This is a genomic window from Mycobacterium xenopi (genome assembly GCF_009936235.1).
In the GTDB taxonomy this organism is placed as follows: Bacteria; Actinomycetota; Actinomycetes; order Mycobacteriales; family Mycobacteriaceae; genus Mycobacterium; species Mycobacterium xenopi.
In genome coordinates, this window is the sequence record NZ_AP022314.1 from 2,575,020 (window position 1) to 2,805,705 (window position 230,686).

Below are 230,686 nucleotides of genomic sequence, written 5' to 3' on the forward strand. Positions count from 1 at the left end.
CGCCCGCCGTGTGGCCGGCGGCCTGGCTTCGGCGGCGTCGGTCATGGCGACGCTGTCGCGGTGCTCGCAGGTGCGCCCGTCGAAATCGCACCGACCGCGCAAGGCCTTTGGATGCGGGGCGCAAGCCTGACCATGCTGCATCAACCGACGCCGCGGACCGACCTGCGATTGTGGGCGATCGAGACCGCGTCGGTCGTCGGAGTAATCGAGGCGCGGGCGGTCATCGTTGCCGATCCATTCATGGCCGCGGCTCCACTGCTCACCGACCTCGGGATCCAGGTACTCACCGTTGACCAACTGCTCGCTGCGGACCCGATCGATCCAGTGGACACCGGCGAGGACGACGTGGCGCTGCTGCAGCTGACGTCGGGTTCCACCGGCTCGCCCAAGGCCGTCCGGATCACGCATCGCAACGTGGTGTCCAATGCCGAGGCGATGTTCGCCGGTGCCAATTATGACCTTGCCACCGACGTAATTGTGAGCTGGCTACCGCTTTTTCACGACATGGGGATGGCCGGATTTCTGGCGGTGCCAATGTATTTCGGTGCGGAGCTGGTCAAGATCACCCCGATGGATTTTCTTCGCGACACGCTGCTGTGGGCCAGGCTGATCGACAAATACAAAGGCACGATGACCGCCGCGCCGAACTTTGCTTACTCGCTGTTCGCCAAGCGGCTGCGCAAACAGGCGAAGCCGGGTGAATTCGATCTGTCGAGCCTGCGGTGGGCGTTGTCGGGCGCCGAGCAAGTCGAACCCGCCGATGTTGAAGACCTCTGCGCGGTCGGTGCTCCGTTCGGGCTGAGGCCCGAGGCCATCGTGCCCGCATACGGCATGGCGGAAACGACAGTCGCGGTGTCGTTTTCAGAATGCGGCACCGGGCTGGTCGTCGACGAGGTCGACGCCGACCTGCTCGCGGTGCTTCGCCACGCCGTTCCGGCAAAGAAAGGCAAGACCCGTCGGCTGGCCTGCCTGGGTCCTGCACTGCGGGGCATGGAGGTTCGCATCGTGGACGAGGACGCCAATGTGGTGCCCAGTCGCGGTATCGGTGTGATTCAGGTGCGTGGCGAGTCGGTGACGTCCGGCTACGTCACGGTGGGCGGGTTCATTCCGGCGCAGGATGAGCACGGCTGGTATGACACCGGCGACTTGGGTTATCTGACCGAGAACGGGCACATCGTGGTGTGCGGTCGGGTCAAGGATGTCATCATCATGGCCGGCCGCAATATCTATCCGACCGACATCGAGCGGGCGGCGGGCCGCGTTGACGGGGTTCGACCGGGCTGCGCGGCGGCGGTTCGGCTGCATGCGGGACACCGGCGGGAGAGCTTCGCGGTGGTGGTCGAGTCCAACGCCTGGGAGAACCCGACCGAGGTGCGACGGATGGAGCACGGGGTTGCCCACGAGGTGTTCGCGGAGGTCGATGTTCGACCGCGAAAGGTGGTCGTGGTGGCTCCCGGCACCATCCCCAAGACGCCATCGGGCAAACTGCGCCGCACGCATGCGCTCTCGCTGATCGCCTGACCGACGCTCGGCGTTCTACGGCGGTGGCGTCGTCCCGTTCGCCGGCGGCGGTGGAACCTGGGCCGGGGCGGCGTCTTCCGGCGCCGGGTCACGGTGGCCGTGTATGTGCTCGAGCACTCTAGTCAAGAGCGGATGGGGATTCGGGGGCGGAGGGGGTGGTTCCGGCGGCGGCGCGACCGGCGGGACGGGTTGTTGCGGTGCATCTGCCGAAGGGCTGGCCGGCGCCGGTTCGGGAAGGCTTTGCGGCTCGGCGGTGCGCGGTGCGACCGCCGGCTGCGGCGAGGGCTGTGCGACCGCCGCAGTTGGTGGTGCCTGCACGACAGGCGTCACCATCGGGGTGGGTGGTGGAGCCGGCGCTTGGGCGACATGCGGCCTGGGCGTGCTGTGGGCCACCCGGCTGACCGGTCGTGGTTTGTTGTCGGGTATCACCTGCAAACCGACTGCCAGGGACACCGATCCCACGAAGGTAAACGCACCGGCAACCAAAGCGCTCATCGCCCCGGCATACGACAGCGATCGAGAACGCGGCCGCTGGCGCGGATCGCCGGGAAGGGACGCGCTCACCTGTGCGGCGGTGAACTCGGTGCTCTGGGCCGCTGCCAGTGCAGCACCCCGCGCACGAGCCAAGTGCGCTGCATTTTGAGTGAAAACCGGTACGGGCAAAGCATTTTCGAGTTGCCACGAGATCAAGTCCAACTCGGAATCCGAACCGACGACGACTACCCCACCCGGGCGCCACCTGCTGCCATCGAACATGGCGGTGAGCCAACGAGTTAGCGCATCGCCGCCGCCTCGCAGTTGTTTGACGGCTGTGCGGCTGCTCGCGGCCGAGCCGTCGACCATCACGACCGTGGTCGAATCGCCTTCGATGACACAGACCGCGGTCTTGTCGTAGCCGATGACGGGTACCAGTCCTCGCGCCAAGGTTTCCGCAGCTTGCACCGACCTCACTGGCACGACGTTGTCGAACCCGGCGCCGGTCAACGACTCCAAGAGCAGCGCAGCCTCGGCCGTGGCATCGTCGCTCCAGCTAACGCCGATGACGTGCAGCCGCCGATCCAGTGTGGCCGCCAGTTCCTGCGCCCGAAACACCGCGGCTGACACCTGTTCTGCGGTATCGATAGCGCGCATCCCGCCGCCGGTGTGCACCGCGAAATCGTCGTGCTCAAGGATGGCGCCATCTGCGTCGCGACCGTCGACCAAGACCCACCCGACGATGGTCGGCGTCATCGACAGCCCAAGTACCGTGTCCAAGTTCGCACCTCAATCGTGCCCGGGCCTAGCCTGCCGCCGCCGCGCGCCGCGGTTCCCGGCGCAAGAAACGGTGGTTCGCGACGACCGGAACGGACCGGGACACTGTGGTCTTCGTCCGCCTACCCCGGGTGAGCCTACGCGGGCGACAACACTGTAGCGGATCGGGTGTCGGAAGCCGAGCCGCCGCGGCGCGCCTGTCGGGGTAACGGCGTTGAAAAGACCCACCATGTATTTAGAGGTGCTTTGCAGTTATCGCGTCGGCCAATATGTTGCCGATACAGAATCGAGATGTTTTCGCGTCCTGATCGACATAACGGCTACCCGCAAGGTAAGTTTTGCCGAAGGTCACGAGGGCGGACGACAAGGGGCACAGGTATGACAGGCGTGAGCGAGAAGGTGCACTGCTGGATTCGGCGGTTCATCGTCGCCGCGGTCGCGGCCGCGGTGCTGCCGGGTCTGGTTGGCCTATTCGGCGGTTCATCCCCCGCACGGGCGTTCTCCCGGCCGGGCCTGCCCGTCGAATACCTGCAGGTCCCCTCGGCCGCGATGGGGCGCAGCATCAAGGTCCAGTTCCAAAGCGGCGGACCCAACTCGCCTGCGGTGTACGCACTCGACGGCCTGCGGGCCCAGGACGACTACAACGGCTGGGACATCAACACGCCCGCGTTCGAGTGGTACTACCAGTCCGGCCTGTCGCTGGTCATGCCTGTGGGTGGTCAGTCGAGCTTCTACAGCGACTGGTACAACCCGGCCTGCGGCAAGGCCGGCTGCACGACCTACAAGTGGGAAACCTTCCTGACCAGCGAGCTGCCGGGATACCTGGCCTCCCAAAAGAGCGTCAAGCCCACCGGCAGCGCCGCGGTCGGCATCTCGATGGCAGGCTCGGCGGCCTTGATCCTTGCCGTCTACCACCCGCAACAGTTCGTCTACGCAGGCTCGCTCTCGGCGTTGATGGATCCTTCGCAGGGGATGGGGCCTTCGCTGATCAACTTGGCGATGGGCGACGCCGGCGGTTACAAGGCCGCGGACATGTGGGGCCCGAGGGAAGACCCGGCCTGGCAGCGCAACGACCCGTCACTGCACATTCCGGAACTAGTCGCCAACAACACCCGTATCTGGGTCTATTGCGGCAACGGCACCCCGTCGGAGCTGGGTGGCGCCAACCTGCCCGCCGAGTTTCTCGAGGGCTTCGTGCGCACCAGCAACCTGAAGTTCCAAGACGCCTATAACGCTGCCGGCGGCCACAACGCTGTCTTCAACTTCCCCGACAACGGCACCCACAGTTGGGAGTACTGGGGCGCGCAGCTAAACGCCATGAAGCCCGACCTGCAGCGCTCGTTGGGTGCCGGGCCAGCAGCTAGCTGACGACCTGCGGTTCGACACCGGCGTCGACGACTTGTCGGCGCGCCTGAGCGCAGTCCGCGGTGGAAGAGCCCAATTTCGTTGCCCGCCTCCCCTTCCCGTAGCCGACTGGCGCGCGCACAATCGAATTACAGCAACGGAAAGGGAGTGTGCGATGAAGGCCCATGTTGGCGACTGGTTGGTCATCAAGGGTACGACAGTTGCACAGCCAGACCAGCGCGGGTTGATCACCGAGGTGCGGTCAGCGGATGGGTCACCACCGTATGTGGTGCGGTGGCAGGGCACCAGCCAAGAGGCAACTGTCTTTCCCGGTCCGGACGCGCTCGTCCTCACCTCCGCAGAATTGGAGCACGCCGACGAGCGAGCACGGTCGCGGGCAGCAAGGTGACAAGACCCTCGTGACATGATGCCGACGCCCCGATCCGGCGGTGATCCGCCGATTCGGGGCGCAGCTCATGGGTGCGCGGCCTACCGAGCCTGCGCAAATTGGTCGCTGGTATCGGTCCAGGCCGTCATATCGGTGCGGTGATTGCTCATATTGCGGCATTGCCCGTAAAGGCGCGCAATTCCTAAGTTCGGGTAATCACTATCGCGGTAAATAATCGCCGTGACGCCGTCTTTGTAAAGGGTTTTGCCGTACACACGCTGGGTGGGTTCGAGCCCCTCTTGCCAGCCGTGCGCGGTCATGGTTGCGGCGATACCGCGAAAGTAGGTATCGGCCCGGATACCGGCGGGCACCGCAAACGTCATGTAGATCGCGCCCTGATACGGCGGGTCGTCGTGGTTCTTACAGGACATCAGGATGTAGCCGGCCAAGCCCAGTGACGTGGTGTAAGAGTTCGTTCGATCGCGTGACCCTTCGGGTGGCAGTCTAGGCGGTCAGGGCTGGGGTGGTGTTGGTTTGCTGTCCGGCGGGCTCGTCGGTGCTGGTCAGTGCTGTGCGGGCGCGGGTGAGCACGTCAAGGCCCAGGTAGCGTCGTCCTTCGATCCATTCGTCGTGTTGTTCGGCCAGCACGGCACCGACGAGGCGGATGATCGAGGCCCGGTCGGGGAAGATGCCCACGACGTCGGTCCTGCGCCTGATTTCTTTGTTGAGCCGTTCCTGGGGATTGTTGCTCCAGATTTGGCGCCAGATCTGTTTGGGAAAAGCGGTGAACGCCAACAGATCCGGGCGGGCTGCGTCGAGGTGTTCGGCCACTTTGGGGAGCTTGTCCGACAATGCGTCGAGGACTCGATCGTATTGGGCAACAACCGATTCGGCGTCGGGCTGGTCGAAGACCGAGTGCAGCAGAGTGCGCACCCACGGCCAGGAGGACTTCGGGGTGGCCGCCATCAGGTTGTTCGCGTAATGGGTGCGGCAGCGCTGCCAGGCCGCTCCGGGCAAGGTGGCCCCGATCGCGGCGACCAGGCCGGGGTGGGCGTCGCTGGTGACCAGCGCCACCCCGGACAGGCCGCGGGCCACCAGGTCGCGGAAGAACGCCAGCCAGCCTGCCCCGTCCTCGGCCGAGCTGACCTGCACACCCAGGATCTCGCGGTAGCCCTCGGCGTTGACGCCGGTGGCAATCAGGGTGTGCACGCCCACGACGCGGCCCGCCTCGCGGACTTTGAGCACCAGGGCATCAGCGGCGACGAACGTGTACGGGCCGGCGTCAAGCGGGCGGGTGCGAAACGCCTCAACCTGCTCATCGAGTTCTTTGGCCATGATCGACACCTGCGACTTGGAAAGCCTCGTCACACCCAGTGTTTCAACGAGGCGTTCCATCCGCCGGGTGGACACTCCCAGCAGATAGCAGGTGGCCACCACGCTGGTCAACGCCCGCTCGGCGCGTTTGCGTCGCTCCAATAGCCAGTCCGGGAAATAGCTGCCCTGACGCAGCTTGGGAATGGCCACATCGATGGTGCCGGCGCGGGTGTCGAAATCACGATGCCGGTAGCCGTTGCGGCTGTTGGACCGCTCATCGCTGCGCTGGCGGTAGCCGGCCCCGCAGATGGCGTCGGCTTCCGCGCCCATCAAGGCGTGGATGAACACCGACAGCAGCCCTCGCAGCAAGTCCGGGCTGGCCTCGGCGAGTTGGTCGGCCAACAGCTGCTCGGCGTCGATAAGGTGTGGTGAGGTCATCGCGTTGCTCTCCTTCGGTTGACTTTGCTGATCGTTCGAAGGATCACGCGATGACCGCCCTCTACCGCGCTACGACACGCCCACCGGCCCTACCGGCTCATACACCACGCCCCTGGACGCAACTATGTAGCCTGCGGACGGCTTCAGTAGTCGCGCGATCCCGACGATTTGTTTAGCCGGTTCGACGACTTCGGTCTTGCTCTGAGAGTCGCTGGCCGGATGGGCGGGGTGGTCGAGGTAATCCGACGGTGATGAATGAAGTCGGCCGATCGACAAGAACAATCCACCGAACACCAGTGAAATCGCGAGCGCCGCCGCAACGAGCGCGCGAGCCGCCGGTGAACGCAACCAATCAAACCGCCCGCCGTCGTCGATCGGACGGTTGATGCGTTGCATCAGGGTCATCGCAGCGATCTGGCATCCTGTCGGGGCTCACTGGCAACTAGGCTAGCCGCGTTCAGGCCGGGCCCACGCCTATGCTGGCGCCGACGGTCGTGACCGCTAGCCGCCGAGCGCGGCGATGAGCTCCTTGATCCGGGCTGCTTCCTCCTCGGTCGGAGTCTCGTCGGCCTCGAGGGCGTCGAGTAGATCGGCCCGCAGGCTGGCTCCGTTGGCGGTTTCCTGCGCGGACAGCTTGGCGCGCCGGCGCGTGACGTAAAGCTGCTGGCCCAACGTGGCGCCCGGCGCTGACGCGGCCAGTTCCATGAGATCGTCGTAGCGCGTTCGAACTCCGCTCAGCGCCACAATTACCGACGGTGTGGCCCGTTCTCGCGACGCTGCCTTGGTCAAAGCGGCCTGGAGCTTTCGCAGCCCGGAAAGGATCACCCGGGCGCGATCGGAGAATTCCGGATCGCTGGTGTCCGGCAGCGCATCGATCGCTGCGGTAAACATTTGCATCGCCGCTTCGACCAGGCTGACGATGACTGGCGCCTCACCGTCGTCCAACGCAGCATCGGCGTTGAACCGGCTAGCGGTGGTCTCGTTGGTCTGCGTGTCGATGATGATCACTCCGTTTTGATCGCGATTGAAGACGTCGAAACGCTAGCGCGTATCGAGCCGCTATACAAGGGTTGCCACGGTCTGTGAGGCCGTTGAGCCGACGCCCTCGGCAAACGTGCGCCGCATGCTTTCGCGCAGGTGGGCGGGCACTCGGCGGGGTGGCACGCCCAGCTGTGTGGGCGTGCCGGCCACGGTTGGGCCTATCGGAAAATGCGCATTAACAACATCGCTTCTTGTGCGGACGCCTTATAACGTTCAAAGTGAATATATGGCGGGACAAAAAATGATTGAGCATTGGATCCAGGGCTGTGCGCTGCAGCGGATCATGTTTCGCGACGGTCTGGTGCTCAACTTCGAGGATTACAACGAACTCGTCATCTCGGCGCCGCTGCGCCTGACACTGCCGCCACCGGCAGCACGCCCGCCGACGTCGTCACCATCGATCCGCACGACACCACGGACCAAGAGCGCCCGCTGTTCGACTTCTCGGGGGCCACCTGCACCGGCGTCGTCTGGTACGACACCGGCGACCTGCACCTGGAGTTTTCCAACGGTCACCAGATTGACGTGACTCCCGACCCGCACCGCACAGCCTGGGAGCTGTACGGCAAATTGCACGGGTACGCCGCTTGCCTGGCCGGCGGCAAAGTGCGGGTGGTGCGGCACGACCTCCCGGAAGAAAGCGGCAGCGGCTAGGGAACCCGCCGGCGTTCGCCGCACCACCGACACCGCGGCGCTTCGGGTAGCCGATTGACCGCGGTAACGTTTCGCCTGCAACCGGCGAAACGTTCGGTATGAAAATCGTGCGCAGGCCATTGGCCAAAGCCGTCGGCACCGCAGCATTTGTTGGCGCAGCAATGGCGCTATCCACCGGTATCGCAAACGCCGACACGGTTAATTGGGATGCCGTTGCGCAATGCGAGTCCGGCGGTAATTGGGCGGCTGACACCGGCAACGGTCATTACGGTGGTCTGCAGATCAGCCAGGCGACATGGGACGCCAATGGCGGGGTCGGCTCACCGGCGGACGCCAGCCGTCAGGAGCAGATCCGCGTCGCCAATCGAATCCTGGCCAGGCAAGGGGCGGGGGCGTGGCCTAAATGCGCGAACAGTAGCGGCGCATCGCCTGCCGTATGGCCGTCACCGGTGCACCAAGTGCTGGCCGCGACCACTCACGTCGTTTCAATGTTCGTGCCGCACTGGTGAATATCACCGTTTTCTGCCGCTGACCACAAGCAAACGTGCTTGGATCAGCTTATGCAAGGATCGGTGACCGTTCATATGGCAGCACCCGCGGACAAGATCTGGAACCTCATCGCCGACGTGCGCAACACGGGGCGGTTTTCACCGGAGACATTCGAGGCGGATTGGCTTGACGGCGCCACCGGGCCCGCGGTCGGGGCACGCTTCCGTGGGCACGTGCGGCGCAACGAGATCGGACCGGTCTATTGGACGACGTGCCGGGTGACCGCGTGCGAACCCGGACGCGAGTTCGGCTTCGACGTGCTTGTCGGCGATCGGCCGGTGAACCACTGGCACTACCGCTTGACGCCCAGCGATGGCGGCACCGACGTCACTGAATCATTCCGGCTCGCGTCCTCACCGCTGACCAGCCTTTACTACTGGGTGTTCGGCGGTTGGCTGCGCCAGCGCCGCAACCTCCGGGACATGACCAAAACCCTGAACCGCATCAAGGACGTCGTCGAGGCGTGAAATCAGTCTTCATTACCGGCGCCGGCAGCGGCATGGGCCGCGAAGGCGCAAAAGTCTTCCACGCCAGGGGGTGGCGGGTCGGCGCGATCGACCGTAACCCGCAGGGCCTTACCTCGCTGAGCCAGCAGCTCGGTGACGAGCGGCTCTGGACCCGCGCCGTCGACGTCACCGACAAGGCCGCTTTCGACGCCGCCGTGGCGGATTTCTGCGCAGGCAATCCCGGCGATGGCCTGGACATGATGTGGAACAACGCCGGCGTCGGTGAATCGGGCTGGTTCGAGGACGTGCCCTACGACGCCGCCATGCGTGTCGTCGAGGTGAACTTCAAGGCGGTGCTGACCGGCGCTTACGCGGCACTACCCCACCTCAAGAAATCGACTGGCAGCCTGATGTTTTCGACGTCATCGTCGTCGGCCACCTACGGCATGCCACAGCTGGCGGTTTACTCGGCCACCAAGCACGCGGTGAAGGGGCTGACCGAAGCGCTGAGCGTGGAATGGCAGCGACATGGAGTGCGGGTCGCCGACGTGCTGCCCGGTCTGATCGATACGGCGATCCTTACATCGACGCCATCTCACTCCGACGCGGGCGTGCAGGTGCGATCCGTGGAGGAGATTCGCGCCGTCGCCCCCAAGAAGGGCATGTTCCGGTTGATGCCCGCCAGCAGCGTGGCCGAGGCGGCGTGGCAGGCCTATCACCATCCGACCCGGTTGCATTGGTATGTGCCGAAAAGCATTCGGTGGATCGACCGGCTCAAAGCTGTGAGCCCCGAGTTGGTTCGGCGCCGCATCACCAAAGCATTGCCGGCCCTCATCCGCGACCGGCAGTAGGCGCGCAGCAGTCCACACGAAGGGAGGTGCCTGATGCGGTGCCGCGCCTTTGCCATGTCGGCGTTGGTCGCTCTCGCGGCTGTCTGTGGGTGCTCGCAGGCGCAGATCGTGCCCCGCAAGGCCGCCCGGGTGACAGTGGGCGGCCGCACCTACACCAGCCGCGCGCCGCGGTGCAGCCAGCTGCAGTCGTTTTGGACCATCGAGGCCGCCGGACCCCGGGGCCACGTCGAGGCGGTCGTGTTGCTGCACGGCGACCAGGTCATCCCGCAATGGGTGAAGATCTCGGGGTTCGACGGGTTCACCGGCAGCTTTTGGCGCGGCGGAGTGGGTGACGCCGTCGCCCATCTGGCTCGCAACAACCTCACGATCACCGGCAGTGCCGACGGGATCGACAGCGCCAGGCCCAACAAAGTCACCACCACCGACTTCACCGTCACGGTCGACTGCTAAACGACCACGACGGGTGCCTAACCATTAGGCTGGACCGCGCATTACCCGCAAGCGGCGAGCAACGGAGACACGGTTGAGGCAGAGGCTGCACTGGCTGGTCCTGCATGGGTTCGTGCGCGCCGTCGCGTGGCTAGGTGCGCGACGTGGCGACCCGCAGGCCCGGCTGATCGCCGACCCGGCGGTCAAGGCCGACCCGGTGCCGTTCTACGAAGAACTTCGGCCGCGTGGCCCGTTGGTGCCAGGGCGCATCGGTTACCTGACGGTGGATCACGCGGTCGCGCAAGAAGTGCTGCGCTCCGAAGACTTCCGGGTGCTCTCGCTGGGGTCGAATTTGCCGGCGCCGCTGCGCAGTCTGGAGCGCCGCTTCCGCGACGACCTGCTGCATCCGCTGCGGCCGCCGTCACTGCTGTCCGTGGAGCCGCCAGAGCACACCCGCTACCGCAAGTTGGTGTCGTCGGTTTTCACACCCAGAGCGGTCGCGGCTTTGCGGGATGCAGTCGAGCAGACAGCGGCCGCCTTGCTCGACGGCCTAGCCGACCAGCGGGGAGTTGTCGACATCGTCGACCGGTATTGCTCGCAGCTTCCGATCGCCATCATCAGCGACATCCTCGGGGTGCCCGACAGCGACCGCGGCCGCGTCCTGGCGTTTGGTGAACTCGCAGCTCCCAGCTTGGATTTCGGGTTGACATGGCCGCAATACCGGCAGGTGCAGCGCGGGATCGCCGGATTCAACCGCTGGCTGGCCGAGCATCTTCGGCAATTGCGGCGCACGCCCGGCGAGGACCTGATGAGTCAACTCATCCAAGCTGCCGAAACCGGAGACGGGGAAACACATTTGACGGAGACGGAGCTGCAGGCCATCGCGGGGTTGGTATTGGCTGCTGGTTTCGAGACGACGGTTAACTTGCTGGGCAACGGGATTCGGATGTTGCTGGATGCGCCGCACCAGCTGACCAGGTTGCGTGAGTGCCCGCAGTTGTGGCCGAACGCGGCCGAGGAGATCCTGCGCTTGGATTCGCCCGTTCAACTCACCGCGCGGGTAGCCCGCAGCGACACCGTGCTGGCAGGTACCAAGATCAGCCGCGGCGAGATGGTGGTGATCTACCTGGCCGCGGCAAATCGCGATCCCGCCGTGTTCACCGATCCGCACCGCTTCGACGTGGAACGGCCCAACGCCAACCGGCATCTGGCGTTTTCCGGGGGTCGACATTTCTGTCTCGGCGCCGCGCTGGCCCGTGCCGAGGGCGAGGTGGGGTTGCAGACGTTCTTCGACCGCTTTCCCGACGTGCGGGCTGCGGGCGCCGGAAGCCGGCGCGACACGCGGGTGCTGCGGGGCTGGTCGATGCTGCCGGTGGCGCTTGGGCCGGCCAGGTCACTGGCCGCCGCGGACTGATCAGCGCTCGGTGAGCTCCCGGGGTTCCACGACGACGTCGACCAATGCGCCGTTGCGCCACACCGTCATCTCGAAGCGGCGCTCGATGGCGTCCTCGACCATCAGCCGCTGGAGGGCGGTGGCGGTCACCACGTAGTGGCCGTCGACGCTGACCACGATGTCGCCGCGCCGCAAGCGGCGTCGGCGGCCGGGCTGCCGGGGACCACGCTGGCCAGCTGCAGGCCGTGTGTCGTTCCGAGCTTGGCCGCCACCGCCGGTGGTACCGGGATGTGTGAACCGGCGATACCCAGCCAGGCGCGGCGCACCCGGCCGGTGTGCATCAGCGCCGCGATGATCTTGTGTGTCGACTCGTTGATCGGCACGGCCAGGCCCAGGCCGACTCCGGCCACCGCGGTGCTCACCCCGACCATTCGCCCACGCCCGTCGGCGAGCACGCCGCCGCTATTGCCGGGGTTGAGCGCGGCATCGGTCTGGATCACCTCGTCGACCACGCGGCCCGCGCGGGTGGGCAGCGAGCGCCCCAGCCCGGAGACGATGCCGGCTGTCACGCTGCCCGCCAGGCCCAGCGGGTTGCCCACCGCCACCACCAGCTGTCCGACCTGGAGGTCCTCGGCGCGGCCCATGACCACCGGGGCGGGAACAGGTCCCCGCGCTTTCAGCACAGCCAAGTCGGACAGCACGTCGCGACCGGCGACATCGGCGGTCACCGTGGCACCGTCGGTGAATGTTGCCTCGGCGAAGCGGGCACTGCCCACGACATGGGCGCTGGTCAACAGGTAGCCGTCCGGGGTGATCACGCTGGCGCTTCCGCTGCCTTCACCGCGGCGTGAGCGCACCGCCAGGCTCGCGACGCTGGGCGACACGATTTGGGCGACCTTCGTGACCACCGTGGAGTAGGCGTCGAGGGCGCCGGGGTCCGGGCACTCGTCGGGCATAACCACCTCAGCATCGCAGCGGTTCGCGGTATGCCTGGATTCGCTGTGGGCATAACAGGTCACGGATCCGGTTGACAGGTATTGAGCGACCACGTTTGTATTGACGTCCGTGACCGATGACACGGCTGCCGCCCCGGTCCTGGGGCTGTGGCGGGCGCTGGCCCGCCGGGACTGGGAGAACGTCAAGACGTTTGTGTCGGCGGACTGTATCTACGTCGACATGCCCGTCGGTCCGACATTGGCGGCCCGGGGGCCCGACGACATCGTCAAGCGACTCAAGGTCGGTCTCGAGCCGCTGGCCGGATATGACAACCACGACGGTCTGCTGTTATGCAGCGGCTCGGACGTGATGTACGAACACTCGGAAACCTGGCGGTGGCCCAGCGGCGAAACCGCTGTGTTGCCGTTTGTTTCGGTACACCGCGTGGTCGACGGGAAAGTGACGCTGTGGAAGGACTACTGGGACTTCGGCGCGATCGCCAACCACGCCCCGCCGTCCTGGATGGAAGACCTGTCGAAAGCCGACACGTCGTGGGTGTTCGACGCGACCGGGTTGATCTGAAAGCCGGTTACCCTCGCGATTCGGTAGCGGCTGGAGGTCGCCGCAGCGCTAATCCACGCGGTAGATGCGCGCCGCATTGTCGCGGGCGATGAGGTCCACCACCCGGATGGCGTCGGCCTCGCTCCAGTCGCCGGCGTCGACGAACTGCTGCAGTGCTCGATGAATCCCCTTGCGCCACAACGTCGCACCCAGGAAGTGCAGCTCGGCGGGCCCGAACCCGTCCGACGAGTACACAACCCGGCTAAACGGTGCCATCTCCAGCAGCCTGGCGATGAACGCCGGAGCCCGCGCGCCCAGATAGTTGATGCTCAATCCACCGTCGACATAGACGTTGTTAAATGCCTGCGCCAAATAGCCGGCTTCGCGTTCGTAGGGATAGCAGTGCAGCAGCACGATCGGGGTATCCCCCGACTTCCGCAGAAAGTCCAGCAGATACAACGGGTTGGTCTTGTGCAAATCGCAGTCCCGGTCGCCGAATCCGACATGGAATTGCAGCGGCTTACCGAGCCGCAGAGCCTGATGCAGCCCGAAACGCAGCAGCACCCGGTCGCGTAGCCGGACCCCACCGCTGTCCCGCCACCGCTCGGCGGCCTCGGCGACGTGCGCGGCCGGTGGTTCGGTCAGATCGCCGTCGAACCCGCCGCGGTAAGCCAGAATCGATTTGGTGCCCGCCGCGGTGGCGGCTCGTCGATGCAGGATCTCCTCGAATGCCGCGGCATAATCGCCGGGTGCCTGTGCGGCCTGCTCGGCCACCTGCTCGAGGCGAACCACCTCGTGGACGCGTCCACCGCAGGCTGCAGCGAACTCGTCGACACCGGCGACACCCTCGGCGAATCCGGTGTCGACCAGCCAGTCGGTGACGTTGGCACCACGCAGAAACACGCGGGCCACCTCGGCCTCGGCGAATTCGCGGCGGCGTTCCCAATACGTGTGGGCGTCGACGTGTCGGGGCAGCCCCAGGAGTGGTGCACAGTACGCGCGCACCGCGAAACCCAGTTGAGAGTCGAACCCAGAGTATGTAATCGGTTCGGTGTTGGCCTCGTTGAGCGCGTTTTCAAAGCGCTGCCGGTCCCCGGCCGTCAACCAGCAGCCGTGGACATGCTGATCGATCAGCGGAACGTCGGCGATGTGCTGCGACAGGGCCGTAGCCGTCGGCACGCTCATACGCTCCAGGCCATGCGGAACTTCTCGGTAAGTTGTTGCGGGCCGAGGTCGCCGTAGTGCTCATACTCGAAACGGCGCACAGCCACCAGCACATCGACCGCCGGGTCGCCGAGAATGGCACGTAGCCGTTGCGAGTTGTCAAGGGCGGCAATAGCTTCAGCTTGGCTCTCGGTCAGTCGCACGATACCTGCGCGGTTGCGCTCCTGATCGGACCGTGCTGCCGGGTCCACCGTTGTTTCGGCTGGCAGCTCGGCTTGTTGCCGGATTCCCTCGAGTGCCAGCCCAAGTATCGCGGCGGTGGCGAAATACGGATTGGCCGAGGCATCAATCACCTTCACCTCGACATTGCCGCCATACGGGTTGCCCGGACCGGCAGTGACGAATCGCACCGCAGCTTCTCTGTTCTCGGTGCCCCAGCATGCGTAGGCCCCGGCCCAATTACCGGGCCGTGTCCGCAATCCCGACACGATCGAGCCGCACAGGATGCCCTGGGCCTCCGGCAATCCGCGCAGCAGCCCGGCCACTGCGCTTTCGCCGGCCGGTGTCATCCCGCGCACGCCGGCGCCTCCCGAGAACAACGGCCCCTCAGACGTGGCCAATGAAAAGTGCTGGTGCGCACCAGATCCGACACCGTCGGTGAACGCCGCCGGCGACAGGCTCACCCGCAGCCCATGGCGACGGGCAACTCGGCCGATGATGATCCGGGTCAGCACCAGCTGGTCAGCGGCGGCGACCGGGGTGTGCGGCGTCAGCGAAATCTCGAACTGGTTGGCCCCGTATTCGGGGTGTAACTGTTCGATTCCCACACCGGCCGCGGTGGCCATCGCGACGACATCGCGGACGAATGCTTCGTGCTCGAGCACGCCGGCCAGCCCGTACTGCGCCCACAGCGTGGACGGCAGCCGGCTGCCGTCGGGATTGACCAGGACGAACTCGATTTCGTGACCGACCACCGCCTTGACATCGGCCTCGGCCAGCGCGGCTTCGACCCTGCGCAGCGTTCCGCGGCTGCACGCCGGCACCGGCGTGCCGTCCTGCTCGAAAAACCCGCCGGGTGCCCAAGCCAACCCGTCGCCGATGATGCGCAACGCGGACAGATCGATGCGGATACGTTGGTCGCCGACCACGCCGATGGCGTCCGTAAACGCGATGCCGGTTTGATCGATGGCGAACACATGCCACACCGGGCTGGCACCCACGCCCGGGTCGGCGAAGGTGTTGGTCCGCCGGATCGGCACGGTCTTGGCATGCGTGAGCCCGGCGGGGTTGACTACGGTGCCGATGACGGCGTCGACGCCCTCGGCTTCGAGCTGCGCGATCGCCGCGGCGGCAAGCGGTGGCGCGGTCACGCGTGGCGGATCAGGCCCGGCTGGGCAGGGTGAGTTTGCAGCTCTGCGCGATATCCAGGGTCCGCAGCACCCGTCCCATGCCCAGCCACAGCGCACACGACAACGCCAGGTCGGCGAGCAGTTCCTCGGAGAAGTGCTCGCGGCAGCGGGCCCAGAAGTCTTCGTCGTCCCGCAGTACGGTGTGTTCGGTGGCGAATCGGTGCGCGAACTCGGCTGCCAGTCGCTCCTGCTCGGTGTAGCCCGGCCAGCTGCGCCACTGCCGGGCGTGCTGGTAGAGCTCTTCGTCGACACCGGCCGCGGGCCCGTCGGCGTCACGGGTGTTGATGCAGACCGCGCATTCGTTGTTGTGGGCGATCACGATTCGCGCAAGTTCGCGCGTGCGCAGCGGCAGCCTGCTGTGGTGGTAAACCGCGTCGCTGAATGCGGCGATCGCACCACCGAGTTGCGGGGATTTCGCGATCCAGCCGGCCAGGTCGTCGTCAGCGAATGTTCCGATTCGGCTCATGGCGAGATGGTACGCCCGGCGTCGATATTGGAAGCTTCTCGGTCGCCACACCGGCCAGTTCTCGACGGTCGTCGGGCCAAACCCGTTGTGTGACAATCCGGCGCGCGATGCGGTCGAGCGCGGCTTCGATCTGGGCTCGGTCCGGGCGCCCGTCGAAGCTCGCAGCCCGGGTGAGCTTGTCGACGATCCACTCTCGGATCAGCGTGGTGACGAACCCGACTTCCCGGGCACCCCGGGCGGTGAGCCACAAGCGGTCGATGTCGCGCCCGGCGTAGCCGGTGCGAACCAAGCGGTCGAAGACGGGTTCGAAGACCTCGTAGGGAACGCCGAGTTGGTCGCCGATGTCAGTCAACCGGGCTGTGCCGAAAACCCGCGTATGCCGGTGGATTTGCAGCAGGGCCCACAGCTCGGCGACGTCGAGCCGGCAATCGGGTCGCATGGCGATGCTGCGCAGCCGCATGCCGGGCGCACCACGGCGCAGCAGGCGCCCAATCGCCGTCTCGAGCATTTCATCCGGCGTCTGCGTAGTCGGCATGGCGAACCCATCGCCGATGTCGGCGGCGCGGTTGCCGATATCCCGCAACGGAACCTCTTTGAGAAGAAGCGCCAGGAGCAACCCGACCACCGCGACGGGCACCGCCCAGAGGAACACCTGCGTGAGCGACGCGGCGTAGGCCGCCACGATCGGGATGGCTGTGTCGCGAGGCAGACGGTGCAAAGCTTCCGGTGAACTCGCCGCGGCGGCTGGCGCGCGGCTTGCCGCCAGTGCCGGGCCGATGCGACTGTGCAGGAAGTTGGTAAACAGCGAACCGAATATCGCGGCACCGAACGAACTGCCGATCGTGCGGAAGAACGTCACCCCCGACGTGGCGACACCGAGGTCTTCAAAGCGCGACGTGTTCTGCACGATGAGGATCAGCACCTGCATGGACAGCCCGATGCCGGCCCCCAGGATGACGAGGTAAAGCGATTGCCGCCATGCCGGTGTCGACGGGCTCATGCGCGACATCATTGCGAATGCGACTGCCATTACCGCCGTGCCGGCGACCGGGAAGATCTTGTAGCGGCCCGTGCGGCCGACCAGCACACCGCTTCCCATCGAGGTGGTCAGCATGCCCGCCACCATCGGCAGTGTGCGCAGACCCGACGTGGTCGCCGAGACGCCGTCAACGAACTGCATATAGGTCGGAAGGAACGTCAACGCGCCCAACATCGCAAACCCGACCACGAACGACAGCACGCAGCACACCGTGAACACCGGACTACCGAACAGCCGGGTCGGCAAAATCGGCTCGGCCACACGGCTTTCCACCCACACGAAAACGGCAAGCGCCGATGCTGAGCTGGCGAACAACCCGATGATCGTCGCCGATCCCCACGGGTAGGTGGTGCCGCCCCAGCTCGTCGCCAACGTCAGCCCGGCAGCCCCCAACCCGACGAGGACAATCCCGGCGTAGTCGATCACCGGCCGGGCGCGGTCGGCCAGCGCCGGGATGGCCGCGGCGGCGACGAAGAACACCACCGCAGACACCGGCACGTTGACCCAGAACGCCCACCGCCAGGTCAGATGGTCGGTGAAGTAGCCGCCCAGCAGCGGGCCGATCACCGTGGTCACACCGAACACCGCGCCCAAGGCGCCCTGGTAGCGGCCGCGCTCGCGCAGCGGGATCACCTCGCCGATCAGCGCGGTCGCGGTGACGGCAAGCCCACCACCGCCGAGACCCTGCAGCGCCCGGGCGAGCACGAGCATGATCATCGACTGCGACAACCCGCACAGCACCGAGCCGGCCACGAAAAACACCACCGCCGCCTGAAACACCGCCTTGCGGCCGAAGAGGTCCCCGAGCTTGCCGACGAGCGCGGTGATAATCGTCGAGGCCAGCAGATAGCTGGTGACGACCCACGACTGATGGCCGGCACCGCCCAGGTCGGCGACGATCGTGGGCAGTGCCGTCGCAACGATGGTCTGGTCCAAAGCGGCAAGCAGCATTCCCAGTACGATGGCCAGGAAGATGAAATTGCGCCGCCGCGTGCCGATCTGCGAGCTGGCCGGGTCCTGTTCCGCCGCGACCGGCGCGGTCACGTTGTGGGCGGCCGGGCGACGCACTGGGCGGCGTACAACTGCTCGCCCAGCTTGTCCATCAGTTCCAGCTGCGTTTCCAGGTATTCGATGTGGTCTTCCTCGTCGGCCACGATTTTTTCGAAGATGTTCGCCGTGGTGGTGTCTTGCTTTTCCCGGCACAGGATGATCGCCGGTTTGAGCCGGTTGATCACGTCATATTCCAAGGCCAGGTCGCTTTCGAACTGTTCGCGCAGGGTCTGGCCGACACGCAAGGAGCCCAGGCGCTGATAGTTGGGCAAGCCGTCGAGCAGCAAGATGCGGTCGGTGACCATCTCGGCGTGGCGCATTTCGTCGAACGACTCCGCGCGGGTGCGTTCCGCCACCTTGGTGAAACCCCAGTTTTCTTGCATCTTCGAATGCAAAAAGTACTGATTGATCGCGGTGAGCTCACTGGTCAACTGCTCGTTGAGCAGGCGCAACACATCGGAATCACCTTGCATCATCGCTCCTTTGAAGGCTGTCGCATATTGGCTACGGCGCCCTCGGATGGTGCTGGGCTGTCACACCACCATGCCGTGCCGCGTTCAATCTAGTCGCGCGCGGCTGCGGGTGTGCGTCAACTCGCGGAGGAGCCCGGCGGGCGGATTCGTTGACCTGACTTAGGTTAGACTGCACTAACCCACTTAGGTTAGACTCCACTAATATGGGCATCGGCAGTCCGGCGGCGGCGCCGACACGGCAAGTGATCGGCAGCGAGGTGTGCTGATGTACGTGTGCCTGTGTGTGGGAGCGACCAGCCAGACCGTGTCCGACGCCGTAGCTCGAGGCGCATCGACGTCCAAAGAGGTGGCTGCGGCATGCGGTGCGGGCGCCGACTGCGGGCGTTGCCGCCACACCGTGCGTGCCATCATCGCCGCGGCACGACAACTCGACACCAGCGGCGCACGCTAGCAACCCCCGTTTAGGTGCCGTGCCTGCCGGTGAATCTCGCTAGCGCGTCGGCGTTGGCCTGGCCGCCCATCAGCTCGGCGAAGTGAGCGTTCTCCCGTGCGCTGGCAGCCGCGATTTCCGGGCGGATCGGCTCGACGATGGTGTGCTTGACCGCCATCAGGCTCGCGATCGGGCGGGAGGCCAGGATTTCAGCGTGTCGGCGGGCGTCGGCCAGCAGGTCCGCGGGCTCGCAGACCTTCCAGACCAGCCCCATGCGCAACGCCTCTTCGGCGTCGACCCATTCAGAGGACATCAGCAGCCAGGCGGCGTTTTGCCGGCCCACCAGTCGTGGCAGCAAATAGGACGACGCCGCTTCGGGCGCCACCCCCAGGCTGGTGAACGGGCACTTCAGTCGCGCGGTCGACGACATGAACGCCAGGTCGGCGTAGCCGAGGATCGTGGTGCCGATCCCTACCCCGACCCCGTTGACGGCGCAGATCAGCGGCTTGGGAAACGCGGTGAGCGCGTCGATGAGCCCGGTGAAGCCGTATTTGCCGGGGGTGAAATCCGGATCAGTCACCCGGGCCTGCATCTCACCGAGGTCGGTGCCGGCGCTGAAGGCCCGCCCAGCGCCGGTGAGCAGCACCACCGCGACCTCGGGATCCTCGGCCGCGGCCAACAGCGCCTCCGTGGTGGCGTCGTAGAGGGCCTCGTTGAACGCGTTGAGCGCCTCGGGCCGGTTCAGGGTGAGGGTGCGCACCCTGCTCTGGTCGTCAATATGCAGTATCACGGCCGAACTCCTTACCGGAACGGTGTTTTCAGCACGTAGCGGCTGGTGGGGACGGTGTCGATGTTCTCATTGGCACCGAAAGCCGTTGTGCTGGAAAGCATCCGGCTGAGCCGGTGCTGCAGATCGTCGTCGTCGGTGGCGCCGAAGAACGCCTTCAGGTCAGTGATCGCCTCCGCCGGGAACAACTCTTCGACGATGCCGGCGATGGCCGGCGCATCCGGGGTGAGCACGCGCACCACCCAGTTCTGGGTATAGCCGAATGTGGCCTGGGTTTCGATCGCCACCGGCGTGTGATCACGCTGCCAGCGGGCCAGCCATGTCTCTTCGTCCATGTCGGCCGGTCGGCGCAGAAGCGCCATGTTAGCTAAACCGTTTGTGCGCCTGCCGATTTCGAGAGGAGCTGGCAACGGGACCGATTCGGTGACCAAGTATGCGCCCAGTTGGTCGCACTCTGCCCGCAACAGGTTCAGCGCGGCCGACACCTGGTCCGCGTAGCACTGTTGGGTCCACATGCTGACCACGGCGGCCACCGGAGGATCGAGGGTCGTCAGCGTCATCACCGAATCACGCACCGCGCTGTCGCGAACGTTGACGGTGAGCCCGGCAACGCCGAGCCGGATGATGGCGTCGGCAACAGGACCTCGCTGGCGCGCGCACCAGTCGTCGTCGCACTCAGCCGCCCTCAGCACGGCGATCACCTTCTCCATGGCCGAAACCTACCGATCCGCCTGCTCGTCTGGCTGTTCGCGCAGCCACCTGGGCAAGATGAACACACCCTCGGCTTCGACCGTCACCCCCTCGTCGTCGGCGAGATGACCCGCCGCGAACGTCTTGGACCCCGTGACGCGGGAGGTCCACGCCTCGGCGCGCAGTCGGCCCAGTCGGGTTGCCCGCACATACCGAAGGCTGATGGTTCCGGTGAAACGGGGATTCACGCCGTCACTGGCAGCTTCCCCGAGCAGGTGGTCCAGAACCAGGGCGGCAACTCCCCCGTGGACGTGGCCCGGCGGGCCCTCGTAGGCCGCGCCCAGGTGAAAGTCACACCACACCTTGCCGGACGGGTCGCGGTTGACCAGCAGCGGCGGGGCGAGCGGATTGCAGATGCCGATGACGGCGTTGCCCCATGCCATCCGCTCGCCGCTGGCCAGGTAGCGGACACCGAACGTGCCGTCAAGTTGCTTTTCGCGCAGCCGCGCGGTCGCCGAGTCGATCTCGGCCTTGGCGGCCGCGACGGCGTCGGCGTCGGCCCGGGTCCGTACGGTGGCGTCGACCAGCTCGCGGACCGAGCGGGCCAGCGGCTCGTAGACGGCTCGTAGGCGTTCGACGTCCTCGGCGCTGATGTTCTCCCGGGTGAAGTCCAGCATGATGCAAACTAGAACACGTTCCTGCCCGGCGTCGACGGGCGGGTGCCGGCTAGCGGACCAGACGGACGTCTTGGTCGCTACTGACCAGCTCACCGATCATGGCGGCCAGCCGCCGGTAGGGCGCGTCGCGGCCGCTTGAGGACCGAAACACCAGCCCGATCCGCCGACCGGGCCGCGGTGACGCGAACTGCGCGAGGCCCAGTCGGCTGCGCGCCGCCTCGACGGGCACCGCGCTCTGCGGGATCAACGTCACGCCGAGCCCGCCCGTCACGCATTGCACTGCCGTCGCCAGCGACGCCGCCCTGGTATTAGCCACCTCGGCCCGGATGCCCGCCTTGTGGCACACGTCCAGCGCCTGATCGCGCAGGCAGTGGCCCTCGTCGAGCAACAGCAGCGGCAGGTGCGCCAGCGCCGTCGGCGGCACCCGCCGCTTGCCGGACAGCGGATGCCCCGGGGGCAGCGCGAGCACGAAGTCCTCGTCGTAGATAGGGACCGCGGTCAGGCCGCTGGTTTCCGCGGGCAATGCGATCAACGCGGCGTCCAGGGCACCCTCCCGCAGCGCCGCCAGCAGTCGCTCGGTCTGGTCCTCGACCACCCGCAACGTCAGCGCCGGCAGCCGCTCGGCGAGCCCGGCCAGCACGGTCGGCAGTACGTAGGGCGCCACCGTGGGGATCAGCCCCAGCCGCAGGCTGCCCTGTAGCGGGTCGGACGCCCCGGCCGCGGCCGCGGTGAACGCGTCGACAGCCTCGAGCACGGCCCGGGCGTGCGGCAGCAGCTGCCTGCCCTCCGGCGTCAAGAACACGCGCCGAGTCGACCGCTCGATCAACCGGACGCCAAGCCCGCTTTCCAGACCGGCCAGCGCCTGCGACAACGTCGACTGACTCACCCCGAGAGCGCTTGCGGCGCTGCCGAAATGCTGTTTCTCGGCCACCGCCGCGAACGCCCGGAGTCCAGCGAGGGTCGGCTGATAACTCTTATCGGCCATATCGATAAGTATAGTGGCATATATCACCTTTAATTCAAAGTGGAGTTACGGCAGCATGGTGGTGAGACAAAAGGTTCTGCCTGTTCGTGATCGTGATCGAAGGAGTGACATGGCCCTGTTGACCATTGGCGACCAGTTCCCCGCCTACCGGCTCACCGCGCTGATCGGTGGTGATCTGTCGAAGGTCGACGCCAAGCAGCCCGGCGACTACTTCACCACCATCTCCAGCGACGACTATCCGGGCAAGTGGCGGGTGATTTTCTTCTGGCCCAAGGACTTTACGTTCGTGTGCCCGACAGAGATCGCGACGTTCGGCAAGCTCAACGACGAGTTCGAGGATCGCGACGCGAAGGTGTTGGGAGTCTCGGTCGACAGCGAATTCGTGCACTTCCACTGGCGGGTCCAGCACGAGGACCTCAAGACGCTGCCGTTCCCGATGCTTTCCGACATCAAGCGCGAGCTGGTGACCGCCACCGGCGCGCTCAACGACGAGGGTGTCGCCGACCGGGTGACATTCATCGTCGACCCGAACAACGAAATCCAATTCGTGTCGGTGACCGCGGGTTCGGTGGGCCGCAATGTTGACGAGGTGCTGCGCGTGCTCGATGCGCTGCAGTCCGACGAGCTGTGCGCGTGCAACTGGCGCAAGGGTGACCCGACCATCGACGCCGCCGAAGAGCTCAGGAAGTCGGCATGATGAGCCGCGTTGGCGACGATGCAGAGCGAACCATGAGGAGGAGCGGCGCATGAGCATCGAGAACCTCAAGTCCGCGCTGCCCGAATACGCCAAGGACCTCAAGCTCAACCTGGGTTCGATCACCCGCACCACGGCGCTCAACGAAGAGCAGCTGTGGGGCACCCTGTTAGCCAGCGCGGCAGCGACCCGAAACACCCAGGTGCTCGCCGAGATTGGCGCAGAAGCCGCCGACTACCTGTCCGCCGAGGCTTATCAGGCGGCACTGGGCGCCGCGGCCATCATGGGTATGAACAACGTGTTCTACCGCGCCCGCGGCTTTCTGGGTGGCCAGTACGACGACCTGCGCCCCGGCCTTCGGATGAACATCATCGCCAATCCCGGTGTCGACAAAGCCAACTTCGAGCTGTGGTCGTTCGCGGTGTCGTCGATCAACGGCTGCCCGGATTGCGTCAACGCGCACGAACGCACGCTGCGCGACGCAGGTGTGGGCCGGGAGACAATCTACGAGGCGTTGAAGGTCGCCGCGATAGTCGCCGGCGTGGCGCAAGCGACCACCACCGCGCAGGCGTTGGCCGCCGCCAGCTGACAAAGTTTGACAAGGTAATCCGGTGAGCGCGCCGGTGTGGGTCGAGCATGTGATCTGGTGGCAGGTCTATCCGCTCGGCTTCGTCGGCGCCTTTCCCGCACAGCGGCCACCGGAGTCCGGCGAGCATCGCTTGCGGCGCATCGCCGCGTGGTTTGACCACGTGATCGCCTTGGGCGCATCGGGTATTGCGTTGGGGCCGATCTTCGCCTCGCGCACCCACGGCTACGACACCACCGATCACTATCGCATCGACCCTCGGCTTGGCGACGACGCTGATTTCGACCACTTGGTCGCCGAAGCGCACCGGCGCGGCCTGCGTGTGCTGCTCGACGGAGTGTTCAACCACGTCGGCGTGGACTTTGCCCGTCGTAACGAGGCGTGGTTGCGCGACTACCCCTTCGAAGGCCACGCCGACCTTATCACGCTCAACCACGACAATCCCGAGGTCGCCGACTACACCGTCGACGTCATGCGGTATTGGCTTCGGCGCGGCGCTGACGGGTGGCGCTTGGACGCGGCTTATGCTGTCCCGCAGCGATTTTGGGCTAACGTGTTACCGCGAGTGCGTGAGTCGCATCCCGGCGCGTGGTTCGTGGGTGAGCTCATTCACGGCGACTATCCCGCGGTGGTCGCAGAGGCCGCGTTCGATTCGGTCACCCAGTACGAGTTGTGGAAGGCGATCTGGAGCAGCCTCAACGACCGCAATTTCTACGAGCTGGACTGGGCGTTGCAACGGCACAACACGTTTCTCGGTAGCTTTGCGCCGCTGACGTTTGTCGGCAATCACGACGTCACCCGTATCGCCAGCCGACTCGATCATCCTGGCCATGTGGCCCTTGCCGTGGTGATCCTGATGACCGTCGGCGGGATTCCCAGCGTGTATGCCGGTGACGAGTTCGGTTATCAGGGTGTCAAGGAGCAGCGGTTCGGCGGCGACGACGCGGTGCGCCCGGAGTTCGGTCCTCCCCCGCTGCCGGTGGACGAGCGCGGGGCGCAACTGTGGACGCTGCACCAGTACCTCATCGGGCTGCGGCGACGTTACCCGTGGCTGCATGCCGCGTCGACAACGGCGCTGCGGCTCGACAACCGGCAGTACGTGTACCGGGCCTTCCGCGGCGACGAGGCGCTGATCGTGGCTCTCAACGTCGACGACGCGCCGCTGCACACGAGCGTCCCCCGAGCGCAGGTGATCGCCGGGTCGAACGCGCCGCCCAGGGAAATCGTCGACACCGTGGTGGTGGAACCGCACGGCTGGCGCATCCTGCGGCCTACCTGAGCCGCTTGAGCGTCAGCGGGTCTTCCTCGCCGCCGTAGTACTTGTCGAGCAGCGCGACGAAATCCCGGTTGTCGTCGGTAGCACGGCCGAACAGCGTCATCGACGAGCGCACCTTGAGGTCATCGGGAGAGCCGAAGATGTCGTGGATCGAGCGGCCCTGGATCGCGTTGACCAGCCGGGCACACTCGTGCAGCCGCGGCCCGAGGATGTGGTGGGCAAGGTAGGCCCGGGCCTCCTCCAGCGAGGAGATTGCATAGCGCGCGGCCATCGGGCTGCTGCCCAGCCCGGCCAGCTGCGGAAAGATGAACCAGATCCAGTGGCTGCGTTTGCGGCCGGCGCGCAGCTCCTCGACTACGGTGTGGTAGACGCCGGCCTGCGCGTCCACGAAACGCTGCAGATCGAAGGGGTCAGGTGCGGATCTCATGTCACCACGGTTGCACAGACGCCTGCCCGCAGTGCGCGACCTCGCGCCGCTAATCCGGGTCCGCGGACCTCGACTCGACCGCACTCAGCGCCGGCTCGATGCCGCACTGACTATCGACGACCTGCGACGTCTGGCTAGGCGACGCACTCCGCAAGCGGCGTTCGACTACGCCGATGGTGCCGCTGACGACGAGATCTCTTTAGATCGTGCGCGACAAGCCTTCCGTGACATCGAGTTTCATCCGGCGATCCTGCGCGACGTCAGTACCGTTCGTACCGGCTGGGACGTCCTCGGGGCGCCGGTGGCGTTGCCGTTCGCGATCGCGCCGACCGGCTTCACCCGGTTGATGCACGCCGCTGGCGAAATGGCGGGCGCCCGGGCAGCGGCCGCCGCGGGGATCCCGTTTTCGCTGTCCACGCTGGCAACCGCTTCGATCGAAGACGTGGCGACATGGATTCCGCACGGCCGCAAATGGTTTCAGCTCTACATGTGGCGAGACCGCGACCGGTCGATGGCTTTGGTGCGGAGAGCCGCCGAAGCCGGATTCGACACGCTGTTGGTCACCGTCGACGTGCCGGTCGCCGGCGCGCGGCTGCGCGATACCCGCAACGGGATGACGATCCCGCCGTCGTTGACGCTTCGCACCGTGCTCGACGCTTGCGTCCGCCCGCGCTGGTGGTTCGACCTCTTGACCACGGAGCCACTGGCATTCGCATCCCTGGACCACTGGCCGGGCACCGTCGCCGAATACCTCGACACCATGTTCGATCCCAGTGTCACATTCGACGATCTGGCGTGGGTCAAAACCCAATGGCCCGGCACCCTCGTGGTGAAGGGAATCCAGACTCTCGACGACGCCCGCGCCGTGGTGGAGATCGGCGTCGACGGTATCGTGTTGTCCAATCATGGTGGGCGCCAGCTGGATCGGGCCCCGGTGCCGTTTCATCTGCTGCCCTCGGTGGCTCGCGAGTTCGGCGGTGACACCGTGATCCTGCTGGACACCGGCATCATGTCGGGCGCCGATATCGTCGCCGCGATTGCCCTTGGCGCACGCTGCACGCTGATCGGGCGCGCCTACCTGTACGGGTTGATGGCCGGCGGCGAAGCCGGTGTGCGACGCGCGATCGAAATCCTGACGGGACAGTTGACCCGTACGATGCGGCTGCTGGGTGTCACGTGCCTGGAGGAGCTGTCACCCAAGCATGTGACCCAATTGCGCCGCCTGGTGCCGTTATCAACAGCGTGACGTCGGTGGTGGGGTAACGTCGTGGGTTGCTGACCGAGCCGTCGCCGGTGGGTGTCGCGGCACGTTTGCCGCAGCGCCCAGTGGCGAAGACGGGAGACAGCCATGAAGGGCTGCATCATCGCAGGAGCGGCTGCGCTGCTGATGGCCGCGTCACTGGTCGTCTCAGCGCCGTCGGCGCGCGCTGGCTGCCTGTACGGCGGCCCCGTTCTCGGCAAGTGCGATGGACCCGTCCAGCCTGACGGCTCCTGGCAACGTTGCGTGGTGGTCACCCGCTTGGTCCCCAGCGGTCTTAGTTCCTATCTGGTACCCGACAGGCACTGCGAATTGATGGGTCCTGACCAGCACCCTTGGGATCCTGCCTTCGCCTACCCACCGGCGCACATCGACGACTGAGCCGAACCGTTTGGGCCAGCGCGAGCACAGTCCGCCTCTACACCGGCACCCCGACGAGTTCCACCGCACTGTCGGTGGCCGCCGGCCGGATGTCGCCGGCGTCGTCCAGGCCGGCCAAATCACGCCATGCGCGGATCGCGTGACGGGTGAGCTCGACGATGCGGCTTGCCATGGCGCCGCCGGTGGCGAGCGCGTGGGCGCGCAATGCGTGAGCGGTCACCTCTTCGACAGTCACCCTGAGATGGGTGTCGACCAGCACGGTCGACTCGGATGCGGCTCGGACGGCATAGAGTCCGGCGGCGTTGAGGGTCGGGGATATCGCGCGGGCGCCGCGGTCAGCGGCCTCCCATTCGGCAAGAGCCGGCTTGTGGCCCGAAGCCGCGGCGCGGTGCAACCCGGCAATGTCGAGGATCGCTTTGACCGCAGTGATTTTCGCGAATCGAACCACACCCCACGTCGGATTGCTGAGCAGTTCTGCCAACCAGGCGTGGATCACGGTGTCGGGCACATCGGCGGTTCCCACGGTCTGCCAGGCCAATTCGAGAGCCAGCATGCTGTTCGTGGGTGACAGGTAGCCATCGGGCCCGGCCAGCAGGTCGTTACAGGCTTGAACGAGGACGGCGAGCGGTCGGGCCGAGCACGTTGGGAAGTCGGTGATCTCTGTTTCGCCGTTGACGTAGGAGATCACGTTCATCGCACAACCCTTGCCCGATCCCGGCCGATGAGATCCTTTCGCCAACCTCAACGGGTGGGTGATGCGGTCGAGGTCCATTTTGGGCAGCCCCTTTCCTGTCTAGTGCTTTAGACGGCCGAGCCGCTCATTGCGTTCACATCGGGCCGCCAATGTGTGTAACCGGTCTATATGGTTACAGCTTATGGTTACAGCTTGCGGCTCGCCGTGAAACCTGTCAAGGTGGTTACATGACGTTTGTGTTCGTCAGCGGTCGCCCTTGCCTGGACTTCGCCGGCACCCTGAAATCGCGGCACGGTCCAGCGCCTCAGGAACTGTTGTCGCGGCCTGCGCTGCTGTCAGATTGGGCACGCCAGGCGAGGTTGCTCGACACCGTGATCGAGGTCACTGACGACGATCTCGCGGCCGCGTTGGCATTGCGTGAGGCCATCTACCACACGGTTACGGCGCGGCTCGAGCGCCGCCGGCCCAAACCCGCCGACGTCGACCTGCTCAACGAGCATGCGTCCCAACGCCCGCTTACCCTGCGCTTGCAGCGAACCGGATCGGTCCGCCGCGAGGGCACCGCGCCGCAACTGCTGGCCACCCTGGCCGCGGATGTCCTCGACCTGCTCGCAGGTGCCGATATCGACAACGTCAAACGGTGCGCCCACCCGGGCTGCACTCGTCTGTACGTAGATGCGTCACGGGCCAAAACCCGGCATTGGTGCGGGATGAGCACCTGCGGTAACCGCGCGAAGGTGGAGGCTTTCCGCGCGCGTCAGCGCGCGGCGGGCCGGGCGTCGACGTGACGGTGGTTACCTGGGGCCAGGAGTCGGCTGGATCCGGTCGGCGCGGGTGTAGACGTTCATCGAGTCGCCGCGCAAAAACGCCACCAGGGTCAGCCCCGATTGGCTGGCCAGGTCGACCGCCAGCGACGAGGGCGCGGAGACAGCCGCCAGCACGGGAATACCGGCCATCACCGCCTTCTGGCACAATTCGAACGATGCGCGGCCGCTGACCAGCAGCACCGTGGCAGTCAGCGGTATGCGGTTGTGCTCCAGTGCCCAACCGATCACCTTGTCCACGGCGTTGTGCCGGCCGACGTCCTCGCGTACCGTCAGCAGCGCGCCGTCCACGGTGAACAGAGCCGCCGCATGCAGTCCGCCAGTGCTGGCGAATACCGCCTGCTCCTCGCGCAGCCGAATAGGCATGGCCGACAACGTTTCCGCCGCGATGGTCGACGGGTCATCGCCCGGACAGTAGCGGCTGGTCAGCTGGACCGCCTCCAGCGATGCCTTGCCGCACACACCGCACGAGGAGGTGGTGTAGAAGTTACGGGCATCGGGTATCGCAATGCCGGGCGAAAGCGACACGTCGAGCACGTTGTAGGTGTTGGCGCCATCCGGGCCGTTGCCACGACAATACCGCGCCCCGACCACGTCGTCACGGTGTGCGATGATCCCCTCGGTCAACAAAAAACCTTGCGCCAGTTCGATATCCGACCCCGGTGTGCGCATCGTGACGGCGATGGGGGCGCCGTTCAACCGGAGCTCCAACGGCTCCTCCACGACTAGGGTCTCAGACCGGTCCGTCGCGCCGCCGGTCCAGACATGCTGCGCGCGCCGCCGGGCCGTCACCCTGCCCATTGAGCGGGCTCCAACCGGACGACGATCGCCTTGGACACCGGCGTATTCGACTTGGCGGCAACATGGTCCAGCGCTACCAGCGAATTGGTCTCGGGATAGTACGCGGCAGCGTTGCCCACCGGTGTCGGATAACCGATCACCATGAAATCCTTCGCCCGGCGCTCCTGCACCCGACCATCAGCACCGGTGAACTCCGAAATCAGGTCGACACGGTCACCCTCGCGCAGACCGAAGGCCGCTAAGTCGGCCGGGTTGACGAATACCACCCGGCGACCACCCTTGACCCCGCGGTAGCGGTCATCCAGGCCGTAGATCGTGGTGTTGTACTGGTCGTGGCTGCGCAGCGTCTGCAGCACCAGCCGGCCGGGCGGCACCGGAACCCACTGTAGCGGGTTCACAACGAAGTTGGCTTTGCCTGTGCTGGTGGGGAATTCGCGTGCGTCGCGCGGTGGGTGCGGAAGCTGGAAACCGTCGGGCTGGCGCACTCTGGCGTTGTAGTCCTCGCAGCCGGGCACCACGTCGGCGATCGCATCGCGGATGGTGTCGTAGTCGGCGTTGAACATCTCCCACGGCACCGGGTGCTGCGGCCCGAGCAGCGTGCGCGCCAGCTGGCAGACGATGGCGACCTCGCTGCGCACTTGGTCGCTGGGCGGGTGCAGGCTGCCCCGCGACAGGTGCACCATCGACATTGAATCTTCGACGGAGACTTGCTGTTTGACCCCATTTTGGACGTCGCGGTCGGTACGGCCCAGCGACGGCAGTATCAGCGCCGTCGCGCCGTGCACGATATGGCTGCGGTTCAGCTTCGTCGAAACCTGCACGGTCAGTGAACAATTCCGCAGAGCCGACGCGGTGGCGGCGGTGTCCGGTGTGGCCAACGCGAAATTGCCGCCCATGCCCATGAACACCTTGGCCTTGCCGTCGCGCATGGCGCGGATGGCGTTGACGGTGTCCAGGCCGTGCTCACGCGGGCTGACGATCCCGAAGCGCCGGTCCAAGGCGGCCAGGAACGACTCGGGCATCTGCTCCCAGATGCCCATCGTCCGGTCGCCCTGGACGTTGGAATGTCCACGGACGGGGCACAATCCGGCACCGGGCTTGCCGATCATGCCTCGCATCAGGAGTACGTTGCTGATCTCGGCGATCGTGGGCACCGCGTGACGGTGCTGGGTGAGCCCCATCGCCCAGCACACCACCGTGCGTTGCGACGCGGCCAGCATCGCGGCGACCCTGTGCAGCTGCTGCCGGTCGACGCCGGTCGCCTCCACCACGGTGTCGAGGTCGACTGCGCGGGTGTTCGCTTCGTAGGCTTCGAAATTCGCGCAATGCGCTGCGATGAAGTCCCGGTCGACGACGGTGCCTGGCGCGTGGTCGTCGGCTTCCAGCAGCAGTCTGCCCAGACCGGCGAATAGCGCCATATCGCCGCCGAGGCGGATTTGCACGAATTCGTCGGCGATCGGGACACCGTGTCCCAGCAGCCCGTGGACCTTCTGGGGATCCTTGAACCGGATCAGGCCCGCTTCGGGCAACGGGTTGACCGCGACGATGCGGGCGCCGTTGCTCTTGGCCTTCTCCAACACCGACAGCATGCGCGGATGGTTGGTGCCGGGGTTTTGGCCGGCGATGACGATCAGGTCGGCGTTGACGACGTCTGCGACGCTTACCGAGCCCTTGCCGATCCCGATTGTTTCGCTCAACGCCGCGCCGGAGGACTCGTGGCACATGTTCGAGCAGTCCGGCAGGTTGTTGGTGCCAAAGCTGCGCGCCATCAGCTGGTAGAGGAAAGCGGCTTCGTTGCTGGTGCGTCCCGAGGTGTAGAACACAGCCTGGTTGGGGTCGTCGAGGGCGCGCAGCTCGTCGGCGATCAACTGGTAGGCCGCCGCCCAGCTGATCGGACGGTAGTGATCGTCGCCCGGGCGCAACACCATCGGATGAGTCAGCCGGCCTTGCTGCGACAGCCAGTACTCTGGCCGTGCCTCGAGGTCAGCGATCGAATGCCGAGCGAAGAACTCGGGCGTCACGACGCGCTTGGTGGCCTCTTCGGCGACGGCCTTGGCGCCGTTCTCACAGAACTCCGCGATTTTGCGGCCGCCGGGTTCTTCGGGCCAGGCGCAGCCCGGGCAGTCGAAGCCGTTGCGCTGGTTCAACCGCAGCAGTGACGCCGCGGTGCGCAGCGGGCCCATCGAGGCCAGTCCGCGCTGCATCGCCACCAGCACCGCCTTGAGGCCGGCGGCTTCGCGTTCCGGTCCTGTTGTGGCCAGCGCGTGCTCGTCGTAGCTCACGTCGATATCTGCGTGCCGACGTGCTGTCACGTGTGCCTCCTTGCTTATCCCACCAGTATGGGGAACAAACCGGCGCCGATCAGAATTGAGCGCATCAGGCTTAACTTTGGAGGTTTGATGGCTGTAGCCAAATCAGTCCCGGTTCTGTTCGTCAGCGACCCGGTCGTCTTGCCGGGAATGGTCGTGCCGATCGCGCTTGACGACACTGCGCGGGCGGCGGTCGATGCGGCCCGCGCCAGCGCGTCGGGCAAGCTGCTGATCGCGCCCCGGCTGGAGGACCGCTACCCGTCCTACGGGGTGTTGGCGTCGATTCTGCAGGTAGGACGGGTCGCCGGAGGGGGTACGGCGGCAATCGTGCGCGGCGAGCGCCGTGCGCACATCGGCGCTGGGACCACCGGAGCAGGTTCGGCGCTGTGGGTCGAGGTGCGCGAGGTTGTCGAGCCCGATCCCACCGACGAGACCCGTGAGTTGGCAGCCGAATACAAGAAACTGCTGTTGGCGATGCTGCAGCGCCGCGAGGCGTGGGAGCTGGTCGACATGGTCAACCGGCTGACCGATCCGTCGGCGCTGGCGGACATGGCCGGCTACGCGTCATATCTAGGCGGCATCCAGAAGCGGCAGCTGCTGGAGACCGAAGACGTCGCCGAGCGGCTGCGGGTGCTGATCAAGTGGACCGGCGACCACCTGGCCGAGGTCGAGGTCAACGACAAGATCGCCGAAGATGTCCGCGCCGGAATGGAAAAGCAGCAGAAGGAGTTTTTGCTGCGCCAGCAGCTGGCGGCGATCCGCAAGGAGTTGGGCGAAGAGGGCGCCGCCGGGAGTTCGGCCGACTACCGGGCCCGCGTCGAAGCCGCCGACCTTCCGGAGCAAGTGCGCGAGGCCGCACTGCGGGAGGTCGGCAAGCTGGAGCGCGCCAGCGAGCAAAGCCCGGAAGGCGGCTGGATCCGCACCTGGCTGGATACCGTGCTCGACCTGCCCTGGAACGTGCGCACCGAGGATTCGACCGACCTGAAGGCGGCACGCGAGATTCTGGACGCCGATCACCATGGCTTGGAGGACGTCAAGGACCGCATCGTCGAATACCTGGCGGTGCGGGCCCGGCGGGCCCAGCGCGGATTGCAGGTCGTCGGCGGGCGCGGCTCGGGTGCGGTGATGGTGCTGGCCGGGCCGCCCGGTGTTGGCAAGACGTCGCTGGGCGAAAGCGTCGCCCGGGCGCTGGGCCGCAAGTTCGTGCGGGTCGCCCTCGGCGGTGTGCGCGACGAGGCCGAGATCCGTGGGCACCGGCGCACGTATGTCGGCGCGCTGCCGGGCCGCATCGTGCGCGCCATCGGCGAGGCCGGGTCGATGAATCCCGTTGTGCTGCTGGACGAGATCGACAAGGTCGGCTCCGACTTCCGCGGCGACCCGGCGGCGGCGCTGCTCGAGGTGCTCGACCCCGCGCAAAACCACACGTTCCGCGATCACTACCTGGACCTGGATCTGGACCTGTCCGACGTGGTGTTCCTGGCGACCGCCAACGTCGTCGAAAACATCCCGTCGGCGCTGCTGGACCGCATGGAGCTGGTGGCCATCGACGGCTACACCGCCGACGACAAGTTGGCCATTGCCCGCGACTTCTTGTTGCCGCGGCAACGCGAGCGAGCGGGCCTGACCGCCGACGAGGTAACGGTGACCGAGGCGGCGCTGCGCAAGATCTCCGCCGACTACACCCGCGAGCCCGGTGTGCGGCAGTTCGACCGGCTGCTGGCCAAGGCACTGCGCAAGGTGACCACGCGGCTGGCCGGGGGCGCCGAGGCGCCGGTCGTCATCGACGAACCGGACCTGGTCGGGTATTTGGGCCGTCCGCGGTTCACCCCGAGTCGGCCGAGCGCACGGCTGTGCCGGGTGTGGCGACCGGCCTGGCGGTCACCGGATTAGGCGGCGACGTGCTCTACATCGAGGCCAGCGCCAACGACGGCGAACCCGGACTGCAGCTCACCGGTCAGCTCGGCGACGTGATGAAGGAGTCGGCGCAGATCGCGCTGTCCTACGTGCGCTCACACGCCGCCGAACTGGGCGTCGACCCCAGGGCGCTGGACCGGCGCATCCACGTGCACGTGCCCGCGGGCGCGGTGCCCAAGGACGGGCCGTCGGCGGGTGTGACGATGGTGACCGCGCTGGTGTCGATGGCCACCGGGCGACAGGTCCGTGCCGACGTCGGGATGACCGGCGAGGTGACGCTCAATGGCCGGGTGTTGCCGATCGGCGGCGTCAAGCAGAAGCTGCTCGCCGCCCAGCGGGCCGGGTTGTCAACGGTGTTCATCCCGGCACGTAACGAGGCGGACCTCGACGATGTCCCCGCCGAAGTGCTTGGGGCGCTGGACGTCAAGCCGATCGCCGACGTCGCCGAGGTCGTCGCGCAAGCACTGGAACCGGCGCACGCCACGGTTACAGCGGCCTGAGCTACGCTCGCCAACCATGGCGGCTTTTCCCAGGCTCAAGCGGCGAGTCGTCCGCGGTGTCCAGCGGCTCGTCGTCAACCCGGTCGGCCGGCGGCTGCCGGTGACCATGCTGGAGACAACAGGGCGCAAGTCGGGCCAGCCGCGACGCACCGCGGTCGGCGGTCGGCTGGTCGGCGACCAGTTCTGGATGGTCTCCGAACACGGCGAGCACTCCGACTACGTCCGCAATATCAAGGCCAATCCGGCGGTGCGGGTGCGCATCCATGGCCGGTGGCGCAGCGGCACCGCCCATCTGCTGCCCGACGACGACCCCGTCACGCGGCTGCGCAGCCTGCCGCGGCTCAACAGCGCTGCCGTGCGCGCGGTGGGCACCGAGCTGCTAACCATCCGGATCGACCTGGATTAGAGCGGCGATGGCCTACGACACGGAATTGGTTGAGCGCCTCCGCGAGGTGCTTGCCGGCGAACACGGTGTCGAAGAAAAGCGGATGTTCGGTGGCGTGGCGTTTCTGATTGCCGGGCGCATGACCGTCGCCGCCAGCGGTCAGGGCGGCCTGCTGGTGCGAGTGCCGCCGGAAGATACCGACAAATTGCTGGCCCGCGCGCATGTTAGCCCGATGGTGATGGGCGGCCGAGATACGCGCGGCTGGCTGCGGGTGGACGCCGACGGGGTGAAAACCAAACGCCAGTTGCAGGGTTGGGTGAGGCGCAGTGTGCAGCGGGTGCGGGCGTTACCGCCGAAGTGACCAGCGCGGTTCGTGAGCAGCTGCTGCGGGTACGCGGTGCGTTATGAACGCCGGTAAACAACTGGTGCGACGGCTGCTGAAGGTGGCCGGCACCACGTATGCCGCCGAGGCCGGGGTTCGGCTGGCCGACAAGCCGATGCCGCTGTTTCAACTGCTGGTGCTGTGCATGCTGGCCAGCAAGCCGATCGACGCGACGATCGCGATGCGCGCCGGGCGGGAGCTGTTCACGGAGGGTCTCCGCACGCCGAAAGCCGTCCTGGCGGCGGATCGGCAGACGATGATCAGCGCGTTCGGCCGCGCCCACTATGTGCGCTACGACGAAAGCTCGGCCTCCCGGCTTACCGACATCGCCGAACGAGTCCGCGACGAATATTTTGGGGATCTGCGCGAACTCGCCCGCCGCAGTGACCATGATGTGGCGGCGGCTGCCCGGCTGCTGACCAAGTTCAACGGAATCGGGCCCACCGGTGCTGACATCTTCCTGCGCGAGGTCCAAGACGTGTGGACTTGGGCTCGACCGTATTTCGACAAGCGCGCCACCGGCGGCGCCGAGAAGCTCGGATTGCCCAGCGATGCGAACAAATTGGGTTCGTTGGCGCCCCGTGAGAATGCGCGGCTGGCCGCCGCCTTGGTGCGCGTGTCGCTGGACGACGACCTGCGCCGGCAGGTAACTGGTTGACCCGACGGTGACGGTGCGGATTGGCACGTCGGGGTGGTCGTACGACCACTGGGCCGGCGTGCTCTACCCGCCGGGCCTGCCGCCGGCGCGCCGGCTTGCCCGCTACGTCGAGGTCTTCGACACCGTCGAGCTCAACGCGAGTTTCTATCGCTGGCCGAAAGATTCGACCTTCGCCAGCTGGCGTGACCACCTGCCGGACGGGTTCACGATGTCCGTCAAGGCCCATCGTGGGCTGACGCACTACCGCCGGCTGACCGCACCTGAGCCCTGGATCGAGCGGTTCGAGCGCTGCTGGCGGGCTCTCGGCGATCGGCACGGGGTCCTGCTGGTGCAACTGCATCCCGAGCAGCGCCGCGACGACGAGCGGCTGGATTCCTTCCTGGCGAAGATGCCGGCTTGGATCCGGGTTGCCGTCGAGCTGCGACACCCCTCGTGGAACGACCCCGGGGTGTACGCGTTGCTGGAAAACCGGAACGCCGCCTACGTGGTGATGAGCGGCGCCGGGTTGGCGTGCATCCCGCGGGCCACCACCGATTTGGTGTACGTCCGGATGCACGGACCCGACCCCGAATCGATGTATGCCGGCTCCTACCCGGCCAAGGAGCTGCGGCGGTGGGCGACGCTGATCGGCGATTGGGACGCCGAGGGCAAAGACGTGTGGATGTATTTCAACAACGACCCGCACGGCCACGCCGTGCGCAATGCACTGTTTCTGCGGGGACTGTTGAGCTGAGGCATACCGAGTAGGCTGTGCGTTATGGCCGAGTCGAGCACTATTGTCGTTGTCGGTGGCGGGCTTGCCGGTGCGAAAGCAGCAGAGGCATTGCGCGACAAGGGTTTCGACGGTCAGATCGTCCTGTTCGGTGAAGAACGCCATCTTCCGTACGAGCGCCCGCCGCTGTCGAAGGAGTTCCTGGCCGGCAAGAAGACGCTGAGCGACTTCACTGTGCATGATTCCGACTGGTACCGCGACCATGGCGTCGACCTGCGGCTCGGTGTGCGGGTGTCGTCGGTGGATCCGGCCCACCACACCGTCGGGCTGTCGGATGACACCACCATCGGCTACGACAAGCTGCTGCTGGCCACCGGGTCACGTTCGCGGCGCCTCCCGATACCGGGATCCGACGCTGGCGGTGTGTACTATCTGCGGACATTCGACGACGGCTCGGCCCTGGATTCTGTTCTGTCCGAGGGGACTTCGTTGGCGGTTGTTGGCGCCGGCTGGATTGGCCTGGAGGTGGCCGCCAGCGCTCGTCAGCGCGGCGTCAACGTCACCGTGGTCGAGACCGCCAAACAACCGCTGATGGCCGCGCTCGGCGAAGAAGTCGGCGAAGTATTCGCGGCGTTGCACCGCGACCACGGCGTGGATCTTCGGTTGCAGGCGCAGGTGGACGAGATTTCCACCACCGACGGTGTGGCCACCGGGCTGCTTCTGCGCGACGGGTCGACGGTCAGCGCCGACGCCGTGCTGGTGGCCGTTGGCGCGCAACCCAACGTCGAGCTGGCCGAGCAGGCCGGATTGTCGACGGGTGACGGCGGGGTGCTGGTGGACGCATCGCTGCGCACCAGTGACCCCGACATTTACGCAGTCGGCGACATCGCCGCCGCCGAGCATCCGCTGTTCGGCACCCGGATCCGCACCGAGCACTGGGCCAATGCGCTCAAACAACCAGCGGTGGCGGCGGCCGGCATGCTGGGCGAGGCGACTGAATACGCCGAGCTGCCGTACTTTTTCACCGACCAGTACGACCTGGGCATGGAGTATGTCGGCCACGCGCCCGACTATGAGCGGGTGGTTTTCCGCGGCGATGTGGCCGGCCGCGAATTTGTCGCCTTCTGGCTCGACGACAGCGGGCGGGTGCTGGCCGGGATGAACGTCAACATCTGGGATGTGCTCGACGACGTCAAGGCTCTGGTCCGGTCCCGGACCCCCGTCGAGGCGGCGAAGCTGACCGAGCCGAACGCGCCACTGGGTGACCTGGTTTGACCGCCGCTCAGCCGGATGTCGCGGGGTCTAGCGGAGTCCAGGCGTGATCGATGATCGGCGGCAGGCGGATCGCCTGTAGGCGTTCCCGCTCGGCCCGCCGGCGTTTGATCCGCAACCGAGCGTCGGCCGGCATGGTGAGCAACTCGTCGCAAGTCAGGTAGTACACGTCGTCGACCGCGTCGACGAATTCCGCCGAAACCCGCCGAGAACCGAGCTCTCGCAACACCATCCGCAATTCGTGGGTGAACCGCATGGTGGCGTCATACGCCAGCTCGCGGGAGGCGCGGGCATTGGCCGCCATCCGCTCGGATAGCGTGGCCGCCTCCGGTGACGCCGGCTCGGCGGGTTGTCGTGCCGCAGCATCGGCGGCGGCGACCAGCAGGGCAGCTGGGTCGTCGCCGAACACGCGGCTGGCCAGTTCGACCTCCCCAGGCCCCCGGTGTCCGATCCGGGCCAGAGCCTCTTCGAAAGCCCGTGCCACATAGGAGGACAGCGTGCGGATGCCGCCGAGGTCGTCGTCTGCGGCCAGGATACGCAGTCGCTCATCGCGCCGTCGCAGCAGCGACGCTAACGCGCCAATCTCGGTTGCCACTTGTTGGCTTTCCAACAGCGCGTCGACCCCGGACACCGCAATATGCGCCCGGGTGTGCTCCAGTGTCGCGGCGGTAATCCCGGCGTCGATCACCCACAACGCGATAAGCCCCCAGCCTTGCTGAATTCGGTTGCGCAGCAAGCTAGCTCGTGTCTCCAGCTCGGCGTCTGACATTGCGGCCAAACGCTCGGCATCGACGTGTTCGACAGGGGCAGCCGCGTGGTAGATGCGGGTGTCGCTTTTCAGGTGCCGCAATATGGCCACCGCACGGGCACCGACCATCGCTTTGGCGGCCGAACCCAACACCCCTCCCGCCAGCGGCGGACGTCCCAGCGGAAACAGGTTCAGCGACGAGGCATCCGCGCCCAGCGTCCGCTCGACGAGGGTGTGTTCGTCCCAACCGGGCAGCTGAGCGGCGGCCAGCACACCCACCGACACCCCGACATAGGGGCGATGCCCAAACACCGCGACGGCCCGGCTCGCCCACTCACCGTCGGCGACGCTGCCCAACATCATCACCTCGGCCATGACCCGACAGGCCGCGCGAAGCCCGGCCAGCTGGACGTCCAGGGTCATGGGTGTCAGCGGACCCGGCAGCGCCTGGCCCAGCCCGGTGGCACTAAAGACAGGGAACCGCGGATCGATCCGATCGTCGAACTCGCCCTCCAGCCCGTCGGGCGCCGCGCATTGCAATGAGGTGCCATCGGACGGCTCGAATCGCGGCACGGGCTCCAGCGGCAACGGCCGATGTCCGGGTAAGTCGACAGCGCCGGCGGGCGCCGGCTTGCGCCCGGTGAGCCCACGCGCGGTGTCGGCCACCGCCTCGGTGGCGCGCCAGCCAAACTCGAACATCCAATCCTCTTGCAGCGCAGAGATATCTAACTCTGGCGTTAACTGTGTCCAGCAGTGCCGCCGAGGAAGGCGGGCAGCCAACGGCAACAGCCGCCGGGCCGTGAGCACGTGGGTGGTGTCGAACGTTGCGAGGTCAACCGAGCCGCCGCGATTGGTAGCCGCCGCCCGGACGAGGAAGCGGATCAGGTCGTCGACATGCAACAAGCGCACCGGCTGCGACGACGGCTTGGCGCGCAGCAACGTGGCCACCGTGCGGCACACCATCCAGTCCAGCTGGCGGCCCACGGGCGGGGCGATCCGGATGATCAGGCTGGGCGTCCATGCGCTGGACACCAGCGTTTCCGCCTGACGGTACAGCTCGGGGTCGCCGCAGGCCGGGGACACGAACAACAGGCGTGCACCCGCTCGCGCGGCGGCGTCGGTAACATGCACGACGCCCTGGATGCCGGTACCGGCGGGTGCGCTGGTGTCGACCGGGGCCAGATGGACGAGCGTGTCGGCGTCGTCGGCCAGCTCCTGCAGCACGGGGTCGTCGAGCGGCGCCTGCACAAAGTCCACGGCGGGATCCAAGTAGTCGTGTGGGTATTCCGCGATGCCGCTGACGGCATTTCCCGCGGCCACCAGCTGCCGTGCCAGCAACCTGCCGATAACACCGGTGATCCCGGTGACCAGGATCCGCATGCGCGTCACCTCCCCCGGTGTCTATCTCGACAATAGGCACGCCGCTCGGCTTCGCGTGACGCTTTTGACACACACGTCAGCAAGACTGCAGTGGCCGCTACCGCAGCGCCGCGGTGCCATCGATGTGCACGGCCACCTTGGCCCCGGCGATGTCTTCCCGCACCGTCGCTTCGGCCGCCTCCGGGTCGGCGATGACGGCCAGGGTGCGTGACTCGTCCGGTGTGCGCACCGCCAGGAAGACCTTTTCGGGCTGGCCCTCGCGGTCAAACGGCGTGGTCCACGATTCGACGGTCCCCACGCCTTCCCATTCGACCACTGCCCGCCGCGTAGGTTCCTGGTCGATCACCGGTTGCACGTCTTCCCAACGGAATTCGGTATTCGGTGGGTCGGTTCCGTACACACCAAAACTATGCTTGGTTAGGTAGCCGCCGTTGGCGGTGATCAGCCCACGGCGTCCCGGGTTGGCGACCAGCAGTTCGGCCATGGTGGCGATGGAGTGGGTGACGTAGTTGCTCCACGGGCCGCCGGCGAATGTCAGCCCGCCGGTCACGGTCAACGGCCGGGCCGGGTCGTCCACCGGCAGTCCCAGTTCGGCCGCCGCGATCTGCACCGCGGACGGAAAGCAGGAATACAGATCGACATAGTCGATGTCGTCGACGCCGATGCCGGCCAGTTCGAGCGCACGCGCGCCGGCGAGTCGGATGGCCGGTGAGCGGTGCAGTTCGGCCCGCTCGGAGATCGCGTAGGTGTCGTGGGCGTCGGTGCCTGCATACGGGTAGACCCAGCGCTCGACCGGGATTTTCAGCCTGGTCGCCGCCTCGGCGGAAGCCAATACGAGGGCAGCTGACTGGTCGACCATATTGTTGGAGTTCATCAGTTTGGTGTAGGGCCAACTGATCATCCGGTTTTCCGGGCTGGAACGCCAAATATCTTCGGCAGCAATGGGTTTGCGAATCCAGGCATGTGGATTGTTCACTGCGACGGCATTGAACCGCGCCCACAGCTCACCGATGCGTCTGCGGTGGGCCGGCATCGGTTCGCCGTTGCTGATCCGCAGCGCCTGCTCGAACAGCGGATACACATACGCCGGCCGGTCCAGCTTGATGCGCTCTTCGGCCCGCCCGGCCATCGGCACATGGTCGTCAGCGCCTTGGGGAATGGGAACCGACTCGTCTTGCTGGGTCCAGACAAGTTTGCGGCCCGCGGCTTTCAGTTGTGTCCGGGTGCGCCAGGTTTCGGCGCCCGCGATGAGTACCACGTCGGCGCGGCCGTGCCGGATGTCGAGGCAGGCCTGGTTGACCAGGGACTGCGGCACGTTGCCGCCCACACCGCTGTAGCGGGTGGCGGCTTGTCGGCGCCAATACGGTGAGCGAGCAGCAGCCCGGGGTCGCGGTATCGCGCCGACAGCAGATTCACCACGCGGATGGAGTCGACGGCCTCGAGGACCCGCGGCTCGGCAGCTTCGCGCGCAGCCGCGGCCATCAAGTCGACGGGTTCGACGTCGGTGTGCTCTTCGCGGTGATTGACCTGGCCGTAGCCGACCAACACCGGTGTTCGTGGATTGACGGGCACGCGGCCAGCCTAGAGCCGATCGCAAGCGCGGCGAAGCCGGGCGCAGCGGGTCGGCGACCAACCAGCGTGCGGCATCCGCCGACTATCGGGGACAATCGGGCGGATGAGCCTCGACACCTCGACGCGGGTGGTTCTTTCCGACGACGAAGTTGCCCTGATCGACGCCTACTGGCGTGCCGCCAACTACCTGTCCGTCGGGCAGATCTACCTCCTGGACAACCCGCTGCTGGCCGAACCGCTGGCACCCGAGCACATCAAGCCCCGGCTGCTCGGACACTGGGGCACCACCCCGGGACTGAACCTGATCTATGCGCACCTGAATCGGATCATCCGCAACCGCGACGCGAATGTCATCTACGTCACCGGCCCGGGTCACGGCGGGCCCGGTCTGGTCGCCAATGCCTATTTGGAGGGCACCTACAGCGAGGTGTACACCGGCATCGAGCAGAACGCCGAAGGGCTGCGAAAGCTGTTCCGCCAGTTCTCATTTCCAGGTGGCATCCCCAGCCACGTGGCCGCGCAGACGCCTGGCTCGATTCACGAGGGCGGTGAGTTGGGTTACGCGCTGGTACACGCCTACGGCGCGGCATTCGACAACCCTGACTTGGTGGTGGCCTGCGTGGTCGGAGACGGCGAGGCCGAAACCGGGCCGCTGGCTGCCAGCTGGCATTCGAACAAGTTCCTCAACCCCGTTTGCGACGGCGCGGTGTTGCCGATTCTGCATCTCAACGGCTACAAGATCGCCAACCCGACCGTGCTGGCCCGCCTGCCGCACACTGAGCTGGAGTCGCTGCTGCGCGGCTACGGCTATCGGCCCATCACGGTCGCCGGGGACGAGCCGGCCAACGTCCACCAACAACTGGCAGCCGCGCTCGACGAGGCGTTCGACGCGATCGCGGATATCCAGCGCCGGGCACGCCGCGGTGACAGCGCCGCGAGGCCGGTGTGGCCGATGATCGTGTTACGCACCCCGAAGGGGTGGACCGGGCCCAAGTCGGTTGACGGCGAGCAGGTCGAGGGCACCTGGCGCTCGCATCAGGTTCCGCTCGCCGAGACACATGACAATCCCGCGCATCGCGCCCAGCTTGAAGAATGGCTGCGCAGCTACCGGCCGCAAGAGCTGTTCGATACCAACGGCACACTCCGTGCCGAGCTACGGGCACTGGCGCCGAACGGTAATCGGCGGATGAGCGCCAACCCGCACGCCAACGGCGGGCTGCTGTTGCGCGACCTGGACTTGCCCGACTTCCGCGACTACGCGGTGGATGTCAGCCGGCCAGCCACGCTGACCCACGAGGCCACCAAGGTGCTGGGCACGTTCCTGCGCGACGTGATCGCCCGCAACCGCGACCGGTTCCGGTTGATGGGGCCCGACGAGACGGCCTCCAACCGGTTGTCGGCCGTCTACGAGACCACCGACAAGGTGTGGCTCTCGGAGATCCTGCCCGTAGACGAACACCTCCGCGCCGACGGCCGCGTCATGGAGGTGCTGTCGGAGCATCTGTGCCAGGGTTGGTTGGAAGGCTATCTGCTGACCGGCCGGCACGGGCTGTTCAACTGCTACGAGGCGTTCGTGCACATCGTCGACTCGATGTTCAACCAGCACGCCAAGTGGCTGTCCACCAGCCGTGAGCTGCCGTGGCGGGCTCCGATCGCGTCGCTGAACTACCTTTTGACCTCCCACGTGTGGCGCCAGGACCACAACGGAGCGTCGCACCAAGACCCGGGATTCATCGACCTGGTCGCCAACAAGCGGCCCGAGGTGGTGCGGGTCTATTTGCCGCCGGACGCCAACACGCTGCTGTCGGTGGCCGACCACTGCCTGCGCAGTCGCGATTATGTCAACGTGATCGTCGCCGGCAAGCAGCCCGCGCTGGCCTATCTCGACATGGACTCCGCTATCGTGCATTGCACTCGGGGCCTTGGCATTTGGCAGTGGGCCAGCACCGCGACGGGGGAGCCGGACGTGGTGTTGGCCTGCGCCGGCGACATCCCGACGCTGGAGACCCTGGCCGCTGCCGAGATTTTGCGCCGCGAACTGCCCGAGTTGGCGGTGCGGGTGATCAACGTGGTCGACATTATGCGCCTGCAGCCCCAGCCTGAGCACCCACATGGCTTGCCGGACAAGGAATTTGACGCATTGTTCACCCGCGACAAGCCGGTCATCTTCGCCTACCACGGCTACTCGTGGCTGATCCATCGGCTCACCTATCGCCGCACCAATCACGCGCACCTGCACGTACGCGGCTACAAGGAGCGCGGCACCACCACGACACCATTCGACATGGTGATGCTCAACGACTTGGACCGCTTCCATTTGGTGATGGACGTCATCGACCGCGTCGACGGGCTGGGCACCCGCGCCGCGGTGCTGCGTCAGCGCATGGCCGACGCCCGGTTGGCTGCGCGCCGCTACACCCGCGAGCACGGCGAGGATGACCCGCAGATTGCTGGCTGGACGTGGGGGTCGGGCGAGCGTGAGTAACCTTCAACAGATGAACAGCGCTGACCATGTGGTGAGCCAACCACACCCGGTCGTGGTGCAACTCTCGACGCTGCACCGGTTTCGGGCCTACGTCGACGTCGCCGTCGTCGTGGTTGTCTTGGCCCTGACCAACCTGATCGCGCATTTCACGACAAGCTGGGCGAGTGTGGCTACCGTCCCGGCCGCGGCCGCAGGACTGGTGATCCTGTTGCGGGCCAACGGCTTGGGCTGGTCCGAGCTCGGGCTGGGCCGCGAGCACTGGAAGTCCGGGGTGGGTTATGCGCTGGCGGCGGTGAGTGTCGTGGTGTCGGTCATCGCGGCGGGTGCGTTGCTGCCGGTGACTCGGCCGATGTTTATGAACAACCACTACGCGACGATTTCCGGCGCGCTGACCGCGTCGATGATCATCATCCCGCTGCAAACCGTCATACCCGAGGAGCTGGCTTTCCGTGGTGTGCTGCAGGGTGCACTCAACCGGGCCTGGGGTTTTCGCGGTGTCGCCGTGGGGGGTTCGTTGCTGTTCGGGTTCTGGCATATTGCAACGTCGTTGGGGCTGACGCGCAGCAACGTCGGGTTCAGCCGCGTGTTCGGTGCCGGGTTTGGTGGCATGCTGGCGGGGGTGACGGTGGCGGTCGTCGCGACCGCGGCAGCGGGGTTCGTGTTCAGCTGGCTGCGTCGGCGCAGCGGCAGCTTGATCGCGCCGATCGCCCTGCACTGGTCGTGCAATGGATTGGGAGCCTTAGCCGCCGCCCTCGTCTGGCAGCTATCCACCTAAGGCGGGCCTACACCAGCAGCACTGCGGCCCCGGCGATGCGGCCGGCGCTGAGATCCGACAATGCTCGATCAGCTTGTGCTAGCGGGTATTCCGGCGTCGTCACCGCGATGTGATGCTGCCCCGCGAAATCCAGAAACGCGCGCGCGTCGGCGCGGGTATTGGAGGTGACCGAACGGATCTGGCGTTCCTGGAATAGGTGGCGCTGGTAGTTGAGTGGTGGGATATCGCTGAGGTGGATCCCGGCGATCGCCAACGTGCCACCACGATCCAGGGCCTGCAGGGCCGGCAGCACCAAATCGCCGACCGGAGCGAACAGGATGGCCGCATCCAGTGGCACTGGCGGCGGGTCGCCGGCGTCTTGCGCCGATGCGGCGCCGAGTTCCAGCGCCAGTTCCCGGGCGCGCACGCCCCGTGTCATCACATGGACTTCGGCGCCTTGTGCCAGCGCGACCTGAGCGGTGATGTGTGCGCTGCCGCCGAATCCGTAGAGCCCGAGGCGGCCACCGGACGGCAGTTCGGCGCGCAACAATGCGCGATACCCGATGATGCCTGCGCACAACAGCGGAGCAAGTTCGGTGTCGCTGTAGCCGCTGGGCAACTGATGGGCGTAAGCCGCTGGGACAGTGGCGAATTCAGCATAACCACCGTCGGCGTCCCAACCGGTGTAGCGCGACTCCGGGCACAAGTTTTCGTTGCCCCGGCGACAGTATTTGCATACCCCGCAGGTGTGACGCAGCCACGCGATGCCGACCCGATCTCCTACCGCGAACGTGTCTTTGGCGTCCGGCCCCACCTCGACAACCTCCCCCACCACCTCGTGGCCCGGCGTCACATGTTTGCGGTGCACGGGCAGATCACCCTCTGCCACGTGCAGGTCGGTGCGACACACCCCGCACGCACGCACGGCCACCAACAATTCGGCCGGCCCAGGCCGCGGCACCTCGGTGGTAACACGCTCCAGCGGGCCCGTTTCCATCGGCCCGGGTCGACGGACCCGCCACGCGCTCATCGTCGTTGTGGTCGGCCCTGATGCCATTACTCCATGATGCCGCGGCCTGTCAATTGCCCAACGGGCTGCGGCTGCAAGGTGTCTGGTACGGCTACAAAGTTCGTGTGCGTGACGTGACGAGCTTGTAGATCAACAGCAAGATGACTGCGCCTATCAGCGCCCCGAGGAACGAGTGCTTGATCGGTGGGTGGATGTCGAAGTGGTGGGGCGCGAATACCATGCTGCCCAGCGTGCCGCCGACGTAACTACCCGCGATGCCGAGTAGCGCTGTGGCGATCCAGCCCATGGGCTGCCTGCCGGGCACGATAAGCCGCGCGATGAAGCCGACGATGAGACCGAGGATGATCATCCAGATGATGTGCAGGACCACGACCCGCTCCTTCGAGTTCTGCTAGCTAAGCCCGCGCAATGCCAGTCCAGTGCAGGCACCGCCAGTCGATGTATCGCGTCAGCGTAACGACTACGGTGCCGACGTGGGCGCGGTCGGTTTAACTGCAGTCGAAATGTTAGGTGGGAATTCGCGGTCCGCTCAGGTCGAAAGCGAGGCTGCCGGGGCGGGTGCGCCGGCCGGAGTCCCCGCGGGCGCCTGATTGGGCTGCGCAGGCGCGTTGGGAGGTGGGGCCCCCGGCGCCGCTGGAGCAGCGGGTGCCGGGGCTGCCGGAGCTGGAGCAGCGGGTGCCGGGGCTGCCGGAGCCGGCGGAGGCGTCCATGGGCGAATCGACTCGGCCAGCACCTTAGCGGCGGTCTTGTCCACCGGGTTGTTCGCGGTGCCGAGCCACACCACGAACCACCGCTGATTCTGCTGGTTTTGCTGCGCCCCTTGTCGGTTGCCGGATGCGGACGGACCGACCACGCCCGTCCAGATCTGACCGTTCGGCTTGCTGGTGTCGGAGAACTTCACCTCGTAATAGGAGGCGCTGCCGGACACACCGTTGCCGCTGAGCGGGGTGCTTTCCTGGTTGATCCGGGTCCCGGGGTACGGCATGAAGAACTCCCCCATGTCCGAGCCCAGCCGGGTTGCGGCCTTAGCGTTGTCGGGTTCGGCGCTGGCGTAGAGCTTTTGATCCAGTCGGCCGAGCACGATGCGGGTGTCGTTGGCGACCGGCGGCGGCTGACCCGGCGAGGGCGGTTGGCCAGTCTCCTTGCTGAGCAGCGCCGACCCGTAGTCGAGATGGCTGGCATCCGATTCCACCCAGCCCGCGGGAATGACGTAGCTGAAGCCACCGGCGACATTGTTGACCCGGCCGGCCTCGGCTGCGTTGGGATCTGCCGCGGGCGCGGCGTTGGGATCGGTTGCCGACGGAGCTGCGGCCGGATCCGCTGGCGGGGGTGCCGGGGCGTTGGTGCTCGGCGGAGCGGGCGGTGGATCGGCGTTTGCCGTGGCCGCGGGCACCGCAACTGTGATGGCGCCGGCACCGGTCAGCGCCGCGATCGCCAGCGCCGCCGCGACGCCCCTGTGGCGTGTTTGGTTCGGATCCCCCTGCTTCATGGCGAAGAACCTACCGTGTTACAGCCGTGACGCAAGTGCGTCCTGCTGAGAAGCGTGATTTCGCGTCGCGTGGCCACAGGGCAACTCGCCGCGCCCCACCGGCGACTCAGGCCGTGGGTTGCGGTGTCGGGCGCGTCGGATAGAGGGTCACCTCCTGCGCCTTGACCGCGAACCACACCCGCTGACCCGGGGTCAGCCCCAACTCCACTGCGGCGTCGACGGTGATATCGGCCGCCAATCCCGGGGCGCCGTCAGGCTGCTCCCCGCCCCGGACCCGCAGCGAACTTCCACGCGAATCCAGTTCGGCCACAGTCACTTCCACTGCGTTGCGGGGACTGCCGTGTGGCGCTTCCCGATACACGGCCACCGCAGCAGGCGCGAACACAGCCACCGCAGCCTGCCCACAGGCGAGATCCTCAGCCGCCGTGCCCTGCCAGAGCGCACCGGATCGCGCATGCAGTGCCCCGTCGGGCCCGATCGTGCCGTTGACCAGGTTGACTCCCGCGATGCGGGCACCGAAATGGCTGCGCGGCGCGGTCAGCACGTCAGCCACCGGACCGGTCTCGGCGACCCTGCCGGACTCGAGCACGAGCACCCGGTCGGCCAGCGTGAACACGTCCAGCAGGTCGTGGGTCACCAGCACGGTGGCACGCGCGTCGCGGCTGACAACCTTGCGCAGCACCGCGCGGACCGCGCCGCCGCGCCGACGTCGAGGCCGGCGAGCGGTTCGTCGAGCAACAACGCATCCGGTTCGGCCGCCAGCGCCCGTGCGATCGCGACACGCTGCGCCTGGCCGCCGGAGAGCTGCCGCGGCCTGCGGTCAGCCAGCTCCTCGGCGTCGACTTCGCGCAGCCAACGCCGCGCCGACTCCCTGCACCGACGACGCAGGCCGCGCCATCCCCGGCGCCCACTATGGCGCAGCCCGAACGCCACGTTCGCTGCCACGCTCAGGTGCGGAAACAGCAACGGATCCTGCGGCAACAGCCCGACCCGACGATTATGTGTTGCTATGTCAATCCCGGTCGCGGTGTCGGTGAGCACGCGCTCGCCCAGCCGCACCAGCCCCTCGTCAGGCCGGACCAGTCCGGCGATGACGTGCAGCGCGGTCGACTTGCCGGCGCCGTTTGGACCCAGCACGGCCAGCACTTCGCCCGGCTCGACGGAGAACTCCACATCGAGGCCCCGGTCGGCCACCACCGCGCGCAGCCGCAAGCCGCTCATGGTGCGACGCCGGCTCCGGTCAGCCGCCGGGTGCCGATCCCCAGCACCACCAGTGCGGCCACCGCCACCAGCAGGATCGACAACGCCACCGCCGCGTTGGCGTCAGTGACTCGCTGCAGATAGATCTCCAGCGGCAGTGTCCGGGTGACCCCTTGCCGGGAACCGGCGAACGTCAACGTCGCGCCGAACTCGCCCAGCGAACGGGCGAACGCGAGGACTGCCCCGGACACCAGGCCGGGCATCAGCAGCGGCAGCGTCACCCGCCACCACACCGCGCTGGGCCGGGCCCCCAATGTCGCTGCAACGAGCTCATAGTCGCTGCCCGCGGTGCGGGCCGCACCTTCCAGCGCGATCACGAGAAACGGCAACGAGACAAAGGTTTGCGCCAGCACCACCGCGGCGGTGGTGAACGCGATGTGGATGCCGGCGGCCTCTAAGTAGCGCCCGATCAACCCGAGCCGGCCGAACGCGTACAGCAACGCGATACCACCGACCACCGGTGGCAGCACCAGCGGCAACAACACCAGGGGCCGCAACAGCCGCACCAGCGACGCCGTGCTGCGGGCCAGCACGAGGGCCATCGGCACCCCGAACAGAATGCACAGCGCGGTGCTGGCGGTAGCGGTCTTGACGCTCAACAGCAGGGCGGTCTTGGACGAAGGGCTGGTAATCAATGACCAAAAGTGTGGCCAATCCACCTTGACGGCGATCGCCACCAGCGGCGACGCCACGAACGCCATCCCCGCGCCTGCGGGCACATACACCCAGCGCGGCAGACCGGCAGCCCCGTTCAACGCCCACCGTCAGGGTTTGGCAAAGCCCGCTTGGTGCAGGGCTTTCTGACCTGTCTCACCAGTCACCGTGTCGACGAACTTCTGCGCCAGCTGCGCTTGCAGCGAACGTTGCAGCACCGCGATGGGATAGACGTTTCGCGCCGCGGCTGCTTCGGGGACGCTCACCGTTGTCACCTTCGTGCCGGCGTTGATCGCGTCGGTGAGGTAAACCAGCCCGGCGTCGGCCTGACCGCTGGTGACCTTGTTGAGGACGTCGGTGACGTTGGGTTCCTCGCTGGCCGGGTTGAGATGCACGCCGGTGGTGTTCTCGATGCGCAGGGTGGCGGCGCCGCAGGGCACCGGCTGCTGGCATACCACCACGTCGAGCCCCGGCTTGGTGAGATCGGCGAACGACTCGACCTGCTTGGGATTGCCCGGGGCGGTGACGATGACCAGTGTGTTCGAGGCGAAATTGACCGGCTTGCCGGCCAGCAGTCCGGCCGTGGCGACCTTGTCCATTTGCGCGGTGTCGGCGGAGGCGAAGACGTCGGCGCTCGCGCCCTGGGTCAACTGGGTCGCCAGTTCCGAGGAACCTGCGTAAGTGATATCGACGGTGGCTCCGGGGTTCTCTGCCTTGAACCGCGCTGCGATCGTGTCGAACGTCGGTCGCAGGGATGCGGCGGCGAACACGAGAAGCGGCTTCGCCGCCGACGGCGACGACTGTGTGGTGGGCGAAGTGGACGGTGCCGTCGAGCGGCATCCCGTCAGCCCCGCCACCAGCAGCATGGACGCCAAACCCGCCAGCACCAATTTCCGCCGCATGAGAGTGCACCCTAACGGCAGGTGCGGCAGCTCGAGGACGCGCGGGCCGGAAGCGTCTCATCCAAACAGTGCCAAATAGTTATGTAACTGGTGTTTGCGCCAGGCGAGCCGGAGTTCCACCGCTAGCTACTGTCCAGTAACATCAATTGCGTACGCCACCACTCGCTGGAAATCGCCAGGTGCTTCGGTGGTGTTCAGCGTGGAACACGAGGAGGTCATGGCAGTGGAGGTGCTGGTCACCGGCGGCGACACCGAGCTGGGACGCACGGTTGCGGGAGGCTTCCGCGACGCCGGCCACAAGGTGACGCTGGCAGGCGCACGCCGCGACGATCTCGAAGTAGCCGCCAAGGAACTCGACGCGGATGCCATCGTGTGCGACAACACCGACGCCGCGAGCCTGGCCGAGGTTCGTGGGCTCTTCCCGCATCACCTGGACACCATCGTCAACGTGCCCGCCCCGCGCTGGGATGGCGGCGACCCGCGCGCCTACTCGCTGTCCGACCTGGGCCGCGCGTGGCGTCAGGCTTTCGACGTGACCGTGCTCTCCGCGGTGCTGACCGTGCAAACCGTGGGCGATCATCTGCGCTCGGGTGGCTCGATCATCGGCGTGGTCGCGGAAAACCCGCAGCCCGGCAGCGCCGACGCGGCGGTCAAAGCCGCATTGTCCAACTGGGTCGCCGGTCAGGCGAATGTGTTCGGCACCCGCGGAATCACCGTCAACGCGGTTGCCTCCGGGCGTGGCGTGCAGCCCGGCTACGAAGGACTGACCCGCACGCCACCTCCTGTCGCGGCTGAAATCACTCGGCTGGCAGTGTTTCTCACGACGTCTGCAGCGCGCCACATCACCGGCCAGACACTGCACGTCAGCCACGGCGCCATGGCGCATTTCGACTAACAGCCCAGTATTCGCGAGGTTGGCCCGCTACGGTACTAGCGTGGCTATCCGACTGGGACTACAGATCCCCAACTTCTCCTACGGCACCGGCGTAACCGAACTGTTCCCGACTGTCGTCGCACAAGCCCAAGAAGCCGAATCAGCGGGATTCGACGCTGTCTTTGTCATGGACCACTTCTATCAGCTGCCGGTGCTGGGTTCGCCTGACCAGCCCATGCTCGAGGCCTACACGACGTTGGGCGCATTGGCGACTGCGACCAAGCGAATTCAGTTGGGGGCCTTGGTAACCGGCAACACTTACCGCAATCCGGCGCTACTCGCAAAAATCATCACCACGCTCGACGTGGTAAGCGCAGGCCGGGCGATACTGGGCATCGGTACCGGCTGGTTCGAGCTTGAACACCGCCAATTAGGTTTCGAGTTCGGCACTTTCACCGACCGGTTCAATCGGCTCGAGGAGGCGCTGCAGATCGTCGACCCGATGATCAAAGGCGAGCGGCCGACGTTTTCCGGTACGTGGTACACGGCCGAACAGGCGATAGCCGAGCCGCGCTACCGCGACCGCATCCCGATTTTGGTCGGTGGCAGCGGCGAGAAGAAGACATTCTCGATCGCCGCCCGCTACGCCGATCATCTTAACATCATCGGCGGATTCAACGAGCTGGCAGGCAAGCTCGACGCTCTGGCCAAGCGGTGTGACGAAGCCAGCCGCGACCGTTCCTCGCTGGAAACCAGCATGCTGCTGACCGTGCTAGTTGACGAGAACGCCTCACCCGACGCCGTTCCCGACCAGATGAGTCAGCGCATGGTGGCGGGCGGTCCGGCCCAGATCGCCGAGCAGGTCAAAACGAAGGCGCTTGACGCAGGACTCGACGGCGTGATCATCAACATTCCGTTCTACCGCCCGGGGGTCGTCACCGCCGTTGCCGAGGCGCCGCGGCCGCTAGTCGGTTTGTAACCGAAACGGCGCTGCGCCGCGTCATGTGGCTGATCACACAGACGTCAACGCGGCCAGCGGCCAACCGTGCCGACTACGGTGTAACTGAACCGCAGTCGCCGTCAGGAGCAACGCCAACCTATGAGTGCCCACACCGAAGCCAGTGCTGCGCCCGGTCGTCGTCACCAGGTCGTCATCATCGGATCCGGATTCGGCGGACTCAACGCGGCCAAGAAGCTCAAGAGGGCCGACGTCGACATCAAGCTGATCGCCCGCACCACCCATCACCTGTTTCAGCCGCTGCTGTATCAGGTTGCGACGGGGATCATCTCCGAAGGAGAGATCGCCCCGCCGACGCGGGTGGTGCTGCGTCGACAGCGCAACGTACAGGTGTTGCTCGGCGACGTCACCCACATCGACCTGGCGGGCAGATACGTTGTCTCCGAACTGCTGGGCCACACCTACACCACGCACTATGACAGCCTGATCGTCGCGGCGGGGGCAGGCCAGTCCTACTTCGGCAACGACCACTTCGCCGAATTCGCGCCCGGCATGAAATCCATTGACGACGCACTGGAGCTGCGCGGCCGGATCCTCAGCGCATTTGAGCAGGCCGAACGCTCCAGCGATCCGGAACGGCGAAAAAAACTGCTGACGTTTACGGTCATCGGCGCCGGGCCGACCGGTGTGGAAATGGCCGGGCAAATCGCCGAATTGGCCGAGTACACATTGAAAGGCGCCTTCCGGCACATCGACCCCACCACCGCGCGGGTGATCCTGCTCGACGCCGCTCCGGCCGTCCTGCCCCCGATGGGCGAGAAGCTGGGCAAGAAGGCGGCCGCGCGGTTGGAGAAGATGGGCGTTGAAATCCAGCTCGGCGCCATGGTCACCGATGTCGACCGCAACGGCATCACCGTCAAGGACTCCGACGGCACAATCCGTCGCATCGAATCCGCCTGCAAAGTGTGGTCGGCGGGGGTCTCGGCAAGCCCGCTGGGCCGCGATCTCGCCGAGCAGTCGGGTGTCGAACTTGATCGTTCCGGCCGGGTCAAGGTGTTGCCCGACCTGACCATCCCGGGGCACCCGAACGTGTTCGTCGTCGGCGACATGGCTGCCGTCGAGGGTGTTCCGGGCGTGGCCCAGGGCGCCATCCAGGGCGGCAAGTACGCGGCCAACACGATCAAAGCCGAACTCGCCGGGGCCGATCCGGCGGCCCGTGAGCCGTTCCAATACTTCGATAAGGGTTCGATGGCCGCTGTGGCGCGGTTTTCCGCGGTGGCGAAAATCGGTCCGCTGGAGTTCGGGGGATTCATCGCCTGGTTGATTTGGCTGGTGCTGCACCTGGCCTACCTGATCGGTTTCAAGTCGAAGCTCACCACGTTGCTGTCGTGGACGGTGACGTTCCTGAGCACCCGCCGCGGCCAGCTCACCATCACCGAGCAACAGGCATTCGCCCGCACCCGCCTCGAGCAATTGGCGGTGCTGGCAGCCGAGGCGCACCGCGGTGAGACCAGGGTGGCCAGCTAGCTGCCCGGTTCAGCGTGGAGGTTCTGCAGGCGAACCTGGCCGCGGGCAACTGGCCTCTCGTCGGCGTCGGTGATCGTGACCAGCCACAGCTGCTGAAGTCGGCCGCGGTGCACCGGAGTGGCGGTGCCGTACACGGTTCCCGCGCGGATGGCGCGCAGGAAGTCGGTGTTGTTATTGACACCCACGACCGAGCCGCCGCCGTGCGCGTTAAGCCAGGCCCATGCGGACACGCTGGCCAAGCTTTCGATCATCGAGCAGTAGACGCCGCCGTGCACGATTCCCATGGGCTGCAACAGTTTCGGCTGAATCTCCAGCTGGGCTCGCGCGCCATCGGGACTCAATTCAGTGAAAGTCAGCCCGATCTCGTTGTCGAACGGGGCAGTGAAATCCGGCGGCAGCGCCGAGTCGGGCAGCGGGTGCACGCCCTTGTGTCTACACCATGGACCCTCCGATGCCGGCGACCGGAGGCCGGTAGACGCGGGCGAGCCCCGCGCCGATAGCACGGGGCTCGCCGATCGAGTTGACCGGGGGTCACTGCAGCCCTCAGGACTCTGCCACGGTCATTTCTGTCGCTCGACCCCCTCAGCATAGGCAAGGCTGCCCTAATTTGGCAAGGCTTAACGAAGGCTGCGAGCGCCGGCGCCGAAACGAGGGGCCTCGCACCGGCAGACCGAAGTCGACCAGCGCCTCGAGCACTGCCTGACCCCGCCGCATGCCGGTGAGCTCGCAGGTGCCCGCCAGCTGCGGCACTTGTGTGGCAGCCGTGACCACCGCCGACCCGACCAGCTGCCACATTGTCGCCAGCGGGATCGCCGCCGCGCTGACCGCGTGCAGTTTGGCGAACAACGGCGCCAGGGTGCGATGGCAGCGGTGTGCTACCCATACGGCGAGCGCGGATTCGCTGGGCAGCCGCACCACCGGCTCCCGCAATTCCGTGTCGTCAGCCAGCCCGCGCAGCGTGGGGTCGACGACCGCGACCCAGTCGATCGTGCCCTCGGCGTCGACATGGACCCATAGGTTCTCCAAGCCGGGGTCCCAGGCCCGTCCTTCCAGGACCACCAGGGCCACCACTCGTCCGATCACCGTGTGGACCAGGGTGTCTGCCAGCTGCCGGGCTGCGGCACGACGGTCCATGTCGGCGGCGGCATTGTCGAACATCACCTGCAGCCGGTCGGTGGTCAGCGCGGACGCCAGCGGCCACCATCGACGCCGGCAGACGTCGGCCAGGACCGCGACGCCGTAGACCCGCGGGCACGCTGGGTACAGGCCGCGAAGCCGCCGGCTTGAGTCATGCAGTGGCAGCGGGCAGTCGATGGCCATCCCGGCGATCAGCGGATCGTCGTTTAGCACAGGCACAACCACCTCCGTCGCTATATAGGTTAGGCTAACCATACTGATGTTGCGGACGCCGGCGCTGTGACGACGATCACACCGGCCGCGGTATGGCGGCGGTGTTCGGCGCGGCCTGGTGTGTTGGGTTGGGCTGCCGCGGGCGTGTGCGCAGCGCTGCGGTTTCGGTACGACCGTCAGTAGTAAGCGGCGGTAGGCTGTTTGCAGTTGCGGAGGAGATGACGAACCATGGCCAAGCTGACGCGTCTGGGGGATCTGGAGCGTGCCGTGATGGACCACCTATGGTCTGAGCCCGAGCCCCAAACAGTCCGCCAGGTCCACGAGGCGTTGTCGGCGCATCGCGATCTGGCCTACACCACCGTGATGACGGTGTTGCAACGGTTGGCCAAGAAGAATCTGGTCTCCCAGATCCGCGACGACCGGGCGCATCGGTACGCGCCCATGCACAGCCGTGACGAGCTGGTCGCCGGGCTCATGGTCGACGCGCTGGATCAGGCGGCGGACTCGGGCAGCCGGCAGGCTGCGTTAGTGCATTTCGTGGAGCGGGTCGGCGCTGACGAAGCCGACGCGCTTCGGCGTGCGCTCGACGAATTGGAAGCCGGCCACCGCAAAACCCCACCTGCTAGCGCGGGGCCGGAGGGCTGAGGGAGACTGGCAGCGTGTCCGCGCTGGCCTTCACCATTCTCGCGGCGCTGCTGGTCGGCCCGGTACCGGCCCTGTTGGCGCGTGCCAACTGGCCGCTGCGGGCTCCGCGGGCCACGGTCGTGTTGTGGCAAGCGATCGCGCTGGCCGCGGTGCTTTCGGCGTTCAGTGCTGGTATCGCGATTGCCAGCCGACTGTTGATGCCCGGCCCTGACGGGCGGCCGACTGCCAGCGTCGTCGGCGGTATCGGGCGGCTCGGCTGGCCGTTGTGGACGCTGTACGTCGGCGTGTTCACCCTCACCGTACTGGTCGGCGCGCGACTGGCAATCGCGGTGCTGCGGGTAGCGATCGGCACCCGGCGGCGGCGTGCTCACCACCGCATGCTGGTCGACCTGCTCGGCGTCGCCGGCCACGGGGTGCCCGCCCGGGTCGGCGCGAGGGCCCGCGACCTGCGCATCCTCGGGGTGGCGCAACCGCTCGCTTACTGTCTGCCCGGTGTACGCAGCCGCGTGGTGCTCAGCGAAGGCACGCTGGCCACCCTCACCGACGCCGAGGTCGCGGCCATTCTCAGCCACGAGCGCGCACACCTGCGGGCCCGCCACGACCTGGTTCTCGAGGGATTCACCGCGGTGCACGCCGCGTTTCCCCGGCTTGTGCGCAGCGCCGGGGCACTCGATGCCGTGCAGCTGCTTGTCGAGCTGCTCGCTGACGACGCGGCGGTGCGCACCGCAGGACGCACTCCCCTGGCCCGTGCGCTGGTAGCCTGCGCGTCCGGTCAGACGCCGTCGGCGGCGCTGGCCGCCGGCGGTCCCAGCACCGTGCTGCGCGTGCGCCGGCTCTCGGGGCGGGGTAACAGTCGCGCGCTGGCCGCGGCGGTCTACGCGGCCGCGGCGGCGGTGCTGGTGGTGCCCACGGTCGCGTTGGCGATCCCGTGGCTGATCGAGCTGCAGCGGCTGTTCATCGCCTAGAGTGACGGCTTTGGAATACGCGGGGATGGCCGAATCGTGCTGTGCCACAGTGTTCGGTGAAAGGCTTGACGAAAGCCCCGAGCCTGAGAGGCGAAACAGATGAGCTCGTCGCGATCTACCGCCGCTACTGTTGGCACCGCACAGATCGGGGTCACCGGCTTGGCGGTGATGGGATCGAATGTCGCCCGCAACTTCGCGCGCCACGGCTACACGGTCGCAGTGCACAACCGGACCGTCGCCAAAACCGATGCCCTGCTCAAGGATCACGGTGCCGAGGGCAACTTCGTGCGCAGCGAAACGATCCCGGAATTCCTTGCCGCACTGGAAAAGCCGCGGCGAGTGCTGATTATGGTCAAGGCCGGTGAGCCCACCGACGCCGTGATCAATGAACTCGCCGACGCGATGGAGCCCGGCGACATCATCATCGACGGCGGCAACGCGCTCTACACCGACACCATCCGCCGCGAGAAGGCGATGGCCGAGCGCGGGCTGCACTTCGTCGGCGCCGGCATCTCCGGCGGCGAGGAAGGTGCGCTGAACGGCCCGTCGATCATGCCCGGTGGGCCGCCGGAGTCCTACAAGTCGCTGGGGCCGCTGCTTGAGGAGATCTCCGCCCATGTGGACGGGGTGCCGTGCTGCACCCACATCGGCCCCGACGGCTCAGGGCATTTCGTCAAAATGGTGCACAACGGCATCGAGTACTCCGATATGCAGCTCATCGGCGAGGCCTACCAGCTGCTGCGCGACGGGTTGGGGATGACCGCACCGCAGATCGCCGATGTCTTCAGCGAGTGGAACACCGGCGACCTCGACAGCTACCTCGTCGAGATCACCGCAGACGTGCTGCGCCAGATCGACGCCAAGACCGGCCGGCCGCTTGTCGACGTCATCGTCGACGAGGCCGAGCAGAAAGGCACCGGGCGCTGGACCGTCAAGTCGGCCCTGGACCTGGGGGTGCCGGTCACCGGCATCGCCGAAGCGGTGTTCGCCCGCGCGCTGTCGGGATCGGTGGCCCAGCGCAAGGCCACCACTGGGCTGGCGTCGGGCCGGCTCGGCGAAAAACCAAGTGATCCTGACACTTTCACCGAGAACGTCCGCCAGGCTCTCTACGCTTCCAAGATCGTCGCGTATTCGCAGGGCTTCAACCAGATCCAAGCCGGCAGCGCTGAGTACGGCTGGGACATCAATCTGGGCGACCTGGCGACCATCTGGCGCGGCGGCTGCATCATCCGGGCGAAGTTCCTCAACCGGATCAAGGAGGCCTTCGACGCCGACCCCAACTTGGCCAGCCTGCTCGTCGCGCCGTATTTCCGCAGCGCCGTCGAATCGGCGATCGACAGTTGGCGCCGTGTGGTGTCCACCGCCACCCAACTGGGTATCCCGATCCCCGGGTTCTCCTCGGCGCTGTCGTACTACGACGCGTTGCGCACCGAGCGTCTGCCGGCGGCGCTCACGCAGGCCCAGCGAGACTTCTTCGGCGCGCACACCTATGCCCGCATCGACGCCCCGGGGAAGTTCCACACGCTGTGGAGCGGTGACCGCAGCGAGGTACCCGCCTAACACCTATGGGGGACAATCGATATCGATGAGGTTCCTTGACGGGCACCGACCCGGCTACGACTTGACCTACGACGACGTCTTCATCGTGCCCAACCGCTCCGACGTGGCGTCGCGGTTCGACGTCGATCTGTCCACCTGCGACGGTTCGGGCACCACGATCCCGGTGGTGGTCGCCAACATGACCGCGGTGGCGGGCCGCCGGATGGCCGAGACGGTGGCCCGCCGCGGCGGCCTGGTCATTCTGCCGCAAGATCTTCCGATCACCGCGGTGGAGCAGACGGTGCAATTCGTCAAAAGCCGGGACCTGGTCGTCGACACCCCGGTGATGCTGGCTCCCGACGATTCGGTTTCCGATGCCACCGCGCTGATCCACAAACGCGCCCACGGCGCCGCCGTCGTGGTCTTCGAGGGCCGGCCGATCGGGTTGGTGACCGAGGCGTCGTGCGTCGGTGTGGATCGTTTCGCCCGGGTCCGTGACGTTGCCACCACCGACTTTGTCACCGCGCCGGTGGGCACCGACCCGCGCAAGGTGTTTGACCTGCTAGAGCACGCGCCAATAGACGTGGCGGTGCTGACGGCCGAGGACGGCACCTTGGCTGGGGTGCTGACCCGGACTGGGGCACTGCGAGCCGGTATCTACACGCCAGCCACCGACGCGGCCGGCCGGCTGCGCATCGGGGCGGCGATCGGCATCACCGGCGACGTGGGCGCCAAGGCCCAAGCCCTGGTTGACGCTGGCGTCGACATTCTCGTCATCGACACCGCGCACGGACATCAGGTCAAGGCGTTGGATGCCATCAAGATCGTCTCGTCGCTGGAGTTGGGGGTGCCGCTGGTGGCGGGCAATGTGGTGTCGGCTGAGGGCACTCGGGACCTGGTCAGCGCGGGCGCGGATATCGTCAAGGTCGGCGTTGGCCCCGGCGCGATGTGCACCACCCGGATGATGACCGGCGTCGGACGCCCACAGTTTTCCGCTGTCGTCGAATGTGCTTGTGAGGCAAGGAAACTCGATCGCCACGTGTGGGCCGACGGCGGGGTCCGCCACCCCCGGGATGTGGCGCTGGCGCTGGCGGCCGGTGCGTCGAACGTGATGATCGGCTCGTGGTTTGCCGGCACCTACGAATCGCCCGGCGATCTGATGCGCGACCGCGACGACCGGCCCTACAAGGAGAGCTACGGCATGGCGTCCAAGCGAGCGGTGGTGGCCCGCACCGCCGGCGAGAGCGCGTTCGACCGTGCCCGCAAAGCGTTGTTCGAGGAAGGCATTTCGACGTCGCGGATGGGGCTGGACCCCGACCGCGGCGGAGTCGAGGACCTCATCGACCACATCACGTCCGGGGTGCGCAGCACCTGCACCTATGTCGGGGCGTCGAACCTGACCGAGCTGCACGAGCGGGCGGTGATCGGGGTGCAGTCGCCGGCGGGCTTCGCCGAGGGCCACCCGTTGCCATTCGGCTGGTGAGCAGTATCGGCAGCGGTATTGGCTACCATGTGTAACTTCACACGCGCCGCATCGAGGGAAAGGGACGTCGTGCCGCAGGCACCCGTCGAGACCCCCGGCTGCCGGGCCGATCGGTCGCGCGTTGTGCGGCGGGCCCGCCGATGAACGCCGCCGTTACCCTGGTGAGCCTGCTGGCGATCGTGGCACTCACCGTCGGCACCGCAATGTTCGTGGCGGCCGAGTTCTCGCTGACCACCTTGGAGCGCAGCACGGTCGACGCCAACGCGCGCCGCGGCGCCCGGCGCGACAAGTATGTGCAGCGCGCGCACCGGACACTCGCGTTTCAACTTTCCGGCGCCCAATTGGGTATCTCGATCACCACGCTGATCACCGGCTACCTCACCGAGCCGCTGGTGGCCGAGGTGCCACATCCGGAGCTGGATGCGATCGGTATGCCGGACCGGCTCGCCGATGCCCTCACGACATTCGTTGCGCTGGCGCTCGTCACGTCGTTGTCGATGGTGGTCGGCGAGCTGGTGCCCAAATACCTGGCGATCGCGCGCCCGCTGCCCACCGCGCGCGCGGTCGCGGGACCCCAGCTGCTGTTTTCGCTGGCGTTCAAACCCGCCATCCGGATGACGAACAACACCGCGAACTGGATCCTGCGCAAACTGGGCATCGAACCGGCCCAGCGGCTGCGGTCGGCCCGCTCGCCGCGCGAATTGGTGTCGCTGGTGCGCACGTCGGCGCGCAGCGGGTCGCTGGACCCTGTCACCGCGGCGCTGGTGAGCCGCTCGCTGCAGTTCGGCACGCTGACGGCCGAAGAGCTGATGACGCCGCGGTCGAAGATCGTGGCGCTGCAGACCGACAACACCGTCGCCGACCTGGTGGCCGCCGCCACCGAGACCGGGTTCTCGCGGTTCCCGATCGTCGACGGCGACCTTGACGAGACCGTTGGCATCGTGCACGTCAAACAGGTCTTCCAGGTCGCGCCCGCGGACCGCGCGCACACCAAGCTGACCGCGGTCGCCCAGCCGGTCGCGGTGGTGCCCTCGACCCTGGACGGCGACGCGGTGATGGCCCAGATCCGGGCGAACGGCCTGCAGACCGCGCTGGTCGTCGACGAGTACGGCGGCACCGCCGGGATGGTCACCGTGGAGGATCTGATCGAGGAGATCGTCGGCGATGTGCGCGACGAGCACGACGACGCCACCCCGGATGTGGTCGCGGCGGGCAACGGGTGGCGGGTGTCGGGCCTGCTGCGCATCGACGAGGTAGCCGCGGCCACCGGTTATCGCGCACCCGAAGGCGAATACGAGACGATCGGCGGGTTAGTGCTTCAACAGCTCGGCCACATACCCGTGGCCGGTGAAACGGTCGAACTGACCGCGTTCGAACCCGACGGCCCATCGGACAACTCGGTTCGCTGGCAGGCAAAGGTGGTCCGGATGGACGGCCGCCGCATCGACCTGCTCGAGCTGACCGAACTGGGTCGTCGTAGCGATGGCCACAGCCAGCGAGGCCGCTGATGCGCGACCTAGTCGACGTGCTGCTGACCGTGCTGCTGGTCGGCGCCAACGCGTTTTTCGTCGGCGCCGAGTTCTCGCTCATCTCGGTGCGACGCGACCGGCTGGAGGCCCTCGCCGAGCAGGGCAGAGCCAGTGCGGCCACGGTGATTCGGGCCGGCGAGCGACTGCCGCTGATGTTCGCCGGAGCCCAATTCGGCATCACGGTGTCCTCGATCCTGCTGGGCCGCATCGGGGAACCCGCGGTCGCCGACCTGTTGCACACCCCATTGGCGTTGCTGCACGTATCGGGTGCGCTGCTGCACACCGTGTCGTTTGTGGTCGCACTGGCGGTTGTGGTGACGCTGCACGTGTTGCTGGGCGAGATGGTGCCCAAGAACATCGCGATCGCCGGCCCGGAGAAGGCCGCGATGTTGCTGGTTCCGCCGTATCTGGCCTACGTGCGGGCGGTGCGCCCGCTGATCGGGTTCTACAACTGGAGTGCCACCGCGATCCTGCGGCTGCTGCGTGTGCCGCCGAAAGACGAGCTCGACGTCACAGTGTCCACGGTTGAGCTCAGCGAGATGATCGCCGAATCGGTGTCGGAGGGGTTGCTGGATCGCGACGAACACACCCGGCTCACCCGGGCGCTGCAAATCCGCAACCGCGTTGTCGCCGACGTCGCCGTCCCGGTCCGTGATGTTCGCGCGGTGCGGGTGGCCCGGGCGGGCTCGGGGCCGACGGTGGGCGCGGTCGAAGAGGCGGTGGCCGACACCGGCTACTCCCGGTTCCCCGTGGTGGATCTTGGCGGCAGGTTCATCGGGTATCTGCACATCAAGGACGTGTTGTCGCTGGGCCCGCCGGAACTGCAAGACCCACAGGCGCTGATCGATCTTTCCGTGGTGCGCCCACTGCCGCAGATTCCGGCGTCACTGCCGCTGCCGGAAGCGCTGTCACGCTTGCGGCGCAGCAAAAGCCATCTGGCGCTGGCAACCTCCGACGATCGGAAAGTCGTCGCGATGGTTGCGCTGGAGGACTTGGTGGAAGACCTGGTCGGCACGGTTCGGGACGGAACGCACCGTGTCTGAGCTTGGCCAGCCCGCCACGACACTTGCCGCGAGGGAGTGGACCGCGCGGGCCGACGACTACCGCCGCCGGGTCGACGAATTCTTGGCCCCACACGACAAGCGCCGTCGCGCCGGCGAGTCGCATCCGGTGTGGGATTTTTTGTTCAGCTACTACACCCTGCGGCCCGGCCGCCTGCGGTGCTGGCATCCCGGCTTCGGCGTGGTGCTCACCGGCCAGGAGGCGCTTCGCCGCTACCGGGGCCGCTGTGGCTACACCGTGGTCGGCGACGGCGTCACCGTCAGTGACGCCTATCTGCGCAGCCGGCTCGATGTTGTGCGGTTCGTCGCCCAGCTGCTGGCTGCGACGGCACAGCGGCCAGCTCAGCTGAACTGCTTCGGGCTGCACGAATGGGCCATGGTGTATCGCAGCGCCGCTGTGCGCCACGATCGTGTGCCGCTACGGCTGTCCGGTGCGGCCATCGACACGGTCGTCGAGTCAATGCCGTTGCGCTGCACGCATTTTGACGCGTTTCGCTTCTTCACGGAGGCGGCGCGGCCCCGCAACGCGACGCAGCTCAGCCGTGTCAAGCAAACCTGGAGCGAGCAACCGGGATGCCTGCACACCGCGATGGATCTGTACAAGTGGTGCTACAAGTTGGGCCCGTTGGTCGGCTCCGAGCTGCTGTTCGACTGCCTGCACCTGGCCGCCGCCGCCCGCGAAGTCGACATGCGGGCCAGCCCGTATGATCTCAGCGGCTACGGATACCCGCCGATCGCCATCGAACACGGCGCCGGGCGCGCCGAGTATGTGCGTTGCCAGCGGGCGATCGCGCAACGCGCTGCCCCGCTGCGCGCCGCGCTGTTAGCCCATTGTGACCTGCTGCTGCGGGTCGCCAACCGCGGTAGTAGCGCTGCTTGTCGGTAGGCTGAGTTAGTTGCCAGTGAGGAGGAACTTGATGATCGAGCGCGTGCCGGTGGGAAACTTGCGAGTCGCGAAGGTGCTGTACGACTTCGTCAACACCGAGGCGCTGCCGGGCACCGACATCGATCCGGACAGTTTTTGGGCGGGCGTCGACAAGGTCGTCACCGACTTGTCCCGGCAGAACCAGGAGCTGCTCAACCGCCGCGACGAGCTGCAAGCCCAAATCGACAAGTGGCACCGGCACCGCGTCATCGAGCCCCACGACCCGGAGGCCTATCGGCAGTTCCTCACCGAAATCGGCTACCTGCTGCCCGAACCCGACGACTTCACGATCACCACCGCCAACGTCGACCCTGAAATCACCACGACGGCCGGGCCGCAGCTGGTGGTGCCCGTCACCAATGCCCGGTTCGCGCTTAATGCCGCCAACGCCCGCTGGGGCTCGCTGTACGACGCGCTTTACGGCACCGATGTCATCCCCGAAACCGACGGTGCCGAAAAAGGCCCCGGCTACAACAGAATTCGCGGCGACAAGGTGATCGCCTATGCGCGCAGGTTCCTCGACGACGCGGTGCCGCTGGGCAATGGATCCTGGTCGGAACTGACCGGCCTGGCCGTCGATGGCGGCCAGCTCGTCGCCACACTCGCCGACGGGCTGCACACCACGCTGGCCAACCCCGCCCAGTTCGCCGGCTACACCGGTGCTCCCGCGGCGCCGGATTCGGTGCTGCTGGTCAACCACGGGTTGCACATCGACATCGTGATCGACCCGGAGTCACCGGTCGGCAAAACCGACCGCGCCGGCATCAAAGACGTGATTCTGGAATCGGCGGTCACCACGATCATCGATTTCGAAGACGCGGTCGCCGCCGTCGACGCCGACGACAAAACCCGCGCCTACCGCAACTGGCTCGGCCTGAACAAAGGCGACCTGTCAGCCGAGGTCAACAAGGACGGCCGCACCTTCACCCGGGTGCTCAACCAGGACCGCCACTACACCAGCCCGGACGGCGGTGAGCTGGTGCTGCCCGGACGCGCGTTGTTGTTCGTGCGCAACGTCGGTCACCTGATGACCAACGACGCCATCGTCGACAGCGACGGCAACGCGGTGTTCGAGGGCATCCAGGACGCGCTGTTCACCGGCCTGTGCGCCATTCACGGGCTGAAGGCCTCCGACGCCAACGGGCCGCTGCTCAACAGCCGCACCGGCTCGATTTACATCGTCAAGCCGAAGATGCACGGCCCCGACGAGGTCGCGTTCACCACCGAGCTGTTCAGCCGGGTCGAAGACGTGCTCGGGCTGCCGCAGAAGACCCTCAAGGTCGGGGTCATGGACGAGGAGCGGCGCACCACCGTGAACCTCAAGGCCTGCATCAAGGCCGCCGCCGACCGGATCGTGTTCATCAACACCGGTTTCCTGGACCGCACTGGCGACGAGATCCACACCTCGATGGAGGCCGGTCCGATGGTGCGCAAAGGTGCCATGAAGACCCAGCCGTGGATCCTGGCCTACGAGGACAACAACGTCGACGTCGGCCTGGCCACCGGTTTCGCCGGCCACGCCCAGATCGGCAAGGGCATGTGGACGATGACCGAGCTGATGGCCGACATGGTCGAGCAGAAGATCGCTCAGCCCCGCGCCGGGGCCAGCACCGCATGGGTCCCCTCGCCCACCGCCGCGACCCTGCACGCGTTGCATTACCACCAGGTCGACGTGGCGGCCGTTCAAAAGGAGCTGGCCGGCCAGCGGCGGGCCACGATCGACCAGCTGCTGACCATCCCGCTGGCCAAGGAATTAGCTTGGGCGCCTGAGGAAATCCGCGAAGAGGTGGACAACAACTGCCAGTCGATTCTGGGCTACGTGGTGCGCTGGATCGACCAGGGCATCGGCTCGTCGAAGGTCCCTGACATCCACAACATCGACCTGATGGAGGACCGCGCAACCCTGCGGATCTCCAGCCAGTTACTGGCGAACTGGCTGCGCCACGGCGTGATTACCGCCGAGGATGTGCGGGCCGGACTGGAGCGCATGGCCCCGATGGTTGACCGGCAAAACGCCGGGGACCCGGCCTACCGGCCGATGGCGCCCAACTTCGACGACAGCATTGCCTTCCTGGCGGCCCAAGACCTGATTTTGTCCGGCGCCGAGCAGCCCAACGGCTACACCGAGCCGATCCTGCACCGACGCCGCCGCGAGTTCAAAGCCCGGTTCGGCGATGCCGCCGGCGGGTGATTCGGCTGCGAATGTAGTAGCTACCGATGAGTAGACTCGGCGCCGAATCGGCACCAGCGCGATGATAGGTCCACGGAGAGGGTGCAGGCACCGGCATGGGTAGGCACAGCATGCCCGAGCCCGAGGATTCCGCCGCCGAACCGTCCGACGAGTTGACGGACGACTACTTGGGCTCGGATGACGATACGGGCCGCCACCTTGTTAGTGGCCCCGATACTGCCGGCTACCCCCCGCGGCCGTCCTACGCGCGGTATGCGGGCGCCGCGCGCGACGACTACCCGGAGGATTTCGTCGACGACGCATTCGACGACGTGTCCGATGATGTGTTCGACGACGTGGTCGAGCGCGGCGAGCCCGGCGGCGCCTACCCCGGCGAACCCGACGCGGATTACCCCGATTTCTCTCGGGCCGGCCAGCCGGCGGCCGCAACACCCCCACCCACCGGCGGTGGTCACCGCAGCCAGTGGCGCGGCGGCCACCGCAGCGAGGGCGGGCGCCGTGGCGTCAGCATCGGCGTGGTCGCGGCCCTGGTGGTGGTCGTCGTCGTGGTGGCCACGGTGATCTTGTGGCGGTTTTTCGGCGATGCGTTGTCCCACCGCTCCCATACCGCTGCCACGCGCTGCATCGGTGCCAAGGAGAACGTCGCCGTCATCGCGGACGCGTCGATCGCTGACCGTGTGCAGCAGTTCGGCGACCGCTATAACGAGTCGGCCACCCCGGTCGGTGATCACTGCATGCAGGTCAGCGTCAAGCCCGCCAGCTCCGATGCCGTCGTCAACGGGTTCATCGGCAACTGGCCGGCGGAGCTCGGCGACCGGCCGGCGTTGTGGGTACCGGGCAGCTCGGTGTCGGCGGCACGGCTCGCGGCAGCGGTCGGACAGCAAACGATCAGCGATAGCCGTTCACTGGTCACGTCACCGGTGCTGATCGCGGTGCGGCCGGAATTGCAACGCGCCCTCAGCGGCCAGAGCTGGGCGTCGCTGCCGGGCCTTCAGACCAAGCCGGACGCCTTGACCGGCTTGCATTTGCCCGGGTGGGGATCGCTGCGGCTCGCGCTGCCGCTCAGCGGCAACAGCGACGCGGCGTATTTGGCGGCGGAAGCGGTGGCCGCCGCATCGGCGCCGCCCGGAGCCGCGGCCACCGCCGGAAGCGGCGCGGTACGCATGCTGGTCGACGGCCAGCCGAAGCTGGCCGACAATTCGCTGACCGAGGCCATGAACGCGCTGCTGCAGCCCGGCGATCCGGCGAGCGCGCCGGTGCATGCGGTGGTCACCACCGAACAGCAGTTGTTCCAGCGCGGCCAGTCCGGGGACGCCTCCGGCGCGTTGAGTTCGTGGCTGCCGCCGGGCCCGGCCGCGGTCGCGGACTATCCGACGGTGTTGCTCAGCGGGTCGTGGCTGTCACAGGAGCAGGTCACCGCCGCCAGCGCGTTCGCCCGATTCATGCACAAACCCGACCAACTGGCCGAGCTAGCCAAGGCCGGCTTCCGCGTACAAGGTGTGCAGCCGCCGAAAAGCGACGTCACCAGTTTCGCGCCGCTGTCGTCGACGCTGAAGGTCGGCGACGACGCGTTGCGCGCCACCCTGGCCAACACACTGACCACCCCGGCGGGTGGACCGGTCGCCACCATCATGCTCGAGCAGTCGATGACCACCGAGGAGGGCGGCAAGACGCGGTTGGCCAATGTCGTCGTGGCCCTGAACAACCGGATCCGCGCGCTGCCGCCGACCTCGGCGGTCGGGCTGTGGACGTTCGACGGCAAAGAAGGCCGGACCGAGGTCTCCACTGGGCCGCTGGACGACCCGGTCAACGGCCAGCCCCGCTCGGCGGCGCTGAGCGCCGCATTGGACAAGCAGTATTCGACGCCCGGCGGCGCGGTGTCGTTCACCACGCTGCGATTGGTTTACAACGACGCCGTGGCCAATTTCCGTGCCGGACAGACGAATTCGGTGCTGGTGATCACCGCAGGCCCGCACACCGACCAGACGCTCGACGGCCCCGGGCTGCAGGAGTTCATCCGCCGAAGCGTCGACCCGGCCAAGCCCATCGCGGTGAACATCATCGACTTCGGCACCGATCCGGACCGGCCGACCTGGGAGGCGGTCGCCCGCCTCAGTGGCGGCAGCTACCAGAACCTGCCGACCTCGGCGTCCCCTGACCTGGCCACCGCCATCACCACATTCCTAAGCTGAGCCGGTTGGCCGTTGCGCACCGACGAACTGCGCAGGGTGAGCGCCCGGGCACGCGCCAGTCCCAAACATGCTGCGGAAGCACTACTCGGCTTACGATCACATGCGGCACCGGAGGAGCACAATGGCTGTCGACTTCACCCCAGATCCGTCGCTGTACCCGTTCACGTCGCACTGGTTCGACTCGACACGGGGCCGCGTGCACTACATCGACGAGGGCCCGACTAGCGGCGATGGTGTGCCGATCGTGTTCTGCCACGGCAACCCGACCTGGAGCTTCCTGTACCGCGACATCATCGTCGCGCTGCGCGACAAGTTCCGTTGCATCGCCCCGGACTACCTGGGTTTCGGGCTCTCGGAGCGTCCATCCGGCTTCGGATACACGATCGAGGAGCATGCCGGTGTGGTGGGTGACCTGGTCGACCACCTGGGTCTCAATGGTTACCTGACCATGGGCCAGGACTGGGGTGGCCCGATCAGCCTGGCGGTCGACGTGGCCCGTGCCGACCGGGTGCGCGGCGTCATCTTGGGCAACACCTGGTTCTGGCCGGCGGATGACCTGCGGCCGAAACTATTCAGCAAAGTGATGTCCAGCGCACCCATGCAGTACGCGATTTTGCAGCGGAATTTCTTTGTCGAGCGGCTGATTCCGGCGGGAACCGGGCGACGGCTAGACCCGGCGGTGATGGCACACTACCGCGGGGTGCAGCCGAGCCGGCAGGACCGGGTGGGTGTGGCCCGGTTGCCCAAAGAAATCCTGGCCGCGCGTCCGCTCCTGGAGCGGCTCTCCAACGAGGTGCCCGCAAGGCTGGGTTCCAAACCGGCTTTGCTGGTGTGGGGGATGAAGGATCCTGCGTTTCCCCCCAGCCAATCGTTACCGCGGATGCGCGCAGCCTTCCCCGATCACGTCGTCGTCGAATTGCCCAACGCCAAGCACTTCATCCAGGAAGACGCGCCGGAACGGATCGCGGGGGCGATCCTCGATCGCTTCGGCTGACCCTGGGCGCCTACTGCGCAAATTCCTGCACCGGCGGGCACGAGCACACCAGGTTGCGGTCACCGTAGGCGCCGTCGATGCGGCGCACCGGCGGCCACACTTTGGGGCGGAACGTCTTGCCGAGAGGGTAGGCGGCCTGTTCGCGGGTGTACGGGTGAGCCCAGTCGGACACCAGCAGGCACTCGGCGGTGTGCGGGGCGCCGCGCAGTGGGTTGTCGTCAACGGGCCATTGGCCCGCGGCCACCTTGTCGATCTCGGCGCGGATCGCGATCATCGCCTCGCAGAACGCGTCGATTTCGGCCAGGGTTTCGCTTTCGGTGGGCTCAACCATCAGCGTGCCGGTGACCGGGAAGCTCATTGTTGGCGCGTGAAAACCATAGTCGGCCAAGCGCTTTGCGACATCGTCGACGGTAACGCCGGTGGACTTGGTGATCGGGCGCAGATCGAGGATGCACTCGTGGGCGACCATGCCGTTCTCGCCGGTGTAAAGCACCGGGTAGTACTCGTCGAGCCGACGGGCTATGTAGTTGGCCGACGCGATCGCGGTCAGCGTGGCCCGGCGCAGGCCGTCGGCGCCCATCATCCGGATGTAGGCCCAGGTGATCGGCAAGATCGAGGCCGACCCGTACGGCGCCGACGCTACCGGTCTCCCACCGGGCAGCTCCGGGGCATAGGGGTGCCCGGGCAGGAACGGGGCCAGATGTGAGCGGGCCACGATCGGCCCCACACCGGGTCCCCCGCCCCCGTGCGGGATGCAGAACGTCTTGTGCAGGTTCAGGTGGCTGATGTCGCCGCCGAATTTGCCGGGCCGCGCCAGTCCCACCAGTGCGTTGAGGTTGGCGCCGTCCACGTAGACCTGGCCGCCGACCTCGTGCACGGCCGCGCAGATCTCGGCGATGTCGTGCTCATACACGCCATGGGTGGACGGGTAAGTGATCATCAGCGCGGCCAGCCGCTTTGCGTGCTCGGTGACCTTGGCGCGCAGATCGTCGAGATCGACGTCGCCGTTCGCGCGGCAGGCCACGACAACCACCCGCATCCCGGCCAGCGCCGCCGACGCGGCGTTGGTGCCGTGCGCACTGGACGGGATCAGGCACACGTCGCGGTGGGGTTCGCCGCGGCTGGTGTGATAGTCGCGGATGGCCAGCAGTCCCGCGTACTCGCCTTGCGAACCCGCGTTGGGTTGCAGCGAGACCGCGTCGTAGCCGGTCATGTCGACCAGCCAGGTTTCCAGCTGATGGATTAGCTCGCGCAGCCCGGCGACATCGGCGGCGGGCGCGAAGGGATGCAGCCGTGCGAACTCCGGCCAGGTAATGGGCTCCATCTCGGCGGCGGCATTGAGTTTCATCGTGCATGAGCCCAGCGGAATCATGCTGCGGTCCAACGCCACATCGCGGTCGGCCAGCGTGCGCAGATAACGCGTCATCGACGTCTCGGTGCGGTAACTGGTGAAGGCCGGATGCGTGAGAAACTCCGACCTGCGCGTCTCGATATCGGTGAACCTCGGATCGGCCGGTGTCACCCCGAAGGCCTGCAGCACCGCGGCCACATGGGCGTCGGTGGTGGCCTCGTCGCACGACACCGAGACGTGGTCGTCGTCGAACCGCCACAGGTTGATGCCGTTGGCCTTCGCCGCGGCGATCACCTCATCGACCCGCCCGGGCACCCGCGCCAACACGGTGTCGAAGAACGTGTCGTGCACCAACGCATCACCCAGCGCGGCCGCGATCTGTTCGGCATATTGATGCACGCGGCGGGCGATCGCGGTCAACCCGTCGGCGCCGTGATAGCTGGCGTACATCGCGGCGATCACCGCCAGCAGCACCTGCGCGGTGCAAATGTTGCTGGTGGCCTTGTCGCGACGGATGTGCTGCTCGCGGGTCTGCAGCGCCAGGCGATACGCCGGCGCGCCGTCACTATCGACGGATACCCCGACCAGCCGACCTGGCAGCTGGCGAGCGTGCTTGGCGTGCACCGACAGGTAGCCTGCGTGGGGGCCGCCGAATCCCATTGGCACACCGAATCTTTGGGTGGTGCCGAAGGCGACGTCAGCGCCGAACTCCCCCGGCGGGGTGATCAGCGTCAACGCCAGCAGGTCGGCGCCGACGGCGACCAGCGCACCGCGCTCGTGTGCCTGCGCCACCAACGTGCTCCAGTCGGTGATGCGCCCGCTGGCACCCGGCAGTTGGGTGATGACGCCGAAGAACTCGCCGTCGGGCAGGCCGTCGCGCAGGTCGCTGGTGACGATCTCGATGCCCAGCGGCTGCGCGCGGGCGGCGAGGATCGCGGCAGTCTGGGTGAACAAGTCGACATCTACGGCCAGCCGGCTGGCTTTCCCGCGCGCCGCGCGATGCATCAGGGTCATCGCCTCGGCCGCGGCGGTGCCCTCGTCAAGCAGCGACGCATTTGCCACCTCGAGGCCGGTGAGATCAGCGACCATCGTCTGGAAATTCAGCAGCGCCTCCAGCCGACCCTGGCTGATCTCGGGCTGATACGGCGTGTAGGCCGTGTACCAGGCCGGGTTTTCCAGGATGTTGCGGCGCAGCACCGCCGGGGTGAACGTGTCGTAGTAGCCCTGCCCGATCATCGACACCGCGACGGTGTTGGCGGCGGCCAGTGCCCGCAGCTCGGCCAGCGCCTCGTCTTCGGTGGCCGCGGGCGGCAGCTTGTCCAGGCCGGGGGCGATGCCACCCGCGGTCGGCGGGTCGAGGATGCCGGCGGGCACCGCCTTGACGGCCAATTCGTCGAGCGAGTCGACGCCGATGACGGCGAGCATGGCCGCGATCGCGGCACCGTCCGGGCCGATGTGCCGGTCGGCGAACGATGAGAATTGGGACACGGGCGAAACTCCTGGCATCGGCAGAGGACCATGCTGGCCCTCCCCTCTGTCTTCACCCGTTCGCGGGCGCCTGAGAGATTCGGCGCGTAGCGCCTTTCCCCATCGGCGGGTGACCGGGGTCACCGCTTTCCAGAGGCATCGTGTCGTGGCGCGGTCCGGGTGCCTGAGAGGTTGACGGAGAGGTGTTGCTCCTTCGGCGTCCGTGGCTGGCGGTCACGGAACTCTCCCGCGCCGGGTCGATGCGGGGCCGATTGTACCGAGCCGCTCTACCTGATGGCGAGCGGGCGTCTGCGCAGCGTACGCCACGCGACACGCGCAACTGCAATCGCGCGCGAAACCCGTCAGCCGATCTTGCGGTCGCGGTGCTTGCGCCGCGAGGCCAGCTCGTCCTCCGGTGCGGCGATCGACTCGCCGCCGTCGGCGCGCTCGCCCGGGAAGTCGGCGATCACGCCCGTCAGCTCGCGCATGGCGCCGGACACTGCGATACCGAACACGCCCTGCCCGCCCTGCAGCAGGTCGACGACCTCCTCGGCGGAGGTGCACTCGTAGACCGTCGTGCCGTCGGAGAACAGCGTGATGTTAGCCAAATCCTGCACGCCGCGCTGGCGCAGGTGGTCGACCGCGACCCGGATGTTGTGCAGCGAGATACCGGTGTCGAGCAACCGCTTGACGATCTTTAGCACCAGGATGTCTTTGAACGAATACAGCCGCTGGCTGCCGGAGCCGGCCGCACTGCGGATCGACGGCACCACCAGCGATGTGCGTGCCCAGTAGTCCAGCTGGCGGTAGGTGATGCCGGCGATCTGGCAGGCGCTGGGGCCGCGGTAGCCGACGAGCTCGTCGGGCACCGAGTCGTCTGGGAACAGGCCGGCTTGCACCGGTTCGCTCGGGGCGGAAGCGGCGGGGTCGTCCGGCTTTGGGGCAGCGCCCTCACCCTCGGCGGACCCGGACTCAAGGTCTAGCTGATCTTGACGTGGTTGGTCGCCCACGATGCTTCCTCTCGCCGATGTCACTGACTGCCCTGCAGCCGCGCTTGGTCAGGCCCGAGTGCTTGAGAGCATACGCTTTTCGACAAGCCGTCGTGCTCCTCGTCACGATCAAGCCGCCATCAAAGTATGGCCGGGATCGGGGTTGCGTGACGCTATCCGGGGGGCGTGTCGAGGCCCAAGTCACACATGAGACGCATCCGTAACATAGCGGACGGCGCCGAACGCACCGTCCGCTATGGGGGTTCGATCGTCCGGTTCCTCCTCAGCCCGCTTCGCGGCCCGCATCGTCACCGGACTGGGTTCGATCGTCCGGTTCCTCCTCAGCCCGCTTCGCGGCCCGCATCGTCACCGGACTGGGTTCGATCGTCCGGTTCCTCCTCAGCCCGCTTCGCGGCCCGCATCGTCACCGGACTGGGTTCGATCGTCCGGTTCCTCCTCAGCCCGCTTCGCGGCCCGCATCGTCACCGGACTAGGTTCGATCGTCCGGTTCCTCCTCAGCCCGCTTCGCGGCCCGCATCGTCACCGGACTAGGTGGCTTTGAAATCGTCGGGGGACACACTGTCAAGGAATTCCTTGAACTTCTCCACTTCGTCCTCACGCACCGCGCTGGTGGGTTCCTCGTCGCTCTCGTCCGGTATCAGCAAACCCGCCTCCGCGAGCACGGCCTCCTCGACGTAAATCGGCACGCCGACCCGCAGCGCGATGGCCACCGAGTCCGATGGCCGCGCCGACACCCTGATGTTGCGGTCGAAGATCAGGTCAGCGTAGAAGGTCCCCTCCTGCAAGTCGACGATCCGCACCTCCTTGAGGGTATGGCCAAGGGCGGCAATCACATCGCGGATCAAGTCATGTGTCAGCGGACGGGGCGGCTCGACACCCTGCTGCTCCAAGGCGATGGCCGCGGCCTCCGACTGGCCGATCCAGATCGGTAGATACCGGTCACCGTTTGCTTCGCGCAGCAACAGCACCGGCTGGTTCTGCGGCTGCTCGACCCGAATGCCGACCACGCGAACTTCACCCATGTGTGTCTGCCCTCCGCACGTCGTGTCCGACTCGACCTGGCGTGGCGTGATGGGACTGCGAAACGTCAGCCCGCCGAACACCAAGCTCCCGAACGAAGTCTAATCCTCACCGGCGAAGAACGTCGCGTACGGCAGACTTGATCAGCGCGGTATGCAAGGTGATCGCCAGCGCCGCCACCTCACGCGCCAAGTCGTCGGCGCGGTCGCGGGCACCTGCCTTGCCGGCCTTGACCACTGGCCCGGCGATCTGAGCGATGAGGTCGGACTGCCGGTCAGCGGCCGAACGGAATGCCCGCAAGTGCCGCGGCTCGACGCCGTAGTCGGCCAGGGCCCGCGCGCACTGCAAAATGACGACCGCGTGCTCGTCGAAAAAACCACCCGGCCCGGTGGTGATCACTCCCGCCTTGATCAGCGCGGTCAGCAGTTCGCCGTCGACCCCTGAGCGCTCGAGCAGGTCCTCCCGGCTGAGCCGGATTTGCGTCGAGGCCACCGATGCGGTGTCGTCCGTCGCGGCGGCGCCTGCGATCGACACCAATCGCGGCCCACCGTAAGGCGATCCGGAGGGTGGCAATTCACCGTCGGGAAGGGCGTCCAGCTGCGCCTTGATCACTTTCAGGGGCAGGTAGTGATCGCGCTGCGCGGTGAGGATGAAGCGCAGCCGGGCGCAATCGTAGGCGGTGAACCGCCGATACCCTGACGCGGCGCGCTGCGGGGTGACCAACCCCTCGGCCTCCAGGAACCGAATCTTGGAGATCGTGATGTCCGGGAACTCCGGCCGCAGCAGCTCTAGCACCGCTCCGATCGACATCCCGGTCAGCGCGGGCGTGTCAGGCGCGGTCACGGGCTAGCAGCTCCCCCGTCCTGGCTGGGCTTGGGACCGGTCAAGAACACCAAGCGAAACTTCCCGATCTGGACTTCGTCGCCGTTTGCCAACACCGCCGAGTCGACTGGCTCGCGATTGACATACGTGCCGTTGAGGCTGCCGACGTCGACGACATGGAACTCGTCACCTTCCAGCCGGAATTCGGCGTGGCGGCGACTTACGGTGACGTCGTCGAGGAAGATGTCGCTGTCGGGATGCCGGCCCGCCGAGGTGGTCGGTTGGTCCAGCAGGAATCGGGATCCTGCGTTCGGACCCCGCTTGACGACCAGCAGCGCCGAGCCAGCTGGCAGCCCCTCGACCCCGGAAACCGCGGTCTCGGCGCCAGCCTCGGCGGGTGCCTCCAGTTCGTTGAGGAAGTCCGAGCGGAAGACCGATGTCGTCTCCACGGTGACTTCATCAGAGTTCTGGTCGTTTTCCTTCTCCGTCACCGGCTGCTCCTCACTGGCCGCTGTAGTGTCGTCTGACCGGCCCGCGGGTCCGGTCATCGGCCGCTTTTCCCTCGTTGTCTCGACCGTACCGCGCACCGGTGCCCAATGTGCCAACCACCGCAGGATCGCTGGACCCGATGCCCGGCTGCTGCCCTGGTACTGCACCAATCGTGCGGTCGCCCCGGTCAGCGAAGGGGACCTTAACAATCGTCATTCGGTCAGCGTCCCGCGGTAGGCATCGGCGTCGAGCAGCGCGGCGAATCCCTGTTCGAGGGTGTCGCTCCCGTCGACCTCAAGGTCGAGCAACCAACCCGCACCGTATGGGTCGGAGTTCACCAGTTGGGGGCTGGTTTCCAAATCTTTGTTGACAGCAATCACTTTCGCTGAGACCGGTGCGTACAGGTCCGACACCGACTTGGTTGATTCCACCTCGCCGAAGGATTGCCCCGCGGTTACGTCGGTGCCGACCTCGGGCAACTGCACGAACACGACGTCGCCGAGCGATGACTGCGCGAAGTCGGTAATCCCCACCCGCACGGTAGTTTCCCCGGTGCGCCGTACCCACTCATGCTCGGCGGTGTAGTGCAGATCGGGCGGGATTTCGGTCACGGTCATCCTGTTCTGGTCGGCATCACTTATTTGACTGGCTGAGCGTATTGGCGTGGTTTCGGTTGTCGCAAGGCGGTGACGTCAACGCGATCCGACTGTTGCACCGACATTCGGCCGCCCACACGCTTGACGCTGTCGACCGCGCCACCGGGGATGTTCATCGCCGCGGCCAGCGTCGGCGGATCACCAACGGCCAGAACCGAATACGGCGGAGACAGGGTTTTTCCGTCGATAGCCAGCGCGCCGGGAGCACCAAGTACCCAGGTGTCGACACCGACCCGCAGTGCCTGGTGCCCGTCGTTGATCTCGATGGCCTCGGCGCCGGCGGCGCGCAGCTCGTTGATCACATCGAGCATCGCCTCCGGCGCGACACCCGGACCCGGATCGTCGATCCTGACGCTGACGCCGGGGCCGGTGGCGCCGACGGTACCCACCAAGATCGACAGTGCCGCCAGCCTGGCCTGGGCATTGTCGATGGCAGCCTGGTTGCTGCTACCCGATGCCTGCAACGAGCTCAATGTCCGCTGCAAGTCGGCGACTTCGGTGTTCAGCGTGGCCTCACGCTGCCGCAGCGAGTCCAGCAGCACCAGCAGATCGGCGGGGCGGGCGGTTTCCAGTGAATCACCGGAGTCGTTCTGCCGAACCTGGGTAACGATCGCCACGCCCAACACGAAGCACAGCGCGATTGCCAGCGCGCCGAATACCAACTGTGAACGGCCGCGGCGGAATACGCCGCCGAGGTCGGATCGTCGCAGCCATCCGAGCTTGGGCCGTGGATAGTCCGGCGGCAGTTCGTGGCGCCCGTGCGGCGCGCCTCCCGCAGCCCGGGAGTCGTGGCGTTGCTCGCCGTTGTCGCCGCCACGTGCTGCCGGTTGATCGGTCATCGCTGTCAGGCCCCGAACAGCCGACGCCGTAAGGCGGCGGTGTTACCGAAGATCCGGATACCCAGCACCACGATGATCGCCGTCGACAACTGGGTTCCGACGCCGAGTTGGTCGCCGACGTAGACGATGAGCGCGGCAACGAGCACGTTGAACACGAACGACACCACGAAGACCTTCGGATCGAAAATCCGCTCCAAGTAGGCCCGCAACCCGCCGAACACCGCGTCGAGTGCGGCGACCACGGCGATGGGCAGGTATGGCTGGATGACCTCGGGCACGCTGGGGTGGAACACCAGGCCCAGCACAATGCCGACCACGAGTGCCGCAAGGCCGATCATGTCTGCCCGGCCGGTGCCGTCGCGGTTGTTGGTGCTAGTGTCATCACACAATTCCCGTCGATGTTCAGGGCCCAAACTGCTTGGCGAACTTAACATCCCGCACGGCACCCGCGGGCAGCGCCAGTCCGTCGCCGACGCTGACGGCCACGCCGACACCGTAAGAGACCTCCAGCAGCCGGAGCCGATGCAGACCCGGGCTGCGATCGAAGAGGTCGCGCATTGCATGCGGCGGCCCCACGGCCAGGATCGTGTACGGCTTGCTGATCGGATTATTGTCGACGAGAATCGCGCCGCCCGCCTGTCGGACGGTGACATTGGGCCCGATCCGGACACCGCCGACCGCGACGGCTTCTGCGCCGCTGGCCCACAACGAGTTGACCACCAGCTGCAGGTCGCGGTCGAGGATGATCTGCCGGCCGCCGGGCACCCGCTGCTTGGAAACGTCCGACAAATTAGGACTGACACCCGGATCTGTCACCGTCACGGTCAGACCGGGACCGATGACCGGGGTGCTGGCCGATGTCGACTCCAGCTTGTCGAGGCCACCAAGCAGCCGCTGCCCTTGCGCGTCGGCGACCAGTGCGCGCCGCTGCACGTCGTCGACTTGGGCGGCAAGCGCGTTGCGGCGCGCGGTGAGCTCACCGGTGGATGCCTCCGCTGCGCGCACACCGGCCGCCAGCACCTGCTGGGCCGCGCTGACGCCGGGGGCAACCATGCGGGCCTGAGCGACGGCGGCGGCGAACACCACTGCCACCAACAACGCCGCCGCCGCTTGCCAGACTCGCGCGAGCACGCGGGCCCGGCGGGTCGGCGGCGTGCTGGCGCGGGCGCGTTCGGCGGCCGCTGCGGCGTAGCCGGGATCGAGGTGTTCGGAGAGCAGCGCGCAGCAGCGACGGCACGGGGATGAGTTGCGGTCGCCCGGCCTCGTGAGCGCTGCGGCCCGCCTCGGGGTCGTAGCCGCCCAGCGATTGGTCACCCATCGTCTGCGCTCTCTGCCGCCGACGCCCCGACCTTGGGCATTCGGCGCATCACGAGTACAACCTGCACCACGTACAGCACGAATGCCCACAGATACACGTACAAGCCCCAGATCAAAAACGCCCAACCGCACGCCAGCAACACCCGGCTCCACAACGCATGCCACTGTCCCAGCAAGATCAGCGGAAACGCCGACATCAGCCCGAACGTCGCGGCCTTGCCGATGTAGGTCACCGGCAGTGCCGTCAGCCCGCGGCTGCGCAGCAGCGGCAGAGTCGCGGCCAGTAGCGCGTCGCGTGCCAGCAGGGTGCCGATGACCCACCACGGCACGATCCCGCGGAGCCCGAACGCGATCGGCACGGTCACCATGTAAAGCCGGTCCACCGCCGGATCAAGCAACTCCCCCAATCTGGACGCCTGATTCAGCAACCGCGCGATCTTGCCGTCGGCCCAGTCGGACCCACCACTGAAAATCAGGATCGCCGCCGCCCAACCGTCGGCGTGCGCCACCAGCAGGACGTAGAAAAACACGGGGATCAGCGCCAGGCGGAGGACGCTCAGTGCGTTAGGCACCGTCAGCACGCGGTCGCGCACGGGCCCCGGCTTCATGTGGCGTGACCTTAAGGCAAGCCGGGCTACCGGAAGACTCCGGGCAGGCTCAGCGCGGACAGCGTGTCGTCGGCCAGCGGATTGTCACGGACCATGTAAGTCCAGGTCGACGTCGGGCGGGCCAGCTTGGACAGGTCCACACCAGGCTCGTCTTCGATGGCCGGGGACGTTTCGAACGTCTGCTGGGCGGCCTCGATCGCGTCGGCGGCCAACGACGCGAACGCGTCGACCGCCATCCGGTGAAACTCGTCGAGCGGGTTCTGCCGGCCCAGCGCGCGCAGGTGGATGCTTTCCCGGATGTCGGCCAGATACGCCAGGTGGTCGGCCCAGCCGCGGTCGAGGTGATAGAGCATGATCAGCCGGCAGATCTTTTCCAGCCGGTCTTCGGAGAGCTCCTCGGCGAGCTCGGCGTAGCGCTTGGGCGCGAGGTCGGCCAGTTCCTTGCGGGCGGTGTCGGTGGCGAGCAGCGTGTTGCGACGCTCGACGATGATGGCCCGCTGCTGGGCGATCAGCTGGTTGTAGCGCCACGTGTTGGCGTGTATGTCGAGCAGCTTGCCTTCGGCGACGCGCTGGGCGTGGTCGAGCAGGCCGGCCGCCTTGGGGCTGGTGATCCGGCCGGTCTCGTCGGTGTCCATCGGGAGCTTGTGCCGCTCCAGGTTGGCGGTGACGACGTCGTCTTCCCAGCTGGCGAAGAACACCGACGAACCGCGGTCGCCCTGGCGTCCGGCCCGCCCGCGCAGCTGGTTGTCCAGCCGCTGGGTGTGGTGTCGCCCGGTGCCGACCACGTGCAGCCCGCCCAGCTCGGCGACCCGGTCGTGGTCGGCCTCGTCGGAGCCGCCGAGCCGGATGTCGGTGCCGCGCCCGGCCATCTGGGTGGACACCGTGACCGCGCCGAACTTGCCGGCCTCGGCGATCACCTTCGCCTCTTCGGCGTCGTTCTTGGCGTTGAGCACTACCGCGGGAACCCCGCGGCGCAGCAGCCGTTCATGCAGTTCCTCGGATTCGGCCACGTCACGGGTGCCGACCAACACCGGCTGGCCGGTCTCGTGCACTTCGATGATGTGCTCGACGATCGCGTCGTTTTTGGCGGCGGCGGTGATGTAGACCCGGTCGGCCTCGTCTTCGCGGATGTTCGGCTTGTTCGGCGGGATCGGTGAGACACCGAGCTTGTAGAACTGGCGCAGCTGTTCACCGGCAGCCAGCGCGGTACCGGTCATCCCGCACACGGTCGGATAGCGGTTGATCAGCGCCTGCACGGTGATGGTGTCGAGCACCTCACCGGTTTCGGTGGTCTCGATGCCCTCCTTGGCCTCGACCGCGGCCTGCAGCCCGTCCGGCCAGCGCTGCAGCTGCGCGATGCGGCCCCGCGAGGCGTTGATCAGGTGCACGGCGTCGTCGCGCACGATGTAGTGCACGTCGCGCTGCAGCAGCACATGCGCATGCAGGGCGACGTTGACCTCGGTGAGCGTGGTGCCGACGTGCTCTTCGGAGTACAGGTCGATGCCGCCGAGCGCTTTTTCGATCTTGCGGGCGCCGGTCTCGGTGAGGTGGACGTTGCGGTTGTCGACGTCGGTGTCGTAGTCCTCCCCGGGCTGCAGTTCGCCGACGAGCCGGATGATTTCCAGCCGCGGGGTCTCCCGGTGCGTGGTGCCCGCCAAAACCAGCGGCACCAGCGCCTCGTCGACGAGCACCGAGTCGGCCTCGTCGATCAGCGCCACATCGGGGTCGGGCGACACCAGGTCGGCGACGTCGGTGACCAGCTGGTCGCGCAGCACGTCGAAGCCGATCTCGTTGACCGAGGCATAGGTGACGTCGCACTTATAGGCTGCGCGGCGCTCGTCGGCGCTCGACTCGGCAGTGATCCAGCCGACCGTCAATCCCAGCGCCTTGATCAGCGGGCCCATCCATTCGGCGTCGCGGCGGGCCAGGTAGTCGTTGATGGTGACGACGTGCACGTGCCGGCCGCCCAGGGCGTACCCGGCGGCCGCGATCGCGCCGCCAGGGTTTTGCCCTCGCCGGTGGCCATTTCGATCACGTCGCCGGCCAGCATCCGCAGCGCGCCGAACAGCTGCACGTCGAACGGGCGCAGGCCGGTGGACCGCTCGGCGGCCTCCCGGGCGATGGCGAGGAACTGCGGGATGTCAGCGGATTCGGCAAGCTCGTCGAGCCGCAGCAGTCCCGCAGCCTTGCGCAGTTGCTCGTCGCTGAGCCCGGCGGCCTTCTCGTCATAGTCCGCCGACGCGCTGACCTGGGCGAGCGAACGGGATTGGTTCTTTTCCGTGCTGGCGCCCAGCAGCCGCCAGAATCGACTGCTCAGGCGCCCCGGCTGAGCGGCAGTGGTCTTCGGCACAGATCAACGGTACGCGGCACCTCGCCACCGCCATCGGGTGTCTGTACCCGACTCGCCGGTCGCTGGCGTGCAATCGCGCCCGCTCGCGACCAAAAACCAGCGGTCAGGCCAAATTCGATCGGCGAGGGTAGGCGACCGTGGGATCGGTGAGCACGTTGACGACGGCGGGCAGCCCGCTGCCGAACGCACGTTCCAGAGCCGGACGCAACTCGGCGGGCGTCGACACCAACTCGCCGTGGCCGCCCAGGACGCGTGCCACCTCGTCATACCGTGTGCCGGGCCGCAGCTCGGCCGCCACCGAATAGCCGTACAGGGCTTCCATGGGGTGTTTTTCCAACGCCCAGATGCCGTTGTTGCCGACCACCGAGACGACCGGCACACCGTGACGAACCAGCGTGTCCCACTCCATCCCGGAAAACCCGAACGCACCGTCGCCTTGCAACAGCACCACCTGACGCTCCGGCTGGGCCAGCTTGGCGGCCAGCGCGTAACCCGGGCCTGAGCCAAGGCAGCCGAACGGGCCGCTGTCGAGCCACGCGCCCGGGACATAGCTGTCGATCACCCGGCCACCGTAGGAGCCGAAATCGCCCGCGTCGATCACGACGACCGCGTCGCGCTCCAGTAGCGGAGCCAGCTCGGCATACACTCGCATCGGGTGCAAGGGCACCCGCTCGTCGGCCAACTCGGCGCGTTCGAGGTCACGCGCGGCGGTCTCGGCCGCCCGCAGTCGGGCAATCCAGTCTTCGTGGTCACGCCCGCTTGTATCGGCAAGGGCCGCCAGGGTCGCGGACAGGTCGCCGTAGAGCCCGGCGGCGATCGCTCGCGGATGCTCGCGATCCGGTTCAACGCGGTCGACCACAATGAGTTCGGTCTGCGGCCCGAACACGGCGCCGAAGCTCAGCCGAAAATCCATCGGCACCCCGACAACCACGGCAACGTCGGCCTCTCCCAACGCTTTTGAACGCACCCGTGAGAACGCCACCGGGTGGTCGGCGGGCACCATGCCGCGCGCCATCCCGTTCATCAGCACCGGTATGCGCCGCTCCTCGGCCAGACGCAGCAGGGCGGCCTCGGCGTGGCCCCACCACGCGTTGGTGCCTGCCATGATCACCGGGCGCTGCGCTTTCGCCAGCAGGCTGGCGCCACGGTCCAGCGCGTCGCCGTCGGGCGGCGACGGCGCGGGCAGGTCGGTCAGCGCGCCGGGGCTGCCGTCGTCGTCGCACGGCGAGAACACGTGGTCCATCGGGAAATCGACGAATGCCACACCGGAGGGGGCGGCCAGCGTCGCGCGCAGCGCGTCGTCGACGAGCCGTCCGCAGTCGTCAGCGGACTTCGCGGTGGCGGCGAACCGGGCCAGTGGCGTCACGAACGGCACATGGTCGATCTCCTGCAACGACCCCATGCCCCACCGCGCCGCCGGCGCCCGGCCCCCCAGCACCAGCAGCGGCGACTGGTTTTGCTGCGCGGCCGCCATCGCACTCATGCCGTTGGTGACGCCCGGACCGGCGGTCAACGCTGCCACCCCGGGCACCCGTGTCACTTTCGACCAGCCTTCGGCGGCGAACGCGGCGGTTTGTTCGTGACGGGTGTCGATCAGCCGAATGCCTTCGCTGCGGCAGCCGTCGTAGATGGAAAACAGGTGCCCACCGGACAAAGTGAACAGCGTGTCGATCCCGCTGGCCCGCAACCGGCGGGCGACAAGCCGGCCTGCATGCACGGTCGTCGGCGCGTCGATACTCACCCGGCGAGCCTAACCACAGCTCGGGTAACTTCGCGGGAAAGTTTCGTCGAGCAGAGGTCGGGTCGTGGAACTGTTCAAGCCCTCCATCGATTGGGGTCATGCCCTGGTGGACTCGTTGTCCTGGGTGGCGCAGGCGTGGGCGATCAGCGCGGTGTGTGTCGTCGTCGTGCTGGTGGCCCTGCGGTTCGTCACCCCGTGGGGTCACCAGTTCTGGCGCATCAGCGGGGACTACTTCACCGGTCGGCACAGCATCCGGGTGTGGCTGATGCTGGGCGTGCTGCTGCTGTCCGTCGTGCTTGCCGTGCGCCTCAACGTGTTGTTCAGCTACCAGGCCAACGACCTGAACTCATCGGTGCAGACCGCGGTGCAAGGCATGGCCACCGGAAACCAGGCAGTGAAACGCTCTGGGGTGCATGGCTTTTGGATGTCCATCCTCGTGTTCAGCGTGATGGCGGTGCTGCATGTGTTGCGGATCATGCTCGACATCTACCTGACCCAGCGCTTCGTCGTGGCTTGGCGGGTCTGGCTCACCGACCGGCTCACCGGTGACTGGCTGGGCGGGCGCTCCTACTACCGGGGCCGCTTCATCGACGCCACCATCGACAATCCCGACCAGCGCATCCAGCAAGACATCGACGTGTTTACCGCCGGGGTCGGGGCCACGCCCAACGTGCCGTCGAACGGCACCAGCAGTACCTTGCTGTTCGGGGCGGTCAATTCGGTGCTGTCGGTGTTTTCCTTCACCGCCATTCTGTGGAACCTGTCCGGCCCGCTGACCGTGTTCGGTGTGCACATCCCCAAAGCCATGTTCTGGGTGCTCATCTTCTATGTGTTCGTGGTGACTGTCATCGCTTTTCGGATTGGGCGGCCACTGATCTGGCTCAGCTTCCGCAACGAGCTCACCAACGCCGCCTTCCGCTACGCACTGGTGCGGGTGCGAGACGCCGCCGAAGCGGTTGGTTTCTACCGCGGTGAGCGCGCCGAACGGGTACAGCTCGGCCAGCGATTCCGCCCGATCATCGACAACTACCTGCGATTCGTGAACCGCACCATCGGCTTTTCCGGATGGAATCTGTCGGTGAGCCAAGCAATCGTGCCGCTGCCTTGGGTGCTGCAAGCGCCGCGACTGTTCTCCGGGCAGATCAAGTTCGGCGACGTCACACAGACCGCAACGGCATTCAGCAGCATCCACGACGGTCTGTCCTTCTTCCGCAATGCCTACGACTCGTTCGCCAGCTATCGAGCCGCGATCATCCGGCTCAACGGCCTGGTCGAGGCCGACGAAAAAGCCCGTGAACTGCCCGAGATCCTCACCACGCCCAGCGCTGGCGACAACGTCGACATCGAAGGGGTCGAGGTGCGAACACCGGACGGGGACCAGCTCATCGATTGCCTCGACGTGCACCTGACGGCCGGTGAGGCGTTGGTGATCACCGGACCGTCGGGAAGCGGCAAGACGACACTGCTGCGCAGTCTTGCCGAGTTGTGGCCTTATGCCTCAGGGGCATTGCGACGCCCCGATGGCGACGACGAAACAATGTTCCTCTCGCAGCTGCCGTATGTGCCGCTGGGCGACCTGCGTGCCGTGGTGTCCTATCCCGCGTCGCCGGGAGACATTCCCGACAGTGCGCTGCGCGACGTGTTGGTGAAAGTGGTCCTGCCCCACCTGGTCGACCGCCTCGACGAAGAGCAGGACTGGGCGAAGGTGCTCTCCCCCGGCGAACAGCAGCGGGTGGCCTTCGCCCGGGTGCTGTTAACCAAGCCCAAGGCGGTATTCCTCGACGAGGCCACCTCGGCGATCGACGAGGGGCTGGAATTAGCGATGTATCAGCTGCTGCGTACCGAGTTGCCGGAGACAATTGTGGTCAGCGTCAGCCATCGCAGCACTGTCGAGCCCTATCACGATCATCGCCTGCAACTTTTGGGCGAAGGCCGCTGGCGCCTGAGCCGGGTCGAGGAGGAGCCAGCACCGGTATAGCCGCAGCGCCGGGATCGCCGTATCAGCGCGAGCAGACGCCAAATCGCCCGAAACGGCCTGTCGCAGCGGGATTTTACGTCTGCTCGCGCGCGGCGCTCGCAGCGTGGGCGCCGGCGCGACGACCGAAGAACGATCCCTCACCAAGCTGGGTGCCGCTGGCATACCCCTTGCCGTCCTGGGCGATATTGGATGCGCACGCGCCCACCGCGTACAAACCGGGGACGACGGTGCCGTCCTCGCGCAGCACCTGACCGTTGACCGACGTAGACAACCCGCCGAGGGTGAACCCGGCGTACATCGCCTTACCCAGCGACAGGTCGAACGCCCCCCACGGCCCTTTGTCTTGCGGGGCAAGGAATTCCGGCTGCTTGTGAAAGTCGGGATCTTCACCGCGAGTCGCGAACTCGTTGTAGCGCTCCAGCGTCGCAACCAGATTGCCCCTCGGGATGCCCAACCCGGCTTCCATCTCGGGCACGGTCTCCCAGCCGTCGATCAACGGCACCAGCGGCACCTGCGGACGCTGCAGGTGCGCCTCGTCGACGATCAGAAACGCCACGCTGTCGGGCTGGTCCATCACGAAACCCGAAGTGCGCGAATGGTAGGAGTCTTCGGCGACGAACCGTTTGCCGAACTTGTTCACGATGATCCCGGTGAGCAGGATCGCCGGCGGATAGGCCGGTGCGGTGATGAAGGCCTGGTCCATGTGCTCGGTAGCGCCACCGGCGGAGACGCCGAGCCGGATACCCAGCCCGTCGTCGTAGGTGCTGCCCAGCACGAACGGCTTTTCGGCCAGTTTCGGGGTGTAGGCAGCCACCATCTCCTTGTTCATCACGAAGCCTCCGGCGGCGATGATCACCGACTTTGCTTTAGCGGCACCGGTTTCGGTGAAACGCTTCCACAACACGCCGGTCACCGCGCCCGAAGCATCCACGACCAGCTGTGTCGCACCCGTCTCGTAGCGAATCTCCACGCCGAGGCTCTTGGCACGCTTGAGTAGCAGGTCGACCACCAGCTTCGCGCCTTCGGTGTCACCAGGCACCGGCACCTTGTGGCCGCGCGGCGCCGGTACCGCTTTTTCGAAGAACGGCCACACCTTTTCATTGCCCGTGTACATCAACCCTTCGGTGTTGGGCTGAATCACCGCCTTCTCCGGGTAGAAGCTGCGTTCGAACTGAAATCCCAACCCTTCCAACCAGGTGAAGTGCTCGACGCTGCCCTCGCAGTAGGCGCGAATCTTCTGGTGATCGGGGTCCCGGGAGACCGCGACCAGATACTTGTACATCTCCTCCGGTGAATCCTGGTGCCCGGTGGCTTGCTGTACCGCGGTGCCGCCGCCGAGGTAGAAGTGGCCGCCGGCCATGGCGGTGGTACCACCGGCCGAGGCGGCCCGCTCCAGCACCAGTACCCGAGCCCCGGCGGCCGCCGCGCTCACTGCCGCGCAGCCCCCGGCGATGCCGAAACCGATGACCACCACGTCGACGTCATCCGACCACGAGGTCACGTCGTCCGCGTTGACCGTCGCCGGGATCTCGGTGGTCATTGGCGGAACTCCCTCTCGTCGCTGCGCGTTGCACCGTCGCTGGCCCGACTCACCGCTGCTCCTGCTTCACGTAGTCGAAAAACGCCCGGATCTCATCGGAGATGTGCGCGATCTCCACGAAAGGCACACCCGCTTGCGGTGCCGACACGTAGGCGAACCGCATCCCGCCGGGCATCAGCCCCTCCTGCGCGACGGTTGCTCCGTGTTCGCAGGCCGCGGAGACCATCGCGTCGAACTGCTCGACGGTTTCCGCTTCGACGCAGATGTGGTGCAGGCCCGGTCCGCAGTCTCGCAGAAAGTCACTATAGATGTTCGGCCCCCGGACCGGCTCGAGCAGTTCCAGCTGCATGTCACCGAGATAGCTCAACGAGATGTTGGCGACGAAGTCGGCGGGTCGGCCGCGGTAGCGGCAGCTGTCCGAAGCGAAATGCACTTCGGGCAGCCGAACCCATTTGCGAACACCTAACACACTGGTGAGGGCCTTTTCCGTGGCATCCAGGTCGGCGGTTACCCAGGCGATCTGTACTGGCGTTCCGGCGTGCAGGCTCATCGCCTGGCAGAATAGCCCAGCCCGCAGACCCACAGACAGGCGTTGCCGCAGGGGCCGCGTCCCGATGGTCCGAAGGATAGGTGAACAAGTTTCAATTCGCGCCGGCAACGGCGTCACGCTGCGTCAGCACGCCGACCAGCAGGCGAACCTGGGTATCGAAGAGCGCTTCGGGATCGGCGAGGGTGCCGGCGCCGTACCGCGCGAACACCTCAAGGCTGACCGCCCCCACGATTGCGGCCCACAACAGCAAACACTTGGCGACGACGCGATCGTCGCCCGGAAACCCGAAGTTGTCGCGAACCCGTTGCAAGTCCGACGAGATCGGCTGTGGCGCGGTGTGATCGGTCAACATGATGTCGCCGGTCGCGATCCCGGCGGCAACAGCGTCGAACAACACGCCCAGCACTCGGGCACCCGGTCGGACCGTCCGCTCCGCCGGCGCTTGATAGCCAGGCACCGGGCTGCCATACAGCAACGCCCACCTGGCCGGGTGCGTCAGAGCCCATCGGCGCACCGCGTGCGCGATCGCGAGGACGTCGTCACTCCACACCTCCGCCATCGCGTCGCGGGCCGCCTCGACCGCATCGGCCAAATCGTCGTAGGCGTCGACGAGCAGCAACGTCAGCAACTCGTCGCGGCTGGCCACATACCGGTACACCGCCGACGAGACCATGCCCAGCTCGCGGGCGATCGCGCGCAGCGAAAGCCCGGCCACCCCATGCTCGACCAGGTGGCGACGGCCCAGCTCGACGATCTGCGCCTCGATGCGCTGGCGCGACGCGCGCCGCTTGCCCACATGCCAAGTGTGACACAAAACGAGAACGGTGCTCTTGATTTTGTTCGGCGGAGCGGCGCGTGAGCGGAATTTCAGATCTTCGGCACGAAGCTCGGCTGTTTGCTGCCCATGGTGGCCACCCCGACGTCCTCGCGCACCTGTTGCGAAGCCGACACCCAGGACACCGCCGCCGGAAACTGCCCCCACCGGCTGTTGAACATCCCGACGATAAGCGCCGAGCCGGAATTGGGGGTGACATACACCGGGCCGCCGGAGTCGCCGTTTTGGCTGACGATGCTGTCGGACATGGTGAACCAGCCATTGTTGACCTGCTCGACGGTGCCGCAGCTCTCCCCGGTGACGACCCCGAAGTGGCAGACCGGTTCACCGGGCCGCACGACCAGGCCAGGATCCGATCCCAGCACTCGCCCGCCGGGCAGGACGTTGTTGGCAGTCACGTCGTCGGCCAGCACAATCGCCTCATAGTCGGCGATCTGCTGGTCGGCCGCGACGGTCGACCCGTTGGGGGTGTTGTTTCGGAACGTCGCTTGGTTGCCGATCACATTGCCGTCTTTGTTGGTGACCGGGCCGTGGCCGTGGCAGTGTCCCGCGGTGAAGGCGACGCGCAGCGCCGGATCGACGTAGCCCAGGGTGCACAGGTGGGTGTCCTGGTGGATTTCCATGCCGGGAAACACCAGCAGCGGGTCGGCGCGGGCGACCACGGGCACGGGCCACACCGACAGTGCCATGGCGGTGACCGTCACCGCGAACGCAGATAGTGCAGCCCGGCGCACCATCGACTCCCATCCGTTAGCGGCCGACCGACACCGGCCGAGGGCTAGTGGTTATGCAGAGCATCGGCGCAGCGCTTCTAGACGTTACCGGCTGGCCGCAGGCGACGAGCGGCGAGCGAGAAATTCGGCGACGCTCAGATCCCGGTTACTACGGTGCCGGTTGCCAGCCCGGCGGTCCGAAGAGGTAGCCCAGTCGGTCGCGCAGCCGCGTGGCCGAGCGCACATCGCGGGCGATCGCGGCATATTCATAGGTTTGCAGCTTCCAGATGTTGAAGGTGTCGACCTGCTTGGTCAGCCCGTAGTGCGGCCGGAACAACTCAGGTTGGAAGGTGCCGAACAATCGGTCCCAGATGATGAAGATGCCCCCGTAGTTCTTGTCCAGGTACTCGGGGTCCATGCCGTGGTGCACCCGATGGTGCGACGGGGTGTTGAAAATGAATTCGACCGGCGGCGGCAGCTTGCCGATCCGCTCGGTGTGCACCCAGAACTGATAGATCAGGTTCACCGAGAAGCTGGCGAACACCATCCACGGCGGAATTCCCAACAGCGGCAACGGAATCCACATTAAGATCTCGCCGCTGTTATTCCACTTCTGGCGTAGCGCGGTGGCGAAGTTGAAGTACTGGCTGGAGTGGTGGGACTGATGCGTGGCCCAGACCAGCCGAACCCGGTGAGCCATCCGATGATACGTGTAGTACAACAGGTCGACGCCAAGGACCGCGATCACCCACGTGTACCACCGGGTGGCCGGCAGGTGCCAGGGCGCCAGATAGGTGTAGATCGCGGCGTAGCCGAGCAGTGCCAAAAACTTCCAGCCTGCGGTGGTGGCCAGCGACACCAGACCCATCGAGATGCTGGTCCAGGAATCCGGGGCGAAGTAGGCCCCGGAGGGAGGGCGCTGCGCACTCTCGAGGTGTTCGAGCTTGCGGGCCGCAGACCACTCCAAAATCAGCAGCAGCAGGAAAAACGGAACGGCGAAGAGCACCGGATCGCGCATTTGGGCCGGCGGCACGGCTAGGAAATCCGCGATCGTACCCACGCCAGACAGATTACGGCTCGTCAACGTCGCGCGGCGGCCCACTGCCGATGTCCGGCATGGGCAGCATGGAGTCGCTCGGCTCGCCCGCATACCAGTGCACGGCCTGGATACCGGGCTGCAGGGACAGCTCGGCGACAAGTCGCTCAAGGCGTGCCGGCGCGTGACCATCCATGAGCAGATAAGCGGTCAGCGCGACGGTGTCGTCGGCGGCTCGCCCGGTGTGAATCCCCCGCAGTATCAGGTCGTTGGCGCTGGTGTGCTGCACAATCTGGGCCCGCGCGTATTTTTCGCTCTTACGGCGACAGATCAACTGAACTTGGTAGGGCTGCTGATCTTCGCTTTCTTCGACGGCGTTGTCGTGGTCGATCAGCCGGCCAAGCGGGCGTCCCAGCAGATGGATGACGACGACGGTACCGGTGGCGATCACGGCGAACACCAGATGCCCGGATGCCGCCAACACCCCCACGGCCGCCGAGCACCACAATGTCGCCGCGGTATTCAGCCCACGGACGTTGAATCCCTCACGCAGGATCACCCCCCCGCCGAGAAACCCGACCCCAGACACCACATACGACGCCACCCTGGTCGGGCTGGTGTCATTGGTGGCCACCGCGTATAGCACGAACAAGGTCGCCCCGGTTGCCACCAGCGCGTTGGTGCGCAGCCCTGCCATGCGTGCGCGCCACTGCCGCTCCAGCCCGATCAGCGCACCGCAGCCCAGCCCGACAGCCAAGCGCAACGCGAAATCCGCAAGGCTCAGCGTCTGCACGGGGCAGCCCTCCTTTCGCGCGGCTAAGCACCGGTATCAGTGTGGCCCAGCTCAATGTGGCCGGTGCGCTGGCGGCAGCAGTCAACCACCCGTCGGTAAACAACAGGCGAAGCATCCTGGCGCGGAGTCGGCCCGTGCCGGACGCGGTGCTAGCCCGACTGTGCTTTCGGCGGCACGATCGGCTTGCCGGTGCCGGACAAATGCACCGCGTGGATGCCCGGTGTCTTCGACAGTTGATCGAGCAGACTCTGAAGATGTGCCTGATCGGTATGCCAGTGCTGCACCGACTCGGGCTTTTGCGACAGCTCGGCGAGGACACGCTTGAGCTTCTCCGGCGTGTCTTTCGTTTTGTCCGGACTCGGTTGGCCGCCGCGGGCCGGGGTTGCATCGAGGATGCGAGGCGCAATGCCGCCCATTGCGCCACCTGCCAAACCGGCCAGGGCCAGCTGACCAACCAAACCTCCTGCGCCGTCTGCGGTGGCCGCCGGGGCGCCCGCAGCGCTGGTGCCGGACAACACGCTGGCGGCCAGCCTGACCGTCGGGGTGGCTACCGCCCAGGCTGGGGGAACCGACAGCGCCCCGACGAAGCCCGACTGGCCCATCCCGGCTGAAACCGCTGACGCGGCCGCACCAGCCGCACCGATCGCCTGCGTGCTTGACCCGAGCCCCGCTGCCAGAGCTTCGCTGGCAGCTGCCACACCCGCGGCGGGCAGCATGTTTTGCAGCCCCCGCACGCCCGACACGAAACCGAAGATCAGGGTGATCAGAACGTCGTTGGCGGGCAGTATCAGCTTGGGTACAGCCTCGACATACGCACTCAGCGTCGAGAACTGGGCCGCTGGGTCCGTTGACCCTGTGATGAAGCTCAGGAAAGACGAGAGCGGGTCGGGCGGGTCAGCCGCCGCGGGCGCCGCAGCGCTCTGCAGCGCCGACGGCACCTGTGACATCAGGTGTGACAGCGTCGACTGCGCGTTGCCGGCCGATGTGGCTGCGGCGCTGGCCACCGTGCCGTCGCCGTTGGCGGTGGGCGGCGGCGGCGTGAACGGCGTCAATCGGGTGGCGGCTGCCGACGCGGCCGCATAGCTGTACATGGTGGCGACATCGTGCGCCCACATCTCGGCATACTGCGCTTCGGTGGCCGCGATCGCCGCCGTGTTCTGCCCAAGAATGTTGGTCGCCACCAGGGACGCAAGCTGGCTGCGATTGGCTGCGATCACCGGCGGAGGCACTACTGCGGCGAAAGCGGTCTCGTAGGCCGCCGCGGCGGCCCGGGCCTGGGTCGCCGCCTGCTCGGCCTGGGTGGCGGTGACACGCATCCATGCGGCATAGGGTGCGGCGGCCGACGCCATGGTGGTCGACGACGGACCCCGCCAGCTGGTGGTCAAGCCGGTGATCGCGGACGAGTACTCGTCTGCGGCTGAACGCAGCTGCACAGCCAATCCGTCCCAGGCTTCGGCCGCAGCCGTGATCGGCCCAGCTCCAGCGCCGGCGTACATTCGGCCGGAGTTCACCTCCGGCGGCAGCAAGCCGAAATCCATTGCTACACCTCTTAACTCGTGGCCGTCGTGTTGGCGGCCTCAGTGATGGCGTACGACCAAGCGCCGGCACGCAGAGCGCTAACGAACGCCTCGTGAATCGCGGCGGGGTGAGCCCCGACTGCCTGATAGATTTGGGCGTGCGCGACGAACTGCGCCGCAGTCAGCGCTGAAACCTCATCTGCCGCCGCGGGAACCACACCGGTTGTTGGAGGCGCTGCCGCAGCGTGCTCGGCGTTCATCGCCGAACCGACTGCAGTCAGCTGCCCGGCAGATGCCGTGAGCAGCTCGGGTTGCGTTAGCACGAAGGACATAGCTCCTCCTCACTGCGCTGGGCGTGAAATAGCATGTAGACCAACATTTTTAGTCGCCATCGGGTATCACGATGATGGTGGCGCTAGCTGACTGTCCTGGGCCAGCAGCGCCACCCACGCCGATGGATCGTGTTGCGGTGCCGCCGCTTCCGGCCATCGCCCGTCCGGCCAAACTTGACAGGGCCATATTGCTGAAAAGGCTTCCCTGGCCGTCCGCGGCGATGGCTGTCGCTGCGCTGGTCGTGCCGGTTTCGGGCGACGCGACAGCCAGCGGCTTGACCGTCGGAGCGGCAACCGCCCAGCCCTGCGGTACCGACAATCCCCCGACATAGCCGGCTCGACCCATGCCCGCCGCTACCGTCCCGCCGGTTGAACCCAGGAGACGCGTACCCGAATCGAGCCCAGCCTCGAGCATTCCGCCCGTGGCCGCCGATTGTGCACCGAAAACCCTGGCAGCGACGGTGCCATAATTCTGTGCGGCCGTTGGCAAAAGATAGTTTTGGAAGGCCAACAGATAAGGCACACCGCCGATCGGGAAGTACGAAATCGGCGACGTCGGGCCGGTGATGAACGTCAGGAACGACGACACCGGGTTGGGTGGATCAGCCGCCGCTGTGGGTGCGGACGAGACCGGCGCGGCCAAGCTTTGCAGCGATTGCGGTAGCGCGGAGATCGCATGTGGCAGTGTCGAGTGCGCGGTACCCGCTGAAGTGGCGGCGGCCTGGGCGACCGCAGCAGCCTGAGCCGACGGGCCCGCTAGGGTCGTGGTCTGTGGCGGCGGGCTAAACGGTGTCACCCGGGCAGCGGTCGCCGACGACGCGGCGTAGGCGTACATCGCACCCGCGTCCTGAGCCCACATTTCGGCATATTCGGCCTCCGTGGCCAGGATCGCCGGGGTGTTTTGGCCGAAGATGTTCGTCGCCACCAGCGTCATCAACTGTGCGCGGTTCGCCGCGATCACCGGTGGCGGTACTGTCGCCGCAAACGCGGTCTGATAGGCGGCAGCCGCCGCATTGGCCTGTGTGGCGGTTTGCTCGGCTCGGACGGCTGTGGCGCTGATCCACGCCGCGTACGCTGCGGCAGCCTCAGCCATCATCGCCGACGACGCCCCTTGCCAGCCCGCCGCCAAGTCCGAGATCACTGACGTGAACGCGGCTGCAGTGGAATGTAATTGGGCAGCCAGACCATCCCACGCCGCCGCGGCAACCAGCATCGTCCCTGCGCCCGGACCAGCATACATTCGACCGGAGTTGATTTCCGGCGGCAACACCCCGAAGTCAATCATCCATAGCCTCCCGGCGGTTCAGTTGGCGCAAAGTACATTGGCAACTGCGGCGCCCGCGGGCGATTCTGCTGTGCGCCACCTTGCGGCCACACGGTTTTTCTGCATGCGCCGGCAGCGAATACCGGTTTGCGGGTACACGGCGACCTCTTACTTGCGGTGACACATCGTGGCTTGGCGGTCAGACCGACCGATACAACTTGGCGAGGAGACGCGTGCAGCCCATCGACGGATCGAACCGGTAATTGACTGCCATCAGCGGTGCTCTCCCCATGTGGCAACGGTGTACGAAACTGCGGCCGCGGGCTCCCGTCCCAACCTCGCGCCGAGCGTAACGCCGGTAGCAATCCCTGACAAAGGGTCACAGCAAACACACAGGACAATGTCAGCAATTCGTCGAGATGGCCTGCCGCTCGGCGCCGATCCCCCTGAGCCAACAAGTTGCCATGCCCACGAACGCGGAGTGGTGTTGGCGTTGGTCACCACGCGCGCATGTTGCCCGGGGTGAATCTTCGTCGCTAACGATAGGCAAGACACGCGTGCGGCAACGTGAGAGCCCGATTCCGGCCCTGTGGTTCAGGCTATTTGGCGATGCCGCTACTGCTTGGACGACAGCTGTTGTGGGCAGTAGGACCGCGCCGCAATCGCGGCAAACTGAGCCGCGCCGTCCGTGGTGAACCCGGGGTTGGTGGTCTTGAGATCCTTGAGCACTTCCAACCCGGATTCGCCGTTATCGATCAGACCACACACTGCTTTGGCTGCCGTAATCGCTTGATCTGCATTGTGGTACGTGATGCCCGCTTTTCGCAGGGAGGCCAAGAAGGCGGCATTGTCTGTACCGTCCTCGGCGCCGGGATCGCCGTGGGCGGGCACGGCGAGAACGATCGTTGCGGAAACACTAGCTAATGCGAGTGCCAGTCTCATCAGCCCTCCTGTTTCTCGTGCAGGCGCATTACCCCGGGCCGCGCTACCGCGATTTTGTCGTGGGTGGCGCGGCTTGGACCTGGCCGTCAGCGGAGAGGTGCACCGCATGAATGCCCGGCTTTTTCGACAGCTCAGCGAGCAGCCCATCAAGGCCAGCCTCATCAACTTGCCAGTGCTGCACGGCGTCCGGTCGCTGCTGTAGTTGGGCGATCACCCGGTCGAGCTTGACCGGTGCGTTTGCGTCTTTGCCCGACGCGGCACGGCCTCGGATGCCGGTCCCGGCGACGACCCGGGGTGCAGAGGCGCCCAGCGCCCCGCCAGCCATACTCCCCGCAGCCATCTGCCCGAGCAGGCTCCCCGGGATGTCAACCGCTGGAGCGGCAGCCAAACCGCTGCCTGGTAACACGTTGGCCGCCAGCCTGATCGCGGGAGTAGCCGGCGCCCAGGTAGGCGGCACCGACAACGCTCCCACCGTCGACGCCGCGCCCACACCCGCCGATACCGCCCGCGCCGCGCTGGTCGATGCCAGCGACCGTACGTTACCCAGGCCGGCACCCAACGATGATTTGGGTATCTCGGGAAGGTTGACCGGGGGTTTGAAAAACGTCTTGAACTGGACCATGCCCATGTTGGGAACGCTCATGCTGTCGTTTGCGATGGTGCTGCCCTTGGTCAACGACGCCGCGACGGAGAACATGCTCGAATACATCGATCCTGTAGAGGAATTGCCCGTCATCGCATTCAAGAGGTTGCCCATGGCGGCGTTGTATTGCGTGCTGGCGGACGCGAGTTGTTGCAGTATCTGCGGGATCCCAGACAGGATCGATTGCGTGCCGGTGCCGCTCGAGGCGCCGGTAGCCTGAGCGACGGCCGCTGACTGCGAGGCCAACCCAGCCACATTGGTCGTCTGCGGCGGCGCGCTGAACGGTGTCATCTGGGTGGCGGCCGCCGAGGAACCTGCGTAGCCGTACATGACTGCGGCGTCTTGGGCCCACATTTCCGCGTACTGGGCTTCAGTTGCCGCGATCGCCGGCAGATTCTGCCCGAAGACGTTCGTGGCCAGCAGGGAGGCCAACTGGCTGCGGTTGGCCGCGATCACCGGTGGCGGGACAGTGGCGGCGAATGCGGCCTCATAGGCGCTGACCGCGACTCGGGCCTGAGCGGCCGCCTCCTTGGCCTGTGCAGCCGCGGTCGACATCCACTCCACATACGGTGCTGCCGCTGCTACCATCGATGCCGACGATGGGCCAGCCCACGACCCGCTGGTAAGGCCTGAGATCAGCGAGCCATACGAAGCCGCCGTAGATTGCAAGTCGGCGGCCAGCGCATCCCAGGCGGCAGCTGCGGCTAGCATCGGCCCCGCGCCTGGACCGGAATACATTCGGGCGGAGGTGATCTCCGGCGGAAGCGACCCGAAATCCATTGCTATACCTCTTCTTAGCCGACCGCGATCACAATCGCGTTCTCAGCGGCAGCACACGAGCCAAAGCACGTCGAGCCGATGCCTAACAGGTCGACGGCTGTGGTCTTCACCGCCGGCATACCTGGCGGACTAGGGTCCGGCTCAGCTGCCGCTCCAAAAGCTGTGGACGACAAGCGCATCCGCATTACTCCAATCTGTACGGGCTGGTTGGCCGTCATTGTTCCGCGGGCGGTATCACGATGATCGTGGCTGTAGTAGGGGCCGCCTCGGCGGCGCCGCTCAACACGCGCGAAGCCGTGCCGCCGATTGAGCGTGTGGCTGTACCGCCGATCGCGCGTCCGGCCAGACTCGACAGCGCCATGTCGCTGAACAGCCCGGCCTGGCCGTCCGCGGCAATCGCGGGAGCAGCCCCCACCCCGGTGTTCGGCATCACCGTTGCCACCGACCTGAGCGCGGGCGCCGCAGTGGCCCAGCTCGTCGGCACCGAAAGCCCGCCGACCAAGCTTGCTCGGCCCATGCCCCCCGACACCGCTCCCCCGCCCAGGCCCGCGGGCTGCAGCTCGGACATGAAACCACCCGATAGCGGCCCCAGCACTCCGGTGATCGGTTTTGAGGGACCCAGCAACGACGCGACGCCCGGCCCGTTTTGGGCAAGGCCGAGCGCCTGCATGGCCGTAAGCCACCAGCCACCGGGCACGGCCATCAACCCGATCGGTGAGTACGCCCCGGTCGCGTTCGATAACAATGTGGAAAGGCTGGACAGGCTCGACTGCAGTCCCGACAGTCCAGACGACGATGACGCCGAAGTCGATGTTGCCGTTGCCGCAAGGCTTTGCAGGGTACTCGGCACTAGGGAGATCAGCTGCGACAACGCCGATTGCACGCCGGTGCCGCCCGATGTTCCGGTGGCTCGGGCAACCGCCGCGGCCTGATCCGCGGTGCCCGCCGCACTGGTGGTCTGGGGAGGCGGGCTGAACGGTGTCATTTGTGTGGCCGCTGACGACGAGCCTGCGTAGCCGTACATGGCGGCGGCGTCTTGTGCCCACATCTCCGCGTAGTGGGCCTCAGTCGCGGCGATCGCCGGGGTGTTTTGTCCGAGAATGTTGGTCGCAATCAACGACATCAACAGGCTGCGGTTGGCGGCGATCACCGGCGGCGGCACCGTCGCGGCGAACGCGGCCTCATAGGCAGCGGCTGCCGCCCTGGCCTGGTTGGCAGCCTGTTCAGCCTGCGCGGCGGTCTGATTCATCCACGCCAGGTATGGCGCGGCCCCGGCGATCATCGCGGCCGACGACGGACCAGACCACGCAGCGCTCGTCAATCCCGAGATCACCGACTGGTAGGAGGCCGCCGTTGAAACCAAGTCGGCGGCCAAACCGTCCCAGGCGGCTGCCGCGGCCAGCATCGGCCCCGGTCCTGGGCCCGCATAGATCCGCCCCGAGTTGACCTCCGGCGGCAATGCCCCGAAATCCATGTCCCCAACCTCTAGTTACTGATCCCACGCCGCCAATTCGCCGGTCGTGCCCGATGCTCTGCCAACAGCGGCATACTCCCTTCTCAAATGTCCGTATCTAACTCCGCTCGAGTTCTGCTGCTGCAGTTTGTATTTCGCTCATCTACCTAGCTATGGCGCACACCAACAGTTACAACCGCCACATTTACAGCCATCATGCTGCGTGGAATTTGTTCGCGATTCGTTCCGTGCAGGTAATCGCCCCGTAAACCAGTGATCACCGCTGTCGGCGGTGAGTTGACGAAAGTTCCTTCCGTGCATGAATTTCCGCACAGTAAGCGACGTCACAACCAGATGAAGCTGCGACCTTGAAGCAATTAGGTAAAACCGAACTAATTCGGCTGTAACATGGCGGCCGCCTGCGGATACCTGGGATCCCCTGGTTCACCACTGCCGACGTGGTCCACATTGCACATAACTCTGCCCCGAAGGATAGCCGGTGGCGCTTAGTGTTTCGTCAGGGTAAACGGCGTGCGGGAATTTAACACCCGGGCCGGCCACGTGTTGTCGCCATCGGCTTGCTCCTCTCTATGCCACGCGGTTGGCACCATCTGCCAACCGGCAGCTAATAGTCGATGCCGTCCTCTAATACCGGGCAGACTATCCGGGCATGGCTGCGATCGAGCTGGCTTGGGGCTGAGTATCAGCTGGGAGACTTCACCGTCGAGCGCCCGGCCAACGACTCAGGTCAAGCCCCGGGCAAGCACGTTCGACGGTGAGGCGGCCGTAACGTGATCTTTACGTTCGACCCCAAGGCTTTTCGTGCGCGGTGTCAGGCGCTACCGAGTTGGACAGCTTTGACCACGAGCAATATCGCTCCGACGATGAGATAGCCACGCAGAGCCAGCATTCCCAAACGCGTTCCGGCAGACCATTGAACCGGCTCCAGCAAGGTCAGCGGTGGCATCCGCCATGTGGATCGGTCGGTTTCGGCCAATGCACGGGAGAAGTCTTCTGGCAAGCATGGTTTCGGCCACCGGCGGCCAATCCACCTCAGCCCACCGAAGGTGATCGCAACGCATGTCGCGAGCCCGAAGGCGAGATCGTCAGCGATGGAAACGATGTCGAAGTCGGGGAACACAGTGGTCACCATCAATATTCCTGACAACAGCAACAGCACGCCGACAATCACGCCGGCAACGGCGTTGAGCCAGGGCCGATTAACCCATGGACCCAGCACTTCCCGGTCGTTGCAGAGCAGCAGCAGAAAGACGGTTGCACTGGGTAGCAGCAACCCGGCCAACGCTTGGACGCCGGTGGTGATCAATCCCAACGGGGCGCCTGGGGTAAGCACGATCACCGCCGCGACCACGACCATCCCCGCGTAGGAGAGGTAAAACGGTTTGGCCTCAGCGAAACCGCGGTGCAGGGAATGCTTGAGCCCGAACACGTCCCCGAACGCATAACTGGTGGCCAGCGTCACGGCCGCAGCGCCGATGATCGAACCATCGAGTAACACGATCGAAAACACCGCACCCAGCGTTGGGTTGTGTTGGCCAAGCAAATGTGCGAGCACACCGGCGTCGACGAATTGCCCGTGGCTGCCGGTGGCACGTGCGGCCCAGTCGCCGGTCATCATCAGTGCCACCGCTCCGATCACCACGACGAAGGCGCCCAGCGTGGTGTCTGCCCGCTCATAGCCGATAAAGCGCGGCGTGATCCGCTTGTCGACGACGTTGGACTGCTGGAAGAACAGCTGCCACGGGGCAACCGTGGTGCCGACGATGGCGATGATCAAAAGCACCGCCTCCGAGGAGGCTCCGCCGGCGATACCAGGAACCACGAAGGACTTCGCCGCACGGCCCCAGTCCGGGTGGGACATCAACACCATGGGAATTTGCAGCAGGGTGATCACGATGAACACGAGCATCGCGCGTTCCCAACGCCGGAAGCTGCCGGTGACCATGATGGCGATCAGTGCTATCGCAGCAAAAGGCACAGCCACGTATCGGGGAATGCCCATGTAGTCAGCGGCCAGAGTGATGCCGATGAATTCGGTGACGAGAGTGAGGAAGTTCAACAGGAACAGGTCACCGACTGAAAACCAGCCCCAGCCGCGGCCAAACCGCTCGTTGATCAACCGCGCGTGCCCAACCCCGGTGACGGCACCCAAACGTACCACCATCTCCTGGTTGACGATCAGCACCGGGATCAACAGCAAAAGGACCCAAAGCATGCTGTAGCCGTAGTTTTGTCCGGCCTGCACGTAGGTCGCAATACCTCCGGCGTCGTTGTCGCCGACCATGACGATCAACCCAGGTCCGATGATCGCCAACATGGTGGCCAAGCGGACTTTTAAAGTACGCGGCCGGTCGGTGTCGCTGACGCGGATTCGGCCCAGGGCACCTTCGATGTCACCGACGTGGGCGCTGTCGAGCACCGCGGTCAGTGTTGGTGACTCCAGCCTCGTATCGACGATGTCGCGGTCCAGAATGGTCATGGCTAGTCACCGCCCTCGTCGATCTCGCTGGGATCCTCTGTCGCGCAGCTTGGTTCGCGCATCCGGCGTGGGCCGGGTTCTCGCCGTCGCCAGTCGTCGGGAATTGACGCCTTGAGCACGTCATCGACAGTGACGACGCCCAACACCCGGTTTTCGTCGTCGATGACGGGAATGGTATGCAGGTCGTAGTCCGCCATCAGCACCGCGACATCGGCCAGGTCGGCATCCGGGGTTACCCGGATAGGATCCGAATCCATCAGTGTCGCAACTGCTTCTGCGGGCTCTGCCTGCAGCAACTTCACAACCGATACCACGCCGGCCAGCCGCCCATGTTCATCGAGGACATGCAACTGCAAAAGCGCTTCCGGCTGGAGGGACTGGGCGCAACCGATGACGGCCAGCGCCTCGCCCGCGGTGGCCCATAGTCCGCAGGAAACGATGTCGACGTTCATCAGTCCACCTGCGCTGTTGGGGTTGAACCCCAGAAGGGTGATCACCTTGGTGCGCTGCGGCGCGGGCATCAAGTCGAGTACCCGGCGACGGCGGCACTGGCGGAGGTCGATGATCGCGTCGGCCGCGTCGTCGGCGCGCATCCGGCTGAGCAAGGCCGCGACGTGGGCGTCGGGCATGTCATCGAGCAACCGACTGGCCTTGTCGGGATCAAGTTCCTCGAAAACGTCGGCCTGCAGTTCTGGGTTGCTGCGTACTCGGTCCAGGATTTCTCCGCCCTCGGCGGCGTCGGCCACTTCGAGCAGGTCGGCGATTTGCGCGGGTCTGAGCGCTGCTACCCGCCCGGAAACGCGTCGCACCGCCATCGACTGGTCGTGTCCGATCAACGGCTCGAACGCCTTCCAGTCACGGGACGCCTGCCCGCCCGGTGTCTTCAGCAGTCCGAACAGACGCGGCGGTCGCCGGGTATCCAGTCGTCTCAATACCCACCCATCTGGGCTGTGCTCAAGTTCGACGTCGTAGGCGCGCACCAATTCACCTGCTGCAACGTCGATCAGGCGATACCCGAGTACATCCGAACGCAACAGCACCTCACCTTGCCGGCGCTCGAACCGTCGCAAGTCAATCTCGTTATGTGCCAGGCCTACCCGATCTGGATGCAGCCGCCGAATTGAGCCGCTGTGAACAAATACCCGCCGACCACCGAGGGCGGCCACGATGCCGGTCACCAGGGGGTAAGTATCCGTACCGCGCAACCGCACGATGATGTCGTCGACCCTGCCCACCGATTCGCCCGACGGCATCACCACCGGGGCACGTAGCAACTGAGACAGGTGAACCACTGACGTTGCGGTCTGGACGTCAACGGGCTCGGCGGCTGGTTTGCTCATGGCTATCCCTTCTCAACGCAGGTCGCCAAGCAGCAACAACAGTTGCTGCGCTGGGTAATTCGGTTAGGCCCAGCTGGAGCCGACGGCGCTGTCGGTGCTGGCCATGTTGCTGCTGGCGGTTTGCACCTTTTGGCCGTGGGCGTTGGCCTGCTCGTAGATCACCTGGAAGTTGCGGCCCAGCTCGGTGATGAACTGTTGGCACGCCGTCGACCCGGCGCCACCCCAGAAGTCACCGGCGGCCAGCACATCACGGATGATCGCCTGATGCTCGGCCTCCAACGCCGCCGCCTGCGCCCGAATCGTGGCACCGTGAGCGTCAACGTCGCCGAATTGGTAGTTGATGGTCATTGTTTGCTCCTAACTCGAGAAATGTTGCATTGCAGCATGCTTGGCTACGCGATGTGCCGCTTGGCCCGGTGAGTCCGGGGCCGCTGTCCTTCGGGCGCAGGCCGGCCTCGCTCTGCGTGAAGGGACAGATGCCGCAGCGCTTTGTCTTCCAGCCGTGCGCGGTAGTACGCCCAGGGCAGCCGGCGTTCGATCGGAGTCCCGACCATTTGTCCGAGAAGGTGATTGGCTTCCCGTGCTCGGTACAGCGCCGTTTGGACGCGTGCCACGCCGAATGCGTCGGCCTGGTTGAGCGAAAGCCGGGCCAGCGCCTCCAGCGCTTCGTTCAGCGCCGCGTTGATGTCTCCGCAGGCCTTGTGCACCTGCCGCTCCATGTTGGGCGGGTTCGTCACGCGCCGCTCCCTGGGGCGGGCGGCGCTGTGGGAGGCCACGTCGGTGAGCGGGTGATTGATCGTCATGATCTCTCTCCTAACGTGAGAAGCCTTGTAGCTGTTAGGTGCTCAGGATTTGCTGGGACGCCTGCTCCTGGGCCTCGTAGTTGTTGGCGTCGCGGATCAGCCCGTCACGCACCCCGTGCAGCATGTTGACGATGTTGCGAAACGCCTGATTCATCTGGCTCATCGTGTCGTAGGAGGTGGCCTGCGCAGACCCACTCCAGCCGGCACCGGCAATGTTGACCGACGACGCCCACATCTTGCGGGCCTCGTCCTCCACGGTCTGGGCGTGCACGTCGAACCGGCCCGCCATCGCCCGCATCTGGTCGGGATCGGTCATAAACCGAGTTGGCATCTGAATATCTCCTGTCTTGCGATGGGTTATGACTGTCTTGCCTCTATCCCGCGGCGGGCGAACGTGTCACCACCGTGGGACGGAAGCCGTATTTCGGTGCAGCGGAGCCGGTGCCGTTGCCGGCTGCGTTGGCCAGCGGCATGCCCGGCATTCCTGCCGCGACGGCCGGTGGGGTGGCAAGCGGGGTATTGCCCAGCGCCGCGCCCAGACCATTTATCGGCGGGGCCGCCGCAGTCCAGCTTGGCGGCACGGACAACGGTCCGATCGAAGCCCCCTGCCCTAACGCAGCTGACACCCCACTGCCCAAACTCCCAAGTCCGCCAACGCTTCCCAGCGAGCCGAGCGGAGCCGCCGCTGCCGCTCCGCCTAGCGCCTCGGACGCGGCGCCGCCCAATGCGTCTTCCGCAGCGGCAGCTGATCCACCGCCGGCACTCATCAGGCTTGTGAAGGCGCCCAGCGTGTTGCTGGGCATGTAGAACCCGGACGAAAAGATCGTGTTCCAGATGTTGGCGTTGGGTCCCCACTCGTTCCAGAAGTTGTCCAGCGCGGAGTTCCCGGATCCCTGCCCGGTCAGCAGGCCCAGGATTCCGCCCAGCCCCGACGAGGATGACGAGGTCGATGCACCGGGTGACGCCAGGTTCTGCAGTGCCGTCGGCACGGCAGAAGTCAGCTGCGCCAAGGTCGACTGCGTGCTTGTGCCCGCCACGGAGCCGGTGGCCTGGCTAACCGCGGCCGACTGAGCAGCCAGCGCGCCGGGGTTGGTGTTCTGCGCAGGCACGCTAAACGGGGTCAACTGGGTGGCGGCCGCCGACGCGCCCGCATAGCCATACATCGCGGCCGCGTCCTGGGCCCACATCTCGGCGTAATGCGCCTCGGTGGCCGCGATCGCCGGAGTGTTTTGCCCCAGAAAATTGGTGGCCACCAGCGCGGCCAGCTGAGCCCGGTTGGCCGCGATCACCGGCGGAGGCACCGTGGCGGCAAACGCGGCCTCGTAGGCGCCCGCTGCCGCGGTGGCTTGCATCGCAGTCTGCTCGGCCTGCCCGGCAGTGGTGTCCATCCACGCCACATAAGGTGCGGCCGCGGCGGCCATCGATACCGACGCAGGACCCTGCCACCCGCCGCTGGTCAACGCCGAGATCACCGAGCCGTAAGAAGCTGCGGTTGAACGCAGTTCAGCTGCCAACGCGTTCCAGGCCGCGGCAGCGGCCAACATCGGACCGGCTCCGGGGCCGGAATACATTCTTGCCGAGTTGATTTCGGGCGGGAACAGACCGAAATCCATTGCCAAGGCCATCACAACACACCTCTTTCACCCCGTCGCGATGGTGTTGGCGGCCTCAGTCTCCGCGTACGAAGCGGCGCTGGCCCCCAAAACCCGCACAAAGAAGTCATGAACTGCTGCGGCCTGAGCGCTGACCGCCTGATACATCTGTGCATGCGCTGCGAATTGCGTTGCAGTCAGCGCTGATACCTCGTCTGCCGCGGCGGGAATCACACTGGTGGTGGGGACCGCGGCGGCCGCGTTCTGGGCAACCATCGTCGCGCCAATCCCTTGGAGGTCGCCGGCGGCGGTGGCCAGCAGTTCCGGCTGTGTGGTCACAAAAGACATGGGGATTCTCCTCACGCAGGCAAAACGGAACCCAAAGACGGTGGGCAGTCGTGTCAGAGCACGTCAACATCACGCACGCTCGCGGGCGAAGCGGTGCGTGTTAGGTGAAGCGGCGCAAGCCGATTCAGGCGGTACGAAGAATGCCGGGGTCGGATCCGAACGAAACGGTCACCGAACTCGGATATGGACTATCACTAGGACTCATTTCGCTCTCACCTCCTCACGGCCAGGGCACACGGGGGTGCCGTCACGTCGCACAATGGGGTGAGGCCGACCCGGCGAAAGTGCCGGGCGCGGCACCCCTCTCGTCAGAGCTTTGGCACTGCACGGCGTATCCGGCATTTTGTCCGGAAGCCACTTGGGCTCAACCCTTAAGCCGGGAGGAGCTGTCCTGACCCTGGGCGTCTTTCGACGTTCGGGGTCAGTGGCCTTTGTCCGTGCAGACGCCTCACCTAGCGAGGTGCTTGCACCGGCAATCGTGGCACTTAATGCGGCGCCAGTCAACCCGGACGCGGTTGAATGTTGCAATCTGACCGGACCGCCACCCTGAGCTGGGAGGCGGCGAGACTTCGAGGTCCGGCTTCTCGTGGTCCCGGCCTCAGGCGCCGACGTATCGACCCTGCGCTTAGCCCTGCTGCAGCGACCGAGCCGCGTCATCATTCCACGCACCTCGGCGGGCTGGCGCGCTACCGAATTTCGGCCGAACGCTTGACGAGCACTGGTTGAGAAGACCACCATGAACACGCAAGCACCTCGCTAGGTGAGGCGTCTGCACGGACAAAGGCCACTGACCCCGAACGTCGAAAGACGCCCAGGGTCAGGACAGCTCCTCCCGGCTTAAGGGTTGAGCCCAAGTGGCTTCCGGACAAAATGCCGGATACGCCGTGCAGTGCCAAAGCCCTGTCGAGAGGGGTGCCACGTCCGGCGTGTGTTCGCCGGGCGCTCGATTCCCCTGCGGTGCTGCGATCGGGTGACACCCGCGCGTGTCTCGGCCGTAAGGAGGTGAGGACGCAAATGAATCCAAGCGATAGCCCGTATCGGTATTCGGCGTCTGTTTCACCCAGATCCGGCCGCGGCAGTTCCGCTATTGCCTGAGCCTGGCATTCGCTGACGCTGAATTCGACCATGCCGACCGCTTTGCGGTGCGGGATAGCCCGCTGCGACTGCGAGCAGGCCATCGTTTTACCGAAATGCGTTGAGTTGTCTTGTCTTCCACAACGCCCCTGTTCTCGAACATATTGCGAGGAGCCGATGACTTCCCTGTCCACTGAGGTACACGGACGTGTCGACAGACCGCCAGCCGCCGATGCCGCGATAGTCCAGACCGCATCTGACGGAACGCCGCGGGCAATCGCCGACGCGGCCAGGCCCGCCGTGGTGGATGCAGCCCACGTTGGTGACATCGTCGGCGCCTTTGGCCGTATTCGCCGGGACGCCACGGGAATGGGCCGCAGCCGCTGGCAACGACTGCGGGCGCTGCTTGTCATCATCGGCCCGGGACTGATTGTGATGGTTGGTGACAACGATGCCGGCGGCGTCGCCACCTACGCCCAGGCCGGGCAGAACTACGGCATGAACCTGTTGTGGACGCTGGTGTTGATGATCCCTGTGCTCTACGTGAACCAGGAAATGGTTCTGCGACTGGGAGCGGTTACCCGAGTTGGACACGCACGATTGATTTTTGCGCGCTTCGGCAAGTTCTGGGGCGCTTTCAGTGTCGGAGACTTACTCATTCTCAATGCGTTAACGATTGTCACCGAATTCATCGGAGTGTCGTTGGCGCTCGGATACCTAGGTTGCCCCAAGACGATCGCGATACCGGCGGCCGCGGTGCTGCTCTTCGGAGTGGTGGCTGGTGGTTCGTTCCGTCGTTGGGAGCAGCTGATGTTCGTGTTGATCGCGGCCAACGTTGTGATCATCCCGATGGCGTTGTTGGTGCATCCCAGCTTCGGTACCAGTGCCCGCGGCCTGATTCCCTCCCTGCCCGGCGAGCCCGACTCCATCGTGCTGATGCTGATCATGGCAATTGTCGGCACCACCGTGGCGCCGTGGCAGTTGTTTTTCCAGCAGTCCAACATCGTCGACAAGCGCATCACACCGCGCTGGATTCGTTACGGCAGAGCTGATCTGATCATCGGGATAGTCGGTGTGATCGGCGGTGCGGTGGGGCTGATGACAGCCGCCGCGTTCGGACTCGGTGGCACCCCAGCCGAAGGTAAGTTCACCGACGCCGGCGATGTCGCGTTTCATCTGTCCGACCACGTCGGGCACACCGTTGGCGTCCTGTTTGCAATCGTGTTGCTAGATGCATCGCTGATCGGCGCCAACGTGGTTGCGTTATCAACTACTTACGCGCTGGGCGATGCCCTGGGCAAGCCACATTCGTTGCACTGGAAGGTCACCGAGGCGCCGCTGTTTTACGGAATCTATGCCGCGTTGCTAGCGGTGTCCGCCGCGGTCGCGTTCAGCCCCGATCACGTCCTAGGCATCATCACTCAGGGGGTCCAAGCCCTCGCCGGGGTCCTGCTGCCGTCGGCCACCGTATTTCTGGTGCTGCTATGCAATGACCGCCCGGTGATGGGCCCGTGGGTGAACACATTCCGTCAGAACGCTATCGCATGGATGATCGTCTGGTCATTGATAGTGCTGTCGCTGATGCTGACGGCGGTGACGTTCTTCCCCAACCTGTCCACACCCACGCTGGTAAGCGGTTTGGTCATTGGTGCTGTGATAGGCATATTCGGCGCGGCGATTGTGTTCGCGGTCGGTTGGTATGCGGATCGCCGCGAGTTGGAAGACACTGTGCCGTTGGGCGCGCTGAGTCTCGACGAGTTGGAGGAGCTCGACGAGCTGTCGAAATTGACCGGCCGTGAACGTAAGGCGTTGCGCGACAAGATTCGCGCAAGCTGGACGACGCCGAGCTTGGCAACTCTGCCCAGACCGGTGATGTCGCCGGTGCGTCGTGCCGGGCTGTTCACGTTGCGCGGCTACCTTCTGCTTGCCGGCGTGCTGGTCGTCGTGAAGGTTCTCGAGGCTGGCCTAACCTGACGGTCGGCGCAGTCGAAATCCTCTGTCCGCCGGCCGTGATCACGTGACTGGTGGTCAGGCCACGAGTCGATCGCCGGTGGCTGCGAGTCCCGCCGACCAGCCGCCAGCCGAGTCACCGCAGCCATCGCGACGGTCGCGATGACAGCCGGCCCCAAACCTTGCGCCCAGCCGAGCGGACCCACGGGCGTGCAGCCGAGCAGCTGGCTGACCCCGGGAAGGCTGACCATCGCGATGAATGCGGCGAGCGAGCCGGTGGCGGTGAGCAGCACCAGCGGGGCGTGCGACTCCACCAGCGTCTGGCCAAGCTGCGTGGCCACCAACGCGATCAGCGCGACGGTGGAAGCGCGTTGCCGACGGCCGGTGAGCGCGGCCATCGCCCACGCGGCCGCCGCAGCCGTTGCGGTGGTCCCTCCGCGAATGCCGACGGCACGCCACAATGTCCGTTCGTCGGGGCCGCGGCCGGCGCGACGCACTGGCCCGCTGGGTATGCTGACGGCGAGAGCGGCGGCGGGTAAAGCGTCGGTGAAGACGTTCATGAGCAGCAACTGACGGGCGTTCAGCGGCGAGTTGCCGGTGAGCGCACTGCCGATGATCGCGAAGATCACCTGGCTGGCGTTGCCGCCGAGCAGCACCGAGACTGCCGCTTGCACCCGCCGCCACAACCGGCGTCCTTCCTCGACCGCGTGCAGCAGCGATTCGATGCGGCCGTCGGTCAACACCACGTCGGCCGCGGTGTGGGCCGGGTCGCTTCCATGTGCGACGACGCCGACACCGACGGTGGCGGCTCGGATCGCTGCGGCGTCGTTGGAGCCGTCGCCAACCATGGCGCATACCCGGCCGGTCCGTTCGAGAGTCTGGACGATCTGCACCTTGTTTTCCGGTGACATGCGCGCGAAGATCATCCGCTCGACTACGACCCGTTCTTGGTCTTTGCGCGACAACGCATTCCATTCGGATCCGGTGATCACATGCTCGGCGGTCGCCGGTAGGCCCAGCTCGTTGGCGATCGCTACAGCGGTGACCGGATGGTCGCCGGTGATCAGCCGGATGGCCACGCCCCGGTCGGCCAGCTCGGCGAGCAGCTGCGGTGCTTGCGCTCGCGGCGTGTCGGCAAGTCCGAGGAATCCCGTCAGCGACAGTCCCTTACCGCACAATTCGACCATGCGCTCGGGGTCTTGTCGTACCGACTGCAGCTGGTGTGCCGTCAACCGGCGCCGGGCCACCGTGATTACCCGCAACCCCTCGGCAGCCAGCTCGTGCACGGTGCGGCCTGCATCCACGCCAACATCTCGGCAGGCCGCGAGCACCACTTCCGGTGCACCCTTGACAGTCAGCTCCGAACCCGACACCGAGGCCGAAAACGAGCGCCCGGAACGAAAAGGCAGATGGGTGTCCGGTTCGGCCGACGAATTTGAGCCGCCAACGCCTGCGGCGGCAGCGACGATGGCGCGGTCGGTGGCATGCGCGTGCGGGGCGCCGTTGGGCGCCGGCACGGCGAGCGCCGCACAACGCAACACGTCCTCGCGGGAGCAACCCGCGGCGGGCTTGACCCGTGCCACCCGCAGGCGGTTCTCGCTCAACGTTCCGGTCTTGTCGAAGCACACCACGTCGACGCGGCCCAGTGCTTCGACGGATCGCGGCACGCGCACGAGAGCGCCGAAATTGCTCAGCCGCCGTGCCGATGCCTGCTGCGCGAGTGTCGCCACCAACGGCATCCCCTCTGGAACAGCGGCCACCGCAACGGCGATCCCGCTGCCCAGCGCTTGGCGAAGGTTTCCGCGGCGCAGGAATCCAAGGGCGCTGATGAGCGCGCCCCCACTCGCGGTGACGGGGAATGCCCGTTTGGTCAACTGGCTGAGCTGGTGCTGCAGCCCGACGATCGGCAGCTCGCCGGAGGCCAGTTCTGCTGCGCGGCGTTGCTGCGTGTCCGCGCCGACCGCGGTCACCAGCGCGATTCCCCGCCCGGCCACGACGTGCGTGCCCGCATAGAGCATGCAGCGACGATCGGCCAGGTCCGCACCGGGTGTGGCGTCGGTCTGCTTCTGCACCGGCAGCGACTCACCCGTCAACGACGATTCGTCGACCTCGAGGTCCTCGTCCTCGACCACCCGAGCGTCGGCCGGCACCACTTCGTTGCTGCGCACCTCGATCAGGTCGCCGGGGCGCAGCCGCTCGGCGATGACTTGCGTGTACGACCGTGTGCCGTCCGGGCGGATTGCGACCTTGCGCGCCGGCGGGATCTGTTGAGCGAGTAGGTGGTTGAGCCGAGTCTCGGCCCGCAGCCGCTGGGCTGCCGCCAGCATCGAGTTTCCGGTCAGCACCGTACCGACCATCACCGCGTCGATCGGCGAACCCAGCATTGCGGTGGCCACCGAACCTAGCGCCAGTACCGGCGTCAACGGATCCGACAACTCTGCGCGTACGGCGTCGGCAAATTGCCAAAATGCCTTGGGAATTCGTGCGCCGAGGGTCACGGCACGGCCGGCCGCCGAAGCCGGCGACTCCGTGTCCGGGCCGGGTGGCGGCAGCACCCCGCGAACTTCCCGAACAGACATTGCGTGCCACTCGTACGCCGGCGCCGGTCGCGGCGGGACCGCGCGGGTCGCGCTGCGGGCGAGCAGGTATCCCGAGAGCAGCGCGGCAGCAGCCCCGATGGTGACCGGTCCGGGACCGCGCCCACGCACACCCGGCACCATCAACAGCGCGCCCAAAGCCGACGCCCCGGCGGAGATCGCGATGCCTCGCCGAGTCGCTTCCCTGGCCGCGGGCAGCGCTCGCAACACCTGCCACGCGCTGGCCAGATCGGGCAAGATCAGATCCGCGTCTGGCGCGATACCGCCGTTCGAGACGACTCCGAGCGCTACGTCGGCGAAGCAAAGAGCTTGGGCGCCAGCGCGTGACAGCACCGCGACGGTGTGGCCGGCCTGCTGCAACCTAACCACGGCGTCGGCAAGCGCTTCGTCGAGAGCGCCCTCGTGAACGGGTCTGATCTCGTCGAAAGCGGGCCGCAACTCCCCGAGGTAGTCAACGTCGACCGAGACCATCTTCGCCCCGGACCTGCGCGCTTCGGCCACCACGGCCGACGCCAGGGGATGATGCGAGGCCAAGATCAGCGCTTCCGCCGCACCATTGCGGTCGGTGCCGCGCGCGGGTATGCCGGGCAGCGCGTGCCAGCCCGGATCCAAGCCGGGTTGGTGAAGGAGGTGTTGGGCTCGCTGCCAGGCTGCGGTCAGCGCGCCATCGGGAACGCCGCGGACGCGCGTCACCCGCAAGTTTTCGCCACACAACACACGCGGATCGACGAGCAGGGCGTCGACCTTGTCGAGCCGACGCAAACTGTCCGGCCGCAACGGCAACACCGCGTGCTGGTCGGCCAACCCACGGCCCAGTGTCGCCGCGAACGATTCGCGTGCGGTGTACATGGCTCTGGGAGCGGCCGCGACCGCCGCGGTCGAGGCCGTGCCTGCGTTTCGGGTGAGCGCGCCGATCAGGCCGGTACCGACCGCTTGAACGAACGCAACACGCCTCGCGTGGCGTTCCGCTGGCCCGGCTGGTGGTCGCGCCGGACGCGATGGCCTGGGCACGGTTGGGCAATCCACGCACAGGGCCAGTCCCGGTTCGTGGCGGACCCATGCCCGCGCTTCAGCGCGGCCCTCCGCAGCCTTCATCACCTGCATCGTCAGCTCTACTGCCAATGACGGCGGCGACAACGTCACGACGTATGCGGCGGTGGTGGCCAGTGACATGACGGCGTCCGTCGCGGCCTGGCCGATCCGGTGTTCGAGCAGACCGCGAAGCCACGGCTGGTAGTTCGCGATCGCCGCGGCCGCCTCGACACCGATCGGTGCACGCGGCAGCCGCAGCATGCGACCCACCAGCGCGATGCCCAAGCCGACGACGTTGGCTCCTACCAGCACCGACCTACTCGCCTGTGACAGGGCATCACCCGGCAGGCTGGCGGCCGGAGCAGACCCGTCGCCGGTGTCGGCGTTGAGCGTGGCGCAGCGGGCTTCGGCGTCGTCCACGACGCAACACAGCTCACGCGGCGTCGTGCGGTCATCCTCAATCTCGACGACGACCCGCGACAGTGCCCGGTTCAGGCGCGCCGATGTGACGCCGGGGTGTGCTCGAAGGGACTCCAGCACAACGCGTTCGCGTTGCGCCCCACCGGGAGAGCTGAGCCCACGCACCTCGATCCACGCGCGGCCGTCCCCGCGCCAACAGCGGCGGGTCGGCGTTGTACCCGCCAGCACCTTGGCGCCTTCCCACATAGGGGCCCGAACAGGCGCCGTGGCGATCTCGAACGCCGCAGACCCCACCGCCCCCGCGATTTCTGCCACGGTCGTCGCCGTGTGCGTCAGTGCGCCGGCGAGCGCCGAAGTTGTCTGGATTCCCGTTGTGATCGCGTGCAGAGGCAAAAGCTTTGGCATAGGCATGGATTCGAAAGTGGGGTTGAGCGCAAGAAGAATGGACGGTTGCTAGCGTGGCTGGCTGTTACGCGGTCGCTGCGTTGACGTCCGTTTAGCCTGCGATGATCGCGGCGGCTTGGATTGCGTGCGGACGGCAGTCGCCGGTGTGGCCGGGGTCGTGCGCGGCCGGTTCATCTGCCGCAACAACAATGCACCGCCGCCGACCGCCAACACCAGCGGCCATTCCACGAGGCCGCTGGCGCCGAGGCCACCTAACGTCAAAACGGCCAGCGGCATCGCGTAACCGGTGGTGCCGGTGCCGCGCCGCACACCGGCCGCCGCTCCGGTCACGGCACCGACGACGCCGTTGACGGCAGCGCCGCCAACCGCGCCGGCGACTTTGGCGGTCGTCTCCGCTGCGCGACCCACGGTTCGACCTAGTGTGCGCACCGTGTTGTCGACGACACCCATGAACTATCTCCTTGCGGGTTATCGACTGCGCGATACCGACCCGACGGATTCCCGATCAGCGAAATCCGCTGGAACACCACCTTAGGATTCGGTAAACGAACATCGAACCCCACCGAGTGAACGCATAGAAAACACATATCGTCCGGCGCTGAGTGCATGCAGCGACACCGGAGCGGCGCAAGCGAAATCAGTCGGCCTTCTTCTCGGCGACCGCCGCGCTGAGCCCTTCGGCCAGATCTTCGCGAGTCAACTCCTTGAACCTGCGCAGCTGGTCCTCGCTGAACTCCTCGACGTCACCGGCCAGCACCGCGTCGAGGTCCTCGTCGTCGAGCCGGAAGCTGCGGTGGTCCCGCGCCTTTTCCACCACGTTGCGCACAAACCCGGCGTTGCCCAGCACGTCGATACCGCGGATCAAGTCGCCGTCCTCGGAGATGTTCTCCTCGAGATAGAACTTGGTGTAGGAGGGGCGCAACACCTCGACCGCGTCGTCGGTAACAACGTCTTCGTTTTCCCGGCCCATCAACTTGGTCAGCGCGATCAACTCGTCCGGGGTGTAGCTGTAGAACTCGATCACGGTCGAAAACCGCCGCCGCAGACCGGGATTGACCTCCAACATCCGTTCCATCGCCTTGGCGTAGCCGGCGCCGAACACCACCAGCTCGTCGCGGTGGTTCTCCATGTACAGCAGCACGGTGTTGATGATCGCGTTGCCGTACGGGTCTCCTTGGTGGTAGCCGCGCTCATGCAACGTGTGCATCTCATCGAAGAAGACCGCCCCGCCGAGCGCTTCTTCGAGCATCTCTTCGGTGTTTTTCTCCGCGTCGGCCATGTAGCGGCCCAGCAGCTTGGAACGGCTGGTTTCCACCACCATTGGTTTGCGCAGCACCCCGAGACCGCACAGCTGCTTGGTGAAAGCCCGTGCCACGGAGGTCTTTCCGGTGCCAGGCGGGCCCAACAACAGGGTGTGACGTGAGGTCACCGGCACCGGCAGCCCCATCTTGGCGCGGGCCAAGTTCACTTTCGTCGTGGATTTGATGAGCTTGATTTCGCGCTTGGCTTTCTCCATGCCGAGCATCGCGTTGAGCTCCGCGTCGCCTTCGGCCAGATACTTCTTGGCCATCTCGGCATGGCGTGCGGCCTCGGTCTGCTCGCGGGTCGGCGCGCTGTCGGGATCCCACGGGTCGGTGCGGGCCTCGATGGTCTCCGGGTCGGTGAGGACCAGGCGATAGTTGGGGTTGTCCAACGCTTCTCGGGCCGGGGCGAACTTGGCGTCACGCGAGTACACCCGCCGCAGCAGCTCGACGGCTTCGTCTTCGCGACCCAGATGCCGCAAACACATGCCTTTGGTGTACATCGCGACGTTGGCGGCCCCGGGCACCCGGTCGGCCTCGATGGCCTCGTCGGCGCGCCGGCAGGCCTCCTCGAACACCCCGAGTGAGGCCAGCGCGGTGGTCGCCATCGCGGCGCCTGCGGCTTTCAGCTCGGGTTGACGCCACGGGGTCGCCGGCGGGAACTGAGCCAGCACGTCGGGCCAGCGCTTGGTGCGGAAATGCAGCACGCCGCGCACATATCGCACCAATTCGGCGTCGAAGGGCTGGCGGGGCTGGGTTTCGTCGAGCAGCCGCGCGGCCTCGTCGTAGCGTCGGGCGTCGATGAGAGCTGCGGCGTACGCGGCGGCCAGCGAGTCCACGCTGGTGATCGCCAACCGCAGGAACAGCCCGTCGGAGACCTGGGGGCGAAACTCCAGGTCGGTCAGCCCCAGGCGGCGAATCTCCCAGCCGAATGTGTTGACCGCCGCCCAAGCGCTGGCCAGCACCTCGATGCTTTCATCACCGGCTAGCACGCGCGCCAGCCAGGCATCACACATGCCCGGATCGATCGTGGTGGCAGTGGTGAACATCTGCAACGCCACCTGGGGATTGTGGCTAGGCTGCAGTCCGCTGACGGAAATGCCGGACGCCAGCAGACCTGCCACCATCGCGTTGCGGGCGTCGGTGGCGGCAGCCTGCGAACTGCTCATCGGGCCGCCGCCGGGCTGGGTGACGGCGCCGGTGCCTGGCCCACCAGGACGGCGAGCTCTTCACCGTCATGCAACTCACGAGCGGGCACCACCAGCCGTGGGCGTCGCGTCGGAACCGGCATGCTGGCGCACACCGCGTCAAGCTGGCGACCGGTGAGCCGATTGAGCCCACCCCACACGCTTCGGCGAAGCCGACGGCTGCTGTGGTAGCGCACCCACGCCGACACCTCAACCCCGCCGTGGCGTGGCCTCAGCCGAACGGTCACCGCGGTGGCCTCCGTGTCCGGCAGCCACAGCCGCTCCAGCGTCTCCGAGGTGATGTCGCGTGGCGAGACCCAGAAACTGGTTACAAATTCCTTGTATCCTTCGGGCTGCTTGTATTTGAGGCGGCGTCGCCGCGGACGGACGTGGGCGGCTGCAGCCCGGCTAACACCGTGGCGTCCATGTCGTCGATCTCGCTGGAAGTCACGGGTCGCGCCGTCCAGCGCCGACCGTTGAGGTCATGGGCCAGCCGCTCGGTGGCGGCCGCCAGGGTGGCGGCCACCGAATCACGCGCCGCCACCGCGGCAACGTTGCGCTGCGGATCCATGCGCAACACCAGCCAGGTGTGATGCTCGTCCAGCGGCTGGCGAGCATCCACCGGCCCGGTGTCGTCAACGCCCACGTCCGAGACGTCGTCCCTGCCGGAAGTGCGGCGGGTGCCGACCGACACGATGTCGATTGCGTCGAGCCGCACGTCGAACTGCCGCAGCCGCGCTGCCACCGCCTCCACCGGCAACCACGCCGGTGCCGCGTCGCGGTTGCGGTGCCTACCCGACGGCGCTTCCTCATGCCCCTCCACTGTGACCACCGCCACCAGTTGGCCCTGGTATTCGCGGATACCGACCACATCGTGGCCGAAGCGACGCTGGTGGTCGAGGGCGGGCGTGCATCCCTCGGTCAGGGTCATCTCCGGGTCGACAAACCGGTCCAGCACCCGGGCAACCAGTGCGGAGGCGAGCGGGGTTCGCCGGTAAGTGACGACCGCGACGATCGTCACCAGCACTGCCACCCCGACACCCGTCCACCAGGCGATATGGTTGGCCTGCCACGCGTCCGGCAGATGGCTCACCAGCGCCAGCACCGCGACATCGATCAAGAACACGCCGGTGAGCCGCGGCCATGACAAGTCGAGTCCGAACCTGCGCTGCGCTCTCATGGCTGCCTCCCTTGTCGCCGCATCAACACCGCGCCACCGACCACCGCGCCAGCCACCAGCAAGGCGGCGGCCAACCCACCGGCAGCCACCCACACCGGCGTCATGTTGCGGGGCGGTGGCGGCGGGGGCGGATTCAGCGGTGCGGACAACCTCTCCGGCGGCTTCACCGGGCCGTCGGGCACATCCCAGGTCAGCGCCGCTACCGGGTCGACGATGCCATAGCCGACCTGGTTGTCCACGCCCCGGGCCGGTGCCCTGGCGGTCCGGATCAAACGGTTGATCACCTGATGCGCCGACAGCTGCGGATATTTGGCGCGAACCAATGCCGCCACCCCGGACACGATCGCCGTCGAAAAGCTGGTGCCCGACGGTACCAGCAGCGAATTCTCCGGCCCCTCAACCGCATTGACCAAGCCGTTGTCGCGGGGTGACAGGCCGACGATGTCGGTGCCCGGCGCCGCGATCGACACCCACGGCCCTGCCACGCTCATGTTGGCCATCGGCGCGCCGGAGGAGTCCACCGCGCCCACCGCCAACACGTAGTCGCTGAACCATGATGGCGTGACGACGGTGTTCACCCCATTCCAGTCACGAGGATCGTTGGGCTGCAACGGATCAAAGACCGGATTCTGCTTGCAGTCCTTTTTGCTGGTGTCGCCGGCGGCAGTGACGATGACGGCGTCTTTGTCGACCGCCGCGTAACGGACTGCGGCGCCGAGATCGGCTTGGTCCAGAACGTTACGCACGCTCATGCATGTCACGTCGGAGATGTTGATCACCGAGGCGCCCATGTTGGCGGCATGCACGATCGCGCGGGCCATGGTGCGAATGCCGTCGGATTTTTGTCGTGTCTGCGGGTCCTCGTCGCCCCCGAATGGCTCCTTGGCGGTGAACGCCTGGCTGGACTGGCGAATCGAAATCACCTCGACATCAGGGGCTATCCCGTTGAACGCATCGGGGGCCGCGGGCGGTGGTGGAGGCGGGGCCGGCTCGCGGGGTTGCGTGCGGTCCGCGACGACGATCCGCCGGCCGCCGGAATAGCTTGGCGCCGTTACGCTTCCATGCCCACGATTAACCGCGCCCGGTGCTTTCGGGGGTGGGGGCAGCCACGGCAACGCCGGCTGCTGAGCGGGAGCCTCCTCCGGAGGCGGGGCCGGCACCATGGTGATGGTCTGCGGCGGCGGCGGAGGTACCGACATGGTGATCGTCTGCGGCGGCGGAGGTGGTGGTGGCGGCTCGTTGGTGGGCACAGGCAGGGGCCGGCGGGCCGGCGCCTCGGCCGCCGCGCCGGTTGCCGGGGCCGCGGCAATCATCGACGCCACCATGGTGCCGTGGGCGTCGCAGTCGGATAACCCGTCACCTCCGGCCATCACATAGTCGCCACCCGGAGTCAGGTGCGGCAGCCGGGGGTGCGGTGTCACTCCGGTGTCGATGACGGCCACCTTGACGCCGCCGCCGCGGCCGAACTGCCACGCCTCGGGCAGGTTCAGCATGTCCATGTATTTCGGCTGCACCCGAAAGTCGCTGCCCGGCAACACCCCTACCTCGGTGCAGTAGGAGCTCTGCCGCATCGGTTGGGCAGGTCCCGGCGGACCGTCAGGCGGCAGCGCCCCCCGGATCGACCACGGGGGGGAGCGATCGCCGCGGCCGACGGTGATCCGGCCAGGGCACCCGTGGCCACCAGCAGCGTGGTTGCGGTTACCCCGACCGCTCGGCCACACCAGCGCCGACCCTTACCGGTAACGGATCGCTTCATAGACGTTCATCAGCCACAGCGCCAGCGGGAAAATCGGCATCAGGCACAGGTATTCGATCCACTCCACGATCTTGCGGAACAACGGGCTGTAGATGGTGTTCGGCACCACCGCCGCCGCGGTCAAACCGGCCGCGGGAAGCAACACGAGTACTGCCACGCCGGCCGAAAGCACGGCGGGTGACCCCGACACCAACACATACCGCACCGCGACGGCAGCGATAGTCAGTACCGCAGTCGCTGCCAGAGTTATTGCCTGCCAACGGTCTACATATGAGCGGCCGCGCAGGATCAGGAACCCGAACGTGAACGCGGCCAACAGCAGCGGCAGCCAGCGCCGCCCGGCGTGCGGATCACACAGGCCGGCAAGGCACACCACGGTCAGCACGCCGAGCCCGACCAGCAGCCCGGTCAAAAACGATCGGGCTCGCTCGGCGCGCAACAGCACATCGCGCACCGAGGCGGGGCCTTCCAAGGTGGGCTGCCCGCCACCGGAAACGACCACGGTGGTCGGCAGGTCTGGTCGCGCCTCGAACACCCACCGGCTGGTGGCCGACGGGAACACCGGCAGCCGGATCCCCGACAGCCAGCGCGACAGCGCCGGGGCGCCGTGGTACATCAGCACACAGGCCAGCAGCACGCAGGTCAGCAGCGTCACCGCGCTGGTCAGCAGCACCATCCGGGCAAGACCGGCGGCTGTCGCGGCGGCGCACAACGTCACCAGCGCCGTGTAGACACCCAATCGGCGGCCGGTGAACCGCATGACCAGCATCGCGGCGACACCGAACACCCCGAAGCCCAGCACCGCGTGCGGCGCGCCAACCGGTCCCGGGGCGGTGGCGGCGATCGCCACAGCCAGGGGCACCAGGCCGCTCAGCAGCAGGATGTCGCCGACCCGGCGATCCGGCACGGTTTTTGACCGGGCCAGGATCATCGTTGCCACCGTCAACACCAGCACCGCGATCACGGCCGCAAACGGTGCAGGCAGCCACGATTCGTGCTGCCAACGCCACCAGCCCAGCAGGGCACTGCCCAACAGCACACCGACCGCCACCATCGTGGCGCCGACCTGCACCGCAACCACCGGGTCGATCGGGGCGAAACGCTTGCTGAGGTTGGTTGCCACCGCCGTCGAGATGTGCTCGATCACCTCGGAACGGTGTTCGGTGTCTTCAAGGAATTTCAGCCACAACCGGTCGCCGTCGTAGACCTCTTGTTCGGTCAGCGACAGGTTTGGTCGCAATGGCGTGCCGTCGACCAGGCACAGCATCCAGCGGCCGCGACCCTTGGCCTCCAGCGGCGCTACCCCCAGCTCGCGCAAGCGGGTGTTGACCACCTTCAGCAACGGGTCGATCATCACCGATATCGGGGCGTGGGCGTCCAGCACCACGGCGATCTGCACATCGGCGGCCATGATGGCCACCACCGCCGCCTGAGGCGAGGCGATTGCTTCGGCGCCAGGCTGCGGCGCTTCAACTATCGCTGTCATCGCTTCGCAGCCCGGTCAATAAATAGTGAATCCATCTGCTTCGCCTCGCAATTTCTAATTAGTCGTGCCGGGTCCGGTCATCGAGCCAATTCTAGGGTATTTTGCTGAGTCTGCATCTCGACCGAATACGTAAGTGAAAGTTGTTGGCATGTCGCATATTCGACGTGTGTTGTTAAACTCTTCGATGCGTTTTCCACTCCCCGAAGGGAAGGGTTTCTAAAACGGTCTTCACCCCTACCTGCACCAGTTGCGGAGTGGCGGGGCAGATTGCCAGCCACGTTTCACCCGAGCCGGCGGTGCGGGCCTGTTGGTAGAGCGCGATACGACCGCCCGACCCGTCTTTGAGTGACAACACCGATGCGCTGGGACCCTTGGCGTCGTCGCGGTACTGGCGTGCGTAGACCGCAGCTTCGGCCTGAGGATCCGCCAGCGCCTGCCCGAGTGCGGCCACTGTGGCGGCGCTGATGCCCAGCCGTCGCAGATCCCCGCCGGAGAAGACGTTGAACCCGGCGTTCTGCCACGCCTTGGTGGCTTCCAGCATTTCGTCCAGCGGCACGTTGACCGCGTTGATCTGCGCCGGTTCGGCGTGGTGAATGGACTCGAGCCCGTCGAACACCAGCGCCGCGATCGACGGGGTGTCGGTGATTGCCACGTCGTCGATGGTGATTTCGTCGGCGACCCGCACCGCCGACACCCAATGCGTTCCGCGGCGTGCCAGCACCACACGGAACTCGTTGTCGGGGATGTCGCGGGAGCCGACCGGCTGCTCCTGTCCCTCCTCTGGTTCGATGACGCCGTAGCGCAGCTTGCCCCGCGACAGCAGCGCGATGACCTCCAGATCAGGCGCGGCCAGCACCCGCATCCGCTCGGCCACTTGGTCGTTGACTTTGTCTTCGACGACGATGCCTTGTTCGCGCATCACCTCCATGCCGGGGTGCTCGTTGAGCCAGTCCATGGACTCGGTGGACACGAACGGCCGGCACCGCAGTTCGGGTGCGACGTGGCGGATGTCGAGCAACGCCTGCAGCAACCACAAGCCCTCGACATTGACGGTGATGTCGGTACGGGTGCTCTGCTGATCCATGGCTGCTCCCATGTTGGCGTGCTCGGACACTGCAGGACGCGGCAGCACACCGAATCATAGGTGTGCTGCCGCGCCTGCGGTTGGTTGTTAGGCCCAGCTGGAGCCGACGGCGCTGTCGGTGCTGGCCATGTTGCTGCTGGCGGTTTGCACCTTTTGGCCGTGGGCGTTGGCCTGCTCGTAGATCACCTGGAAGTTGCGGCCCAGCTCGGTGATGAACTGTTGGCACGCCGTCGACCCGGCGCCACCCCAGAAGTCACCGGCGGCCAGCACATCACGGATGATCGCCTGATGCTCGGCCTCCAACGCCGCCGCCTGCGCCCGAATCGTGGCACCGTGAGCGTCAACGTCGCCGAATTGGTAGTTGATGGTCATTGTCGTTGTCTCCTAACGATTTCGGTGCTAGCTGCTCAGGATCTGCTGGGACGCCTGCTCTTGGGCCTCGTAGTTGTTGGCGTCGCGGATCAGCCCGTCACGCACCCCGTGCAGCATGTTGACGATGTTGCGAAACGCCTGATTCATCTGGCTCATCGTGTCGTAGGAGGTGGCCTGCGCAGACCCACTCCAGCCGGCACCGGCAATGTTGACCGACGACGCCCACATCTTGCGGGCCTCGTCCTCCACGGTCTGGGCGTGCACGTCGAACCGGCCCGCCATCGCCCGCATCTGGTCGGGATCGGTCATAAACCGAGTTGGCATCTGAATATCTCCTTAGCTCGAAATCGGCTGGCTGTGATGGATGTGGTGGTGGCCGGACCAGTTACGTGCTGACGTAACCGCCGACCCGGAAATACACGGCTGGCCCCCTTTCCTAACCGGCGTAGACCGGGCGTTGCACCACGGTGGGACGGACATCGAATCGCGGCGTAGAAGCCACCGGAGTCGGCGCGCTGCGGCCGGCCAGAGGTGCCAGCGGGGCACCAAGCATGCTTCCCGGGTTGGTGGCGCCGACGGCCGGGGCGGCGGCGCTGGCGCTGGTGGCCGGCAACGACGAGGCAACCGAGTTGAACGCCGGCGCGGCCGACGCCCAACTCTGGGGCACGGACAGCACACCGACCGAGGTGGCCCGGCCCAGACCCGCCGTCACCGCGGCACCGCCCAGCCCGGGTGAGGCCAGCGCGCCGGAACCGCTTCCCAGCGCGGAGCCCACGGCCTGCAAGTTGCCGAACATGCCCATCGCCGGAGTTACCGTCCTCATCAGCGAACCGGCCGAGCCGAGCATCGACGCGCCCGAAGCGCCCAGCGACGCCGATGAGCCTGCGCCGGACGCCACGCTGGCACCGGACGTCAAGGCCGTCGACGACGTCGTCAGACCCGTCAACGTCGACAGTGGCGGTGTGCCCGACGAGGACGACGACGCGGCAAGCGGTGCGGATGTCGTGGCGCTCAGCGGCATCGACATCGTCGACGTCAGCGGTGCCACAGTTTGCGCACTGGTGCCGGCCCCGGTGCTGGCAGCTTGTGCGACCGCCCCGGCCTGCAGTGCCGCCGCACCCGCGGTAGTGGTCGACGGCGGCGGGGTGAACGGGGTGAAGGTCGCGGCCGCTTGCGATGCACCGGCATAGCCATACATGGCCGCGGCATCCTGCGCCCACATCTCCATGTAGTGGGCCTCGGTAGCCATGATCGCCGGTGTGTTCTGCCCGAAGAAGTTGGTGGCGATCAGCATCATCAGCAGCGCACGGTTGGCCGCGATCACCGGCGGGGGCACGGTCATCGCGAACGCCGCCTCATAGGCGGCCACCGCCGCCTTGGCCTGGGTGGCGGTCTGCTCGGCCTGCGCGGCGGTGGCGCTGATCCACGACACGTAGGGTGCGGCCGCGGCCGCCATCGATGCCGATGACGGCCCGGTCCATCCGCTCGTCAGTGTCGCGATCGTCGAGCTGTACGACGATGCCGTCGCATACAGCTCCGAGGCCAGCACGTCCCAGGCCGCCGCGGCGGCCAGCATCGGCCCTGATCCCGGACCGGCGTACATCCGTGCAGAGTTGAACTCTGGCGGAAACAGCCCGAAATCCAACATCTAGAGAAGCCCCCGCCAAACCCGCTACTGGGCCGCGATCGCGTTGGCGGCTTCGGTGGCCGCGTACGAACCAGCGCTGGTAGCCAGGGTGTTGACGAACATCTCGTGGATCGCCGCGGCCTGCGCACTGACCGCCTGGTACATCTGTGCGTGCGCGACAAACTGTGCGGCGGTCAACGCCGAGACTTCGTCGGCCGCCGCGGGCACCACGCCCGTCGTCGGGGCTGCCGCGGCTGCGTTCTGGGCGCTCATCGCCGCGCCGATGCCTTGGAGATTGGCGGCCGCCGCCGTCAACGCCTCCGGTTGTGTAGTCACGAACGACATGTGGCTTCCTCCCTCGATAGCTCAAGAGCAATCGCTCCTGCATGAGACTAAAGGCCTCAGAGGTGCTGTGTCGCGCTGGACGCCGGGTGTTCGAAAGTGTTCACCGAGCAGCAACAAGTGTTCACCTTGGGCAACAATCCAGTAACAAATTGAGCGCATCTAGCGGTCCGCGCAGGTCTTCCAAGAGGTCTCCGGTTTCAGCCGGGAACGCTCGGGTAGGTGGGGTCTCGCGTGTGCAGTCGAGGCACGAGTAAAAATCAGCGGGGCATAAAACGCCGGTTCATGGCCCGGTCCGCCCTCTACCGGGTGGTCTGGAACGAATCCGGTCATGTAGGAGGGTCTGGTGGGAAATCCGCTCCCGGGATCGGTGGATCCTGCCATGCTGCGGGAAGCGATGGCGCGCCGGTTGCGTCGGCGCGCGGTGGCCATGGGACAGATCACGCTGCCGGCCGTCCCCAGCATGGTCGACGAGTACGTCACGATGTGCGACAACGTCTTCGCCGGTCTGGGGGTACGGTTTTCGCCCGAGCAGTTCGCCCAACTGAAGAGCGTGCTGGAGGACCAGTTGGCCGAGGCCTACGCGGCCTCCTCGCGTTCGAACATCGTCATCTCGTTCCACGCTCCGATTGGCACAGTTTTGAACTACCGCGTCAACGCGCAATGGGCCACCATTGAAAGCGCTTACGACCAGTGGCTGACGATTCGCGAACCGCCTCTGTTCGGCACCGAGCCGGACGCGCGTGTGTGGGCACTGGCCTGCGAAACAACTGATCCCACAACATATCCGGTGCTCGACGTCGGCGCGGGAACCGGGCGCAACGCCTTGGCCCTGGCACGGCGCGGGCACCCGGTGGACGCTGTCGAGCTGTCCCCGAAGTTCGCTCACGTCATTTGCTCGGAGGCCGAACGGGAATCCCTCGGTGTGCGCGTGATCGAACGCGACGTCTTTGCCACGATGGATGGTCTTCGCGACGACTACCGGCTGGTCGTGGTCTCCGAGGTGGTGCCCGATTTCCGGACGGCTCAGCAGCTGCGGTCCATGTTCGAACTCGCCGCCCATTGCCTGGCATCCGGTGGACGCTTGGTGTTCAACACGTTCTTGCCGCGCATGGGCTACACCCCCGACGACGCCGCACGCGAGCTCGGCCAGCAGTGCAACACGATGATCTTCACCTGGGAAGAGATGAGGGGCGCAGCGGCCCTGCTGCCGCTGGAGCTCGTTGCCGACGACTCGGCCTACGAATACGAGAAAACCCATCTGCCCCAGGGCGCTTGGCCGCCCACCGGCTGGTACGCCAATTGGGCCAGCGGACTTGATGTGTTTGATGTCGACCGTGAGGATTCTCCGATCGAGTTGCGCTGGCTCGTCTACCAGAAGGTAGATTGAGGCGCACGCCGCAACCTCAACGACCCGACGGCGCTTCGCGTGTTGCTAGCCGGCGAACGGTGGGCGTGCCATAACGGTCGGCTTGAATCCGTACCGGGGACCGGCACCCGCTGCCCCGTGACCCACACCGGCCAGCGGCATCCCGCCCAGCAGGTTTCCGGCGCCACCGGTTTCCGGGGCTGCGCTGACGCTGCTGATGGGAAGAGGTGAAGCGGGTTTGGCCAACGGAGCTCCGCCGACCCAGGAGGGCGGCACCGTGAGTCCTCCGACGGCGCCCGCGTTGCCCAAGCCCGCAGACACCGGAGCTCCCCTGCGGCACCGCCGCCTGCGCCTCCGCCCAGCAGGCCTCCGAGGGCACCTAGGCCGCCAGATGCGGCCTTCGCCGCGCCCCCGGCGGCTGCAGGGGCGCTCCCACCGATCAACCCCAGGGTCTTGGCCATCTGAATCCCGGAGTTGCCCATACCGACACTGAAGTACGGCAAACCCTCGGTGTTGTAGAAGAACCCTGCATAGGGCGAGTAGGCATTTACCAGCGCCGAAAGCGAGGTGGGGGCGGTCGACCCGAAGAAGAACTGGTAAATCGGGTTGTTGAAAAGCGGGTTGGACGACGACCAGAAATTAGAAATCAGGTCTGAAGGCGACGAGGACGCCGCGGGCGTCGCAAGGTTCTGTAGCGAGGTCGGCGTCGACGAAAGCAATTGCTGCAACACGTTCTGCGAACTCGTGGTAGAAGCCGCGCTGCCAACGGCGTTGGTGACCGCGGCCCCCTGCATTGCCGACGCGGCCGGATCGGTGGTCTGGGCCGGCGACGCGAACGGCGTCACCTTGGTGGCCGCCGCCGACTGCCCGGCGTAGGTGTACATTGCGGCGGCGTCCTGGGCCCACATTTGGCCGTACTCGGCCTCGAGCTGCGCGATCGCCGGGGTGTTTTGCCCGAGAACGTTCGTCGCCACCAGCTGCGCCGTCTGCGCGCGGTTGGCTGCGATCAGCGGCGGGGGCACCGTCGCGGCGAAAGCCTGCTCGTAGGCGGCCACGGCGGCCCTGGCTTGATTCGCCGCCTGCTCGGCCTGCGCAGCGGTGGTGTTCAACCAGGCCACATAGGGTGCCGCTGCGTTAGCCATCGCCGTCGATGCCGGTCCGAGCCACTCTTCACTAGATAGCTGTGTCACCACCGTCTCGTAACCGGTGGCGGCCGAATTCAGCTCGGCGGCAAGACTATTCCAGGCCGATGCAGCGGCCTGCAGCGAAGCCGAGCCCGGTCCGGCATACATGCGTGCGGAGTTGATCTCCGGCGGAAATGCCCCGAAGTCCAGCACTAGTACTCTCCTTAGCCCGCCGCGATCGCGTTGGCGGCTTCGGTGGCCGCGTACGACCCAGCGCTGATGCCCAACGTGTTGACGAACATGTCGTGAATCGCCGCGGCCTGGGCGCTGACCGCCTGATACATCTGCCCATGAGCGACGAATTGAGCAGCGGTCAAGGCGGACACCTCGTCGGCAGCCGCGGGGACCACTGCTGTCGTGGGGGCGGCGGCCGCCGCGTTCTGGGCGGTGACCGCCGAGCCGATACCGGACAGGTTGGCGGCTGCCGCCGTCAACGCTTCCGGCTGCGTGGTCACGAACGACATCGGGTTCCTCCTGAATTGGCATTTAACGCCCGTCACCAAGGCGGTTTCGGTAGAGAGATTAGATGGCGGCGGCTCCGCGACGCGCGCGCAGCGCCAAGTGTTCATTACCGATTGACTACTGTTCATTCGTGGGTATCGATTGTTCATCCGCAGTTGGGTTGAGCGCCGAATTTCACTGTGGGAGCTGTACGAACGGGCCTGTACGGTCGGCAGCCTGGATCCGGGTGACATCAAGCAGCACGGTGCCCTCACCTTCTAATCGACAAATAAAATCTCGTCGCGGATAAAAGGCGTAGCTCAAGAGGTGCCTGCCGGCGGGTGGGGAGCTTTTGTCATCCGGCCGACGGTGGGCGCGGCATCACTGAGTGACGGAACCCGTAGCGGTTGACGAAACCGTCGGCGGCGCGTCGGCCCACACCCGTTCCGGCCAGCGGCATGCCGCGCAGCAGACCGCTCGCAGCGGGCTGGGCCGAGGAGGCGACGTGGCTGCTCAAAAACCCCGGCGCGGTGTCGCTTAACGCCTCGGGTGTCGCCGCGGCCCAAGTCGGCGGCACCGACAACCGCCCGATCGTGCCCGCCTGGCCCACACTCGCCGACACCGACGCCGCCCACCCCAACCACCTAGACCACCCAGCCCGGCGAATTGCGGCGTCGGAAACCAGGCCCCACCCGCACCAGCCGTGGTTCCGGCGCCGAACGTCAACTGCTGCGCGATCGAGGTCACGAAGTTTGCGATGCCGATGTGGAAATACCCGGTCAGGGTTTGTTTCAGAATTGCCGTTAAGTTGCTGGTCGTAAGGCCCAGACCCCAGGCGCCCTGGCCCAGGTCCACACCACCCAACAGCGACGTGTCCGCCGCCGAAGTGGTGTGGGCTGCGGCGGCGGCCTTGGTGACCGCGGCGGCCTGCTCGGCCAGTCCCAGCGGGTTGGCTGTTTGCGGCGGCGAAGTAAAGGGCGTCACCGTGGCAGCCGCCGACGACGCGCCGGCATAGCCGTACATCGCGGCCGCGTCCTGGGCCCACATCTCGCCATACTGGGCCTCGGTGGCCGCGATCGCCGGGCTGTTCTGACCGAAAGAATTCGTCGCCACCAACGCCATCAGCTGGGCCCGATTGGCGGTGATCAGCGGCGGCGGCACGGTGGCGGCAAACGCCGCCTCATAGGCAGCCACCGCCGCCTTCACCCGGGTCGCCGCCTCCTCGGCCTGCCCGGCGGTAGCCGCCAGCCACGCCACATACGGCTGCACCGCTGCCGCCATCGACGCCGACGCCGGACCCAGCCACGACCCACCCGTCAGCCCGGCAAGCACCGAGCCATAGGACACCGACGCCGACCTCAACTCCGCGGCAAGCCCATCCCAGGCCACCGCAGCCGCCAGCATCGACTCCGGCCCCGGACCCGAATACATCCGACCCGAATTGATCTCCGGCGGCAACACCCCAAAATCCAGCAAATAACAACCCCTCGATAACCGCGATCGCGTTGGCAATTTCGGCCGGCGCTTATCCGGCGCGATCTTTAGGGGCACAAAGAGTCATGTGCGCTGGTCCCCTATGCGTTGGCCGCCTGAATCGCGCCGGCCCACGCGGCGAGCTTCGCCGCTGTCAGCGACGACAGCGTCCTTGCAGTCCCGACATCTGAACCTCGGCAGAGATGGTGCTCACAAGCGTCGCTCGCTGGTGACAGTAGCGGGCTAGGCGAGAAAGTACCGTCGGCAACGCAGTGATCCATTCGGGGCGGCTGCGGTCATCGTGCGCGACAAAGCTCTACGTCCAAGCGAATTCGGGGGCAATCCCGCCAGCCGTTACCTGCGCGAACGACGTGCCCCCGGAACTGCATCGGCAGATGCGGGGCAGCATCCGGATGAGGTTTGCACCGGTAGGCGAGAATAAAAATCTGGCCGCGGATAATAGCTCACGTCCGCGGTAGCGGGCGTTAACCGGCCGACGGTGGGCGCGGCATCACAGCCCAGCGGAACCCGTAGCGGTTGACAAACCCGCCGGCGGCGCGTCGGCCCACACCCGTTCCGGCCAGCGGGATACCGCGCAGCAGACCGCTCGCAGCGGGCTGGGCCGAGGAGGCGACGTGGCTGCTCAAAAACCCCGGCGCGGTGTCGCTTAACGCCTCGGGTGTCGCCGCGGCCCAAGTCGGCGGCACCGACAACCGCCCGATCGTGCCCGCCTGGCTCACACTCGCCGACACCGACGCCGGCCCACCCCAACCACCTAGACCACCCAGCCCGGCGAATTGCGGCGTCGGATACCAGGCCCCACCCGCACCAGCCGTCGTTCCGGTGCCGAACGTCAGCTGCTGGGCCATCTGCATGCCAAAGCTGCCGATCCCGACCCCGAAATACGCCTGCAGGGTCTGTTTCAGGATTGCGTTGAGGTTGCTGGTCGTAAGGCCCAGACCCCAGGCGCCCTGGCCCAGGTCCAGACCACCCAACAACGACGTGTCTGTGGTCGATGCCGCCGACACCGACGAAAGTTGTTGCAGCGCTTGGGGAACAGTGGCCGCAGAGGTCGATGCGGTGGTGTGGGCTGCGGTGCCGGCCGGGGTGGCGGCGGCCTTGGTGACCGCGGCGGCCTGCTCGGCCAGTCCCAGCGGGTTGGCTGTTTGCGGCGGCGAAGTAAAGGGCGTCACCGTGGCAGCCGCCGACGACGCGCCGGCATAGCCGTACATCGCGGCCGCGTCCTGGGCCCACATCTCGCCATACTGGGCCTCGGTGGCCGCGATCGCCGGGCTGTTCTGACCGAAAAAATTCGTCGCCACCAACGCCATCAGCTGGGCCCGATTGGCGGTGATCAGCGGCGGCGGCACGGTGGCGGCAAACGCCGCCTCATAGGCAGCCACCGCCGCCTTCACCCGGGTCGCCGCCTCCTCGGCCTGCCCGGCGGTAGCCGCCAGCCACGCCACATACGGCTGCACCGCTGCCGCCATCGACGCCGACGCCGGACCCAGCCACGACCCACCCGTCAGCCCGGCAAGCACCGAGCCATAGGACACCGACGCCGACCTCAACTCCGCGGCAAGCCCATCCCAGGCCACCGCAGCCGCCAGCATCGACTCCGGCCCCGGACCCGAATACATCCGACCCGAATTGATCTCCGGCGGCAACACCCCAAAATCCATCGATATTCTTCCTCAGCTGGCCCCGGGAGCCGCACAAGAACCGGCGACGAATGGCAGCGGGTGGTCGAGGTGTGCGGTCACCACGAAATGCGCTTTCCCTTTCGACAACCTTCCGCGAACGACCTGGCAATAACTCGCTCGTTGCTGAGATTAGATGAGCTGTACCGAGACACGCCGTCACCGACGCCAACAATTCATTCCCGGCCAACTGCTGTTCATCCGCAGTTGGGCTATGGCTTGCCTTTCGGTAGCTTCACCTACGCAATACGGATGACGCCGTCGCCGAGTGCCCTTGAGTCACAAGGCGGCTGTGCCGTCAATCCTCTTCGAGAATCAGCGCCATTTCAGGACATGCCGCCACACCGTCGCGAACCAGCTGCTCGTCCTCGGGTCTCACCTCGTGCTCTTCGAGGATCGAGTAGCCCGACTCATCGATCGGAAAGAGGCCGGGATCGACCGCGTAGCACTGCGCGTGGCCCACACACCTCGACTGCTCGAGACGAATCTTCATGCAGCTTCCCTTCAAGACCCGTGGTCGCCGGGTGAGGCCAAGACCAACTCGACAGTTGGCTATCGATACAGTCTACGTTTCCGCCGCGCATACGATGTCGACTGCACCGCGGTCGAGGCGAGCATGAGATGACTGAACGGACGGCAAGACAACCGATATGAGCACCCTGGACGAAGGCACGCCCGGCTCCTTCCACCTGCCGCGCTTGGAGTACTCCACGCTGCCGATGGCCGCCGACCGTGGTGTCGGGTGGAAGCTGCTGCGGGACGCCGGGCCGGTTGTGTTCATGAACGGGTCGTATTACCTGACGCGCCGCGAAGACGTCCTTGCAGCGCTGCGCAACCCCAAGGTCTTCTCGTCGCGATTGGCACTGCAACCTCCGGGAACCCCGTTTCCGGTCGTACCGCTGGCCTTCGACCCACCCGAGCACACCCGCTACCGAAAGATCCTGCAGCCCTACTTCAGCCCGCACGGTTTGAGCAAGTCGATGCCAGTACTGCGCAAACATGCGGCTGACATGATCGACGCGCTGGCCGATCGCGGCCGCTGCGAAGCGATGGCAGACCTGGCGGGCCCGTATCCATTTCAGGTGTTCCTCGACCTCTACGGTCTGCCGCTCGAGGACCGTGACCGCCTGATCGCCTGGAAAGACGGTGTCATCGCCGACAAGCCCTACCTCACCCAAGCTGACCTGGTGCCCGCGCGTGAACTGTTCGACTATCTCGCCGAGGCGATCAAGCAACGTAGGCACAATCCAGGTTCTGACATGTTGTCGCAAGTTATGACCGGCGAGGGTGGTTTCAGCGATCTTGAACTGCTGGGCATGAGCCACCTGCTGATCCTGGCGGGATTGGACACCGTGACAGCCGCAATCGGCTTCTCGCTGCTGGAACTGGCGCGCCGACCGTCGCTGCGTGCCATGCTGCGCGAAAACCCCAGACAAATCCGGCTTTTCATCGAAGAAATCGTGCGGCTGGAGCCATCAGCCCCGGTGGCACCTCGGGTAACCACCGAGACCGTCACCGTCGGCGGCATGATGCTGCCCGCCGGCTCACAGGTGAAGTTGTGCATGGCGGCCATCAACCGGGACGGCAGCGACGCGACGTCAACCGACGATCTGGTCATGGACGGCAAGGTGCACCGGCACTGGGGCTTCGGCGGCGGGCCACACCGCTGCCTTGGTTCCCACTTGGCGCGGCTTCAACTGACAGTTGTCGTCAACGAATGGCTGAACAAAATTCCCGAATTCGAACTGGCTGCAGGATACACTCCTGAAATTCGCTTTCCGGCAAAGACGTTCGCGCTCAAAATGTTACCGCTTCAGTACTGATTGGCCTTTGTGTCAGCCCAGCCATAGCGCCCACGGCCGGCAGCATCTTCCACGAGATCGGCAGCGCTCGCCACGCTTTGGGCCGATTTCGTCATCAGGCCGGCGACCTGGCGCGCTCGACTGATGCATTGCGGAGCCGAGACCGAGCTCAAATCTTCAACCAGCGATTCTAGGGCGATAGTCGAAAACTGGCGGCTGGCACCGACTTTCAATCGCTCTACCACAGCTGCCCAGATCGGCTGATCAAGCCAAAACCACAGAATCAACGTGGGAATCCCCGCTCGCAGACCCGCAGCCGTAGTGCCAGCGCCACCATGGTGGACGACCGCGCGGCAGGCGGGAAAGACCGCCGCGTGATTCACCTCCTCCACAACTTTGACGCGGTCAGACAACGGAATCATGCTGAAGTCGTTTGCACCGGAATAGATCAATGCGCGCTCGCCTAGTCGCGCGCAAGCGGCGCTGATCAAGGCGACCGCCTCCGCTGGCGATGTGATCGGCGTGCTGCCAAAGCCGAAGTAAATCGGCGGTGTGCCCTCGGCGATCCACGACAAGACGTCCTCGTCGCCATCAGTCCCCAACTCCAGCGTCAATGCCCCCACAAAGGGTCGCCACTCGGCAATTTCCGCCCATTCGGCTGCCAGCCCAGGAAAGCAACACTCATCGTAAGCCTGGATCTCCAGCGACCTCGACGGTCCGCCTACGTCCGGTAAGCGAAGTGCCCGGCGGTGGGCATCGTCGACCTCCTTTGTGATGCGCGAATGCAGCGCTCCGACCGGCAGAATCGGCGGGAAGAAGTGCAGCGCAGCAAGCGGAATACCGTAGTACTCGGCCACGTTGGCCGCGAGCCGCTGCTCGTTCATGCCCGCCAATAACAGATCGGCCCGGTCGGCCAGCGACATCAGCACGGTGCTCTTGTCCCCCCAGACTTGCATGACATGGTCCATAACCTCGGGCAGCGCGCTGATCGGGTTTGTAACCCTGCGGACGAAAGCCTCGTCGTGCAGCAACGCCTGCGAGTCGGGCCCGTAGGCGACTGCGGAAAGGCCTACCGACTCGATGAAGCCAAGCATGTTCGGCGGGACCGCCATTTGCACCTCGTGACCCCGGCGTACCAACTCTCGACCGACGGCGGCACAAGGCTCCACGTCGCCACGACTCCCAAAACTCACCACCGCAAATCTCATCGGCCCAACCGATCAGCTAACCCGCCCCAGGCGGGCGGTGTCTTCCAGAAGGTCGGCAGCACGCACTGCGCTTTCGGCGGGCTTAGTCAGCAAGGTGGCGACGTTACGAGCTCGCCTGACACATTCAGGCGCAAGGATTGAGCGCAACCCTTCGACCAATGATTCCCTGGTCGTAATGGAAATCGGTTGGGCGCGCCCAACGTTCAACCGCTCAACCGCGGCTGCCCAGATCGGCTGGTCGTGGCCGACCCAAAGGATCAATGCGGGGAGCCCTGCACGCATGCCCGCGGCTGTGGTGCCAGCGCCACCATGATGGACGACCGCGCGGCAGGCCGGAAAGATGGTGGCATAGTCCAGCGTTCCCACAACCTTGATGTGGTCGGGATGCGGGATGTCGGCAAAACCGGGTATGTCCAAGTAAATCAACGCTCGCTCGCCCAGGTCCATGCAGGCGGCGCTGACCGCGTCCACGGTCGCTGCGGGCGACGCAATCGGCGTGCTACCGAAGCCGAAGTAGATCGGCGGTGTTCCCGTGGCGATCCACGACAACACCTCGTCGTCGGCATCCGTCGCCAACTCCAGCGACAGCGCCCCCACAAAGGGCCGCCGCTCGCCGCGTTGCGCCCATTCGGCCGCCAGCCCGGGAAAGCAACACTTGTCGTAAGCCTGGATCTCCAGCGACCTCGATAGTCCCCTGACAGCGGGCAGGCCCAGCGCACGGCGGTGCGCGTCTTCGGCCTCCCTCGTGATACGCGCATCCAGCCACGACAGTGTCGGTGGCATTGACGGGAACTCCGGAATTGGGTAGCAGTGCAGCACAGCCAGCGGAATCTTGTAATATTCCGCGACATTGCCGGCGAGGCCCTGCTTGTCGGCCATCCCGGTCAAGATCAGGTCGGCCCCGACTGCCAGCGCGCTCAACGTCGTCCCCATGTCGAGCCACAGCTGGATTGCATACTCGACGAACGCGCTCAGCATGCTGATCGGGTTCTGGGTATTCGAAAAGCGCATGAGATCCTCGTCTCGGGGCACCGCATCGGGCCCGAATGGCACGGCAGTAAGCCCCGCTGACGCCACCAAGCCGAGCATCTTGGGCGGCGCGGCCACGCGCACCTCGTGACCTCGGCGCAGCAGTTCTCTGCCGATAGCGGCGCAAGGCTCGATATCACCGCGGGTTCCGTAGCTTGCCAGGACAAATTTCATCGGCTCAAGCGGATCAGCCTAAATGTCTGAACCGGGCGGTGCTCTCGAGGAGATCAGCGGCGCGGGCAGCACTTTCGGCGGGCTTGGTCATCATGGCGGCTACCTCGCGGGCTCGCGTCAGGTATTCCGGAGTGAGGATGCAGGACAGGTCGGCAACCAATGAATCCAACGTAGTCTCCGAAAATGGCCGTGCGAAGCCGACTTTCAGCTGATCGACCGCAGCTGCCCAGACCCAGATCGGGTGATCGAGCCCAATCCAAAGTATCAAGGTGGGAACACCGGCACGCAGGCCCGCGACAGTGGTGCCGACGCCTCCGTGGTGGACGACCGCGCGGCAAACAGGAAAGATGGCCGCGTGGTTCACCGCGGCCACAACCTTGACATGGTCGAAGTGCGGGATATCGGTGAAGTCATTAGCGCCGGAACAAACCAGCGCCCGCGCGCCTAACCGCATACAGGCCGCGGCGATCATTCCGACCGTGTCTGCGGGAGCAGGGACCCGCATGCTGCCGAAGCCGAAGTAGATCGGCGGTGTTCCCGTGTCAATCCACGACAAGACGTCGCTGTCGGCATCCGTCGCCAACTCCAGCGTGAGCGCACCCACAAACGGCCGCCGATTGCCATGTTGCGCCCATTCGGCCGCCAGCCCAGGAAAGCAGCACTCGTCGTAAGCCTGGATCTCCAGGGATTCAACCTCACCCCGTCGCGTGGCAGATCCGAGCGTTTCCGGCAAGCCCAGTGCACGACGTTGCGCCTCCTTGGCCTCCTTCGTTATCTGCCAATCCAGCCACCCGTGCGGCGGCTGCAAAATTGGAACGAACTCCCGCATCGGGAAGCAGTGCAGTGCGGCCAGCGGAATGCCGTAGTAGTCCACGATGTTGGCGGCGAGCGCCTGCTCGTTGGTGCCCGCCAACAGCAGGTCGGCCCCGTCGGCCAGCGACATCAGCGTCGTGCCCATCTCCACCCAGAGCTGGATGACGTGCTCGATGACGTCGGGCAGCATGTTGATCGGGTTCGCCGCCTTGCCGCCGACGGAGTCCGTGTCATGAAGCAACGCCGGCGGGTCGGGCCCATAGGCGACCGGCGCCAACCCGACAGACTCGACAAAGCCGAACATGTTGGGCGGCACGGCCATCCGCACCTCATGACCTCGCCGCAGCAGCTCGCGGCCGACGGCGGCGCAGGGCTCGATATCGCCCCGGCTGCCATAGCCGGCCACTACGAATTTCATCGCTGCCGCGTCGGCCAGCCCGCTTACCGGCGCAGGTCGGTGGCCGCCACCTGGACAAACACGCCGGTGTCCTCGGCCATCAGCAGCCCGCGACCACGGGGTAGCGGGCCGCCCTTCATCTTGCCGCGGATGAAGCCTTCGTCAGGATCGGCGTCCATCACCAGCAGCGGCGCGTTGGCCTGATGCAACGCTCGCAGTATCGGATCGCTGCCTGCCGAAGACCAGCCGCCGAACGTGCGGGTGACGAACACGTGCAATCCCACGTCGGCGGCTCGCGTCACCCACGGTGCGGCCTTGTGCAACGGGGAGTCGAAGCCGGGCGGCAGCTGCTGGATGTCGTCGATGATCAAGAAGATCTCCGGCCCGCTCCACCACGACCGGGACAGCAGTTCCTCGGCCGACAAACCCGGCGGCGGCTCCCGGCGGGCCAACGCCGCGGCCAGGTCGTCCATCATCGCGGCGACACCGTCGAGGTTGTAGGCGAACTTCTCCACGTAGTCCGAGCCCAGCACGGTCAGCAACTGACGACGCGGATCCACTAGCCAGACCTGCGCCGAGGGACGCGACGTGGGCGGAGCGGTGCTGGCTCCCGGCGCATAGATCCGGCCGATTTCGGACATGATCGTCGCCAGCGTCGTCGTCCGCCCGCACTCGCGCCGGCCGGTCACCATCAGGTGCGCATTGTCGGCGAAGTTCAAATACACCGGCTGCAAATCCAATTCGGAAATGGCCCAAGCGATTCCGCCCGCGCCGACCCCCTGGCGTCGATCGGCCGCGGCCACTTGCCGCAACTGGTCCAGCCCGAACCGGGCCGGCAGCCTGCGCACCGGCCGGGCTTCGCCGCCGCCACCTGCCGCACCGCGGCCGCCACGCTGTCGGACTCGAACACCGCGTCGGGCGTGCTTCCCAGCGCCGGGCGCGCCACCAGCGTGTGCAGGCCCGCCTGCGGATCGCTGTCGAGGCGCACATAGTTCACCGCGACCATGCCGCGACCGGGTTTGGGCGGAACGTCTTTGGCGAACCGGGACCGCACCAGCTTGGCGTCCTCCACCGCGGCCAGGCGCAGCTCGACGCGCGAACCGAAACCGCTGCGCACCGGGGGCCGCAGCTCCGACTCGCGGTCGGCGGTGGCAACCACGTGCACGCCGAACGAGGGACCCTGGTTGATGATCTGGTTCACCTGCTCGATGAGCACCTCGTTCTCTTCGGCCAGCGCCCGGTAGTTGTCGATCACGAGGTACACGTCGCCGAAGCCGTCGTCGGGCACGCCGCCGGGTTCGCCACCGAACTTGCGCCGCCGGAACACCTCCATCGACGGCACGTCGTATTCGAGGAAGCTGCGTTTGCGGTCGCGCACCAGTCCTAGCACCTCAGCAACGGTGCGGCGAACACCGTAGGGGTCCGTGGGCCCGGAAACCCCGCCGACGTGCGGCAAATTGGCCACCGTGGTCAGCGCGGTGCCGCTGTAGGCCAGGCAATAGAACTGAACCTGCTCAGGCGTGTGGGTCAACGCGGCCGCGCAGATCAAAGTCTGCAGCGCGGTCGTCTTACCCGCGCCCCCGGCGCCCAGGATCAGCACATTCGCCCCGGCGCCAGACGTGTCGACTGTCCACGGCGGCTGGTCATGCTTGTAGGGCCGGTCGATGATCCCGATCGGGAACACCAAATTCTTGGCAGTGCCGTAGTCCTGCGGCCAAGGGCGGCCCAGGAAGCGGTTGACCAACTCGTCGATCGGCACCGGCACATCCAGCGGCGGATGCCACAACCGGTAGGGCTCGAAGTCGATTTGGCGCAACTGGTCGATGATGACCGTACCGACTTTAGGTGTGCGCAGCGCCTCTTCTTCTTCGTCAACGTCGTCGCCGCCGCGGTGGCCGTTGACCGCTTCGCCGTCGACGACCTGGGGAAGGGCACTCTGTCCGTCGGGGCCGCTGACACTGACCTCCAGCGGTGCGAACGCCGTGGTAAACAGTTGCGGCCGAATGTAATCGACACTATGCGTCAGCGGCGCTTGCTCCTCGCCGTCATACGACGAGCCGCGGCGGTAGTCACGCCAGAGGTACTCGGCCTGGAACCGGATGATCTCGTCGCCGCTCTTGCGGAAATACCCGAGACCGGCCTGCGACGGCAGGTTCACCGCGTTCGGCACGCCGGCCGCCTGCGCGGCCCCGGCGGTTTGGGCTTTCAGCACCAGCCGGTAACCCATGTTCTCCATGAGCTTTTCGGCCCGGCTCTCGATGGTCTGCGAGGCCATCATCAGGTGCACCCAGTAGGCGCGGCCTTGCCGACCGATCGAGTCGAGCACGTCGACGGCGGTGGGCATGATCCGGAACCATTCGTAGAACTCGTCGATGACGACCACCAGCATCGGCAGCGGCGGCATGTCCTCGCCGCGGGCCTTCATCCTGGCGCGCAGCTCGTTGTATTCCTTGGCGCCGTCGACGCCGGCGGAAAAGCAAATCTCCTTGCGGCGGGCGATCTCACCCCACATCGCTTCGAGGAAGCGCTCCATCAGCGCCTGGTCGTCTTCGAGGTCGGTGATGATCCGCGATACGTGCGGGACACCGTCGAACGGCTTGACCGCCGACCCACCTTTGAGGTCGGCCAGCACGAACTGCAGCTCCTCGGGTGGGTGCGCCAGCATCAGTGACGCGATCACCGTGCGCACCAGCGACGACTTACCCGAGCCGGTGGTCCCCGACATCACGCCGTGCGGGCCGTCGCCGCCTTCGTCGAGCGACTTCATGTCCAAGAACAGCAGCTCGCCGTTGTCGGCGCGGTTGCCGAACGGGATCCGCAGCCGTGATCGGCTGAGCAAATCACGCCGCCCGCTCCCACTCCACAGCGTGTTGAAGTCGATCTCGCCGGCGTCGTCAATCCCGTAGTAGGACAAGATGTCTCGCGCACCCAGCTGAACCACCCGCTGGCCGATCTCCTCATAGGCTTCCGCGAGCCGCCAGTGCGCCATCTGGTGGGCGAACTGTTCGGCGTCGGCTTCGCTCATCTGGTCGGCCAACGCGAAAAACCATGCGTTGTCGTCGATCACCATCCAGGTGTCGCGGTCGCGAGGCAGGGTCTCGATCACGCCGGCGCTGTCGGTGAACCGCAGCACCCGCTGCGGCACCCCGGTCCACAACGGTGAACCGGTCAGGTCGAAGAACGTCACACCGTCGACACCCTCGGAGCTGATCACGTATTCCCATTGCGGGTCTTCGATATCGGAAATGATCACGTGATGCGGGGTGGGCGTCTCCGCGGACGAGCTGGCATGGCGTGGCGTGAAAGAGCCACGGCCAGCGAACAATTCGGCTTGCTCGGTGGCGAATTCCCGCACTGAGGTGTACACCATCCGCGCGTTGCCGGCCGCGTCGCGACGGCGGGGATCGCCGAAGTGGGGAATCCACTTCACCCAGTCCCACCGGTCCGGATCGGAGGTGACGACGATCATCTGGACGTGGTCCGGGCCGTGCGAAAACGCCAACTGGCAGATGATCGCGCGGGTCAGGCCCAGCACTTGTTCGCGCTCGCCGACCAGTGAATACCATGGTTCGACGAGCAGCGACACCATCTTGGGCAGGTTGTAGACGACGCTTTGATACCGGCCGAACTCCTGCAGCGCCTTACCGGTGACCGGCTCCAGCTCGATGTCGGTCGGCATGTTCTGGGGCTCCCCCCAGGTCACCTCGGGGCGCGTCATGCCGACCCCGACCCGCACGACCCCGAAGTTGAGGTCCTTGCCGTCGGGCTGGCGCTCCCACATCCGTGACGACCCCACCGCGGCCGCCAGTGTTGTCGGCGCCGGGTGGAACCAGCGGTAGTTGGCGTCCATGCTGTCGGCCGACTCCTGGGCGGTTTCGCGCAGCATGTCGAGCATGAGCATGAACTGTGCGCGCATCGCGTCGAGCTTGGGCCGGCTCATCTGCTGCTGGCCGCCGAACCGCCCGCCGAACATCATCATCGCGACACCGCCGATCATGAAGATCGGGAAGATCGCGCCGGCGCCCAGGAACAGCCGCGACCCGCTGGCCACCGTCATGCCGACCATGCCGACCAGCAGACCGACCACCAGCACGCCGACCACCACCAGCCACCACGGTTTGCCCTCCGGTGGCGGAACGCTCAGCGGCGTCGGCAGGACGATGTTCTCGGGCTTGACGACGGGTGCCCGCTCCGGAGTTGGGCGTGCGAATCCTTGTTTCACTTCGGTACCGCCAATTCAGCAGGGTTCGTGTCGGTCGGGAGAGTGTCGTGGCGCACCAGCGCGTCCGCCCGCGACAACATCGGGCCGGGCGCGAGCAGGCGCAGTGCCACCCATGGTGCCGGGCTCGGCGTCGAGGTCAACCCCAGTGCGGTGCGGGCCTCACGCGAGTTGTCCACGCCGAACCGCACCCCGGATTTCGACAGCAGCCACAGTGATTCCGCTGTCGAGGCCGCCGGATCGTTGCCCGTGACGACGACGAAGTTGGCGTAGTTCGGCCCGTAATAGACGCGGTCGGCTTCGCGGCCGGTGTTGTCGGCCTTGACCAGCGACACCACCTTGTTGGTGTCGCTGGTGGCGATCGGCACCGTCGGCCCCGAGACCACTTGGGTGCGCGCCCGCTCCTCCCCGGCGGTCTTTTCCCACCACCAGCACGTGGCGGGATTCTCTTTCATGTTCACCACGTTGAGCGGGCTGTCGGGATACGCCGACAGGTCAAGGCCGTGGACCACCGGCATCCTCGCCAGTGTCGCGGGCGCCACCACCACCGGCATGCTGCCTGCCGGGGTGCCCGCGTTCTGCAGAATCTGCGCCACGATCGGTGAAATGGTCTGCACGCCGTCGGGCAACACCACCGAATACTGTTGGGGCCCACTGATTTGCGGTGTGACGAGCACAGCACCCACCGGCGCCGGCGCGCCGGGGAAGTTCGCCGGCTTGCCGGCGTCCGGCACCTTGGGCACCGCGAGCTCCGGGCCGACCGGCAGCGCGTCGTACAGCGCCCGGCTCATCGGGCTGGCCTGTTTGACCTGCTCGGGCGTCAACCCCAACGGCAGCAGCACTGCCCGGTTGGCCGCGTCGATGCGCGACCGGCGCCCCTGCCGGATCACCCAGGTGTCGTTGCCGTAACGCAACACCACGGCGTCCGATCCGCTGAGCACGTGCCGGCGGCCGGACAGATCCGGGGTGCCGTCGATGACCGTCACGGTCACCGACGCCGGCCCCCACACCCTGTGCGGCGGTCACGGCGTCACACACCAGCCACGACGACGACGCCGGACTGGTCGGCGAGATGTCCGACGGCGCGCCCGGGATGCCCACCATCGGACCGTGCGGCTGCTCGGCGATCTGGCTTGACCGCACCTTGTGCGGATTCTCGGCGCGGCCCGCGATCAGTCGCGCCGAGGCCAAGTTCAACGCGGGATACAAGGTGTCGCCTACCCGGACATACAGCGCCCCCGAGTCTCGGTCCGCGATGATCGGCGACTCCCCCATCTGACCGGACGGGCTGATGAACGACCACAGCAGCGCGCCAAGGCATATCACGCCTGCCGCCGACACCGACGCCACCACCGCCAACACTTGACGGCGGCCGGGTTCGACCTCCATGCGGACCCGCCACCGTGTCAACGCCATCGCGGTGCGGCGCGCCAGGAACTGATAACCGGTCACCTGGGTTCGGGTCGACAGTCCCAGGCCATACCCCGACCTGTGCTGCCCGCGTTGTTCAGATGGCACTTTGAGTCACGATCCCCGTTCGACGGAATGCCCCGGCACCGGCCGCGGCCTCATGTACATCGATAACCGTAAGGCACCCCCACCGACCTCGCCACGCAACGACGTGGCCGCGGCGGATTGCCTCGACGACCTGGCCGGCCGCGCCCGCGCCGGCATGCTCCCCGCGCTGTCCGTCGTCATATCCCCCACCGAATAGATCCCGTCTTCACTGGCATGGTAGCGGCCGACAGCAAAGCCGGCGCGGCGAGCAATGCGATCGGACAATACCGAGCCGGCCGGGTGGTTCGGTGACGCCGACGTGGCCACCAGGTGTCCGACAAGCAAACAGACTTACCCGACCGGTCGGGTCGTCTCGACGGCCCGCGTGGCCGGCGGGCGCGTTCGCCACGCAAGATTGGCTCATGCCCGAGCCCGCGCCGTCGCTGGTCGAACTCGCCGAAAAATTCGGCATCGCCACCGAATACGAGGACTGGGCCGGTCGCCACATCGCCATTCCGGAGGAAACGTTGGTGGCCGTGCTCGGCGCTTTCGGTGTGGCCGCCGCGACCGAGCAGGAGCGCCGGGCTGCGCTGGACGCCGACCACCGCGCGTATTGGGCACGCGCGTTGCCGCCCACGATCGTCGCGCGCGCCGGCGCACCGACCACCATTTGGGCACACGTCAGCCACGGCGATCCGGCCGAGGTCTGGCTGCAACTGGAAGACGGTACCGTGCGCAGCGACCTGCGCCAGGTCGACAACTTCACCGCACCGTTCGATCTCGACGGCTGCTTGATCGGCGAGGCCAGCTTCGTGCTGCCGTCCGATCTGCCGCTCGGCTATCACCGGCTGCATCTGCGTTCCGGCGAACGTGACGCCGATACGGCAGTGATCGTGACGCCGAACCGGCTGGGGATCCCTGAGCGGCTCGGGCACAGTCGCAGCTGGGGCCTGGCCACCCAGCTGTATAGTGTGCGATCTCAAAATTCTTGGGGCATCGGCGATCTCAGCGATCTCACCGACCTGGCCGTGTGGTCGGCGGCACAGCACGGCGCGGGCTACCTGCTGGTCAACCCGCTGCATGCGGCCACGCCGACCACACCGATGGAGCCCTCGCCGTACCTGCCGGCGTCGCGGCGTTTCGTCAACCCGCTTTACCTTCGAGTCGAGGCGATCCCGGAATTCGCATACCTGTGCAAGCGCGGCCGAATCTGGCGGCTGCGTCACACGGCCCAGCAGCGGGCCGACAAATCCCGGCTGATCGACCGGGACAGCGCCTGGGCGGCCAAACGACGGGCGCTCAAAGCGCTCTACCGGGTGCCGCGCTCGGCGGGCCGTGAGCTGGCCTATGCGGCGTTTCGCGCGCGCGAAGGCGCCGCGCTCGACGACTTCGCCACCTGGTGCGCGCTGGCCGAGCGCTACGGGGCCGACTGGCATCGGTGGCCGCCGGAGCTGCAGCATCCCGCCGGGGCGGGCGTCGCCGATTTCGTCGCGAAGCATCCTCGCGCGGTGGATTTTCACCGGTGGCTGCAGTGGCAGCTCGACGACCAACTGGCGGCCGCCCAATCCCAGGCGCTGCGGGCCGGGATGGTGCTGGGCATCGTGCACGACCTTGCCGTCGGCGCACACCCCAACGGCGCCGACGCCTGGGCGCTGCAGGACGTGTTGGCGCTCGGCGTGACGGCGGGCGCGCCGCCGGACGAGTTCAACCAGCTCGGCCAAGACTGGTCGCAACCACCGTGGCGGCCAGACCGCCTCGTAGAGCACGAGTACAAACCGCTGCGGGCCATGATCCGGTCCGTGCTGCGGCATGCCGGCGGCGTGCGCATCGACCACATCATCGGGCTGTTTCGGCTGTGGTGGATTCCGCGTGGCGCTCCGCCCACCGCGGGCACCTACGTGCGCTACGACCACGAGGCGATGGTCGGCGTCGTCGCCCTGGAGGCGCACCGCGCCGGCGCCCTGGTGGTGGGTGAGGACCTGGGCACCGTCGAGCGGTGGGTCCGCGACTATCTATGGGCCCGCGGGGTGTTTGGCACTTCCATTCTGTGGTTCGAGCTAGACCGTGACGGTGACCGCAGACCGCTGCCGGCCGAGCGTTGGCGTGAGCACTGCCTGTCGTCGGTCACGACCCACGACCTCCCCCCAACCGCCGGCTACCTGACCGGAGAACATGTGCGGCTACGGCAATCACTGGGTTTGTTGACCCGGCCGGTGCAGGAAGAACTGGAAGCCACCCGCGAGGAACTGGCCGCCTGGACCGCCGAGCTGCGTCGCGTCGGATTGCTGGGTGACGACGCCGGCGTCGAGGAGACGGTCGTGGCGCTGCACCAGTATCTGGGGCGCACACCGTCGCGGCTGCTCGGGCTGGCGCTGACCGACGCGGTCGGCGACCGGCGCACCCAGAACCAGCCGGGCACCACCGACGAATACCCCAATTGGCGGGTTCCGCTGGCCGGGCCGGACGGCCGGCCGTTGCTGCTCGAGGACGTGTTCATCGATCGTCGGGCCGCCGCGTTGGCCGAGACAATGCGGGCAGCTACCGGCGCTGCCTGTTAGCTTCGAGTGCCATGAAAGTCGCCGTGGTCGCCCCGGTCGCTGCCGGGGTGACTGCGGATCCGGCGTGGATGGTGGGTTTCGCCCAGCACCTCGAAGCTTGCGGTTTCGAATCGATCGTGGTCGCCGAACACACCGTGCTAGCGGTCCGCTACGACAGCGTCTACCCCTACGACAGCTCCGGTCGCGTAGATTTGGCCGCGGACTGCCCGGTGCCCGATCCGCTTGAGCTGCTTGCGTTTTTGGCCGGCCACACCGAGCGGCTGGGGTTGGCTACCGGGGTACTGGTGTTGCCCAACCACCATCCGGTCGTGCTGGCCAAACGAGCGGCCACGGTCGATGCGCTCTCAGGTGGTCGGCTTCGGCTGTGCGTCGGCGTGGGGTGGCTGCGCGAAGAGGTCGAGGCGTGCGGGGCAGCGTTCGCCACCCGGGGGCGGCGGGCCGATGAGCAGATTGCGGTACTGCGCGCACTATGGGCTGACCACCCGCGTGGCGTCAGCCACCACGGCGAGTTCTTCCATTTCGACAGCCTGATGTGCTATCCCAAACCCGTTGCCGGCGCGGGTATTCCGGTGCACATCGGTGGACACAGCCGGGCGGCGGCGCGGCGGGCCGGCCGCTTGGGCGACGGGTTTCAGCCCCTGGGGGTCAGCGGTGCCGAGTTGGCGTCGCTGCTGACGCTGATGCGCGACGAAGCGGTGACTGCCGGACGCGACCCGGACGCTTTGGAGGTTTCGCTGGGCCATCTGGTCACCAAGATCGACGCCGACCGCGCCGGTCGCCTCGCCGAGCAGGGCGCGGACCGCATCGTCCTGGGCATGCCCGCGATCACCGATATCGAGCAGGCCAAAGACGTCTTGTCGGCGTGCGCGCAACGGCTGGAGCTCTCGACGTGACCGTGCGCCCAGCCGACCGGGCGGCTCTCTCGGATTTGGTACACCGCTACGCCAGCGGCATTGACGATCGCCAATTCGACGCCGTTGCAATGCTTTTCACACAGGACGCGGAACTGACGGTGCCGGACCCGCCGACGACGCTCGAGCCGGTCGTCCGGCATGCCGGTCGGGCCGCCGTCGGCGCAGCGCTCACCGCGGTCGCCACTACAGTGCGCACCGAGCATGCGATTGTCGGGGAAGTGTACGACCGGGGTCCACGCACCGATGCTGCGCGCGGACGGATCACGTGCGTGGCCCACCATTGGGACCACCGTGGTGACCAGCTCGTCGACGTGGTGTGGCATGTGCGCTACGACGACGACTATCAGCGCACTGACGCCGGTTGGCGGATCTGTCGGCGGGTGCTGACGATCAATGCCATCGAGACGCGGCCGCTGCGACGGCTGCGCCCGGCCGACGTTCCCAGCTAACTCCCAGGCGTTGTTTCCATCATGTTAACCATGTCACACAGTGGTAATCGTGTATCTTCGCGCGAGTGACCACGACAGACGTGAACGGCGCCCAGGCGCACAACGACTCGGCTGGCGGTGATGTGCCGACGCACAACGGCACCGCCACCGCGTTAGCGGTCGGCGCCCCGCTGACATTCGACCCGGATTATCGCAGCGAAGTACACACCGCCGAGGACACCATCGATGTGGAGACCTACGGCGGCGGGTTCGACCTGACCCGGCGAGCCACCGCGCCGAAGCTGCGGGTGGGCCGAGACAAGTGGTTCAACTTGCTGTGGCTGCTTCCGATTGGCTTCGCGATGCTGGTCGCCGCGGTCGCGATCGGCAAGGGCCTGTACCACATGCCGGCGGTGCACGCATTCATCCAGCGTTACCCCGGCACCGACACCCGAGGCGTCAAGCCGGGCATCCCGGCGTGGATCGGCTGGACCCATTTCTTCAATCTGTTCATGATGATGTTCATCATCAGAACCGGGATCCAGATCCTCTGCGACCATCCGCGGCTCTACTTCAGCCGCAACGCCACGCCCGGCAAGGACGAATGGCTGCGCGTTGGCCCACCCGTTCCGGACGACGAGTACTGGACCGCCAACGCCGACACGGTCGCGCTGCCAAGGCATTTTGGGCTTCCCGGGTTTCGCCACTCGATCGGGCTGGCGCGGTGGTGGCACTTGGGTGTCGACGTGCTGTGGCTGCTCAACGGCGCTGTCTTCTACGTATTGCTGTTTGCCACCGGACAGTGGCGGCACATCGTGCCGACCAACTGGGACGTCTTCCCCAACGCCGTCTCGGTGGCGATCCAATACCTGTCTCTGCACTGGCCGACCGACAACGGGTGGGTGGCCTACAACGGGTTGCAGGTGTTGGCGTACTTCACCACGGTGTTCATCGCCGCCCCGGCCGCGCTGTTGACCGGCCTGGGCATGTCGCCGGCGCTGTCGCAGCGTGTGCACTGGCTCAGTAAGCGGTTGAGCATCCAGCATGCCCGCTCGCTGCACTTTCTAGTGCTGGTGTACTTCTTGTTCTTCATCCTGGTGCACGTGACGTTGGTGTTCACCACCGAGGCGCTGCGCAACCTCAACCACATGTTCGCCGCCCGCGACGACGACAGCTGGGTGGGCTTTTGGTTTTTCGCCGCGGCCATGGTGGTGACCGCGGTGGCGTGGGTGTGGGCCACTCCCTTCACCATTCGCCATCCCCGGGTGGTGCAACGGGTGGGCTATGCGCTGGTCGGGCCCTTCCAGCGGATGCTGGAAAAACTGGACCCCAAGCCGGGCGCCTTCACCGAAGACGACATCTCACCGCATCACTGGCGCAACGGTCGCCTGCCCGAAACCGTCGAGTACAAGGAGCTGGAGAAAAACGACTTCCGCGACTGGCGGCTACGGGTTTACGGCCTCGTCGAGCATCCGATGGAGTTCTCGCTCGACGATCTCAAGGCGCTGCCCTACCACGAGCAGATCAGCCAGCACTTCTGCATCCAGGCATGGTCGGGCGTCGCCAAATGGGGTGGCGTGCATATGAAGACGATCATGGACATCGTCAAACCGCTGCCCGAGGCCAAATGGGTGGTGTTCTACTCGATGGGTCTCGGCGCAACCGGCGGGATCTACTACAACGCGCACCCGATTTCGCAGATGACCCATCACATGACCATGCTGGCCTACAACATGAACGACCAGCCGCTGCCCTACATGCACGGCAAGCCGCTGCGGCTGCGCAACGAATTGCAGCATGGTTTCAAGCTGGTGAAGTGGATCAAGGGCATCGAATTCGTCGCCGACTACCGCGAGATCGGCAGTGGCTACGGCGGATACAGCGAAGACCACAAGTTCTTCGGCCGCCACCAGACGCTATAGCCCTATAGCCGTGGCATGAGCGGATCCGCCGGCGCCTACGGACTGGCCAGCAGTGTGCCGAATTTCGCCGCCAGCCAAGGTTTACGCCCGCCGGCACGCAGCTTGCCGCGAATGATCTGCGACCACTGCGAGACTCGGCCGTAGCCGGCGAGAAGGAAAGCGACCGGATCGGCGGTGATGATGCAGTCCGCGCGCTCACCGGCCGGGCCGACCACGCCGGTGCCGTCATCGACCGCCATCCGATAACGAGGCCCGCCGCGCAACCGGAGCTCGAAGCTGACGTGCACTGCGCGGCAACGGTCGGGCCGCAGGTAGTTGGGCGCCAGCGCCAGCACGGCGGGAAGCACCAGCAACGCATCGTCACGGCGGATGCTCCACGGCTGGTGGGTGGCCCGGGCGATGTCCAGGCCGTGGACCAGTTGCTCGCCCAGCAGTAGGCAGGTCATGAAAGCCGGCTCCAACACCAGCCCGTCAGCTGTGGCGATCGCGGCGGGCTGGGAAGCGTCGATGGTTGCCGCGGCGGCGAGATAGTGCACGGCGGTGTCCTCCAGCATGTCGGCCAGCCGCCACAGGTCTCGTTCGGGCACGGCGGTCAAGTGGCGAGCGTTGACCGCGGCGCGCAGCCGCCACGGCGGCCGGTCGACCACCCGGTCCGAAACGCGATACCCGTTGACATGGTTGGTCAGCGCCTCGGTGTATTCACGGAGGTCGCCGACCACATGCGCCGCTGTCTGGCTGGCGTTCCAAGCCAGTCCCGGCACCGGAGCGCCGGGGATTTCGTGACACATCGGTGGACGATTTGGCACGCGCGGCCCGGGTCACCACCGGTGCTCTGTATCACCACTTCCCCACCAAGACCGCGCTTTTCGAGGCGGTTTTTGAGCATGCCCACACCGAGTTGATGAACCACGCGATGGAAGCCGCCCGGGAGGCGTCCGATGATCTCGACGAGCTCGCGCGGGGCTTCGACGCGTTCCTGGCGGCGGTGCTGCAACCCGAGCTGCAGCGCATCTTGATCATCGACGGCCCTGCGGTGCTGGGACTGGCCCGCTACACCGAACTGGACGAGCGTTACGCGTTTGCGGTGATCGTCGAGGCTTTTCGCGCGGCGACGGCCGCCGGCACGCTGCGAGTTGACGACCCCGAGACAATCACTCGGCTGCTGCTGGGGGCGCTGAGTCGCGGCGCAATGCTGATCGCCAACTCGCCGCACCCCGGCGAAACCCGGGATGCCGTCGCGCGGAGCATGCGGACCCTGCTCGACGGCTTCCGCCCGCGCTGAGCCGCGCCCAGCCGTTTTCCCGGGCCGGGATTTGGGTAGCAAGCTCAACACCGCTTCGGGCGGCGAGCTGGAGTGACAGTGGGGAGAAGCTAATGGGAGACACCTCACGCGACCCGGTCGATTACCACCGGACCACCCGTCCGCACGCGGGCGAGGCGATAAGTGACGTGACGAATCTGCCCGGGCTCGTTTTGGTGGGAACCGGTGTCGTGGCGATGGCCATCTGCGTGGCCGCCTTCGCAATGGGGCAGGTCGGCGTCGGCATCGCGGCCGTGGTCGTCGCGCTGCTTGCCAGTGCAGCCGGGATGGCTTGGCTTGCCGCGGAGCGCAGGCGAGTGCGCGACATCGAACGCCGACAGCTGGCCCGCCGGTCAGGCGATTCTGCGGCGGGTTAAGCCACGACGCGGATGTGCTTCAACTGCCGGTCGGCGGGATCCGGCAGCGTCATCCCAGCCTCGACCCCGGATCGCAGGTATTCGATGACGGCGCCGTTGAGCCGCTCACCCGGCACCACAGCCGGAACCCCGGGCGGGTACGGCGTGATCTGCTCCGCCGCGATGCGCCCTGCCGCCTCGGCCGCCGGAACCACCTCGACCGGACCGAAAAACGCTTCGCGAGGCAGCATTACCGTCTCGAGCTGCAATTCTTCCGGCGACGGCAGCCGCATCTGCGACGGTGCATCGACCGACCCGGCCGCGTCGCGCCAGGCCGCTAGCGCATCCACGAGGCGTTCGGTGCTTCGCGGATCGTCAGCGAATGACAAGGTCGCCAGGATTCGCCGATGGTCGGCCAACCCGACATCGATGCGATGGTGCCGGCGCAGCCAGTCGCGAGCCTGATACCCCGACGCTCCGGTCGCCGATACGTCCAGCAGCACCTGCAGGCGGTCCAAGTCGTGCGACGCCTCGGTGCCGAGCAGCTCGTCCTCCATGACGTCGACATCGGGAATCTCGCCGATGCGTTCCCGGACGTCTTTGGCCAAATGTAATGCAGCGCCGAGCAATTCCCGTCCATGCTGGACCATCTGTCGCCGCCAGCCGTCGAGCGCAGCGTAGTTCATCACATTCGGGCTCGTCGTCATCAGCAGGTCCGCGCACGCAGCAAGCCGGTCGCGGTCCACCAGGTCGCCTTGCGCGTGATATACCGAGCCCTGCTCGAAGCCGGCGCCCATCTTGTGTACGCTCACCACGCAGATATCAGCGCCGGCGTCCATCGCCCAAGTCGGCAGATTCGGATGGAATGGCAGATGGGCGCCCCACGCCTCGTCCACGATCAACGGCTTGCCGCGCTCGTGACAAATGTCTGCAATCCGGGCCAGATCGGCACAGGTTCCATACGGCGACGGGCTGACAATCAATGCCCCGGCAGCATCGGGATACTCCTGCCACGCCACGGCAACCCGCTCAGGTGACGGCGGGTGGCACAAGTGACGCTCGACATCCCAGCGTGGGGTGATCCAACGCGGGCGGATGCCGGCGAAAATCAGCCCACCAACGATGGACTTGTGGCTGTCCCGGGCGACGAGCAGACCGCCGTCCGCACCTCCGGCAACGCCATCATCGCCGCCCGCACGGACAGCGAGCTACCGCAGGTGGAAAAGAACGCCGAGGATGCGCCAACCGCGTCGGCCATCAGCTCTTCGGCCTGCGCGAGATACCGGCCGCCGGAACGCCAGTCGTCCATGCCACCGCTGGCCAGCATGTCGGCGCGGAACGGATCTCTACCCAGCACGGCCAGCACCCGCTCGTCGGCCCCTCGGCCTTGCCGATGCCCAGGCGGGCTGAAGCCGTAGCGGTCGTTGCGGTGGTAGTCGGCCACAGCGTCCAGCAACGGCGCCCGGCTGTGGTCCATGGCCAGACAATACTGCTCGGGTGACGCCACCGGTTGCGACGCGGCCAGCCGCTCAGCGCAGGGCTGCCAGGTTGGCTATCGACTTGTGCGCATCAGACTTCACGACCCGGGCGACCAGCCGCCCGAGGGGCCCGTTGAGCACTCCGCCCTTGATCTCGGCGGTCAGACGAAACACCGTGCCGGGATGGTTGTCGGTGAGCGTCATCCTCACTGCGAGCCGAATTCCGCCGCGGCCCCGGCCTTTTAGTTCAATGACTTCCGGTTCGTCATAACGGGTGACGGTCCAGTGGATGACGTTGCGAAAGCCCTTCACTTTGATGCACGCCGATACGGAGGTGCCCTCTTCGATGGTGGACGGAACTGCACCGCGCCAGCCGCCGAAAATCGTCATCCACTCCCCGAACCGGCTCAGGTCTGACGCCAGCTTCCAGGCGGCAGCCGGTTCTAGCTCGGATGTCGTCGAAACCTCTACTCGTGCCATGTCGTGGTCCACCCTCCAACTGACGCTGCGTGGTACACCCGGCCCCGCATACCCGACCGCTGCAGCCCGATAAACCCGCGCGTCGCCACCCCGTTTCAGGCGCTGTCCCAGGCGGCAGCCAATTCCTTGGCCACGTCGATGACTTGGGCGGCTTGTGATTGCGGTGAGTCGATTTCGTTGGCGACATGCTGAGCGATGTAGCGGCGAATCTCACCGTCGACGCCCGCCACGATCCGCAACAGCTCACCGCGGATCGAGGTGGCGGCGACGTGAACCATGATGTCCGACGGCCTCGGCTTGCCCACGTCGATGACCAGCAGCAGCGGCTCGGCCGCGTGCGCAGAAGCGCGCAAGGCGATTTCGCCGTCGACCATGAACCGCTGCTTGTCTAATCGCAAATCGACGATCATCTCGATCGCCAGTGGAATCCGGATATCGAAGGTGATCATCTGGCCGAGATTCCGGGTCACCTGCGGCTGCTGGATCTTGACATTCGCGCTGACCCGGGCAAGCCCGCCCGGTCCCTGCCGGATCGGGCCGGTCTGGAACTCTTCACCGGCGATCTGGCTGAACGCCGCGGCGACGCGGGCCTCGGTAACAGCGACCTCGAAGAACCTGCGACCGAATTCTTCATAGGTCACGTAGTTGTGGGTCTGCATAAATTCATACCGTCTCATGTCGTCGGCGATGTCGGTTGTTGACCCGCTTATGCCAGGGCATTTTCGCCCTCCAACCACGTCGGGCCTCCGCTGCGAACCGGCGCGGGACTGTGAGAAGATTCCGGTGTCGCACCGCCGCGATGGCACCTCGGCGCCGAGTTTCGATTTCCGGTCGGGTTCGTCAACCACCACGGCAAGTCCTCGATTCGCCTGCCTCGGCCGGTGCCTGTCAGCTGCGAGAACCTGGAGGTGTTTGTCAGTTCCATGCGCGCCCACCAAGATTCTGAATCCCGCTCTCCCGGTTGGCGATTGGGACCGAAGCTGACCTGGCTGGGCGGCGGCCATTGGGAGGAACTCGCTGAGCGCCATCAGCGCTCCACCCAGGCGATTGCCGGGATGGTCGTGCTGCTCGACGCCGGGCTGGCTTGGCTGGCCGCGACGGTTGCCGTCGGGGCGTCGTCGCGCTGGCCGACGCCAGCCATCCTGCCGTTGACGCTGGCGTTCGGCCTGGTGGCGGCGCGGTGACGCGTGCCACCGCGAGCGGGCCTACGCGCGGCTGGCCGAGCGTGGCAGCACGCGGTGCGGTGGCCATCGCGGTTGGCATGACGGTGGCCGAACTGGCTGGCCTCGCGGTGTTGTCCGGTTCGATCGATCGCCGTCTCGCCGAGCAGGCCGTGCAGCGTGCCGACTCCGCGCCTGCCGTCGCGCAGGCCTCGACCAACCTCGACCGGGCACGCGCGGCGCGCAGCGCCCTGGACAACGTCGTCGAGCAGGCCCGCGCACACCGCGACGAGGCGCTGGTTGTCGCGCGATGCGAATACAACCCGACGCCGGCGTGCCCGCAGACCCGCATCACCGGGGTACCCGGGGTGGGACCGGAAACCCGCGCGGCCAACGACCTGCTGGCCGACGCGCAACGGGAACTCGACACGGCACTGGCCGCCCGCGATCGTCGCGCACCCGAGTTGGACGCCCAGATCGCCGCCGGCGAACAGGAGCTCGAGCAGGCCCGCCGGGCCGCGATCGCGGATGCGGACCACGGCCTGGGGGCCCGCTGGGCCGCCATGTACGACCTCACCTTCGGCAGCGCGGGGGTGCTTGCAGTACGTCTGCTCGTCATCGCATTGTGCGCGGCGCTGTACGTGCTGCCGCTGATCCTGCGGCTGTGGCGCGGTGAGACAAGTCACGATCGCCACGCGGCGGCGCGTGCCGAGCGTGACCGCGCCGAGCTGCAGGCCGATACGGCGATCGCCGTCAAGCGTGCCGAGGTCCGCCAGGCGGCCGAGACCATGCGGGCCGATCAGCAGCTGGCCAGCGCTCGGTTAGCCGCCGAAGCGCAGACCGAAATCGACCGAGCCCAACAGCGCCGCCAGGTCGCCGAGGCGCTCGAGGGCCATGCGCGCGAGTACCCCCCGATCGCGGCCAAAGCCGCCGGTGAGCAGGCTGTCTGCGAGAACCTGCCGGCGCGAGTCGAGCGCCGCGACACCGTCGAACCGGGACACGAGCGTGGAGCGCCGCTGATCGCGGACGTCACCAAGACGCCTGCCCGATGGATACGTCCGCTGGTGCCGGGGTTTGTCGCCCGCGCCGTCGACACCACGACGCAGCCACTGCGGGCAGCGCGCCAGATGTTCGAAGACGTCGAGGAGATTACCTTCTCGCTCAAACGCACCCGGAGGGTGACCGTGAGCGCCGAGGATCGCGGCAGCCAGGTGGCGCCGGACTCGGCTCTTGTCAAGGACCGCCCGGCAGCGTCGCGCGGGCGGGACCACCTGAAAGCATCTGCTGCGCCGCGCGAAGTCGAAATCGGTGACCGACCAGCCGAATTGGACGCACCGGAGGTTCCACGTCAGCTTCCACCCGGAAAATGAGAATAGCCTGCGGCTGGGGACACCGCTCGCGTCGCCAAACAACTCGACAAGAGTTGAATTATACGTAGAATGCGTTGGCCCACATGATATTTCGTATTTTCGATGGCATAACACCATCGTCGGGCAATCGGCAAAGCGATTGCGAAAGTTACTGGGCTATACGGTTTTTCGCCCATAACATCTAATTCCCAGTCCGCTATGGCATTTGTAACTGATGCCACTAAATTGAGTGAATCGTGAGTCCCGCCACATATTTTGGATGTGCGTTGACGGTGTTGTTAATGTCCCGGCGCATGTTTGTTTTAGCTACGCTGATGTCACTTATTCAGCAGGTGTCGGGTACTCCGTATGTCGCAGGCGGAGACTCACCTGCCGGTACCGACTGTTCCGGGCTGGCTTCGTGGATAGCGAACATGGCCACTGACAGGCCGGTTTTCGGAAGCAGGTTCAACACCGGAAACGAGGAATCCGCGCTGCTGGCCCGGGGCTTCAAGTACGGAACTGCCCCTGGCGCTTTGGTGATCGGATGGAACAGTCGCCATACCGCGGTCACACTGCCGGACGGGACACCGGTGTCCAGCGGCGAAGGCGGTGGCGTGAAAATCGGTGGTGGGGGCGCTTATCAGCCACAATTCACCCACCACATGTTTTTGCCGGTAGCACCCGAGGCGGCAGAAGACACTCCCGCACCCGAAGAAGCAGCCGTTCTGGTCGGTGTCGTGGAACCTGAAGCTCCTGCGCCCGATCCAGCACCAACTGACGCGATCGGCTCAGAACTGCCTGTGCCAGAACCTGATCCAGTGCCAGCATCGGATGAGGCGGTTAACAGCTAGTTGAGGGTCACAGGGTCGCCGATGTGGATGACGCCTTCTGTCAGCACCGAAAGGTACACGCCTGCGCAGGGCAGCCTCGCCGATCCCGATGCCGCCACCCGGTTTTCGGCTACCAACGTGCGCAGCGCCTGAGGGGCCGGCGGTAACGGACCATGTTCCAAAGTGGGCACCGCACATCGTGATGTGGGTTTCAGGACACGCAACCGGGTCTCGCCCACGGTGAGTTCTCTGCCCACCCATTCGGTTTCCGCGTATGGCGGGTAGCCTGGCGGTGTGGCGATCACCAGATTCGGCCGGTAACGCAGCGCATCTACCCCGACACGCTCGATTGTGGCGGTCGTGATCGCGTGCAGCGGGGCGAGGTCGGTGAACGAGTCGCCCGGTGTTGCCCCCGCAATCTCGACGATGCGGGCGTCGACCTCGGCGTCCACACCCAGCTCGAGCACCTTCTCCGGATCGGGCCGCTCCAAGGCAGCGCCCTGGGGGCGCTTGCTGACCAGCCGGACCGCCCGCCCCACCAACCCGGAGAGCAGCTCGTCGATGCCCGGGTCATCGGCGGCCACACTGGCCGCGTCGGGCAGCGCGATGCGAACCCGCCCGGTGTCCCAGCTGGCGGAGAACTGCAAGAGCTGACGCCACAACCGGGGCTGCTTGGCGCTGGCTACCCGTCCTGTCACCGCATCGACCAGTGCAAGTCGGCGGTCTCCAGCTGCGCCGCATTCGTCGACGAACATGCTGGCAAGGCTTTCGCCGAGCATCGACTTCACCGGGTAGCGATACAGCATGTGTACTTCCATCTGCACCGCACCGTCGGAGTGCGGGCCGCGCGTCGTCACGGCTCTCAGTATGCGCGTTCGCCAAATCAGCCTGTGGACCACATTGAGCGCAAATTTCCGACGCGACGGGTGGCGCGCGGTCATACTCAAGACCATTCCGGGGAGGAGGCGCCATGCCAACGCCGGCGCTCAGTTTGGCCCAGCAGATGCTGCGGCGCCGGCCGGTGAGCGGCGCGCCCGTCGCTCACGGTGCCTCAGATCGCCTGCGACGAAGCCTGGGGACCTTTCAGCTGACGATGTTTGGTGTCGGGTCAACGGTCGGCACCGGCATCTTCGTTATTCTCTCGGTGTCGGTACCACAAGCCGGTCCGGCAGTGGTCATTTCTTTCATCCTCGCCGGAATCGCGGCGGGCCTCACCGCGATCTGCTACGCCGAACTCGCATCGGCGGTTCCGGTGTCCGGGTCGGCTTACTCATACTCCTACGCGATCCTCGGCGAGTTCGCGGCGGTGGGGGTCGCGGCATGCCTGCTGCTGGAGTATGGCGTCTCAACTGCCGCGGTGGCCGTCGGATGGAGTCAGTACTTGAACAAGTTGTTCAGCAACGTCTTTGGATTCCAGCTGCCGCAAGCGATTTCGGCGGCACCATGGGATTCTGAGCCCGGGGTGATCAACTTGCCGGCAATCGTCTTGGTCGCGATGTGTGCGGCGCTGCTGATCCGCGGCGTCAGCGAATCCGCCAAAGCCAACGCCGTGATGGTGTTGATCAAGCTCGGCGTGCTGCTGATGTTCGCTGCCATCGCGTTCACCGCGTTTAAAACCGAGCGCTTCGCCGACTTCGCACCGTTCGGTGTCTCAGGCATCAGCTTGGCTGCCGGCACGATCTTCTTTACCTACATCGGACTTGACGCCGTCTCCACCGCCGGCGACGAGGTCAAAGACCCGCAGCACACGATGCCGCGGGCAATCATCGCGGCCATGTTGATCGTGACCGGCTTCTACGTGCTTGTGGCGGTAGCCGCGATCGGCGGCCAGCCGTGGCAGGAGTTCAAGGGTCAAGAGGCCGACCTCTCGGTAATCTTGGAGCACATCAGTGGAAATGTGGTTGGCAGCACGATTTTGGCTGCCGGCGCGGTGATTTCGATATTCTCCGTCACTTTGGTGACGATGTACGGTCAGACGCGCATCCTCTACGCGGTGGGACGTGACGGGCTGCTGCCGACGACGTTCGCAAAGGTCAACCCTCGCATGATGACACCGGTCAGCAATACCGTGATCGTCGCGGGCGTTCTGGCAATCCTGGCGGGCCTCGTGCCGCTGGAGAACCTGGCCGAAATCGTGTCCATCGGCACTCTGACCGCGTTCATCGTGGTGTCGGTGGGAGTCATCATCTTGCGCGTCCGCGAACCGGACTTGCCCCGCGGTTTCAAGGTGCCCGGGTACCCGATCACACCGATCTTGTCAGTGGCGTCGTGCGTCTATATCTTGTCGAGCCTGCATTGGTACACCTGGATCGGATTCAGCGTGTGGTTGGTGGTCGCGCTGATCTTCTATCTGGTATGGGGTCGCCGGCACAGCGCACTCAATGACCGCGTCAATGGTGGAATCGGAACGGTGCTGCCTGTTGAGGATGTTGCGGCGCCGAATAGCTGACGGATCGGGGGCGTCGGGTGATCGACGGCGGATAGCAGTCCCGAAAATGCGGTCCGCCGTGCTGTCCACCATGTCCTTCGGGGGGCAGGTCGCTTGCACAGTCGGCAAAATTCCTGCGGCCACAGCTTGTTGGTGGGACCATTTGCAGATGGACGACCAGGAGGACCCCGAGAAGCGCATCGCCGAGCTGGAACGGCAGCTGGCCGAGCGGACACGCGGCGCCGAACTAGGAAGTCAACAGGTCTCGGTGTCCAGTACTGACGAGACGCCAGGGTCGCCGCCCGCGCCGCCCACTCTGGTGTCACCAACGCCATACAGCAGCGCAGGTTTCCCACGGTGGCAACGCAGCAGCCCGCTGCGCCGGTGGCGCGTGGTCTGGATACTGGTGGCCTTCTGGTTGGTCATGATCCCGCTGGGCAATATTGTGAGTCGGGTATTCACCCACGTGAGGCAATACTCTTCGCCCCCCTCGTCTTCTACCATGCACCCATCACCGAGCGGTCCGAGCGTCTCGTCTGTTGCGCCGCAACCTTTTCCGAGCGGGCTGATCGTCGCCCGTGGCGGCGTGCTTAGCCTCGGCGGTAACGGGAGATCGCAGACGATCTCATGCAACGACGGCACGCTGAATTTGTCCGGCAACAACAACACATTCACGGTCACCGGTCACTGTCTCAGGCTGCGGGTTTCAGGCAACTACACTCATGTCACGGTCGACAGTGCCGACACGATCGACGCCGGCGGCATCTACACTGTGACGATCTATCATGCGGGCACACCGACGATCAACAAGTCGGGAATCGACGTTACCGTCAGCCAGGGCTGACTGCACGGCGGCAGCCACCGATCATGTGCGGTCTCGTTCTGTCTTGTGGGCCAAGGGCTTTCACCTAGTCTGTCTTCTGCCACGGCTGACAGCTGTGGGTCAGAAACGCCGCGTCACTCGGCTGGAGCGCCACTACCTGAGGACCAATGCTGATGTTGTTGTCGATGATGTCGGTCGGGTTGAGGCTGTTCAGCCTGGCCCAATAGCAATCGGACTCTCCTTGACTGCTCCGACCGGCCGAGCGGTAGGTGCCCAGCACGATATCGGTGCCCACTCGATACGTGCCGTCGGTTTCCATGACCGTTTTGGGGACTGGCACCGCCGGTGGTGTGTAGGTCACCGTCACGGTTTTGGTGATGACCGGCTGCACCGTGGACGTCACCGTGGCCGCTATGTCGCTCGACCGCACGCAACCTGAGAGGAGTATCGCCACTGCCGCAAGAGCGGTCTTCTTCCCCGGCACTGAAGGAGGGTAAAGCACAGAAGCACCGTCCTGACACCGTTTTCAGGTGAACCGGAAACGACCCTAAGCTTCGCATCGCGGTCGCTAAGCGTATAGCGGGACACGCAACGTTATAGTTCCAGGGCTGAAGCTTCCGTGGGGGCATACGCCCATCTGTCGTTCCAGGTGCGCGTTACGGTGATCGCCATGCAGGCCGTGACCGCTTCGACAGGTCTGGGTCAGTCGGATTGCGAGCGACTAGTCGCCGGCGCTCTGGCGCAGCCTGTCCTGGCTGTCACGAGCCTGGCCTACGCCGCCGCCGGGATGGCCGTGCTGTGCTGGGCGGCACGGGTCAGGGCGCCGCTGGCTGGGGCTGCCGGAGTTGCGCTTGTGGCGGTCGGGGCGGGCAGCTTCGCCTACCACGGACCCCAGCCATCGTGGGCGAAGGTCGCCCACGACTGGTCGATCGTCGCCGCAGGCGCGGTGTATGCCGTGGGCCTGGCCCGAAGCCGGCGGCGGTGGTCAACGTGGATGGCACCGGCCGGGGTCTTCGCGCTGGGATTGGCCGCCTATGCCGCCGGGCGCTCCGGGTCTCCGCTGTGCCGGCCGGACAGCCTGTGGCAGTTCCACGGCGCCTGGCATGTGCTCTCCGGCGCTGCCGCGGGCTGGGCCGCACTGGCGTTGGCGCCGCGGGGTGGCGCCCACCGCCGCGGGTAGCTGAGGACCTGTCGCGGTCGGGGGCATCTGACCTGCGCGTATATCGGTCGGGCTGACAGGATTTGAACCTGCGACCACTTGACCCCCAGTCAAGTGCGCTACCAAACTGCGCCACAGCCCGGTGTCGCCGTCGCACTATCGGCGGCAGGTCGAAAGCCTACCCGAGAACGCGGCTGTCGCCGCAATCCCTAACCCGGCGACCAGGTTCGGGTTTGTCCATTGTGTGTTCTTACTCCACAGCCGAAGCTTTGGACGCGTCTGGTGCCGGTGCGTGTCGCTAGGCTATCGAACGTGAGTTCGACTTGCGTGGACGATCCGCCGGAGGTGAGCGCGGCGTTGGGCGCCTTGGATACGGCGCTGGCCCGGTGCGCGAGTTGGACTTGCTGGCCCAACAAGCCACCTAGCTGCGCCCCGACCACTCCACACACTGGCCCAACGCAATGCGCTGCGGCAAATTCAGCCACAGCGACCGCCCCCGGAACGCTTCCTCCTCTACCACGTCGACGCTGAGTGACTTGGACTAGACGGTCAGCAGCCGGTACAGGCCAATCACACCAACCGCGACGACCGCTGTGCGTAGCGTGCTGGGCGATAACCGACGCCCGTAGTGGGCACCCATTTAACCGCCAATTAGCGAGCTGACCGCGATCACACCCGCGGCGGGCCAATTGATTCGCTGGGAGGCGACAACGGTGCCTGCCGGCGACCAAACCCCACCGCGTTTGACATCGTCGACGTCACCGCCGGGTAGCCGAGCGCCACCAGCGTCGGAAACGTCAGCAGTGTGCCCGACCCAACGAGCGCATTCATCGCGCCAGCCGTCACACCGGCAAGTGCGATCAGCAGCAGATGCGAAATGGGCACTCCGAAACCCTAATCCGCCCATCCTGAACACAACCTGGCCGTCAGCGTTGGCGTGCGCCCCGCTTTTCCCGCACGCGCACGTTGATCCGGATGGGGCTGCCCTCGAAGCCGAACGTCTCGCGCAGCCGACGTTCCAGAAACCGCCGGTAACCGGCCTCCAGGAACCCGGTGGTGAACAACACGAACGTGGGCGGACGCGAAGAGGCCTGCGTCGCAAACAAAATGCGTGGCTGGCGGCCGCCGCGCACCGGTGGCGGCGTAGCGGCAACCACTTCCTTAAGCCACGCGTTCAACCGACCAGTGGAGATCCGGGTGTCCCACGACGCCAGCGCCTTTTCCAGCGCCGGCACCAGCTTCTTTACCGCCCGACCAGTTTTGGCGGAGATGTTGACCCGCTGTGCCCACCGCAATTGCACCAGCTCGCGGTCGATTTCGCGTTCCAACAGCTCGCGCCGATCCTCGTCGACCAGGTCCCACTTGTTGAACGCCAGCACCAATGCCCGCCCGGCTTCGATAACCATCGACAGGATCCGCTGGTCTTGCTCAGTCAATGGCACGGAGGCGTCGATCAGCACGATCACCACCTCTGCGGCATCGATCGCGCCGTGCGTGCGCACCGACGCGTAATACTCGTGCCCACTGGCCTGACCGACTTTGCGGCGCAGACCCGCCGTGTCGATGAACCGCCACACCTTGCCGCCCAGCTCGATCAGCGAATCCACCGGATCGACGGTGGTGCCGCCCACCTCGTGCACCACCGCCAGCTGATCACCGGCCAGCCGATTCAGCAGCGAGCTCTTGCCGACGTTGGGTTTGCCCACCAGCGCCACCCGCCGCGGTCCGCCACCTGCCGACGCCGTCTCCGCCACCTCGGGCAGTGCGGCCACCACTTCGTCCAGAAGCTCGGCAACGCCTCGCCCGTGCATCGCGCTGATCGCGTACGGCTGGCCGAGTCCCAGCGACCACAGCGCCGCAGCGTCGGCCTCCCCCTTATCACTGTCAACTTTGTTGGCCGCCAAAAAGACTGGCTTCCCCGAGCGCCGCAGGATACGAGCTGCCGCCTCATCCCCAGCTGTCGCGCCCACCACCGCGTCCACCACCAGGATCACCGCGTCGGCGGTACGCATCGCCACCGATGCCTGCTCGGCCACCAACTGCTGCAGCCCCTTCGCGTCCGGCTCCCACCCCCCGGTGTCTTGTACGACGAACCGCCGACCCGTCCACAGCGCGTCGTAGGAAACCCGGTCTCGGGTCACCCCAGGCACGTCTTGCACTACCGCCTCGCGGCGACCCAGGATCCGGTTGACCAACGTTGACTTGCCAACGTTCGGCCGACCGACCACCGCCACCACCGGCGGCGCCTCTACAGCGACTTCCTCGAGCTCCCACTCGCTTTCGTCGCTCCAGGTACCGTCCTGGCTCATTGCACTGCCTCGCTGCGCTGCTTGACCAACTCCAGCAGATGGGCGATCACTTCGGACTCGGTCATCTCGCTGGTGTCGACGACGACAGCGTCGTCGGCGACCCGCAGCGGCGACACCGCGCGAGTTGAATCGAGGTGGTCACGGCGGCGCACATCTGCGAGCACACTGTCGTAGTCGTCGGACAAACCTGCGGCGACGTTCTGCTCGTTGCGCCGCCGCGCCCTGGTCTCCGCCGACGCGGTCAGGAAGATCTTCACGTCTGCGTCGGGCAATACCACCGTTCCGATGTCGCGGCCTTCCACGACGATGCTCGACGGTCCTGCGGCCAGTTCTCGCTGCAGGCCCACCAGCCGCGAACGCACAGCAGGCACAGATGACACCGTCGAGACCGCCCGGGTGACTTCGTCGCCACGGATTTCAACCGAAACATCTTCTGCGCCAAGATAACAGCGATCCACATCGGGGTCATATCCCACGGACAGCTGCACCGTCGCCGCCAAATCACGCACAGCCGCCTCGTCAGACGGGTCGATGCCAGCGCGCAGCACCGCCAGGGTGACAATCCGATACATAGCACCGGTGTCCAGATATCGGGCTCCCAACGCACGCGCTAATCCTCTTGAGACAGAGGACTTTCCGGTTCCGGCCGGACCGTCGACCGCCACCACGACCGGGCTCACAGGCCCACCGCTTTGTAGAGCTTCCCGATTTCGTTGCGGCCCAACGCCCGGATGCTGCCCGGCCGCTGGTTGCCCAGAGATATCGGGCCGATATCGGTGCGCACCAGCGCCTGCACCGGAAACCCTGCAGCGGCCAGCAACCGGCGCACAATGCGTTTGCGACCTTCGTGCAAGGTCAACCGCACCAGCGTTTTGCCCGGAACCGCGTCGACCACGGCGAAATCGTCCACCGCAGCGCGACCATCGTCCAGCTCGATGCCAGCGCGCAGCTTCTTGCCCAGCGCGCGCGGCACCGTCCCGGCCACTGTTGCCAGATACGTCTTGGGCACCGCATAGGAGGGGTGCATCAATCGATGCGCCAGCTCACCGTCGTTGGTCAACAGGATCAACCCCTCGCTGTCCGCGTCGAGCCGACCGACGTGAAAGAGGTTTTTGTTGCCGCGCACCCTATGCTCGATCAGGTCTCCTATGCATGGCCGGCCGCGGTCATCGGCCATGGTCGAGTGCATACCGCGCGGCTTGTTCAACGCCAAATACACCAGCGACTCATCGACGATCACCCGAGCGCCGTCGACCCGGATCACCGATGCGTCCGGATCGACCCGGGTGCCCAATTCGGTCACCAGCTGCCCATCAACCTCGACACGCCCGTCGGCGATCATCTTCTCAGCGGCGCGCCGCGAAGCAATCCCCGCCTGCGACAACAGTTTCTGCAGCCGGACGCCCTCAGCCATCACTCCTCGTCCGCGTCGAACGATGTAGGCTGCTCAGGAGCCGCAACGCCACCGAGTTTGATGAAACGCGGCTCGGCGTCGAGGGATTCGCTAATGTCGTCGATGTTATCGACGTCGGGCAGCAGCGGCGCGATGTCCGGGAGTTCGTCCAGCGAAGACAATCCCAGTCGCTCCAAAAACAGTTCGGTGGTGGCGTATGTCGTCGCGCCGGTGTCGGGATCGGTGCCCGCCTCGGTGATCAGCCCGCGCGCCAACAGTGTTCGCATGACGGCGTCGACGTTGACGCCGCGCACCGCGCTGACTCGCGCCCGGGTCACCGGCTGTCGATAGGCCACCACCGCCAGCGTCTCCAAAGCGGCTCGGGTCAGTTTTGTCCGTGACCCATCGAGCAGCAGCCGCTCGACATAAGGCGCGAACCGGGCACGCGTATACATGCGCCATCCCCCGCCCGCCTCCCGTAGATCGATACCGCTATCGCGTTCGGCGAGTTCGTCGGCCATCAGCCGCAGTTTGGCGGCGACCCGGTACACGGGTTGCTCGGTGACCGCGGCGAGCGTCTCCACCGTCACCGGGGCGTCCACCACCAGCAGCAGCGCTTCGAGCACCCGACCGAGCTCGTCGTCGTCGAGTTGCGGCGACGGCTCCAGGCCAGGGACGTCGAGCCCCAGGTCGGGCTCGGGCAGTTCCCCGTTCACCGGTGCCGCTCCTCCTCGTCGCGTCGCTCCGCGTTGCCGTCGGCGCGGGTCATGGTTGATCTGGCACTTCCGACGAGTCTGCTTTCACCAAGTCTTCGCTGGTCGGCCGTTCTCCGGTCCATGAAACCTGGAGCACACCAAGCGGTTCTGCCTGGTCGAATGCTACCGCTCCGGCCCGGTACAGTTCGAGCAGCGCCAGGAACCGGCCGACGATCTCGATCGGTGCCCCGCAGTCGGCGACCAGCTCGGAAAACGACGCCCAAACGCCGATGCCCCGCGCTTCCAGCAGCTCCAGCAGCTGCTCGGCTTGCTGCGGCACCGAGACCGTCGGGTGGTGCAGATGCTCGATGTCCACCACCGGGGCCGCCCGGGGCGTCAGCGCGACCGCAGCGATCTGGGCAAACCGCTGGGCGTCTACACCGAGCAAAACCTCGGGCAATAAGTTTGCGAACCGGTCCTCCACCGAAACCGCGCGCGGATAGCTACGCAACGCGGCCGCCTCCAGCTCGGCGAACATCTGCGCGACATGCTTGAACGCGCGGTACTGCAGGAGCCGGGCGAACAGCAGGTCACGGACCTCCAGCAGCGCCAGGTCCTCCTGGTCTTCGACCTGCCCAGCGGGCAGCAACCGCGCCGCCTTGAGGTCGAGCAGCGTCGCAGCGACCACCAGGAACGCGGTGGTCTCTTCCAGCTCGAGGTCAGGCCCGATCGCACGGGTGTAGGCGATGAATTCGTCGGTGACCTGATGCAGCGCCACCTCGGTCACGTCGAGCCGGTGCGCGAAGATCAGCTGCAACAACAGGTCGAACGGCCCCTCGAAGTTGGTGAGCCGGACCTGAAAGCCGTTTTGGGGAGAGACCTCGAACTCCAAGCGATCGTTCACGCGCCGAAGCGGTCGATGACCTCGCGGGCCAATGAACGATACGCCTCGGCACCGCTGGACTTGGGCGCCCAGGACGTGATGGGTTCACCGGCGACGCTGGTCTCCGGGAAGCGCACTGTGCGAGTGATGACGGTGTCGAACACGAGGTCGCCGAACCGCTCCACGACGCGGGCCATGACTTCACGGGCGTTGACGGTGCGCGGGTCGTAGCGGGTGATCAGAATCCCGCTGATTTCCAGCTTCGGGTTGAGCCGATCGCGCACCTTCTCGACAGTATCGGTGAGCAGGGCCAGGCCGCGCAGTGCGAAGTATTCGCATTCGGTGGGGATTACCACGCCGTCGGAGCATGCCAGACCGTTGACGGTGAGCAGCCCCAGGGACGGCTGGCAATCGATCAGCACATAGTCGTAGCGGTCGAGCACCGGGTGCAGTGCTCGCGCCAGGGTCTGCTCACGCCCCACCTCGTTGACCAGCTGGATCTCGGCGGCTGACAGATCGATATTGCTTGGCACCAAGTCCATGTGCTTGACGCGGGTGTGGATCAGCACGTCGTCGATCGACACCCGCGGCTCGACCAGCAGGTTGTGAATGGTGCTCTCCAGCTCGTAGTGGGGCACACCGAGTCCAGCTGAGAGGGCGCCCTGCGGGTCCATGTCCACCAGCAGCACCCGCCGCCCGTAGTCGGCCAGCGCGGCGCCCAGGTTGATCACAGATGTGGTCTTGCCGACGCCGCCCTTCTGGTTACACATCGCGACGACCTTCGCCGGTCCGTGAGAGGTACGTGGTTTGGGGTCGGGAATTACCCGGGGCGGCCGTCCGGTGAGGCCGATACCCGCGCCATGGTCGGAGTCATCGGTCATGGGCGCCACTCCTCGATCCCGGCTGCGCCGGCACCAACGTGGTCGGCGCGGGTCATGCCCGGTCGCGGCTTGTCGTCGACCGCTCAGAAAAATCGAGCGGCACTGGTCTGGTGACGAACAGGCTAGTGGCGGACATCGCAGGAAAGTCTAACGGCTTAACGCGCCTGCGCCGGGAAACCTGCAGGCAACGTCACCAGCCAATTCCGGCGGCCACTGCCCGGTTCGATTGCCCGCCTCCTCCTCAGGCCATCCTGGCCCGCATCGTCGGCGGGCCCGGTTCGATTGCCCGCCTCCTCCTCAGGCCATCCTGGCCCGCATCGTCGGCGGGCTAGGGTTGTCGCTCGTGAATCTCAAGCAGCATGTGCCGTTCTTGCGGTGGTCAGTGTGGCGGATGGTGACCGGTAACCGCAACATCCTCACCACTGGCCAGATCGGCGACGGACGCGAAGCGGCAGCCGTCGAATACGTGCTGACAAACGCCCGCGCGGGTGATATCGACGACGTGCTGGCCACCATCGACCGGTTCGCCTACGAGAAGTCGCTGCTGATCAACGTAGGCCCGGAGAAAGGCGCGCTGCTGGACGCGGCAGTGCGACGCGCCGATCCCAAGCTCGCCCTCGAACTCGGCACCTACTGCGGATACGGTGCGCTACGGATTGCCCGTGCCGCGCCCGGCGCCAAGGTGTACTCGGTCGAACTCGCCGAGGCCAACGCAGTCAACGCCCGCCAGATCTGGGCGCATGCCGGTGTCGCAGACCGGGTGACCTGCGTGGTCGGCACCATCGGCGACGGGGGGCGGACACTTGACGCGCTGGCCACCGAACACGGCTTCATCGCCGGCGCGCTGGACTTCCTGTTCCTCGACCACGACAAGGACGCCTACCTGCCCGACCTGCAGAGCGTCCTCGACCGCGGCTGGCTGCACCGTGGTTCGATTGTCGTCGCCGACAATGTCAGGAATCCCGGCGCGCCCGAGTACCGCGCCTACATGCGAGCGCAGCAGGGCAAGCGGTGGAACACCGTTGAGCACAAGGCACACGTGGAGTACCAGACACTGATACCCGATCTCGTGCTCGAGTCGGAGTACCTGGGCTGACCTCCGCGTCACGCAGCGCTAGCGTGCCCGCGGGTGCGCCCCGGCCCACACTTCGCGTAACGCATGCACGGTCACCAGCGTGTAGATCTGGGTCGTCGTTACCGAGGCATGCCCGAGCAACTCCTGCACCACCCGAACGTCAGCGCCCCCGTCGAGCAGGTGGGTCGCAAACGAATGCCGCAGCGTGTGTGGCGACACATTGGCGGTGATGCCGGCGCGTTCGGCGGCGTCCTGCAAGACTTGCCACGCACTTTGCCGCGACAGCCGCCCACCGCGCGCGTTGAGGAACATGCTTGGTGTTCCGCGGCCCCGCCGGGCCAGTTCCGGACGTCCGCGCACCAGGTAGGCCTTCAGTGCCTCCACGGCGGGACGCCCGACCGGCACCAGTCGCTGTTTGCCGCCCTTGCCGCGCAGCAGCACCGACCTAGCGTGCATATCGACGTCGTCGACATCGAGCCCGACGGCTTCGGAGATCCGAGATCCGGTGGAATACAAGAACTCCAGCAGCGCCCGGTTACGTAGTGTCAACGGTCCGTCCGACGGGCTGTCGCCGCCCGCCGCCGCGAGCAGCGCCAACACCTCGTCGATCGTCAAACTCTTGGGCAGCCGACGCCCCGGGGTCGGTGGTTTGACCTCGCGGGCCACATCCACGTCGGTCAGTCCTTCGGCGGCGGCGAACCGGTGCAGGCCGCGCACCGCGATCAAGGCCCGCGCCGCCGACACCGCCGACAGCGGCGGCGCCCCGGCCTCGGGATCACCACGCCGCAATGCCACCAGGAATTCGCTGACATCGTCCTCGCTGACCTTGGCCAGGTCATCAATGCCGCGCACCGCCAGGTGCTCGCAATAACGGCGAAGGTCGCGGCGATACGAACTCAACGTGTTGGCGGCCACACCCCGCTCGATCGTCAGATGGTCGAGGTAGCCCTGCACCTGCGTCTCCACAGGCGGCGCCAGCGTGGTCATTGCCCAGCCTGTCGCGCAGCGAACGCTGTCGGTCGATCGACCCACGGCGCGTCCACCGGCCGGGGCTGCGCGATGCCGTTGCGGACTGCGGATGCCGCCAAAATCCCGGACACGGCAAGGGCATTGACGATTTCCCCGCTGAACACCCGTCGTACCGCTTCGGCCAGTGGATACCAGTGCAGTGTCATGTCGGCTTCTTCGTCATGGCCTTTCGGTCGACCGACGTCGGTCAAACCGGTGGCCAGATACACCCGCACAGACTCGTCGCTGAAACCCGGCGTGGAGTCCAGGTCGACCAGCACCTGCCACGTCTTCGCCTCGAGTCCAGCCTCTTCTCTCAGTTCCCGAGCGGCAGTGAGATGTGGTGGCTCTCCGTGGATGTCGAGCAGCCCGGCCGGCAGCTCCCACAGCCGCCGGCCGAACGGGTGCCGATACTGGTAAACCATCGGGATATTGTCGTCCTCGTCCAGCGCGACGACACCGACAGCGCCGTAGTGCTCGACCACCTCGCGGTTCACGACCTTGCCACCGGGCATCAGCACCTGATCCTTGCGGAGCGCGAATATTTTTCCGGTATGCAGGATTTCGGACGATATCGTCTCGAAGACGTGTTCAGCCACGGGCGACGGGTTGGGGCTCAGGTAGCGGCTGCCCGACGCCGGCTCGGGGTTCGTTGCCGTTGGGCCGCTGCTCGGGGATCTCCACCGGTAGCCGCTCGGCGGCCTTGTAATCGATGGCCGCGCCGACGAAGGCGACGAACAGTGGGTGCGGCCGGGTGGGACGGCTTTTCAGCTCGGGATGCGCTTGGGTGCCAACGACGAACGGATGGACTTCCGGCGGGTATTCGACGAACTCCACCAGATGGCCGTCAGGCGAGGTACCACAAAATCGCAGCCCGCTCTCGGCGATTTTTTCGCGGTAGGCGTTGTTGACCTCGTAGCGGTGCCGGTGGCGCTCAGAGACCTGCGTAGTCTGATATGCCCGCGCGACAATCGAATCAGGTTCCAGCACAGCCGGATAGGCGCCTAGCCGCATAGTACCGCCCAGATCCGCCTCGCCTGCGACGATGTCCGTTTGGTCGGCCATGGTCGAAATGACCGGGTAGGGGGTGGCCGGGTCGAATTCGGCCGAATTGGCTTCGGTGAGACCGACCGAGCGGGCGGCTTCGATCACGATGCACTGCAAACCGAGGCAAAGCCCCAACACGGGTAGGCCTCTGGCCCGCGCATATCGGATCGCGCCGATCTTGCCTTCGATGCCACGGATACCGAACCCACCCGGGATCAGCACACCATGTACGTCGTTCAACGCCGTCGCTGCGCCGCTCGGATCTTCGCAGTCATCGGATGCCACCCAGCGCATTTCTACCTTTGCGCGGTGCTTGAATCCACCGGCGCGCAGTGCTTCTGTCACCGACAGGTAGGCGTCGGAGAGGTCGACGTACTTGCCTACCAATGCAATTCGCACAGTTTCCTGAGGCTCGTGCACTCTGCGAAGCAAGTCGTCCCATTCGGTCCAGTCGACGTCCCGGAATGGCAGGTTGAGTCGGCGCACCACGAATGCGTCGAGTTCCTCACGGTGTAATACCTTGGGAATGTCGTAGATCGACGGAGCATCGGGGGTGGAGATCACGCCGTCGATGTCGACGTCACACATCAGTGCGATCTTGTTTTTCAGTGGCTCGGGAACGTCGCGGTCGCAGCGCAGGATCAGTGCGTCGGGAGTGATACCGATGCTTCGCAGGGCGGCCACGGAGTGTTGGGTGGGTTTGGTTTTCAGCTCGCCCGAGGGTGCCAGATAGGGCACCAGCGACACATGCAGAAAGAAAACGTTCTCCCGGCCGAGATCGTGGCGGACCTGCCGCGCCGCTTCCAGAAAGGGCTGCGACTCGATATCGCCGACAGTTCCGCCGATTTCGGTGATGACGACGTCCGGGCGATTGCCTTCGGCGTCGGGCTGAGCCATCGCCAGGATGCGCCGTTTGATTTCATCGGTGATATGCGGGATCACCTGGACCGTGTCGCCGAGATACTCGCCGCGCCGCTCTTTAGCTATGACCGTCGAATAAACTTGCCCCGTAGTGACATTCGCTGACCCGGACAGGTCGCGGTCGAGGAATCTTTCGTAGTGACCGACGTCGAGATCTGTTTCGGCGCCGTCCTCGGTGACGAAAACCTCCCCGTGCTGGAACGGGTTCATGGTGCCCGGGTCGACGTTGAGGTAGGGATCGAGTTTTTGCATGGTCACATGCAACCCGCGAGCGGTCAGCAATTGGCCAAGACTGCTGGCGGTCAGCCCCTTGCCCAGGGACGAGACCACGCCGCCGCTGACGAAGAGGTGCTTGGTGGCGGTCTGCGGGTGCTTGCGCACTATAGCCACCTCCGTGAAGACGGGCAGGACTACGCTCTGTGTGCTGTCACGCACTGGGCCTGCCGACCCACGGACATCCACCCTAACACCGACGGCGTCGCACCGTCGCTAACACGCCCGGACAGCGCCGCTACTGTGCGACAGTCAGCGACGTGGCACCGTGGCCGATTCCGTACTGGCCGGTGTGACCGCCGTTGATCAGTTCGTGCAACCCCAGGACCACTGTGATCCGGCCCGGCTCGGCGTCGACGTCGTCGACGGTCGTAATCGCCGACGACATGCCGGGATCGGCGCGGGTCACGGCGATGGCAGCCGGTCCGCTGGCCGATCCCTCGCGACCAGCCAACACGGTACCCGCACCGTGCGGCGCCAGCGCGGCAGCGAATCGCGCCACACTGACGCCCTGGTTTCCGGCGTCCTCGCCCAGTGCGCCGCCGGTGATGACCACGGCCGCGTTCGCCGCACCGATATGCGCGTCGGAGGGGTAGGAGATGAAGCCGGTGTCGCGCAAAGCCGCCAGTACGACGTCGCGCTGGGCGTCGTCCACAGTAGGGACGGCGGGATCACGGTTGATCAGCAACGCGATACCGAGCAGATCACCGGCCTGCGAACCTTGATCAACGAACTTGGTGCTCAGCTGCGCGCCGGCCGGCACAATCGACGAGTTGACCACCGAACGCAGCTTTTCCGCGGAGTTGGCGTCGACGAATTCCTGGGTAAGCCGCAGCGTTCCGCTGACCGCAGCTCCGGCCTGGCCCATCAGCTTCGACACCGCTTCGACGTCGTCGTCTTTGGCGTCTGGTGTGCGAAACACAACCACCGACTTGCCCGTCAGCGCATCATGTACCACCCGTCCAGCCATCTGTGCAGCGAAATCGTTTGCTGCACTAAGCTTCTCGTTCAGTACATTCTTCTGGTCGTTGAGCGTGTCGATCTGAGCGTGCAAATCTCGCTTCTCCGCCCGCAAACCGGACAACACTGTGTCAGACAGCAGCCCGGACCCCAACACGACTCCTAGTGCCAGCGCTACAAACACCGCAGCTAGCGAAATCGCATGGTGGCGTAGAGATATCACTTCAACGCCGCTCTAGGTGATCCGGCCCTGCACCCAAACCGAGAAGCGATTCCAGTACTCGACGACCCAATGCATCACTGCGGCATCGGCACGCGATACCCACAGCACGGCGATCACGGCGATCAGCATGGTCAACACCAAAAGCGCAACGGCGCCACCGGACATGTGGCTGCGGTACAACGTGGCGACCGCCTTGGCGTCGACCAGCTTCTCCCCCACCCGCAGCCGGGTAAGAAACGTCGACGGGTTGCTGTTGACGCGGGTTCGGTCGAAGAACGTCTCGATGTTGGCGGTGTGCCCGGCCGTCACCAAGAGCGCGGCGCCGTGGTGGTCGGCCAGCAGCAGCGCCAGATCGGTGGCCGAGCCTGCGGCCGGGAACGTCATCGCCCCCACACCGAGGTCCTGAATGCGTTCCAAACCGGGCGCATGCCCGTCGGCGTCGGCGGGTAGCACCACCTGGGCACCGCATTTGAGGACTTCGGCGCTCATCTGTTCGGGGTCGCCGACAATGATCTGAGGGCGATAACCCGCCTTGCGCAACACGTCTGCCCCGGCGCCGACACCGACCAGCACCGGCTGGTATTCCTTGATGAACGGCTTGAGCGCCTTGAGATCATCGGCGGCGCCGGGCTCGTCGGACACCACCACCACGTGGCGGCGGCGCAGGTCGACGTCGATGTCGGGAATTCCGATGCCGTCGATCAACAAGGGACTTTCGCTGCGAATGAACTCAATCGTGTTGCCCGCGAACGCCTCCAGGTGGGCCACCAGCCCGCTTTTGGCTTCATGCATCAGGTCGGCGATGTCGTGGTCGGTGCGTTCGGTGCCGCGAATCAGCCGGCGGTCACCGGAATACACGCCACCGTTGTAGAGCCGGACTTTGGCGCCGTCCTTGACTTTCTTGAAGACCTCCGGACCCGTCTCGTCGATCAGGGTGACCCCGTTGGCCACCAACACCTCCGGGCCAAGGTTGGGATAACGGCCCGACACCGAGGGAGAGGCATTGACGACGCCGGCGATGTCGGCTTCGACGAGCGCATCGGCGGTCACTCGGTCCAGATCGAGCACGTCGAGGACCACGATGTCACCAGGACCCACGCGGCGCAGCAACCGGTCGATATCGCGGTCGACCCGGGCCGTGCCGACGACGCCGGGCCGGTCGGCGTTACGAGACAGAAGGGCAGACATCCTCATGGGCCGATTCTGTCGGCGGAATTCCCCGGTCGCGGGGAGGCGCGCCGTAACACTAGCCTCATTAGTTATAAATTGTCACATCCACCACAGGCACCTATGCTGTGGCGATGCGCTCGGCTCGCGCCGCTTCGAGCAGCTCGCGGGCGTGCGCACGAGCGCTGTCCGACTCGCCGAGCCCGGCCAGCATCCGGGCCAGCTCAGCGACGCGGTCCTCGCCGTCCACCCGGCGAACGCCGCTGGCACCGTCCCGCCCGATGGTGTCGACCACCAAGTGCACGTCGGCGTAGGCCGCCACCTGCGGCAGGTGCGTGACCACGATGACCTGATGCGAGCGGGCGAGCCGGGCCAGGCGCCGCCCGATCTGCACCGCCGCACGCCCACCGACGCCGGCGTCGACCTCGTCGAAGACCATCGTGGTGCCCGCTGAACGTCCGCTCGAGGCGGCCAGGACCACCTCCAAGGCCAGCATCACCCGCGACAATTCGCCACCCGAAGCGCTTTTCGACAGCGGCAGCACCGTGGTACCGCGGTGGGCGGCAAAGCCGAACTCGACCTGGTCGATACCGTCCGCCCCGGCGTGCACCAGCTCACCGGACGGCAGCCTCAGCGCGGCGGGATCGCCGTCGTTGGCCGCCGTGGTCGTCACGGTGACGGCGAGTTCGGCGTCGGCCATCGCCAGCCCGGATAGCTCCGCGCTGACCGCCTTGGCGAGTCGTTTGGCCGCCTGTCGGCGCACCTTGCTGAGATCTGTTGCCGCTTCTGCTAGTTCGGCCGTCAGTTCGTCGACGCGGCGCTGCAGCATTGCCAGCGCGTCCTCCGAGACATCGATTTGCGTCAGCCGCTCGCGGGATTCACGCGCCCACTGCAACACGCCGTCGATGTCGGCGGCGTACTTGCGGGTCAGCGTGCGCAGTTGGGCCTGGCGAGCGAGTTTGGAGTCCAGTGCGCTGGCGTCGGCGGGCAGCTCGGACAGGTAATTGCCGAGCTCGCGGGCCGCATCGTGAACCACCGCCAGCGCTTCGTCGAGTTGATCCGCCAACGCGCGCAGCGCGCCATCGTCGGTGGCGTCCAACGCCGACTTTGCCCGGGCCAGCAGGTCGGCGGCCGAGCGTGGCTCGGCCGCAAACTCGGACACCACGTCGCCGTCGGGCAGCGTCCCGGATAACGCTGCGCGCGCACTGGCCGCCGCTTCGCGTAGCGCGTCCAGCTCGGAGAGCCGCCGGATGTCGGCGAGCAGCGCCTCGTCCTCACCCGGCTCGGGGGCGATGGTGTCGATCTCGTTGAGGGCGAACTTCAGCCGGTCTGCCTCCTGGGCTAATTCCCGGGCGTGGTTGGTGCGGTCGACCAGGTCGCGGCGGGCCGACTGCCAAGCCTCGCGGAGTTTGCGGTAGCGCTCCAGACTCGAGCCGGCATCAGCGAAACGGTCCAGCGCGTTGCGCTGCTCGTCGGGCCGCATCAACCGCAGCTGATCGTTTTGGCCGTGCAGCGTGAGCAGCCCGGTGGTGAAGCTGCTCAGCGACTTGGCGGGCACGCTGCGGCCGCCCAAGTAGGCGCGTGACGGCCCGTCGCGGCTGACCGAGCGCAGCGCGATCACGCTGCCGTCGTCGTCGCGCTCGGCCCCCGACGCGTCGAGGATCTCATCGATTTGCGCGGCGATTTGCTCGTCGAGATCGACTGTGGTGAAACGACCTTCGACGACAGCGCGGTCAGCGCCCGAGCGCACCCTTGCGGCGTCGGCGCGCGCCCCGCCGAGCAGGTGCAGTCCGGTGACCACCATGGTCTTGCCGGTGCCGGTCTCGCCGGTCAACACGGTCAGGCCCCGGTCGAACTCCGCGGTCGCCACGCTGATCGCGCCCAGCGACTCGATGCGTATTTCACTCAACATCGGTGAGCACCGCTACTGTCCGCGCCATCCGCTTACCGGGAGCCGGAACTTGCGCACCAGGCGGTCGGTGAACGGCGCAGAGTCCAGCCGCGCCCACTTCACCGGTGTGTCGCAGCGCGTCACCTCCAGCCGCCCGCCGGCCGGTACCTGCATTTCGCGGCGCCCGTCGCAGAACACCAGGGCATTGTGGCCGCTCGACTCGACTTCGATTGCGATGGTGGCGTCGGGGCTGGTGACCATCGGCCGGGCGAACAGTGCATGAGCATTGTTGGGCACCACGAGGATCGCCTCCAGGTCGGGCCACAACACCGGACCCCCCGCCGAGAACGCGTACGCGGTCGACCCCGTCGGGGTTGCCACCAACACCCCGTCGCAGCCGAACGTCGACACCGGTCGACCGTCGACCTCCAGAACAACCCCGAGCACACCCAGCCGGGGGCCCTTTTCCAGGCTCGCTTCGTTCATTGCCCACCCGCGGTCGACGATCTGGCCCTTGGCGCGCACCACGATGTCAAGGGTCAGGCGGTCCTCGATGCGGTAATTTCGGGCGACCACCCGTTCGAGGACAGCGTCGATAGCTTCGGCCTCGGCCTCGGCCAAGAAACCAATCCGGCCCAAGTTGACGCCGAGCACCGGGATGTTCGCGGTGCGGGCCAACTCGGCCGCCCGCAGAAACGTGCCGTCACCCCCAAGCACCAGCACCAATTCGCATCCCTGGGCAGCGCGCGAGTCGGCATCGACCACCTCGATGTCGACACCAAGTGCGCGCATGTCGTCCGGCGACAGGTGCACCGGTCCCCGGTCGACTGCCTCAGCCGACAGTGCGCGCAACCCAATTCCGTTGTCGGCCAAGCTTTTTTCAACTCTGCGCGCGGTCTCGGTCACCTCGTCGCGTCCGGGGTGAATCACAAGCAGGATCGTGCGGTCGCGGGTCATTGCGGCCCCTCGGCGACGGCATCTTGCGCGGCCCGCGCCAACCGGTCACCGGATAGGGGGAAATCGGTGTGGGCACGCAACCACAGGAAGTATTCGACGTTGCCCGACGGTCCCGGAAGGGGGCTGGCGACGACGCCGACGGTATGCCAGCCCAGCTCCTCGGCACGTCGAGCGACAGCGAGCAGCGAATCGCGGCGCAGCTTCGGATCATGCACGACCCCGCCGGCTCCTACTTGACCCTTCCCCACCTCGAACTGCGGCTTCACCATGGGAACGATATCGGCGTCCCGCGACGCGCAGCCAGTCAAGACAGGCAACACCGTGGTCAGCGAGATGAACGACAGGTCTGCCACCACCATGTCGACCAGCCCGCCGATCACTTCGGGCGACAGATCGCGGACGTTGGTGCGCTCGACAACGACCACCCGTGGATCGGACCGCAGCGACCACGCCAGCTGTCCATAGCCGACGTCGACGGCGACTACTTCCCGCGCTTCCCGATCCAGCAAGACTTCGGTGAACCCGCCGGTTGATGCGCCCGCGTCGAGGCAGCGTCGGCCCTCGACGGTGATGCCGAAAGCATCAAGTGCGCCAAGGAGTTTGTGCGCTCCCCGGGACACCCACTTGCGGTCGTCGGGGCGCGCCACTGTCACCGTAGCGGTGACTGGGACGTTGGTGCTCGGCTTGGCCGCCAGGATTCCGTCGATGCGGACCCTGCCTGCCCCGATCAACTCTGCTGCCTCGTGACGGGATCGCGCCAACCCGCGCCGAACGAGTTCGGCGTCAATGCGGGCACGCCGCGGCATGCCTGCGTTCAGCCCTTCTCCGCCGACTCCAGCGCGCGTACCAGCACGTCGTGCGCTTCGGACAGACGGCGGGCAATCTCGTCGAGGTCGGCCTCGGCGAGCTTCTCGTCGTCATCGAGGTCGGGTAGCCCGGCGAGCAGCGCATTGATCTCCGCGCGGATCTGTTCAGGGTCGATAGTCATCGCGCTCATTACGCTAGTCGATCACCCCGCTGAGCAGTGACCAGCGCTTGAGTGCGTTCCGGGCCTGCTCGTCGGCGGCCTGGATCCTGATATGAGCCGCGTCGAGTTGGGCATCCCACACCGCCCAGGCCACGGCACGTACCACGGACAGCCCATCCCCGGCGTTGTCGTCGCCGTTGGTGCTGACCGTCAGCGTCCCGTCGCGGGCGTCTACGCGCCAGACCGACTGGGGCGCGACTTCGAGCTCGACGGCGTTGTGGTGCAACGAGCGCAGGTCGTGCGCGATGTAGGTGGGCCGTTGCGCAGGCAGCGCATAAACCGCGTCGCGGGCCGAATTGACCCCGGTGAGCACCATCAGGCTGGGCATCCCGGCCGCGTTGGCACCAGCGATATCGGTGTCCAACCGGTCACCGACCACCAACGGGGCGTGAAAATCACCGCGCGCCACCGCCTCTTTCATCAGGCCGGGTGCTGGTTTGCCAGCCACCTGGGGTTCGGCGTCGGTGGCCGCTTGCAACGCCGCGACCATGGCGCCGTTGCCCGGCAGCAACCCCCGTTCCGAGGGCAAGGTGCGGTCGACATTGGTCGCGACCCACAGCACGCCTGCCCTGATGGCCAGTGCGGCCTCGGCGAGATCGGGCCAGCCGGTGGTGGGCGAGTGGCCTTGGACGACGGCGACCGGCTCGTCTTCCCACCGGCGCACCGGGCGTAATCCGACCGCGACGATCTCGTTGGCCAGCGACTCGGTGCCCACCACCAGCACGGGCGATCCGGGCCGAAGTTGGCCTGCTAGCAGATGCGCGGCGGCCTGGCCACTGGTGACAACGTCGTCACCGGTTGCCGTGAAGCCCAAATCACGCAGGTGCGCGGCTACTTCGTCCGCCCCGCGGGAGGCGTTATTGGTGATGAACAGCTTGCGGCTATGTGCCTTGTCCAGCGACTCGACCGCGCCATCGGTAGGCCGATGGCCATGAAAGACGGTTCCGTCCAGATCGATGAGCAAGCAATCGTGCTGCTGTGCAAGCGTTGTCACGTCAGGCCAACTCGCTGACCCGCTCTTCGGCATCGGTGACGCCATCGACATCCGCTGCCGCCGAACGCAAAAACCATTGCAGCGCTTCGTCACTGCGGCCCAGCGCCAACAGGGTCTCAGCGTAGGCGTAGAACAAGCGTGCGGCGGTCGATCCGGTGCGACGGGGATCCAGCGGTGGCGTGGACAACACGGTCAACGCTTGCTCCAGTTGACCCAGATCCGCGCGGGCCCCAGCGGCGACGATACGCAATTCGTCGGCATCGTCGCCGCTGAGCTGGGCTGCCTCCGGTCCCCGCGCTAGTTCGATCGCCCGCTCTGGACGGCCGAGACCGCGTTCGCAGTCGGCGATCAGCGGAAGCAACGCGGACTTGCTGCCCATCCTGCGGGCGGCGCGCAGCTCGGCGAGTGCTTGGGCCCAGTCACCGCAGTGGTAGGCCGCGATCCCGACGGCTTCGCGAATGGCGGCGATCCGGCCGGATCGGGCCCGGGCCGCGCGTGCATGGCTCAGCGCCGCTTCGGGGTCGTCATCGATGAGCACACCCGCCGCGACCAGGTGACGGGCCACCGTATCTGCGGTAGCGCGATCCAAAGTGCTTAGCTCACGCCAGATTTCGGGTGCTAGCTGGTTAGCTTCCACATCAGGCGGGATCGGTGGCCCGCCGCCGGAACCGTTCCCGCCCGGCGGGTGCTTAGGTTGTGCCCGACGGGCACGCCCAGGCCCTGAGCGGGGGACGTCACGGTCGGGACGCGGCCTGCGCCGAGATGTGGCTGGCCCGCCGGATGCTGGCCGCGATCGTCGCTCACTGCCGCCGTGCCTCTCGTCGACCATTCGCGCATCCACCTCAAATCGCTGCCCGCCCGGTTGTATCGAAGGCCCTATCAAGCATACGGAAACGGTCGAGACGGCGACAATTTCAGCGACGACAATTGCAAATAACCTGTCGCCGTCATTGCAATTTTGAAAACTCAATTAATAAATAAAAGCACCCCTGGTGTGGGGTGCTTTTTGTGTGTTCGGCGGTGTCCTACTTTTCCACCCGGGGTGGGTAGTATCATCGGCGCTGGCTGGCTTAGCTTCCGGGTTCGGGATGGGTCCGGGCGTTTCCCAGCCGCTATGGACCGCCGTAACTTTGTGGAGTTTTTTGTTGGTGGGTGGTGGGGGGTGTGGTGTGGTGTGTGGTTGCTTGGTGTGGGTAAGTTTTCGGCCGGTTAGTGCCAGTGGCCTTCGCCCCTTGCGGGGTGTCTAGGTCTGGTCTATTGATCCCGTGTTGTGCGGGGGCCTTATCCCACTTGATGGGTGAGAAGCCTGGTCTTGGAAGGGGTTTCCCGCTTAGATGCTTTCAGCGGTTATCCTTGCCGAACGTGGCTATCCAGCGGTGCCCCTGGCGGGACAACTGGTGCACCAGAGGTTCGTCCGTCCCGGTCCTCTCGTACTAGGGACAGGTTTCCTCAGGCTTCTGGCGCGCGCGGCGGATAGAGACCGAACTGTCTCACGACGTTCTAAACCCAGCTCGCGTGCCGCTTTAATGGGCGAACAGCCCAACCCTTGGGACCTGCTCCAGCCCCAGGATGCGACGAGCCGACATCGAGGTGCCAAACCATCCCGTCGATATGGACTCTTGGGGAAGATCAGCCTGTTATCCCCGGGGTACCTTTTATCCGTTGAGCGACACCCCTTCCACTCGGGGGTGCCGGATCACTAGTCCCGACTTTCGTCCCTGCTTGACGTGTGGGTCTTGCAGTCAAGCTCCCTTGTGCACTTGCACTCGCCACCTGATTGCCGTCCAGGTTGAGGGAACCTTTGGGCGCCTCCGTTACCGTTTGGGAGGCAACCGCCCCAGTTAAACTACCCGCCAGGCACTGTCCCTGAACCCGGTTCAGGGTTCGAGGTTAGAAACCCAATACGGCCAGAGTGGTATTTCAACGACGACTCCACCCGCACTGGCGTGCGGGCTTCTTAGTCTCCCACCTATCCTACACAAGCCGCACCGGACTCCAATACCAAGTTGTAGTGAAGGTCCCGGGGTCTTTTCGTCCTGCCGCGCGTAACGAGCATCTTTACTCGTAGTGCAATTTCGCCGAGTCTATGGTTGAGACAGTGGAGAAGTCGTTACGCCATTCGTGCAGGTCGGAACTTACCCGACAAGGAATTTCGCTACCTTAGGATGGTTATAGTTACCACCGCCGTTTACTGGGGCTTAAATTCTCCGCTTCACCCCGAAAACCGGGGTTGACGGGTCCTCTTAACCTTCCAGCACCGGGCAGGCGTCAGTCCGTATACCTCGTCTTGCGACTTCGCACGGACCTGTGTTTTTAGTAAACAGTCGCTTCTCCCTGGTTTGTGCCACCGGATCCCGCTGCCGGCCGCGGGGGCCTTGACGGTATTCCGGTCCCCCTTCTCCCGAAGTTACGGGGGCATTTTGCCGAGTTCCTTAACCATAGTTAACTCGTACGCCTCGGTATTCTCTACCTGACCACCTGTGTCGGTTTGGGGTACGGGCCGTGCGTGCACTCGCTAGAGGCTTTTCTTGGCAGCAGAGGATCACCGAATTCACCTCAACCGGTTATGCATCACCTCTCAGGATTTCACGCCGGACGGATTTGCCTATCCGACTCCCTACGGGCTTGCCCCAGTATCACCACTGACTGGTACGGCTACCTTTCTGCGTCACCCCCTCGCTTACCTACTAGCGGACCGGGCCCCACGCAGCGGGCGGGCCCCACACCCCCGAAAGGGCGTGATCACCCACCGTTTGGGTGGTTAGCAGATCCGATTCGGTATGGGCGCGCACCCACGGGTACGGGAATATCAACCCGTTGTCCATCGACTACGCCTGTCGGCCTCGCCTTAGGTCCCGACTCACCCTGGGCGGACTGGCCTGGCCCAGGAACCCTTGGTCTTCCGGCGGGCAAGGTTCTCACTTGCCTTATCGCTACTCATGCCTGCATTCTCACTTCCCCCACCTCCACAACAGATCACTCTGCTGCTTCCCCGATGAGGGAACGCTCCCCTACCCAACACCTACGTGTTGCCGCGGCTTCGGCGGTGTGCTTGAGCCCCGCTACATTATCGGCGCACAACCACTTGACCAGTGAGCTATTACGCACTCTTTCAAGGATGGCTGCTTCTAAGCCAACCTCCTGGTTGTCTTCGCGACTGCACATCCTTTCCCACTTAGCACACCCTTAGGGGCCTTAGCCGGCGATCTGGGCTGTTTCCCTTTCGACGCGCGAAGCTTATCCCCCGCCGTCTCACTGCCACACTAACCACACCGGCATTCGGAGTTTGGCTGACGTCAGTAACCTAGTCGGGCCCATCGGCCATCCAGTAGCTCTACCTCCGGTGTGAACCATGCGACGCTGCACCTAAATGCATTTCGGGGAGAACCAGCTATCACGGAGTTTGATTGGCCTTTCACCCCTACCCACAGCTCATCCCCTCAGTCTTCAACCTAAGTGGGTTCGGGCCTCCACGCGGTCTTACCCGCGCTTCACCCTGGCCATGGGTAGATCACCCCGCTTCGGGTCCACAACATGCCACTACACACGCTCAACACGTGCTACGCCCTATTCAGACTCGCTTTCGCTGCGGCTACCCCACCCGGGTTAACCTCGCGACATGCCAGTGACTCGCAGGCTCATTCTTCAAAAGGCACGCCATCACCCCACCCGGGGGCTTTGACGGATTGTAGGCACACGGTTTCAGGTACTCTTTCACTCCCCTCCCGGGGTACTTTTCACCATTCCCTCACGGTACTTTTCCGCTATCGGTCATTGGGACGTATTTAGGCTTACCGGGTGGTCCCGGCCGATTCACAGCAGATTCCACGGGCCCGCTGCTACTCGGGAACGCCTCCTCGGGAGCCGTAATGTTTTCGCCTACCGGGCTCTCACCGTCTACGGCAGACCATCCCAGGCCACTTCGGCTAACACCACGGTTTCTCACTCCCGCCCGGGCCGGCGGACCCGAGACGAAACGCCCCACCACCCCGCACACACAACCCCCGCCGGGTATCCCATGCGCGCGGTTTAGCCATCCTCCGCGTTCGCTCGCCACTACTAACGGAATCACGGTTGTTTTCTTCTCCTACGGGTACTGAGATGTTTCACTTCCCCGCGTTCCCCCCCGCACCCTATCCATTCAGATGCGGGTGACACGACATCACTCGTGCCGGGTTACCCCATTCGGACACCCTCGGATCCACGCTCGGTTGGCAGCTCCCCGAGGCTTATCGCAGCCTCCCACGTCCTTCATCGGCGCCCAATGCCAAGGCATCCACCATGCGCCCTTACACACTTACAAACACCAGAAAACACTCAACAAAAACCGCTTACCACAGTCTTTGCCAGATGCTCGCAACCACTATCCAACACTCAAACACCACACCCCGCCACCACGCGGAGCACAACACCACCACGGGTGTTGCCTCAAAACCCAACAGTGTGCCGGCGGTTACTGCCTGCTGCCCAACACCTCGGCCCGACGCCACAACACGCCGAACCCACACCCCACGCGGGATGCGTTTACGGTGCTCCCTAGAAAGGAGGTGATCCAGCCGCACCTTCCGGTACGGCTACCTTGTTACGACTTCGTCCCAATCGCCGATCCCACCTTCGACGCCTCCCTCCCCAAACGGGGTTAGGCCAGCGGCTTCGGGTGTTACCGACTTTCATGACGTGACGGGCGGTGTGTACAAGGCCCGGGAACGTATTCACCGCAGCATTGCTGATCTGCGATTACTAGCGACTCCGACTTCACGGGGTCGAGTTGCAGACCCCGATCCGAACTGAGACCGGCTTTCCAAGGATTCGCTTAACCTCACGGCATCGCAGCCCTTTGTACCGGCCATTGTAGCATGTGTGAAGCCCTGGACATAAGGGGCATGATGACTTGACGTCATCCCCACCTTCCTCCGAGTTGACCCCGGCAGTCTCCCATGAGTCCCCACCATCACGTGCTGGCAACATGGGACAAGGGTTGCGCTCGTTGCGGGACTTAACCCAACATCTCACGACACGAGCTGACGACAGCCATGCACCACCTGCACACAGGCCACAAGGGAAGCCGTATCTCTACGACCGTCCTGTGCATGTCAAACCCAGGTAAGGTTCTTCGCGTTGCATCGAATTAATCCACATGCTCCGCCGCTTGTGCGGGCCCCCGTCAATTCCTTTGAGTTTTAGCCTTGCGGCCGTACTCCCCAGGCGGGGTACTTAATGCGTTAGCTACGGCACGGATCCTTCAGGAAAGAACCCACACCTAGTACCCACCGTTTACGGCGTGGACTACCAGGGTATCTAATCCTGTTCGCTCCCCACGCTTTCGCTCCTCAGCGTCAGTTACTGCCCAGAGACCCGCCTTCGCCACCGGTGTTCCTCCTGATATCTGCGCATTCCACCGCTACACCAGGAATTCCAGTCTCCCCTGCAGCACTCCAGCCTGCCCGTATCGCCCGCACGCCCACAGTTAAGCTGTGGCATTCCACGAACAACGCGACAAGCCGCCTACGAGCTCTTTACGCCCAGTAATTCCGGACAACGCTTGCACCCTACGTATTACCGCGGCTGCTGGCACGTAGTTGGCCGGTGCTTCTTCTGCCCCTACCGTCACCACGAGAAAACCCGCAGCTTCGTCGAGGCTGAAAGAGGTTTACAACCCGAAGGCCGTCATCCCCCACGCGGCGTCGCTGCATCAGGCTTGCGCCCATTGTGCAATATTCCCCACTGCTGCCTCCCGTAGGAGTCTGGGCCGTATCTCAGTCCCAGTGTGGCCGGACACCCTCTCAGGCCGGCTACCCGTCGTCGCCTTGGTAGGCCATCACCCCACCAACAAGCTGATAGGCCGCGGGCCCATCCCACACCGCTACCAAACGCTTTCCACCACCCCACATGCGCAGAATGGTCCTATCCGGTATTAGACCCAGTTTCCCAGGCTTATCCCGAAGTGCAGGGCAGGTCACCCACGTGTTACTCACCCGTTCGCCACTCGAGCACCCCAAAAAGGGGCCTTTCCGTTCGACTTGCATGTGTTAAGCACGCCGCCAGCGTTCGTCCTGAGCCAGGATCAAACTCTCCAAACAAAACCATTCAGAGAAAACCCCGACAAACAAAACACCACACCCCGACACGAGGAACATCAGGGCACGGCAAAAACAACAAACAAAACCACCAACACACTATTGAGTTCTCAAACAACACCCGTTCCGGCCGCGCATCGAACCCGCGGCCGATGAGCCGCGTGTTCGTAGTGCGGACGGTGAGGGCAGTCCCTCTGGGAGCCTCGCGGTTAGCGGACTGGCCGCTTCGCGACGGCTCTATCAAGTTACGCGAGGGACAGATCGCAGTCAAATGGCCTTGTGGACGGCCACTTTCACCGCGACAAGTCAATTAACGCCGGCACGGTGCTGATTGTTCCCACTCCCCTTCCCGGAGCGAGCCCGCGACGTGAACGGTTCACCCGACGCGTTCGATGCCGGCGATATTTCGCTTGCCCCGCCGCAACACCAGCCACCGGCCGTGCAAGAAGTCCGCTGGCCGCGGCGTCCACTCCTCGCTGTCGACCTTGGTGTTGTTGACCGAGACGCCGCCTTCGGCGATCGTTCGCCGCGCGGCGCCCTTGCTGGGCGACAGACCGCTGGCCACCAGCAGATCGACGATCCCGTCGGGGGCGCCCGGCTTCAGCTCGGCAACCGGGGTTTCCCGCAGCGCCGCCGCCAGCGTCGCTTCGTCTAGCCGCGCCAGTTCCCCGCGGCCGAACAGGGCCCGGCTGGCGTGCTCGACGGCCTCGGTGGCCGCCTCGCCGTGTACCAGCGTGGTGAGTTCTCGGGCAAGCGTGCGCTGCGCGACCCGCTCCTGCGGGCGCGACGCCGTCGCCTCCTCGAGGTCGGCGAGTTCGTCGGCGGACAGGAACGTGAACCAGCGCAGGTACCGGATGACGTCGGCGTCGGCGGTATTGATGAAGTACTGGTACCACGCGTACGGGGTGGTCATCTCGGGGTCCAGCCACAGATTGCCGCCGCCGGTGGATTTGCCGAACTTGGCGCCGTCGGCCGCGGTGACCAGCGGCACCGTCAGCGCATGCACGGTCACACCCAGCTTTTGGCGCACCAAGCGCACCCCGGCGATGATGTTGCCCCACTGATCGGAACCGCCGATCTGCAGCACGCAGTGGTGCCGCCGGTACAGCTCGACGTAGTCGTTGGCTTGCAGCAGCAGGTAACTGAACTCGGTGTAGGAGATGCCTTCCCCGTCCAGGCGGCGCCGGATGACGTCGCGGTCGAGCATCACGTTCACCGAAAAATGCTTGCCCACGTCGCGCAGGAACTCGATGGCGGACATGTCGCGCGTCCACTCGAGGTTGTTCTCGACGATCGCGCCCGTGGACGCGTTGTCGAAGTCGACGAACTTCTCCAGCTGTCCGCGGATTCGCTCGGTCCATTCCAGGACGGTGTCGGCGGCATTGAGGGTGCGTTCACCGGTGTCGCGCGGGTCGCCGATGAGTCCGGTAGCGCCGCCGGCCAACACGATGGGGCGATGGCCGGCTCGTTGGAAACGGCGCAGGGCCAGTAACGGCACCAGGTGACCCGCGTGCAGGCTCGGCGCGGTGGGGTCGAAGCCCGCGTACACCGTGAGCGGTCCCCGCGCTGCTTCAGCAGCCAGCGCATCAAGGTCGGTGGACTGTGCGATCAGCCCGCGCCAGGCCAGCTCGTCGAGGATGGGTACGCCCACAGTTATAGATCTTCCAGCATTGCGCCCTGCGCCGTTAATCGCTGGCCCCGGGCGCGGGCGCTCGCGGGCTGCGGCGGTAGGCCGAGACCTCGAATCGCCCCTGCAGCCACAGCCGCCACGGCCGGTCGGCGGCCACGCTGATGCCGACTCGGGGACCGCACACGGCATCGAGGGGGTCGTTGAGTTTCAACGTGATGGGGCTGCCGGGATCGAAAAGATCAAGCCCGTTGTCTGCCATGGTGATTCCCAGAGCCGAACATAGGTTTCCAGGTCCGCGCGCCAGCGCGACGGTGCGGACGAGTTCGCCGCGCCGGGACCGCGCCAGCTCGATGCCGCTTTCGATCGCCGCGGACCTGAGCAGGACGGCTGCGGCTGTCCCATCGGGGCCGCACGCGACGTTGGCGCAGACATGGATCCCGTGGCTTCGGTACGTGTAGAGGTGTCCGGGCGGGCCAAACATCACCGCATTGCGACCGTTGAGCCCGCGGTAGGAGTGCGCCGCCGCGTCCGGCCACGGGCCTTCGGGCACCCCACCATAGGCCTCCACCTCGACGATTGTGGCGCTGACACCCCGTCCATAAAGCGTGGCGCCCAGTAGCCGGCGCGCCGCGGTGACCGGGTCGACCGCCAGCTCCTCAGCGCTCACCGGACAAATTTTGCCGCGGCTCTTGACAGTGCGGCATCGGGGGCGGATATTCATCGCATGATGAGTTCATCAAGTGATGAATTACTACCGAGCCGCGATCGCATCGCCGTCGATATCAGCCATCTGCGCGTGATCCGCGGCAAAAGGCCAGCGCTGCAGGACTTTTCGGTACAGATTGCCTGCGGCACCATCACCGGCCTGCTCGGTCCCTCCGGCTGCGGCAAGACCACCCTGATGCGCTGCATCGTTGGCACCCAGATCGTCACCGCTGGTCGGGTCACGGTCCTGGGCCGGCCAGCCGGGTCGGCGGTGCTGCGCCGACGTGTCGGATACATGCCGCAAGACCCGACCATTTACAACGACCTGCGAATCGTCGACAACCTTCGCTACTTCGCGTCGCTGTACGGGTTCGGCAGCCATGCGGCCGACGCCGCCATCGAGCTGGTGGGGCTCTCCGATCACCGCAGCGCCTATTGCGGAAACCTTTCCGGCGGCCAGCGCACGAGGGTATCGCTGGCCTGCGCGTTGGTCTGCCAGCCCGAGTTGCTCGTGCTGGACGAACCGACGGTGGGTCTAGACCCGGTGCTGCGCGCAGATTTGTGGGGCCAGTTCCATGATTTGGCCCGCGGCGGCACCACACTGCTGGTTTCCAGCCACGTGATGGACGAAGCCGACCACTGCGGTGACCTGCTGCTGATGCGTGAAGGTCACTTGGTTGCGCACACCACGCCGAACCGACTACGAGAGGACACCGGATGCACGGCACTCGAGGAAGCGTTCCTGTCCATCATCAAACGCACCACCGCGCAAGCGGCCGGTCCCAGAGCCGGATAGGCCTGCAGGGCTATACCGCCACCACGGCGCGGATTCTGCGTCAACTGGCAGCCGATCACCGCAGCGTGGCGATGATCCTGCTGGTGCCGGTCCTGGTCATCACGCTGATGTACTTCATGTTCGAAAACGCTCCGCATCGACCGGGCAGCCCGTCGCCGTTCAACAACGCCTGCCTGATCCTGCTGGGCCTGTTCCCGCTCTTCTTGATGTTCGTGATCACGTCGATCACAATGCAGCGCGAACGGGCCTCGGGAACGCTGGAGCGGATTCTGACCACCCCGCTGCGGCGGCTCGATCTGCTGATCGCCTACGGGACGGCGTTTTCGATTGCAGCTGCCACGCAAGCCGTTTTGGCCTGCGTCGTGTCGTTTTGGTTCCTCGGCTTCGACACCGCCGGGAGTCCACTGTGGGTGTTTGTGATCGCGATCATCAACGCCGTGCTCGGCGTCGGGCTGGGCTTGTTGTGTAGCGCGTTCGCCCGCACCGAATTTCAGGCTGTGCAGTTCATCCCGCTGGTCATGGTGCCGCAGCTACTGCTGGCCGGCATCATCGTGCCGCGAGGCCTGATGGCGACTTGGCTGCAATGGATCAGCAACGTCTTGCCCGCCGGCTACGCGTTGGAGGCGCTTCAGCAGGTGGGCGCGCATGCGGAGCTGACGGGCACCGCGGTGCGCGACATGGCGGTGGTGCTGGGCTTTGCGGTCACGGCCTTGTGCCTAGCCGCGGCGACGCTGCGGCGGCGGACCCCGTAGACCGTTGGCCAACGTCGAACGCCGACGGCCGGGGCGGCCGGCCGGAAGCTCAGACACCCGGGAGCGAATCCTGAAGAGTGCGCGAGAGCTCTTTGCGCGCAATGGGATTCATAAGACGTCGATTCGGGCGGTGGCCGCGGCGGCGGGCGTGGATTCTGCCTTGGTACACCACTACTTCGGCACGAAGGAACGGCTGTTCGCCGCCGCTGTCCGCATTCCGATCGACCCGATGGAGATCATCGGACCGCTTCGCGAGGTGCCAGTCGACGACCTCGGCTACCAGCTGCCGGCGACGTTGTTGCCGCTGTGGGACTCCGAGCTCGGTGCGGGTGTCATCGCCACAATTCGCTCAGTCCTGGCCGGCTCCGAGGTGAATCTCATCCGTTCGTTCATCGAAGACGTGATCGCGGTGGAGATCGGAAGCCGCGTCGACGATCCGCCCGGCAGCGGAATCATCCGAATCCAGTTCGTCGCATCGCAATTGGTCGGGGTGGTGATGGCGCGCTACATCCTGGAATTGGAACCGTTCAAATCGCTGCCGCCCGAACGAATCGCGCGCACCATCGCGCCGAACCTGCAGCGCTACCTCACCGGGGAGCTGCCGGCCTGGCCCGCGCCATGAGCCGCAGGTGCTCGTCGTCGCTCACCGACTCGGCTTCGTCGACCAGCAGCACCGGGATCCCGTCCTCGATGCGGTAGGCGCGGCGCAGGCGCGGGTTGTACAGCCGCGGGCCGTCGGGTTTGTCGACCAGCAGCAGTGGCCCGCGGTCGGCGGGGCAGACCAGAATGCTCAGTAGCGTTTCGTCGATCATGCGGGGCTCCAGGTCAGTGTGTGCCGCCCAGCTCGGTGCGCGCCGCGGCGGTCAACCGGCGGAACTGGTTGGCGGCCGGGTCGAAATACCACGCGTGGCGTCCCGGTTTGGGAATCCCGGCGGCCCGCAACGCGCTGACGGTGGGCCGGTAGGTGGCGCTCAGCGTCATCTCGGGCACGACGTGCACGATGTCGGGTCCGACGCCGATCGGCGGCATCTTCGCGATGGCCTCGGTGAGGTCGGCGGCGGTGATGCTGGCGCCCGGCCGCAGCGTCACCGCCGACACGGCCACTTGTCGGCCCCGCACCGGCACGCCGTAGGTCACGGCGAGGTCGACCCCGTTGATGAAGCCCAGCGCGTCGGTGATCGGCTCGCAATAGACGATTCCGCGCGCGGTGCGGATAACCGAGCCGCGCCGACCCACCAACCAGTAATCCCCATCTGCGTCGCGGCGGAACAGGTACTCGGTCGATATCCAGGTATCGGCCGGCGCGAACACGCCGCGTTTGACCGAGGCGCTCGGGTCGATCGGCCCGCGCGGCTGGGCCAGCAACACGCCCACTTCGTCGGTGTCGGCGACCTGCACAAACCCGCGGTCGTTTTCCAGGATCAGGTCGTGCTCGGCGTCGTAGGCGCCCAGCTCAACGTGCCCGGCGCCCGGCAGCGGGCGGCCTTTGCTGCCGATCTTGGCACCGGAAACGTTGGCCAGCACGGCCTGCCCATCGGTGGTGGCGAAGAACTCGACGACGTGGGCGGGGGCGAAGGCGTCGATGACGCGCTGCCACAAGCCCGTTGGCATCCCCGAGCCGATGAACAGCCGCACAGGGTGGTTGCCGTGCAAGGCAAATGCCCGGTCGTCGACAACCTCGCGCAACATCGCCCAGGTATAGGACACCACGGTGACCCCGTACTGCCGGACCTCGGCGACGAACCGGTCCGGGCGCAGCCCGCGCGACAGCGCGATACGGGCGCCGCCCACCACCGCGCCCCCCAGACTGACCAGCAAACCGGATTCGTGGTGCAGCGGGGTCAGGCAGTACACGGTGTCCCCCTGGCCCAGGGCAGCGGTCGAGGCGGTCCCGAACGCGGACAATGCCCAGCGATAGTTGGTGATCTGCTTGGCCACCAACTCCCCGCTAGCGGTGGTGGTGAACCCGATGAACGCCAGATCCCGCGCCAGCCCCGGATTCTGCCGGTACCACGCGGGAAGCTCGACCGCGTCCGGGTCGATCTTTTCCATGTCAATGACGTCGGCGTCCTCGGGAAGATGCAGGTCGCGTGATTCGCCGCCACCCAGGACCAACACGTGGCCGGGCAATTGGCGCGCGGTGTCGAGATTGGTCGGGTCAGCGATGATCTCGCTGACACCACCGATCCGTGCTTCGGCGACCAGGTCACTGTCGGGCTGCATCAGCACCGCGACCGCTCCGAGCCGCGACAGTGCGGCGATGGCGACCAGTGCACTCGGCCGGGTTTCCATCAGCACACCGACGTGATCGCCCTGCCGCACCCCGACTTCGATTAAGCCGCGCACCACGTTGTTGATGCGCCGGTTGACCGCCTCGTAGGTGTGGACTCGCCCGTCGAATAGCAGGAATTCACCGTGTGGCGAATCGTGAGCTTGTTCGTCGATGATCCTGCCGAGAGAGATCCGGGTGTGATCGTTGATCTGGCCCAACCGGGCCAGTCTCGGCAGTGTGCGCACGGTTTCCGCGGCCAGGGTGCGCACCGACTTGTTGGCCGCGACCACAGCGTCGGCCGCACCACGGGCCAGTGTCAGCGCCATCTCCGAAGCCTCCCCGACACCGTGCACAACCCGGGACCTCAACGCGACGCCAGATTGGGTTGGCTCGACCGGCCGCTCGACCATCGGCGTGATGTCGGCCGGCTTGTCCCCGGACCCAGAGATCCACAGCACCCAGGCCGCGACGGTCGGCCAGGTTTGCTGCGCCGCTTTCGACCCGACGACGAGGCCGAAATGCCCTGCGCGCAAAGTGTATTCGTATACGTCGGCGTTGGGTGCCGCGCGCCGGATGCCTCGTACGGCCGGGGGCTGTCCGATGTCATCCACTTCGCCGACGAAGGCCAGCACCGGACAGGTGATATCGGTGAGGGTGACCAGTTGACCGTTGATCGCGAAACCACCGGTCATCATCCGGTTGTGCGCGATGAACTGCTTGAGCAGCTCCGAAACCGCCGGCCCGGACCACGCGATCCAGCCTTCGGACTCCAGAAATCTGCGCTGCGGCTCGCGCGGCAGCAACGCTTCACGGTCGTGCAGCTGCCGCAGGAAGTCGATACGGGCCTTGGCCGTTTTGAGCGGGTCGAGAAGCTGAAAACCTGTGCGCGCCAACCAGCTCGGGATGGCCAGGCGATTGAAAACATGGTCCGCCATAAAATTGGCGGCCGTCGCGGCCAGGTTGGGCGGAACACCCATCGGCAGAGCAGCCAGGGTATCCACCGGCGACCCGAAGGTCACGATGCTGGCGATGGTCTTCGAATGACGATACGCGGCCGCCTGGTAGCAGAACATGCCGCCTTGGGAGTAGCCCGCCAGGTGGACGTCCTGGCCGGTGACGTCGGCCGTCGTGTCGACGGCTTGACTGAGCGCGACGACGTGGTCGGCCAGGTTGCGGCGCATGCCGCCCTCGACTTTGTCGGGTTCGCCGAAGTCGATGACCCACGGATCCAGCCCCGCCGCATGCAGAATGCCGACCGCGCCTTCCTGCCGGGTGACGTCCCACATGTTGGCCGACATCATCATCGGATGCACCAACAGCACCGGAGGGCCAGCCGGCGGTTGGCCGGGACGCGTGTCCGGCGGGAAATAGCGCCGCAGCTTGTACATGGATACGCTTTCGATGATCTGAAAGGGCGACGACGCCGTGCCGGTCTCCAGCCCACCCAGGCGCAAGACCTCCAGGCCGTTCTGCGCCGTCGCCATCAGACGCTCGACCGGCCGCATGATCGCTGAAAGTTTCAGATCCACCTGCTGCCTCCCGTTTCAAGTATTCCTGCTGCAGGCGGACCTGACAGCGTGGTCATCATGGCACATTTGCCGCTCCGGGCCGCGGCTTTGACCATCGCGGATGAACCATTGGGAGCGGCACGGTAGCGGCTTGGTCGCGGGCTGCGGACCGGGTTTGCTCGACAGTCCGCTGCGGCACGCTCAGCGAGGGCTCCTCAACAACGCAACCGCTGGCGCAGCCGGGCGGCGACCTCGCGCACGCCGTCCAACTGCTTGGCGACCCGGATCGGCGCCGTGCCCCCGCGCGCGTCGCGCGAGGCGACCGAACCTTCGATCGTCAGCACCTGACGGACATCAGGGGTCAGCGCAGGGTTGATCGAGGCCAGATCTTCGTCGGTCAGTTCGTCAAGGCCGACGCCGCGCCGCTCTGCTTCGCGGACCGCCGCACCGGCCGCCTCATGCGCCGCGCGGAAAGGCACGCCTTGTCGCACAAGCCATTCCGCCATATCGGTGGCCAGGGTGTAGCCTGCGTCCGCCAGCGCCGCCATCCGCTCCACGTTGAAAGTCGCGCTGCCGACCAGGCCAGCCATCGCCGGCAGAAGTAGTTCTAGCTGCGCCACCGCGTCGAACAACGGCTCTTTATCCTCTTGCAGATCCCGGTTGTAGGCCAGCGGCAACCCTTTCAGCGTGGCCAGCAATCCCGCCAGGTTGCCGATCAACCGGCCAGCCTTGCCGCGGGCGAGCTCGGCGATGTCCGGGTTTTTCTTCTGCGGCATGATCGAACTGCCCGTCGACCATGCGTCGTGCAGCGTGACGTACCCGAACTCCGTTGAGCTCCAAATAATGATGTCCTCAGCGAGCCGGGACAGGTCGACCGCGATCATCGCGAACACGAACGCCGCTTCGGCGGCGAAATCCCTGGCCGCGGTCGCGTCGATCGAATTGTCGGCGGCTGCCGAGAAGCCGAGCTCTTCTGCGACCACATCAGGATCGAGCCCCAGCGACGAGCCCGCCAGCGCGCCCGATCCGTACGGCGAAATCGCGGTGCGCTCGTCGAAGTCGATGATCCGGTCGACGTCGCGCAACAGCGGATGGGCGTGCGCCAGCAGATGGTGGGCCAACAGGATCGGCTGCGCGGATTGCAAGTGTGTTTTGCCCGGCATGACCGCGGTCGGGTGGGCGGCGGCCTGGTCGGTGAGCGCGGTGATCACGTCGAACACGCCGGCGGCGACGCACCGCACCGCGTCGCGCAGCCACATCCGAAACAGCGTGGCCACCTGGTCGTTTCGCGACCGGCCGCCCGCAGCCGCCGCCCAGGTCCGAGCCGACCCGCTCGATCAGGCCGCGCTCCAACGCGGCGTGCACGTCCTCGTCGGTGTCCAGCGGCCGGAAGCTGCCGTCGGCCACGTCGTGGGCGAGGCCCTCCAGCGCGGCCAGCAGCCCGTTGCATTGTTCCTCGCTGAGCAGCCCGGCCCGAAACAATACCCTGGCATGCGCTTTCGACGCCGCGATGTCGTAGGGTGCCAGTACCCAGTCGAAGTGGGTGGAGCGGCTAAGTGCGGCCAACGCATCCGATGGCCTGTCGGCGAAACGCCCACCCCACAGCGATCCCTCGTTAGTGCTCATGGCATTTCTGCGCGCAAGTCCCTGCGGGCGGCAAGTTTCGACGACATCCCGTGCACGTACACGAAGCCCTTGGCCTTGGACTGATCGAAGCTGTCGCCCTCGTCGTAGGTGGCCAGGTTGAAGTCATATAACGATTCCGGGCTACGCCGGCCGTTGACCGCGATGTGCCCGCCGTGCAACACCATGCGAACCTCGCCGGTCACATGCTCCTGGGTCTTGGCGACGAAAGCCTCCAACGCGGCCTTCAGCGGCGAGTACCACAACCCGTCGTACACCAGCTCGGCCCAGCGCTGATCGGTCAGCCGCTTGAACCGGCCGAGCTCGCGCTCCAGCGTGACGTGTTCGAGTTCGGTGTGGGCAGTGATCAGCACCATCGCGCCGGGCGCCTCATATATTTCGCGGCTCTTGATGCCGACCAGCCGGTCCTCGACCACATCGAGCCGCCCGACACCCTGCGCGCCGCCGCGGCGGTTCAGCTCTTCGATGGCTTGCAGGACAGTGACCGGCCTGCCGTCGATCGAGACCGGCACACCGCGCTCGAACCCGACGATCACCTCGTCGGGGGTGTTCCAGTTGACGGTGGGATCTTCGGTGTAGGCGTACACGTCTTTGGTCGGCGCATTCCACAGGTGTTCCAGGAAACCGGTTTCCACCGCACGGCCCCACACGTTCTGGTCGATCGAAAACGGCGACCGCTTGGTGACATTGATCGGGATGGCGTTTTCCTCGGCGAACGCGATGGCCCTCTCACGTGTCCACGCGTAATCGCGTACCGGCGCGAGCACCTCCAGATCCGGTGCCAGCGAAGCGAATCCGACCTCAAAGCGCACCTGGTCGTTGCCCTTGCCGGTGCAGCCGTGCGCGACGATGCTGCCACCGTGCTGACGGGCGGCGGCCACCAGGTGTTTGACGATGAGCGGCCGGCTGATCGCCGACACCAGCGGATAGCGGTCCATGTAGAGCCCGTTGGACATGATCGTGGGCAGGCAGTAACCCTCGGCGAACTCGTCGCGGGCGTCGACGACGACCGCCTCAACCGCGCCGCAGTCAAGGGCACGCTGACGCACCACCTCCATGTCCTCGCCGCCCTGGCCCAGGTCGATGGCGACCGCGACGACTTCCCGGCCGGTCTCCTTGCCGATCCAGCTGATCGCCACCGAGGTGTCCAGACCGCCGGAATACGCCAGGATGACGCGCTCGGACATGAGCCAATCTCCTTATCTCACTTGAGGCTTTGCAGCGTGGCGGCCAGCTCGGCGCCGGTCATCGGTTCGCGGGCTGCCACAAAGATGGTGTCGTCGCCGGCAATGGTTCCGACGACGTACGGCAGAGCCGCGCGGTCGATGGCGCTGGCCAGGTAGTCGGCGGCGCCGGGCGGGGTGCGCAGCACGGCGAGGTTTCCGGTGGCGTCGGTGGACACCAGCAGCTCGCCGAGCAGCCGCGACAGCCGCCCGGTGCCACCCGAGACTGCGCGCACCGGGCTGCCGTCTTCGGGGACGACGTACACGCCGACACCGCCGTCCGCGCCCCGCAGCTTCACCGCGCCGAGTTCCTCGAGATCGCGCGAGAGCGTGGCCTGGGTGACCTCGATCCCCTCGGCGGCCAGCCGCTCGGCCAACTCACTTTGGCTGCGCACCGATTGCGACGACAGAATCGCCACGATGCGGGCCTGTCGGCCGGCGCGGGTAATTTCGGGTGTGGTTTTCGAACGGGTCATCGGGACCGCTCCAACAACCACACGAGCAGCGCCTTTTGGGCGTGCAACCGGTTTTCGGCCTCGTCCCACACCGCGCTGCGCGCACCGTCGATCACCTCGTCGGTGATCTCCTGGCCGCGATGTGCCGGAAGGCAATGCAGCACAATCGCGTCCGGGTCGGCCAACGCCAGCAGCTCGGCGTTGACCTGGTAGCGCCAGAACGGCCGCAGCCGGTCTCGGCCGTCGTCCTCCTGACCCATCGACGTCCAGGTGTCGGTCACCAGGACGTCGGCGCCGTCGGCGGCAGCGCGCGGGTCGGTGGTCACGGTCACGGACGCGCCGGTGGCCGCGGCGCGCCTTTCGGCGGCGACCCGCACCGCGTTGTCGGGGGCGAAGGTGCCCGGAGCGGCAATCGTGACGTGGATGCCGGCAGTGGCACCGCCCAGCAGCAGCGAGTGCGCCATGTTGTTGGCGCCGTCGCCGAAGTAGGACAGCTTGAGGCCGGGCAGCGACCCTTTGCGTTCGGTGATCGTCTGCAGGTCGGCCAGCACCTGGCAGGGATGAAACTGGTCGGAGAGCGCGTTGACCACCGGCACGGTGGCAGCCGCGGCCATCGCGGTGAGCCGATCCTGCCCGAAGGTGCGCCACACGATCGCATCGACATAGCGGGACAACACTTTTGCAGTGTCACCCAAGGTCTCGTCGCGACCCAGCTGGGTGCTGCGGGCGTCGACGACCACCGCGTGCCCGCCCAGCTGTGCGATGCCCATCTCGAACGAGAACCGGGTGCGGGTCGAGGTCTTGTCGAAGATGACCGCGACGCCACGCGGTCCTTCGAGCGGGCGATGGCTCAGCGGATCTTTCTTCAGTTCGGCTGCCAGCTGGAGGATTTCGGCTTGCTCCGGCGGTGACAGGTCGTCGTCGCGCAGGAAGTGTCGGGTCATGGTGCGCCCCGGGCAGTGTCGAGAATCGCTGGCAGTGCGGTGATGAACGTGTCGATCTGGTGCTCGGTGATGATCAGCGGCGGGGCCAATCGGATGACGTCGGGTGCGGCGGCATTCACCAGGAATCCGGCGCTGCGGGCTGCGGTTTCGACTTCCTTGGCTTTCGGCGCGGTCAGCGCGACACCGCACAACAAGCCACGTCCCCGGACGTGGTCGACGAACGGATGGCCCAGCGATTCGATGCCGTGCCGCAACGACTTGCCCAGCACCTCGGCGCGGCGCACCAGATCGTCGGCGGCCAGTACCCGCAGTACCGCCAAGGCCGCTGCGGCGCATACCGGGTTGCCGCCGAAGGTGCTGCCGTGCAGGCCGGGCGTGAGCAGTTGCCCGGCTGCCCCGACCGCCAGGCACGCCCCGATCGGCAGCCCACCGCCCAGACCCTTGGCCAGCGTCACCACATCCGGGGTGATGCCGTCGTGCTGGTGGGCGAAGAACGTGCCGGTGCGGCCCATCCCGGTCTGGACCTCGTCGAGCACCAGCAGCGCACCGTGGCGGCTGGTAATGTCGCGTGCCGCAACAAGATAGCCGTCGGGCGGGACGACGACACCGCGCTCGCCCATGATCGGCTCCAGAAACACCGCGGCGGTGTCGTCACTTACCGCGGCCGCCAGCGCGTCGACGTCGCCGTACGGCACGTGGGTGACCTCGCCGGGCAGTGGCTCAAACGGCGCCTGTTTGGCCGGCTGTCCGGTCAGCGCCAGCGAACCCATCGTCCGGCCGTGAAAAGCCTCTTGTGCGGCAACGAGTTTGGTGCGGCCGGTGAGCCGCGACAGCTTGAACGCCAGCTCGACGGCCTCGGTGCCGGAGTTGCAGAAAAAGACCCGTGCGTCAACACCCAGCAGCCCGACCAGCGCCTCGGCCAGCGCGATTGCGGGTTCGGTGGCATACAGGTTCGAGGTGTGGCCCAGCGTCGACATCTGCTGGCAGACGGCTTCGATCACGGCGGGATGACGATGGCCGAGCACGTTGACCGCGATACCGGCCAGCAGGTCCAGGTAGGACTTGCCGTCGACGTCGGTGACCAGCGCACCGTCACCACTGGCCAGGGCCACCGGCGGCGTGGCGTAGTTGTTCATCATGACCGCCGACCAGCGCTGCTGCATGGCCGCGGTGTTGGTCGTCGGGCCGCTCATGCGCTCACCACCTTGGTCCCGGTGCCTGCATCAGTGAAAAGCTCGACCAGCACGCAATGTTCGACGCGTCCGTCGATGACATGTGCGCTGGGCACCCCGCCGGCGACGGCACGCAGACACGCCTCGACTTTGGGGATCATCCCGGTCTGCAGGCTCGGCAGCAGCCGGCTAAGCGTGGCCGTGTCGATTTCGCTGACCAGCGAATCCCGGTCCGGCCAGCGGGTGTAGACCCCTTCGACGTCGGTGAGCACCAATAGCTTTTCGGCCCCCAGCGCTTCGGCCAGCGCCGCCGCTGCGGTGTCGGCGTTGATGTTGTACACCACGCCGTCGGTATCCGGCGCGAGGGTGGACACCACCGGAATACGGCGCGCCGCAATCAGATCGAGCACCGCCGCGGAGTTGACCTGCGCGACGTCGCCGACCAGTCCGATGTCGGTGACCACACCGTCGACGGTCACGCTGCGGCGCACTGCGGTGAACAGCTGGGCGTCCTCGCCGGTGATACCGACGGCGTAGGGTCCGTGTGCGTTGATCAGGTTGACCAGTTCCCGGCCCACTTGACCGAACAACACCATCCTCGCGACATCGAGCACTTCCGGTGTGGTGACGCGGAATCCGCCCTTGAAGTCACCGGCGATGCCCAGTCGCTGCAGCATCGCCGTGATCTGCGGCCCGCCGCCGTGTACGACGACGGGATGGATGCCGCAGTTGCGCAAAAACGCCATGTCGGCAGCGAACGCGTGCTTGAGCCTGTCGTCGGTCATCGCGTTGCCACCGTATTTGACGACGACGATCTTGCCGTGCAGCTGTTTGAGCCAGGGCAGCGCTTCGGCGAGCACCTGGGCTTTGACCTGCGTGGGCAATGCGCTGGTGGTCATGAGCTGTACGCCGAATTCTCTTCGACATAGCCGTGCGACAAGTCGGTGGTGCGGATTGCGGCCTGACCGTTGCCTATCCCGAGGTCGACGCTGATCGCGATGTCCGCCGCCGACAAGTCCACATCCCGTGCTCCCGGCGCTCCCATACCGTTGAGGCACACCGGAAAGCCGTTGAACGACACTGCAATCCGATCCGGGTCGAGCGTCACCGGCGCCATGCCGACGGCGGCGATCACCCGGCCCCAGTTCGGGTCGGACCCGAACATCGCGGTCTTGACCAGACTGTCGCGGGCGATCGCCCGCGCGGCGGTGACGGCGTCGTCGTCGCTGGCCGCACCGGTCACGGCGACCGTGATGCGTTTGGTGACGCCCTCGGCGTCGGCCTGCAGCTGCGCACACAGGTCGTCGCACACCCGCTGCACGGCATCGTCGAGATCGGCTTGGCTGGGCGCGATTTCACTGGCGCCCGAGGCGAGCAACAACACGGTGTCGTTGGTGGAGCAGCTGCCGTCGACGTCGAGGCGGTCGAAGGTGAGCGCGGCGGCGCGGCGCAGCGCGTGGTCAAGTGCCGCCGCCGCCTCCGCGACCGCGTCGGTGGTCAGTACGCACAGCATCGTGGCCAGCGACGGCGCCAGCATCCCGGCGCCCTTGGCCATCCCGCCGACGGTCCAGTTTCCGGGATGGTGCAACGCCACCTGTTTGGGCACCGTGTCGGTGGTCATGATGGCCCGGGCCGCGTGCTCTCCGCCGGTGAGCCCGCCCGCCATTTCGTGCACCACTTCCTGAACGCCGGCCAGCACCTTGTCCATCGGCAGCCGGTCGCCGATGAGCCCCGTGGAGCAGACGGCGACCTCGATCGCCCCGGTCTCGCTGCCCCAGTCCGACAACGCGGCGGCGACGGCCTCCGCGGTGGCGTGCGTGTCTTGGAAACCGGGCGGCCCGGTGCAGGCGTTGGCTCCCCCGGAGTTGAGGATCACGGCGCGCAGCCGTCCGGTGGTCAGCACCTGCTGGGTCCACAGCACCGGCGCCGCCTTGACCCGGTTGCGGGTGAAAACGCCTGCCGCGGCATGGTCGGGGCCCTCGTTGAAGACCAGCGCCAGATCCAGCGCCCCGGAAGACTTGATCCCGGCGGCGATGCCGGCGGCGCGAAAGCCTTCTGGCGCCGTCACACCCTGGTTGCGCACCAGCCGCACGGCGTCGGCCACGTCGGTCACGGCGCCACCCCCACCAATGGCAGGCCCTCACCTTCCGGCCACCCCAGCGCCAGGTTCATCGACTGAACAGCCGCACCGCTGGCGCCCTTCACGAGATTGTCGATGGCGGCGATCGCGACGAACGTGGCCGCCCCCTCGTCGACCGCGACCGCGACGTGGGCGGCGTTGCTGCCGATCACCGCGCCGGTGCGCGGCAACTGCCCTCCGGCAACAGGTAAACGAAAGGTTCGCTGCCGTAGCTTTTTTCGTAGGCCGCGCGCAGCTGGGACAGCGGCGAGCGGGTGCGGGCGGTGCAGGTGGCCAGGATGCCTCGCGAGGTGGGGATGAGCACCGGTGTGAACGACACGGTGACGTCGCGGTCGGTGACCTTTCGCAACTCCTGCACGATCTCCGGGGTATGCCGGTGGGCGCCGGCGATGTTGTAGGCCCGCGCCGATCCGATGACCTCCGAGCCGAGCAGGTCGGTCTTGGCGGCGCGGCCGGCGCCGGACGTGCCGCTGACCGCGACCACGGTCACGGCGGGTTCGACGAGGTCCGCGGCCACGGCGGGCAGCAGCGCGAGCAGGGCCGCCGTCGGGTAGCAGCCCGGCACCGCGATACGGCGGGCGCCGCGCAGTTGCTCGCGGGCGCCGGGCAGTTCGGGCAAGCCGTACGGCCAGCTGCCCGCGTGCGGCGAGCCGTAGAACCGCTGCCAGGCCGCGGGATCGGTGAGCCGGAAATCCGCGCCGCAGTCGATGATCAGCGTCGCCGGGTCGAGCTGTTCGGCCAGCGCCGCCGAATGCCCGTGCGGGAGCGCCAAAAAGACGATGTCATGGCCGCGCAGCAGGCCGACGTCGGTGGGTTCGAGAACCCGCTGGGCCAGCGGGAGCAGGTGGGGGTGCTGTTCGCCGAGCGTGCTGCCGGCATTACCGGCCGCGGTCAGGGCACCGATCGTCAGCCGACCGTCGGCGTAGGCGGGGTGGCCGAGCAGCAGCCGAAGGATTTCACCCCCGGCGTAGCCGCTGGCACCGGCCACCGCCACCCGCACGGTCATGGCGCCATTTTGCATTCTTATGCAGAACAATGCAAATTAATTCTCACTGATCCGCCGCGAAGGCGGTTCGGCGTGCCGGGAAGTCACCCCCGCAGCACGGCGCCCACCCGCTCGGCGGCGCAGCGCACGGCCGCGTCGCGGGCCGCGCTGGCGTCATCTTCGGTCAACGTGCGATCCGGTGCCCGGAACCGAAGCGCAAACGTCAGCGACTTGCGGTTGTCGCCGACCTGCGGACCGGTGTAGACGTCGAACAACCGGATATCCTCCAGCAACTCGCCCGCGCCCTCGCGCACCGCGTCCTCCACCGCCTGCGCGGCCACGTCGGCGTCGACCACCAGGCTGACGTCCTGGAACACCGCGGGGAACGGCGACACCCGCGGCGCCGGCAGGGCCTCGACCAGCGGAATAGCATCCAGATTCAGCTCGGCCGCGCACGTGCCCGCTGGCAGCTCGCAGCGCTCGATCACCGCCGGATGCAGTTGCCCGCCGTATCCGACGACGGTCTGGCCGACCAGCACCTCGGCGCACCGGCCGGGATGCCACGGCAGATGCTGTGCGGCCCGCAGGCCGACCTCGACGCTGCAGGCGCGGGCAATGACCCGAACCGCTTCGAACGCGTCGGCGGCTTCGACCCGTCGGCCGGGCCCCCACGGGCCGCGGGGTTCCCGCATGCCGGCCAGCACCACCGCGACGTGCTGCGGCTGGCGTGGCAACGAGGCGTCCAGCATCGCGATCTCGTCGTCGGTGGGACGGCGATCCACCGGGATGAGGCCGACGGCGCGGGTCTGCTCGGTGGGCTGCACTACCTGCGCGATCGCGAACAGCGCGACGTCGACCATTCCGCGGGAAACGTTGCGCGCCAACGCTTCTAGCAGCCCGGGCAGCAGCGTGGTAGCCAGGTGCGGACGGTCGGCCTCCAGCGGGTTGAGCACCTGCGTGGTGATGCGTCTCGGGTCGTCGGCGGGCAGGCCCCACCGGTCGAACACCCCCGCCGGCAAAAACGGCGTGGGCAGGACTTCGACGTAGCCCGCCAGCGCCAGCGACTTGCCGATCGCGCGGCGCCGCTTTTGTTTGCCGGTGAGTCCGCGCCCGGCCGGCGCCGCCGGCAGCACCGAGGGGATCACGTCGAAGCTTTCCAGCCGCAGCACTTCCTCGACCAAATCGGCGGGTTGCACCAGATCGGGCCGCCAGCTCGGCGGCGTGACGGTGAGCATGTCGGCATCGGCGGTCACCGCGGCGCCGATCTGGGTGAGCCGGCGCACGGTCGTGCCCGGCGCGAATTCGACACCGGCAGTGCGGTCGGGCAGCGCGGCGGTCATTCGGATCGGCGGAAGCGACCAGTCGTCGCGAGGCGGGTCGCCCCGCCAGTCGGTCAGTGTCGGCGAGACCGTGCCGCCAGTGATCTCCGCCAGAAGCGCGGCGCAGCGGTCCAGCGCGGCCACCGAGATCGCCGGGTCGACGCCCCGCTCGTAGCGGCGGGCAGCCTCGCTGGGCAGGTGCAGCCGCCGCTGGGTGCGCGACACCGCCGCTGGATCCCAAACCGCGGCCTCCAGCAGCACGTCGGTGGAGCCCTGGTGTGTCTCGGTGCTGCGCGAGCCCATCACCCCGCCAATCGCCGCGGCGGCGACGTCATCGACGATGAGCACGTCGGCGGGCTCGAGCCGGCGTTCGACGTCGTCGAGGGTGGTCATCGTCTCGCCGGGCCGCGCGAACCGCACAGCGAAGCCACCGGTGATGCGGTCGCGGTCGTGCGCATGCATCGGGTGGCCCAATTCCAGCATCACGTAGTTGGTGACGTCGACCGCTGGCGAGATCGCCCGGATACCCGACAGCAGCAGCCGGCGCTGCATCCACCACGGCGACACCGCGGCCGGATCCATCCCGATCACCGGTCGCAGCGCAAAGCGGCGCACCCCGGTCTCGGGCTGGACGGTCAGCGGCCACGCCGGGCCCTGCACCGGGAGCGGCGGCACGTCGGCGGGGTCGACGAAGTCGAGGTCGTAGGCGCAGGCGATCTCGCGGGCCAGCCCGCGCACCGACATGCAGTAGCCGCGGTCGGGGGTGATGGCCAGGTGGAACACCACGTCGTCGAAACCGAGCACCTCGGCACCGTCGGCTCCGGGTGCGGCGGTGCCCGGCGGCAGCACCAGGATGCCGGAATGGTCTGCGCCCATACCTAATTCCGCGGCCGAGCAGATCATGCCGGCAGAGTTTCGCCCATAGGCCTTGCGGGCGGTGATAGTGAGCCCACCGGGCAATGCGGTTCCCGGCAACGCCACCACAACCAGATCGTTGACAATGAAATTAGTTGCGCCACAGATGATTTCGCGTGACTGCGACTCTCCGACGTCGACCAGACAGGCGCGAATCGGCTTCTTGAAGCCGGTGAGCTCTTCGATCGCGACTACCCGCCCCACGGTCAGCGGGCCGGTGACCGGTCCGAGGGCCATCACCTCTTCGACCTCGTGGCCGATGCGCAGCAGCGTCTGCTCGAGCTCGTCGGCCGGCACATCCCATCCGGGCGCCCCGACCGCGACGACTTCGCGCAGCCAGCTGTAGGGGACGCGCATCAGGCCCCCACCCCGAACGGCAACGAGAACCGCACGTCGCCCTCGACCATGTCGCGCATGTCGGGGATGCCGTTGCGGACCTGCAGCGTGCGTTCGAGCCCCATGCCGAAGGCGAAGCCGGTGTAGACCTCCGGGTCGATGCCGGCGGCGCGCAACACGTTCGGATTGACCATGCCGCAGCCGCCCCATTCCACCCAGCCGGCGCCGCCCTTTTTGTTGGCGAACCACACGTCGACCTCACCCGACGGTTCGGTGAACGGGAAGAAGTGCGGACGCAGGCGGGTGCGCGCGGCGGCCCCGAACTCGGCGCGGGCGAACGCGTCCAGGGTTCCGCGCAGGTGCGCCATCGAAAGCCCCCGGTCCACGGCGAGCCCCTCGACCTGGTGGAACACCGGTGTGTGGGTGGCGTCGAGTTCATCGGTGCGAAACGTACGGCCGATCGAGATGACGTAGACCGGCAGGTCCCGCTCGAGCAGGGTGCGAACCTGCACCGGCGAGGTATGGGTACGCAGTAGCTGGCGGGAACCTTCGGGCGCGATATAGAAGGTGTCCTGTTCGCTGCGGGCGGGGTGGTCGGGTGGAAAGTTCAACGCGTCGAAATTGAACTGCTCGGTCTCGACCTCCGGTCCCTCGACCAGTTCCCAGCCCATCGCGATGAAGGTGTCGGCGATGTGTTCACCCAGGAGGGTGATCGGGTGGCGCGCGCCGGGTGGTTGCCGGGTCGACGGCAAGGTCACATCGATGCGCTCGGCGACCAGCACGGCCGCGTCACGCTCGGCGCGCAGCGCGGCCAACCGCTCGTCGTAGCTGCGTTGAGCGTCGGCGCGGGCGGCGTTGACACGCCGACCGGCCTCGGCGCGGTCGGCTTTGGGCAGCGCGGCCAGGGCTTGGCGGGCCAGCGCCAGCGGTGAGCGATCGCCGAGGTGCTCGGTCTTGGCGCGCGCCAACGCCTCGAGGTCGCCCGCAAGCGTGAAGGCTTGCCGGGCGGCGTTGACCGCTTTGGTCAGCGCCTCCGGGGACACGATCGACGGATCGACGGGTTGATCACCCACGCGGCGCGGCTCCTTTAGCTGGTTGGGTCCCCGGCGTTCGGCGGCGCGACGAGCGGCGCTGCTGCTTGCGGGACGCAAGTGCCGATCATAGGTGATCGGCGCGGCCGCCTTCCGGTCCGTTTAGGCCGGTGAGCTGCGGGGAACCCGGCTCAGCTTTTGCGCGACGGGCTCCTCGGCGGCCAGCGCGGACGTCTCCAGGGGCTTGCGCGTCAAGCGCCAGCGCACGATCGTGTGGGCGGCCACGCCGCTGAGCGTGCCGAGCGCCAAGCCAGTCAGCGCGGTCACCGCGGTGTGCGCCAGCAACAGGAAGCCGAACGCAGCGCCCACCGCCAGCAACGCATATCGCACCGGCGTCCAGTGCGCGGGCCGGCCGAAGCGGGTGGCCAGCGCCAGGCCGATGAGCAGCGCGACGGTGTGCCCGGCATCGGTGAATTCGGCGCCCAGCGCAGCGCTCGACACCGCGACCGCCAGCCACCAACCCATCCAGACCGGCCGCCAGCGCCGCGGGATCGCGGTGGTCAACGCGCCGAGTACCGCGACAGCGCCGTAGCTCACCCCGACGTCACTGGCCCGGCTGATCGACAGCGGCAGCCAGCCGAATTCGATCGCGGCGACCAATCCGGCCGCCACCACCAGGGTCGCGCCGACGTGGCCGAGCAAGAACGCGAGCGTGAGCCGGCCACTGCGCCAATGTAATTCCGCCAGCGCAAGCAGACAGACCAGACCCGGCAGCCAGATGTACATCGGGGCGGCGTCGATGACGAATGCGCTGCCGAACAGGGTGCCGATTTTCCCGCGCGCCAAGTTATGCAGGTTGGTGCTGACGTGCAGGATCACTTGGTGCTGCACTCGGGGACCGAGGAGCACCAGCGTGGTGCTGACCGCTACCAGGGCGGCCGCGTAACTGAGCGTGATGCGAACCCGTGCCAACCGCGACAGCATCCCAAGAATCATCGGCACCCACTATGCCTGCCGGCCGGTGTCGTCGTCGGCATCGGCACCTGTCAGTTCCCTAGGAGTTTCGATCCGGTAGATGGCCATGTCCGCGGGAACACCGCTGGGCTTGCCGCCGAACAGCGGTCGGTGGGCGCGTTTGACGACGACGCCGAGCCTTTCCAGTTCGGATTGCGGAATCTTGTCCAGTGCGGGACCGGACACCATGATGCCGCCCTTGGTGGCACGTTCCATGACCCGGGCGGCGATATTGACATCGACGCCGAGCCAGTCGGCGGCCACCCGCCGCGGATGGCCGGTGTGGATGCCGAGCCGCATCCGTGGTGTATAGCCTTCGACGTCAACGGATTTGAGGGATTTCTCTGCCTCAAGGGCGGCACGCAGAGCAGCGACCGGGTTGTCGAACACCGCCATGATGCCGTCGCCTAGGCGTTTGACAATGCGCCCTCCCCCATCCAGCAGCGGCGGCTCGACGGCCCGCGCCGCCCGCCGCAACAGCTTCAGCGCGGCGTCATCGCCGGCTTTCAGCGACCACTCGGAGAATCCCACCAGGTCGGTGAACAGCAACGTCACCTCGGGATTGGCCGGTCGGCGAGAAACCGCCTCGGTCAACGCCTGCCACAGCTGCAGCGCGCCCAGGCCGACCTCCCGGGATGCCGCACCACGGTCGCCGAGGACTCGACCCGCTGCGCGTGCGGCGGCGCGGGGACCGCCGTCTCCGGCCGTGGACAACGGGTCACCGAACTCGGGGTCACCGGGCAGCGCGCGTCGCGCACGGCGGAGCAATTCCACGACTTTCGGACTTTCGTTCTTGCTGCGCAGCCACTGCACCGGCGAAAGCCGTCGCGAGTCGCGCGCAGCCGACGCGGTCGCCGCTTGCTCGGGCTTGCCGGATGCCGGATCGGGCCCGAGTTCCACTTTGCCGAGCATAGGGGGACGCCGCGGCGAGGAGCAACGAGTCGCGCCATGATCTGCACCACCGCGTCCGGAAGAAGGCCTGATCAAACAGCCTCGGGTGGTGCTGTCGGCGCCGGCTGAGACCGCCAGGCGGCACACCCCGGAAATGGTAGACAACATATGTTGTCAACATTATCGTGTGTCGTACCAGGATCAGGAGGCCGTCATGACCGCCACACCAACGACGTCGGCCAAACCCCTGCCTCGGGACTTCGAGGGTGATCCGGGAGGCCAGCCTGCGCCAGCCACCGCCACTCCGTTGGGGCCGGACTCGCTGACGTGGAAGTACTTCGGCGACCTGCGCACGGGGATGATGGGCGTGTGGATCGGCGCGATCCAGAACATGTACCCGGAGCTCGGCGCCGGTGTTGAGGAGCATTCGATCCTGCTGCGAGAACCGCTGCAGCGGGTGGCCCGTTCGGTGTACCCGATCATGGGTGTCGTCTACGACGGCGACCGTGCGGCCCATACCGCCCAACAGATCAAGGACTACCACCGCACCATCAAAGGCGTCGACGCCAACGGCCGTCGTTACCACGCACTGAACCCCGAGACCTTTTATTGGGCGCATGCCACGTTCTTCATGCTGGTGATCAAGGTCGCCGAATACTTTTGCGGCGGCCTGACCGAGGCCGAGAAGCGCCAGCTTTTCGATGAGCACGTGCAGTGGTACCGGATGTATGGGATGAGCATGCGACCGGTGCCCAAGTCGTGGGAGGAATTCCAGGAGTACTGGGACCGGGTATGCCGCGAACGGTTGGAGCTCAACCCGGCCACCCGCGACATCTTCCAGATGCGAATCCCCAAGCCGAAATTCGTGCCGATGCCCACCCCGCTGTGGGATCAGCTGTTCAAGCCGTGGATGGCCGGTCAGCGTTGGATCGCCGCCGGGTTGTTCGATCCCCCGGTGCGCGAGAAGGCCGGAATGCGCTGGACACCGGGAGACGAGGTGTTGTTGCGGCTGTTCGGCAAGTTCGTGGAGCTGGCGTTTTTGGCGGTGCCCGACGAGATACGGTTACACCCGCGGGCGCTGGCCGGCTACCGGCGTGCGCAAGGCCGGATTCGCCCCGATGCACCGCTGGTGGAAGCACCGCGGTTCACGGCGCCGCCGCGTGACCGGCGCGGCTTGCCGATGCATTACATCCCGCCACGCAAGACGATCATGGAGCGGGCCGGCTCGCTGGTGCACACCACGTTTTCGCTGGCCGGCCTGCGTCCGGCCTGGGGTCGTGGCACCGCGGCGTGAGTTGGGCAGCGCGGGCGCCGGTCAGCGTAGCGCGCGTGAACTCTGATATAGGCAAATCGCAGCTGCCGCGACCACATTGAGGCTCTGCGCGCCGCCGGACGTAGGGATGCGCACCCGGTGGTCAGCCAGCGCGGCGAGCTCGGCCGGCAGGCCATGCGACTCAGCTCCGAACAGCCACGCCGTCGGTCGGTTCAGCAGCGGTTCGACGTCCTCGAGGCTGGTCGGCCCGTCCACAGTGGTCGCCAGCACCTGCAGGCCCCGCTTGCGCATTGCCCCGACAGCCGCGTCAGCATCCGGTGCGACGACGACCGGGATTGCGAAGATGCTGCCCGCGGAGGCGCGCAGGCACTTGCCGTTGTAGGGGTCGACGCTGTGCCCCAACAGGACCACCGCAGCGGCGCCCAGCGCGTCAGCGATGCGGATCAGGGAGCCTGCGTTGCCGGGTTCACCGATCTCGACGGCGACGACGATCAGCGCAGGATTGCCGGCTAGCACCTCTTCCAAGCGGGTGGCGGGCAGCTCGCACACCGCAACCAGGCCCGCCGGCGTCACTGTCTCCGAAAGTGCTTTGGCAGCACGGTCGTTCACCAGATGGACCGGTACGTCCTGGGTGTGCAACCACTCGCCATGTCGGCGTGCCGCGGCTTCGGTGACGAATATTTCCCGCACCAAACCCCGCCGGGATGCGGCTTCGACGAGGTTGGGGCCTTCGGCGAGAAACCGCTGCGCGCGGCGCCGCCGGACATGGCGGTGGAGTTTGGCCGCGGCGACCACCCGGCCCGAGCGTTCGGTGAGCACCGGACCCGAGCGTGATGTCAGGCAGCTTCTCCCGAAGGCGCGTTGACGTTGTCCGGCAGCGCTGCCCGCGCGACATCGACCAACGCGGTAAACGCTGTGGGATCAGTCACCGCGATGTCGGCGAGGTTCTTGCGGTCCACTTCGACGCCGGCCGCTTTGAGGCCCTGGATCAGCCGGTTGTAGGTGATGTCGTTAGCGCGCGCTGCAGCGTTGATCCGCGAAATCCACAGCTTGCGGAACTCGCCCTTGCGCGCCCGGCGGTCACGAAACGCATAGTTCAGCGAATGGAGTTGCTGCTCTTTGGCTTTACGGTAAAGCCGAGACCGCTGGCCGCGATAGCCTCGCGAGGCCTTCAGGACGGTGCGCCGCTTCTTATGGGCGTTGACTGCCCGCTTTACGCGTGCCATTGCTATTCCTATCTTCGTTCGAACGTAGTGATCTGGTCAGCCGTTCAGCATCGACTTGACCCGCTTGGTGTCGGCCGTCGACACCGCGGTGCGGCCTTCGAGCCGCCGGGTCCGGGTGGTGGGCTTGTGCTCGAATAGGTGCCGCCGGTTGGCGTGCTGCCGCACGATCTTGCCGGTCCCGGTGCGCCGGAACCGCTTCGAAGCCCCGCTGTGGGTCTTGGCTTTGGGCATGGTCCTCAGTTCTGCTCTCGTGTCAGGTCGATCACGGTTCGGTATCGCCGTTGGGTGGCGGCTCGGGCATGGGTGCGACCGCTTGTCGCGCCGCCCTGGCTCGGGTCTTCGCGCCGCGGTGGGGCGCCAGCACCATGGTCATATTGCGTCCGTCCTGTTTGGCGGCCGTCTCGACGAAGCCGTACTCGGCGACGTCTGCACCCAGGCGCTGTAACAGTCGATAGCCCAGTTCGGGCCGGGACTGCTCGCGTCCGCGGAACATGATCGTGACTTTGACCTTCGATCCCGCCTCCAGGAAACGGATCACATGGCCTTTCTTGGTCTCGTAGTCGTGATCGTCGATCTTTGGTCGTAGCTTTTGTTCCTTGACGACGGTCTGCTGTTGGTTTCTGCGAGACTCGCGCGCCTTTTGCGCCGCCTCGTATTTGTACTTGCCGTAGTCCATGATCTTGCAGACCGGCGGTCTGGCGTTGGGGGCGACTTCGACAAGGTCGAGATCGGCGTCCGCGGCGACGCGGAGTGCATCTTCGATGCGCACGATGCCTACCTGCTCTCCTCCCGGACCTATCAGTCGGACTTCAGGTACGCGGATGCGCTCGTTGACGCGGGTCTCAGTGCTGATGTGGCCTCCCTGTGTCGTATTGCCTCAATCATGACCGGCGCCGACTCTGCCGGGCGCAACAGGCGGAATCCGCCATCAGCAAAAAGGCCCTGCTGCAGCAGGGCCCTAATGCCGACCGGTCGCGGCGGGAGCCGCCTGCGCGGTGCGCAGAACAGGCAGGTTGCCTGTGACCGGACCGCTGAGCCTTCGGGAAGTTCCCGTGGCCAGCGGTGGGAGTGGGACTCCACTTGCTGTCCCCAGCCTTCGCCGGGACGGTCGCATCGGCCAGTTTAGCAGTCATGATGTGTTCGACGGGACCGATGCACGGCTGCGCCGCGAAGTGGTCTCACGCGTGTCCCAGGTTCAGCGAATATCCTCGCGGTCTGTGACCGTAACCACGAGCCGGCCGGCCTCCCGGTACCACTGGGTTCCAGCAGCAGCCGGTTGGACCGTCGGTGTCATTGCCACCCTGTCGCTGGTGGCAAGCGTGTCACCGCTGGTCCGGTGGCTCATCAAGGTGCCACGGGAGTTCATCAACGACTACGTTTTTAACTTTCCCGACACCAGCTTCGCGTGGTCGTTTGTGCTGGCGTTGCTGGCCGGCGCGCTGACCGCACGCAAGCGCATCGCCTGGTGGGCGCTGCTCGGCAACCTGCTCATCGCCGCCGGGCTCAACATCGCGGACCTAGTGGCGGGCGACAACACCCGGCTGGAAACCTTCGGCGAGAATCTCGGGCTCGCCCTACACGTGGCCGCGATCATCCTGCTGGTCTTGGCCTACCGGGAATTCTGGGCCAAGGTCCGCCGCGGCGCGCTGTACAAGGCGGCCGGGGTTCTGCTCGCCGGGTGGGCGATCGGGATCCTGCTGTCCTGGGGGCTGGTCGAGTTGTTTCCCGGCTCGCTGGCTCGCCAGGATCGGTTGCCGTACGTCGTCAACCGGGTCATTGGGTTCGCACTGGCCGACCCGGATCTGTTTCAGGGCAGGCCGGACGTCGTCCTCAACGCGCTGTTCGGGTTGTTCGGCGCGCTGGCGCTGATCGCCGCGGCGATCGTGCTGTTTCAATCTCAGCGCGCCGAAAACGCACTGACCGGCGAAGACGAGTCCGCAATCCGCGGGCTGCTCGAGTTGTACGGACACAACGACTCCCTGGGCTACTTCGCGACCCGCCGCGACAAGTCGGTGGTGTTCGCCCCCAACGGACGCGCCGCCATCACCTACCGGGTGGAGGTCGGCGTCTGCCTCGCCAGCGGCGATCCCATCGGGGACCCTAACGCGTGGCCGCAGGCGATCGATGCATGGTTGCAGTTGTGCCAGTCCTACGGCTGGGCGCCAGGTGTCATGGGTGCGAGTTCGCAAGGCGCCCAGGCCTTTCGGCATGCCGGTTTGAACGCCTTGGAGCTGGGCGATGAAGCGGTTCTGCACACCGCGGATTTCAAACTGTCCGGCCCGCAGATGCGCAGTGTCCGTCAGGCGGTCACTCGGGCCCGGCGCGCCGGGCTGACCGTGCGCATCCGACGGCATCTGGAGATCCCGCCGGACGAGATGGCACACGTCATCGAACGCGCGGACGCTTGGCGGGACACCGAAACCGAGCGTGGCTTCTCGATGGCGTTGGGCCGGCTCGGCGACCCCGCCGATTCCGATTGCTTGCTGGTCGAGGCGTTGCGGCCCGACCACGAGGTGGTGGCGATGCTGTCGCTGGTGCCGTGGGGGCACACCGGGGTGTCCCTGGATCTGATGCGTCGATCACCGCAATCCCCTAACGGCACCATCGAACTCATGGTCAGTGAGTTGGCCCTACACGCTGAACGCCTTGGGATTAGCCGCATTTCATTGAACTTCGCGATGTTCCGCTCTGCGTTCGCGCAAGGCGCCCAGCTCGGTGCCGGTCCGATCGCACGGTTGTGGCGCGGACTGCTGGTGTTCTTGTCGCGCTGGTGGCAGCTGGAGACGCTGTACCGCTCGAACGAGAAATACCAACCGGAATGGGTGCCGCGGTACGCCTGCTACGAGGATGCGCGGATGATCCCGCGGGTCGGCGTGGCGTCGGTGATCGCCGAGGGGTTTCTGGTGTTGCCCTTCACCCGGCGCAACAGGCAACATACCGGCCACCACCCTTCGGTGCCCCGGCCACTGGCGGCGAGCGGGCTGTTGCACCAGGATGGCAGCGCCCCGGATCTCTGCGCCCTGCAACGGATTCACGTGCCCGGAGCCGACGAGCCGCGTACCCGGCTGCCTGAGCAGATGAGGGTGCGACTGGCCAAGCTGAAGACGCTGCAGGGCAAAGGCATCGACGCCTACCCGGTGGGCTGCCCGCCCAGTCATACCGTCGCCCAGGCGTTGGCGGCCGATGACCACGCGGCGGTTTCGGTATCGGGCCGCGTGCTGCGTATCCGCGACTTCGGGGGCGTGCTGTTCGCGCAACTGCGCGACTGGTCAGCGGAAATGCAGCTGCTGCTTGATAATTCGCTGCTGGAGGCGGGCCGTGCCGCGGATTTCACCAGGGCGGTTGATCTCGGCGATTTGGTCGAAGTCACCGGCCACATGGGGTTCAGCAAGACCGGGACGCGCTCGCTGCTGGTCCGCCGATGGCGGCTTATCGGCAAGTGCCTGCGGCCGCTGCCCAACAAGTGGAAGGGGCTCACCGACGCCGAGGCCCGGGTGCGGACCCGCTACCTGGACCTGGCGGTCAACGCCGAGTCGCGTGAACTGATCACAATTCGCAGCAAGGTGCTGCGTTCGCTGCGGGAGACGTTGTTCGCCAAAGGGTTTGTCGAAGTGGAGACGCCAGTGCTGCAGCAGATCCACGGCGGCGCCAGCGCACGTCCCTTCATCACCCACATCAACAGCTACGACATGGACCTGTACCTGCGGATCGCGCCCGAGCTCTACTTGAAGCGGCTGTGCGTCGGCGGCGTCGAGCGGGTGTTTGAGCTGGGCCGGGCTTTTCGCAACGAGGGCGTCGACTCCAGTCACAATCCCGAATTCACGCTGCTGGAGGCTTACCAGGCCCATGCCGACTATCGGACCTGGGTTGACGGCACCCGGGAGCTGATCCAGAGCGCGGCAGAGGCCGCGCACGGCGAGCAGGTTGTACTGCGTCCGGTCGACGACGGCAACGGCCTCAAACCGGTCGACATCTCCGGTATGTGGCCGATAAAAACCGTGCACGACGCGGTGTCCGAGGCACTCGGTGAATACGTTGACGCCGACACCGACTTGGCGACACTGCGCAAGCTGGCCGATGCCGCCAACATCCCGTATCTGCGACGCTGGGACGCTGGGGCGGTGGTGCTCGAGCTCTACGAGCATCTGGTCGAAGCCCGCACCGAGCAGCCCACCTTCTACATCGACTTCCCGATCTCGGTTTCGCCGCTGACCCGGCCGCATCGCAGCAAGCGCGGTGTGGCCGAACGCTGGGATCTGGTGGCCTGGGGCGTCGAGCTGGGCACCGCCTATACCGAGCTCACCGACCCGGTGGAGCAGCGTCGCCGTCTGCAGGAGCAATCCTTGCGAGCCGCCGGCGGCGACCCCGAGGCCATGGAGCTCGACGAGGATTTCCTGCAGGCGATGGAATACGCGATGCCGCCCACCGGCGGGCTGGGCATGGGGGTCGACCGCCTCGTCATGCTCATCACTGGCCGCAGCATCCGCGAGATTTTGCCGTTCCCATTAGCCAAGCCGCGGTGAACCGGTTTGCGCATCCGCCACAATGGAAGGCAATGAACGACGTGCCAGCTTGGTCGACGACGGTTGCCGCGCCGCTGCTGGTCGGTCACCACACCTCGCTGATGCACGGGTGGCTGCCGATCACGATCCAGGCGCTGACCGCCGTCGTGCTGGTGTTGGCTGTGGGGCGGCGATCGCGCCGCTGGTGGATGCTGAGGCTGCCGGTGGCGGCGGCGATGGGAGTCGCGGTCGCCGTTGGGGCGCGATGGTTCATTGACAGCGACGGCCTCGCCGACGACCCGGCGCCGCTCGCGCTGTGGCTGTGGGTTGCGCTGACCGGTGCCGCCGCGGCGGTGTTGCTGGTGGGCTGGCGTAGCGCCCGCTGGTGGCGGCGCGCGGCATCGATCGGGGCGGTGCCGTTGTGCTTGTTGAGCTCTGCGCTAGCGCTCAACGAGTGGGTGGGCTATTTCCCGACGGTGCAGACGGCGTGGAATCAGGTCACCGCCGGTCCGTTGCCGGACCAAACCGACAAGACGGCGATCGCGGCGATGGCCGGCAAGCCGGCACTTCCGCCCCGCGGCAGCGTGGTCCCAGTGACCATCCCCGCCGATGCGTCGCATTTCAAGCATCGCGGCGAGCTGGTGTATCTGCCGCCGGCATGGTTTGCCAGCACCCCGCCGCCGCGGCTGCCCACCGTGATGATGATCGGCGGTGAATTCAATACACCCGCCGACTGGCTGCGCGCCGGCAATGCGGTCACCACCATCGACGAGTTCGCCGCCGCTCATGGTGGCAACGCGCCGGTGTTGGTGTTCGTGGACTCCGGGGGGCGCGTTCAACAACGACACCGAATGCGTCAACGGCACCCGCGGCAACGCCGCCGACCATCTCACCAAGGATGTGCTGCCCTTCATGGTGTCGACGTTCGGCGTCAGCCCGGATCGGTCCAACTGGGGGGGTGGTCGGCTGGTCGATGGGTGGAACGTGTGCGGTCGATCTAACCGTCATGCACCCCGAGCTGTTCAGCACGTTTGTCGACATCGCCGGTGACCTGGGCCCCAATTCGGGAACCAAGGCACAGACCATCGCCCGATTATTCGGCGGAAACGCCGCCGCGTGGGCTGCGTTCGACCCAACCACCGTGATCAAGCGGCACGGTCCTTACAGCGGGGTTTCCGGGTGGTTCGCGGTCAACTCGGACGGCGCGGTGGCGGAGCACCCCCGCGTCGAGGCGGCCGACACCGCCGGCGTGGTTGGCCGCGCGGCAGCCGCTCACCCCAATGAGCAGGCCGTGGCCGCAGAATCGCTGTGCACGCTAGGCCGCGCCAAAGGCATCGACTGTGCGGTGATCGCCCAACCGGGCAAACACGACTGGCCATTCGCGGGCCGGGCTTTCACGACAGCATTGCCATGGCTGGCTGGCCAGGTGGGAACTCCTGGTGTGCCCCGAATCCCCTTGCCCAGCGCGTCGTCTCCACCCGCGCCCGCCCCGGGGTCGGTGCCGCACCGCCACGCCGCGCAGAAGTAGCGTCAGCGACTAATCGCTTGTCTGCTCGGCGGTTTCGAGCAGGCCCGCTCGCTCCACGGTCAGCAGGCTTTCTGTCCGATGCTCTTCGCGGTAGGCCTCTCCGCCGCCGTTGAGCCCGAAAAGCCGTTTACTCCACAGCAGCCACACCACCGCGACGACGTTGATCAGAAATGCGGTGACCCGAAGAGCCGTCACCTTTTCGGTGAGCTCGTAGATCTCCAGCGGCAGGAATACGCTGGTGGCGACCACCGCAAAATACTCGCCCCACCGCGCTACCAGCCACAGCCCGACGGCTTCGACAAACTCGATCGCGGCGTACGCGGCGAAACCGAGCGCGATCCAAAGGAACGTCGACGACGACAGCGTGAAGAGGTGGACGATGTGGCGGACGATTTTCGAGTTGTCCGGGTCCCACCCGATTTGATTGGCCAACGGCCGAATCAACGGAAGGTCCTGCTCGAACGCTTGCTGCAGCCGTGCCCGCGACCCACGGATCTCGAGCACACCGACCGCCAGCACCACGAACACGGCGCCTCGAATCGCGCGTTCGACCGCCAGCGCTCGCATCAATGTCCGGTCTCGCAGCAGCCTTCCGCGCGGAATCTCCGGCGCCGTGTCGGCCGGACCGCTCCGGCGGGGAGGTCCGACAACAAAGGTTTCGCACCGCAAGCAGCGCCATGCCTCGCCGGCCGGAGTATCGGCCTTCAAGCGCTCCCGTAGCGCCGGCTCGTCGGGGGCAAACGTCGCATGCCCACGTAGACCACATGATCGCAACGCGAAATCAACCACCCCTAGCACGCTATGTCACCGCGAGCCGATGCGCAGCCAGGTATCCGAGGTGACAGCAAACAGGGGACGGTAGCATGTCCAGATGCCTGACACTGCGAAGCGTCCTCCTGCCGAGCCTGGTGCCAGTTCGAGAACGCCGGACACCGAACCCGGCTACGACAACTCGGGTGTGCCGACATTCGATTCGGTCCGGGAGAAGATCGAGACCCGATACGAAACGTCAATCGGCGCAGCCGAGTTGGACTCCGAAACCCCAGAGGGACGGAGTATCGAGGAGCAGTACGAGGCGCGCCACAAGGCGGCAGCCGAACGACTGGCGGCCATCCGCGAATCGATGCGCAAGGACAACCACTAAACCGGTGCGGACATTCAGCGTTGCCGAGCGGCGAAACCGCCTGGTGCGCAGGCGTTTTCTGACTGTTCGGCCGCCTGCCGACCCGATCGGCTCGGTCCTCGCCGCTGGTCGACCTGCACGCGACCGACCCGGCCAGTCCATACCAATGGTTCAGCTGGCCGTCAGCGACCGGGTCGCTGAGAACGAGCGTCGGCGGCTGATCGCCGATGAGGCAGGTGCCGGCGCGGACGGCGCGGTACTGCGCCACCTGGCCGAGGAGGGACCTGCCAGCGCGGCCGAACTGCGGGCCGCGCTTCCCGGGCTCGCGCGGTCATCCGATCCCGCTCCCGGAAAACCTTGGGGCGACGAGGTTACCATCGCACCCCGGGTGCTGACCGTGCTGCCCGCTCGCGGCGACATCGTAGCCGGACCGCGTCGCGGCCCCGATGGGCCACCGCCACCAGCTGGCTCACCTTGTCACCAGAGCTGATGTTCCGCCGAGTGTGCAGCTTGTGGGCGCGATTTCGTCGATTTGTCGGGCACAACCTACACACTCGGCGATACGAGAGCCGTTAGGCGCTGACGCGGCGACGCGGGTTCGACCGTGGTGCCGCATTGACCGGAACATCGAGGGTCTCAGCCAGGAACTTGCCGGTGTAACTCTGCGGCACGGCCGCGACGTCCTCGGGCGTGCCTTCGGCCACGATCGTCCCGCCCTCGCCACCGCCTTCCGGCCCCAGGTCGATGATCCAGTCCGACGTCTTGATCACATCCAGGTTGTGCTCGATGACGATCACCGTATTGCCTTTGTCCACCAGGCCGTTGAGGACTCCGAGCAGCTTGCGGATATCGTCGAAATGCAGCCCGGTGGTGGGCTCGTCGAGGATGTACACGGTGCGCCCGGTGGAGCGCTTCTGCAATTCGGAGGCCAGCTTTACCCGTTGGGCCTCACCGCCGGACAGGGTCGGTGCCGGCTGACCGAGTCGCACATAGCCGAGGCCGACGTCGACGAGGGTGCGCAGGTACCGGTGGATGCCGGTGATCGGCGCGAAAAACTCCTCGGCTTCCTCGATCGACATGTCGAGCACTTCGGCGATGGTCTTACCCTTGTAATGCACCTCGAGGGTTTCCCGGTTGTAGCGCGCACCATGGCACACCTCGCAGGGCACATACACATCGGGCAGGAAGTTCATTTCGATTTTGATGGTGCCGTCACCCGAACATGCTTCGCAGCGGCCCCCTTTGACGTTGAACGAGAACCTGCCCGGTTGATAGCCGCGGACTTTGGCTTCGGTGGTGGCGGCGAACAGGGTCCGGATCTTGTCGAATACCCCGGTGTAGGTGGCCGGGTTGGAGCGGGGTGTGCGTCCGATCGGCGACTGGTCGACTTGCACCAGTTTGTCGACGTGGTCGAGCCCGGTGACCCGGGTGTGGCGGCCCGGAACCTGGCGGGCACCATTGAGTTTGTTGGCCAGCACCGCGGCCAGGATGTCGTTGACCAGTGTCGACTTTCCGGAGCCGGAGACGCCGGTCACCGAGGTGAACACCCCGAGCGGGAAGGATACGTCGATGCCGCGCAGATTGTGCTCGCGGGCGCCCACGACAGTGAGCCGGCGCCGCTTGTCGACGGGCCGCCGAATCGCGGGTACCTCAATACTTTCCGCACCGGACAGGTAGGCGCCGGTGATCGAGTCCTTGTTGCGCAGCAGTTCGTCGTAGGGTCCGCTGTGCACGATCTGGCCGCCGTGCTCCCCTGCCCCCGGGCCGATGTCGACGATCCAGTCGGCATGCGCGATCGTGTCCAAGTCGTGTTCGACGACGATCAGCGTGTTGCCTAAATCCCTTAAGCGGGTGAGCGTTTCGATGAGCCGACGGTTGTCGCGCTGGTGCAGGCCGATCGACGGCTCATCGAGAACGTAGAGCACCCCCACCAGGCCCGAACCGATCTGTGTGGCCAGCCGGATGCGTTGTGCTTCTCCGCCGGCCAGCGTCGCGGCAGGCCGTGACAGCGACAGGTAGTCCAACCCGACGTCGAGCAGGAACCCGAGCCGCGACAGGATTTCCTTGAGCACCTGCCCGGCGATGGCTTGTTGACGGGGGTCGAGGGTGAGATGCTGGAGAAAGTCAGCGCACTCCGAGATCGACAGGTCGCACACTTCGGCGATGGACTTCTTGCCCCGGTCTCCCGCGGCCAGCGTCACCGCCAGGATTTCCGGCTTGAGCCGTGTCCCTTGGCACACCGGGCACGGCACGTCGCGCATAAAACCCTCGTAGCGTTCCTTCATCATGTCCGACTCGGTCTGCTGCATTTTGCGTTGCAGGAACGCCATCACGCCTTCGAAATCGGCGTAATACGACCGGGTGCGGCCGTAGCGGTTGCGATAGCGAACGTGCACCTGTTCGTCGCAGCCTTCGAGGATCGCCTTGCGCGCCTTGGCCGGAAGCTTGCGCCACGGAGTGTTGACATCGAAGCCCATCACCTCGCCGAGCCCGGCCATCATCCGGGTGAAGTAGTCGGCGGCATGCCCCATCGACCAGGGCGCCACCGCGCCCTGCGCCAAAGTCAGCTCCGGGTCTGGCACCACCAGGTCGGGGTCGACCTCCTTACGGATGCCCAGGCCGCTGCATTCCGGGCAGGCGCCGTAGGGCGAGTTGAACGAAAACGACCGTGGCTCAAGGTCGTCGACGGCCAGGGCGTGCCCGTTGGGGCAGGCCAGCTTCTCGGAGAATCGCTGTTCGCGGTTGTGGGCGTCGTGTGCGTGGTCGACGAACTCCAGTACCACGATGCCGTCGGCCAAACTCAGCGCGGTCTCCACCGATTCGGTGAGCCGCTGCTTGGCGCTGGGCTTGACGGTCAGCCGGTCCACCACGACCTCAATGTCGTGTTTCTCCTGCTTTTTCAGCTTCGGCGGATCGGTCAGCGGATGCACTACACCGTCGACCCGCACCCGGCTGTAGCCCTGCGTGTTGAGCTTCTCGAACAGGTCGACGAACTCACCCTTGCGGGTGCGCACCACCGGGGCCAGCACCTGGAACCGCGTCCCTTCCGGCATCGCCAGCACCTGGTCGACGATTTGCTGCGGGGTTTGCCGGGCGATCCGCTCGCCGCACACCGGGCAGTGCGGTGTGCCGGCGCGGGCGTACAGCAGCCGCAGATAGTCGTAGACCTCGGTGATCGTTCCGACCGTCGAGCGCGGGTTGCGGTTGGTCGACTTCTGGTCGATGGACACCGCCGGGGACAGCCCTTCGATGAAGTCGACGTCGGGCTTGTCCATCTGACCCAGGAACTGGCGGGCATACGCCGACAGCGATTCCACGTAGCGCCGCTGGCCTTCGGCGAAGATCGTGTCGAACGCCAGCGACGACTTTCCCGAGCCGGACAGGCCGGTGAAGACGATCAGCGCGTCGCGCGGCAAATCGAGGTCGACGCTGCGCAGGTTGTGTTCCCGTGCGCCCTTGACGATCAGGCGGTCAGCCACCGGATCCCTTCCAGAGTCACCACGTTCCCCATGCTATGTGCCCGTACCGACAAGCACGCCTCGAGCAGTAACGTGGCGCACATGACCGCCCTCGACGATAACTACACCGGCCATGTCGACCCGGGCACCGCGGCGCGGCGCACCTTGCCGGGCGCGACGATCATCAAGGCATCGGTGGGGCCGATGGACAACAACACCTACCTAGTGACATGTTCCGAGACCGGCGAGACCCTGCTGATCGACGCGGCCAACGACGCCGACGTCCTGCTGGACCTGGTGCGCCGCTACGCCCCCAAGGTGTCGCTGATCGTCACCAGCCACCAACACTGGGATCACTGGCAAGCGCTGCAAGCACTCGCCGAGGCCACCGGCGCGCCGACCGCGGCGCATGAGATCGACGCCGGTCCGCTGCCGGTCAAGCCAGATCGTCTGCTGGCCCACGGCGACACGGTACAGATCGGCAAACTGAACTTCGATGTTCTCCACTTGCGCGGCCACACCCCCGGGTCTATCGCACTGGCGCTCGATGGACCCGCAACCGGCGACGTCACGCAGTTGTTCACCGGCGACTGCCTGTTTCCTGGCGGCGTCGGCAAGACGTGGAAGCCCGGTGATTTCGCGCAGCTGCTCGACGATGTCATCACCCGGGTGTTCGACCGCTTTGGGGACGACACTGTCGTCTACCCCGGCCACGGCGACGACACCACCCTCGGTGCGGAGCGTCCGCACTTGGCGGAGTGGCGCGAGCGCGGCTGGTAGGGCCACGCGGAACCGCACGCCGTCACGCGGTCACCGTGCCAAAGCCCGGGCGCGTGAACAGATGGCGGCGCCTGCCCGGTTATGCGGCGGCGCTGGTATTCGGGGCACTGCCCGCGTTGGCGTTTCCCGCGCCGGCGCAGTGGTGGCTGGCGTGGGTGGGGCTGGTCCCGCTGCTGCTGGTGTTGCGCGCAGCGCCGACGACGCTCGACGCCGGGATGCGAGCGTGGTTCGGCCTGGCCGGCTATGTGCTGAGCACCCAGTATTGGCTGCTGCCCAGCGCCGGACCTCTTCTTGTGCTGATGGCGGCCGTGCTGGGGGCGTTGTGGGTGCCGTGGGGTGGGGCGGCACATTGGCTGCTCTCGGGCCGCCCGGTGACGACGCGTCGGATGCTGGCCGCGGTCGTCGTGCTGCCCAGCGCGTGGGTAGCGGCCGAGGCGGTGCGGTCATGGCCCGGCCTCGGTGGTGCGTGGGCTGCGCTGGGCACCTCGCAGTGGAATCAGCCCGTCGCGTTGGCCTCGGCCGCGCTCGGCGGGGTGTGGCTGACCAGTTTCTTGCTCGTCGCAGTCAACACCGCGATCGTCGGCGTACTCATGTGCCGGTGTCTGCCCGGTCGGCTCGGCTGCGTGGTGATCGCCGTGGTGTGCGCGGGGCTCGGGCCGGCGTGGTTCCTGTGGGGGGCATCGCCCGGGGCGGGGAGGACGGTTCGGGTGGCGCTGGTGCAGCCCGGGGTCATCGACGACGGCGCGGCACGCGAGGCGGCCGGCAAGGCGCTCACCGCGACGTTGGCCGGTCACGGGGTCGACCTGGTGGTTTGGGGCGAAAGCAGCGTCGCCGTCGACCCCGCCAGCCATCCCGACGATATGCGGCAGCTGGCGGACCTTGCCCGGAGGGTAGGTGCGGACCTGCTCGTCAACGTCGACGCGCCCGCCCCGACCGGTGGAATCTACAAGTCGTCCGTGCTGATCGGACCGGACGGGCCGGTGGGCGCCTACCGTAAGACCCGGCTGGTGCCGTTCGGCGAATATGTGCCGCTGCGCCCGCTGGTTGGGTGGCTCACCCGCCACACCAAGGCGGCCAGTCAGGACCGGGGCCGGGGGCCGGGGCCGCAGGTGCTGCGCGCCGGCTCGCTGACGATCGGGCCATTGATCAGTTTCGAAGCCGTGTTTCCGGACCTGCCCCGCCGCGAAGTGCAACTCGGCGCCCAATTGCTGGCATACCAGAGCTCGACGTCGACATTTCAGGGAACGTGGGCGCAGCCGCAGCTGGCCAGCGTGGTCGCGGTCCGCGCCGCCGAAGTGGGCCACCCGGCGGTGCATGCCGGGCTATCCGGCGACAGTGCGGCGTTCGACGCGCGCGGCCGAACCCTGAGCTGGCGCGGGTCGACGTACCGTGGCGTGCTCGTGGTCGACGTTCCGCTCGGCTCGCGCGCCACCGTGTACCAGCGGCTGGGCAAATGGGTGCTGGCCCTGGCGTTCTCGGTCGTGGGGACCGCTTCGATCCTGGCTTTGCGGTCCCGACGGCGTCCGGACTACGGGGTAGTGTGAACGATCAACACGTCGGTCTTGGCGCGCCGCGAGACGTTGGCGGGCACCGAGCCCAGCAGCCGGCCGGCGATCGTGTTCAATCCGACGTTGCCGACCACCAGCAGGTCGGCGCCGACCTCCTCGGCAAGTCCGACCAGCGCGTCGACGGGGGCACCGACGACCGCCCGTTCTTCGATGTTCTGCGCACCGGCTGCCTTGGCCCGGTCGCGCGCCTCACGCAAGATCGCGTAGATGGGTGCGGTTCCGGAGACCTTGTAGCTCTCGTCCTTCAAGACGTCGGCGGCCCGGGCATCCTCTGGTTGGGGCAAGTACGCCGACGCGATGATCAGCTTCGCGTCCGCGCCCGCGATGTGGCCTGCCCGGTCCACCGCGCGCAGCGAGGAGTCCGAGCCGTCGGTTCCCACCACCACGGTCTGATAGGCGCTCATTTACCCTCCCAGATGTCGGTTGCTACGCCAACCCAAGACAGTAACGCTTTGCCGCATGCGGATGGGTCCGATTTGCGACACGCTGGGGGCCCGCGCGGCCATCCCGGGCGAGGTGGCCGGGCCCGTTGCACTGAGCCGCACACCGGTAAAGCGATCCATGTGTTGCGGAAAACATTGTGGCACAACCTATTACAAGTTCACCACCGCGGGGTTGCAGCCGGCAGCCTCGATATCGGCCGGTGCGGGTGATTCAGGCCCCGTCACCGGAGGTAATCAGGTTCACCACCCGAGCCCTAAAGTGACAACCACCATGTCCGTGTCGACAGTCGCGCAGCCCGCCGAGGCGGCGGTCGCCGGCCCGCCGTTACGTCGCCCCCGTCCCGGCAGGCTGCTCGACCCGTTGTCGGTCGCGCTGCTGGCAGCCGTCGTCAGCGGCGCGGGTGCCAGTCGCCCGTCGCTGTGGTTCGACGAGGGGGCGACGATCTCGGCCGCCGCGAGCCGTTCCCTCTCGGAACTGTGGCGGCTGCTGGGCCGCATCGATGCCGTGCACGGCCTCTATTACCTGGTGATGCACGGCTGGTTCACGGTATTTCCGCCGACCGAGTTCTGGTCGCGCGTGCCGAGCTGTCTGGCCATCGGCGCCGCCGCGGCAGGTGTTGTGGTCTTCGCCAAGCAGTTTTGCCCGCGCACTACCGCGGTGTGCGCGGGTGTAGTGTTCGCAATCCTGCCGCGGACAACCTGGGCCGGTATCGAAGCGCGTTCCTATGCGTTTTCCGCGGCCGCCGCGGTCTGGCTGACCGTGCTGTTGGTCACCTCGGCACGGCGCAACCGGGCACGGTTGTGGCTCTTCTATGCGCTGGGGCTGACGCTATCGGTGCTGCTGCACGTCTACGAGGTGCTGTTGGTGCCGACCTACGCGGCGGTGCTGCCGATGATTACCCGCCGGAAAGCCGCCGTCACTTGGTGGGCAATCACTTCCGGCGCCGTGGTCGCTGCCTTGACCCCGTTCATGTTGTTCGCGCACGCCCAGCGGTATCAGGTGGCCTGGATCTTTCCGATCAACTGGCACAACGTCATCGACGTCACGCAGCACCAGTACTTCGACAACAGTGTCCCGTTCGCGGTACTGGCGGCCGTCCTGATCGTCGCCGCGGTCACACTGCGGATCGCCAAGGGGCAGCGACCCGTTGGCAAGACGCGCGAGCTGCTGCTGATATGTGCGGCGTGGATGGCGATCCCCACCGCCGTCAGCCTGGCCTATTCGGCGATCAGCGAGCCGATGTATTATGCGCGCTACCTGTTCTTCACCGCGCCTGCTATGGCCGTCGTCCTGGCGGTGTGCATCGTCACGATCACCACGAATCCGCGGGCCGTCACGGCCATGTTGATCGGCCTCGCCCTCGCCGCGCTCCCGCATTACCTTTGGTCGCAACGCAGCCCGTTCGCCAAAGAAGGCTGGGACTACAGTCAGGTCGCCGACGTCGTCACTGCGCACGCAGCCCCCGGGGACTGTCTTCTGGTCGACAACACCGTGTTCTGGGCACCCGGACCGATCCGCGCACTGCTGGCCACCCGGCCGGCCGCTTTTCGACCGCTGGTAGACGTGGGACGTGGTGCCCGCGGACCCGACCGCGGCACCCTGTGGGACGGCCACGTCGCGGTGTGGCTGGTCATGGACAAGCTCAGCAAGTGCACCACCGTGTGGACCATCACCAATCACGACACGACACTGCCCGCCCATCAGACCGGGCGGTCGCTGCCTGCCGGGCCGGCATTCGGGCGGGCACCGGCGTATCAGTTTCCCCGCAAGCTCGGCTTCCGCATTGTCGAGCGCTGGCAACTGCACCGTACCCAGGTCCTCAAGTCGACGCGCTAATCGTATTGCGCGTCAACGTCACCGAGAGAGCAACTGACCGCGGGTGGCGCGGTAGGAAGCCACGACTCCCACCGCGGCCAGCGCCGTGAACACCGTGAACAACCAACGGGCCGACATGACGGCGCCCCCATGGGCCTCGTTGACCAGCACACCGGCCAGACCGGCGCCCACTGCCGCGGAGATCAACTGCACGATGTTGATCCCAGCGGCCGCCGCGCCGCTTTCGGCCGGGTCGTCCACGCAGCCCATCGCCCACGCCGACAAATGCGGCCAGGCGACACCGATCCCGGTCCCGGCGACCAGCAGGCCCGCCGCCCACACCGCGACCATCCCGACCGGTGCGTCATCGGATTGGGTGAGCGCACCCAACGCCAACCCGACCGCCATCACCGCGGGTGCAGCCGTGACCACGCGCGCGATGAGGCGCGGGTTGCTCAGTGACGCGCTGAGCAGTTCGCTGACCGTCCAGCCGATGGCCAGCGCCGCACCGAGGAAGCCGGCCACCACCGGGCTCAGGTGCGCCAACCGTTGACCGAACAGCGGCACATAGGTGTCAACCATCGCCGTGGCGAGCAGCAACGCTTGGGTCAGGTAGATCCATTTCAACGGGCCCGGCCCAAATGCGCTGGGCGGCAACGCCGCTGCGGACAGCCGTCGGTCGACAGCGACAAACACCACCACCAGCAGCAGCGTGCCGCCCGCCAGCAGCGCCGCGGTCGCTGAGAGGTTGTGTGGCAGCTCGGCGACGCTGACCGCCAGCGCAGCAGTGCCCAGCAGCAACAGCGCCCACACCGGGATCCTGGTCGCACGAACCGCGCCGCGGTCGAGCCGGCCCGCTGCCAGTACTGCCGGCACCGCGACGGCGATCGCTGCTGTCAGCATGGCCACCGCGCCGAACGCCCAACGCCACAACCCGAATTGGGCGAACAAACCCCCCATCGCGGGTCCTACCACCGTGGCGATCCCCCACGTCACCGACACCAGCGCTGAAGCTCTCGTCCAAAGCGCTTGCGGCAAAGCAGAATTGATGACGGCGTAGCCGAGACCGGCAAGCAGGCCACCGGCTGCGCCCTGAAGGGTGCGACCCGCCAGCAGCACCTCCATGCTCGGCGCGGCAGCGCACACCAGGCTGCCGAGGCCGAACATTGCCACCCCCGCCAAGTAGGCCCAGCGTGCACCGACGCGCAGCAGCACCGCATTCACCGTGGTGGCCGAGACCACGGATCCGACCAGATACAGCGTCGTCACCCAGGCGTAAAGCCGCTCGCCGCCGATGTCAGCGACCGTGCTGGGCAGCAGGCTGATCGTCAGGAACTCGTTGATGGCGTACAGCGCCACACCGCCCGCCAGCAGCGTTGAGATCCCTAGATACCGGCGACCCAGCAGCGCACGCCAACTGCCGGTGGCGACAGCGGGCGAGCTCACTTGACGCCGGCGGCATCCATGGCGCGCAGTTCCTTTTTCAGGTCCGCGATCTCGTCGCGGAACCGCGCGGCCAGCTCGAACTGCAAATCCCGCGCCGCGGCCATCATCTGCTCGGTGAGATCCTTGATCAGATCAGCCAATTCGGCGCGCGGCATGTTAGCGGTGTCGCGGCCTTCGAAAATGCCCGCACTGACCGTCCGTCCCGGTTCGCCCTGGGCCCGTCGGCCGCGGGACACGGCGCGCCCGGAACCGAGCTCGACGGTCTCGCTGTCCTCGGCTTCGGTGTAAACCCGGTCGAGGATGTCGGCGATCTTTTTGCGCAACGGCTTCGGGTCGATCCCGTGCTCCTTGTTGTAGGCGATCTGCTTGGCGCGCCGCCGCTCGGTTTCGTCGATGGCCTCCCTCATCGAATCCGTGATGGTGTCGGCGTACAGGTGCACTTCGCCGGAAACGTTGCGGGCCGCACGGCCGATGGTTTGGATCAGGCTGCGCGTCGAACGCAGGAAGCCTTCCTTGTCGGCGTCGAGAATCGACACCAGCGACACCTCGGGCAGATCGAGGCCCTCGCGCAGCAGGTTGATGCCGACCAGCACGTCGAACTCGCCGAGCCGAAGCTGCCGTAGCAGCTCGACGCGGCGCAGCGTATCGACCTCCGAATGCAGATAGCGCACCCGGATGCCCATCTCGAGCAGGTAGTCGGTGAGGTCCTCGGCCATCTTCTTGGTCAACGTGGTCACCAGCACCCGCTCGTCGGCCGCGGCGCGTTTGCGGATCTCCCCGATCAGGTCGTCGATCTGGCCTCGGGTCGGCTTGACCACCACTTTGGGATCCACCAGCCCGGTCGGCCGGATCACCTGCTCGACAAACTCACCGCCGGTCTGGCTGAGCTCATAGGGCCCCGGGGTGGCCGACAGGTATACCGTCTGCCCGATCCGCGACGCGAATTCCTCCCAGGTCAGCGGGCGGTTGTCGCAGGCCGACGGCAGCCGGAAACCGTATTCGACCAGGTTGCGTTTGCGGGAGATGTCGCCCTCGTACATGCCCCCGATCTGCGGCACGGTGACATGCGACTCGTCGATGACCAGCAGGAAATCCTCCGGGAAATAGTCGAGCAGCGTCGCCGGCGGGGTGCCCGGGCCGCGCCCGTCGATGTGCCGCGAGTAGTTCTCGATACCCGAGCAGAATCCGACCTGGCGCATCATCTCGATGTCGTAGTTGGTGCGCATCCGCAGCCGCTGGGCCTCCAGCAGCTTGCCCTGGCTTTCCAGTTCGGCCAGCCGCTCGGCCAGCTCCTCCTCGATAGTGGAGATCGCGTGCGCCATCCGCTCCGGGCCGGCCACGTAGTGGGTGGCCGGGAAGATCCGCAGCGACTCGACCCGCCGGATCACCTCCCCGGTCAGCGGGTGCAAATAGTACAGCGCCTCGATCTCGTCGCCGAAGTATTCGATCCGGACCGCCAGCTCCTCGTATGACGGGATGATCTCGACGGTGTCGCCCCGCACCCGAAACGAGCCGCGGGTGAACGACAGGTCGTTGCGGGTGTATTGGACGTCGACCAGCAGCCGCAGCAGCGCGTCGCGCGGCACCTCGGTGCCCACCCTCAACTCGACCGAGCGGTCCAGATACGACTGCGGCGTGCCCAGCCCGTAGATGCACGACACCGAGGCCACCACCACCACGTCGCGCCGCGACAGCAGCGCCGAGGTCGCCGAATGCCGCAACCGTTCCACGTCGTCGTTGATCGAGCTGTCCTTTTCGATGTAGGTGTCGGTCTGCGCGATGTAGGCCTCCGGCTGGTAGTAGTCGTAGTACGACACGAAGTACTCAACCGCGTTGTGCGGCAACATTTCTCGCAACTCATTGGCCATCTGCGCGGCCAGTGTCTTATTGGGTTCCATCACCAGCGTGGGCCGCTGCAGGCGTTCGATGAGCCAGGCGGTGGTGGCCGATTTGCCAGTACCGGTGGCGCCCAGCAGCACCACATCCTTCTCCCCTGCCTTGATGCGCCGTTCCAGCTCGTCGATGGCAGCCGGCTGGTCGCCCGCCGGGGCGTGCGGGCTGACCACCTCGAAGCGGCCGCCGGCGCGCACCAGCCCTGCTACCGCCTCTGCGGGCGGGCGGTACTCCGAGTGCGCGACCACCGGATGCTCGGTAGCGAAAGCCATGCAGTCCAGATTAGGCGGGACCCCCGACATAACGTCCGACGAACCGGTTTAGCCCTGGTGGCGGCTCCACACCCGGGTGGCCGGATCGCATTCGATGAGGTAGCCGTCGTCGGAAGTCGACATCGCGAACACCGGGATGTCGGGCCGGTCGCAGGAGGATCCAGTCGCGTGCACTCCGGTCGTGATCGGAGCCTTGTCCCAGGTGTTGCCTTCGCACACCACCTGCTGGTTGGTGGTGGAGTCATAGCCGAGCTTGTCGGCGTCGGTGCAGATCCCGCCGAGCACCGGCGCCGACGACGCGGCGGCCGCAGCGCCCGCGGTGGCGGCCGCCGTCGCCGGGTCGGCCACGCTCACCGTCGGCGGCACATCGCCGACCCGGGTCGCGACCACGGGAATGCGAAGCACCGCGCCTTGCGCATCGCATTCATTGCTGCGCACGGTTTCGGTCTGCATGCCGCGCAGTGCGCCGTCGGGTTGCGCGGCCAACGACAGCACGACAACCTCGGTTTGAGTCGACACGGCTGTTGCGCCGGGTGGTCGGCACTGCACCCGCTCCTGCTTGGGCACGGCCTGCCAGTATCCGTCGACGAAATGCAGCACGTCTGGCTGCCCGGCCCCGCTGGTGCCGGGCAGCTGGTGGCCGCCGTCGTCGAGCTGGGTGCCAGTGGCCGCGCATCCCGCAGTCGTGCACGACGACCGAAACGCCCACCAGCTGGCCGGGATGCCGGTGTGCCGGACCGGAACACCGTTGGAGGTCCGCTTGTCGCGGTCGTAGTCCAACCGGTAGGTGCCGTCGAGCGTCGGCACCGCGGTCATCGGTGTGCTCGCGGCGGCCGACGAGTTCAGCGCGGCTTCTTGCCCGGGCTTGCCGTGCTGCAGATGACGCAGCCCCCACCAGGTTGCCGCGACCCCGACCCCGACGGCGAACATCAGCGTGGCAGCCAACCGAAATCGTCGCGCCGCCGCGAATACTCGACCACGGCCGCGGTGCCCGCTATTCGCCGCGCGACGGCCGTTGCTCGGGGCGCTAGCGACCCGGTCGGTGAGTGCGGCCGCCAACGCCCGGCACCGGTCGAACCTCGCCTCAGGCTTTTTGGCCAACGCTTTGACGAAGACGTCGTCGAGGTGGGCCAAGTCAGGACGATAGTCGCTGAGCGTGGGCGGGTCAGCGTGCAGATGCTGACCGATCACGGCGATCGGGTTGGAGTCCCGATACGGCGGGACACCGGTCAGCAAGTGAAAAGCCGTGGCGGCCAAAGCATATTGGTCGGCCCGACCGTCGATGTTCGAACCGATCAACTGCTCGGGCGCCGCGTAGGCGACGGTGCCCACGGCGACATTGGTGGCTGTGATGCCGCTGATGTCACCGAGGTGACGAGCTACGCCGAAGTCTGCCAAAAGGATTCGGCGGTCCTCGCCGTCGGGATGGGTGAGCAGGATGTTGGCGGGTTTCACATCCCGGTGCAGCAGCCCTCGATCGTGGGCGTAGTCGAGTGCGTCTGCTACCGCGCTGACGATCGCGCACACGTCGTCGGCCGGCATCCCGTTCGGGTAACGCTCCTTGACCAGCCGGGCGGCGTCGGTGCCCTCGACGTAGTCCATCGAAATCCACAGCTGCCCGTCGAACTCGCCACGATCATGGACTCCGACAATGTGCGGATGCCAAAGCGTCGCAGCCAGATCGGCTTCCCGGCTGAATCGCTCGCGGAATTCACCATCGGCCGTCATCGCTTCGGCGAGGACCTTGAGCACGTCGCGACGCGGCAGCCTCGGGTGCTTCGCCAGATAGACCTCGGCCATCCCCCCGGCGCCCAGCGGGCGCAAGATCGTGTAACCGGCGAACGCCGTCCCGCTGGTGACGGCGCGGCGCTGGCCGGTGCTCTTCGCCGGGCAGCCCGAATCTGCGCCGGACGCGGGCCTGGGCAGCGGAATGCGGTGAAACAGGTAGGCAGCGACCAAAGAGGGCACCGATTGAAAACCGGCCCGCAGTGCCTGCCGGGCGCGTGACGGGCCCGTGCGGACTCGCCGGGTGATCTCCCATCGACTGGTGGCGCCAAGCATCTCGTCCATCTGCCGTTGCTGCCCCCTCCTCGGCAGTACGTGTGGGTGTTGCTGCGAGCCGACCCTTGGCGAAACCCATCAGCCGCATGCGGCGGCCCTCGCATCATGCCTACAGATGCGCCCCGCGTGGGCCGATGCCACTTATGAAATAGCTATGAATTAGCGGGAATTCGGCACTTGGAAACATAGCGAACGCACAGGTTCATTGCGATGCAGCTGGCTCGTCCCGCCCCGATACTGGTGTGGTGAGTCGAGCAGCCCCGCCCGCATTGACGATTCGACCCGACGGGTCGCAACGCACTTTCACCGCAGGCCATGACGTGGTCGTGGGACGTGACGTGCGCGCGGATTTGCGCATCGCCGATCCCCGCATTTCGCGCGTGCATCTGATTTTGCGTTTCGATGACGGCCGTTGGGTGGCAATAGACAACGGCTCGGTGAACGGAACCTACCTCAACGGCTACCGGATTCCGGTGGTCGACATCCACGACGGGCAAAGCATCAACGTGGGAAACCCGGAGGGTCCACGGCTGACCTTCGAACTCGGCGGACACCGGCCCCGCAGGGGGTTGACGCCTTACCTTGACCCGCCGACCATCTCGTGGCACACACGTCCGGCACGCCCACCGGGCCCGCAGCCGCGCCGCCAGCCCACGCCGCTGCCGGCCGACGAGCGAACCGTGGTCGACATCCCGTCACCGCGGTCGTCGGCTACCGAGCTGACCGTGGTGGACGCCGCATCGGCCCACGTGTCGAACCTCGCGACCCGGTTCGTCAACTTCCTCTCGCATCGGTCGGTGCCGGCGAATTCCGTCGGCACCGCCACCATCGGTCGTGCCGACGACAACGACATCTTCATCCCCGACGTGTTGGCCTCGCGTCACCACGCCACGCTGGTCCCCACACCGCTGGGCACCGAGATCCGGGATCGCAGCATCAACGGAACGTTCGTCAACGGGACGCGGATCGGGTCGGCGATCCTCGCCGAGGGCGACGTGGTCACGATCGGCAATGTCGACCTGGTGTTCACCGACGGCACTTTGGTGCACCGCACCGAGATGGCCACCCGCAGCGGCGGCCTGGAGGTTCGCGGGGTCAGGTTCAGCGTCGACGGGGGCAAACAGTTGCTCGACGACATCTCGCTGATCGCCCGCCCCGGCACGCTGACCGCCATCATCGGCGGGTCCGGTGCAGGCAAGACCACGTTGGCCCGGCTGATCGCCGGCTATGCCCGCCCGAGCTCCGGCTCGGTGACCTTCGCGGGCCACGACATCCACGCCGAATACGCGTCGCTACGCAGCCGAATCGGGATGGTGCCGCAAGACGACGTCGTGCACCGCCAGCTGACCGTGAGCAAGGCCCTGGGCTACGCCGCCGAGCTGCGGCTGCCGCCCGACACCAGCAAGACCGACCGCGGCCGGGTCGTCGCGCAAGTGCTCGACGAACTCGACCTGACCCAACATGCCGACACCCGGGTGGACAAGCTGTCCGGCGGTCAGCGCAAACGCGCCTCGGTGGCGCTGGAATTGCTGACCGGGCCGTCGCTTTTGATCCTCGACGAGCCGACCTCGGGGCTGGATCCAGCGCTCGACCACCAGGTCATGACGATGCTGCGCCAGCTGGCCGACGCCGGTCGGGTGGTGATCGTGGTGACGCACATGCTGAGCTACCTCGACGTGTGCGACCAGGTCCTGCTGGTGGCGCCGGGCGGCAAGACAGCGTTTTGCGGCCCGCCCGACCAGATCGGCCCGGCGATGGGAACCACCAACTGGGCCAAGATCTTCGCCAAAGTAGGCGCCGACCCCGACGAAGCGAACCGGCGTTTCCTCGCCCAGCGCCAACCACCACCGCCCGCAGCGCCCGGCAAACCAGCCGAGCTGGGCGAGCCGGTGCACACCAGCGTGTGGCGCCAGTTCCGCACGATCGCGCGCCGCCAAGTTCGGCTGGTGGTCGCCGACCGCGCCTACTTCGTGTTCTTGGCGCTGTTGCCGTTCATCCTGGGTGCGCTGTCGCTGACCGTGCCGGGCTCGAATGGATTCCATATCGCCGACCCCGGCAGCGACGCACCCGACGAGGCCGCGCAGATCCTGGTTTTGCTCAACATCGCCGCGGTGTTCATGGGCACGGCGTTGACGATTCGCGACCTGATCGGTGAGCGCGCCATCTTCCAGCGCGAACAGGCGGTCGGCCTGTCGACGACGGCGTACCTGTTGGCCAAAACGGGTGTGTATTGCGTGTTCGCGATTGTGCAGTCGGTGATCGCCACCGCAATCGTGATCGCCGGCAAGGGGGCGCCCACCCGCGGCCATGTTGTGCTAGGCAATCCCACGGTTGAGCTGTTCGGCACCGTCGCCGCAACATGTGTGGCGTCAGCGATTCTGGGTTTGGTGCTGTCGGCGCTGGTGCGCTCCGGTGAGCAGATCATGCCGCTGCTGGTGGTGTCGATCATGGCCCAGCTGGTGCTCTCCGGAGGGCTGGTCCCGGTAACGGGACGACTGGTGCTCGATCAGCTGTCGTGGGCGATGCCCTCGCGGTGGGGATACGCCGCGGCGGCGTCGACGATCGACCTGCGGCAACTGGTCCCGGGCGCGCTGATCCCCAAGGACCGGTTCTGGCTGCATACCCCGAAAGTCTGGTTGTTCGACGTGGCCATGCTGGCCGGGTTGTCGGTCTGCTACGCCGGGTTTGTCCGGTGGAAAATCCGGCTGCACCGGTAGGGATAGGGTGACGTCATCCACCACCCCAAACACGAGACCTTTGACCTCGTCGCCCACACCAACACCGATCCGAAGGGCATCGTGCGGGCAGTCGACCAGTACACGCTGCGGCCGTGGGGGCTTTATCTGGCGCGGCCCACCCCCGGCCGGGCCCAGTTCCACTACCTCGAATCCTGGTTGCTGCCGTCGCTTGGCTTGCGCGCCAACATTTTTCACTTCAACCCCGGCCACGAACGCGACCACGCCTTCTATCTGGACGTCGGCGAGTACACGCCCGGTCCGACGGTGTGGCGCTCCGAAGACCATTACCTTGATCTGGAAGTCCGCACCGGACGTGGAGTGGACCTGGCGGATGTCGGCGAACTGCTGGACGCTGTCCGCTACGGGCTGCTGACCCCGAAGACCGCCGAGCGGGCGGTGCGGCGGGCCGTCGCCGCCGTCGAGGGGCTGGCCCGGCACGGGTATGACCTGCAACGCTGGTTGGCTAGCGAGGGTATGCAACTCACCTGGCGCGGTGCGTAGTACCCGACCGGGAGGGGTAATTGGTAGGCATGGCGTTGAACGAGTACCGGCGCAAGCGGCGGTCGGGCCGCAGCCCCGAACCGCGGGGACGGCAGCGTTCTCGACGGTCGGGGAAGCGTCGCCGCGAACCGCATTTCGTCGTCCAGCATCACGCGGCCCGCACCGACCACTACGACTTCCGGCTGGAAATCGATGGCGTACTCGTTTCCTGGGCGATCCCCAAGGGGCCGTCGACCAGTCCGAAGGACAAGCGGATGGCCCGCCGCACCGAAGACCATCCGCTGGAGTATGAGACGTTCGAAGGCGTCATTCCCGAGGGCGAGTACGGGGCGGGGGGCGTCATCGTCTGGGATCGCGGCACCTACACCAACGACAGCGACTACGACATGGCCGAGGGTATCGAGCGCGGGCACCTGTCGTTTTCCCTGCACGGCGAGAAGTTGCAGGGCGGCTACGCGCTGACCCGGATCCGCCGGGGCAAGGACGAGGCCTGGCTGTTGGTCAAGCGCAAAGACGAAGACGCCGACGCGCGGCGCAACCCGGTGCGCAGCCGGCCCGAGTCGGTGCTGTCCGGGCGCACTCTGGACGAGTTGTCGTGATCGAGTTGCCCGCCCGGGTCCGCGCGGCCCTGCGCGACGAGCCGGTGCCCGACTGGCGAGCCCCGATGCTGGCGACCTTGACCGAGCGGCGGTTTTCCGATCCGCGGTGGATCTATGAACGCAAATTCGACGGTGAGCGCTGCCTGGCGTTCCGCAACGGTGATCAGGTGCGCCTGTGCTCGCGTAACCGCCAGCCGCTCAACGGAACCTACCCCGAGTTGGTCGATGCGCTTGCCGCCCAACCAATCTCCCGGTTCGTCGTCGACGGCGAAGTTGTGGCGTTCGATGGCCGGCGCACCAGCTTCGAGCGCCTGCAAGGCAGGCTGGGTATCACCAACCCCAAACAAGCTCGGGCTACAGGCATCCCGGTGTTTTACTACATATTCGACCTGCTGCACCTCGACGGCCAGCGCACTACCGAATTGCCACTCCTATGGCGTAAACGCTTGCTGCGTAAAATGTTTCAATTCCATGATCCGCTGCGCTACACCCCGCACCGCGTCGAACACGGGGAAGCCGCGTACCGCGCGGCATGCGCCCGCGGCGACGAGGGCGTCATCGCCAAGCTGGCCGACGCCCCCTACGAGGGCCGTCGATCGACGAACTGGCTGAAGTTCAAATGCGTCCGCGACCAGGAGTTCGTCATCGGCGGCTACACCGCACCGAAGGGCAGCCGAATCGGGTTGGGGGCACTGCTGGTGGGCTACTACGACGGACGCGACCTGGTGTACGCCGGCAAGGTGGGTACCGGGTTCGACGAGGCCACATTACGCAGCCTGCACCAGCGGTTGTCCGGCATCGAACAGGACGCGTGCCCGTTTACCCGCGGGCTGGTCCGGGAGCCCGGAACACGATGGGTGCGGCCGGAATTGGTCGCCCAGGTCGGGTTCACCGAGTGGACCCGTGACGGTAAGCTGCGCCACCCCCGCTACACCGGGCTGCGCACCGACAAAGACCCCGCCGAGGTCGTTCGGGAGACGCACTGATGCCCCGCGTCGCAGTCGAGATCACGCACCCGGACCGGGTGCTGTTCCCCGCGGACAGGATCACCAAAGCCGACCTCGTCGACTACTACGCCGCGGTGGCCGAGACGATGTTGCCGCACCTCAAGGACCGGCCGCTGACCCTGCAGCGGTTTCCCCGCGGCATCGACCAACAGGGCTTCATCCAGCAGGATTTCGCCGACACGATGCCCGACTGGATGAGCTCGGCCGAAGTCGCCAAGGAAGGCGGTACCGTCGTGCACCCGCTGGCCCAGCGTCCCGAGGCGCTGGTCTGGCTGGCCAACCAAAACAGCATCACCGTGCACGCCTGGCTGTCCCGGCTGGGCCGGCTGGACACACCCGACCGACTCGTCTTCGACCTCGACCCGTCCGGCGACGACTTCCCGGTGGTCCGAGAAACCGCGCGGGCCGTCGCCGGCGTGTTGGACGACATCGGGCTGGCAGGCTACGTGCAGACGACCGGATCGCGCGGCCTGCACGTGGTGGTGCCGCTGCGCGGTGACGCCGACTTCGACACGGTCCGCAGATTCGCCCGCGACGTCGCCGACGTCGTGGTGGCCGACGATCCCGCGCACCGCACGGTGGAAGCCCGCAAGGACAAGCGCCGCGGCCGGGTGTACGTCGACGTGATGCGAAATGCCTACGCCCAGACCGCGGTTGCGCCGTATTCGGTACGGGCCCGCCGCGGCGCGCCGGTAGCCACCCCGCTGGAGTGGGACGAACTCGGCAGCCGCAATATGAGCCCGGACCGGTTCACCATCCGCGATATCCCGAAACGGCTGGCCCGGCAACGTGATCCATGGGCCAACATGAACCGCCGGGCTCGCTCCCTGACCGAACCGATGCGTCGCTTAAAGAAGATCCATGCCGGAACTTCCTGACGTGGAAGGGTTCCGCCGCGCATTGGCCGATACCCTGCCGGGCCGGCAAGTGCGAAACGTCGACGTGCGCGACGCCGGCGTGCTGCGTAACATCAGCCCCCAGGCGTTGGCGCACAACCTCGTTGGGCGTCGGTTCGATGCGCCGCGCCGGCACGGCAAGTGGCTGATCTTGCCGACCGACGGACCGGTGCTGCTGGTGCACAGCGGCATGACCGGTCACCCCTACTACGCGTGCCGCAGCGCCGAGCAAAAGGGCTACGAGCGGCTGGTCGTCGGACTAGATCGCGGCGAGTTGCGCTATGCCGACATGCGGAAGCTGCGCGGCGTGTGGCTCGCCGCATCTGACGACGACGTCGCCGCCGTGACGGGCCCGCTGGGCCCGGACGCACTGGAGGTCGACCTGCGCTCCTTCCGCGCTGCGCTGGGTGCTCGGCGTGGCCGGCTGAAGGCGACGCTGTCGGACCAGTCGGTGATCGCGGGGCTGGGTAACCTGCTCACCGACGAGATCTGCTGGCAGGCCGGGCTCCACCCATCGCGGCCGGTGTCCGGGCTGGACGACAACGAGGTCAAACGGTTGCACACCACGATGAGACGCGTCCTGCGCACCGCGGTTCACCACGGCCGGGTGCCTGGCCTGCCGCGCTGGCTCACCAGCGTGCGCGACGAGCCCGACCCGAGCTGTCCGCGCTGCGGCGCGCGGCTGTTCCGCGGCCGGGTCGGCGGCAGAACGTCACTGTGGTGCCCGCAGTGCCAGCCGGAGCGGCGCTAGCCGAGATCGCGTGGCCCGCGCTCAGCGCGGCCGGTAAGGTCAGCAGTCATGAACGCCAGCACGCGAATAGGTTTCGTCACCGCAGCCGTGACGACGCTCATAGGCGCCGGCCAGTTGGTTCCCGCCGCCGCGACGGCCGAACTGCACAACGTCACCTACATTGCGAGGATCGACGGGGTGGCCCCCGGCAGCCAGGCCACCTTCATGATCAACGACACCCAGACGAATACCGCCACCCTTAGCTCTTTGCCCGGCAACGCATTCCAGGCCAACGCGGTGCTCGCCGATCCGCAGAAAGCCGGCATGCAGGTGGCCGTCCATTGGCCGTATTCGGCTAACGTGCACTGCGAGATCGACGTCGACGACAACGTCGCCGCCCAGGTCGACCAATTCGTCCGACCAGTGCCGGGCAGCACCGATCCGATGAATGGGGTGCTGCCCTGCGGCGCGCCGCTACCAACCTCGTAACCGGTTACGGTCGCCAGCCGAT

Annotated in this window: 187 protein-coding genes, 1 tRNA gene, 3 rRNA genes, 19 pseudogenes and 4 riboswitches (2 of these 214 only partly in view); of the genes and pseudogenes, 73 read left to right on the plus strand and 137 right to left on the minus strand. The window is 66.4% G+C overall.

Annotation, left to right across the window (positions count from 1 at the left end; all coding sequences use genetic code 11):
- A pseudogene (locus MYXE_RS12040) lies at window positions 1-1,521 on the plus strand (fatty acyl-AMP ligase) (it extends 113 nt beyond the left edge of the window).
- A gap of 15 nt (window positions 1,522-1,536) precedes the next feature.
- Here MYXE_RS12040 and MYXE_RS12045 read toward each other — a convergent pair.
- A complete protein-coding gene (locus tag MYXE_RS12045; RefSeq protein WP_085193385.1) occupies window positions 1,537-2,775 on the minus strand; it encodes a DUF7159 family protein in 1,239 nt (412 codons plus the stop codon).
- A gap of 375 nt (window positions 2,776-3,150) precedes the next feature.
- Here MYXE_RS12045 and ag85B point away from each other — a divergent pair, with 375 nt between their 5' ends.
- Entirely contained in the window at window positions 3,151-4,140 is a 990-nt protein-coding gene (ag85B, locus tag MYXE_RS12050) for a diacylglycerol acyltransferase/mycolyltransferase Ag85B (RefSeq protein WP_085193383.1), read from the plus strand.
- Window positions 4,141-4,291: 151 nt separating this feature from the next.
- Window positions 4,292-4,525, plus strand: coding sequence for a DUF1918 domain-containing protein (locus tag MYXE_RS12055; protein ID WP_003921886.1), 234 nt, complete (start codon window positions 4,292-4,294; stop codon window positions 4,523-4,525).
- Window positions 4,526-4,605: 80 nt separating this feature from the next.
- Here the strand turns inward: MYXE_RS12055 and MYXE_RS12060 are convergent, their stop codons facing one another.
- The 4 genes from MYXE_RS12060 to MYXE_RS12075 all read right to left on the minus strand — a co-directional run bounded on the left by MYXE_RS12060 (window position 4,606) and on the right by MYXE_RS12075 (window position 7,153).
- Window positions 4,606-4,953, minus strand: coding sequence for a hypothetical protein (locus MYXE_RS12060; protein WP_174893209.1), 348 nt, complete (start codon window positions 4,951-4,953; stop codon window positions 4,606-4,608).
- Window positions 4,954-5,008: 55 nt separating this feature from the next.
- Window positions 5,009-6,256 (minus strand): IS256 family transposase, encoded by a 1,248-nt coding sequence (locus tag MYXE_RS12065; RefSeq protein ID WP_112650229.1) that lies wholly within the window; start codon window positions 6,254-6,256, stop codon window positions 5,009-5,011.
- A gap of 69 nt (window positions 6,257-6,325) precedes the next feature.
- Window positions 6,326-6,661 (minus strand): hypothetical protein, encoded by a 336-nt coding sequence (locus tag MYXE_RS12070; RefSeq protein ID WP_174893210.1) that lies wholly within the window; start codon window positions 6,659-6,661, stop codon window positions 6,326-6,328.
- Window positions 6,662-6,757: 96 nt separating this feature from the next.
- Window positions 6,758-7,153 carry a hypothetical protein gene (locus MYXE_RS12075; RefSeq protein ID WP_332102249.1) on the minus strand — a complete coding sequence of 132 codons (396 nt, stop codon included), beginning with the start codon at window positions 7,151-7,153 and terminating at the stop codon, window positions 6,758-6,760.
- Window positions 7,154-7,523: 370 nt separating this feature from the next.
- On the opposite strand from MYXE_RS12075, the pseudogene MYXE_RS12080 reads away from it, so the two are divergent.
- The 6 genes and pseudogenes from MYXE_RS12080 (at window position 7,524) to MYXE_RS12105 (ending at window position 11,640) form a co-directional block, all read left to right on the plus strand.
- Window positions 7,524-7,951 (plus strand): annotated as a pseudogene (locus MYXE_RS12080) (DUF6188 family protein).
- Between the two features lie 98 nt (window positions 7,952-8,049).
- The gene (locus tag MYXE_RS12085; RefSeq protein ID WP_003921882.1) at window positions 8,050-8,460 is read left to right on the plus strand and encodes a transglycosylase family protein; all 411 of its coding nucleotides are present in this window, start codon (window positions 8,050-8,052) and stop codon (window positions 8,458-8,460) included.
- A 51-nt stretch (window positions 8,461-8,511) separates the two neighbouring features.
- Window positions 8,512-8,967 (plus strand): SRPBCC family protein, encoded by a 456-nt coding sequence (locus tag MYXE_RS12090; protein WP_003921881.1) that lies wholly within the window; start codon window positions 8,512-8,514, stop codon window positions 8,965-8,967.
- Complete coding sequence (locus MYXE_RS12095; RefSeq protein ID WP_085196174.1) at window positions 8,964-9,797, plus strand: SDR family oxidoreductase; 834 nt, start codon at window positions 8,964-8,966, stop codon at window positions 9,795-9,797. The genes MYXE_RS12090 and MYXE_RS12095 overlap by 4 nt, the downstream gene beginning before the upstream one ends.
- Before the next feature lie 33 nt (window positions 9,798-9,830).
- Window positions 9,831-10,247, plus strand: coding sequence for a lipoprotein LpqH (locus MYXE_RS12100; protein WP_085196176.1), 417 nt, complete (start codon window positions 9,831-9,833; stop codon window positions 10,245-10,247).
- Window positions 10,248-10,320: 73 nt separating this feature from the next.
- Entirely contained in the window at window positions 10,321-11,640 is a 1,320-nt protein-coding gene (locus tag MYXE_RS12105) for a cytochrome P450 (RefSeq protein WP_085196178.1), read from the plus strand.
- On the opposite strand, the gene MYXE_RS25105 is transcribed toward MYXE_RS12105, so the two are convergent.
- The gene (locus tag MYXE_RS25105) at window positions 11,641-11,796 is read right to left on the minus strand and encodes a hypothetical protein (RefSeq protein ID WP_332101962.1); all 156 of its coding nucleotides are present in this window, start codon (window positions 11,794-11,796) and stop codon (window positions 11,641-11,643) included.
- On the minus strand, window positions 11,766-12,575 hold the full coding sequence (locus tag MYXE_RS12110; RefSeq protein ID WP_332102250.1) for a S1C family serine protease: 810 nt from the start codon (window positions 12,573-12,575) through the stop codon (window positions 11,766-11,768). The genes MYXE_RS25105 and MYXE_RS12110 overlap by 31 nt, the downstream gene beginning before the upstream one ends.
- A 109-nt stretch (window positions 12,576-12,684) precedes the next feature.
- Between MYXE_RS12110 and MYXE_RS12115 the strand changes: the two genes are divergently transcribed.
- Entirely contained in the window at window positions 12,685-13,137 is a 453-nt protein-coding gene (locus MYXE_RS12115; RefSeq protein ID WP_003921876.1) for a nuclear transport factor 2 family protein, read from the plus strand.
- A 48-nt stretch (window positions 13,138-13,185) separates the two neighbouring features.
- Here MYXE_RS12115 and MYXE_RS12120 read toward each other — a convergent pair whose 3' ends face one another.
- The 5 genes from MYXE_RS12120 to bfr are packed head-to-tail and all read right to left on the minus strand — an operon-like array spanning window position 13,186 to window position 18,717.
- Window positions 13,186-14,301: an amidohydrolase family protein gene (locus tag MYXE_RS12120; protein ID WP_085196182.1), complete on the minus strand. Its 1,116-nt coding sequence runs from the start codon at window positions 14,299-14,301 to the stop codon at window positions 13,186-13,188.
- Window positions 14,298-15,650: a type I glutamate--ammonia ligase gene (locus tag MYXE_RS12125; protein ID WP_085196184.1), complete on the minus strand. Its 1,353-nt coding sequence runs from the start codon at window positions 15,648-15,650 to the stop codon at window positions 14,298-14,300. Before MYXE_RS12125 ends, MYXE_RS12120 begins: the two co-directional genes overlap by 4 nt.
- Before the next feature lie 10 nt (window positions 15,651-15,660).
- Window positions 15,661-16,155, minus strand: coding sequence for a carboxymuconolactone decarboxylase family protein (locus MYXE_RS12130; protein WP_003921870.1), 495 nt, complete (start codon window positions 16,153-16,155; stop codon window positions 15,661-15,663).
- Window positions 16,130-18,238, minus strand: a complete 2,109-nt coding sequence (locus MYXE_RS12135; protein ID WP_232061602.1) for an MDR family MFS transporter — start codon at window positions 18,236-18,238, stop codon at window positions 16,130-16,132. Before MYXE_RS12135 ends, MYXE_RS12130 begins: the two co-directional genes overlap by 26 nt.
- Window positions 18,235-18,717, minus strand: a complete 483-nt coding sequence (bfr, locus tag MYXE_RS12140) for a bacterioferritin (protein ID WP_003921868.1) — start codon at window positions 18,715-18,717, stop codon at window positions 18,235-18,237. Before bfr ends, MYXE_RS12135 begins: the two co-directional genes overlap by 4 nt.
- Before the next feature lie 265 nt (window positions 18,718-18,982).
- On the opposite strand from bfr, the gene MYXE_RS12145 reads away from it, so the two are divergent.
- Complete coding sequence (locus MYXE_RS12145; RefSeq protein ID WP_039890758.1) at window positions 18,983-19,168, plus strand: (2Fe-2S)-binding protein; 186 nt, start codon at window positions 18,983-18,985, stop codon at window positions 19,166-19,168.
- Window positions 19,169-19,178: 10 nt separating this feature from the next.
- Here MYXE_RS12145 and MYXE_RS12150 read toward each other — a convergent pair whose 3' ends face one another.
- From MYXE_RS12150 to MYXE_RS12165, 4 genes are read right to left on the minus strand one after another with little or no spacing between them, the layout of a single operon-like run.
- The gene (locus MYXE_RS12150) at window positions 19,179-19,937 is read right to left on the minus strand and encodes an enoyl-CoA hydratase/isomerase family protein (RefSeq protein WP_003921865.1); all 759 of its coding nucleotides are present in this window, start codon (window positions 19,935-19,937) and stop codon (window positions 19,179-19,181) included.
- Window positions 19,938-19,948: 11 nt separating this feature from the next.
- Window positions 19,949-20,644 carry an EthD domain-containing protein gene (locus tag MYXE_RS12155; protein WP_085196188.1) on the minus strand — a complete coding sequence of 232 codons (696 nt, stop codon included), beginning with the start codon at window positions 20,642-20,644 and terminating at the stop codon, window positions 19,949-19,951.
- 9 nt (window positions 20,645-20,653) lie between these two features.
- Complete coding sequence (locus MYXE_RS12160; RefSeq protein ID WP_085196190.1) at window positions 20,654-21,301, minus strand: PaaI family thioesterase; 648 nt, start codon at window positions 21,299-21,301, stop codon at window positions 20,654-20,656.
- A gap of 49 nt (window positions 21,302-21,350) precedes the next feature.
- Entirely contained in the window at window positions 21,351-22,286 is a 936-nt protein-coding gene (locus MYXE_RS12165; RefSeq protein ID WP_085196192.1) for a hydrogen peroxide-inducible genes activator, read from the minus strand.
- A 109-nt stretch (window positions 22,287-22,395) separates the two neighbouring features.
- Between MYXE_RS12165 and MYXE_RS12170 the strand changes: the two genes are divergently transcribed.
- From MYXE_RS12170 to MYXE_RS12180, 3 genes are read left to right on the plus strand one after another with little or no spacing between them, the layout of a single operon-like run.
- A complete protein-coding gene (locus MYXE_RS12170) occupies window positions 22,396-22,983 on the plus strand; it encodes a peroxiredoxin (RefSeq protein ID WP_003921859.1) in 588 nt (195 codons plus the stop codon).
- Window positions 22,984-23,032: 49 nt separating this feature from the next.
- On the plus strand, window positions 23,033-23,569 hold the full coding sequence (locus MYXE_RS12175; protein ID WP_003921858.1) for an alkyl hydroperoxide reductase: 537 nt from the start codon (window positions 23,033-23,035) through the stop codon (window positions 23,567-23,569).
- 22 nt (window positions 23,570-23,591) lie between these two features.
- Complete coding sequence (locus tag MYXE_RS12180; RefSeq protein WP_085196194.1) at window positions 23,592-24,845, plus strand: alpha-amylase family glycosyl hydrolase; 1,254 nt, start codon at window positions 23,592-23,594, stop codon at window positions 24,843-24,845.
- Here the strand turns inward: MYXE_RS12180 and MYXE_RS12185 are convergent.
- Window positions 24,838-25,269, minus strand: a complete 432-nt coding sequence (locus MYXE_RS12185; RefSeq protein ID WP_003921856.1) for a DUF1810 domain-containing protein — start codon at window positions 25,267-25,269, stop codon at window positions 24,838-24,840. The genes MYXE_RS12180 and MYXE_RS12185 overlap by 8 nt on opposite strands.
- On the opposite strand from MYXE_RS12185, the gene MYXE_RS12190 reads away from it, so the two are divergent.
- Complete coding sequence (locus MYXE_RS12190) at window positions 25,268-26,515, plus strand: alpha-hydroxy acid oxidase (protein WP_085196196.1); 1,248 nt, start codon at window positions 25,268-25,270, stop codon at window positions 26,513-26,515. The genes MYXE_RS12185 and MYXE_RS12190 overlap by 2 nt on opposite strands.
- 102 nt (window positions 26,516-26,617) lie before the next feature.
- Window positions 26,618-26,908 (plus strand): CDGP domain-containing protein, encoded by a 291-nt coding sequence (locus MYXE_RS12195; protein WP_085196198.1) that lies wholly within the window; start codon window positions 26,618-26,620, stop codon window positions 26,906-26,908.
- Window positions 26,909-26,945: 37 nt separating this feature from the next.
- On the opposite strand, the gene MYXE_RS12200 is transcribed toward MYXE_RS12195, so the two are convergent.
- A complete protein-coding gene (locus MYXE_RS12200) occupies window positions 26,946-27,602 on the minus strand; it encodes a hypothetical protein (protein WP_197904865.1) in 657 nt (218 codons plus the stop codon).
- Window positions 27,603-27,829: 227 nt separating this feature from the next.
- Between MYXE_RS12200 and MYXE_RS12205 the strand changes: the two genes are divergently transcribed.
- Complete coding sequence (locus MYXE_RS12205; protein WP_161552090.1) at window positions 27,830-28,390, plus strand: CGNR zinc finger domain-containing protein; 561 nt, start codon at window positions 27,830-27,832, stop codon at window positions 28,388-28,390.
- 6 nt (window positions 28,391-28,396) lie between these two features.
- Here the strand turns inward: MYXE_RS12205 and fdhD are convergent, their stop codons facing one another.
- Together fdhD and MYXE_RS12215 are read right to left on the minus strand one after the other, a co-directional pair.
- Entirely contained in the window at window positions 28,397-29,227 is an 831-nt protein-coding gene (fdhD, locus tag MYXE_RS12210) for a formate dehydrogenase accessory sulfurtransferase FdhD (RefSeq protein WP_003921848.1), read from the minus strand.
- On the minus strand, window positions 29,215-31,539 hold the full coding sequence (locus MYXE_RS12215; RefSeq protein ID WP_085196204.1) for an FdhF/YdeP family oxidoreductase: 2,325 nt from the start codon (window positions 31,537-31,539) through the stop codon (window positions 29,215-29,217). Before MYXE_RS12215 ends, fdhD begins: the two co-directional genes overlap by 13 nt.
- An 87-nt stretch (window positions 31,540-31,626) precedes the next feature.
- On the opposite strand from MYXE_RS12215, the pseudogene lon reads away from it, so the two are divergent.
- The 6 genes and pseudogenes from lon to MYXE_RS12245 all read left to right on the plus strand — a co-directional run bounded on the left by lon (window position 31,627) and on the right by MYXE_RS12245 (window position 37,362).
- A pseudogene (lon, locus tag MYXE_RS12220) lies at window positions 31,627-33,950 on the plus strand (endopeptidase La).
- A 16-nt stretch (window positions 33,951-33,966) separates the two neighbouring features.
- Window positions 33,967-34,356 (plus strand): nitroreductase family deazaflavin-dependent oxidoreductase, encoded by a 390-nt coding sequence (locus MYXE_RS12225; protein WP_003921842.1) that lies wholly within the window; start codon window positions 33,967-33,969, stop codon window positions 34,354-34,356.
- Between the two features lie 7 nt (window positions 34,357-34,363).
- Complete coding sequence (locus MYXE_RS12230) at window positions 34,364-34,696, plus strand: TfoX/Sxy family protein (RefSeq protein WP_003921841.1); 333 nt, start codon at window positions 34,364-34,366, stop codon at window positions 34,694-34,696.
- Between the two features lie 43 nt (window positions 34,697-34,739).
- Window positions 34,740-35,375 (plus strand): HhH-GDP family DNA glycosylase, encoded by a 636-nt coding sequence (locus MYXE_RS12235; RefSeq protein WP_003921840.1) that lies wholly within the window; start codon window positions 34,740-34,742, stop codon window positions 35,373-35,375.
- Window positions 35,376-35,382: 7 nt separating this feature from the next.
- Window positions 35,383-36,108 carry a DUF72 domain-containing protein gene (locus tag MYXE_RS12240; RefSeq protein WP_085196206.1) on the plus strand — a complete coding sequence of 242 codons (726 nt, stop codon included), beginning with the start codon at window positions 35,383-35,385 and terminating at the stop codon, window positions 36,106-36,108.
- Between the two features lie 24 nt (window positions 36,109-36,132).
- Window positions 36,133-37,362, plus strand: coding sequence for an NAD(P)/FAD-dependent oxidoreductase (locus MYXE_RS12245; RefSeq protein WP_085196208.1), 1,230 nt, complete (start codon window positions 36,133-36,135; stop codon window positions 37,360-37,362).
- 7 nt (window positions 37,363-37,369) lie between these two features.
- Here MYXE_RS12245 and MYXE_RS12250 read toward each other — a convergent pair whose 3' ends face one another.
- Entirely contained in the window at window positions 37,370-39,487 is a 2,118-nt protein-coding gene (locus MYXE_RS12250; protein WP_085196210.1) for an NAD-dependent epimerase/dehydratase family protein, read from the minus strand.
- 97 nt (window positions 39,488-39,584) lie between these two features.
- Window positions 39,585-41,059, minus strand: a pseudogene (locus MYXE_RS12255) (acetyl-CoA acetyltransferase).
- Between the two features lie 103 nt (window positions 41,060-41,162).
- Between MYXE_RS12255 and MYXE_RS12260 the strand changes: the two are divergent.
- Window positions 41,163-43,544, plus strand: a complete 2,382-nt coding sequence (locus MYXE_RS12260) for a phosphoketolase family protein (protein WP_085196214.1) — start codon at window positions 41,163-41,165, stop codon at window positions 43,542-43,544.
- A 10-nt stretch (window positions 43,545-43,554) separates the two neighbouring features.
- Window positions 43,555-44,319 (plus strand): CPBP family intramembrane glutamic endopeptidase, encoded by a 765-nt coding sequence (locus MYXE_RS12265; RefSeq protein ID WP_003921830.1) that lies wholly within the window; start codon window positions 43,555-43,557, stop codon window positions 44,317-44,319.
- A 7-nt stretch (window positions 44,320-44,326) separates the two neighbouring features.
- Here MYXE_RS12265 and MYXE_RS12270 read toward each other — a convergent pair whose 3' ends face one another.
- From MYXE_RS12270 to modA, 6 genes and pseudogenes are all read right to left on the minus strand, one after another.
- A complete protein-coding gene (locus MYXE_RS12270; RefSeq protein WP_085196216.1) occupies window positions 44,327-45,355 on the minus strand; it encodes a zinc-binding alcohol dehydrogenase family protein in 1,029 nt (342 codons plus the stop codon).
- A 64-nt stretch (window positions 45,356-45,419) separates the two neighbouring features.
- Entirely contained in the window at window positions 45,420-45,698 is a 279-nt protein-coding gene (locus MYXE_RS12275) for a GlsB/YeaQ/YmgE family stress response membrane protein (RefSeq protein WP_003921827.1), read from the minus strand.
- Window positions 45,699-45,857: 159 nt separating this feature from the next.
- A complete protein-coding gene (locus MYXE_RS12280) occupies window positions 45,858-46,817 on the minus strand; it encodes an alanine and proline-rich secreted protein Apa (protein ID WP_085196218.1) in 960 nt (319 codons plus the stop codon).
- Between the two features lie 106 nt (window positions 46,818-46,923).
- A pseudogene (locus MYXE_RS12285) lies at window positions 46,924-48,038 on the minus strand (sulfate/molybdate ABC transporter ATP-binding protein).
- On the minus strand, window positions 48,035-48,778 hold the full coding sequence (locus MYXE_RS12290) for an ABC transporter permease (protein WP_112650300.1): 744 nt from the start codon (window positions 48,776-48,778) through the stop codon (window positions 48,035-48,037). Before MYXE_RS12290 ends, MYXE_RS12285 begins: the two are co-directional and overlap by 4 nt.
- A gap of 63 nt (window positions 48,779-48,841) precedes the next feature.
- The gene (gene modA / locus MYXE_RS12295) at window positions 48,842-49,633 is read right to left on the minus strand and encodes a molybdate ABC transporter substrate-binding protein (protein WP_003921823.1); all 792 of its coding nucleotides are present in this window, start codon (window positions 49,631-49,633) and stop codon (window positions 48,842-48,844) included.
- A gap of 217 nt (window positions 49,634-49,850) precedes the next feature.
- On the opposite strand from modA, the gene MYXE_RS12300 reads away from it, so the two are divergent.
- The 3 genes from MYXE_RS12300 (at window position 49,851) to MYXE_RS12310 (ending at window position 52,992) form a co-directional block, all read left to right on the plus strand.
- On the plus strand, window positions 49,851-50,528 hold the full coding sequence (locus tag MYXE_RS12300) for an SDR family oxidoreductase (RefSeq protein WP_085196281.1): 678 nt from the start codon (window positions 49,851-49,853) through the stop codon (window positions 50,526-50,528).
- Between the two features lie 40 nt (window positions 50,529-50,568).
- On the plus strand, window positions 50,569-51,486 hold the full coding sequence (locus MYXE_RS12305) for an LLM class F420-dependent oxidoreductase (protein ID WP_085196222.1): 918 nt from the start codon (window positions 50,569-50,571) through the stop codon (window positions 51,484-51,486).
- Window positions 51,487-51,606: 120 nt separating this feature from the next.
- Window positions 51,607-52,992 carry an NAD(P)/FAD-dependent oxidoreductase gene (locus tag MYXE_RS12310; RefSeq protein WP_085196224.1) on the plus strand — a complete coding sequence of 462 codons (1,386 nt, stop codon included), beginning with the start codon at window positions 51,607-51,609 and terminating at the stop codon, window positions 52,990-52,992.
- On the opposite strand, the gene MYXE_RS12315 is transcribed toward MYXE_RS12310, so the two are convergent.
- Together MYXE_RS12315 and MYXE_RS12320 are read right to left on the minus strand one after the other, a co-directional pair.
- Entirely contained in the window at window positions 52,989-53,414 is a 426-nt protein-coding gene (locus tag MYXE_RS12315) for a PaaI family thioesterase (protein ID WP_003921817.1), read from the minus strand. The genes MYXE_RS12310 and MYXE_RS12315 overlap by 4 nt on opposite strands.
- 160 nt (window positions 53,415-53,574) lie before the next feature.
- Entirely contained in the window at window positions 53,575-54,348 is a 774-nt protein-coding gene (locus tag MYXE_RS12320; protein ID WP_232061603.1) for an iron reductase, read from the minus strand.
- Between the two features lie 222 nt (window positions 54,349-54,570).
- Here MYXE_RS12320 and MYXE_RS12325 point away from each other — a divergent pair, with 222 nt between their 5' ends.
- The 10 genes from MYXE_RS12325 to MYXE_RS12370 all read left to right on the plus strand — a co-directional run bounded on the left by MYXE_RS12325 (window position 54,571) and on the right by MYXE_RS12370 (window position 67,866).
- Window positions 54,571-54,987, plus strand: coding sequence for a BlaI/MecI/CopY family transcriptional regulator (locus MYXE_RS12325; protein ID WP_003921814.1), 417 nt, complete (start codon window positions 54,571-54,573; stop codon window positions 54,985-54,987).
- A 14-nt stretch (window positions 54,988-55,001) separates the two neighbouring features.
- Window positions 55,002-55,952, plus strand: a complete 951-nt coding sequence (locus MYXE_RS12330) for a M56 family metallopeptidase (protein ID WP_085196228.1) — start codon at window positions 55,002-55,004, stop codon at window positions 55,950-55,952.
- Between the two features lie 99 nt (window positions 55,953-56,051).
- Window positions 56,052-57,512: an NADP-dependent phosphogluconate dehydrogenase gene (gndA, locus tag MYXE_RS12335; protein ID WP_085196230.1), complete on the plus strand. Its 1,461-nt coding sequence runs from the start codon at window positions 56,052-56,054 to the stop codon at window positions 57,510-57,512.
- Between the two features lie 25 nt (window positions 57,513-57,537).
- Window positions 57,538-58,974: a GuaB1 family IMP dehydrogenase-related protein gene (locus MYXE_RS12340; protein ID WP_085196232.1), complete on the plus strand. Its 1,437-nt coding sequence runs from the start codon at window positions 57,538-57,540 to the stop codon at window positions 58,972-58,974.
- A gap of 140 nt (window positions 58,975-59,114) precedes the next feature.
- Complete coding sequence (locus MYXE_RS12345; protein ID WP_085196235.1) at window positions 59,115-60,482, plus strand: hemolysin family protein; 1,368 nt, start codon at window positions 59,115-59,117, stop codon at window positions 60,480-60,482.
- Window positions 60,482-61,546 carry a hemolysin family protein gene (locus MYXE_RS12350; RefSeq protein ID WP_003921808.1) on the plus strand — a complete coding sequence of 355 codons (1,065 nt, stop codon included), beginning with the start codon at window positions 60,482-60,484 and terminating at the stop codon, window positions 61,544-61,546. Before MYXE_RS12345 ends, MYXE_RS12350 begins: the two co-directional genes overlap by 1 nt.
- Window positions 61,539-62,450, plus strand: a complete 912-nt coding sequence (locus tag MYXE_RS12355; RefSeq protein ID WP_085196237.1) for a 3-methyladenine DNA glycosylase — start codon at window positions 61,539-61,541, stop codon at window positions 62,448-62,450. Before MYXE_RS12350 ends, MYXE_RS12355 begins: the two co-directional genes overlap by 8 nt.
- Window positions 62,451-62,481: 31 nt before the next feature.
- Window positions 62,482-64,680, plus strand: coding sequence for a malate synthase G (locus tag MYXE_RS12360; RefSeq protein ID WP_003921805.1), 2,199 nt, complete (start codon window positions 62,482-62,484; stop codon window positions 64,678-64,680).
- 95 nt (window positions 64,681-64,775) lie between these two features.
- The gene (locus tag MYXE_RS12365; RefSeq protein ID WP_085196239.1) at window positions 64,776-66,872 is read left to right on the plus strand and encodes a substrate-binding domain-containing protein; all 2,097 of its coding nucleotides are present in this window, start codon (window positions 64,776-64,778) and stop codon (window positions 66,870-66,872) included.
- 121 nt (window positions 66,873-66,993) lie between these two features.
- Window positions 66,994-67,866: a haloalkane dehalogenase gene (locus tag MYXE_RS12370; RefSeq protein ID WP_085196241.1), complete on the plus strand. Its 873-nt coding sequence runs from the start codon at window positions 66,994-66,996 to the stop codon at window positions 67,864-67,866.
- Window positions 67,867-67,876: 10 nt separating this feature from the next.
- Here the strand turns inward: MYXE_RS12370 and gcvP are convergent, their stop codons facing one another.
- The 12 genes and pseudogenes from gcvP to MYXE_RS12430 form a co-directional block, all read right to left on the minus strand.
- The gene (gene gcvP, locus MYXE_RS12375; protein WP_112650301.1) at window positions 67,877-70,705 is read right to left on the minus strand and encodes an aminomethyl-transferring glycine dehydrogenase; all 2,829 of its coding nucleotides are present in this window, start codon (window positions 70,703-70,705) and stop codon (window positions 67,877-67,879) included.
- 38 nt (window positions 70,706-70,743) lie between these two features.
- Window positions 70,744-70,846, minus strand: a riboswitch (glycine riboswitch).
- Window positions 70,847-70,944, minus strand: a riboswitch (glycine riboswitch).
- 102 nt (window positions 70,945-71,046) lie between these two features.
- The gene (locus MYXE_RS12380) at window positions 71,047-71,694 is read right to left on the minus strand and encodes a MerR family transcriptional regulator (RefSeq protein WP_003921800.1); all 648 of its coding nucleotides are present in this window, start codon (window positions 71,692-71,694) and stop codon (window positions 71,047-71,049) included.
- 527 nt (window positions 71,695-72,221) lie between these two features.
- Window positions 72,222-72,716, minus strand: coding sequence for a bifunctional nuclease family protein (locus tag MYXE_RS12385; protein WP_003921798.1), 495 nt, complete (start codon window positions 72,714-72,716; stop codon window positions 72,222-72,224).
- Between the two features lie 106 nt (window positions 72,717-72,822).
- Window positions 72,823-73,557 carry a transcriptional regulator FtsR gene (gene ftsR / locus MYXE_RS12390; RefSeq protein WP_003921797.1) on the minus strand — a complete coding sequence of 245 codons (735 nt, stop codon included), beginning with the start codon at window positions 73,555-73,557 and terminating at the stop codon, window positions 72,823-72,825.
- On the minus strand, window positions 73,554-74,027 hold the full coding sequence (gene garA, locus MYXE_RS12395) for a glycogen accumulation regulator GarA (RefSeq protein ID WP_039890751.1): 474 nt from the start codon (window positions 74,025-74,027) through the stop codon (window positions 73,554-73,556). Before garA ends, ftsR begins: the two co-directional genes overlap by 4 nt.
- Before the next feature lie 210 nt (window positions 74,028-74,237).
- Window positions 74,238-74,636 (minus strand): glycine cleavage system protein GcvH, encoded by a 399-nt coding sequence (gene gcvH, locus MYXE_RS12400; protein ID WP_085196285.1) that lies wholly within the window; start codon window positions 74,634-74,636, stop codon window positions 74,238-74,240.
- 26 nt (window positions 74,637-74,662) lie between these two features.
- The gene (locus tag MYXE_RS12405) at window positions 74,663-75,520 is read right to left on the minus strand and encodes a DUF881 domain-containing protein (RefSeq protein WP_003921792.1); all 858 of its coding nucleotides are present in this window, start codon (window positions 75,518-75,520) and stop codon (window positions 74,663-74,665) included.
- A 5-nt stretch (window positions 75,521-75,525) separates the two neighbouring features.
- Entirely contained in the window at window positions 75,526-75,858 is a 333-nt protein-coding gene (locus MYXE_RS12410) for a small basic family protein (protein WP_003921790.1), read from the minus strand.
- A gap of 64 nt (window positions 75,859-75,922) precedes the next feature.
- Window positions 75,923-76,838 (minus strand): annotated as a pseudogene (locus tag MYXE_RS12415) (DUF881 domain-containing protein).
- Complete coding sequence (locus MYXE_RS12420) at window positions 76,831-77,445, minus strand: CDP-alcohol phosphatidyltransferase family protein (protein WP_003921788.1); 615 nt, start codon at window positions 77,443-77,445, stop codon at window positions 76,831-76,833. Before MYXE_RS12420 ends, MYXE_RS12415 begins: the two are co-directional and overlap by 8 nt.
- A gap of 26 nt (window positions 77,446-77,471) precedes the next feature.
- A pseudogene (gene secA2 / locus MYXE_RS12425) lies at window positions 77,472-79,795 on the minus strand (accessory Sec system translocase SecA2).
- Between the two features lie 103 nt (window positions 79,796-79,898).
- A complete protein-coding gene (locus tag MYXE_RS12430; RefSeq protein ID WP_085196245.1) occupies window positions 79,899-81,536 on the minus strand; it encodes an acetolactate synthase in 1,638 nt (545 codons plus the stop codon).
- A gap of 64 nt (window positions 81,537-81,600) precedes the next feature.
- On the opposite strand from MYXE_RS12430, the gene MYXE_RS12435 reads away from it, so the two are divergent.
- Window positions 81,601-83,514 carry an ABC transporter ATP-binding protein/permease gene (locus MYXE_RS12435; protein WP_003921784.1) on the plus strand — a complete coding sequence of 638 codons (1,914 nt, stop codon included), beginning with the start codon at window positions 81,601-81,603 and terminating at the stop codon, window positions 83,512-83,514.
- 73 nt (window positions 83,515-83,587) lie between these two features.
- Here MYXE_RS12435 and MYXE_RS12440 read toward each other — a convergent pair whose 3' ends face one another.
- From MYXE_RS12440 to MYXE_RS12530, 19 genes are all read right to left on the minus strand, one after another.
- Window positions 83,588-85,054: an FAD-binding protein gene (locus tag MYXE_RS12440; RefSeq protein WP_085196247.1), complete on the minus strand. Its 1,467-nt coding sequence runs from the start codon at window positions 85,052-85,054 to the stop codon at window positions 83,588-83,590.
- Window positions 85,055-85,103: 49 nt separating this feature from the next.
- Window positions 85,104-85,604 carry a VOC family protein gene (locus tag MYXE_RS12445; protein WP_085196287.1) on the minus strand — a complete coding sequence of 167 codons (501 nt, stop codon included), beginning with the start codon at window positions 85,602-85,604 and terminating at the stop codon, window positions 85,104-85,106.
- Between the two features lie 91 nt (window positions 85,605-85,695).
- Window positions 85,696-86,400 carry a TetR/AcrR family transcriptional regulator gene (locus tag MYXE_RS12450; protein WP_197904866.1) on the minus strand — a complete coding sequence of 235 codons (705 nt, stop codon included), beginning with the start codon at window positions 86,398-86,400 and terminating at the stop codon, window positions 85,696-85,698.
- 71 nt (window positions 86,401-86,471) lie between these two features.
- The gene (locus tag MYXE_RS12455) at window positions 86,472-87,176 is read right to left on the minus strand and encodes an Rv1815 family serine proteinase (protein ID WP_003921776.1); all 705 of its coding nucleotides are present in this window, start codon (window positions 87,174-87,176) and stop codon (window positions 86,472-86,474) included.
- 145 nt (window positions 87,177-87,321) lie between these two features.
- On the minus strand, window positions 87,322-88,170 hold the full coding sequence (locus tag MYXE_RS12460) for a sterol desaturase family protein (RefSeq protein WP_085196290.1): 849 nt from the start codon (window positions 88,168-88,170) through the stop codon (window positions 87,322-87,324).
- 52 nt (window positions 88,171-88,222) lie between these two features.
- Window positions 88,223-88,981, minus strand: a complete 759-nt coding sequence (locus MYXE_RS12465) for an MgtC/SapB family protein (RefSeq protein ID WP_085196251.1) — start codon at window positions 88,979-88,981, stop codon at window positions 88,223-88,225.
- Between the two features lie 149 nt (window positions 88,982-89,130).
- Window positions 89,131-90,519 carry a PPE family protein gene (locus MYXE_RS12470; RefSeq protein ID WP_085196253.1) on the minus strand — a complete coding sequence of 463 codons (1,389 nt, stop codon included), beginning with the start codon at window positions 90,517-90,519 and terminating at the stop codon, window positions 89,131-89,133.
- Between the two features lie 11 nt (window positions 90,520-90,530).
- On the minus strand, window positions 90,531-90,830 hold the full coding sequence (locus MYXE_RS12475; protein ID WP_085196255.1) for a PE family protein: 300 nt from the start codon (window positions 90,828-90,830) through the stop codon (window positions 90,531-90,533).
- A gap of 49 nt (window positions 90,831-90,879) precedes the next feature.
- Window positions 90,880-92,112 (minus strand): PPE family protein, encoded by a 1,233-nt coding sequence (locus tag MYXE_RS12480; RefSeq protein WP_112650309.1) that lies wholly within the window; start codon window positions 92,110-92,112, stop codon window positions 90,880-90,882.
- 597 nt (window positions 92,113-92,709) lie between these two features.
- Window positions 92,710-93,036 carry a DUF732 domain-containing protein gene (locus MYXE_RS12485; protein WP_085196259.1) on the minus strand — a complete coding sequence of 109 codons (327 nt, stop codon included), beginning with the start codon at window positions 93,034-93,036 and terminating at the stop codon, window positions 92,710-92,712.
- A gap of 43 nt (window positions 93,037-93,079) precedes the next feature.
- Window positions 93,080-94,459: a PPE family protein gene (locus MYXE_RS12490; RefSeq protein ID WP_085196261.1), complete on the minus strand. Its 1,380-nt coding sequence runs from the start codon at window positions 94,457-94,459 to the stop codon at window positions 93,080-93,082.
- A gap of 214 nt (window positions 94,460-94,673) precedes the next feature.
- The gene (locus MYXE_RS12495) at window positions 94,674-95,933 is read right to left on the minus strand and encodes a PPE family protein (RefSeq protein WP_085196263.1); all 1,260 of its coding nucleotides are present in this window, start codon (window positions 95,931-95,933) and stop codon (window positions 94,674-94,676) included.
- A gap of 811 nt (window positions 95,934-96,744) precedes the next feature.
- Window positions 96,745-98,412, minus strand: coding sequence for an Nramp family divalent metal transporter (locus tag MYXE_RS12500; RefSeq protein ID WP_085196265.1), 1,668 nt, complete (start codon window positions 98,410-98,412; stop codon window positions 96,745-96,747).
- 2 nt (window positions 98,413-98,414) lie between these two features.
- On the minus strand, window positions 98,415-99,758 hold the full coding sequence (locus tag MYXE_RS12505; RefSeq protein ID WP_415624488.1) for a magnesium transporter MgtE N-terminal domain-containing protein: 1,344 nt from the start codon (window positions 99,756-99,758) through the stop codon (window positions 98,415-98,417).
- A gap of 57 nt (window positions 99,759-99,815) precedes the next feature.
- Window positions 99,816-100,100, minus strand: coding sequence for a WXG100 family type VII secretion target (locus MYXE_RS12510; RefSeq protein ID WP_003918926.1), 285 nt, complete (start codon window positions 100,098-100,100; stop codon window positions 99,816-99,818).
- 44 nt (window positions 100,101-100,144) lie between these two features.
- A complete protein-coding gene (locus tag MYXE_RS12515) occupies window positions 100,145-100,555 on the minus strand; it encodes a hypothetical protein (RefSeq protein WP_003919039.1) in 411 nt (136 codons plus the stop codon).
- Window positions 100,556-100,589: 34 nt separating this feature from the next.
- A complete protein-coding gene (locus MYXE_RS12520) occupies window positions 100,590-100,886 on the minus strand; it encodes a WXG100 family type VII secretion target (protein WP_085196267.1) in 297 nt (98 codons plus the stop codon).
- A gap of 43 nt (window positions 100,887-100,929) precedes the next feature.
- Window positions 100,930-102,180: a PPE family protein gene (locus MYXE_RS12525; protein ID WP_085196269.1), complete on the minus strand. Its 1,251-nt coding sequence runs from the start codon at window positions 102,178-102,180 to the stop codon at window positions 100,930-100,932.
- Between the two features lie 15 nt (window positions 102,181-102,195).
- Complete coding sequence (locus tag MYXE_RS12530) at window positions 102,196-102,495, minus strand: PE family protein (protein ID WP_003920668.1); 300 nt, start codon at window positions 102,493-102,495, stop codon at window positions 102,196-102,198.
- A gap of 293 nt (window positions 102,496-102,788) precedes the next feature.
- Window positions 102,789-102,962, minus strand: a riboswitch (M-box (ykoK) riboswitch).
- Window positions 102,963-103,240: 278 nt separating this feature from the next.
- Window positions 103,241-103,414, plus strand: a riboswitch (M-box (ykoK) riboswitch).
- A gap of 332 nt (window positions 103,415-103,746) precedes the next feature.
- Here MYXE_RS12530 and MYXE_RS12535 point away from each other — a divergent pair.
- Complete coding sequence (locus MYXE_RS12535; protein ID WP_003920667.1) at window positions 103,747-105,543, plus strand: NRAMP family divalent metal transporter; 1,797 nt, start codon at window positions 103,747-103,749, stop codon at window positions 105,541-105,543.
- Here the strand turns inward: MYXE_RS12535 and MYXE_RS12540 are convergent.
- The 11 genes and pseudogenes from MYXE_RS12540 to MYXE_RS12590 all read right to left on the minus strand — a co-directional run bounded on the left by MYXE_RS12540 (window position 105,483) and on the right by MYXE_RS12590 (window position 120,311).
- Window positions 105,483-109,961, minus strand: coding sequence for a cation-translocating P-type ATPase (locus MYXE_RS12540; protein WP_085196292.1), 4,479 nt, complete (start codon window positions 109,959-109,961; stop codon window positions 105,483-105,485). The two genes, MYXE_RS12535 and MYXE_RS12540, sit on opposite strands and share 61 nt — an antisense overlap.
- A 60-nt stretch (window positions 109,962-110,021) precedes the next feature.
- Complete coding sequence (locus MYXE_RS12545) at window positions 110,022-110,423, minus strand: hypothetical protein (protein WP_003920665.1); 402 nt, start codon at window positions 110,421-110,423, stop codon at window positions 110,022-110,024.
- Between the two features lie 187 nt (window positions 110,424-110,610).
- The gene (eccA, locus tag MYXE_RS12550) at window positions 110,611-112,443 is read right to left on the minus strand and encodes a type VII secretion AAA-ATPase EccA (RefSeq protein WP_085196271.1); all 1,833 of its coding nucleotides are present in this window, start codon (window positions 112,441-112,443) and stop codon (window positions 110,611-110,613) included.
- Window positions 112,440-113,641, minus strand: a pseudogene (gene eccE, locus MYXE_RS12555) (type VII secretion protein EccE). The gene eccA and the pseudogene eccE overlap by 4 nt, the downstream one beginning before the upstream one ends.
- Window positions 113,638-115,397 (minus strand): annotated as a pseudogene (gene mycP / locus MYXE_RS12560) (type VII secretion-associated serine protease mycosin). Before mycP ends, eccE begins: the two co-directional pseudogenes overlap by 4 nt.
- Window positions 115,375-116,883 carry a type VII secretion integral membrane protein EccD gene (eccD, locus tag MYXE_RS12565; protein ID WP_085196275.1) on the minus strand — a complete coding sequence of 503 codons (1,509 nt, stop codon included), beginning with the start codon at window positions 116,881-116,883 and terminating at the stop codon, window positions 115,375-115,377. Before eccD ends, mycP begins: the two are co-directional and overlap by 23 nt.
- A gap of 172 nt (window positions 116,884-117,055) precedes the next feature.
- On the minus strand, window positions 117,056-117,967 hold the full coding sequence (locus MYXE_RS12570; RefSeq protein WP_003920660.1) for an ESX secretion-associated protein EspG: 912 nt from the start codon (window positions 117,965-117,967) through the stop codon (window positions 117,056-117,058).
- Window positions 117,968-118,054: 87 nt separating this feature from the next.
- Window positions 118,055-118,339: a WXG100 family type VII secretion target gene (locus tag MYXE_RS12575; RefSeq protein WP_003918926.1), complete on the minus strand. Its 285-nt coding sequence runs from the start codon at window positions 118,337-118,339 to the stop codon at window positions 118,055-118,057.
- Window positions 118,340-118,366: 27 nt separating this feature from the next.
- Window positions 118,367-118,663: a WXG100 family type VII secretion target gene (locus tag MYXE_RS12580; protein ID WP_003920670.1), complete on the minus strand. Its 297-nt coding sequence runs from the start codon at window positions 118,661-118,663 to the stop codon at window positions 118,367-118,369.
- 112 nt (window positions 118,664-118,775) lie between these two features.
- The gene (locus MYXE_RS12585; protein WP_085193713.1) at window positions 118,776-119,984 is read right to left on the minus strand and encodes a PPE family protein; all 1,209 of its coding nucleotides are present in this window, start codon (window positions 119,982-119,984) and stop codon (window positions 118,776-118,778) included.
- Window positions 119,985-120,011: 27 nt separating this feature from the next.
- Complete coding sequence (locus MYXE_RS12590) at window positions 120,012-120,311, minus strand: PE family protein (protein WP_003920689.1); 300 nt, start codon at window positions 120,309-120,311, stop codon at window positions 120,012-120,014.
- A gap of 379 nt (window positions 120,312-120,690) precedes the next feature.
- On the opposite strand from MYXE_RS12590, the gene MYXE_RS12595 reads away from it, so the two are divergent.
- Window positions 120,691-121,698, plus strand: a complete 1,008-nt coding sequence (locus MYXE_RS12595) for a class I SAM-dependent methyltransferase (protein ID WP_003920688.1) — start codon at window positions 120,691-120,693, stop codon at window positions 121,696-121,698.
- Between the two features lie 45 nt (window positions 121,699-121,743).
- Here the strand turns inward: MYXE_RS12595 and MYXE_RS12600 are convergent.
- The 5 genes and pseudogenes from MYXE_RS12600 to MYXE_RS12620 form a co-directional block, all read right to left on the minus strand.
- Window positions 121,744-123,011, minus strand: a pseudogene (locus MYXE_RS12600) (PPE family protein).
- A gap of 14 nt (window positions 123,012-123,025) precedes the next feature.
- Window positions 123,026-123,325, minus strand: coding sequence for a PE family protein (locus MYXE_RS12605; protein WP_003920686.1), 300 nt, complete (start codon window positions 123,323-123,325; stop codon window positions 123,026-123,028).
- 332 nt (window positions 123,326-123,657) lie between these two features.
- Window positions 123,658-124,775, minus strand: a pseudogene (locus tag MYXE_RS12610) (PPE family protein).
- Window positions 124,776-125,260: 485 nt separating this feature from the next.
- Window positions 125,261-126,457 carry a PPE family protein gene (locus MYXE_RS12615; protein ID WP_161552092.1) on the minus strand — a complete coding sequence of 399 codons (1,197 nt, stop codon included), beginning with the start codon at window positions 126,455-126,457 and terminating at the stop codon, window positions 125,261-125,263.
- Window positions 126,458-126,773: 316 nt separating this feature from the next.
- The gene (locus MYXE_RS12620; RefSeq protein WP_003919555.1) at window positions 126,774-126,968 is read right to left on the minus strand and encodes a ferredoxin; all 195 of its coding nucleotides are present in this window, start codon (window positions 126,966-126,968) and stop codon (window positions 126,774-126,776) included.
- A gap of 157 nt (window positions 126,969-127,125) precedes the next feature.
- Here MYXE_RS12620 and MYXE_RS12625 point away from each other — a divergent pair, with 157 nt between their 5' ends.
- Window positions 127,126-128,298: a cytochrome P450 gene (locus MYXE_RS12625; protein WP_003919554.1), complete on the plus strand. Its 1,173-nt coding sequence runs from the start codon at window positions 127,126-127,128 to the stop codon at window positions 128,296-128,298.
- Here the strand turns inward: MYXE_RS12625 and MYXE_RS12630 are convergent.
- The 5 genes and pseudogenes from MYXE_RS12630 to eccB all read right to left on the minus strand — a co-directional run bounded on the left by MYXE_RS12630 (window position 128,289) and on the right by eccB (window position 137,635).
- The gene (locus MYXE_RS12630) at window positions 128,289-129,485 is read right to left on the minus strand and encodes a glycosyltransferase (RefSeq protein WP_050947640.1); all 1,197 of its coding nucleotides are present in this window, start codon (window positions 129,483-129,485) and stop codon (window positions 128,289-128,291) included. The two genes, MYXE_RS12625 and MYXE_RS12630, sit on opposite strands and share 10 nt — an antisense overlap.
- Before the next feature lie 12 nt (window positions 129,486-129,497).
- The gene (locus MYXE_RS12635) at window positions 129,498-130,688 is read right to left on the minus strand and encodes a glycosyltransferase (RefSeq protein WP_003919552.1); all 1,191 of its coding nucleotides are present in this window, start codon (window positions 130,686-130,688) and stop codon (window positions 129,498-129,500) included.
- Window positions 130,689-130,701: 13 nt separating this feature from the next.
- Window positions 130,702-131,919 carry a glycosyltransferase gene (locus tag MYXE_RS12640; RefSeq protein WP_039889578.1) on the minus strand — a complete coding sequence of 406 codons (1,218 nt, stop codon included), beginning with the start codon at window positions 131,917-131,919 and terminating at the stop codon, window positions 130,702-130,704.
- A gap of 23 nt (window positions 131,920-131,942) precedes the next feature.
- Window positions 131,943-136,120 (minus strand): annotated as a pseudogene (gene eccCa / locus MYXE_RS12645) (type VII secretion protein EccCa).
- Window positions 136,117-137,635 (minus strand): annotated as a pseudogene (gene eccB / locus MYXE_RS12650) (type VII secretion protein EccB). Before eccB ends, eccCa begins: the two co-directional pseudogenes overlap by 4 nt.
- Before the next feature lies 1 nt (window position 137,636).
- Between eccB and MYXE_RS12655 the strand changes: the two are divergent.
- From MYXE_RS12655 to MYXE_RS12675, 5 genes are all read left to right on the plus strand, one after another.
- On the plus strand, window positions 137,637-137,831 hold the full coding sequence (locus MYXE_RS12655; protein ID WP_139821138.1) for a hypothetical protein: 195 nt from the start codon (window positions 137,637-137,639) through the stop codon (window positions 137,829-137,831).
- Window positions 137,832-138,036: 205 nt separating this feature from the next.
- On the plus strand, window positions 138,037-140,172 hold the full coding sequence (gene malQ / locus MYXE_RS12660; RefSeq protein WP_085194308.1) for a 4-alpha-glucanotransferase: 2,136 nt from the start codon (window positions 138,037-138,039) through the stop codon (window positions 140,170-140,172).
- 11 nt (window positions 140,173-140,183) lie between these two features.
- The gene (locus MYXE_RS12665; RefSeq protein ID WP_003919547.1) at window positions 140,184-141,065 is read left to right on the plus strand and encodes an LLM class F420-dependent oxidoreductase; all 882 of its coding nucleotides are present in this window, start codon (window positions 140,184-140,186) and stop codon (window positions 141,063-141,065) included.
- On the plus strand, window positions 141,062-141,535 hold the full coding sequence (locus MYXE_RS12670; protein WP_003919546.1) for a nuclear transport factor 2 family protein: 474 nt from the start codon (window positions 141,062-141,064) through the stop codon (window positions 141,533-141,535). The genes MYXE_RS12665 and MYXE_RS12670 overlap by 4 nt, the downstream gene beginning before the upstream one ends.
- 65 nt (window positions 141,536-141,600) lie before the next feature.
- Window positions 141,601-143,436 carry a molybdopterin-dependent oxidoreductase gene (locus tag MYXE_RS12675; RefSeq protein WP_003919545.1) on the plus strand — a complete coding sequence of 612 codons (1,836 nt, stop codon included), beginning with the start codon at window positions 141,601-141,603 and terminating at the stop codon, window positions 143,434-143,436.
- A 35-nt stretch (window positions 143,437-143,471) separates the two neighbouring features.
- On the opposite strand, the gene MYXE_RS12680 is transcribed toward MYXE_RS12675, so the two are convergent.
- Window positions 143,472-144,224 (minus strand): hypothetical protein, encoded by a 753-nt coding sequence (locus MYXE_RS12680; protein WP_112650304.1) that lies wholly within the window; start codon window positions 144,222-144,224, stop codon window positions 143,472-143,474.
- Between the two features lie 11 nt (window positions 144,225-144,235).
- Between MYXE_RS12680 and MYXE_RS12685 the strand changes: the two genes are divergently transcribed.
- Window positions 144,236-144,718: a TetR/AcrR family transcriptional regulator gene (locus MYXE_RS12685; RefSeq protein ID WP_232061604.1), complete on the plus strand. Its 483-nt coding sequence runs from the start codon at window positions 144,236-144,238 to the stop codon at window positions 144,716-144,718.
- Between the two features lie 92 nt (window positions 144,719-144,810).
- Window positions 144,811-145,113, plus strand: a complete 303-nt coding sequence (locus MYXE_RS12690; RefSeq protein ID WP_003919542.1) for a hypothetical protein — start codon at window positions 144,811-144,813, stop codon at window positions 145,111-145,113.
- Here the strand turns inward: MYXE_RS12690 and MYXE_RS12695 are convergent.
- The 3 genes and pseudogenes from MYXE_RS12695 to MYXE_RS12705 all read right to left on the minus strand — a co-directional run bounded on the left by MYXE_RS12695 (window position 145,110) and on the right by MYXE_RS12705 (window position 147,709).
- A pseudogene (locus MYXE_RS12695) lies at window positions 145,110-146,569 on the minus strand (aminotransferase class I/II-fold pyridoxal phosphate-dependent enzyme). The gene MYXE_RS12690 and the pseudogene MYXE_RS12695 overlap by 4 nt on opposite strands.
- A gap of 52 nt (window positions 146,570-146,621) precedes the next feature.
- Window positions 146,622-147,050, minus strand: a complete 429-nt coding sequence (locus MYXE_RS12700; RefSeq protein ID WP_085194315.1) for a type II toxin-antitoxin system Rv0910 family toxin — start codon at window positions 147,048-147,050, stop codon at window positions 146,622-146,624.
- Between the two features lie 95 nt (window positions 147,051-147,145).
- Complete coding sequence (locus MYXE_RS12705) at window positions 147,146-147,709, minus strand: hypothetical protein (protein WP_003919540.1); 564 nt, start codon at window positions 147,707-147,709, stop codon at window positions 147,146-147,148.
- A 264-nt stretch (window positions 147,710-147,973) separates the two neighbouring features.
- Between MYXE_RS12705 and MYXE_RS12715 the strand changes: the two are divergent.
- Window positions 147,974-149,580: pseudogene (locus MYXE_RS12715) on the plus strand (DUF4407 domain-containing protein).
- A 293-nt stretch (window positions 149,581-149,873) separates the two neighbouring features.
- On the plus strand, window positions 149,874-150,413 hold the full coding sequence (locus MYXE_RS12720; protein WP_085194304.1) for a hypothetical protein: 540 nt from the start codon (window positions 149,874-149,876) through the stop codon (window positions 150,411-150,413).
- Here the strand turns inward: MYXE_RS12720 and MYXE_RS12725 are convergent.
- The gene (locus MYXE_RS12725; protein WP_085194311.1) at window positions 150,410-151,210 is read right to left on the minus strand and encodes an MOSC domain-containing protein; all 801 of its coding nucleotides are present in this window, start codon (window positions 151,208-151,210) and stop codon (window positions 150,410-150,412) included. The two genes, MYXE_RS12720 and MYXE_RS12725, sit on opposite strands and share 4 nt — an antisense overlap.
- Before the next feature lie 152 nt (window positions 151,211-151,362).
- Here MYXE_RS12725 and MYXE_RS12730 point away from each other — a divergent pair, with 152 nt between their 5' ends.
- Complete coding sequence (locus MYXE_RS12730) at window positions 151,363-152,841, plus strand: APC family permease (RefSeq protein ID WP_085194301.1); 1,479 nt, start codon at window positions 151,363-151,365, stop codon at window positions 152,839-152,841.
- A 148-nt stretch (window positions 152,842-152,989) separates the two neighbouring features.
- Window positions 152,990-153,664 carry a DUF3060 domain-containing protein gene (locus tag MYXE_RS12735; RefSeq protein ID WP_161552095.1) on the plus strand — a complete coding sequence of 225 codons (675 nt, stop codon included), beginning with the start codon at window positions 152,990-152,992 and terminating at the stop codon, window positions 153,662-153,664.
- A gap of 64 nt (window positions 153,665-153,728) precedes the next feature.
- On the opposite strand, the gene MYXE_RS12740 is transcribed toward MYXE_RS12735, so the two are convergent.
- On the minus strand, window positions 153,729-154,046 hold the full coding sequence (locus tag MYXE_RS12740) for a hypothetical protein (protein ID WP_232061605.1): 318 nt from the start codon (window positions 154,044-154,046) through the stop codon (window positions 153,729-153,731).
- A gap of 267 nt (window positions 154,047-154,313) precedes the next feature.
- Here MYXE_RS12740 and MYXE_RS12745 point away from each other — a divergent pair, with 267 nt between their 5' ends.
- Window positions 154,314-154,823 (plus strand): hypothetical protein, encoded by a 510-nt coding sequence (locus MYXE_RS12745; RefSeq protein ID WP_085193989.1) that lies wholly within the window; start codon window positions 154,314-154,316, stop codon window positions 154,821-154,823.
- 47 nt (window positions 154,824-154,870) lie between these two features.
- On the opposite strand, the gene MYXE_RS12750 is transcribed toward MYXE_RS12745, so the two are convergent.
- From MYXE_RS12750 to MYXE_RS12785, 8 genes and pseudogenes are all read right to left on the minus strand, one after another.
- Window positions 154,871-154,944, minus strand: a tRNA-Pro gene (locus tag MYXE_RS12750).
- Window positions 154,945-155,343: 399 nt separating this feature from the next.
- A pseudogene (locus MYXE_RS12755) lies at window positions 155,344-155,633 on the minus strand (hypothetical protein).
- Between the two features lie 95 nt (window positions 155,634-155,728).
- On the minus strand, window positions 155,729-157,111 hold the full coding sequence (gene der / locus MYXE_RS12760; protein ID WP_085193971.1) for a ribosome biogenesis GTPase Der: 1,383 nt from the start codon (window positions 157,109-157,111) through the stop codon (window positions 155,729-155,731).
- The gene (gene cmk / locus MYXE_RS12765; protein ID WP_039889574.1) at window positions 157,108-157,791 is read right to left on the minus strand and encodes a (d)CMP kinase; all 684 of its coding nucleotides are present in this window, start codon (window positions 157,789-157,791) and stop codon (window positions 157,108-157,110) included. Before cmk ends, der begins: the two co-directional genes overlap by 4 nt.
- The gene (locus tag MYXE_RS12770) at window positions 157,788-158,525 is read right to left on the minus strand and encodes a pseudouridine synthase (RefSeq protein ID WP_085193973.1); all 738 of its coding nucleotides are present in this window, start codon (window positions 158,523-158,525) and stop codon (window positions 157,788-157,790) included. Before MYXE_RS12770 ends, cmk begins: the two co-directional genes overlap by 4 nt.
- Window positions 158,525-159,208: an SMC-Scp complex subunit ScpB gene (scpB, locus tag MYXE_RS12775; RefSeq protein ID WP_232061830.1), complete on the minus strand. Its 684-nt coding sequence runs from the start codon at window positions 159,206-159,208 to the stop codon at window positions 158,525-158,527. Before scpB ends, MYXE_RS12770 begins: the two co-directional genes overlap by 1 nt.
- 61 nt (window positions 159,209-159,269) lie before the next feature.
- A complete protein-coding gene (locus tag MYXE_RS12780; protein ID WP_085193975.1) occupies window positions 159,270-160,103 on the minus strand; it encodes a segregation/condensation protein A in 834 nt (277 codons plus the stop codon).
- Window positions 160,100-160,963 (minus strand): ParA family protein, encoded by an 864-nt coding sequence (locus MYXE_RS12785; RefSeq protein WP_003919526.1) that lies wholly within the window; start codon window positions 160,961-160,963, stop codon window positions 160,100-160,102. Before MYXE_RS12785 ends, MYXE_RS12780 begins: the two co-directional genes overlap by 4 nt.
- A gap of 391 nt (window positions 160,964-161,354) precedes the next feature.
- Between MYXE_RS12785 and MYXE_RS12790 the strand changes: the two genes are divergently transcribed.
- Window positions 161,355-162,059 (plus strand): O-methyltransferase, encoded by a 705-nt coding sequence (locus MYXE_RS12790; RefSeq protein ID WP_112650312.1) that lies wholly within the window; start codon window positions 161,355-161,357, stop codon window positions 162,057-162,059.
- Window positions 162,060-162,077: 18 nt separating this feature from the next.
- Here MYXE_RS12790 and xerD read toward each other — a convergent pair whose 3' ends face one another.
- The 16 genes from xerD to MYXE_RS12865 all read right to left on the minus strand — a co-directional run bounded on the left by xerD (window position 162,078) and on the right by MYXE_RS12865 (window position 180,880).
- A complete protein-coding gene (gene xerD, locus MYXE_RS12795; protein ID WP_003919524.1) occupies window positions 162,078-163,025 on the minus strand; it encodes a site-specific tyrosine recombinase XerD in 948 nt (315 codons plus the stop codon).
- Window positions 163,022-163,645 (minus strand): NUDIX domain-containing protein, encoded by a 624-nt coding sequence (locus MYXE_RS12800; RefSeq protein ID WP_085193979.1) that lies wholly within the window; start codon window positions 163,643-163,645, stop codon window positions 163,022-163,024. The genes xerD and MYXE_RS12800 overlap by 4 nt, the downstream gene beginning before the upstream one ends.
- Window positions 163,638-165,395, minus strand: a complete 1,758-nt coding sequence (locus MYXE_RS12805; protein ID WP_039889580.1) for a CTP synthase — start codon at window positions 165,393-165,395, stop codon at window positions 163,638-163,640. Before MYXE_RS12805 ends, MYXE_RS12800 begins: the two co-directional genes overlap by 8 nt.
- A 130-nt stretch (window positions 165,396-165,525) precedes the next feature.
- Window positions 165,526-166,470 (minus strand): copper transporter, encoded by a 945-nt coding sequence (locus tag MYXE_RS12810; RefSeq protein WP_085193981.1) that lies wholly within the window; start codon window positions 166,468-166,470, stop codon window positions 165,526-165,528.
- A 12-nt stretch (window positions 166,471-166,482) separates the two neighbouring features.
- Window positions 166,483-167,664, minus strand: a complete 1,182-nt coding sequence (steA, locus tag MYXE_RS12815; RefSeq protein WP_003919520.1) for a putative cytokinetic ring protein SteA — start codon at window positions 167,662-167,664, stop codon at window positions 166,483-166,485.
- A gap of 94 nt (window positions 167,665-167,758) precedes the next feature.
- Complete coding sequence (recN, locus tag MYXE_RS12820) at window positions 167,759-169,549, minus strand: DNA repair protein RecN (protein WP_085193983.1); 1,791 nt, start codon at window positions 169,547-169,549, stop codon at window positions 167,759-167,761.
- A gap of 12 nt (window positions 169,550-169,561) precedes the next feature.
- Window positions 169,562-170,485: an NAD kinase gene (locus MYXE_RS12825; RefSeq protein WP_003919518.1), complete on the minus strand. Its 924-nt coding sequence runs from the start codon at window positions 170,483-170,485 to the stop codon at window positions 169,562-169,564.
- On the minus strand, window positions 170,482-171,291 hold the full coding sequence (locus tag MYXE_RS12830; protein ID WP_085193985.1) for a TlyA family RNA methyltransferase: 810 nt from the start codon (window positions 171,289-171,291) through the stop codon (window positions 170,482-170,484). Before MYXE_RS12830 ends, MYXE_RS12825 begins: the two co-directional genes overlap by 4 nt.
- A gap of 8 nt (window positions 171,292-171,299) precedes the next feature.
- Complete coding sequence (locus MYXE_RS23610) at window positions 171,300-171,473, minus strand: hypothetical protein (protein ID WP_003919516.1); 174 nt, start codon at window positions 171,471-171,473, stop codon at window positions 171,300-171,302.
- Between the two features lie 13 nt (window positions 171,474-171,486).
- A complete protein-coding gene (locus tag MYXE_RS12835; RefSeq protein WP_085193987.1) occupies window positions 171,487-172,506 on the minus strand; it encodes an HAD-IIA family hydrolase in 1,020 nt (339 codons plus the stop codon).
- A gap of 1 nt (window position 172,507) precedes the next feature.
- Window positions 172,508-173,335, minus strand: a complete 828-nt coding sequence (locus tag MYXE_RS12840) for a tetratricopeptide repeat protein (protein WP_081485258.1) — start codon at window positions 173,333-173,335, stop codon at window positions 172,508-172,510.
- 183 nt (window positions 173,336-173,518) lie between these two features.
- A 5S ribosomal RNA gene (rrf, locus tag MYXE_RS12845) occupies window positions 173,519-173,633 on the minus strand.
- A gap of 62 nt (window positions 173,634-173,695) precedes the next feature.
- A 23S ribosomal RNA gene (locus tag MYXE_RS12850) occupies window positions 173,696-176,809 on the minus strand.
- Between the two features lie 237 nt (window positions 176,810-177,046).
- Window positions 177,047-178,586 (minus strand): 16S ribosomal RNA (locus tag MYXE_RS12855).
- The 16S, 23S and 5S rRNA genes sit together here, the layout of an rRNA operon.
- Before the next feature lie 373 nt (window positions 178,587-178,959).
- Window positions 178,960-180,234: a tyrosine--tRNA ligase gene (gene tyrS, locus MYXE_RS12860; RefSeq protein WP_003920432.1), complete on the minus strand. Its 1,275-nt coding sequence runs from the start codon at window positions 180,232-180,234 to the stop codon at window positions 178,960-178,962.
- A 34-nt stretch (window positions 180,235-180,268) separates the two neighbouring features.
- Window positions 180,269-180,880, minus strand: a complete 612-nt coding sequence (locus MYXE_RS12865) for a DNA-3-methyladenine glycosylase (RefSeq protein ID WP_003920431.1) — start codon at window positions 180,878-180,880, stop codon at window positions 180,269-180,271.
- A 57-nt stretch (window positions 180,881-180,937) separates the two neighbouring features.
- Here MYXE_RS12865 and MYXE_RS12870 point away from each other — a divergent pair, with 57 nt between their 5' ends.
- The 3 genes from MYXE_RS12870 to MYXE_RS12880 are packed head-to-tail and all read left to right on the plus strand — an operon-like array spanning window position 180,938 to window position 183,088.
- On the plus strand, window positions 180,938-181,714 hold the full coding sequence (locus MYXE_RS12870; RefSeq protein WP_085198224.1) for an ABC transporter ATP-binding protein: 777 nt from the start codon (window positions 180,938-180,940) through the stop codon (window positions 181,712-181,714).
- A gap of 2 nt (window positions 181,715-181,716) precedes the next feature.
- A complete protein-coding gene (locus MYXE_RS12875) occupies window positions 181,717-182,466 on the plus strand; it encodes an ABC transporter permease (RefSeq protein WP_232061831.1) in 750 nt (249 codons plus the stop codon).
- 4 nt (window positions 182,467-182,470) lie between these two features.
- Window positions 182,471-183,088, plus strand: coding sequence for a TetR/AcrR family transcriptional regulator (locus MYXE_RS12880; protein WP_039889918.1), 618 nt, complete (start codon window positions 182,471-182,473; stop codon window positions 183,086-183,088).
- On the opposite strand, the gene MYXE_RS12885 is transcribed toward MYXE_RS12880, so the two are convergent.
- From MYXE_RS12885 to MYXE_RS12950, 14 genes and pseudogenes are all read right to left on the minus strand, one after another.
- Window positions 183,054-183,278 (minus strand): Trm112 family protein, encoded by a 225-nt coding sequence (locus MYXE_RS12885; RefSeq protein ID WP_003920427.1) that lies wholly within the window; start codon window positions 183,276-183,278, stop codon window positions 183,054-183,056. The two genes, MYXE_RS12880 and MYXE_RS12885, sit on opposite strands and share 35 nt — an antisense overlap.
- A gap of 13 nt (window positions 183,279-183,291) precedes the next feature.
- The gene (locus MYXE_RS12890) at window positions 183,292-186,243 is read right to left on the minus strand and encodes an acyl-CoA synthetase (protein WP_232061832.1); all 2,952 of its coding nucleotides are present in this window, start codon (window positions 186,241-186,243) and stop codon (window positions 183,292-183,294) included.
- A gap of 218 nt (window positions 186,244-186,461) precedes the next feature.
- Window positions 186,462-187,872 (minus strand): annotated as a pseudogene (argH, locus tag MYXE_RS12895) (argininosuccinate lyase).
- Window positions 187,869-189,077 carry an argininosuccinate synthase gene (locus tag MYXE_RS12900; RefSeq protein WP_085198229.1) on the minus strand — a complete coding sequence of 403 codons (1,209 nt, stop codon included), beginning with the start codon at window positions 189,075-189,077 and terminating at the stop codon, window positions 187,869-187,871. The pseudogene argH and the gene MYXE_RS12900 overlap by 4 nt, the downstream one beginning before the upstream one ends.
- Before the next feature lie 17 nt (window positions 189,078-189,094).
- A complete protein-coding gene (locus MYXE_RS12905) occupies window positions 189,095-189,589 on the minus strand; it encodes an arginine repressor (protein WP_003920423.1) in 495 nt (164 codons plus the stop codon).
- Window positions 189,586-190,512 (minus strand): ornithine carbamoyltransferase, encoded by a 927-nt coding sequence (gene argF, locus MYXE_RS12910; RefSeq protein WP_003920422.1) that lies wholly within the window; start codon window positions 190,510-190,512, stop codon window positions 189,586-189,588. The genes MYXE_RS12905 and argF overlap by 4 nt, the downstream gene beginning before the upstream one ends.
- On the minus strand, window positions 190,509-191,705 hold the full coding sequence (locus tag MYXE_RS12915) for an acetylornithine transaminase (protein WP_085198232.1): 1,197 nt from the start codon (window positions 191,703-191,705) through the stop codon (window positions 190,509-190,511). The genes argF and MYXE_RS12915 overlap by 4 nt, the downstream gene beginning before the upstream one ends.
- A complete protein-coding gene (gene argB, locus MYXE_RS12920; protein WP_085198234.1) occupies window positions 191,702-192,583 on the minus strand; it encodes an acetylglutamate kinase in 882 nt (293 codons plus the stop codon). The genes MYXE_RS12915 and argB overlap by 4 nt, the downstream gene beginning before the upstream one ends.
- Complete coding sequence (argJ, locus tag MYXE_RS12925) at window positions 192,580-193,797, minus strand: bifunctional glutamate N-acetyltransferase/amino-acid acetyltransferase ArgJ (RefSeq protein ID WP_161552096.1); 1,218 nt, start codon at window positions 193,795-193,797, stop codon at window positions 192,580-192,582. Before argJ ends, argB begins: the two co-directional genes overlap by 4 nt.
- Window positions 193,794-194,845 (minus strand): annotated as a pseudogene (gene argC, locus MYXE_RS12930) (N-acetyl-gamma-glutamyl-phosphate reductase). The gene argJ and the pseudogene argC overlap by 4 nt, the downstream one beginning before the upstream one ends.
- A 68-nt stretch (window positions 194,846-194,913) precedes the next feature.
- Window positions 194,914-197,400, minus strand: a complete 2,487-nt coding sequence (gene pheT, locus MYXE_RS12935) for a phenylalanine--tRNA ligase subunit beta (RefSeq protein WP_085198240.1) — start codon at window positions 197,398-197,400, stop codon at window positions 194,914-194,916.
- The gene (gene pheS / locus MYXE_RS12940) at window positions 197,400-198,452 is read right to left on the minus strand and encodes a phenylalanine--tRNA ligase subunit alpha (RefSeq protein ID WP_003920416.1); all 1,053 of its coding nucleotides are present in this window, start codon (window positions 198,450-198,452) and stop codon (window positions 197,400-197,402) included. Before pheS ends, pheT begins: the two co-directional genes overlap by 1 nt.
- A gap of 120 nt (window positions 198,453-198,572) precedes the next feature.
- The gene (locus MYXE_RS12945; RefSeq protein ID WP_232061606.1) at window positions 198,573-199,406 is read right to left on the minus strand and encodes a rhomboid-like protein; all 834 of its coding nucleotides are present in this window, start codon (window positions 199,404-199,406) and stop codon (window positions 198,573-198,575) included.
- Between the two features lie 9 nt (window positions 199,407-199,415).
- Window positions 199,416-200,324, minus strand: coding sequence for an adenylate/guanylate cyclase domain-containing protein (locus MYXE_RS12950; RefSeq protein WP_232061607.1), 909 nt, complete (start codon window positions 200,322-200,324; stop codon window positions 199,416-199,418).
- Window positions 200,325-200,529: 205 nt separating this feature from the next.
- On the opposite strand from MYXE_RS12950, the gene MYXE_RS12955 reads away from it, so the two are divergent.
- The gene (locus tag MYXE_RS12955; protein WP_081485306.1) at window positions 200,530-201,609 is read left to right on the plus strand and encodes an oxygenase MpaB family protein; all 1,080 of its coding nucleotides are present in this window, start codon (window positions 200,530-200,532) and stop codon (window positions 201,607-201,609) included.
- A 21-nt stretch (window positions 201,610-201,630) separates the two neighbouring features.
- Here the strand turns inward: MYXE_RS12955 and MYXE_RS12960 are convergent, their stop codons facing one another.
- Genes MYXE_RS12960 through infC form a run of 4 tightly spaced genes read right to left on the minus strand, consistent with a single transcriptional unit; the run spans window position 201,631 to window position 203,667 of the window.
- Window positions 201,631-202,407 (minus strand): TrmH family RNA methyltransferase, encoded by a 777-nt coding sequence (locus tag MYXE_RS12960; protein ID WP_085198246.1) that lies wholly within the window; start codon window positions 202,405-202,407, stop codon window positions 201,631-201,633.
- Window positions 202,408-202,424: 17 nt separating this feature from the next.
- Complete coding sequence (gene rplT / locus MYXE_RS12965) at window positions 202,425-202,814, minus strand: 50S ribosomal protein L20 (RefSeq protein ID WP_003920408.1); 390 nt, start codon at window positions 202,812-202,814, stop codon at window positions 202,425-202,427.
- 36 nt (window positions 202,815-202,850) lie between these two features.
- Entirely contained in the window at window positions 202,851-203,045 is a 195-nt protein-coding gene (gene rpmI, locus MYXE_RS12970) for a 50S ribosomal protein L35 (RefSeq protein ID WP_003920407.1), read from the minus strand.
- Between the two features lie 31 nt (window positions 203,046-203,076).
- Window positions 203,077-203,667 (minus strand): translation initiation factor IF-3, encoded by a 591-nt coding sequence (gene infC, locus MYXE_RS12975; protein ID WP_081485294.1) that lies wholly within the window; start codon window positions 203,665-203,667, stop codon window positions 203,077-203,079.
- Window positions 203,668-204,031: 364 nt separating this feature from the next.
- Here infC and lysX point away from each other — a divergent pair, with 364 nt between their 5' ends.
- Window positions 204,032-207,337 carry a bifunctional lysylphosphatidylglycerol synthetase/lysine--tRNA ligase LysX gene (gene lysX / locus MYXE_RS12980; protein WP_050947693.1) on the plus strand — a complete coding sequence of 1,102 codons (3,306 nt, stop codon included), beginning with the start codon at window positions 204,032-204,034 and terminating at the stop codon, window positions 207,335-207,337.
- 32 nt (window positions 207,338-207,369) lie between these two features.
- Window positions 207,370-208,844, plus strand: a pseudogene (locus tag MYXE_RS12985) (alpha/beta hydrolase).
- Between the two features lie 9 nt (window positions 208,845-208,853).
- Here the strand turns inward: MYXE_RS12985 and MYXE_RS12990 are convergent.
- The gene (locus MYXE_RS12990) at window positions 208,854-209,633 is read right to left on the minus strand and encodes a DUF2127 domain-containing protein (protein WP_039889917.1); all 780 of its coding nucleotides are present in this window, start codon (window positions 209,631-209,633) and stop codon (window positions 208,854-208,856) included.
- An 82-nt stretch (window positions 209,634-209,715) separates the two neighbouring features.
- On the opposite strand from MYXE_RS12990, the gene MYXE_RS12995 reads away from it, so the two are divergent.
- Window positions 209,716-209,988 (plus strand): hypothetical protein, encoded by a 273-nt coding sequence (locus tag MYXE_RS12995; RefSeq protein WP_003920402.1) that lies wholly within the window; start codon window positions 209,716-209,718, stop codon window positions 209,986-209,988.
- A gap of 145 nt (window positions 209,989-210,133) precedes the next feature.
- On the plus strand, window positions 210,134-210,457 hold the full coding sequence (locus tag MYXE_RS13000) for a DNA glycosylase AlkZ-like family protein (protein ID WP_003920401.1): 324 nt from the start codon (window positions 210,134-210,136) through the stop codon (window positions 210,455-210,457).
- A gap of 82 nt (window positions 210,458-210,539) precedes the next feature.
- On the opposite strand, the gene uvrA is transcribed toward MYXE_RS13000, so the two are convergent.
- Window positions 210,540-213,446: an excinuclease ABC subunit UvrA gene (uvrA, locus tag MYXE_RS13005; protein ID WP_085198249.1), complete on the minus strand. Its 2,907-nt coding sequence runs from the start codon at window positions 213,444-213,446 to the stop codon at window positions 210,540-210,542.
- 81 nt (window positions 213,447-213,527) lie between these two features.
- Here uvrA and MYXE_RS13010 point away from each other — a divergent pair, with 81 nt between their 5' ends.
- A complete protein-coding gene (locus MYXE_RS13010) occupies window positions 213,528-214,205 on the plus strand; it encodes an MBL fold metallo-hydrolase (RefSeq protein ID WP_085198251.1) in 678 nt (225 codons plus the stop codon).
- 53 nt (window positions 214,206-214,258) lie between these two features.
- Window positions 214,259-215,749 carry an apolipoprotein N-acyltransferase gene (gene lnt / locus MYXE_RS13015; RefSeq protein WP_085198621.1) on the plus strand — a complete coding sequence of 497 codons (1,491 nt, stop codon included), beginning with the start codon at window positions 214,259-214,261 and terminating at the stop codon, window positions 215,747-215,749.
- Here lnt and MYXE_RS13020 read toward each other — a convergent pair.
- Window positions 215,734-216,177 carry a universal stress protein gene (locus MYXE_RS13020; protein WP_003920397.1) on the minus strand — a complete coding sequence of 148 codons (444 nt, stop codon included), beginning with the start codon at window positions 216,175-216,177 and terminating at the stop codon, window positions 215,734-215,736. The genes lnt and MYXE_RS13020 overlap by 16 nt on opposite strands.
- Window positions 216,178-216,487: 310 nt before the next feature.
- On the opposite strand from MYXE_RS13020, the gene MYXE_RS13025 reads away from it, so the two are divergent.
- Window positions 216,488-218,053 (plus strand): mannosyltransferase, encoded by a 1,566-nt coding sequence (locus MYXE_RS13025; RefSeq protein ID WP_085198623.1) that lies wholly within the window; start codon window positions 216,488-216,490, stop codon window positions 218,051-218,053.
- A gap of 18 nt (window positions 218,054-218,071) precedes the next feature.
- Here MYXE_RS13025 and MYXE_RS13030 read toward each other — a convergent pair whose 3' ends face one another.
- The 3 genes from MYXE_RS13030 to MYXE_RS13040 are packed head-to-tail and all read right to left on the minus strand — an operon-like array spanning window position 218,072 to window position 223,713.
- Window positions 218,072-219,478 carry an MFS transporter gene (locus tag MYXE_RS13030; protein WP_085198254.1) on the minus strand — a complete coding sequence of 469 codons (1,407 nt, stop codon included), beginning with the start codon at window positions 219,476-219,478 and terminating at the stop codon, window positions 218,072-218,074.
- Window positions 219,475-221,643 carry an excinuclease ABC subunit UvrB gene (gene uvrB, locus MYXE_RS13035; RefSeq protein WP_085198258.1) on the minus strand — a complete coding sequence of 723 codons (2,169 nt, stop codon included), beginning with the start codon at window positions 221,641-221,643 and terminating at the stop codon, window positions 219,475-219,477. Before uvrB ends, MYXE_RS13030 begins: the two co-directional genes overlap by 4 nt.
- A gap of 48 nt (window positions 221,644-221,691) precedes the next feature.
- The gene (locus tag MYXE_RS13040) at window positions 221,692-223,713 is read right to left on the minus strand and encodes a serine/threonine-protein kinase (RefSeq protein ID WP_085198262.1); all 2,022 of its coding nucleotides are present in this window, start codon (window positions 223,711-223,713) and stop codon (window positions 221,692-221,694) included.
- A gap of 233 nt (window positions 223,714-223,946) precedes the next feature.
- On the opposite strand from MYXE_RS13040, the gene MYXE_RS13045 reads away from it, so the two are divergent.
- The 7 genes from MYXE_RS13045 to MYXE_RS13075 all read left to right on the plus strand — a co-directional run bounded on the left by MYXE_RS13045 (window position 223,947) and on the right by MYXE_RS13075 (window position 230,664).
- The gene (locus MYXE_RS13045) at window positions 223,947-226,421 is read left to right on the plus strand and encodes an FHA domain-containing protein (protein ID WP_197904868.1); all 2,475 of its coding nucleotides are present in this window, start codon (window positions 223,947-223,949) and stop codon (window positions 226,419-226,421) included.
- 81 nt (window positions 226,422-226,502) lie between these two features.
- On the plus strand, window positions 226,503-226,943 hold the full coding sequence (locus MYXE_RS13050) for a ribonuclease FAU-1 family protein (protein ID WP_085198265.1): 441 nt from the start codon (window positions 226,503-226,505) through the stop codon (window positions 226,941-226,943).
- Window positions 226,944-226,972: 29 nt separating this feature from the next.
- A complete protein-coding gene (locus MYXE_RS13055) occupies window positions 226,973-227,542 on the plus strand; it encodes a DNA polymerase ligase N-terminal domain-containing protein (RefSeq protein ID WP_071700293.1) in 570 nt (189 codons plus the stop codon).
- Window positions 227,539-228,528: a non-homologous end-joining DNA ligase gene (ligD, locus tag MYXE_RS13060; RefSeq protein WP_071700294.1), complete on the plus strand. Its 990-nt coding sequence runs from the start codon at window positions 227,539-227,541 to the stop codon at window positions 228,526-228,528. The genes MYXE_RS13055 and ligD (MYXE_RS13060) overlap by 4 nt, the downstream gene beginning before the upstream one ends.
- Window positions 228,528-229,427: a non-homologous end-joining DNA ligase gene (gene ligD / locus MYXE_RS13065; protein WP_003920388.1), complete on the plus strand. Its 900-nt coding sequence runs from the start codon at window positions 228,528-228,530 to the stop codon at window positions 229,425-229,427. Before ligD (MYXE_RS13060) ends, ligD (MYXE_RS13065) begins: the two co-directional genes overlap by 1 nt.
- Complete coding sequence (locus MYXE_RS13070; protein WP_003920387.1) at window positions 229,411-230,196, plus strand: Fpg/Nei family DNA glycosylase; 786 nt, start codon at window positions 229,411-229,413, stop codon at window positions 230,194-230,196. Before ligD (MYXE_RS13065) ends, MYXE_RS13070 begins: the two co-directional genes overlap by 17 nt.
- A gap of 48 nt (window positions 230,197-230,244) precedes the next feature.
- A complete protein-coding gene (locus MYXE_RS13075) occupies window positions 230,245-230,664 on the plus strand; it encodes a hypothetical protein (protein WP_085198270.1) in 420 nt (139 codons plus the stop codon).
- A 4-nt stretch (window positions 230,665-230,668) separates the two neighbouring features.
- On the opposite strand, the gene coaE is transcribed toward MYXE_RS13075, so the two are convergent.
- Window positions 230,669-230,686 carry the end of a dephospho-CoA kinase gene (coaE, locus tag MYXE_RS13080; RefSeq protein ID WP_003920385.1) on the minus strand. Its footprint extends 1,203 nt past the window's final position, so 18 of the gene's 1,221 nt are visible here — the last part of the coding sequence; its start codon lies off the right edge, out of view; its stop codon occupies window positions 230,669-230,671.

What these genes read in the sequence shown, in the direction of transcription:
- ag85B (WP_085193383.1), top strand. Translation starts at nt 3,151, where the DNA reads ATGACAGGCGTGAGCGAGAAGGTGCACTGCTGGATTCGGCGGTTCATC.
- MYXE_RS12055 (WP_003921886.1), top strand. Translation starts at nt 4,292, where the DNA reads ATGAAGGCCCATGTTGGCGACTGGTTGGTCATCAAGGGTACGACAGTT.
- MYXE_RS12065 (WP_112650229.1), bottom strand. Translation starts at nt 6,256, where the DNA reads ATGACCTCACCACACCTTATCGACGCCGAGCAGCTGTTGGCCGACCAA.
- MYXE_RS12070 (WP_174893210.1), bottom strand. Translation starts at nt 6,661, where the DNA reads ATGACCCTGATGCAACGCATCAACCGTCCGATCGACGACGGCGGGCGG.
- MYXE_RS12075 (WP_332102249.1), bottom strand. Translation starts at nt 7,153, where the DNA reads ATGCAAATGTTTACCGCAGCGATCGATGCGCTGCCGGACACCAGCGAT.
- MYXE_RS12085 (WP_003921882.1), top strand. Translation starts at nt 8,050, where the DNA reads ATGAAAATCGTGCGCAGGCCATTGGCCAAAGCCGTCGGCACCGCAGCA.
- MYXE_RS12090 (WP_003921881.1), top strand. Translation starts at nt 8,512, where the DNA reads ATGCAAGGATCGGTGACCGTTCATATGGCAGCACCCGCGGACAAGATC.
- MYXE_RS12100 (WP_085196176.1), top strand. Translation starts at nt 9,831, where the DNA reads ATGCGGTGCCGCGCCTTTGCCATGTCGGCGTTGGTCGCTCTCGCGGCT.
- MYXE_RS12110 (WP_332102250.1), bottom strand. Translation starts at nt 12,575, where the DNA reads ATGCCCGACGAGTGCCCGGACCCCGGCGCCCTCGACGCCTACTCCACG.
- MYXE_RS12120 (WP_085196182.1), bottom strand. Translation starts at nt 14,301, where the DNA reads ATGAGCGTGCCGACGGCTACGGCCCTGTCGCAGCACATCGCCGACGTT.
- MYXE_RS12130 (WP_003921870.1), bottom strand. Translation starts at nt 16,155, where the DNA reads ATGAGCCGAATCGGAACATTCGCTGACGACGACCTGGCCGGCTGGATC.
- bfr (WP_003921868.1), bottom strand. Translation starts at nt 18,717, where the DNA reads ATGCAAGGTGATTCCGATGTGTTGCGCCTGCTCAACGAGCAGTTGACC.
- MYXE_RS12145 (WP_039890758.1), top strand. Translation starts at nt 18,983, where the DNA reads ATGTACGTGTGCCTGTGTGTGGGAGCGACCAGCCAGACCGTGTCCGAC.
- MYXE_RS12155 (WP_085196188.1), bottom strand. Translation starts at nt 20,644, where the DNA reads ATGGAGAAGGTGATCGCCGTGCTGAGGGCGGCTGAGTGCGACGACGAC.
- MYXE_RS12160 (WP_085196190.1), bottom strand. Translation starts at nt 21,301, where the DNA reads ATGCTGGACTTCACCCGGGAGAACATCAGCGCCGAGGACGTCGAACGC.
- MYXE_RS12165 (WP_085196192.1), bottom strand. Translation starts at nt 22,286, where the DNA reads ATGGCCGATAAGAGTTATCAGCCGACCCTCGCTGGACTCCGGGCGTTC.
- MYXE_RS12170 (WP_003921859.1), top strand. Translation starts at nt 22,396, where the DNA reads ATGGCCCTGTTGACCATTGGCGACCAGTTCCCCGCCTACCGGCTCACC.
- MYXE_RS12175 (WP_003921858.1), top strand. Translation starts at nt 23,033, where the DNA reads ATGAGCATCGAGAACCTCAAGTCCGCGCTGCCCGAATACGCCAAGGAC.
- MYXE_RS12190 (WP_085196196.1), top strand. Translation starts at nt 25,268, where the DNA reads ATGTCACCACGGTTGCACAGACGCCTGCCCGCAGTGCGCGACCTCGCG.
- MYXE_RS12185 (WP_003921856.1), bottom strand. Translation starts at nt 25,269, where the DNA reads ATGAGATCCGCACCTGACCCCTTCGATCTGCAGCGTTTCGTGGACGCG.
- MYXE_RS12195 (WP_085196198.1), top strand. Translation starts at nt 26,618, where the DNA reads ATGAAGGGCTGCATCATCGCAGGAGCGGCTGCGCTGCTGATGGCCGCG.
- MYXE_RS12200 (WP_197904865.1), bottom strand. Translation starts at nt 27,602, where the DNA reads ATGAACGTGATCTCCTACGTCAACGGCGAAACAGAGATCACCGACTTC.
- MYXE_RS12205 (WP_161552090.1), top strand. Translation starts at nt 27,830, where the DNA reads ATGACGTTTGTGTTCGTCAGCGGTCGCCCTTGCCTGGACTTCGCCGGC.
- fdhD (WP_003921848.1), bottom strand. Translation starts at nt 29,227, where the DNA reads ATGGGCAGGGTGACGGCCCGGCGGCGCGCGCAGCATGTCTGGACCGGC.
- MYXE_RS12225 (WP_003921842.1), top strand. Translation starts at nt 33,967, where the DNA reads ATGGCGGCTTTTCCCAGGCTCAAGCGGCGAGTCGTCCGCGGTGTCCAG.
- MYXE_RS12230 (WP_003921841.1), top strand. Translation starts at nt 34,364, where the DNA reads ATGGCCTACGACACGGAATTGGTTGAGCGCCTCCGCGAGGTGCTTGCC.
- MYXE_RS12235 (WP_003921840.1), top strand. Translation starts at nt 34,740, where the DNA reads ATGAACGCCGGTAAACAACTGGTGCGACGGCTGCTGAAGGTGGCCGGC.
- MYXE_RS12245 (WP_085196208.1), top strand. Translation starts at nt 36,133, where the DNA reads ATGGCCGAGTCGAGCACTATTGTCGTTGTCGGTGGCGGGCTTGCCGGT.
- MYXE_RS12250 (WP_085196210.1), bottom strand. Translation starts at nt 39,487, where the DNA reads ATGCGGATCCTGGTCACCGGGATCACCGGTGTTATCGGCAGGTTGCTG.
- MYXE_RS12260 (WP_085196214.1), top strand. Translation starts at nt 41,163, where the DNA reads ATGAGCCTCGACACCTCGACGCGGGTGGTTCTTTCCGACGACGAAGTT.
- MYXE_RS12265 (WP_003921830.1), top strand. Translation starts at nt 43,555, where the DNA reads ATGAACAGCGCTGACCATGTGGTGAGCCAACCACACCCGGTCGTGGTG.
- MYXE_RS12270 (WP_085196216.1), bottom strand. Translation starts at nt 45,355, where the DNA reads ATGGCATCAGGGCCGACCACAACGACGATGAGCGCGTGGCGGGTCCGT.
- MYXE_RS12280 (WP_085196218.1), bottom strand. Translation starts at nt 46,817, where the DNA reads ATGAAGCAGGGGGATCCGAACCAAACACGCCACAGGGGCGTCGCGGCG.
- MYXE_RS12290 (WP_112650300.1), bottom strand. Translation starts at nt 48,778, where the DNA reads ATGGCGTTCGTGGCGTCGCCGCTGGTGGCGATCGCCGTCAAGGTGGAT.
- modA (WP_003921823.1), bottom strand. Translation starts at nt 49,633, where the DNA reads ATGCGGCGGAAATTGGTGCTGGCGGGTTTGGCGTCCATGCTGCTGGTG.
- MYXE_RS12300 (WP_085196281.1), top strand. Translation starts at nt 49,851, where the DNA reads ATGGCAGTGGAGGTGCTGGTCACCGGCGGCGACACCGAGCTGGGACGC.
- MYXE_RS12310 (WP_085196224.1), top strand. Translation starts at nt 51,607, where the DNA reads ATGAGTGCCCACACCGAAGCCAGTGCTGCGCCCGGTCGTCGTCACCAG.
- MYXE_RS12325 (WP_003921814.1), top strand. Translation starts at nt 54,571, where the DNA reads ATGGCCAAGCTGACGCGTCTGGGGGATCTGGAGCGTGCCGTGATGGAC.
- gndA (WP_085196230.1), top strand. Translation starts at nt 56,052, where the DNA reads ATGAGCTCGTCGCGATCTACCGCCGCTACTGTTGGCACCGCACAGATC.
- MYXE_RS12340 (WP_085196232.1), top strand. Translation starts at nt 57,538, where the DNA reads ATGAGGTTCCTTGACGGGCACCGACCCGGCTACGACTTGACCTACGAC.
- MYXE_RS12345 (WP_085196235.1), top strand. Translation starts at nt 59,115, where the DNA reads ATGAACGCCGCCGTTACCCTGGTGAGCCTGCTGGCGATCGTGGCACTC.
- MYXE_RS12350 (WP_003921808.1), top strand. Translation starts at nt 60,482, where the DNA reads ATGCGCGACCTAGTCGACGTGCTGCTGACCGTGCTGCTGGTCGGCGCC.
- MYXE_RS12360 (WP_003921805.1), top strand. Translation starts at nt 62,482, where the DNA reads ATGATCGAGCGCGTGCCGGTGGGAAACTTGCGAGTCGCGAAGGTGCTG.
- MYXE_RS12365 (WP_085196239.1), top strand. Translation starts at nt 64,776, where the DNA reads ATGGGTAGGCACAGCATGCCCGAGCCCGAGGATTCCGCCGCCGAACCG.
- MYXE_RS12370 (WP_085196241.1), top strand. Translation starts at nt 66,994, where the DNA reads ATGGCTGTCGACTTCACCCCAGATCCGTCGCTGTACCCGTTCACGTCG.
- MYXE_RS12385 (WP_003921798.1), bottom strand. Translation starts at nt 72,716, where the DNA reads ATGGGTGAAGTTCGCGTGGTCGGCATTCGGGTCGAGCAGCCGCAGAAC.
- MYXE_RS12405 (WP_003921792.1), bottom strand. Translation starts at nt 75,520, where the DNA reads ATGACCGATCAACCGGCAGCACGTGGCGGCGACAACGGCGAGCAACGC.
- MYXE_RS12410 (WP_003921790.1), bottom strand. Translation starts at nt 75,858, where the DNA reads ATGATCGGCCTTGCGGCACTCGTGGTCGGCATTGTGCTGGGCCTGGTG.
- MYXE_RS12420 (WP_003921788.1), bottom strand. Translation starts at nt 77,445, where the DNA reads ATGAAGCCGGGGCCCGTGCGCGACCGCGTGCTGACGGTGCCTAACGCA.
- MYXE_RS12440 (WP_085196247.1), bottom strand. Translation starts at nt 85,054, where the DNA reads ATGACCACCGAGATCCCGGCGACGGTCAACGCGGACGACGTGACCTCG.
- MYXE_RS12445 (WP_085196287.1), bottom strand. Translation starts at nt 85,604, where the DNA reads ATGAGCCTGCACGCCGGAACGCCAGTACAGATCGCCTGGGTAACCGCC.
- MYXE_RS12455 (WP_003921776.1), bottom strand. Translation starts at nt 87,176, where the DNA reads ATGGTGCGCCGGGCTGCACTATCTGCGTTCGCGGTGACGGTCACCGCC.
- MYXE_RS12460 (WP_085196290.1), bottom strand. Translation starts at nt 88,170, where the DNA reads ATGCGCGATCCGGTGCTCTTCGCCGTTCCGTTTTTCCTGCTGCTGCTG.
- MYXE_RS12470 (WP_085196253.1), bottom strand. Translation starts at nt 90,519, where the DNA reads ATGGATTTCGGCTTGCTGCCGCCGGAGGTGAACTCCGGCCGAATGTAC.
- MYXE_RS12475 (WP_085196255.1), bottom strand. Translation starts at nt 90,830, where the DNA reads ATGTCCTTCGTGCTAACGCAACCCGAGCTGCTCACGGCATCTGCCGGG.
- MYXE_RS12485 (WP_085196259.1), bottom strand. Translation starts at nt 93,036, where the DNA reads ATGAGACTGGCACTCGCATTAGCTAGTGTTTCCGCAACGATCGTTCTC.
- MYXE_RS12490 (WP_085196261.1), bottom strand. Translation starts at nt 94,459, where the DNA reads ATGGATTTCGGGTCGCTTCCGCCGGAGATCACCTCCGCCCGAATGTAT.
- MYXE_RS12495 (WP_085196263.1), bottom strand. Translation starts at nt 95,933, where the DNA reads ATGGATTTCGGGGCATTGCCGCCGGAGGTCAACTCGGGGCGGATCTAT.
- MYXE_RS12500 (WP_085196265.1), bottom strand. Translation starts at nt 98,412, where the DNA reads ATGACCATTCTGGACCGCGACATCGTCGATACGAGGCTGGAGTCACCA.
- MYXE_RS12510 (WP_003918926.1), bottom strand. Translation starts at nt 100,100, where the DNA reads ATGACCATCAACTACCAATTCGGCGACGTTGACGCTCACGGTGCCACG.
- MYXE_RS12515 (WP_003919039.1), bottom strand. Translation starts at nt 100,555, where the DNA reads ATGACGATCAATCACCCGCTCACCGACGTGGCCTCCCACAGCGCCGCC.
- MYXE_RS12520 (WP_085196267.1), bottom strand. Translation starts at nt 100,886, where the DNA reads ATGCCAACTCGGTTTATGACCGATCCCGACCAGATGCGGGCGATGGCG.
- MYXE_RS12525 (WP_085196269.1), bottom strand. Translation starts at nt 102,180, where the DNA reads ATGGCCTTGGCAATGGATTTCGGTCTGTTCCCGCCCGAAATCAACTCG.
- MYXE_RS12530 (WP_003920668.1), bottom strand. Translation starts at nt 102,495, where the DNA reads ATGTCTTTTGTGACCACACAGCCGGAACTGCTGGCCACCGCCGCCGGC.
- MYXE_RS12535 (WP_003920667.1), top strand. Translation starts at nt 103,747, where the DNA reads ATGACTTCCCTGTCCACTGAGGTACACGGACGTGTCGACAGACCGCCA.
- MYXE_RS12545 (WP_003920665.1), bottom strand. Translation starts at nt 110,423, where the DNA reads ATGGGTGTCGTCGACAACACGGTGCGCACACTAGGTCGAACCGTGGGT.
- eccA (WP_085196271.1), bottom strand. Translation starts at nt 112,443, where the DNA reads ATGAGCAGTTCGCAGGCTGCCGCCACCGACGCCCGCAACGCGATGGTG.
- eccD (WP_085196275.1), bottom strand. Translation starts at nt 116,883, where the DNA reads ATGACAGCGATAGTTGAAGCGCCGCAGCCTGGCGCCGAAGCAATCGCC.
- MYXE_RS12570 (WP_003920660.1), bottom strand. Translation starts at nt 117,967, where the DNA reads ATGGATCAGCAGAGCACCCGTACCGACATCACCGTCAATGTCGAGGGC.
- MYXE_RS12575 (WP_003918926.1), bottom strand. Translation starts at nt 118,339, where the DNA reads ATGACCATCAACTACCAATTCGGCGACGTTGACGCTCACGGTGCCACG.
- MYXE_RS12580 (WP_003920670.1), bottom strand. Translation starts at nt 118,663, where the DNA reads ATGCCAACTCGGTTTATGACCGATCCCGACCAGATGCGGGCGATGGCG.
- MYXE_RS12590 (WP_003920689.1), bottom strand. Translation starts at nt 120,311, where the DNA reads ATGTCGTTCGTGACTACACAACCGGAGGCGTTGACGGCGGCGGCCGCC.
- MYXE_RS12595 (WP_003920688.1), top strand. Translation starts at nt 120,691, where the DNA reads ATGCTGCGGGAAGCGATGGCGCGCCGGTTGCGTCGGCGCGCGGTGGCC.
- MYXE_RS12605 (WP_003920686.1), bottom strand. Translation starts at nt 123,325, where the DNA reads ATGTCGTTCGTGACCACGCAGCCGGAAGCGTTGACGGCGGCAGCCGCC.
- MYXE_RS12615 (WP_161552092.1), bottom strand. Translation starts at nt 126,457, where the DNA reads ATGGATTTTGGGGTGTTGCCGCCGGAGATCAATTCGGGTCGGATGTAT.
- MYXE_RS12620 (WP_003919555.1), bottom strand. Translation starts at nt 126,968, where the DNA reads ATGAAGATTCGTCTCGAGCAGTCGAGGTGTGTGGGCCACGCGCAGTGC.
- MYXE_RS12625 (WP_003919554.1), top strand. Translation starts at nt 127,126, where the DNA reads ATGAGCACCCTGGACGAAGGCACGCCCGGCTCCTTCCACCTGCCGCGC.
- MYXE_RS12630 (WP_050947640.1), bottom strand. Translation starts at nt 129,485, where the DNA reads ATGAGATTTGCGGTGGTGAGTTTTGGGAGTCGTGGCGACGTGGAGCCT.
- MYXE_RS12635 (WP_003919552.1), bottom strand. Translation starts at nt 130,688, where the DNA reads ATGAAATTTGTCCTGGCAAGCTACGGAACCCGCGGTGATATCGAGCCT.
- MYXE_RS12640 (WP_039889578.1), bottom strand. Translation starts at nt 131,919, where the DNA reads ATGAAATTCGTAGTGGCCGGCTATGGCAGCCGGGGCGATATCGAGCCC.
- malQ (WP_085194308.1), top strand. Translation starts at nt 138,037, where the DNA reads ATGCCCGAGCCCGCGCCGTCGCTGGTCGAACTCGCCGAAAAATTCGGC.
- MYXE_RS12665 (WP_003919547.1), top strand. Translation starts at nt 140,184, where the DNA reads ATGAAAGTCGCCGTGGTCGCCCCGGTCGCTGCCGGGGTGACTGCGGAT.
- MYXE_RS12680 (WP_112650304.1), bottom strand. Translation starts at nt 144,224, where the DNA reads ATGTGTCACGAAATCCCCGGCGCTCCGGTGCCGGGACTGGCTTGGAAC.
- MYXE_RS12690 (WP_003919542.1), top strand. Translation starts at nt 144,811, where the DNA reads ATGGGAGACACCTCACGCGACCCGGTCGATTACCACCGGACCACCCGT.
- MYXE_RS12700 (WP_085194315.1), bottom strand. Translation starts at nt 147,050, where the DNA reads ATGGCACGAGTAGAGGTTTCGACGACATCCGAGCTAGAACCGGCTGCC.
- MYXE_RS12705 (WP_003919540.1), bottom strand. Translation starts at nt 147,709, where the DNA reads ATGCAGACCCACAACTACGTGACCTATGAAGAATTCGGTCGCAGGTTC.
- MYXE_RS12720 (WP_085194304.1), top strand. Translation starts at nt 149,874, where the DNA reads ATGTTTGTTTTAGCTACGCTGATGTCACTTATTCAGCAGGTGTCGGGT.
- MYXE_RS12725 (WP_085194311.1), bottom strand. Translation starts at nt 151,210, where the DNA reads ATGGAAGTACACATGCTGTATCGCTACCCGGTGAAGTCGATGCTCGGC.
- MYXE_RS12730 (WP_085194301.1), top strand. Translation starts at nt 151,363, where the DNA reads ATGCCAACGCCGGCGCTCAGTTTGGCCCAGCAGATGCTGCGGCGCCGG.
- MYXE_RS12735 (WP_161552095.1), top strand. Translation starts at nt 152,990, where the DNA reads ATGGACGACCAGGAGGACCCCGAGAAGCGCATCGCCGAGCTGGAACGG.
- MYXE_RS12745 (WP_085193989.1), top strand. Translation starts at nt 154,314, where the DNA reads ATGCAGGCCGTGACCGCTTCGACAGGTCTGGGTCAGTCGGATTGCGAG.
- der (WP_085193971.1), bottom strand. Translation starts at nt 157,111, where the DNA reads ATGAGCCAGGACGGTACCTGGAGCGACGAAAGCGAGTGGGAGCTCGAG.
- MYXE_RS12770 (WP_085193973.1), bottom strand. Translation starts at nt 158,525, where the DNA reads ATGGCTGAGGGCGTCCGGCTGCAGAAACTGTTGTCGCAGGCGGGGATT.
- MYXE_RS12785 (WP_003919526.1), bottom strand. Translation starts at nt 160,963, where the DNA reads ATGACCGATGACTCCGACCATGGCGCGGGTATCGGCCTCACCGGACGG.
- MYXE_RS12790 (WP_112650312.1), top strand. Translation starts at nt 161,355, where the DNA reads ATGGTGACCGGTAACCGCAACATCCTCACCACTGGCCAGATCGGCGAC.
- xerD (WP_003919524.1), bottom strand. Translation starts at nt 163,025, where the DNA reads ATGACCACGCTGGCGCCGCCTGTGGAGACGCAGGTGCAGGGCTACCTC.
- steA (WP_003919520.1), bottom strand. Translation starts at nt 167,664, where the DNA reads ATGAGGATGTCTGCCCTTCTGTCTCGTAACGCCGACCGGCCCGGCGTC.
- recN (WP_085193983.1), bottom strand. Translation starts at nt 169,549, where the DNA reads ATGTTGAGTGAAATACGCATCGAGTCGCTGGGCGCGATCAGCGTGGCG.
- MYXE_RS12825 (WP_003919518.1), bottom strand. Translation starts at nt 170,485, where the DNA reads ATGACCCGCGACCGCACGATCCTGCTTGTGATTCACCCCGGACGCGAC.
- MYXE_RS12830 (WP_085193985.1), bottom strand. Translation starts at nt 171,291, where the DNA reads ATGCCGCGGCGTGCCCGCATTGACGCCGAACTCGTTCGGCGCGGGTTG.
- MYXE_RS23610 (WP_003919516.1), bottom strand. Translation starts at nt 171,473, where the DNA reads ATGACTATCGACCCTGAACAGATCCGCGCGGAGATCAATGCGCTGCTC.
- MYXE_RS12840 (WP_081485258.1), bottom strand. Translation starts at nt 173,335, where the DNA reads ATGGTCGACGAGAGGCACGGCGGCAGTGAGCGACGATCGCGGCCAGCA.
- MYXE_RS12870 (WP_085198224.1), top strand. Translation starts at nt 180,938, where the DNA reads ATGATGAGTTCATCAAGTGATGAATTACTACCGAGCCGCGATCGCATC.
- MYXE_RS12885 (WP_003920427.1), bottom strand. Translation starts at nt 183,278, where the DNA reads ATGATCGACGAAACGCTACTGAGCATTCTGGTCTGCCCCGCCGACCGC.
- MYXE_RS12890 (WP_232061832.1), bottom strand. Translation starts at nt 186,243, where the DNA reads ATGCGGCCGGTCGAGCGTCTGATGGCGACGGCGCAGAACGGCCTGGAG.
- MYXE_RS12900 (WP_085198229.1), bottom strand. Translation starts at nt 189,077, where the DNA reads ATGTCCGAGCGCGTCATCCTGGCGTATTCCGGCGGTCTGGACACCTCG.
- MYXE_RS12905 (WP_003920423.1), bottom strand. Translation starts at nt 189,589, where the DNA reads ATGACCCGTTCGAAAACCACACCCGAAATTACCCGCGCCGGCCGACAG.
- argF (WP_003920422.1), bottom strand. Translation starts at nt 190,512, where the DNA reads ATGACCCGACACTTCCTGCGCGACGACGACCTGTCACCGCCGGAGCAA.
- MYXE_RS12915 (WP_085198232.1), bottom strand. Translation starts at nt 191,705, where the DNA reads ATGAGCGGCCCGACGACCAACACCGCGGCCATGCAGCAGCGCTGGTCG.
- argB (WP_085198234.1), bottom strand. Translation starts at nt 192,583, where the DNA reads ATGACCACCAGCGCATTGCCCACGCAGGTCAAAGCCCAGGTGCTCGCC.
- pheT (WP_085198240.1), bottom strand. Translation starts at nt 197,400, where the DNA reads ATGCGCGTCCCCTACAGCTGGCTGCGCGAAGTCGTCGCGGTCGGGGCG.
- MYXE_RS12945 (WP_232061606.1), bottom strand. Translation starts at nt 199,406, where the DNA reads ATGATTCTTGGGATGCTGTCGCGGTTGGCACGGGTTCGCATCACGCTC.
- MYXE_RS12955 (WP_081485306.1), top strand. Translation starts at nt 200,530, where the DNA reads ATGACCGCCACACCAACGACGTCGGCCAAACCCCTGCCTCGGGACTTC.
- rplT (WP_003920408.1), bottom strand. Translation starts at nt 202,814, where the DNA reads ATGGCACGCGTAAAGCGGGCAGTCAACGCCCATAAGAAGCGGCGCACC.
- rpmI (WP_003920407.1), bottom strand. Translation starts at nt 203,045, where the DNA reads ATGCCCAAAGCCAAGACCCACAGCGGGGCTTCGAAGCGGTTCCGGCGC.
- MYXE_RS12995 (WP_003920402.1), top strand. Translation starts at nt 209,716, where the DNA reads ATGCCTGACACTGCGAAGCGTCCTCCTGCCGAGCCTGGTGCCAGTTCG.
- MYXE_RS13000 (WP_003920401.1), top strand. Translation starts at nt 210,134, where the DNA reads ATGGTTCAGCTGGCCGTCAGCGACCGGGTCGCTGAGAACGAGCGTCGG.
- MYXE_RS13010 (WP_085198251.1), top strand. Translation starts at nt 213,528, where the DNA reads ATGACCGCCCTCGACGATAACTACACCGGCCATGTCGACCCGGGCACC.
- MYXE_RS13020 (WP_003920397.1), bottom strand. Translation starts at nt 216,177, where the DNA reads ATGAGCGCCTATCAGACCGTGGTGGTGGGAACCGACGGCTCGGACTCC.
- MYXE_RS13025 (WP_085198623.1), top strand. Translation starts at nt 216,488, where the DNA reads ATGTCCGTGTCGACAGTCGCGCAGCCCGCCGAGGCGGCGGTCGCCGGC.
- uvrB (WP_085198258.1), bottom strand. Translation starts at nt 221,643, where the DNA reads ATGGCTTTCGCTACCGAGCATCCGGTGGTCGCGCACTCGGAGTACCGC.
- MYXE_RS13040 (WP_085198262.1), bottom strand. Translation starts at nt 223,713, where the DNA reads ATGGACGAGATGCTTGGCGCCACCAGTCGATGGGAGATCACCCGGCGA.
- MYXE_RS13055 (WP_071700293.1), top strand. Translation starts at nt 226,973, where the DNA reads ATGGCGTTGAACGAGTACCGGCGCAAGCGGCGGTCGGGCCGCAGCCCC.
- ligD (WP_003920388.1), top strand. Translation starts at nt 228,528, where the DNA reads ATGCCCCGCGTCGCAGTCGAGATCACGCACCCGGACCGGGTGCTGTTC.
- MYXE_RS13070 (WP_003920387.1), top strand. Translation starts at nt 229,411, where the DNA reads ATGCCGGAACTTCCTGACGTGGAAGGGTTCCGCCGCGCATTGGCCGAT.
- MYXE_RS13075 (WP_085198270.1), top strand. Translation starts at nt 230,245, where the DNA reads ATGAACGCCAGCACGCGAATAGGTTTCGTCACCGCAGCCGTGACGACG.